The sequence below is a fragment of the Paracoccus chinensis genome (genome assembly GCF_900102885.1).
Taxonomy (GTDB): domain Bacteria; phylum Pseudomonadota; class Alphaproteobacteria; order Rhodobacterales; family Rhodobacteraceae; genus Paracoccus; species Paracoccus chinensis.
This window is the reverse complement of the sequence record NZ_FNGE01000005.1, coordinates 1-215,391: the sequence shown is the minus strand read 5'-3', so window position 1 is coordinate 215,391 and position 215,391 is coordinate 1. Positions and strand designations below refer to the sequence as shown.

Below are 215,391 nucleotides of genomic sequence, written 5' to 3'. Positions count from 1 at the left end.
CGGGTTTATGCGCGGTTGTAGCTCAGTTGGTTAGAGTACCGGCCTGTCACGCCGGGGGTCGCGGGTTCGAGCCCCGTCAACCGCGCCACTTTCCCTTTTCCTCGAAGACCTGCACAATGGGAAATGCGGCCTCATGCGGCCGCGCCTTGGTCTTTTCAATCCGCGTCACATCCCTATGCTTGGCATGGCCCTAGGCAGGAGACGACGATGGCACGCGAAATCGATTACGGCGGGATGATGCACCGCGCGATGCAGGGCCTGATCGCCGACGTCCTGCATGGCGTGGCCCAGGATGGCCTGCCCGGAGAGCATCATTTCTTCATCACCTTCGACACCCGCGACGAGGGTGTTGAGATGGCCGACTGGCTGCGCGAGCGTTACCCCGAGGAGATGACCATCGTCATCCAGCACTGGTTCGACAACCTGAAGGTCACGCACGAAGGCTTCTGGATCACGCTGAACTTCGGCAACTCGCCCGAGCCGCTGTATATCCCCTTCGATTCGGTCCGCACCTTCGTGGACCCATCGGTCGAGTTCGGCTTGCGCTTCGAGACGCAGGACAACGAGGACGAGACCGAGGAAACCGCCGAGCCCCCCGTCGCCATCGAGCAGGCGCCCCCGCCCGCCGGCGGCGCCGAGGTCGTCAGTCTGGACAAGTGGCGCAAATAGGCGGGCCTCAGCCCAGGGCGTCCTCCAGCCAGCGCTGCACCATGCGGTGCGCCCTGGCCGGTTCGGGCCCGCGCTGGTCCAGCACGGCGCGCAGGTAGACCCCGTCGATCAGCGCCCCCAGCGTTTCCGCCAGCCGCGGTGCCTGGTCGCCCGCGCGAGGGCGTAAGGCATGGACGAGGTTCGACCGCAGCCTGCGGTGATAGATGGACAGAAGCCGCCCCGCCTCGGGTTCCGTCAGCGCCAGGGCGTAGAAGTTCAGCCATGCGGCCACGGTGTCGCGGTCGAAATGCGTGCCGTCGAGACTGGCCGCGATGATCGCCTCGGCCCTCCGGCCCGGAGCCGCCTCGGCCAGCGCGGCCCGCACGCCCGCGCCATAGACGGCCAGGATGTGCCGCATGGCGGCCACCAGCATCTGCGACTTGGACCCGAAGTAATGATGCGCCAGGGCGGGCGACATTCCCGCCTCGCGCGCGATCCCGGCCACGGTGACATCCTGGGTGCCGGACCGCCCGACAACGGCAATGGCGGCATCGACCAGCGCAGCCTTTCGGCTGGCCTCGGCCCCTGTTTTGGGCATAACTGACCCCTCGGCAGAATCACCCAAGTAGCCGCACCAATAATGCCGGTTGATTGACTCGTCAATCAAGGAAAGCCGGCCCCAAAGCAAGGAGACGCCCATGACGATCCGCACGACGCTTCTGGTGGCGGTTGCCGCCGCGCTGCCCGCCCTCACCGCCGCGGCGGCTGAGCCGGACGGCTGTCGCACGGTGCGCTTTTCCGACGTGGGCTGGACCGACATCTCGGCGACGACCGGCCTTGCGACGACGGTCCTTGAAGCCTTGGGCTACGAGACCGAGGTCAAGGTTCTGTCGCTTCCCGTGACCTATTCGGCGCTGTCCACCGACGATGTGGACGTGTTTCTGGGCTACTGGCACCCGTCCATGGCCGCCGACCTGCGGCCCTATGCCGAGGCGGGGACCGTGGACACCGTCCGCACCAACCTGACGGGCGCGAAATACACGCTGGCCACCAACAAGGCGGGCGCCGAGGCGGGGATCACCGACTTCGCCTCGATCGCGACCCATCGCGACGCGCTGGACGGCAAGATCTATGGGATCGAGCCGGGGAACGACGGCAACCGCCTGCTGCTGGACATGGTGGCGCAGGACAAGTTCGGCCTCGGCACCTTCGAGGTCGTGGAATCGAGCGAGCAGGGGATGCTGGCGCAGGTCGCCCGCGCCGATGCCGAGGGAGAGCCCATCGTCTTCCTGGGCTGGGAGCCCCATCCCATGAACGCGCGCTTCCAGATGACCTACCTGCCGGGCGGCGACGATGTCTTCGGCCCCGACCTGGGCGGCGCCGAGGTGCGCACCAACACGCGCGCGGGCTATGTCGCCGAATGCCCGAACGTGGGGCGCTTCCTGCAGAACCTCGCCTTCACGCTGGACATGGAAAACCAGATCATGTCCGCCATCCTGGACGAGGGGAAGGAACCCGGCCCCGCCGCGAAGGATTGGCTGGTGGCGAACCTCGAGGCCGCGACCCCGTGGCTGGAAGGTGTCACCACCCTCGACGGCGGCGACGCGCAGGCGGCATTGAACGAGGCGCTGGACGACTGAAATGGACTGGCTGACCGACCTGCTGACCGACACCAAGCTGCCGGTCGGCCAGACTGCACGACGGGTCTTCGACTGGCTCAAGGTGAACGCGGCGCCGCTGTTCGACGCCGTGGCAGTGGTGCTCGACCGCCTGATCGCGGCGATCGAGACCGTGCTGGAACTGCCCCATCCCCTGGTCTTCACGGCGCTGGCCGTGGCGCTGGCCTGGGTCCTGCGGCGCAGCTGGCGAGTCTGCCTGTGGGTCGCGGTCGGCTTCCTGTTCATCCTGAACCAGGGCTACTGGGACGCCACCATGCAGTCGCTGACGCTGGTGCTGGCGGCGGGGGTCGTCTGCATGGTGCTGGGCGTGCCCATCGGCATCGCGCTGGCGCACCGGCCGCGGCTTTACCGCTATGTCCAGCCGCTGCTGGACCTGATGCAGACGCTGCCGACCTTCGTCTACCTGATTCCGGCCATCGTGTTCTTCGGCATCGGCACGGTCCCCGGCCTGATCGCCACGGTGATCTTCGTGCTGCCCGCGCCGATCCGGCTGACGCGGCTGGGGATCGCCTCGACCCCCAAGGCGCTGGTCGAGGCCGCCCGCGCCTTCGGCGCCACCCCGCGCCAGCTTCTGTGGAAGGTCGAACTGCCCAGCGCGCTGCCGCAGATCATGGCGGGGCTGAACCAGACGATCATGCTGTCGCTGTCGATGGTGGTGATCGCGGCCCTGGTCGGCGCAGCGGGCCTTGGCGTTCCGGTCGTGCGCGCATTGAACAGCGTGAACACGGCGCTGGGCTTCGAATCAGGCTTCGTGATCGTGGTCGTCGCCATCATCCTCGACCGGGTGCTCGCCGCTCCCCGGCGGGAGAAGGAGAAATGAGCCAGCCCCCCCGCATGGCGGTCGAGTTCGACCGCGTGTCCATCGTCTTCGGCGACAAGCCCGAACGTGCGCTGCCCCTGGCCGACGAGGGGCTGGACCGCGGCGCCATCCGCGAGGCCACGGGCCAGGTTCTGGGCGTCCACGACTGTTCGCTGAGCGTGGCCGAAGGCGAGATCCTGGTGCTGATGGGCCTGTCGGGATCGGGCAAGTCCACGCTGCTGCGGGCGGTGAACGGTCTTGCGCCTGTGGTGCGGGGCGATGTCCGCATCCGCATGGGGCAGGGCATGACCAGCGTCACGCGCGCCAGCAAGGACACCCTGCAGACGATCCGGCTGTGCCATGTCTCGATGGTGTTCCAGCAGTTCGGCCTGCTGCCCTGGCGCACCGTGCGCGAGAATGTGGGCCTTGGCCTCGAACTCGCCGGCCAGTCCCGCGCCCAGCGCCGCGCGCGGGTGGACGAGGAGCTGGAAACCGTGGGCCTGTCGGAATGGGCCGACCGCCGCGTGGGCGACCTGTCAGGGGGGATGCAGCAGCGCGTGGGCCTCGCCCGCGCCTTCGCGACCCATGCGCCGATCCTGCTCATGGACGAGCCCTTCTCGGCGCTCGACCCGCTGATCCGCACCCGGCTGCAGGACGACCTGCTGGACATGCAGGCCCGGACGCGCCGCACGATCATCTTCGTCAGCCACGACCTCGACGAAGCCTTCAAGCTGGGCAACCGCATCTCGCTGATGGAGGGCGGGCGCATCGTCCAGACCGGCACGGCGCGAGAGATCGTGCGCCACCCCGCCAGCCCCTATGTGGCCGAGTTCGTGGCCCACATGGACCCACTGGCGGTCCTGACCGCCGCCGACTTGTCGGAACTCGGCGAGGCGACAGGCGCGCCGCTGCCCCCCGACCTGTCGGCGCGCGAGGTGATGGCGGCGCTGGCAGGGGCCGAGGCGTTGCCGGTCATGGGCGGGGGCAGGGTGACACGCGCGGGCGTGCTGCACCGGCTGGCCAATCCGCGGAACGGCTCGGGCTGAGGGCCGCGCGGGAGCAGGCGCCTCTCAGCCCCCCACGATCAGCGTCGCCGCGATGGTCCACATGACCAGCGCCACGCCTGCATCCAGGATGCGCCAGGCGAGAGGGCGCACGAAGAGCGGCGCCAGCAGCCGCGCGCCATAGCCCAGCGAGAAGAAGAACAGGAAGGACCCCGACATCGCGCCAAGCGCGAAGGCCAGCCGGTCGGGTTGCAGGGCCGAAACCGAGCCGAGCAGCACGACCGTGTCCAGCCAGACATGCGGGTTCAGCCATGTCAGCGCCGCGATTGTGCCCAGAGTCGCCGCCAGAGTCGGCGCGACCGCGCCTTCCGCGCGCAGCGCCTCGCCCCCGCGCCAAGCGGCGCGGGCCGAGCGGAAGCCGTACCAGATCAGGAAGGCCGCGCCGCCCCAGCGCATCGCGGACAGAAACCAGGGCGCGTTGCGGGCGATGGCGCCCGCGCCGGCAACCCCTGCCGCGATCAGCGCGGCATCAGAGGCCGCGCAGAACAGGCAGACGGCAAAGACATGCTGCCGCAGCAGGCCCTGCTTCAGCACAAAGGCGTTCTGCGCACCGATGGCGACGATCAGCGACAGCCCGATCCCGAGGCCCGAAAGGAAGGATGCAGCTTCTGCGCCCTGAAACATCGCCGATTGCCTTCGCATGAAAAAGGCGGCGCACCCTGCGCCGCCCTTGGGGATTCCCGTGCCGAGGCTCAGCCGAGCTGCGCCGCGACCTCCTCGGTCAGGTCGAAGTTGGCCGTGACGTTCTGGACGTCGTCATCCTCTTCCAGCGTGTCGATCAGCTTCATCAGCTTCGTGGCGTGGTCGAGGTCGGTCACCTCGGTCGGCGCCTGCGGCTTCCAGATCAGCTTGGCGGATTCGGATTCGCCCAGCGTCGCTTCCAGCGCAGCCGAGACCTCGGCCAGGTCGGTGTCCGACGTGTAGATCCAATGGCCCTCGTCGTCGCTTTCGACGTCCGAGGCGCCCGCTTCCAGCGCCGCCATCATCACCGTGTCGGCGTCACCGGCGGAGGCGGGATACATGATCTCGCCCACCCGGTCGAACATGAAGCTGACCGAGCCGGTCTGGCCCAGGTCGCCGCCGTGCTTGGTGAAATAGGACCGCACGTTCGAGGCGGTGCGGTTGCGGTTGTCCGTCATCGCCTCGACGATGATGGCGATGCCGTTCGGGCCATAGCCCTCGTAGCGGATTTCCTCGTAGTTCTCGGCGTCGCCGCCCTGCGACTTCTTGATGGCGCGGTCGATCACGTCCTTGGGGACGGAACTCGACTTGGCTTCCTTCACGGCAAGCCGCAGGCGGGGGTTCTTGTCGGGGTCGGGGTCGCCCATCTTGGCGGCGACGGTGATTTCCTTGGCCAGCTTGCTGAACAGCTTGGACCGCAGCTTGTCCTGCTTGCCCTTGCGGTGCTGGATATTGGCCCATTTGGAATGGCCTGCCATGAGATCCTCTCATTTCGCTGTGGGCGGGTTCTAGTCAGCTTCCGCAGGCCGATCAAGGCGGGGCCGCTGCGCCTCGGCCAGCAGGAACAGGCGGATCGCGGTGGCAAGGCCCACCTCGGCGGGGCGGGCGTGGTCGATTGCGGCGATCAGCTGCGCCCGCGTCATCCCCCGCGCGGCGGCGGCCTCGGCGGCGGCGCGCCAGAAGGCGTCTTCCAGGCTGACGCTGGTCGCGTGCCCGTCGATGGAGAGCGACCTCTTGGCGGGCGCCGTCAGCGGCGGCAGGTCAATCGTCATCGCGGCGGTGCTGGTCCAGCGTCCGGGCGGCGCGCTCGGCATCGGCCTGCTCGGCGGCCTTTTGCGCCTTGGTCCGGCCGTGCCTGGCGGCGTTCTCGTCGCCCTGGCGGCGCTTTTCGGCGCGGGCCTTGTCCTTGCGATAGCGGGTAAGGTTGGTGATCTGCGCCATGGGCCCATCATAGCAGAGGGGCGGGGCGGAAAAAGGGGCGCGCCGTGGCACGCCCCTTTCGGTCGGTCTCAGTCCTCGGGACCGACCATCTGCTCGGGCCGCACGATGCGGTCGAACTCCTCGGCGGTGACATAGCCAAGGCCCACGGCTTCCTCGCGCAGGGTGGTGCCGTTCTTGTGGGCGGTCTTGGCGACCTTGGTGGCGTTGTCATAGCCGATGGTGGGCGCGAGCGCCGTCACCAGCATCAGCGATTCCTTCATCAGCTTCTCGATGCGCGGGATATTGGCCTGCGTGCCCACGACCATGTTGTCGGTGAAGCTGACCGCCGCATCGCCCAGAAGCTGCATCGACTGCAGCACGTTGTAGGACATCATCGGGTTGTAGACGTTCAGCTCGAAATGGCCCTGCGACCCGGCGAAGCCCACGGCGGCGTCGTTGCCCATGACATGGGCGCAGACCATGGTCAGCGCCTCGGCCTGGGTCGGGTTCACCTTGCCCGGCATGATGGACGACCCGGGCTCGTTTTCCGGCAGGATCAGCTCGCCCAGGCCCGAGCGGGGGCCCGAGCCCAGAAGCCGCAGGTCGTTGGCGATCTTGAACAGCGACCCGGCGATCGTCTTCAGCGCGCCGTGGAAGAAGACCATCGCGTCATGCGCGGCCAGCGCCTCGAACTTGTTGGGGGCGGTCACGAAGGGCAGGCCGGTGATCTTCGCGATCTCGGCGGCGATGGCCGTGTCCCAGCCCTTCTTGGTGTTCAGCCCGGTGCCGACCGCCGTGCCGCCCTGCGCGAGTTCGTAGATCTGCGGCAGCGCGAGCTTCACCCGCTCGATCCCCATGCGGACCTGGTGGGCATAGCCCGAGAACTCCTGCCCCAGGGTCAGGGGGGTGGCATCCTGCGTATGGGTGCGGCCGATCTTGATGATGTCCTTGAACTCGTCGCGCTTGGCTTCCAGCGCCTTGGCGAGGTGTTCCAGCCCCGGCAGCAGCACGTCGCGGGCGACCATACCGATGGCGACATGCATCGCGGTCGGGAAGGTGTCGTTCGACGACTGGCCCATGTTGACGTGGTCGTTCGGATGGACCGGCTTCTTCGAGCCCATCTCGCCGCCCAGGATCTCGATGGCGCGGTTCGAGATGACCTCGTTCGCGTTCATGTTCGACTGGGTGCCCGAGCCGGTCTGCCAGACCACCAGCGGGAAGTGGTCGTCCAGCTTGCCCTCGATCACCTCGCCGGCGGCCTGCACCATCGCCTCGCCGATCTTGGGATCAAGGTTGCCGGTGGCCATGTTCACTTGCGCGGCCGCCTGCTTGACCACGCCCAGCGCACGGACAATGGCGACAGGCTGCTTTTCCCAGCCGATCTTGAAGTTGCCGAGCGAGCGCTGCGTCTGCGCCCCCCAGTACTTGTCGGAGGGCACGTCCAGCGGGCCGAAGCTGTCGGTTTCGGTGCGGGTGTCGGTCATGGCAATCCTCTGCGACCTGGGCCAATGTTGGCGGCGTTCTAGGGCGATCCCCCCGGCTTCGCAATCGGTATGCCGTCGCATACCAGCCTATATCTGGACGCGGGCGTTCACGCTTCCCATCTGCAACCGGGCCGGTTTGCGCGGGCGCGCGGGGCGTGGCAGAACGGCACTCGCGGAAAAGGGGACAGCGATGAACGACGAAGGCTTCGGCAAGGGCAGCCACCTGCATCTGATCGACGGGTCGGCCTTCATCTTCCGCGCCTATCACGCGCTGCCGCCGCTGACGCGCAAGTCCGACGGGCTGCCGGTCGGCGCGGTCGCCGGCTTCTGCAACATGATCTGGAAATACATCAACGACGCGCGGGGGCCGGACGCGCCGACCCATGCGGCGGTGATCTTCGATCATTCCTCGAAAACCTTCCGCAACGAGATCTATGACAACTACAAGGCCAACCGCCCGCCGCCGCCCGAAGAGCTGAAGCCGCAGTTTCCGCTGACGCGCGAAGCGACCCGCGCCTTCAACCTCGCCTGTCTCGAGATCCGCGACTACGAGGCCGACGACATCATCGCCACGCTGGCCTGCCAGGCGCGCGAACTGGGCGGGACGGTCACGATCATCAGTTCCGACAAGGACCTGATGCAGCTTGTGGGCGACGGCGTGGACATGCTCGACCCGATCAAGGGCAAGTCCATCACGCGTGACGAGGTCTTCGAGAAGTTCGGCGTCTATCCCGAGCGCGTGGCCGATGTGCAGGCGCTGGCAGGCGATGCCGTGGACAACGTGCCGGGCGCGCCGGGCATCGGCATCAAGACCGCCGCGCAGCTGATCAACGAATACGGCGACCTCGAGTCGCTGCTGGACCGGGCCGAGGAAATCAAGCAGCCCAAGCGCCGCCAGACCCTGATCGACCACGCCGAGCAGATCCGCATTTCCAAGCGGCTGGTGCAGCTCGACTGCCAGACGCCCATCGACTTCGCGATGGCCACGCTGGAGGTGAAGGACCCCAATCCGGCCGTGCTGATGGACTTCCTGAACCAGATGGAGTTCCGCACGCTGACCAACCGCGTGGCCGAGCGCTTCAAGGCCGCCCCGCCCGAGCCCGTCGCGCCGCCGCCTGCCGAGACCTCCGCCCCCGCCGCGCCGCAGTTCCCGCCGCTCAACTGCGAGAACTACGTCACCATCCGCGACATGGACACGCTCCGCCAATGGCTCGACGCCATCGCGCAGAAGGGCATGGTCGCTGTGGACACGGAGACCACCAGCCTCGACGAGATGCAGGCCGAACTGGTCGGCGTCTCGCTCTGCCCCGAGGTGGGCATGGCCGCTTATATCCCGCTGGGCCATGTCGAGGGCACGGCGGACCTCTTCGGCGGCGGCGCCAGGTCCGAGGGCCAGATCCCGATGGAGGAGGCGCTGGCGGCGCTGAAGCCGGTGCTGGAGGACCCGGCGATCCTCAAGATCCTGCACAATGCCAAGTACGACTGGAAAATCCTCGCCCGTTACGGCATCCGGATGAGCCCGGTCGATGACACCATGCTGCTCAGCTACGCGCTGAACGCCGCGCTGCACAACCACGGCATGGACGAGTTGGCGCAGACCTACATCGGCCACCGCTGCCAGCCCATCAAGGAACTGATCGGGTCTGGCAAGAACCAGATCACCTTTGCCCAGGTGCCGATCGACAAGGCCACCCGCTATGCAGCCGAGGACGCCGAGGTCACCTGGCGCCTTTGGCAGCATTTCAAACCGCAGCTTCCCGCGGCCCAGGTCACGACCGTCTACGAGACGCTGGAGCGCCCGATGATCGAGGTGCTGGCGGGGATGGAGATGGCGGGCGTCCGGATCGACTCGGACCACCTGCGCGCCATGTCCGGCGCCTTCGCCCAGAAGATGGCGCAGCTCGAGGACGAGGCCCATACGCTTGCCGGGACCAAGTTCAACCTCGGCTCGACCAAGCAGCTTGGGGATATCCTGTTCAACCAGATGGGGCTGGCCGGGACCAAGGCGGGCAAGTCGGGGGCCCTGTCCACCAGTGCCGACGTGCTGGAGGATTTCGCGGCCGAGGGGCACGAACTGCCCGCCCGCATCCTCGACTGGCGCGGGATCTCCAAGCTGAAGTCGACCTATACCGACGCGCTGCCGACCTCCGTGAACCCGGAAACGGGTCGTGTCCACACCAGCTATTCCATCGCCGGGGCCGCGACGGGGCGGCTCGCGTCCACCGACCCGAACCTGCAGAACATCCCCGTGCGGACCGAGGAAGGCCGCCGCATCCGCGAGGCCTTCATCGCGCCGGAAGGGCGCAAGCTGGTCAGCCTCGACTACAGCCAGATCGAGTTGCGCATCCTCGCCCACATGGCCGACATCCCGGCGCTGAAGCAGGCCTTCTCGGAAGGCATCGACATCCACGCGATGACGGCCAGCCAGATGTTCGGCGTGCCGGTGGAAGGCATGGACCCGATGATCCGCCGCCGGGCCAAGGCCATCAACTTCGGCGTGATCTACGGCATCTCCTCCTTCGGCCTGTCGCGCAACCTGCGCATCCCGCGCGCCGAAGCGCAGGAATTCATCGACACCTACTTCAAGCGCTTCCCGGAAATCCGCGCCTACATGGACCGCACCACGCGCGAGGCGAAGACCCAGGGGTTCGTCCGCACCCTCTTCGGGCGGCGCATCCACACGCCGGGCATTTCCTCCTCCGGCCCTGCCGCCGGGGGCGCGCGGCGCGCGGCGATCAACGCGCCGATCCAGGGAACGGCCGCCGACATCATCCGCCGCGCCATGATCCGGATGCCCAAGGCCATCGAGGGCCTGCCCGCGAAGATGCTGCTGCAGGTCCACGACGAACTCGTCTTCGAAGCCGAGGACTCCGCCGTCGAGCCCCTGATCGCCATCGCCCGCGAGATCATGGAAAACGCCCACATCCCCGCCGTGCACCTGTCGGTGCCGCTGGTCGTGGATGCAGGCGCGGGCCGCAGCTGGGCCGAGGCGCATTGATGCAAGGGTGCTGTGCTCCCTTCTCGCATCTTCTGTCTGGAAATATCCCGGGCTTCCGAGCGCCCGGAAAACAGTCCGGTGGACTGTTTTCAGCGAGGAAGGCTACGAAGTAGCGAGCGGGGCAGCGCCCCGGTCCTGACCTCGAAGGTAAGCGCACATGCCGCATGATCATGGCCATGCCCACCACGCGGGCCACGCCCATTCGCACGGCGAGGGCCTGGGCGACCGCGCCCTGCTCTGGGCCGTCGTCATCAACCTCGGGCTGACGGCGGCGCAGGTCATCGGCGGGCTGGCGGCCGATTCCACGGCACTGGTGGCGGACGGGGTGCACAACCTCTCGGATGCGCTGGCGCTGGTGCTGGCCTTCGGCGCGAGAAAGCTCGCAGCGCGGGCGGCCAGCCCCGCGATGAGCTTCGGCTGGGGCCGGGCCGAGATCGTGGCGGCCTTTGTCAACTACCTCGCGCTGATCGCCGTGTCCCTCTGGCTGGTGGTCGAGGCGCTGGGCCGGCTGGCCGACCCGCCGCAGGTCGCCGGCGGTCTGGTGATGACGCTGGCGGGGCTGGCGCTGGTGATCGATCTCGGCACGGCCTGGCTGACGGCGCGGCTGGCCAAGGAAAGCGTCAACATCCGCGCGGCCTACCTGCACAACCTGGCCGATGCGGGAGTGTCGGTGGCGGTGCTCGCAGGGGGCGCGCTGATCCTCGCCTTCGGCTGGCGCATCGCGGACCCGATCCTGACGATCCTGATCTCGGCCGTGATCCTGTGGCACATCCGGGGCGACATCGGCCCGATCTTGCGGATGCTGATGCTGGGCGCACCCGCCCATGTGGACGACGCAGGGCTGCGCGACGCGATCAGGGCGGTGCCCGGCGTCGAGGGCCTGCACCACCTGCACCTGTGGCAGATCGACGAGCGGCGCCTGTCGGCCGAGATGCACCTTGTCGTGGCCGGCAGTGCCGATCCCCACGTCACCCGGTTGGCGGTCAAGTCCGTCCTGGGTGATTACGGGATCACCCATTCCACCATCGAGACGGAAAGCCCCTCATCCGGCTGCGCGGATGAAGTCGTGGCCCACAAGCACGGCCATCACTGAAGCGCCGCGCGCAGGGGGCCGCTGCAGGCGGGGCGCTGCCCCGCGTCTCGAGAATATCTTCACGAAGAAGATGAAGCGGGTGCTTCAGTGATCGCCGTGCGCGTGGTCGCGGTCGATGATGAAGCGCTTGTCGCAATAGCCGCATTCGACCCAGCCGGTGTCGGGCGAGATCGCCAGCCACACCCGGGGATGGCCGAAGCCCCGCGCCTCGTCGCCCGAGCAGGCGACCTTCCAGGTCGTCACCACAGCGGTTTCCGGGGCCGGCAGCACCTCGGCGGCCGGGTCCTGGTTGGTGGACAGGGGGGTCTCGGTCACGGGATGGCGCATCGGGGCTCTCTTGTGCTGGCCGGGGAAGGCCGGTTTAACAGGGGGCCATTCTAGCCAGCCACCCGCCCATCGCAAGCCGGGTGGCCCAAAGGTGCGCCATGTCCAGGTCCTTCACCCCGCCCGACGCCGCCATCCGACTGACCGGGTTGCGCAAGACCTATGCGGCCTCGGGCGAGGCGCCCGCCAAGGAGGCGCTGAAGGGCGTGGACCTAGTGGTGCCGCGAGGGTCGATCTTCGGCCTGCTGGGGCCGAACGGGGCCGGGAAATCGACGCTGATCAACATCCTCGCCGGGCTGGTCAACAAGACCGCCGGCCGGGTCGAGATCTGGGGATTTGACCAGGACGTGAACCCGCGCCAGTCGCGCGCCGCGATCGGCGTCATGCCGCAGGAACTGGTGATCGACCCCTTCCTGACCCCGCGCGCAAGCCTCGAGGTGCAGGCGGGGCTTTATGCCGTGCCCAAACACGACCGCTGGACGGACGAGATCCTGGAACTCGTGGGCCTGTCGGATCAGGCGAACAGCTATTCGCGCCACCTGTCGGGCGGCATGAAGCGGCGGCTGCTGCTGGCCAAGGCACTGGTCCACCGCCCGCGCATCCTTGTGCTGGACGAACCGACCGCGGGCGTGGACATCGCGCTGCGCGACATGCTGTGGACCAATGTCCGCAAGCTGAACGCGCAGGGCATGACGGTGATCCTGACCACCCATTACCTGCAGGAGGCCGAGGAGATGTGCGACGAGATCGCCATCATCAACCACGGCGCCAAGATCGTGCAGGAACCGACCGGACACCTGCTGGCGCGCGCAGGTTCCAAGACGCTGCTGATCGACCCCGGCCCCTGGACGGGCGCGCTGCCGCCCCTGCCGCCGGGGGTCGAGACGCAGCGGCGCGACGGCCGCATCGCCCTGACCTGGCCCATGGGCGGGATCGAGGCGCATCAGGTCATCGACGCGCTGCGGCAGGGGGGCGTGCCGATGATCGACGTGGCGACCGAGGAACCCGACCTCGAGGACGTGTTCCTGACGCTGACGCGGGCCTGACCCGCGGGCCCTCAGCCTGCCTGAAGCATCCGGCCCAGCGGTCGGCCGCCCAGCAGGTGCAGGTGGAAATGCGGCACCTCCTGCACGCCATGGGCGCCTGCGTTGGTGATGGCGCGGAAGCCTTGGCTGCCCTCGGCCAGCGACAGCCCCTCGGACTGCGCGACCTGCGCCACCAGCCGGTGGAAGCCCACGATCTCGGCGTCCGAGGCATTGGCCGCGAAGTCGTCGTAGCTGACATAGGCGCCTTTCGGGATCACCAGCACATGGACCGGCGCCTGCGGGCGGATGTCGCGGAAGGCCAGCGCGTGCTCGTTCTCGGCCACGGTGTCGTTGGGAATCTCGCCGCGCAGGATGCGGGCGAAGATGTTGCTGGTGTCATAGCTCATGAGCGGGCTCCTCAGTCGTCGAACAGATTCGGGGTGCGGGCCAGTTCTGCCGCAACTTCGGGGGTGACGCCCAGCAGCTGTTGCAGGGCGGCGGCATTCGCCTGCTCGCCCTTGTCCCGCGAGATCGTCTCGAACTCCTCGATCTCGAGGTCGCGGATGCGCTCGGCCTCGTGTTCAAGGTCGCTGCGCACGGCGGGGATCAGGCGGTTCAGGTGATCGGGCGCGCTGTGCCGGCCGGCGAGGCCCACGCGCTCGATATGGCCGCGCACATAGTCCTCGTCGAACTCCGAGTCGATCAGCAGGACGCGGGTGTCAGCCTTGTCTTCCAGGAAGTCCTGGATCAGCCCCAGGGCCGAGGTGTCGAGGCAGATGGCGATGCAGGGCTTGTCGAACAGCACGAACAGCATCTTGACCAGCGCGCGCCTGTGGCGTTCGCGCTTGGCCAGCGTCGTCTCGATCCCGCCCATGTCGGGCAGTTGGGCGTCGAGTTCGTTGAACAGGTAGTTCACCGCCGGGATGCCCGTGTGCCAGCGGATGGCGGCGGTCAGGCGCTTGGCCACGTGCCATTTCTTCGCGACGATCAGGATCAGCGTCCGGCCGCGCCCCAGCGAGCCCTCGGCCTCCCAGAAGCGCTGGCCGAAGCGGCGCCCGATGCGGCCCCGCTGGGTCAGGAAGCGGTAAAGCCCCGCCGCCTCGTTCGAGATGGCGAACCGCGTGTCGTCGGCCTTCCACAGGGCGCCCAGGCGCTCGCGCAGTTCGATCGCCTCGCCGCTGATCTTGCGGGCGAACAGATAGTCCTGGCCCCGCAGCAGGTCGTAATGGTCGTTGTAGAAGGTCACCGGCATCCCGTAGTCGGTGAACATCAGGAAGGTCAGGGTGCGCGGCCGGATCTCGCGCCGGGGCACGACATGGGGGACGATGGTCTGGAAGAAGGTCTCGTCCGGTATCCAGGTGGTCTGGAAGAAGCGCACCACGTCGGGCCGCTCGTCGCAGAAGGCCAGCACCTTCTCCATCGTCTGGCGGCGCAGGCACCACCATTGCGAGCCGATCATGACCTGGATGTCCGGGGGCACCTGCCGGACCAGGCCCAGCCGCTTCTGCAATTCGTAGCTGCCGTAGAACAGCTTCTTCTGGGTGCGCTCGTTGAACCAGTGGCGATAGATCAGCCGTTCTTCCTTGAAGCCGGTCTTGATCCAGTCGCTTTCGAAGAAGTCGAAGTTCTCGATGTAGTCGAGGTCGTGGGCGTCCAGGAACTCATGCGTATAGGCGGCCGACTTGATCGGCATGCAGTCGCCCGACAGCATGTAGAAATGCGTGGCCGAGGGAAACGCCCTGACCGCGGCGCGCACGGCTTCCAGCGTTGCGCCGACAAGCGACCATTCGCCCCAGCCGCATTTCAGGCGGCGGGCGGCGAAGGTCACCCCAGGGTTGTCGGCAAGTGCCTGGCGGACCATGTCGAAATCGGCCGGGTTCGCGCGCGCGTCGAAGTGGATCGAGACGAAGTCCCCCGATCCCGTCAGTCGCTGGGCCTGAGCGATGATCCCCTTGGGATCCTTGTGGCACAGCAGGATGAAGGCGATGCGGGCCATGTTCCGGGTCCACTTCGTCCAGGGCGAGCACCGGCGCAGCGCATGCCTGATCGTGACAATTCAACCGTAGCGAGTTGCCTTGGGTGCATAACGATTTTATGGGCAGGAACAAGTCACCGCACAACTCACAGAGGATGCCCGTCATGGCCTTTCCCGGCACCTGGATGACCGAAAGCGAAAGCATGGCCTACCGGGTGGTGCCGAAATGCGCCTGCTCGACCATCGGGCAGATCATGTTCTTTTCGGACCATGGGCGCTATTTCGACGGCGACATCCACGATTCGACCTCCGGCCTGCACAAGTGGAACCAGGAGGCGAGCCAAGGGGCAATCGAGGGGGCGGTAAAGGCGCGCAAGCCCGTGTCCTTCACCTGCGTGCGCAACCCTTACGCGCGCATCCTGTCGTCCTTCTTCGACAAGATCGCGGGCATCCAGCGCAACGGCAAGCGCTATCGCGGCAACCTCATCCCGCAGATCATGCAGCGCTACGGTGTCGAGGTGGGCAGCCCCGAGGACAACTTCGACTTCGACCAGGTGACCAGCTTCCGCCGGTTCCTGCTGTTCGCGCGCGACACCATCCGCTGGCGCCGCCCGATGGAGCCGGACATCCACTGGTCGGCCATGTCGGGTCATATCGCCACCTTCATCGTGAACGGCGGGCGCTACGACCAGATCTTCTTCACCGAAAAGTTCAACGAAGGAATGCAGAAGGTTCTGGACGCCGCCGAGACCCCGGTGAAGCTGGACGTGAACGAAGTGCCGCGCTTCAACGAATCCGAGGGCCACGGCCCCAAGCGCCTGCACAAGGTCAGCGACTATTTCGACGACCTGTCGCGGCACCTTGTCTGGGAAATCTACAAGAAGGATTTCCAGCTGTTCCGCTATGACTTCGACAACCCCGACAACAAGCTGCCGAAGAGTGAGGTCGATCTGGACGAGGTTCACGCGAAACTGGGGCGCTGATCCTTCGTCACCGGAGCAGGGGGCTGTCTGCTCCCGCCGCCTGACGGGGCCCTGGGGCCTCGCCCCTGTTTCTCTGAAGACGGTCCACTGGACCGTTTTCCGGGCGCTCAACAGCCCCGAGGATATTTGCGGACAGAAGATGCTCCCACGATAATGAGAGCAAATCTTCTGTCCCGGAATATCCCGGGGTCCGGGGCAGCGCCCCGGTCCGGCAGGTGTCAGATGGCCGGGCTGTGGCCCTTGGCCTCCATCTCGTAGCCGTCGAACATCCGCGCGATCATGCGCGTCAGCGGGCGTCCGCGCTCGGGGATGGAAAGACCCGTGTCATCCACCGCCACCATTTCGCCGAACTGGGCCTTAACCGGGGCAAACAGGTCCGCCAGCGCCGCGGGGGTGAAGCCGTGGTCACGGGTGAACTCGTCGGCCGAGATGCGGAAATCGCACATCAGCGCCTCGATCATGCGGGCCCGCCAGATGTCCTCGGGCGTGAAGACATGGCCCTTCGTGGTCGAGAAGCGGCCCTCGCGGATCGCCTTGACATGGGCGCCGGTAGCGGGGGCGTTCTGCGCATAGCCCTGCGGGAAGCGCGAGATGGACGAGGCGCCCATGCCGACCAGCACCTGCGCCTGATCGTCCGTGTAGCCCTGGAAGTTCCGGCGCAGCAGCCCGGCCTTCTGCGCCACCGCCAGCCCGTCGCCGGGGCGGGCGAAATGGTCGATGCCGATTTCGTCATAGCCGTCGGCCACCAGCAGGTCGCGGGCGACCTCGAAGAGCCGCAGCCGGGCCGGGGCGTCGGGCAGGGCCTCGTCGGGGATCATCACCTGCCGCTTGGCCATCCACGGCACATGGGCATAGCCGTAAAGCGCGATCCGGTCGGGCGACAGCGCCATCAGCTTCTGGATCGAATCCGAAATCCTGTGCGGCGTCTGGTGCGGCAGCCCGTAGAGGATGTCGGTGTTGAGGCTTCGGATGCCGCGGTCGCGGATCATGCGGACGGCCTCGGCCGTCACCTCGAAGCTCTGGTCGCGGCCGATGGTCTTCTGGATCTCGGGGTCGAAGTCCTGCACCCCGATCGAGGCGCGGGTCAGTCCCGCCTCGGCCAGCGCGTCCATGCGCGCCTCGTCGATCTCGTTGGGGTCGATCTCGACCGAGAACTCGGCCCCTTCCGCCAGCGGGAAGGCGTCGAAGACCGCGCCCGCCACGCGCCGCATCATGTCGGGTGGCATCAGCGTGGGCGTGCCGCCGCCCCAGTGCAGGCGCGACAGCTTGACGCCGGGGGCGAGGTTTGCCTTCAGCAGCTCCAGTTCCGCCAGCAGGATGTCGGCATAAGCGCGCACGGGGGCGTCGGACTGGGTGCCCTGCGTCCGGCAGGCGCAGAACCAGCAGAGCCTGCGGCAGAAGGGCACATGCATGTAAAGCGAGATCGACCCGCCCGCCGGGATCGCGTGGATCCAGCTGGTGAAATCGGCCGGTCCCACGGACGGCTTGAAGTGCGGGGCGGTGGGGTAGGACGTATAGCGCGGCACGCGCGCGTCAAACAGCCCCAGCCGGGTCAGTTGCGATTCCTGTTCCATGGGCCTAGGTATCTCACCCAAAGCGGGAAAGAACATTGACGCAGGTCAAACTGAAATCGCAGGATTCCTGCCAGGGCCTGCAGGTCCCGTGCGAGGACTGCCCCATCCGGTACCGGGCCGTCTGCGCCAGTTGCGAGGCGCCCGAGCTCGACCGGCTGGACACCACCAAGTACTATCGCCGCTACGAGGCCGGCCAGACCGTCGCCCTTGCAGGCGAACGGATGGAGTTCGTGGCCTCGGTCGTTGCAGGCGTCGCGGGCCTGTCCCAGACGATGGAGGACGGGCGCACCCAGATGGTCGGGCTGCTGCTGCCGTCGGACTTCCTGGGTCGGCCGGGACGCTCGGCCTCGGCCTACACGGTCACGGCGCTGTCGGACCTGACGCTCTGCTGCTTCCGCCGCAAGCCCTTCGAGGAGTTGCTGCGGTCCAGCCCCCGCATTGCCGCACGGCTGCTGGACATGACGCTGGACGATTTGGACGCGGCGCGGGAATGGCTGCTGCTTCTGGGCCGCAAGTCTGCGCGGGAAAAGATCGCCTCCTTTATCGCCTTCCTGGCGCGCCGCGAGGCGGGTCTGCACGAGACGCGCCCCCAGGGCCGTGTCCGCATCGACCTGCCGCTGACGCGCGAAACGATGGCCGACTACCTGGGCCTGACGCTGGAAACCGTCAGCCGCCAGATCTCGGCGCTGAAGCGTGACGGGGTGATTGCGCTGGAAGGCAACCGCCGCGTGATCGTGCCCGACTTCCACCGGCTGGTGCTGGAAAGCGGCGACGACTCGGACGGCGGGCTGCCCGCCTGACGCCGCGCCGGCGGGGGACGCCGGCGCGCGGGTCCGTGCTCAGCGGGCCATCAGGACGGGCAGGGTGGCGCGTTCCAGCATGTGGCGCGTGGCGCCGCCCATGATCGCCTCGCGCAGGCGCGACTTGCTGTAGGCGCCCATGACCAGCATGTCCGCCCCGCTTTCCGCTGCCCGGCGGTTCAGGACCTCGGTCACGGTGGGCAGGGTCTTGGCCAGCACCGCGATCTCGGCCTTGACGCCGTGGCGCGTCAGCATCTGGCAGAGCTTCCCGCCGGGGTCCGAGCCTTCGGGCGAATAGGGCGAGGGGTCCACGACCGCGATCTCGACCGCCTCGGCCGCCTTCAGGACGGGCAGGGCGCGGCGGATGGCGTGCAGCGCCTCGTCCGACTGGTTCCAGGCCACCAGGACGCGCTTGCCCAGGGTCTCGACCGCGACATTCTCGTGCGGAAGGACCAGCACCGGGGCGCCGCCTTCGAAGAGCGAGGCTTCCAGCACCGCCTCGGCATCGGGCGCGGCCTTCGGGCCATAGGGCTTTGCCAGCACGACCAGGTCGGCAAAGCGTGCCCGCATGGCGATCAGGGTCGAGACGCCGCCCATCTGGGCGACCGCGCTTTCGACCGACCAGCGGATGTCCTCGGGGGCGAGCTCGGCGCGGATCCCGGTTTCCAGCGCCTCGGCCGCGGCCATCGCGCGGTCGATCGCCTCCTGGAAGACATAGGCGGATGCGCCCGCGTAATAGTAGCCGGTCTGGGTGTGGTCCACGCCCACGGCGAAGACCTCGAGATGGGCGTCCTCGCGCCGCGCCAGCGCCACCGCCGCCTCAAGCTGCGCGGTCTGTCCGGCCTGGGTGATGACGGTAAGGATGGTCTTGTATCCCATTGGCTTGGCTCCTGCTGTGACGGCCCCTGCGGATCGCGGTGTGACAGTATGATGCAGGGGTGCCCCGTTTTGTTGACCCAGATCAAGGTTTGCACCACATTCCGCCCATAAAGGTCACGGCCAAGACGGCCCACCCGGATCGCCCCTCGGGCGATTCGGACCTGCGCTGTTTCCAGACAAAGGACACCGAACACGATGTGGGATAGCTTCAAGCTGATCGTGCTTGGCGTGATCGCGGTCTTTGCCGCGATCGCCGCCAACTATGCGCGCGATCTGGCATATCAGGTCAACGCCCTCACAGTGATGCTGGCCGCCGGGCTGGCGTTCCTGTGGGTGCTGCGGGCCATGGACAACCCGGACCGCAAGCTGGCGCTGGCCGGCGCGCCGTCCGAATACCTTGACGGCCCTGTCCGCGCCGGGGTGATCGCCACCGCCTTCTGGGGCGTGGTGGGCTTCCTCGTGGGCGTGGTGATCGCCGCCCAGCTCGCCTGGCCGTCGCTGAACTTCTCGGACGCGCTGGAGGGCTTTGCCAACTTCGGCAAGCTGCGCCCGCTGCACACCTCGGCCGTGATCTTCGCCTTCGGCGGCAACGCCCTGATCGCCACCTCGTTCTACGTGGTCCAGCGGTCCTGCGCGACGCGGCTGTGGGGCGGCAACGCCGGCTGGTTCGTCTTCTGGGGCTACAACCTGTTCATCGTCCTGGCGGCGACGGGCTATATCCTGGGCGCGACCCATTCCAAGGAATACGCCGAACCCGAGTGGTACGTGGACCTGTGGCTGACGATCGTCTGGGTCGTCTACCTGCTGATCTATCTCGGCACGATCATGAAGCGGCGCGAGCCGCACATCTACGTGGCCAACTGGTTCTACCTGGCCTTCATTGTGACCATCGCGATGCTGCACATCGTCAACAACCTGGCGATGCCGGTCAGCCTGTTCGGGTCCAAGTCGGTGCCGCTCTTCGCGGGCGTGCAGGACGCCATGACCCAGTGGTGGTACGGCCACAACGCGGTGGGCTTCTTCCTGACCGCCGGCTTCCTGGGCATGATGTACTACTTCATCCCCAAGCAGGCCGAGCGCCCGGTCTACAGCTACAAGCTGTCGATCATCCACTTCTGGGCCCTGATCTTCATGTACATCTGGGCGGGCCCCCACCACCTGCACTATACCGCGCTGCCCGAATGGGCCGCGACGCTGGGCATGGTCTTCTCGATCATGCTGTGGATGCCCTCGTGGGGCGGCATGATCAACGGCCTGATGACGCTGTCGGGCGCCTGGGACAAGCTGCGGACGGACCCGATCCTGCGGATGATGGTCGTGGCCGTCGGCTTCTACGGCATGGCCACCTTCGAAGGCCCGATGATGTCGATCAAGGCCGTCAACTCGCTGTCGCACTACACCGACTGGACTATTGGCCACGTCCATTCCGGCGCGCTGGGCTGGAACGGCATGATCACCTTCGGCGCGCTCTACTACCTGACGCCGCGCCTCTGGGGACGTGAGCGGCTGTATTCGACCGCCGCCGTCAGCTGGCACTTCTGGCTCGCGACCATCGGCCTCGTGCTCTACGCCTCGTCCATGTGGGTGTCGGGCATCATGGAAGGCCTGATGTGGCGCGAGGTCGACAGCCAGGGCTTCCTGGTCAACGCCTTCGCCGACACCGTCATCGCCAAGTATCCGATGCTGGTCGTCCGCACGCTGGGTGGCGTCTTCTACCTGGCCGGCGGGATCATCATGGCCTGGAACCTCTGGGCCACGGTCGCCAGGCAGCCGCGCATCGCGTCGAACCGCGTTGCCGTTCCGGCCGAATAAGGAAGGGGATCTTTCATGGCCATTCTCGACCACCACAAGATCCTCGAGAAGAACGCGACACTGCTTCTGGTGTTCTCGTTCCTCGTGGTGACCATCGGCGGCATCGTCCAGATCGCCCCCCTGTTCTACCTGGAAAACACCATCGAGAAGGTGGAGGGGATGCGCCCCTACACCCCGCTCGAGCTGACGGGCCGCGACATCTATGTCCGCGAGGGCTGCTATGTCTGCCACAGCCAGATGATCCGCCCCATGCGGGACGAGGTCGAGCGCTACGGCCATTACAGCTTGGCCGCGGAATCGATGTACGACCACCCCTTCCAGTGGGGGTCCAAGCGCACCGGGCCTGACCTGGCCCGTGTGGGCGGGCGCTATTCGGACGAATGGCACATCGACCACCTGAACGACCCGCGCTCGGTCGTGCCGGAATCGATCATGCCGGGCTATTCCTTCCTGCGTCACCGCCAGATCGACCCGGCCTATGTCGAGGACCGGCTGGTCGCCGACCGCCGCGTGGGCGTGCCCTACAGCGACGACATGGTGACCGAGGCCCGCGCCGACTTCCTGGCGCAGGCGGACCCCGACCTGGACGCCTCGGGGCTGCAGGAACGCTATCCCGGCGCGCAGGCGCGCAACTTCGACCGCCAGGCGGGCGTGACCGAGATGGACGCGCTGATCGCCTATCTGCAGGTCCTGGGGACGATGGTCGACTTCTCGACCTTCCAGCCGGACGAGCATCGCTGAGGGTGCCGGGGGAATGGACCGCTATTCCTTCCTGCGCCAGCTTGCCGACAGCTGGGTGCTGCTGGCGCTGACCCTGGTGTTCATTGGCGTGGTCCTGTTCGTGTGGCGGCCCGGCTCGCGCCGGCTGCACCGCGACGCCGCCGAGAGCATCTTCCGCAACGAGACAAGACCCGCCCCCGAGCCCACCGAGGCCGAGACCGGGGCGAACCGCAAGGAGGTCGAGTGATGGCCGATCCGAAAGACGAGAACCCGCCCCCGACCCCGCGCGAGCGTGAGGTTGCCGAGAACATCGGCGCCGACCTGAACGACCCGCACGAGTCCCCTGCCAACCCGGAAAACCGCATCTCGGTGGACCGGCGCAAGGCCGACCGAGAAAACGCCGAGCAGATCGTCGAGAACATGCCCGAGGTGCTGACGGGCGTGAAGCCGCGGGGCGAACGCGACGGGCGCCGCAAGGTCACCCGCCGCCCGGGCAGGAAGGCGGCCGAGGTCAAGTCCACCGGCCACAGCTGGGACGGGATCGAGGAATACGACAACCCGCTGCCGCGCTGGTGGCTGTGGACCTTCTACGCCACCATCGTATGGGCGCTGGGCTACGTGATCGCCTATCCGGCGATCCCGCTGATCCGCGACAACACCTCGGGCCTGCTGGGCACCACCCAGCGCGAGGTGGTCGCCCAGGAGATCCGGCAGTTCGACGAGACGAACGCCCCGATCGAGACGCAGCTGGTGGCCGCGAACCTTTCGGACATCCCGTCCAGTCCCGATCTGCTGAACTACGCCAACAACGCGGGCGCCTCGATCTTCCGCACCTATTGCGCGCAGTGCCACGGGGCGGGCGCGGCCGGGAACCCCGGCTATCCCAATCTGCTGGACAACGACTGGCTGTGGGGCGGCACGGTCGAGGACATCCACCTGACCCTGCTGCACGGCATCCGCAGCCCGGAAGACGCCGACACCCGCTATTCGGAGATGCCCAAGTTCGGCGTGGACGGCATCCTCGACGACGCGCAGATCCAGCAGGTCACCCAGCACGTTCTGGCGCTGGGGAACCTGCCCCATGACGAGGCGCAGGCCGCCGAGGGCGCGACGGTCTTCCAGGACAACTGCTCGGCCTGCCACATGGAGGACGGGACCGGCGACCGCAGCCAGGGCGCGCCGAACCTGACGGACGCCGTGTGGCTTTACAACAGGGACGGCCAGCCGGACGAGGCGACGATCCACAGGATCATCCATGACGGCCCCTTCGGCGTCATGCCCGCCTGGTCTGACCGCCTCAGCGAGGCCGAGATCCGCGCCGTGGCGACCTATGTCCACGGCCTGGGCGGCGGCGAGTAGCGCCTTCGTCCCACCGGACGCCCCTGCCGCAAGGCAGGGGCTGCCGGCCCCCCGATCCATTCGCGCGTTTCCGGGGGGCCGGTCCTGAACAGCAACAATCCCGGCGGCGACGCGGTTGCCGGCGGGGGGTGCGACAAACGGTCCCTGAAATCGGCCGGGTTCCCTCCTATATGACGGGCTCGCGGCGCGTTGCAGGTCAACCGCCGGTCCGGCAGGGCGGTGCGCCCGTTTCCTGCCCATCAGGAGTCGAGCATGTCCACGATCGAGCAGGAACCCCCCCGCCTTTATGCGGCGCGCGAGCCGATCTTCCCGCGCCGTGTCCGGGGCCAGTTCCGCAACCTCAAATGGGTGCTCATGGCGGTCACGCTGGGCATCTACTACATCACCCCCTGGATCCGCTGGGACCGGGGGCCGGGGATGCCCGACCAGGCCGTTCTGGTCGATCTGGCGAACCGCCGCTTCTTCTTCTTCTGGATCGAGATCTGGCCGCACGAGTTCTATTTCGTGGCGGGCCTTCTGATCATGGCGGGCCTTGGCCTGTTCCTGTTCACCTCGGTCTTGGGCCGGGTCTGGTGCGGCTATTTCTGCCCTCAGACTGTCTGGACAGACCTCTTCATGATGGTCGAGCGCCGGATCGAGGGCGACCGCAACGCCCGCATCCGCCTGTATGAGCAGGGCTGGGATGCCCGCAAGGTCCGCCTACGCGCGACCAAATGGGCGGCCTGGCTGCTGATCGGCTTGCTGACCGGCGGTGCCTGGGTCTTCTACTTCGCCGACGCGCCCACGCTTCTGCGCGACCTCGTCACGCTGAACGCCCATCCCGTCGCCTACACCACCATCGCCATCATGACCGCCACCACCTTCTTCTTCGGTGGCTTCGCGCGCGAGCAGATCTGCATCTACGCCTGCCCCTGGCCCCGCATCCAGGGCGCTATGATGGACGAGAACACCCTGACCGTCGCCTATCGCGAATGGCGGGGCGAGCCGCGCGGCAAGATCGCCAAGGGGCAACCCACCAAGTCCGACAGCCCGACCGCGCTCAAGGGCGACTGCATCGACTGCCTGGCCTGCGTGAACGTCTGCCCCATGGGCATCGACATCCGCGAGGGCCAGCAGCTGGAATGCATCACCTGCGCGCTGTGCATCGACGCCTGCGACGACGTGATGGCGAAGATCGGCAAGCCGCGCGGGCTGATCGACTACATGGCGCTCAAGGACGAAAGCGCCGAAAAGACGGGGCAGGAGGGCGAGTCGCTCTGGCGGCATGTCCTGCGCCCGCGGCCGCTGCTGTATTTCACCCTGTGGGGGGCGATCGGCGTGGGGCTGATCGTGGCGCTGTTCCTGCGCGCGCCCTACGACCTGAACGTCTCGCCGGTCAGGAACCCGCTGTACGTCACCATGGCCGACGGCTCGATCCGCAACACCTACGAGCTGCGGCTGCGCAACATGCAGGGCGAGGAAAAGGCCTTCGCCGTGGGCGCGGAGACCGCCGATGGCACGCCGCTGCCGGATGTCGTGGTCGCGCTGGAAGGCGACCGTGAGACAGTGACGGTGCCTGCGGACGAGACCTTCGCCCAGCGCGTCTACCTGACCGCCGAGCCGGGCTCGGCGCTTGCCTCGGGTGGCCAGACGCCGCTGACCATGTGGATCGAGGACCTGGATTCGGGCCGCCGGGCCGCGGTCGAGACGGTCTTCCAGGGAACGGAGCGCTGAGGATGGCGCGGGAACTGACCGGCCGGCATGTGCTGGCCATCACGCTGGCAGCCTTCGGCGTCATCATTGCCGTGAACATGGTGATGGCCTTCAAGGCCGTCAGCACCTTCCCGGGGCTCGAGACGCCGAACAGCTACGTGGCCTCGCAGCGCTTCGACCGCGAGCGGGCCGCGCAAGCGGCGCTCGGCTGGACCGTCACGCCCGAATACGACGGGCGCGAGCTGACGTTGGTGGTCCAGGACGCGCAGGGCAACCCCGCCCGCATCAGGTCGCTGTCGGCCACCGTCGGCCGCCCGACCCATGTGCGCGAGGACCAGACCCCGCGCTTCATCTACGAAAACGGCATCTTCCGGGCGCCGTTGACGCTGGCGCCCGGCATCTGGAACATCAACGTGACGGCCGAGGCTTGGGACGGGACGGTCTTCCGCCAGCGCATCGACCATTTCTCGGGCAGCCGGGTGAAGTGATGACGGACGTTTCCACCGACTTCGAAAGCCGCCTCAGCGCCTGTCCCGCCTGCGACGTGGCGCCCCTGGCGGGTCGGCTGGCGCGCACGGGGCCGGTGCGGGGCGACGTGATCCTGTCGCTGCCGACTGCCCATTGCGCGGCCTGCATCACCGACGTGGAACGGGCGCTGTCCGCCGTGCCGGGCGTGCGCGCCGCGCGGGTGAACCTGTCCCTGCGCCGCGTGGTCGTGGACGCCGAGGGGGTTACGGCCGACGACCTGATCCCGGCGCTGGACCGCATCGGCTACGAGGCGCATGAGCTTGACCCCGGAGCGCTGACCGCGACCGAGGCAGACCGGCGCGGACGCGACCTCCTGATGCGGATCGGGGTCGCGGGCTTTGCCTCCATGAACATCATGATCCTGTCGGTCGCGGTCTGGTCGGGGGCGGATGCCGCGACCCGCGACCTGTTCCACATGATCTCGGGCGCCATCGCCCTGCCGACCGTGGCTTTCTCGGGCCAACCCTTCTTCGCCAGCGCCTGGCGGGCGCTGCGCGCCGGGCGGCTCGGCATGGACGTGCCGATCTCTCTCGCGCTGATCCTCGCCAGCGCCATCTCGGTCTTCGAGACCTGGAACAGCGGCCCCCACGCCTATTTCGACGGCGTGGTGATGCTGTGCTTCTTCCTGCTGGTCGGCCGCTACCTCGACTATCGCACCCGCGCCGTGGCCCGCTCGGCCGCCGAGGAACTGACCGCGCTTGAGGTTCCCCGCGCCATCCTGCTGCGCGAAGGCGCCGAGGAAGCCGTGCCCGTGGCCGACCTGCGGCCGGGCGACCTGATCCTCGTGCGTCCCGGCGGCCGCGTCCCGGCGGACGGGGTGGTGACGGCGGGCGCGTCCGAGATCGACCGCTCGCTGCTGACCGGCGAGTCGGTGCCCATCGCCGCGCGTCCCGGCGACGCCCTGTCGTCGGGCGAGGTGAACCTGACCGGCCCCCTGACGCTGCAGGTGACGGCCGCCGGACGCGACAGCTCGCTGTCCCGCCTGACCGCTCTGGTCGCGGCGGCGGAATCGGCGCGCGGCCGATATACCTCGATCGCCGACCGGGCGAGCCGCAGCTATGCGCCCGCCGTCCACCTCCTGGCGCTGGCGAGCTTCATCGGCTGGTTCTGGATGACCCGCGACGTGCGCGTGGCCGTGAACGTGGCGGCGGCGGTGCTGATCATCACCTGCCCCTGCGCCCTCGGGCTGGCTGTCCCTGCAGTAATCACCGCCGCCTCGGGACGGCTGTTCCGCGAAGGGCTGCTGATCAAGGATGGCACCGCGCTGGAGCGTCTGGCCGAGGTCGATACCGTCGTCTTCGACAAGACCGGCACCCTCACGATGGGCACGCCGCAGGTGGCCGCGGCCGATCTCGATGCCGAAGGCCGCGCCGTGGCGCTGGCGCTTGCAGGTGGCTCGGCCCATCCCCTGTCCCGCGCCATCGTCGCCGGGATCGCGGGGCTGGCCGCCGAGGTCGAGGACCTGCGCGAGGTGCCCGGTTATGGCGTCGAGGCGCGCTGGCAGGGCCGCCCCGTGCGGCTTGGACGCGCCGACTGGGTGGGGGCCGATGACGAGGCGCCCGGCGCCGCGACCTGGCTGCGGATCGGCGCCCGGGTACACCGCATCGACTTCACCGACAGCCTGCGCCCGGGTGCGGACAAGGCGGTGGCCCGGCTGCGCCATGCCGGCCTGCGGGTGATGATCCTGTCGGGCGACGGCGCAGGCGCCGTGCGCGACATCGCCGCACGACTTGGCGTCGAGGAGTGGCGGGCCACCGTCACTCCGCAGGACAAGGCCGCGACCGTGGCCGAACTGTCCGCACAGGGCCGGCATGTCCTGATGGTGGGCGACGGTCTGAACGACACGGCGGCGCTGGCCTCGGCCCATGCGTCGATCTCGCCGGCGAGCGCGCTGGACGCGGCGCGCGTTGCATCGGACATGGTGCTGGTCGGCAAGGACCTCGGCCCTGTCGCGGATGCCGTGGGTGTGGCTCGCGCCTCGATCCGGCGGATCCGGGAGAACTTCGCGCTGTCGATCCTTTACAACGTGGTCGCCGTGCCCTTTGCACTTGCGGGGCTCGCCACGCCCCTGATCGCCGCGCTGGCCATGTCGCTGAGTTCGGTCAGCGTCACCCTGAACGCGCTGAGGCTGCGCTGATGGAGGTTCTGGTCTATCTGATCCCCGTCTCGCTGGGCCTGGGAGGCCTTGGCCTCGCGGCATTCGTCTGGGCGCTGCGCAACCGGCAGTACGAGGACCCCAAGGGTGACGCCCAGCGCATCCTCAGCGACGAATGGGATGACCACCCCAAGCCGTGAGGCCATCGGGTTGAGAGGCAGGGCGAGCCGGTCCCACATGGAAGTCCGCGCCTCGCACACGCAGCGTTTCAAGCCTTCCCTTGGCCGCCGTGCTAAGCTTCGAGGAGCGGTTCCCCTTTCAGACTTCCGGGGCAGTGAAGTGTGCTGGTGCGGACTCGCTCCGCTCAAGGCGGTAGCTGACCCCTTCCCTCGGGGCGACAACCTGCAAAGCTGTCAGCCTTCACCATGGGCAGAGGACAGGCACCTCCATGCCGGACTGGCGGTGATGCCGCGCCCTGTCCATAACAGGGCAGGCCCCTCCGTGCTCTGCCTTCCTTGCAGTCGATCAGCAAAGCTGCTGCCTTCGGCTGAGGCTGAGGCTGAGGCTGAGGCTGAGGCTGAGGCTGAGGCTGAGGCTGAGGCTGGCCCGCTATCCTGCACTCGTCGTCTGGCTTGGCCCGTCTTGTCCGTTCTGCTGGACCTTCACGCGCGTGCACTCCTGTTGCAGGGCTTTCCCTCCTGAAGGCAGCGCCTGACGGAACCCGGCCCCCAAGCAAGCGTCTCTTCATCGCCTCGGTGCTGAAACGGAAAAGCCCGGCCGAAGCCGGGCTTTCCTTGTCGCGGTCAGAGCCGTCTCAGTTCCCCAGCACCGTGCAGCGCTGCGAGCGGGCGGCGAGCTTGTCGCAGGCAAGCTGCGCCGCGTCGCGGGTCAGGCCCGAGAAGTTCGCCTCCCATCCCTTGGGGGTGTTGCCGACGCGGCGGGTGGCGTTGTTCAGAACGGCACTTTCCTGAAGGGCGATGCGCAGCAGAAGCTGCTCGGCCTCGGCCTTGGTCTTGAAGCGTCCCAGCGTGATGCCGTGGTTGCCGCGGCCCTTGGTCGAGGGGCGCGAAACGATCTGCACCGCCTCGGGCTCGGACCGGTCGCCTTCTTCCTCCATCGCGGCAAGGATCACCGCGTCGGACTTGCGCACGGGCTTTGAAGCCGCCAGCAGCTTGGTGCTGACGCGCGGGACCGCGATGCCAGCGGGCTCGGCCTCTTTCGGCTCGGCCGCCGCGAAGGTGGAACCCAGCGTGCGCGGCGCCTTGGCCTGCGCGGCGGGGCCCGGACGCGGGGCCGGGGGCGGAGCCGCGTCGGCGGTGGCGAGCTTGACCGCCGCCTCGATCGCGGCGGGCTCGGCCGAGGCCACCTTGACGGACGCCGGGGCGCCTGCGGGCTTGCGCGCGGGGCGGGCCGAGCCGACGCTGGCCTGCGCCAGGACAGGCGCTGCCGCGGGCTGCACGGGCGCCTCGGCCTGACGGCGGGCGGGCTCGACCGGGACGGTCGATCCCTTCACCGGCCGGGCCGCGGCCACCGGCGGGCGCGCCTGCGGCTCGGCGCGGGCCACCTGCACGCTGCGCTTGCGTTCCACGATATAGGCGGGCGCCTCGGGGCGGATCTCCTTCACGCGCGTCGGCGCCTTGCCGAAGCCGGTATCCAGAAGCTGCGCCATGACCGCGTTGCGCTGGGCCGTGGACTGACCGCCCAGCACCGTGGCGATGATCCGCTTGGAGCCGCGCTGGGCCGAGGCGGTCAGGTTGAAGCCCGCAGCCCGCGTGTAGCCCGTCTTGATCCCGTCCGCGCCCTGGTAGCTGTCCAGGAAACGCTTGTTGGTGCTGGACACGGTGGCGATGCCCGCGTCCGCCGAGCGGCGTGAGAAGATCGAGTAATACTGCGGGAAATCGTAGAACAACCGGCGCCCCAGAACCGACATGTCGCGGGCCGAGGAATAATGCCCTTCCTGCGTCAGTCCGTTGGCGTTGCGGAAGTTGCTGTTCTTCATGCCCAGCGCGCGGGCCATGGCGGTCATCTGCTGGCCGAACTTCGCCTCGGACCCCGCGAGCCCCTCGCCGATGGCGGTGGCCGCGTCGTTGGCGGATTTGACCGCAGCGGCGCGGATGAGATAGCGCAGCTCGATCTTCTGGCCCGCCCGCAGCCCGAGGCGCGAAGGCGGCTGGCCCGCCGCGTGGGGCGTCACCGTGAACCTGGAGTCCAGCCGGACCTGCCCCCGCTCGATGGCCGTGAAGGCCATGTAGAGCGTCATCATCTTTGTCAGGGACGCGGGATGCAGCCGGGCATCCGCATTCTGGGAATAGATCTCCTTGCCCGTGCGCCCGTCCATGACATGGGCGGCGAAGGGCGCGGCGGACGCGGTCAGCGGCACAAGGGCGCCAACCAGGGCAATCCACCCCGCGATCAGGGTTCGATGAAGAATTTGCACTGTCCCGGTCTCTCTGCCTGCGGGCGCGTTCTTGATTGCACGCCCTTCCTTAACAAGCCGAGAATAACACGCCACACGCGCTGCGGGAACCGCGTATTTGCCATGACGTCAGCGTTTCGGGTCCGCAGGGTTCGTCAGCCTTTCCCTTGCGCCGCGCCGGCCCTATATTCGCAGGCAACCCGCCCATTCAGGACTTGCCGCTCGTGACGCAGACGACCGATTCCCCGCGCATGATCGACCCTCCCTCGAAAGGCAGGGAAGACGTCGATCTCGCCACAAAGACCAAGCCCAAGACCCAGCGCCCGCCGCTTTACAAGGTGCTGTTGCTGAATGACGATTTCACGCCGATGGAGTTCGTGGTCCATATTCTCGAACGGCTGTTCGGCATGACCCATGCCCAGGCGATCGAGATCATGCTGACCGTCCATCGCAAGGGCGTGGCGGTTGTCGGCGTGTTTTCCCACGAGATCGCCGAAACCAAGGTCGCGCAGGTGATGGAGCTTGCGCGCCGCCAGCAGCATCCGCTGCAATGCACGATGGAAAAGGAATAAGTGGCGGGCTCTCGTCTTGAATTGATCGACCCGATCGAGGGTGCGGTGCTGCTCGTCGGGGCAGGGCCGGGGGACCTCGCGGAGTTCGACCCTGCTCGCACCACGGTTGTGCAGGGCTTTCGGCCCGCGCATGATTCGGCGCTTGCGCAGGGATTCCGCGTTCAGACTGCGGTGAACGGCCGGGCGGACGCCGCCGTGGTCTTCCTGCCCCGCGCGCGGGCCGAGGCGCGGGCGCGTGTCGCCGCCGCCGCAGGGGCGCTGGACGAGGGTGCGGCGCTGTGGATCGACGGTCAGAAGACAAACGGCGTCGATGCCATGCTGCGCGAATTGCGGGGGCTGGCCCCGGTCGATCAGGTGCAGTCCCGCGCGCATGGAAAGATCTTCCGCGTGACCGTGCCGGGCGGCGACTGGCTGCCCCCTGACTGGAAGGGTGCCGAGCGGACGGTGGACGGCGGCTTCGTCACCGCGCCGGGCGTGTTTTCGGCGGACGGGCCAGACCCGGCATCGGTCGCGCTGGCGGCTTGCCTGCCCGACCGGCTGCCCACGCGCATGGTCGATCTGGGCGCGGGCTGGGGCTGGCTTTCGGCGCAGGTTCTCAAGCACCCCGGCGTCGAGGTGCTGCACCTTGTCGAGGCCGACCATGCCGCGCTGGACTGCGCGAAGGCCAACGTGACCGACCCGCGCGCGCAGTTCCACTGGGCCGATGCCACCTCCTTCCGCCTGCCCGAGCCGGTGAACGGGGTCGTCATGAACCCGCCCTTCCACGAGGGTCGCAGCCCCGACCCGCATCTGGGCGCGCGCTTCATCCGCGCGGCGGCGGGGCTGCTGACAGGGGCCGGGCGGCTCTGGATGGTTGCGAACCGGCACCTGCCCTACGAGGCCGCGCTGTCCGAGCTGTTCGCGGACGTGCAGGAGATCGGCGGCGACAACCGCTTCAAGGTCATCACCGCGACCGGCGCGGGACGGCCGAAGCGGCGCTAGCCTTCCTCAGGATAGGCCGCGCGGCAGGCCTGGACGGCGCGTTCGGCGTTCGGGCGCAGCGCGGCCAGCCGGGCGCGCAGGTTCTCGGCCTTGCGCTGCTCGACCACCGGGTCGATCGGCACCCGGAAACGTTCCGTGTCCGCCACGTCGCGCCAGCAACTGCGCTGCACCAGCACGCGGTCGCCATCCTTGTTGCGCAGGATCGTGGGGCAGAAGTCGAGCTCGGTCCGCGTGACCACCCGCTCGTCCCAGGCATAGCCACGCGCGAGGTTCCCCTCGACCTGGGCCAGCAGGCGCGAGACGGTGCGGTATTCGTCGGTGTTCCGGCTGATGCATTGTTCCTGCGGCGTCCCGCAGGCCACAAGCGCCAGGCAGGCCAGCGCGGTCAGGGTCAGGTTGCGGCTCATCGGCGGCGCCTCTAATCAGGTTGGGGGAATGCTAGCGCGGCCCGCCCGGTGCCGCAATTCACGAAAGGGGCCGCTTCATGGACATGAGTGACGAGCGCCGCGCCGCGGCCGAATGGTTCCGGTCCTTGCGCGACACCATCGTGGCCGCCTTCGAGGGGCTGGAGGAGGAGGCGATTTCGGACGCGCCTGCTGGCCATTTCACCGTCACCCCGACCGAGCGGGCCGAGGACGGCGGCGGCGGGATCATGTCCGTCATGCGCGGGGGCCGCGTCTTCGAGAAGGTCGGCGTGAACTGGTCCGAGGTCCATGGGACGCTCGCCCCACGTGCGCAATCCGCCATGGCCGCGCGCGGCGTACCGGGGATCGCCGAGGATCCGCGCTTCTGGGCCAGCGGCATCAGCCTGGTCGCCCACATGCAGAACCCGCACGCGCCCGCCGTCCACATGAACACCCGCATGTTCTGGACGCCCTCGGCCTGGTGGTTCGGGGGCGGGGCGGACCTGAACCCCTGCCTCGAATATCCCGAGGACACGGCGCATTTCCACGAGACCCTGCGCGCGGCCTGCGCCCCCCACGGGGCGGATTACTACGACCGTTTCAAGGCCTGGGCGGACGAGTATTTCTTCATCCCCCATCGCGGGCGCGCCCGTGGCGTCGGCGGGATCTTCTACGACGACCTGAACACCGGCGACTGGCAGGCCGACTTCGCCTTTACCCGCGCGGTGGGCGAGGCCTTCCTGCCCGCCTTCGTCCCGCTGGTCCGCCGCCGCATGGTGCAGGAATGGGAGCCCGAGCACCGGGACGCCCAGCTGATCCACCGCGGGCTTTATGCCGAATACAACCTCGTCTACGACCGGGGCACCAAGTTCGGGCTGGAAACCGGCCACAACGCCGATGCCGTGCTCATGAGCCTGCCGCCGCTGGCGAAGTGGGTCTGAGCGCTCAGCGCGCCGCCCACAGAAGCCAGCCCACGCCCCCGACGATCAGTGCCATGCCGGCAAGCTGGCGCGGACCCATCGCCTCGCGGCGGTGACGCGAGATGGCGGCGGCGAAGACCACCTCGACCAGAGCCAGCGTCCGCACGTTGGCCGCGGGCGCAAGGGCGAAGGCCAGGAACCAGAACTGCGAGGCGAGCGCGCCAAGGAAGCCCGCGCCCAGCGACTCGCGCCACGCGCCCAGCATCCCGTGCATGGCAGGGCGGTCGCGCAGGGCGAGCCATGCGCCCACCAGCGCCGTCTGCAGCGTCAGAGACAGCACGAGGATCGTGGTCGCCCGGATCAGCTCGCCGCCATGGGGCAGCGACAGGATGCCACCGCGAAAGCCGATCGCCGACAGGCCGAACAGCCCGCCCGCCAGCACGGCTAGCGCGACCGGACCCGCGCCTGCCCGCCGCCAGCCCGCGCCCGACATCGCCAGTACCCCGGCGGTCGCCACGGCGATGGCGCCGAGGCGGGCCGGGCTCAGCGGCTCGGCCAGCAGGGCCGCGCCGAGGATGGCGAGCGTCACCGGCTCGGTCTTGATCAGCGCGGTCGCCACCGCGAAGCCCCGCCGCTGCATGGCCGTCAGCATCAGCGCCGTCGCCGCCACCTGCGACACGGCGCCCATTGCGGCATAGCCGAGGGCGGTCATGTTCGGCATGGGCACCGGTTCGACGAGCGCCACGAGGCCCAGGAACAGAATCGCGAAGGGCAGGCCGAAGAGGAACCGGACGCCTGTCGCGCCCATGGTCCCGATGCGCGCGGTCAGCCCCGCCTGCGCCGCGTTGCGTCCCGTCTGCGCCAGCGAGGCGATCAGGGTCGCGGCGACCCACATCGGCTCAGGCGCCCTCGCGCACCGTCTGGATCATCAGCGCCACGTTCTCGGGGTTTGCGTCCGGCGTGATCCCGTGGCCAAGGTTGAAGATATGCGGCCCGCCCGCAAAGGCCCGGACAATGGCTCGCGTGGCATCCACCAGCGCCGGCCCGCCCGTGACCATGTGCCCGGGCGCGAGATTTCCCTGCACGCAGCCATCGACCTGCACGTTCCGCGCCGCCCATTCGGCCGAGACCGAGTTGTCCAGCGCCACGCAATCGGCCCCCGTGGCCTTGGCGAAGCCGATGTAACGGTCGCCCGCCTCGCGGGGGAAGGCGATCACGGGGACATGCGGATGACGCTCTTTCAATGCGGCGATGATCCGGCGCGCGGGCGCGACCGCGAAATCGTCGAAGTCCTGCCCGTGCAGGCTGCCCGCCCAGCTGTCGAACAGCTTGACGACCTCGGCCCCCGCCTCGATCTGCGCGGACAGGTAAAGGATCGTGGCCTCGGTCACCCGGTCGATGATCCCCTGGAAGGTGGCGCGGTCGGCCTGCTTCAGCGCATGGGCCGGTCCCTGGTCGCGCGTGCCGCGCCCGGCGATCATGTAGGTCGCCACGGTCCAGGGCGCGCCCGCGAAGCCGATCAGGGTCGTCTCGCGCGGGAGTTCCCGCGACAGGATGCGGACGGTCTCATAGACGGGCGACAGCGTCTCGTGGATCGCCTCCGCCGGTTTCAGGGCGGCCAGTTCCTCGGGGGTGGTGATGGTGGACAGGCGCGGACCTTCGCCCGTCACGAACCACAGGTCCATCCCCAGCGCCTGCGGGATCAGCAGGATGTCCGCGAACAGGATCGCCGCGTCGAAGCCATAGCGGCGAATGGGCTGCAGCGTCACCTCGGCCGCGAGGTCCGGCGTGTAGCAGAGCGACAGGAAATCCCCCGCCTGCGCCCGGGTCGCGCGGTATTCGGGCAGGTAGCGCCCGGCCTGCCGCATCATCCAGATCGGCGGCACCGGCTGGCGCTCGCCGGCAAGGGCGCGCAGGATGGTCTTGGCGGGGCTTTTCTGCGGTTCGGGGCGAGGATCCTGTGTCATGCGGCCTTGTCGCAAGGCCGCGCCCGGCTTGCAAGCTTGGCAGGTCGCGGCCGCTGGCCTGCGCCCTTCCGCCGCAGCATGGTTGTCAAGCGGACGGGGCAGGGATAACCCATCGCGCATGGACGCTTTACCCACCCCCGACCGCCCGCTTCGGATCGGCACGCGCGGCTCGGCGCTCGCGCTCGCGCAGGCGCATGAGACGCGCGACCGGCTGGCCGCCGCGCATGACCTGCCCGCGGATGCCTTCGAGATCGTGGTCATCAAGACCACCGGCGACCGCGTGCTGGACCGCCCGCTGCGCGAGATCGGCGGCAAGGGCCTGTTCACCCGCGAGATCGAGGACGCGCTGCTCGACCAACGCATCGACATCGCCGTCCACTCGATGAAGGACATGCCGGTCCTGCAGCCCGAGGGGCTGATCATTGACTGCTACCTGCCGCGCGAGGACGTGCGCGACGCCTTCGTCAGCCGCCGCTGGGGTTCCATCGCCGAGCTTCCGGCGGGCACGCCCGTCGGCTCATCGAGTCTGCGGCGCCGGGCGCAGCTGATCCATTACCGCCCCGACCTGACGCTGGTCGAGTTCCGGGGCAACGTGCAGACGCGGATGCGCAAGCTCGATGAGGGCGTGGCCGAGGCGACCTTTCTCGCCATGGCGGGCCTGACGCGGCTGGGGATGCTGGACGTGGTCCGCAGCGCGATTACGCCCGAGGAGATGTTGCCCGCCGTGGCGCAAGGCGCCATCGGAGTGGAACGGCGCAAGGACGACGTGATCGCGGCGGCGATGCTGGCCGCCATCTCGGACCTGCCCACGACGCTGCGGGTGACGGCGGAACGCGCCTTCCTGCGCCGCCTCGACGGCTCCTGCGAGACGCCCTTGGCGGGCTTGGCCGAGCTTGACGGCGAGAACCTGTGGCTGCGGGGCGAGATCCTGCTGCCCGACGGCTCGCTGTCGGTCCGGGGCGAGCGGCGCGGGCTTGTCAGCGACGGCATCGAGATGGGCCGCGACTTGGCCGAGGAACTGCTGGGCCGCGCCCCGCCCGAGTTCCGCGAACTTGCGGGCATCAACCCCGAGCGGACCTCTCCGCCCGTCTAGGCGCCCGCGGCCTCGGCCGCGGCCTCCCAGGCCAGCAGGATCGAGGCGTGCCGGTTCGGGAAGTCCCGCGCCGGCGTCAGTGCCTCGGCCGCGGCGAAGGGTTCGTCCGGCGCAGGCGCGCCCTCGGTCAGCATGGCCCGCAGCGCATCGCGGCCCGCCGCAAGTTCCGCCGGAGTCCGCCCAAGGACCGCGCCGCCCAGCACGGCGGCCGAGGCCTGCCCCAGCGCGCAGGCCCGCACCTCCTGCGCAAAATCAGTCACAACGCCATCCGCGACGACCACATGCGCCGTCACCGTGGACCCGCATTGGGGCGAGCGGCGCGTGGCCGATCCGGTCGGCGCGGGCAGGCGGCCCAGGTGCGGGATATCCGCCGCCAGCGCCAGCAGCCTGCGCGAATACAGCGCCATCAGATCGTCGTCGGCCATCGCTTTTCCCCACACCGTCCGCCCGCTAGATAGGCATCCGAGCGTGAAAGGAAAACCGATGTTCGACCCCGCGACCCTGCGTTTCGACGCGAACGGCCTGATCCCGGCCATCGCGCAGGACCATGCCTCGGGCGAGGTGCTGATGCTGGCCTGGATGAACGCCGAGGCGGTGGCGCGCACGCTCGACACCGGCCGCGTCACCTACTGGTCGCGCTCGCGGGCGGCCTTCTGGGTGAAGGGCGAAAGCTCGGGCCATGTGCAGCGGCTGGTCGAGATGCGGCTGGATTGCGACCGCGACTGCCTGCTGGTGCTGGTGGACCAGACCGGCCCCGCCTGCCACACCAACCGCCGGACCTGCTTCTACACCGCCGTCCGCGCAGGCGCCGAGGTCGAGATCATGGCGCCGGAAGAAGGGGCGTTCACCTCGTCTTGAGACCCCGATGCTAGCTCCGTCCTGTCTGAACGGAGTTTTGGAATGCGGGATTTCTTCATCGACTGCGCCGAGCGGCTGCTCGTCTGGTTCACGGTGCTGGCGCTGCTGGCCGTGGCCGTCGCGGGGATCGGGGCGATGCTTCAGCCCTTCGGCTCTTTCTGGCAGGGACTGGCCATCCTGGTGGGCGGCGGACTTTACGTCGTCCTCATGGCCGGGCTGATGTTCGTGGCCTCCGGGATCTACCGCAACACGCAGGAAACCAACGACCTGCTGTCGCGCTATCCGGACCGGCGGATCTAGAGCCCGACCATCCGGCGGATGTCTGCGGGCGTCAGCCCCGCCTCGCGATAGCTGCGGATCGCGCGGGCGTCGTCGCGCTTGGCCAGCCGCTTGCCCGCATCGTCCCGGACCAAGCGGTGGTGATGGTAAAGCGGCTGCGGAAGCTCCAGCAGCGCCTGTAGAAGCGCGTGGATGTAGGTCGAGTCGAACAGGTCCTTGCCGCGCGTGACCAGCGTGATCCCCTGCGCGGCATCGTCCACGACGACCGACAGGTGATAGCTCGTCCCCATGCCGCGCCGGGCCAGAACCACGTCGCCCACCCCGGCGATGAAGTCCTCGGCCGTCAGTTCATGGCGCTGGCCGGGCAGCACCACCTCGTCCTGAAAGCCGATGCGATCGAGGCCCAGCCGCTCGAAGGCGCAGCGCACGTCCAGCCGGATCGCGTCCTCGTGGCCGGCGTCGCTCATCCTTCGCCCCCGGCAGGTGCCGGGATAGACCGGGCCATCGGGGCCGATCACGCCCTCCTGCGGGGCAGAGAGGGCCGCCGCGATGTCGGCCCGGCGGCAGCGGCAGGGGTAGAGCAGGCCCATCTCCGCCAGCCGGTCCAGCGCCGCGCGGTAGGAGGGCAGGCGGTCGGATTGGCGCATCACCGGCTGCGGCCAGGAAAGGTCGAGCCAGCGCAGGTCCTCGTGGATCGCCGCCTCCCATTCGGGGCGGCAGCGGGAACGGTCGATGTCCTCGATCCGCAGCAGGAACTCGCCGGGATCAGCCAGCCGCGCGGCAGTTAGCGCCGCGAAGGCGTGCCCGAGGTGCAGCGGCCCGGTGGGCGATGGCGCAAAGCGCGTTCGCCTTACTGCGCCGAGAGCCACACCTGGAAATCCTGCTTGGCGCGGTCGGTATAGGCCGGATAGCGGTCCTTGCGGCCGCGACGGCCCGACTTGGCCTCGACCGGGGGGAAGAGGCCGAAGTTCACGTTCATCGGCTGGAAGGTCTTGGCCTCGGCGCCGCCGGTGATGTGATGGACCAGCGCCCCCATCGCCGTCGTGCCGGGCGGAGGGAGAAGGTCGCGCCCCAGCGCCTGCGCGGCGGCCATGCGGCCCGCCAGCAGACCCATCGCGGCGCTTTCGACATAGCCTTCGACCCCCGTCACCTGCCCGGCGAAGCGGACCTGAGGGCGGGACCGCAACCGCATCCGGTCGTCCAGCAGCGTGGGCGAGTTCAGGAAGGTGTTGCGGTGGATGCCGCCCAACCGGGCAAAGCTCGCGTCCTGCAGACCGGGGATCATGCGGAAGACCTGCGTCTGCGCGCCGTATTTCATCTTCGTCTGGAAGCCGACGATATTATACAGTGTTCCCAGTGCGTTATCCCGCCGAAGCTGGACCACCGCGTAAGGTTTCTCCCCCGGCTTGTGGGCGTTCGTCAGCCCGACCGGCTTCATCGGCCCGTGGCGCAGGGTGTCGCGGCCGCGCTCGGCCATGACTTCGATGGGCAGGCAGCCGTCAAAGTAGCCGGCAGTTTCCCCTTCGTGGAACTCGGTCTTCTCGGCGGCCAGAAGGGCGTCGATGAAGGCGTCGTATTCCGCTCGCGTCATGGGGCAGTTGATGTAGGCGGTCCGCTCCTCCTCGGTCTCGCCCTTGTCATAGCGGGATTGCCGCCAGGCCACGCTCATGTCGATGGTGTCGGCATGGACGATGGGGGCGATGGCGTCGAAGAAGGCGAGCGCATCCGCCCCGGTTTCCGCCGCAATCGCCTGTCCCAGGGCAGCCGAGGTCAGCGGCCCCGTGGCGATGATCCAGTTGCCCTCGTCAGGCAGGGCGGTGATCTCGCCTGCCTCGATGGTGACCAGCGGATGGGCGCGCAGGGCGGCGGTCACGTCGGCCGAGAAGGCGTCGCGGTCCACGGCCAGGGCGCCGCCCGCGGGCAGCTTGTGGCGGTCGGCGGCGGTCATGATGAGGCCGCCTGCCGCGCGCATTTCCCAATGCAGCTGGCCCACGGCGTTGTTCACGTCGTCATCCGAGCGGAAGCTGTTGGAACAGACCATCTCGGCGCAGTCGCCCGTCCTGTGGGCGAAGGTGCCGACCTGGGGGCGCATCTCGTGCAGGATCACCGGGACTCCGGCCTGGGCGGCCTGCCACGCGGCTTCGGAGCCCGCCATGCCGGCGCCGACGATATGGATGGGGTGGGTCATGCGGGGGGATGTAGCAACGAAGGGGAGGGGGTGAAAGGTGGGTGCGCCGACCAGGGCTCTGCCCCGTCGTCGTATAGGACGATTCCGGGATGATTGCGGACAGAAGATCAGGAGGCCCGGAAACGCGAAAGGGCGGCGCCGTGGCACCGCCCTTCAGGGTCATTCGTCCGTGGCGATCAGGCCTCGGCGGGGGCTTCCTCGGCCTCGTCGTCGCTGGCGGCCAGGCCCGAGGGCGCGGTGATGTTGGCGATGACGAAGTTGCGGTCGATCGTGGGCTTCGCGCCGGCGGGCAGTTCCACGTCGTCGATGTGGATCACGTCGCCGATCTTGCGGCCCTTCAGGTCCACGACGATCTGCTCGGGGATGTCACCGGCGGTGACGACCAGTTCGACCTCGGGGCGAACCACGACCAGGGTGCCGCCGCGCTTGAGGCCGGGGCTGTCCTCGTGGTTGATGAACTCGACATGCACGAACAGGTTCACGCGCGAGTTGCGGTGCGTGCGCATGAAGTCGATGTGCGTCGGCAGGTCCTTGACCACGTCGCGCTGGACACCGCGGCAGATGACGCGGACGTCGTCCTGGCCCTCGACCTTCAGGTTCCACAGCGTGGACATGAAGCGGCCGGCGCGCAGCTTGGTCAGAAGGGGGTTGAAGTCCATCTGGATCGCCAGAGGCTCCTTGCCGTCACCGTAGACAATACCGGGCACCTTGCCGTTGCGGCGAGCTTGGCGGGCGGCCCCCTTGCCTGTCCCCGCGCGTGCCTCGGCCACCAGATCCTGGATCTCTTTGGCCATGTTCGTTCCTTTCAGGTTGCAGCCGGCCAGCCTCCAAGGGTGCCTGACCGGAAGCCGGCCCTATACACGGGTGCCGGAGGATTGGAAAGTGAGAAGATCGGCCGGCTGCGAGGGCCCGCGCGGGCGGCGGGTCAGGGCTTGAGGACGTGCCAGACCCCGCCCTTGCCGTCGCCCGTCACGTCACCGGGATTCTGGTCGCCGATGTAGTAATAGACGGGCTTGCCCTTGTAGGCCATCTGCATGGTGCCGTCGGTGCGCGGGACCAGCGTCCAGTTCGGCCCCATCTCGCTGCCCTCCTGTCCCAGGACGGGCGGCCAGTTGACGGCGCACTGGTCGTAGCAGGCCGAGGTCCCGCCGCTGTCCTGGTCGAAGGTGTAAAGCGTCCGGCCATTCGCGTCCGTGGCGACGGACTGCGCCTGCGCGGCGCCCAGGGTCAGCAGGACGATCCCCCCCGCCGCGAAGCCTGAACGAAGTCTCATGGTGGTCCCTCCCGGAGCATGATGCATCGGAGTCCTGCCGGCAGCCGCGACGACCCGCCTGCTCCCGCGCGGGGAAGAAAACTGCCGGATGCCATGAACATACGCCTTCCGGGACGCTGCGTCACATTCAATCTGCCAGCCCCGAGCGGGCTGCGGCTCAGACGTAGTCGCGGCTCCATTCCGCGGGGACGAGGGCGTTGTGGCGGCCGACGTTGCGGATGTCGCGCTCGCCGCACAGCGCCATGGTGATGTCCAGTTCCTTGCGGATCACCTCCAGCGCGGCGGTCACGCCCTCTTGCCCCAAGGCGCCGAGACCATGGACCCAGGCCCGCCCGATCCAGGTCGCATGCGCCCCCAGCGCCAGCGCCTTCAGCACGTCCTGGCCCGAGCGGATGCCGGAATCCATGTGGATCTCGACCCGGTCGCCCACGGCGGCCACGATCTCGGGCAGCATCCGGATGGAACTGAGCGCGCCGTCGAGCTGCCGCCCGCCGTGGTTCGAGACCACGATGGCGTCCGCGCCGAAGTCGGCGGCGATGCGGGCGTCCTCGGCATCCAGGATGCCTTTCAGGATCAGCTTGCCGCCCCACAGGTCGCGGATGCGCGCGATCTTGGTCCAGTCGAGCTGCGGGTCGAACTGCTCGGCCGTCCAGCTGGCGAGGTTGGCGGTGTCGGTCACGCCCTTGGCATGGCCCACGATGTTGCCGAAGAAACGGCGCTTCGTTTGCAGCATCTCGATCCCCCAGCGCCAGCGGGTCGCGAGGTCCGCGATGGAGGAAGGGGTCAGCTTCGGCGGCGCCGAAAGCCCGTTCTTGAGGTCCTTGTGCCGCTGCCCGAGGATCTGCAGGTCCAGCGTCAGCACGAGGGCCGAGCAGTTCGCGGCCTTGGCGCGGGCGATGATGTTCTCCAGGAACTCCTGGTCCTTCATCACGTAAAGCTGGAACATGAAGGGCCGGGTGGTGTGCAGCGCCACGTCCTCGATCGAGCAGATCGACATGGTGGACAGGCAGAAGGGCACGCCGAAGGCCTCGGCGGCGCGGGCCGCCTTGATCTCGCCATCCGCCCGCTGCATCCCCGTCATCCCCACGGGCGCAAGGCCCACCGGCATGGAGACCGGCAGCCCCACCATGTCCGAGGCGAGGCTGCGGCCCGTCATGTCCACGGCCACCTTCTGGCGCAGGCGGATCTTGGAAAAGTCGGTCGTGTTCTCGCGGAAGGTCTGTTCGGTGTAGCTGCCCGATTCCGCATAGTCGTAGAACATGCGCGGGGTGCGCGCCTTGTGCAGGCGCTTGAGGTCGTCGATGCAGGTGATGACGGGCATGGGTATCCTCTGGGGGTGAACGGCCGCTTCAGCGGGGCAGGCAGCCGGCGGCGGTGGGGTCGGCCGTGCCGGGGGGGCAGGGCGGAAGGTCGGCAGGAGCCGCATCGCCGTCCAGCATCCGGCGCGCGCGCTCGCGCAGGGCCCGCGCACGGGCGGCGGTTTCCGGGTCGGTGTCTGGGGCGGACTGTGAGGGCGCGGCGCTGACCGAGACGCCCGCCGCGCCCGGATCGCGGCGGGACAGTTCCTCGGCGCGATCCCGCAGCGCGGCGGCGCGGCGGGTCAGGGCGGCGGTATCCGCAGGGGTCCCCTGTGCGGCGGCAGCACGGGCGGCCGCCTCGGCGCGGCGGGCGCGCAGGGCTTCGCCCACGGCCTCGGGATCGGCGGCCGCCTCGGCGGCATGGGCGGGGATCGCGGGCGGGGCGTTCAGCTCGGACAGCGGCACAAGGCGGGGATAGGCATCGTCCGCGCCGCCGCAGGCCGCCGGCAGCACGGCAAGCGCGGCAAGGCGGCAGAAGCGGGAAAAGGTGGCGCGAACCGGCATCGGGCGCAGGATAGAAAGCCCGGAGGATGGCGGCAAGGCAGACCAGCGCGCGCTTGAGGCGCAGTAGGCCGGGAAGAATCCTTTGCCTTGTGCCCGCGCGCTCTGAACCGGGGCTTGTCAGAGAATATGCTTCGGGCCTTTTCCAGAGGGCAGCCGCGCCCTGTCCTACGCTTTTCGGACCCAGCGGTGGAGCACGTCGCCACCCAGTGCCCGGGTCTCGGCCAGCCGGAAGCGCGGCGCATCGGCCAGGGCAGCCAGTTCCATTGGCGCCACGGCCGCGCGCCCGTCGCCGCCCAGGACCACGCCGGCGGTATGGCCGACCAGTTCGTCCACCAGCCCCTCGGCCAGCAGCGCGGCGGCAAGCTGGCCGCCTCCTTCGCAGAAGACCCGCGTGATCCCGCGGCGGCCAAGCTCGGCCAAGGCCTCGGCAGGCGGGCCGGGCAGCACCCACAGGGGGCCGTGGTCGGCATCCTCGTGAGGCAGGGGCGGGATGGCGCCGTTCGCCAGCACCACCCTCACGGGCTGGCGGACGGGGCCGAAGCCGCGCACGTTCAGCGCCGGACGGTCCGCCCGCGCCGTGCCCGCGCCGACCATGACGGCGTCGTGCATCAGGCGCAGCAGGTGGACATGGCGGCGCGCGGCCTCGCCCGTGATCCAGCGGCTTTCGCCGGTAGCGGTGGCGATCCGCCCGTCAAAGCTGGTGGCGAGTTTCAGCGTCACCATCGGGCGGCCCCTGGTCACGCGGCTCAGGAAGCCGCCCTGCAGGGCGGCGGCTGCCTGGGCCCGCAGCCCCTCGGTGACCTCGATCCCGGCGGCGCGCAGCATGGCATGGCCGCGCCCGGCGACGCGCGGGTCGGGGTCGGTCAGGGCCGTGGCGACCCGCGCCACGCCCGCATGGATCAGTCCTTCGGCGCAGGGCGGGGTGCGGCCGTGGTGCGCGCAGGGTTCAAGGGTGACATAGGCTGTGGCGCCGCGCGCAGCCGGACCGGCCATGTCCAGGGCCATCCGCTCGGCATGGGGGCGTCCGCCGGGCTGGGTCCAGCCGCGACCCACGATCCGGTCCACGGCCACCAAGACGCAGCCCACGGCGGGGTTCGGCCAGACGTTGCCCAAGCCCCGCCGCGCCAACCGCAGCGCGTGGTCCATGTGGCGCAGGTCGGGGGTCACTCGGAGGCCGGACGGAGTTCCGACACAAAGCGGTCGAAGTCGTCCGCCGCTTGGAAATTCTTGTAGACGCTGGCAAAACGCACATAGGCGACCGTGTCGATCCGGGCCAGCGTGTCCATCACGATCTCGCCGATGACCTTGGACGGGATGTCCGTGTCGCCCATGCTTTCCAGCCGCCGCACGATGCCCGAGATCACCTGGTCGATGCGCTCGGACTCGATCGGGCGCTTCTGCATGGCGATGCGGATGGAGCGGGCCAGCTTGTCGCGGTCGAAATCCTCGCGCCTCCCATTGGATTTCAGCACGACCAGGTCGCGCAGCTGCACCCGTTCATAGGTCGTGAAGCGCCCCCCGCAGGAGGGGCAAAAGCGGCGGCGGCGGATGGCGACGTTATCCTCGGCCGGGCGCGAGTCCTTGACCTGGGTGTCGGCGTTTCCGCAGAAGGGGCAGCGCATCGGTTCGTCCCCATGCATCCATGACTGTCCTTTAGAATAGGGACTGTCGCAGGATTTGCATAGGGGATGCAGCGAATCACTACATCTGGACGGACCTACGACATAGGCGCAGTCTGCCCCTGTTCCCCCGCTTCCAGCAGCCGCAGGGGGGGCGAGGCTTCGGCATCGTGATCGACCGAGATGCGCTTCTGCGCCCGCGCACCCAGGGCGCGCAGCTTCTCGACCTGTCCGATCACGTTGCCCCCGCCGCGGGTCAGCCGGTCCATGGCCTGCCCATGCGCCCGCACCGCCCCGTCCAGAGACTTGCCCACGTCCTCCATCGCGTCCACGAACAGCGCGAGCTTGTCGTAAAGGTGGCCCGCGCGCTGGGCGATCTCCATCGCGTTGGTTTCGCGCCGCTCGACGGCCCAGATGTGATCGACGGTCCGCAGCATGGGCATCAGGGTCATGGGCGTCGCCAGCACGACCCGCTGGTTCAGGGCCGAAAGCCCGAGGTCGGGATCGACGCGCAGGGCTTCCGACAGGGCGCCCTCGATGGGGATGAACATCACGACGTAATCGACCGAGGCGTCGTCGATCCGCTGGTATCCCTTGTCCGACAGCGTCGCTACATGGGTGCGGATTGCCGTGACATGGCGCCTCAGCGCGGCGTTGCGGTCGCCCGGCACCTCGGCGTTGACGGCCGTCTCGTAGTCGTTCAGCGAGACCTTGCTGTCGATCACCAGCACCTTCCGGCGCGGCAGGTGCACGACCACGTCGGGGCGCCACAGCTTGCCGTCCTCGGCCCGCCAGCTTTCCTGCGTGACGTAATGCGTTCCCCGTTCTAGCCCCGAGCCTTCCAGCACCCGTTCCAGGATCATCTCGCCCCAGGCGCCCTGCCGCTGCTTCTCGCCCTTCAGCGCGCGGGTCAGCGCCACCGCGTCGCGGCCGATCTCCTCGGATCGCCGGTGCAGCCCCTCGATCTGTTCGCGCAGCATGGCGCGCTCCTCGTCGGCGGCCTTGTTGCGGGCCTGCAATTCTGTCTGGAAGCCCTGCACCTGCTCGCGGAAGGGGGTCAGCAGGGCAGCCAGACGTTCGCTGTGGGCCTTTTCCAGGTCGGCCCCCTGACGGCGCAGGGACTCATCCGCCATCAGGCGGAACTGGCCGCTCATCTCCTCGCGCAACTCGCGCAGCAGGGCCAGGTTCTGCTCGGCCGTCTCGCGGTCCTTGGCGGCGGCAAGGCGCACCTCGGCCAATTCCCGCCCCTGCCGGGCCAGTTGCGCCTGCGTCTCGTCCAGCGCGCGGCGCAACTGGGCGCGCTCGCCTTCCAGTTCGGCCGCGCGGGTGGATGCGGACTCAAGCCGGGTCGCGGCGCCCGCAAGCTCGCGCTCAAGCATGGCAAGGCGTTCGCGGCTGGCATGCAGGGCGTCGCGCAGCTCGTCCCGTTCGTCGCCCAAGTCCTCGAGCCGCTGGGTCAGCCCGTCCAGCCGGGCCGTGGCCTCGGCCGCGCGCAGGCCCGCCGCCTGCGTCTCGGCCTTTGCGTTCAACGTCGCCGCTTGGGCCGCCGCAAGAGCGCCGGCCTGCCGCCGCAGGATTACCAGCAGGATTGCCACCGCGACGGCCAGCGCCAGGGCCAGCACGCGCATCGCCTGAAGATCGCCCACCCACGCCATCGCCGGTCCCCCTGTCACGGACTCGTGGTGTTGCCAATCCGTTCGGGAACATCAACAAGCTTTCGCACTTGTCCCTAACAGATGCTGAAGATCAGGAGAGCTGCCATGTCCCGCACCGTTGCCGTCCTTGTCGGGTCGCTGCGTTCGCAGTCGATCAACCATACCGTTGCCAAGGCGCTGGCGAAGGTCGCAGAGGGCGGGCTGGCCTTCGACTTCGTCGAGATCGGCGACCTGCCGCTTTACAACGACGACCTGTGGCACGAAGGCCGCGGCCCCGAGGCGGTCGAGCGGATGCGCGCGCAGATCGCGGCGGCCGACGGCGTGCTGCTGGTGACGCCGGAATACAACCGCACGGTGCCCGGCGTTCTGGTCAACGCGCTGGACTGGGGCAGCCGTCCCTGGGGCCAGTCGGTGTGGGTGAACAAGCCCGCGGGCTGCTGCGGGGCGGCGACCGGCGCCATCGGCACGGCGGCGGCGCAACTGGCGCTGAAGGCGCAGATGGTCACGCTGGGCATGGTCGTGATGGGCCACCCCGAGTTCTACCTGAAGTTCGAGCCCGAGAAATTCGCCGAGGACGGCACCGTCACCGACGAAAGCCTGCGCGGCTTCCTGAAGACCTACACCGACGCCCTGGCCGCCCATATCGAGCGGCTCTGCTGAGGCTCAGTTCAGCAGGGACTCGCGTTCCCGCAGGAAGGCCAGCATCCCCGCCGCGTATTCCTTCCGTTCTCGGATCACGACGGGATGATCGGCCAGCCAGCGAAGGACCGAGGCCTCGCTGCGCGTGGAATAGCCCATCCGCCAACGGGAAAACTGTCGCTCGGCCTGCGTGCCGCGCGCCAGATAGGTCAGGTTCCGGTGCCGGGGGTCGCGCTCGATCCGCTCCATGATGGCGGCCAGGTTGTCGGGCTGGCCTTCGAGCCATTGGAAGAAGAAGCCGTCCTCGTGATGCAGGAAGCCGGTCAGGTCGAAGCGCTCGTTCCAGCGGCGCGCCTTGTCCATCAGCACCCGCGCCATCTCGCTGCCGGGACGGATGTCGGTCTCGCTGCGGTAGAGGATAAAGGAAATCGCAGCCATCATGCCCACCGGCGCCATGAACCAGATCAAGAGCTTGAGCTGGATCATGGGGTCGCCCGGAGGTTGACGATACTGCGAATGCGCCCGTTAATCTTTTATTAACCCGGGCGCCCCGCGTCACTGGTCGAGGAAGGACCGCAGCTTGCGCGAGCGCGAGGGATGCTTGAGCTTGCGCAGCGCCTTGGCCTCGATCTGGCGGATGCGTTCGCGGGTCACGCTGAACTGCTGGCCCACTTCCTCCAGCGTGTGGTCGGTGTTCATGCCGATGCCGAAGCGCATCCGCAGGACCCGCTCCTCGCGGGGCGTCAGCGAAGCCAGAACCCGCGTCGTCGTTTCCTTCAGGTTCTCCTGAATGGCCGAGTCGAGCGGCAGGACGGCGTTCTTGTCCTCGATGAAATCGCCAAGCTGGCTGTCCTCCTCGTCCCCGATGGGGGTTTCGAGCGAGATCGGCTCCTTGGCGATCTTCATCACCTTGCGGACCTTTTCCAGCGGCATCTGCAGCTTTTCGGCAAGTTCCTCGGGCGTCGGTTCCCGGCCGATCTCGTGCAGCATCTGCCGCCCCGTCCGGACCAGCTTGTTGATCGTCTCGATCATGTGGACCGGGATGCGGATGGTCCGCGCCTGGTCCGCGATGGACCGGGTGATCGCCTGACGGATCCACCAGGTCGCATAGGTCGAGAACTTGTACCCGCGCCGGTATTCGAACTTGTCCACCGCCTTCATCAGGCCGATGTTGCCTTCCTGGATGAGATCAAGGAACTGCAGCCCGCGGTTCGTGTATTTCTTGGCAATCGAGATCACGAGGCGCAGGTTCGCCTCGACCATCTCCTTCTTGGCCTGGCGGGCTTCCTTTTCGCCGCGCTGGACCTGGTTCACGATCCGGCGGAATTCTTCGATGTCTACGCCGACGTGCTGGCCGACCATGGCCATCTCGCCGCGCAGGTTTTCCACCTGCGCGCGCGAACGCTCGAACAGCGCCTGCCAGCCGCGGCCCTTGTTCTGGATCATGCGGTCGATCCAGGTCGGGTCGAGTTCCGAGCCGCGATACGCGTCGATGAACTCGCGGCGGTTGATGCGGGCGGCGTCGGCCAGCTTCACCATGCCCGAGTCGATGGTCACGATGCGCCGGTTGATGCCGTAGATCTGGTCAACCAGCGCCTCGATGCGGTTGTTGTGCAGGTGAAGCTCGTTCACCAGCCCGACGATGCGGGTGCGAAGCTGCTGATAGGCGGCCTCGTCGGCGGCGGAAAAGGTGCCGTCCTCGTTCAGCGTGGCCGACATCCGGTTGTCCTGCATATGCGCAAGATCTTCGTAGTCGTCGGCGATGGCTTCCAGCGTTTCCAGGACGCGCGGCTTGAGGCTGGCTTCCATCGCGGCCAGCGACAGGTTCTGGCCGTCGTCATCCTCGTCCTCGTCGGAATCGCGGCGCAGCGGGTTGCCGTCGGCGTCCAGTTCGTCGCCCCAGGACTTGGTGCGCTCGGCGGGCGCGGCCTCGGCCAGCGGCAGGTCCACCGGCAGATCGTCCTCGTCCTCGTCGGCCATGGACCGGCCGAAGGTCGTTTCCAGGTCAATGACGTCGCGCAGCAGGATCTCCTCGTTCAGAAGCTCCTGCCGCCACATGGTAATGGCCTTGAAGGTCAGCGGGCTTTCGCACAGCCCCGCGATCATGGTGTTGCGGCCGGCCTCGATCCGCTTGGCGATCGCGATCTCGCCCTCGCGCGACAGCAGCTCGACCGAGCCCATCTCGCGCAGGTACATCCGCACCGGGTCGTCCGTGCGGTCGAGCTTCTCGGTCTCGGGCGCGGCCACCGCGATCTCGCGGCTGGTCGAGGCGGGGACGACGGCGCCGCCGGTCTCGGCTTCCTCGGTCTCTTCGTCCTCGATGACGTTGATGCCCATCTCGGACAGCATCGACATGACATCCTCGATCTGTTCCGAGGACACCTGTTCCGGGGGCAGGACCGCGTTCAGCTGGTCATAGGTGATGTAGCCGCGTTCGCGCGCGTCGGCGATCATGCGCTTGACGGCCGCCTGGCTCATGTCCAGCGAATGATCGTCGTCCTTGGCTTCCGGCTTGTCGTCGTCGTCCTTGGCCATGGGGCGGTTCCTTTCAAGCTGATTCGCGAATCATGCGAATCGGATGCCGGGATTCCGGCGGTTCTAATCGAAAGACGCCGCCCGGCAAAGCGGACGACGCCTGATTCGGTTCCCTGATTCGCCGCAATCAGCGACGTTTTCGCCAGATTTCCTCGGTCAAGGCCCGGCGAAGCCGCGCCGCCAGTTCGTCGCGGTCCTCGCCAAGGTCGTCCCCGCCGCCCATCGACGGCTGGTCGGCCTGCAGCCGCGCCCGCGCCGATTGGGTGACGCGCCAGGTCAGGCCCTCGTCGGCCAGTCCCTGGATCTCGGCCTCGGCACGCGCGATTTCCTCGCGGGCGGCACGATGGGCCTCGATCCGGTCCAGCGCATTGAGAAGCAGCGGCTCTGCGGTTTCCGTGGCGCCCGCGGGATGGGAAATCGCCGGGGCGCAGCGGACATGGGGATCGGCCATGATGGCGTCAAGGGCGGCCCGCCCCGCGGCACTTGAGGACCCGGCCAGCAGGTCGTGGACCAGCGCGGCGCGGCCTAGGTCCGTTGGCTCCAGCCGCTCCAGCCGCGATTCGACCCGCGCGACCAGGTCCGGATGGGCGGCGCAGAGCGCAAGGATCATCGCCTCGATCAGCGCCTCGCCCGGGTCGGTCGCCACCAGCGCCGAGGCGCGGGTCTGCGGCACCGGCGGCTGGGGCGCGTCGCGGCGGGTTAACCGGCCCTTGGCGGCACGGGGCGGGGCGAACAGCGCCCAGCGCTTGCGCTTGAGTTCCTGGGCGTAATGTTCCCGCGTGGCCTGGTCGGGGATGCGCGCCACGGCGTCGTCCAGCGCCTTGTCCAACGCGGCGCGCCGTTCGGGGCTGTCGAAGACGCGCCCCTCGGTTTCCCGGCGCCAGAGCAGATCCACCAGCGGCTGCGCCCCCTCCAGCACGGCGCGGATCGCGCCCGGCCCGCCTGCGCGGATCAGGTCGTCCGGGTCCTGGCCCGAGGGCAGCAGGGCAAAGCGCAGCGCCTGTCCCGGACCGGCCAAGGGCAGCGCCATGTCGATCAGCCGCATGGCCGCGCGCAGGCCCGCGGCGTCGCCGTCCAGCGCGATCACGGGCTCGGGCGCCACGCGCCACATCAGGCGCAGCTGGTCTTCCGTGATGGCGGTGCCCAACGGGGCGACCGCGCCCTCGACGCCTGCGCGGACCAGCGCGATCACGTCCATGTAGCCCTCGGCCACCACCAGTGGCTGGCCCTTGGCGACCGCCGCGCGGGCAGGCCCGAAGTTGTAAAGGTTGCGCCCCTTGTCAAACAGCGCCGTTTCCGGGCCGTTGAGGTATTTGGCCCGCGCGTTCGGGTCCATCGCCCGGCCCCCGAACGAGATACAGCGTCCCCGTCCGTCGCGGATCGGAAAGATGATCCGCCCCCGGAAGCGGTCATAGGCCGCGCCGCCGTCCTCGGGCTTGGCCGCCAGCCCCGCCTCGATCACCAGCGCCTCGGGAACGCCCGCATCCGTCAGGTGCCGCAGAAGGGCCTGCCGCAGGTCGGGGGCGAAGCCGATCTCGAAGCGGTCCAGCGCCGCCGCGTCCAGCCCCCGGCGCGACAGGTAGTCGCGCGCGGCCCCGCCCGCCCCGCTTTGCAGTTGCAGGCGGAACCAGCGGACGGCGCGGTCCATCACCTCGACCAGTTGCGTGCGCCGGTCGGTCTGCGCACGTTCGCGCGGGCTGCGTTCCGGCATGGGCACCCCGGCCTCCGAGGCCATGACGGCGACGGCCTCCATGAAGCCCAAGCCCTCGGCCTCGCGCAGGAAGGCCAAGGCGTCGCCCTTGGCGTGGCAGCCGAAGCAGTAATAGAAGCCTTTCTGGTCATCGACGTGGAAGGACGCCGTCTTTTCGCCGTGGAAGGGGCAGGGCGCCCACCAGTCGCCCTTGGCCTGGTTGGACCGCCGCAGGTCCCACGTCACCTTCCGTCCCACGATCCGGCTGATCGGGACGCGGTTGCGCAGGTCGTCAAGGAATCCGGGCGGCAGACTCATGCCCCGATCATCCCGCGCCCACCGCCCCGCGGACAAGTCCCCAGTAGTGGTCGGCGACCGCACGGCGGTCCAGCCGCCCGCCCTCGCGATACCAGTTGGTCACGCCCGTCAGCATGGCGATCAGGGCCATGGTGGTCAGCCGGGGATCGGCAAGCCGCATTGCCCCGGCGTCGGCCCCCGCCCGCAGGATGGCGGTCAGAGACTCCTCGTAGCGACCGCGCAGGGTGGCGACGGCGGCGAAGTTGTCCGGCGAAAGGTTGCGCAGTTCCATGTAGCTGAGGAAGACCGCGTCGGTGTGGTCCAGCGAATAGGCGATGTGGAAGCGGACAAAGGCCTCCAGCCGTTGCAGCGGCGGCGCGGCGGGGCCGTCGTTCCAGGCGGACAGCAGGTTTTCCATGTGATCCGTCAGCAGGTTCGCCAGCAGCGCCTGCTTGTCGGGGGTATAGGCGTAAAGTGCGCCCGCCTGGACGCCCACCGCCGCCGCGATCTGGCGCATGGACACGGCCGCATAGCCGTGGCGCGCGAACAGCCGCAGGGCTGCGTCGCGGACAAGCGGGCCGGTGATCTCGGCGCGGGAACCTGTGGTGCGGGCCATGGCCGGGGGTGTAGGCCGAAGCGGTCTCGGGGGAAAGGCCGGCGAGTGCAGGGTCAGCGCCGCCAGATCCAGCTGTGCCCGGCCAGTGCGCCCTGCGCCTTGGCGAGCCAGCGCAGGCCGGGGCCACCCAGCTTCAGGCCGGGGTCCGACAGGCGATCCACCGCGACCTCGACCGGGCAGGGCAGGCCCGAGACCGGGTCGCGGTAGCGGGGATAGGCGACCAGCGCCGCATGGACCAGCGTTTCAAGGTCGATCCGCGCCTGCCTGCGCGGCGGAATGGGCCCCAGATCGCGCGTCAGCCCCCAGCCCGCGTAGAAGGGCGCGCCGAGCGTCGTGACGGGGCGGCCGCGAATCAGCGCCTCGAAGCCCAGCGTCGAGGTGATGGTCCAGACCTCGTCCGCCGCGTCGATCAGCGCGGCGGCGGGGGCCTTCCCGGCAGTCACGTCGGCAAGGCCCGACAGTTCCCCTTCGGGGATCGCGCCGGGGCGCAGGCCGGCTTCGACATCGGGATGGGGTTTCCAGACGATCAGCGCGCCGGGGTTCTCGGCCCGCACGCGCCGGAGCAGGGCGAGGTTCGTGCGTTCGGCCCCCGCGCCCAGGCGAATCGAGGCGTCGTCCTCGACCTGCCCCGGCACAAGGATCACGCGGCGGCCGTCGCGGGGGATCGGGGGCAGTTCGCCCGAAAGGTTGTATTTCGTCAGCGCGGCGTCCCGCAGCCTGGCGATCAAGTCCTGCGCGCGGGCGCGGCCTCCGGGCGGCAGGGGCGCGGCCATCAGTGCCTCGAGGTCGCTCTCGCGGGTCGGGTCGTAGTAGATGCCGCGCCCGTCTGCGACCAGCGACAGCGGCGGGACCAGTTCGGCCCCGAGGCCGCGCGAGCGCAGGAAGCCGTCCTCCACCCGCAGCGCCTGCGGCACCTCGGCGGCACGGTTCGCCCAGGCCAGCGTCACGGCGGGCGAGGGATGGCGCGTGAAGCGGACGCCGCGCCCGTTGCCGAAGAACTGTGCGATGGTGCGGCGCTTCCACAGGCGGATGCCATGGGCGAGATGCCCGTCGCGGTCCTGCCGGAAAGCCCGCGCCTCGGCCTCGATCTGGCGGATCGCCCCTTCCAGGTCGGTCAGCCGGTCCCGGCAGGGATCATACCAGACCGGTGCCATCAGGTGGGTCGCGGCGAACAGCGCGGGCAGGGTGGTCCGGCCCATGCGGCGCGGCACTGGCACCTCGTCGGCGCTGAGGCCCCAGCCCGCGTAGAAGGGCTGGCCGAACAGGCGTGGCCGGTGACCCGCCAGCATCGCCTCGTAGCCGAGTTGCGAACTGACCGCATAGACGGCGGCGGCATCCCCGACCAGCCGCCAGGGCGAGACAGGGGCGTCGCAGAGGATTTCTCCGCTCCGCAGGTCGGCAGGGCCGAGATGCCCCCGGCGCAGCCCGGCGGCGGTTTCGGGATGGGTCCGCAGGACGATGCGCGTCCCGGGGTTCTCGTCCCGGGCGGCATGAAGCATCTGCAGGAAGGTCTCGCGGCCCGCCCCCCGCAGCGAAGCGTCGCCGCGCGTCTGGTCGATCACCAGCACATAGCCGGGCTCGGCCGCGCGCAGGTCCGGCAGATGGGCGTTGTATTTGGACAGGTCCGCCGCGCGAAGCCGCGCGAGCGCCGCCATCGCCTCGTCCCCCCGCGCCGCGGCCTCGGGCGAGGCCGCCAGCGTCTCGATCAGCGAGGGGACAGAGGGATCGAAATGCAGCCCCAAGGGGTCGATCAGCAGGCCGACGGGTCCGCGCCGCCCGACGGGGCTGCGGTCGCGCCCCGGCAGGACGGACCGCAGGAAGGCATCCTCGACCGTGACCACCGCGGCGCCCGTGCGGGCGGCCAGCGCCCGCCCTCTCCAGGCGGTGGGGCTTGCACCCCAGATGCCCACGCAGTCGCCGGGGCCGGGCCGCCCCACGGCCAGCCGCCAGCCTGCGAGGTTCAGGATGCGCCGCAGGCGGGCCTTGGCGAAGAACCCGCCGTTCAGGACGAACAGCCGCCGCTGGCCCGTGGCGCCGGGCGGCTGTTCCGTCATCCTCAGTTGCCGAGGCTGCTCAGCGAGTTGGCGGTGCTGGCGCTGCCGGTGATGGCGCCCAGGGTCTTCTGCCACTGCACATAGGGCGCTTCGGTCACATAGACCGTGTCGCCGTCGCGGATCAGGAAGTCGCGCGCCAGGAACAGCCCGTTCGGCCGCGTCAGGTCCAGAACATAGGCCATGCGCTGGTCGCCGTAGACATCGCGGCCCAGCACGTTGCGGGCAACCGACTGCGGCTCGTTGCGCAGCACGAAGACCCCGGTCGGATCGGCGAGGTTCGAGCTGAGGCCGCCCACCATGGCGATGGCTTCGATGGCGTTGATCTCCTCGGACCCCAGCGGCACCTTGGTCTGGCCGCCCAGCGCGCCCAGCGCGGTGAAGCTGCGCTGGTCTTCCTCGACCAGGATCACGTCGCCGGGGCGCAGCGCCACGTCGTTGCGCGGGTTGGCGTAAAGGTCGCGCAGCCAGACGCGGCCGGTGTTATTGCCACGCTTGACGGTGACCACCGCGACCTCGGGGTCGATGGCGACGCCGCCGGCCTGCGCCAGCATCGCCGACAGGGTGCGCGTCGGCCGCTCGATCGGGTAGACGCCCTGGCCGCCGACCTTGCCCATGACGGACACGGTCGCGCCGTTGCCGGCCACGCGCGTCACCGTCACCTGCGGGTCGGGGGTCTGGGTTTCCAGCTGGCGCGTGATGATCTGGCGCAGCTCGTCGGGCGTGTTGCCCGCCGCGCGCACCCGGCCCGCGTAGGGCACGAAGATATAGCCTCCGCTGTCCACCTGCAGTTCCTGCAGCGGCGTGTTCGACTGGCCCATCGAGGCCAGAAGCCCGTCGTCCACGTTTTCCCAGATCGTCAGGCCCAGCACGTCGCCGGGCCGGATCTCGTCCGCGCCGACCGTGCCCGCGCTGAGGAAGTCCGACCCGAAGCCGTAGGAAGGCGTGTAGGAGGACGCCCGCGCCACATGGTCGTTGACGAACAGGACATGCGTGTTGCCGCCCCGGTCCACCGAGCCCTTGTAGATCTCGTTCTTGTTGGGGCCCGAGCGGGGCAGGGCGCAGGCAGCAAGAAGGGTCATCGAGGAAAGCGCCGCGATCCGAAGCGCGACCCGCATGGCGCCGCCCCGTGCGGCGGGGGTGAGGGGAAGGTCAGCCAAGTCCAGGTCTCCTGTCCACCGGGCGACTCTGCGTCGCGCCATCTTGTTCTCTTGTGAATGTCTTTACCCCCTGTGCCGGGGCACATCCAGAAAAAGCATGATTTACCGGTCGCGCGCGTCCATCTGTTGCCGGTAGCGCGCATCTCCGCATTCCAGCGCGGCATAGGGATCCTGCGGGTCCAGCATCATGTCCACGACCAGGCGCAGGGCATGGGCGCGCGACCGCGCCGCGTAGAATCCGCCCGGCACCTGGCAGGTATCCAGCAGGTAGTTGCGGTAATCGCGGTAGCGCGCCTGGTCGGGCGGCGCGGGGCGGCGCAGGAAATCCTCGAGGCTCTGGCCGGACACGAGGCCCGGCTTGGCATAGACCGACCGCCCCATCGCCTTGACCGGCAGCCCCCGCCACAGCGCCTGCTGCGCGGCCGTCGAGTTGATCGTCACCGCCGAGCGGGCCTGCGACAGAAGCCCCGCCAGCTTGCCGCCCTGCACCAGGTGCACCCGGTCCGCGATCCCCAGCGCCTGCGCCTGGGCGATGATGGCCGCCCGCAGCGCCGCGCGGTCGTCTTCCAGCGGATGGGCCTTGAAGACGATGTGATGGTGGCGCGGGGCCGCGCGGGCGAAGGCCTCCAGCACTTCGCCCGTGAACTCGGACATGGTGCGATAGGGCGAATGGGCCCGGAAGCTCGAATCATGTTCAAGCTGCATCAGCACCAGGACATAGGGAAAGCCCGCCCCCCGGATCGCGCGGGCCTGCCGCCAGCGGCGGACGGCATGGACCGGCGACAGCAGCAGGCGCGCAAGGTTCAGCCGGAATTCGCGCGCCAGGGTGATGTCACGGTGCGAGGTGAAGCCCGGATAGCGCCGGTTCGCCGTCAGCACGAGGAAGTGGTAGAGCGTCCCGTAGAACTTGTGCTGGCGCATGTCGCCCCAATGGGCGGGGGGGCGGTTCACCTCGGCCCCGTAGGCGCGCTGGACGGCGCGCATCCGGTCCAGGCTGATCTCCATCAGTGCCGAATAGCCGTTCGAGCCGCCGCGTTCGTAGGTGATCCAGTAGGGGCGCAGGTAGCCTTCCTCGAAGACGTGCAGGTTCAGGCCCTTGCGGGTGGCGGCCTCGCGCGCGGCGGCGTGGATCGGGCGGACGTCGCCGTAAAGAACGATGTCGGTGACGCCCTTTCCGGCGATCAGCCGGTCCAGGTGGGCGGGCCATGCGTCGGGGCCGCCGGTGTGGGGGACGAAGAAGGCGCGGTCGCGCCAGAAGAACTCGTCCCCCGCGTTGAAGCCGACGCGCCAGACCGTGGCGCCCGCCGCGCGCAGAAGCCGTCCCAGACGGTCGAAGAACGGCCCGTGCGGACCTTGCAGCAGCAGGAAGACCCGCCGCTCGGGAGGCAGGTCCGCGGACAGGGACAGGGGAGGGGGCAGGCCGGGCGCGGGCGCGTTCATGACAGGATCCAGCCCAGGCAAGGGAACGGCAGGTGAAGCAGGACGGGGGCGAATCTGCGGCAAGGTTAATAGACGGGACACAGGCCGGGTCAACCCTGGGGCGAGGCGGCTGCGGGCCAAGGCTTGCGCCCGCCGCGCGCGGGCGTCATCGTGACGGCTCCACAAGGATAGCAGGGGCGGCCCGAGATGTTCACCGGAATCATCACCGATATCGGCACGGTCGCCGCGGTCGAGATGCGCGGGGACATGCGCGCCCGCATCGCCTGCAACTACGACATGGCCGGCGTGGACATGGGCGCCTCGATCGCCTGCGACGGCATCTGCCTGACCGTGGTGGCCAAGGGCATGGACTGGTTCGAGGTCGATATCTCGGCCGAAACGCTGGCGCGCACCAACATCGGCGCCAATGGCTGGCGCTCGGGCCAGCGCATCAACCTGGAACGCGCCCTGCGCGTGGGCGACGAGCTGGGCGGCCATATCGTGTCGGGCCATGTCGATGGCATCGCCCGCGTCGTGGGCGCCCGGGACGAGGGCGACAGCCTGCGGCTGAGCTTCGAGGCGCCGCAAGGGCTTGCGCGCTTCATCGCGCCCAAGGGCTCGGTCGCGCTGAACGGCACCTCGCTGACCGTGAACGAGGTCGAGGGCAACCGCTTCGGCGTGAACCTGATCCCCCACACCCGCGAGGTCACGACCTGGGGCGATGTGGCCGAGGGCGACCTGGTGAACCTGGAAATCGACACGCTGGCCCGCTACGTCGCGCGGCTGGCCGAGGCGGGCTGAGGCGGCGCCGCCGGGACGTCGCGGACCGTGACATCTTCCGCCCGGGGGCCGCTTCGGTTAAGGCAACCCCAAATGTCTGCAGGATGCCACGATGGAATATGAACAGCCCGGACCGGTCGAGCGCGACTGGTCGGATGCCGTCTCCGCGATCGAGGAGATCATCGAGGACGCCCGCAACGGCCGCATGTTCATCCTGGTCGACCACGAGGACCGCGAGAACGAGGGCGACCTGGTCATCCCCGCGCAGATGGCGACGCCCGACGCGATCAACTTCATGGCGACCCACGGCCGCGGCCTGATCTGCCTGTCGCTGCCGGGCGAGCGGATCGACGCGCTGGGCCTGCCGCTGATGAGCCCCAAGAACTCGAGCCGGCACGAGACCGCCTTCACCCTGTCCATCGAGGCGCGCGAGGGCGTCACGACCGGCATCTCGGCCCACGACCGCGCACGCACCGTGTCGGTCGCCATCGACCCGACCAAGGGCGCGGGTGACATCGCCACGCCGGGCCACGTCTTCCCGCTGCGCGCCCGCACCGGGGGCGTCCTTGTCCGCGCGGGCCATACCGAGGCCGCCGTGGACATCGCGCGGCTGGCGGGGCTGAACCCCTCGGGCGTGATCTGCGAGATCATGAAGGACGACGGCTCGATGGCGCGGCTGCCGGATCTCGTGGCCTTTGCGCAGAAGCACGGGCTGAAGATCGGCACCATCAGCGACCTGATCGCCTATCGCCGCCGCCACGACAACCTGATCGCCGAACGCGATGCCCGCGCCGTGACCTCGGTCCATGGCGGCGAATGGATGATGCGCGTCTTCGCCGACGAGGCGCAGGGCGCCGAGCATATCGTGCTGAGCAAGGGCGACCTGACCACGTCCGAGCCGGTGCTGGTGCGGATGCATTCGCTGGACCCGCTGCACGACGTCCTCGGCATCGGCCGCGCCAGCGACCTGCCCGCCGCGATGCGGATGATCGCCGCCGAGGGCCGGGGCGTGGTCGTCCTGCTGCGCGACCTGTCGCCCACGCTGCCCAAGCCCGGCGAGACCGGATCGCACACCCTGCGCAACTATGGGCTGGGGGCGCAGATCCTCGCCACGCTGGGCATCCACGAGATGGTGCTGCTGACGAACTCGGCGCCGCTGAAGATAGTCGGGCTTGACGCCTACGGGCTTTCCATCCATTCCACCCGCCCGATTCCGCAGGACTGACCCGCCATGGCCGCGCTGACCGAACATTACACCCTGGCCCTTCCGGCCTTCGATGCGCCGGTGCGGCTGCTGATCGTGGTCGCGCCCTATTACCGGGCCATCGCCGACGACCTGATCGCCGGCGCAAGGGCCACGGCCGAGGAGGCAGGGGCCACGGTCGATCTGGTCGAGGTGCCGGGCGCGCTGGAAGTCCCGACCGCCATCGCCATGGCCGGGCGGCTGGCGCAATACGACGGTTACGTGGCGCTGGGCTGCGTGATCCGGGGCGAGACGACGCATTACGACACCGTCTGCAACGACAGCTCGCGCGGGCTGACGCTGCTGGGGCTGCAGGGGCTCTGCATCGGCAACGGCATCCTGACGGTCGAGAACATGGACCAGGCCGTGGTGCGCGCCGATCCGCAGGGCCAGAACAAGGGCGGCGGGGCCGCCGCCGCAACCCTGCACCTGATCGCGCTGCAGCGCCGCTGGGCCGGGGCGAAGCGCCCCGTGGGTTTCGGCCGCGACGAAGGCCCCCGCGACGTGATCCGCCTGGCGGGCGAACTCGACGGGTCGGCCCAGGGATGAGCGACCTGTCCCAGAACCCCCGCCCCAACCGCCGCGCGCTCAGCGCCGCTGCCCGCGTCTATGCCGTGCAGGCCCTGTTCCAGATGGAAGCCGCCGACCAGTCGGCCGACCGCGTGGTGCGCGAATTCGCCAACTGGCGCATCGGTGTCGATTATGACGAGGGCACCTCGCCCGAGGCCGACGAGGACCTGTTCGAGCGGATCGTGGACGGCGCCGTCAACTGGCAGGCGCGCATCGACCAGATGACCGACCGCGCGCTGGTCGCCAAGTGGCCGATCGACCGCATCGACCCGGTCCTGCGCGCGGTCTTCCGCGCCGCCGGGTCCGAACTGGTGGGAACGGACACGCCGCCCCGCGTGGTGATTTCCGAATATGTCGCCGTCGCCGACGCCTTCTTCCCCGAAGGAAAGGAAGCGCGCTTCGTCAACGCCGTGCTGGACCACATGGCCCGCGCCGCCCGCCCGGACGCGTTTTGAGCCCTTCCGGACGGTGACAGGCGAAGTGCGGATCCCTACATAACAGGGATCACGCATGGGAGGTCGCGCGATGCCCGAACTCATCCGCCTTTATATCCGCAACATCTTCTTCGGCTTCCTGCTGGCGCTGGCCTTCACCGCGGCGCTTGTCGGGCTGGACGTGGCGAACCTGCGCCACCTGACGCTGGAAACCACGGGCGGCTGGCTCGCGCTGGGGCTTCTGGTGATCTTCAACACCATCGTCTTTGCGGGCGTGCAGTTCGCCATCGCCATCATGCGCATGGCCGAGCCCGAGGACGACCCGCGGGGCGGCACGCGCGCCCCCGTTGTGACGCCCGAGCCGGTGCTGGCGCCTGCCCCGGCCGCGTCCCGCCGCCGCTGAGCGGGAGGGTTTCCGGGTCAGTTTGCCACGGGAATTGTGCGAGTTTTGCAACAGTCCGAACCGGCCCGGCTCTGCACTGCAGGGCCGGGCTTCTTTCAACGCGCAGCGCAGCCGGGCTGCAATCCGTCGCGCCTTGGTTGCGCAAACCCTTGTGCCAGCATTGTTCTTTTGCTTGGGGCCACCTTTCTTGGGTAGGCCGAAGGCTTTCTTGATGGGCTGTCAAGCGGTTCCATCACGTTCCCGTGAGCTTCGGGTCTTGTCCTCGGGTCTTAACGCTTGGGCACCTGATCCATAGATCCGCGTTGTATCATCGAGCGACCCATCTGAGTGGTCGCAGAAGGATCGAGAGGCTCAGAATGCAAAAGATTTCCCTGTTCGCTAGCGCGTCCGCCCTGGCCATTCTGCTTGGCGCCCCGGCGTTCGCACAGACTGAATTCGCCCCCGGCGCCAGCATCATCGGCGCGGGCAACATCAACGAGCAGATCACCGACGTCGAGGATGCGGTCGAGGACGATTTCGCCCGCTCCAGCGACCCGCGCCGCTTCGGTCGCCCCGACAGCGCCCGCGAAGGTCTGTTCGGCTCGATCGCGCTGTCCTACACCGGCCGCGACGGCAACGACGAGAACCAGGACTTCACTCTTGGTGGCCGCCTGTCGCACAACGCCGGCCCGTTCCAGCAGTCGGTCGGCATCTTCCTGGAATTTAGCGAGGATGACGACGGCGACAAGGAAACCGAGGACACCTCGGTCATCTATGACGGCAACTACTACTTCAACGACCAGCTCTACGCGTTCATCCTGGGCCGCGTGAGCACCGACGGTCTGGCCGAAGAGTGGGAAGACCTCGACCCCGTCCTCGACGCGGACGAGATCGCCGAATACGAAGGCCGCGCCAAGCGCGACGCGTTCATCGGCATCGGCCCGGGCTACCGGATCATCAACAACCAGCAGACCGCATGGCGCGTGCAGGCTGGTGTCGGTATCCGCTACACCCAGCTGGTGGACTTCACGGAAGATGACGGCCTCGCGTCGAACACCGACACCGGCTACATCGTGTCGTCGCGCTTCTACCACGCGTTCAACGACAACTTCTTCCTGACCAACGACACCGACTACCTGACGTCGGACGCCAACGACCTGGCGACCAACGAACTGGGCCTGAACTTCCGCATGTCGGACAACCTCGCGACCCGCGTGTCCTACAAGTCGGAATACAACTCGGAGCGGGAGATCCGCACCGACAACACGGTCGGCGTCTCGCTGGTCGTCGGGTTCTGATCTTCCCTCGATCGGAATCTCTCTCGGGAAGGGGCGGTCGCAAGGCCGCCCTTTCTTCTTGGCCGCACCTGTCATGACCCTTGCGCCAATGGAAAAGGCCGCCCCCGCGAAGGGGCGGCCTTTTGGATGTGGCGGGAACCGCAGCGACCGTGGCGGCGCAGGTTCCCCCGAAAGCCTGGATATCCAGGTGGGTGCCGGTTAACAGGACCAGGGCCCTGACAGAGCCAGCCCCCTCGGAGAAGTTATAGGCCAGTGGGAAAAATGGCCGATCACGAGAAGAGCAGAAACCCGCCTTCCTTCTAGGTAGGAAGGACGCGCGGGCTGCGCAAGAGTGTCCCGCACGGGCACGCGCGCTTGCGGGATGTTTCCGCTTCGTTCATGGTGGCGCGCATGAATGACGAGGTTTCTTCCCCCGCCGACCTGCTGCCCGCGCAGCCTGGCCACAGGCTGGCCCGGGGCGTCGCGCGGATGCTGCTGGGCATGGGCCATGCGCCGCTGCTTGAATTCGTGCCCGCGCCGGGGCTGCGGGTGGACGTGATCTCGGTCACGCCCTCGGGCGAGATCTGGATCGTCGAATGCAAGAGCTGCCGCGCGGATTTCACGGGCGACCGCAAGTGGCAGGGCTACCTCGAATGGTGCGACCGCTTCTTCTGGGCAACCGACTGCGATTTCCCGGTGGAGCTTCTGCCCGAAGACAACGGCCTGCTGGTCGCCGATCCCTATGGCGCGGAACTCGCGCAGATGGCGCCGGTGGCAAAGCTGGCCGCCGCGCGGCGGGCGCGGGTGCTGCGCGACATCGCGCGGGTCGCGGCCTGCCGGCTTGTGCGCGTGAATGACCCGGGGGCCTTCACGCAGGGATAGGGCAGGGGGCCGCTCTCTTCGACGGCTCCCTCAAGCTGTTCCACCAAGCGGGCAGGCTCAGCGCCGCGCGGGACCCTTGGGGCGGGGCTTGCCCTTGGGCTTGGCGCCGCCCTGGCCGATCTCGCGCGCGGCCTCGGCGGCGGCCAGAAGTTCCTCGGCGATCTCGGTGGCCTCTTCGGGGTCGAAGTCCAGCGGCAGGTCGATCCCCTCGCCCTCGACATAGATGCGGACCATCCCGAGGTCGGTCGGCCCGATCTGCAGGTTGGCGGCGACGTCGCTTTCCTTGTTGATGCCCATCGCGCGATCCCCTTGCATGGCTGTGACGCGGATCGGTCTAGCCGAGTGCGCCCGCAGACGGCAAGATGCGCTTGCATCGGGCGCCGCGACGATTTATCTGCTGCGCCTGTGCCGCCTTAGCTCAGTTGGTTAGAGCGCTGGATTGTGGATCCAGAGGTCCCCCGTTCAAGCCGGGGAGGCGGTACCATCTTCCAGCCTTTACGCTTTTGCCCGGGAACGCTAGCAGGCGGCGATCCCCCCAGCGCTGGAGCCTGCCGGATGCCCGACACCCCTGATTCGCCATCCGAACGCAAGCGCGGCTCGGGCGTGCGTCTGGTTTATGACGCGCTGCGCGACGAGATCCTGGAACTGGTCCTGCCCCCCGGCACCCCCATCGACGAGGTCGCGCTGGCGGAACGCTTCGGCATGTCGCGCACGCCCGTCCGCGAGGCCCTGCTGCGGCTGGCGGGCGAGGGGCTGGTCGAGACGCTGCCCAACCGCTCGGCCATCGTCGCCAACATCGACTTCCTGAACCTGCATCACTTCTTCGACGCGATGACGCTGATGTATCGCGTGACGACGCGGCTGGCCGCGCTGAACCGCAGCGATGCCGATCTGGCGACGATCCGGGCCTGCCAGGCGCAGTTCGCCGCCGCGGTCGAGGCACAGGATGCGCTGGCGATGATCGCCACCAACCGCGCCTTCCATGCCGCCATCGCGGATGCGGGCGGCAACCCTTACTACATCGCCTTCTTCCTGCGCGTGCTGGACGAGGGGAGGCGGCTTCTGCGGCTGTATTACCAGTCCTACAACGACCGCCTGCCGCAAAGCATCGTGGGCGAGCACGAGGACATCATCGCCGCGATCGAGGCGGGCGATGTCGAGTTGTGCGACCGGCTGGGCCGGGCCCATGCCGACCAGATCATCCGCCAGATCCAGTCCTTCTTCGCCCGCGACCGCCGCGAGGACGTGCCGCTCTGATCAAAATTTTTGTCGACAGGGAAAATACAATCCGGCAAGAATGCTCCTGACCACAGATTCGGGGCGCGCACTTTCCCTGCGCCGAAGGAGCCAGCATGAAGACCGACATTTTCACCGGCGTGATCCCCGCGCTGATGACGCCCTGCACCGCCGACCGTCAGCCCGACTTCGACGCGCTGGTCCGCAAGGCGCAGGAGCTGATCGCGGCCGGCATGTCGGCGGTCGTCTATTGCGGCTCGATGGGTGACTGGCCGCTGCTGACGGATGCGCAGCGCATGGAAGGCGTGGAACGGCTGGTGAAGGCCGGGGTGCCGGTGATCGTCGGAACGGGCGCGGTGAACTCGGCTTCCGCCGTGGCCCATGCGGCCCATGCCCAGAAGGTCGGCGCGGCGGGGCTGATGGTGATCCCGCGCGTGCTGTCGCGCGGCAGCTCGCCCATCGCGCAGAAGAACCATTTCAAGGCCATCCTGGCGGCCGCGCCCGACCTGCCGGCGGTGATCTACAACAGCCCGCATTACGGCTTCGAAACCAAGGCCGACCTGTTCTTCGCCCTGCGCGCCGAGCATCCGAACCTCGTCGGCTTCAAGGAATTCGGCGGCACCAGGGCCATGACCTACGCGGCCGAGCACATCACCAGCGCCGACCCGGACGTGATCCTGATGGCGGGCGTCGATACCGGCGTCTTCCATGGCTATGTCAAGGCGGGCGCGACCGGCACCATCACCGGCATCGGCAACGTGATCCCGAAGGAGATCCTGCATTTCGTGGCGCTGGCCAAGGCAGCCGCTGCGGGCGACGTGAGTGCCCGCCTGCGCGCGCGCGAGCTGGGCGAGGCGCTTGAGGTGCTGTCGTCCTGGGACGAGGGCACGGACCTCGTGCTCTATTACAAGCACATGATGGTCATGCAGGGCGACGCGGAATATGCGCTGCATTTCAACGAAACGGACGAGCTCAGCCCCAGCCAGCGCGCCTGGGCCGAGGCGCAGTTCAACCAGTTCCGCGCCTGGTACGCCGAATGGTGCAAGCTGCCCGGGGCCGCGCCCGATCAGCGGGCCTGATCAGCGCCGTCGATTTGCCGGGCCGATGTGGAATACTGTCGGAATTATCAGGTTGATCCGCTGCAAGTCGCGCGGGTAGCTGACGACGTCAGGACGAACGGCCAGAGAGCCAGACAGGGAGTGTGACAATGAAGACCTCGATCTTCGGTGCGGCGCTGGTCGCCGCCACCGCCATCGCCGGCGCGGCCCAGGCCGACAAGCTGGACGACATCATCGCCTCGGGCACGCTGCGTTGCGCGGTCGTGCTGGACTTCCCGCCCATGGGGATGCGCGATGACCAGAACAACCCGATCGGCTTCGACGTCGATTACTGCAACGACCTCGCTGCTGCGCTGGGCGTCACCGCCGAGATCGTGGAAACGCCCTTCCCCGAGCGCATCCCCGCGCTGATGGCGGGCCGGGTGGACGTGGGCGTGGCCTCGACCTCGGACACGCTGGAGCGCGCCAAGACCGTCGGCATGTCGGTTCCGTACTACGCCTTCGAGAACGCCGTCGTCGCCCGCGAAGGCGTCGAGATGACGAACTGGGAAGGCATGAAGGGCAAGACCGTCGGCGCCACCGCCGGCACCTACGAGGCGATCTGGCTGGAAGGCAAGGTCAAGGAGTGGGGCGAGGGCGAGTTCCGTCCCTACCAGACCCAGGCCGACGTCTTCCTGGCCCTCAGCCAGGGGCAGCTCGACGCCACCGTCTCGACGGTCGAGGTCGCCAACGCCAACGTCAAGTCGGGCAACTTCCCCGGCATCCGCGTCGTGGACAAGGCGCCGATGGTGCCGGACTATGTCGCGCTGTTCACGCTGCGCGAGGAATACGGCCTTATCAACTACCTGAACCTGTTCGTGAACCAGCAGGTCCGCACCGGCCGCTACGCCGAGCTTTACACGAAATGGGTGGGCGAGGGCGAGCCTGCCGACCTGACCGTGAACGGCGTCTACCGCTGATCCAAGGCGCGGCGCGGACAGGCCCGCGCCGCGTTCCCCGACACGGACAGGATCAGGCATGTTCGGTTACACATTCCAGTGGAAGCAGGCCCTCGCGCGCCTGCCGCAGATGCTGGACGGCGCCCTTGTCACCATGCAGATCGCCATCCTGTCGATGGTCATCGGCATCGTGCTGGCGGTCCTGCTGACGGTCTTCCGTCGGTCGGGCAGCCGCATCCTGGGCGCCATCGCCACAACCTGGGTCGAGGTCGCGCGCAACACGCCCGCGCTGTTCCAGATCTACATGGCCCATTTCGGGCTGGCCAGCTTCGGCATCCATCTCAGCCCCTATGTCTCGCTTCTGGTGGGCATCACCTTCAACAACGCAGGCTACCTGGCGGAAAACTTCCGCGGCGCGCTGAAGGCCATTCCGGAAACGCAGACCCGCGCCGGCCGCTCGCTGGGGATGAGCCCGCTGCAGGCCTTCCGCTACATCGTCATGCCGCAGATGCTGCGCATCGCCTTTCTGCCCATGACGAACCAGATGGTCTGGGCCGTGCTGATGACCTCGCTGGGCGTGACCGTGGGGATGAACACCGATCTCTTCGGCGTGACGCAGGCCCTGAACGCGCTGACCTTCCGCACCTTCGAGCTTTTCGCCATCGCGGCCGTCATCTTCTATCTGATCGTCAAGGTGATCCAGACGGCCGCGCGCCTGATCGCCTGGCGCCTGTTCCGGTACTGAGGGGGCCACGCGCATGTTCGACACGGCCCTGACAACCGCCGACCTCCTGTTCCTCGCCCGCGGCGCGGGCATCACCATCATCGTCACCCTGATCTCGGTGGCGCTGGGCACGGCTCTGGGGATCGCCTTCGGCGTCATCCGCTATCAGGTCGGCCCCTGGTGGGCCGCGCCGCTGACCTTCGTGCTGGACGTCTTCCGCTCCGTGCCCCTGCTGATCCAGCTGGTGCTGGCCAACGCCTTCATGGGCGTCGTGCTCAAGCTCAAGCTGTCGGGCTTCACCATCGCCTGCGGGGTGCTGACCATGTACACCGCCGCCTATTGCGCGGAAATCGTGCGCGGCGGGATCGAGGCCGTGCCGATGACCACCCGCCGCGCGGCGCGTTCGCTGGGGCTGACCTGGCGGCAGGACATGACCAACATCGTCATGCCGCTGGCCACGCGCGTTGCGCTGCCGTCCTGGATCGGCCTGGCGCTGGGCGTCATGAAGGACTCGGCGCTGGTTTACATCGTGCAGGTGACGGAACTGCTGAAATCCACGCAGATCCTGATCACCCGCCTGCAGGAGCCGCTGTTCCTTCTGATGATCTGCGGCGCCTTCTACTTCCTCATCAGCTTCCCGCTGGCGCGGCTTGGCGGTTACCTCGAAAGGCGCTGGTCCAATGATTGAGATCGAGAACGTCCACAAATCCTTCGGCTCGCTCGAGGTGCTGAAGGGCATCGACCTGACCGTGGACAAGGGCGAGGTGCTGACGGTGATCGGCGGCTCGGGGTCGGGCAAGTCCACGCTGCTGACCTGCATCAACGGGCTCGAACCCATCAACGGCGGCCGCATCGTCGTGGACGGGATCGAGGTCCACGCGAAATCCACCGACCTCAACAAGCTGCGCCAGAAGATCGGCATCGTCTTCCAGCAGTTCAACGCCTTCCCCCACCTGACGGTGCTGGAGAACGTGACGCTGGCCCCTCGCAAGGTGCTGGGCATGTCCAAGGCACAGGCCGAGGAGGTTGCGGTCAAGCAACTGACCCACGTGGGCCTTGGCGACAAGCTGGGCGTCTATCCGACGCGCATGTCGGGCGGCCAGCAGCAGCGCATGGCCATTGCCCGGGCGCTGGCGATGTCGCCCTCCTACATGCTGTTCGACGAGGTGACATCCGCCCTCGACCCCATGCTGGTGGGCGAGGTGCTGGACACGCTGCGGATGCTCGCCTCCGAGGGCATGACGATGATCTGCGTCACGCACGAGATGAAGTTCGCGCGCGAGGTCTCGGACCGCGTGGCCTTCTTCCACAAGGGCGTCATGGCCGAGATCGCGCCGCCCGCCGAGCTGTTCGGGGCGCCCAAGGACCCCGAGTTGCAGAAGTTCCTGGCCGCGACCCACTGACATGCCTGCAGAGCTGATCGTCATCGGGGCCGGCGTCGTCGGCCTGTCCATCGCTGCCGCCGCGCAGGATCGCGGGCTTTCCGTCACCGTGATCGACCGCGAGGGCCCCGCTGCCGGCGCCTCGGCGGGGAACGCGGGCGCCTTTGCCTTCACCGACATCCTGCCGCTGGCCTCGCCCGGGATCCTGAAAAAGGCGCCGCGCTGGCTGCTGGACCCGCTGGGGCCGCTGACCGTGCCGCCGCGCTATGCCCTGCGGATCGCGCCCTGGATGCTGCGCTTCGGCCGCGCCTGCGCGCCCGATCGCGTGGCGCAGTCCATCGTCGCCCAGACGGCGCTGATGGACCTGTCCAGGGCGGAACTCGACGGCTTCCTGGCCCTGACCGGCACCACGCCCATGCTGCGGCGCGAGGGCAACCTTCAGGTCTATGAATCGCAGGCCGAGCTGGACGCGAGCCTGCCCGGCTGGGACGCCCGCGCCCGCCACGGGATCGAGTTCCGCCACATGGACGCGGGCGAGATGGCGCAGGTCCAGCCCGGCCTGTCGCCCCGCTTCACCCACGGCACCTTCACGCCCGGCTGGTATTCCATCGCGGATCCCAAGCTTTACACGCTGGCGCTGGCCGATCATGTCCGCGCGCGCGGCGGCGCCATCGAGACCGCCGAGATCGCCGCCCTGCGCCCGACCGAGACGGGCGTGGAACTGCACGCCACCGACGGCCGCAGCTTCACGACCGCGCAGGTGGTCGTCGCGGCGGGCGCCTTCTCGCACCGCATCGCCCGCACCCTGGGCGAGCGCATCCCGTTGGAAACCGAACGAGGCTACAACACCACGCTGCCCGAGGGCGCCTTTGACCTGCGGACGCAGGTGACCTTCGGCGGCCACGGCTTCGTGGTCACGCGGCTGTCCACCGGCATCCGCGTCGGCGGCGCGGTGGAACTGGGCGGGCTCAAGCTGCCCCCGAACTTCCGCCGGTCCGAGGCGATGTTGAAGAAGGCCAAGGCCTTCCTGCCCGCGCTCAAGACCGAGAACGGCGTGCAGTGGATGGGCTTCCGCCCCTCGCTGCCCGACAGCCTGCCCGCCATCGGCCGTGCCCGGGCGACGCCGCGCGTGACCTATGCCTTTGGCCACGGCCACTTGGGCCTGACCCAATCCCCCGGCACCGCCCGGCTGGTCGCGGACCTGCTGACCGGCCGGACCCCTGCCATCGACATCGCGGCCTTCTCGCCGCAACGCTTCCGGAGCTTCGCATGACGACCCACACCTTCTCCTGCATCGACGGGCACACCTGCGGCAACCCGGTGCGGCTCGTCTCGGGCGGCGGCCCGCGGCTGGAGGGCGCGACGATGCTGGAACGCCGCGCCCATTTCCTGCGCGACTTCGACTGGATCCGCACCGGCCTGATGTTCGAGCCGCGCGGCCACGACATGATGTCGGGCTCGATCCTCTATCCGCCGACGCGTCCCGACTGCGACGTGGCGGTGCTGTTCATCGAGACCTCGGGCTGCCTGCCCATGTGCGGCCACGGGCTGATCGGCACGATCACCATGGGGATCGAGAACGGGCTGATCCAGCCGCGCGAGCCGGGCAAGCTGTCCATCGACGCCCCCGCCGGCCGCGTGGACGTGACCTACCGGCAGGAGGGCCGCTTCGTCGAGGAGGTGCGCCTGACCAACGTCCCCGGCTTCCTTTACGCCGAGGGCCTGACGGTCGAGGTCGAGGGCCTGGGCGAGATCGTCGTGGACGTGGCCTATGGCGGCAATTTCTACGCCATCGTCGAGCCGCAGAAGAACTTCCGCGACATGGCCGACCACACGGCGGGCGAGCTGATCGGCTGGTCGCCCAAGCTGCGCGCGGCGCTGAACGCGAAATACGAGTTCGTCCACCCCGAGCATCCCGCCATCAACGGGCTGTCGCATATCCTCTGGACCGGCCAGCCGACCGTTCAGGGGGCCCACGCCCGCAACGCCGTCTTCTACGGCGACAAGGCCATCGACCGCTCGCCCTGCGGCACCGGCACCTCGGCCCGCATGGCGCAACTGACCGCCAAGGGCCGGCTGAAGGTTGGCGACGAGTTCTGGCACGAATCCATCATCGGCTCGATCTTCAAGGGCCGGGTCGAGGCGGCGGCCCGCGTGGGCGACCGCGACGCGATCATCCCCTCGGTCGCGGGATGGGCGCGGATGACCGGCTACAACACCATCTTCATCGACGAGCGCGACCCCTTCGCCCACGGCTTCGTCGTGAAATGACCGCCCGGCGCATCCTGCCCGGGCTGGCGGAAGGGCCGGTGCTGGCGATGGCCGAGGGCCTCAGCTTCTGGGGCGGCGTCGACCCCGAGACGGCGCGGGTCATCGACACCCATCACCCGGCGCATGGCGCAGGGCTGGCGGGCGCGGTGGTGATGATGCCGACCAGCCGAGGATCGTGCTCCGGCTCGGGCGTGATGCTGGACCTGATGCTGAACGCCCGCGCCCCGGCGGCGCTGGTGTTTTCCGAAGCCGAGGACATCCTGACCTTGGGCGCCCTGATCGGGGCCGAGATGTTCGGCCGCACCGTCCCGGTGCTGCGCGTCAGCGCCGAGGACTTCGCCCGTCTGTCCGCCCAGCCGAGCCTGCGAATCGAGGCAGATGCGATTACCGGGGACGGCATCTTGGTTCCCATCGAGGACGCCCCCGATACCTCCCTGGCCCTGACACCCGAGGATCAGGCGATCCTCGAAGGTCGCGACGGCGCGGCGGCGGCGCTTGCGATGCGGACCGTCTGCGCCATGGCCCGCCAGCAGGGCGCGGCCAGCCTGACCGACATCACGCGCGGCCATATCGACGGCTGCATCCTCGCCCATCCCGCGAACCTGATCTTCGCCGAGCGGATGGCCGAACTCGGCGCCAAGGTGCGCGTTCCCACGACGATCAACGCCATCTCGGTGGACCGCGAGGGCTGGCCGGGGCAGGGGGTCGATCCCGATTTCGGCGCCCGCGCCTCGCGCCTGGCCGATGCCTATGTCCGCATGGGTTGCCGCCCCAGCTTCACCTGCGCGCCCTATCTGCTGACCGACCGTCCGGCGGCGGGAGAGGACATCGCCTGGGCCGAATCCAACGCCGTCGTCTTCGCCAACACCGTCCTTGGCGCGCGGACGCCGAAGCATCCGGATTACCTCGATCTCTGCATGGCCGTGACGGGGCGGGCGCCCTTAGCCGGCGTCTATCTGGACGAGGCCCGCCGCCCCGCGCTGGTGCTGGAGGTGGAGGCCCCCGAGGGCGCGGACGACTCCTTCTGGCCGCTGCTGGGCTATGTCGCGGGCCACATGGCGGGCGGCGCGATCCCGCTACTGCGCGGTCTTGCGGCGCTGAACCCCACCACCGACGACCTCAAGGCGATGTGCGCGGCCTTCGGCACTACCTCGGGCGCGCCCATGCTGCATGTCGAAGGCGTCACGCCCGAGGCGCATCTGCTGCCGCTGCCCCATGCCACCCGAGGCCGCGTCACCCGGGCCGACCTTTCACGCGCCTGGGCCGAACTGAACCAGGGCCCCGAGGCGGTGGACCTGGTCGCCGTCGGCAGCCCCCATGCCTCGGCCCCCGAGTGCCGCGCGCTTGCGGAACTGCTGGACGGTCTCGTCGCCATCCCCCTGATCGTCACCGCAGGACGCGCGATCATCGCCGACCTCGACCGCGACGGCACTCTCGCGCGGCTGAAAGCCAACGGCGTGCAGGTCATCCCCGACCTCTGCTGGTGTTCCATCACCGAGCCGGTGTTCCCGCCGCAGGCGCGGGCGGTCATGACGAGCTCGGGCAAGTATGCCCATTACGGCCCCGGCCTCTCCGGCCGCGCCCTGCGCTTCGGCAGCCTTGCCGACTGCGCCCGGGCCGCCCGGACCGGCCGCGCCGCCCCTATGCCCGACTGGCTGACCTGAGAGGCCCCGATGCGCAGCAGCAAGACCATCCACGTGATTTCCGCCCATGCCGAGGGCGAGGTCGGCGACGTCATCGTGGGCGGCGTCACGCCACCTCCGGGCGGGACACTGTGGGAGCAATCCCGCTGGATCGCGCGGGACAACACCCTTCGGAACTTCGTCCTGAACGAGCCACGCGGCGGCGTCTTCCGCCACGTGAACCTGCTGGTCCCGCCGAAGAACCCGGAGGCCGACGCGGCCTTCATCATCATGGAGCCCGAGGACACGCCGCCCATGTCCGGCTCGAACTCCATCTGCGTCTCGACCGTGCTGCTGGACGCGGGCATCCTGCCGATGACCGAGCCCGAGACGCGCATCACGCTTGAAGCCCCCGGCGGCCTTGTCCGCGTCCGCGCCGAGTGCAGGGACGGCAAGGCCGAGCGCATCTTCGTCGAGAACCTGCCCAGCTTCGCGGGCAAGCTGGATGCCGCGCTTGAGGTCGAGGGCATCGGCACCCTGACCGTGGATACCGCCTATGGCGGCGATAGCTTCGTCATCGTGGACGCCGCCGCGATGGGCTTCAGTCTCTCCCCTGACGAGGCGCATGACATCGCCCGCCTCGGCGTCCGCATCACCAAGGCCGCCGACGAACAGCTTGGCTTCCACCACCCTACCAACCCTGACTGGCGGCATTTCTCTTTCTGCCTGTTTGCCGGCCCCGTGAGCCGCGAGGACCACGAACTGCGTGCAGGCGCCGCCGTGGCGATCCGCCCCGGCAAGGTGGACCGCTCGCCCACTGGCACGGCGCTGTCGGCCCGCATGGCGGTGCTGCACGCGCGGGGGCAGATGGGGATGGACGACCGGCTGACCGCCGTCTCGCTAATCGGCTCGACCTTTTCGGGCCGCATCCTCGGCACCACCACCGTCGGCGACCTGCCCGCGATCCGCCCCGAGATCTCGGGGCGCGGCTGGATCACCGGCATCCACCAGCACATGCTTGACCCTTCGGACCCCTGGCCCGAGGGTTACAGGCTGACCGATACCTGGGGCGCCCGCTGAGGGCGCCTTTTCCGCAAGAAAAGGAGCGCATGATGGCCCAACCGATCACCCTCAGTCCCGAGGCCCTGGCCGAAAGGGTCACGCGCATCTTCCTTGCAGGCGGCCTGTCGCAGCTTCAGGCGGAAACGCTGGCCGCCACCATCGTCGCGGGCGAGCGTGACGCCTGCAAGTCGCACGGCATCTACCGGATCGAGGGCTGCCTGCGCACCGTCGCCGCCGGCAAGGTCCAGCCGCAAGCCGAGCCAGAACTGCAGGACGACGGCTCGCCCATCGTCCGCGTTGATGCGAAGGGCGCGTTTTCCACTGCCGCCTTCGCCATCGGCCTGCCGGTGCTGGTCGAACGGGCGCGGCAGCATGGGCTTGCGGCGATGGTCGTCAACTCCTGCACCCATATCTCGGCGCTCTGGCCCGAGATCGAGGCGATCACCGCCGAGGGCCTCGCCGCCATGGTCATGTGCCCCAGCTATTCGACCGTCGCGCCTGCCGGGGGCAGCGCGCCGCTCTTGGGCACCAACCCCTTCGCCTTCGGCTGGCCCCGCAAGGATGCCTCGCCCTACGTCTTCGACTTCGCCACCTCGGTCATGGCGCGGGGCGACGTGGAACTGCACCGGATCGAGGGCCGTCCCTTGCCCGAGGGCACGGCGGTGGACCGCGACGGGAACCCCACCATCGACCCGGCCGAGGCGCTGGCGGGCGCGATGCTGCCCTTCGGGGGCCACAAGGGCTCGGCCATCTCGACTATGATCGAGCTTTTGGCCGCCGCGATGATCGGTGACCTGAATAGCGCGGAATGCCTCGACTATCTCGGCACGACGACCCTCGGCCCGCACCACGGTGAACTGATCCTCGCCTTCTCGCCCGAGCGCTTCGCCGCGGGCCGCGCCGACCCCTTCGCCCGCGCCGAGACGCTGTTCGAGGCGATCTTGGGCCAGGGCGCCCGCCTTCCCTCGCAGCGCCGCTTCGAGGCGCGGAAACGCTCGGCCGCCGAGGGCATCGCGCTGACCGCCGAGGAAGTGGAGATGCTGGAGCGGCTGGAACGCGCACCCTTCGGGGCGCAAGCGTAACCTCCGACCAGTGCTGTCAAGTCGGGCAGGCGCTGCGACACCCTTCGCAGCGCCTCCACGCTGTAAGATCAGCCCGGATGGATTGCACGCTCAGGCCATCCGCTCAACTTGATGCGCTTTCTGGCGTGGAAACAGCGAAACCGCCCGAATGCACATTCGGGCGGTTTCAAATATCCTCGAGCTGGCGAACGCCGGGGAATGCTCCGGGGACCGTTTTTCAGCAAGACAGGGGCGAAGCCCGGACGGAGGCAGACAGCCCGGGCTAGGGGCCGCCCCGAAAAGGGGCGCCCGCTGCCCAAGCGCCGCCCTCACGTTCACCCCGCCAGCAGCGCGGCGTTGCCGCCCGCCGCCGTGGTGTCCACGCAGAGATGCCGCTCATGCGCGACATGGGCGCGGTCGGGCATCGCCGTGATCAGCGGCAGGATCGGACCCTTCCGGCCCGCCAGCGCCTGGGCATAGGCCTCGGCCATCTCGGCCTCGCCCCACCAGAGCGCGCCCGAGAAGCCCTCCAGATGCGCCAGCGCGGCGGGCTCGACCCGGCCCGTTGCCTCGACCGCCGAGCCGCCAAGGGCCTCGACCGCCGCGCGCTGGGCGCGGGCCGCACCCGGACCGGGGCCGAGGCACAGCAGCGGCGGGCGGGTGTAAAGGCTCAGGCGGTTCATCTCGCCCGTGGGGCCCGGCATCAGGCGCTCGTCAATGCGGCGCTCCTCGGTCTGTCGAAGTGCGCGTTCCAGCGCGGCCATGTCCTGCGCGCCCTCGAAGGCGCCCTCGGCCAGGTCCGCCCCCTCGGAGGCATAGAAGCGCGGCAGGTAGTTCGGGCCGCCCGCCTTGGGACCGGTGCCCGACAGGCCCTCGCCGCCGAAGGGCTGCGAGCCCACAACCGCGCCGATCTGGTTGCGGTTGACGTAGATGTTGCCGACGCGGACGGCCTCGCTGATCTCCTGCACGCGGCCATCGATGCGAGTGTGCAACCCGAAGGTCAGGCCGAAGCCGCGGGCGTTCACGTCGCGGACGACCTCGTCCAGCTTGTCGGACGGGAAGGTGGCGACATGCAGGACGGGGCCGAAGACCTCGCGTTCAAGGTCGCCGATGCCCCCCACGCGGATCAGCGTCGGCGCGATGAAGGTGCCGCCGTCCGGCTGCGCGCTGCGATGCAGGACCGCGTTGCCGTTGGCCTGGATGTAGCCCGCGATGTCTGCCTGCGCGTCGCGGTCGATCACCGGGCCCACGTCGGTCGAGACGTGCCAGGGATCGCCCACGGTCAACTGGTCCATTGCGCCCTTGATCATCTCGATCACATGGGGCGCGCTGTCCTCCTGCAAGTAAAGGCAGCGCAGGGCGGAACAGCGCTGGCCCGCCGACTGGAAGGCCGAGGCCACGATGTCGCGCACCGCCTGTTCCGGCAGGGCGGTCGAATCCGCGATCATGGCGTTCAGGCCCCCGGTTTCCGCGATCAGCGGCGTGCCGGGGTCAAGATGCTGCGCCATGGACCGCGCGATGACCTGCGCCGTGTGGGTCGAGCCGGTGAAGACCACGCCCTTGACGCGCGGGTCCGCCGTGATGGCCGCGCCCACGGTCGCCCCGTCGCCCGGCAGCAGTTGCAGCGCGCTGCGGGGCACGCCCGCCTGGTGCAGTAGCCGCACGGCCATGGCCGCGATCAGCGGCGCCTGCTCGGCGGGCTTCGCCAGCACGGCGTTCCCGGCCATCAGCGCGGCGGCAACCTGGCCGGTGAAGATCGCCAGCGGGAAGTTCCAGGGGCTGATCGCCGCGAAGATGCCCCGGGGGGATCGCGTGTCGCTTTCGCCCTCGGCCGCGTAATACAGCAGGAAGTCCACCGCCTCGCGCAGCTCGCCCACGGCGTCGGGCAGGGTCTTGCCCGCCTCGCGCGCCAGCGTGGCGAAGATGGGACCGAAGTTGCCTTCGTACAGGTCGGCGGCGCGGCGCAGGGTGGCGGCGCGTTCCGCCGCCGGGGCGTCCCAGACTCGGGCGTCATCCAGCGCGCGGGCGACGGTGGATTCGTCGGCCTCGGTCACCTCGCCGATGACCTCGCCGGTCGCGGGGTTCACCACGGGCCGGGTCGTCCCCGAAGGCTCGGCCACGGTCAGCGGTGCGGCGGGGGGTAGGGGGACGCGGCGGGCGACCTCGATCCGGTCCAGCACGCCCGTGTCCGACAGGTCGAAGCCGCGCGAGTTCCGGCGCTGCGGCGCGAACAGCGCCTCGGGCGCCTTCAGGCCCTTGGGCGCGCGCGCCTCGGCCAGCGCCTCGAAGGGGTCGCGGGCGATGGATTCGGGCGTCACGCCTTCATCCACGATCTGGTGGACGAAGGAGGAGTTCGCACCGTTCTCCAGCAGACGCCGGACGAGATAGGCCAGCAGGTCGCGATGCGCGCCGACCGGGGCATAGATGCGGCAGTGCCCCTTGGTTTCCAACAGCAGGATGTCGTGCAGCCGCTCGCCCATGCCGTGCAGGCGCTGGAACTCGTAGGGGCGGCCTTGGGCCAGTTCCAGCACGGCGGCGGCGGTATGGGCGTTGTGGGTGGCGAACTGCGGGAACAGCCGGTCGCCCAGGCCGAACAGCTTCTGCGCCAGACAGATATAGGCCACGTCGGTCGCGGTCTTGGTGGTGAACAGCGGGAAGCCCGGCATCCCGCCGACCTGCGCCAGCTTCATCTCGCTGTCCCAATAGGCACCCTTGACCAGCCGGATGTTCATGCGCCGGTCATAGCGCTGCGCCATGTCGTAAAGCGCGTCGATGGTGGCACCGGCGCGCTTGCCGTAAGTCTGCACGACCACGCCGAAGCCGTCCCAGCCGGCAAGCGCCGGGTCCGACAGCACCGCGTCGATCACCTGCAGCGACAGGACCAGCCGGTCCTGCTCCTCGGCGTCCACGTGCAGCGCGATCCCCGCCTCGCGCGCCTGCCGGGCGAGCCTGCTGACCACGGGAACCAGTTCCGCCATGACACGCCCGGTCTGGGCGACCTCATAGCGCGGATGCAGCGCCGACAGCTTGATCGAAATGCCGGGGTTCTTCACGATCGAATCCGCCGATGCCGCCCGGCCGATGGCGGCAATGGCATGTTCGTAGTCGCGGGCATAGCGGGCGGCGTCGGCTTCGGTCCGCGCCGCCTCGCCCAGCATGTCGAAGGAATAGGTGTAGCCCTGCGCCTCGCGCTTGGCGCCACGTGAAAGCGCGCCCTCGATGGTCTCGCCCAGCACGAACTGGCGGCCCATCTCCTTCATGGCCCGGCCGACGGCGGTGCGGATCACCGGCTCGCCGAGGCGCCGGATCGCGCCGCGCAGGGTGCCCGCGATGCCGGGACGCGGCTCGGTCAGGACCTTGCCCGTTAGCATCAAGGCCCAGGTCGAGGCGTTGACCAGCGACGAAGCTGCCGTCCCGAGGTGCCGGTTCCATTCCGAGGGCGCGATCTTGTCCTCGATCAGCGCGTCGATGGTGGGGGCGTCGGGGACGCGCAGCATGGCCTCGGCCAGGCACATCAGCGCCACGCCCTCGCGGGTGGACAGCCCGTATTCGGCCAGGAAATGCTCCATCAGCGTGGGCTTGGCCTCGCTGCGGATGCGGCGGACGAGGGCCGCGGCGCGATCGGTGATGCGCTGGCGGGTGTGTGCCGGAATGGCGGCCTCGGCGACCAGCCGCTCCAGCACGGCCGTTTCGTCGGCGAACTTGGCGTCGAGGCCGAGGGTGGGGAAAGCGGCAGGGGTCATGGCAGGCTCGCAGGGCTGAAGGATGGCACAGGATAGCCGCAACGCGCTGGACGAGGTGACCAAAGATGGGCAGAAGCGTAGCCCGAACGACTGTCAGAAGCGGTATTTTCAGGATGACCCAGCTTGATCCCATCGACCGGCGCATCCTGGAGATCCTCGTGGCCGACGCGCGTATCCCGCTGACGGAACTCGCCCGCGCGGTGGGCCTGTCCAAGACCCCCGTGGCGCAGCGGCTCAAGCGGCTGGAGGAGTCCGGCATCATCACCGGCTATCGCGCGATCCTGTCTCCACTGAAGCTGGGACTGACCCATGTCACCTATGTCGAGATCTCGATGTCCGATACCCGCCAGAAGGCGCTGGAGGAGTTCAACGCCGCCGTCCGCCTGATCCCCGAGGTCGAGGAATGCTACATGATCGCGGGCGGCTATGATTACCAGCTCAAGATCCGATCCCGCGACATGGCGCATTTCCGGCAGGTCATGGCCGAGCGGATTTCCACGCTGCCCTACATCACCTCGACATCCAGTTACGTGGCGATGGAGGCGGTGGTGGAACAGAACTGGACCGCGATCTGAGGCCGGAAACCCGTTGAAACGGGCGCGCGTTTTCCTAGATATGACAGGAACATCAAGGGAACTTCCGTGACGCCAGAACTGACCCGGAAGCTCGCGATCCTGTCGGACGCGGCCAAGTACGACGCCTCCTGCGCGTCCAGCGGAACGGAACGGCGCGATGCGCGCAAGGGGGGCTTGGGGTCCACTGAAGGCTCGGGCATCTGCCACGCCTATACGCCGGACGGGCGCTGCATCAGCCTGCTGAAGATCCTGATGACGAACTTCTGCATCTTCGACTGCGCCTATTGCGTGAACCGCGTCAGCAGCAACGTCGAGCGCGCCCGCTTCTCGGTCGAGGAGGTCGTGACGCTGACGCTGGAATTCTATCGCCGCAACTACATCGAGGGGCTGTTCCTGTCCTCGGGCATCATCCGAAGCCCCGACCAGACCATGGCCGACATGGTGCGGATCGCGAAGACGCTGCGGGAAGAGCATGGCTTCAAGGGCTACATCCACCTCAAGACCATTCCCGACGCCTCGCCCGAACTGATCGACGAGGCCGGGCTCTACGCCGACCGCCTGTCGATCAACATCGAACTGCCGCAGGACGACTCGATCCGAACCTTGGCTCCGGAAAAGCGCCCTGAGACGATCCGCACCGCCATGGCCCGCGTCCGCAGCACCCGAGAGGCGAGCCGCGACAAGACCCACACCGGCAAGCGCCCCGCCCGCTTTGCCCCGGCGGGGCAGTCCACGCAGATGATCGTGGGCGCGGACGGGGCCAATGACGCGACGATCCTGAACACCTCGTCCCGGCTTTACGCGGGCTATGGGCTGAAGCGCGTCTATTACTCGGCCTTTTCCCCCATCCCCGACTCCTCGGCCATGCTGCCGCTGGTGAAGCCGCCGCTGATTCGGGAACACCGGCTCTATCAGGCCGACTGGCTGATGCGCTTCTACGGCTTCGAGGCCGAGGAGATCGCCTCGGCCACCCCCGACGGGATGCTGGACCTTGGTGTCGATCCCAAGCTGGGCTGGGCGCTGGCGCATCGCGAGGACTTCCCCGTGGACGTGAACCGCGCGACCAAGGAGCAGCTTCTGCGCGTCCCCGGCTTCGGCACGAAGACCGTGGACCGCATCCTGTCCGCCCGCCGCCACCGGACGCTGCAATGGGACGACCTCGTCCGCATCGGCGCCTCGATGACCAAGGCCAAGCCCTTCGTCTCGTTACCGGGCTGGTCGCCCGGCGGCCTCATCGACAAGGACAACCTGCGCGCCCGCTTCGCGCCCCCGGCCCAGCAGCTGAGCCTGTTCTGATGCACCGGGTCGTCCTGCCCGAGACCGGGATGATGGACGCTTGGCGCGAGGTCGCCCGCCGGCTGGCCGCCCATGCCGTGCCGCCCGCGCAGGTGGAATGGGCCGTGGGCGAGGCCGAGCAAAGCCTGTTCGACGCCGAGCCCCTGCCGACCGGCGAGGGCCGGGCGCTCAAGGTGCCCCGCGCCTTCCTCGAGATCGCGGAAAAGGCCATCCTGCATCGTGACCCTGCCTCGCCTGACCTGCTGTATCAGGCGCTGATGCGCTTGCAGGACCAGCCGCAGCTTCTGTCGGACGCGGCCGACCCGCTGGTCCGCCGCCTCGGTGCGCTGCAGAAGGCCGTCTATCGCGACATCCACAAGATGCGCGCCTTTGTCCGCTTCCGCGAGATCCCCTCGGACAGGGACCGCCGCCGCTTCGCCGCCTGGTTCGAGCCCGAGCATCGCGTAGTCGAGGCCAACGCCGGCTTCTTCGCCCGCCGGTTTTCCGACATGGACTGGGCGATCCACACCCCCGACCTCAGCGTGATCCATGAGAACGGAGAGATCGGCTTCGCCCCCGGCGCACCCCGCCCGGACCTGCCGGATGACGCGGCGGAGTCGCTCTGGGCGACTTATTTCACCAACATCTTCAACCCGGCGCGGATCAAGCTGGGTTCCATGCGGCAGCACATGCCGCTGAAATACTGGAAGAACATGCCGGAAACGGCGCAGATCCCGGCCATGCTGGAAGGGGCCGAGGCCCGCGTCCGCGCCATGCAGGCGGCGGGCGCCACTCATGCCCCGGCCCGCGCCGCCACGATCACCGAACGCTACCGCGCCGCCATGCCCAAGGCGCCCGAGGTGATCGGGACGCTGGAGGACGCCCGCGCCGCCGTCCAGCATTGCACCCGCTGCGGCCTCTGCCGCCACGCGACGCAGGCGGTCTTTGGCGAAGGCCCTGCCGAGGCCCCCCTGATGGTCGTGGGCGAGCAGCCGGGCGATCAGGAGGACCTGCAGGGCCGCCCCTTCGTCGGCCCGGCGGGCAAGGTGCTGGACGAGGTGATGCAGCAATCCGGCCTCGACCGCGGCGCGGCCTGGATGACGAACGCGGTCAAGCACTTCAAGTTCACCCCGCGCGGCAAGCGCCGCATCCACCAGTCCCCCGACAAGGGCGAGGTCGCGGCCTGCAAGTGGTGGCTCGACCTCGAACGCGACTTCGTCAAGCCGCAACTGACCCTCGGCCTTGGCGCCACGGCCGCGCTGGCGCTGACGGGCAACGGCGGCGGGATCACGAAGCGGCGCGGCACCGTCGAGGAGACGGCCACCGGTCCCGTCCTGCTCAGCTGGCACCCCTCCTATATCCTGCGCATCCCCGACGCGGGCCGGGCTGCCGAGGCGCGGGCGGAACTGGCCGAGGACCTTTCACTCGCCCGCAGGCTGCTGGCCGGGGGCTGAAATCGCTGCCCGAGGGCGGCAGTTGCAAACCGGACCGGCGCGGGTGACGTTGGGCCACGGGGGCCGCGCGGCCACGGGTCGCCGCCCTCCGTCCGCAACAGGTGCCCCATGCCCCGAGCCCTTCCCGCCGCCGTCTTCGTCACCCTGCTGATCGGCCTGCTGGCGCTGGCGGCCTGGCAGCTGTCCTTCGTGCTGCTGCTGGCTTTCGCGGGCATCCTGCTGGCGGTGCTGCTGCGCCACCTCGCGCTGGTGCTGTCGCGGCATACGCCGATCTCGACCTCGGCCGGGGTGCTGGTCGTGGCGCTGGGCATCGCGGCGCTGCTGGTGCTGGGCATCGTCTTTCTGGGACCGCAGCTTTTCGGGCAGGTCGACCAGGTCATCCGCAGCCTGCCCGCCGCGCTGGACCAGGCGCAGGCGCTGCTGGAACGCTTTTCCTGGGGCCAGTTCCTGCTGGAGCGCGTGCCCTCGGTCGAGGAACGGCCAAGCTGGAACATCCTCGGCACGATCAGCGGCACCGTGTCCACGGTTGTGGGTGTGGTGGCCAACGTGGTCATCGTCATCACGGTGGGGATCTTCCTCGCCTCGGACCCGCAGCTTTACCGGCGGGGCGTGCTGCACCTGGTCCCCATCGACAAGCGCCGGCGCGCGGCCGAGATCATGGACGCGCTGGGCCGGGGGCTGTGGCGCTGGCTGATCGGGCAGGGGATGGCGATGGCGACGGTCGCCGTGCTGTCGGGCGTGGGGCTGTGGCTGATCGGGGTGCCGCTGGCGATGGCCCTGGGGCTGATCGCGGGGCTGCTGGATTTCATCCCCTATGTTGGCCCCTGGCTGGGCGCGGCGCCCGCGATCCTGCTGGCGCTGGCGCAGGGCCCGACCGAGGCCGTTCAGGCCGCGATCCTGTTTCTGGTGATCCAGCAGGTCGAGGGCAACGTGCTGATGCCGGTGATCCAGAGCAAGGCCAGTTCGCTGCCGCCGGTCCTGACCATCCTTGCGGTCGTGGCCTTCGGCGTGCTGTTCGGCTTCATGGGCGTGCTTCTGGCGACGCCGCTGCTGCTGGTGACGATCATCCTCGTGCGGATGATCTATGTCGAGGATGTGCTGGGCGACCGGTCCGCCGCCGGTCCCGAGGAACAGCCCGAAGGCAAGGCCGCCTGAGCCTGTCGGGGAACATTCCCCGCGCTTTCATGTTTCCCCTAATGGGGAGACGACGCCATGACCGACAGGCAATGGATATGGGCCGGGGCCATCCTCGGCTTCGCGCTGGGCGGGTTCTTCGACGGCATCCTGCTGCACCAGATCCTGCAATGGCATCACCTGCTGAGCCTCGTGCCCGGCATTGGCGACCTGCGTGCGCAGGTCATGTGGGACGGCGTCTTCCACGCGCTGATGTATGTGATCGCCGCCTGGGGCCTGATCGCCCTGTGGCGCGCGCATCGGCGCGACCCCTCGGTCGCACGTGGGGTGGTCACGGGCGCGATCCTGATCGGCTTCGGCACCTGGCACATCGTGGACACGCTGCTGTCGCACTGGTTCCTTGGCATCCACCGCATCAAGATCGACAGTCCCAACCCGCTGGCCTGGGACCTGCTGTGGCTGGTCGTTTTCGGGATCGTCCCCCTGCTTCTGGGTCTTCGGATGCGGCGCGGGGGCGGAGGAGCCGCGCCCTCCGGCGCCTTCGTGGCGGGGGTGGCGCTGGTCACGCTGGGCGCGGGGGCCTGGGCGCAGCGCACGCCCGCCGACATGCCGCTGACCGCGATCGTCTTCCGCCCTTCGGTCGATGCCGCGCAGGCCGAAAGGGTTCTGGCCGAGGCCGACGCCCGGATCGTCTGGGCCGACCCGAGGATGGCCGTGGTGCTGGTCGATGTCGCGCCCGAAAAGCGCTGGGGCTTCTACGCCCGGGGCGCGATTATGGTCAGCGGCTCGGGCGTGCCTGCGGGATGCTTCGACTTCAGCCGGGCGTGAGATCGGCCCGGCGCTTGACGAAGCGCACCTGCCCGTCGTCCAGCACCCCCGCCGGAACCCAGCCGAGGTGGCGATAGAAGCCCCAGGCGCGCAGGCTTTCGTCGCTGCCGGTGGCAAGCCAGATCTGGTCCCAGCCCTGGGCGAACAGCCAGGCCTCGGCCTCGTCCATCAGGCGGCGGCCGACGCCGCGCCCCTCGAACTCGGGGCGCACGAACAGGGCAAAGACCGTCGCCCGCGCGGCGTCCGCCATGGCGAAGCCCGCGGCGCTGTCTTCCGCATGGCACAGCCAGGCGCGGCTGCGGGTGCGCAGCATCTCGGCCAGCCGGACAGGCGTCACGCCGAGGTGGCTCAGTTCCTCGCGTGACTGATGGTTCTGCGCGACGCCCGTGCGGATGTCGAACAGCGTCTCGATGTCGTCGGGCGTGGCAAGAGTGATCTGCATGGTTGTCGTCCTTGCCGCAGCTTACCCGATCTTCGCGGCAGCGTGGTATTTTTCCTCGACCAGTTCCGACCGCAACAGGGCGTTCACCTGCCGCTTCAGCGCCGACCGTTCGTCATTCGTCAGATAGACCGAGCGCGCGAGTTCCACGAACCGGGGGCCGAAATCGCCCGCGGCTTCCCGGGCGCGGATGTCGTCCTCGATGTCCCACAACGCGGCGTTCACGCGGCGCAGGCCGTCCAGCAGGGGCGCAAGGCCCGGCTGGTCCAGGATGGGGGCAGCGATCCCGCGCAGCAGCGACAACTCGCGGCCCACGTTGGCCTGCGCGGCAGGGGCGGCGATGCGCGCGGCCTTGATCTCGAGGATGGTGATCTTGTCCAGAAGCTCGCCCCAAGAGACGGGGGCCAGGGGAGCGGGGCGGATTTCCGTCATGTCATCGTCCTTCGTTCTTCGGTCCCCTTCAGCGCATGCGCCACTTCGGCGATCACACTGGTCCAGTCGCCGGGGGCGGGCTGGCGGAAGACGCGCATCGAGGGATACCAGGGCGTGCGCGTCCCCGGAACGGGCCAGCGCCAGTCGGGGTCGTGCTTGAGCATCAGCCAGACGGGGCGCCCCAGCACCCCCGCCAGATGCGCGATCATCGTGTCCACGGTCAGGACCAGCGCCGAGCCCGCGACCAGCCGCGCCGTCAGCATGATGTCCAGGGGGCAGCCCTGCGGGTTCAGAACCGGCAGCGCCGTCGGTCCCGGCATCAGCGACAGCGCCGGACCGGTGCAGAGGGGGGCGAGCATCCCTTCCGGCACCTCGCGGCCGGGGTCCCAGTCCCCCGCGCCCCAGCAGAGCGCCATCGTCCCGGTGGGCAGCGCCGCGCGGGTGACGTCCAGCTTCGGGATCGGCGCGTCCGAGGGGGCGGCGCGCAGGGCCAGCGGCAACTCCATGATCTCGAGGTCGCAGTCATGTGGCGGCAGGGGGCGGGCCACGTCGAAGGGCACCAGCCGGTCGATGCCGGGAAAGCCCCGGAACAGCGGGACCAAATGGGGCTGCATCTCGACCGTGACCCGCGCCGCCCGGGCGGCCAGCAGGGGCAGAAAGCGCGAGAACATCAGCGTGTCCCCGAGCCCGTGATAGCAGCGGACCAGCACGTTCTGCCCGTCGAAGGCCCGCCCGTCCCAGACCCAGCGCAGGTGATAGGGCAGCGAGGGATCGTCGCGCGTGGCGGGGTCGCGCGCCGCCAGCGCCTTTTCCGCGATGGACCATGCGGCGGAAAAGTCGCCGCGCCGCATGGCCTGCGTCCAGGGATCGGCCATCGTGCTTCAGCCGGCGACCCCGGCCGCGGGCTCGGCCACCAGCTCCTCGGTGAACCAGGCGCAGGTGGCGTCCAGCCCCTCGGCCAGCGGCACGCGCGGCGCCCAGCCCAGCAGCGCGCCCGCGCGGGCGATGTCGGGGCGGCGGCGGCGCGGGTCGTCCTCGGGTAGCGGATGATGCACCACACGGGCGCGGGTGCCGGTCAGGGCCACGACATGGCCCAGCAACTCGTTCACCGTCATCTCGTGGGGATTGCCGAGGTTCACCGGCTCCATCCCGTCGAACTCGGCGTCCATCAGCGCGATCAGCCCCGCAACCATGTCCGAGACATAGCAGAAGCTGCGGGTCTGGCTGCCGTCGCCATAGACCGTCATCTCGTCCCCGCGCAGCGCCTGGCAGATCAGGTTCGACACCACGCGCCCGTCGTCCGGGTCCATGTTCGGCCCGTAGGTGTTGAAGATGCGCGCCACGCGCACCTGCGCCCGGCCCGCGCGGCCGTAATCGAAGGTCAGCGCCTCGGCCGCGCGCTTGCCCTCGTCGTAGCAGGCGCGGGGGCCGGTGCAGCTGACGTTGCCGCGGTAATCCTCGGCCTGAGGATGGATCTCGGGGTCGCCGTAAACCTCACTGGTCGAGGTCAGCAGGAAGCGCGCCTTTGCCGCCTCGGCCAGATGCAGCAGGTTGTTGGTGCCGACCACGTTGGTCAGCATCGTGTGTTCCGGGTCGCGCTGATACAGTGGCGGAGAGGCCGCGCAGGCGAGGTTCCAGACGCGGGTGATGCGCGGCGCCATCCGCAGCACCTCGGCAGGCATGGGCTGGCTGATGTCGTGCCGGAGGAAGCGGAAGCGGGGATGCCCTTCCAGCGCCCGCAGGTTCGAGGGCCGCGAGGTCTGCAGGTTGTCGAGGCAGAGGACCGATTCCCCCCGGTCCAGCAGTGCCCGGCAGAGATGCGAGCCGATGAAGCCCGCGCCCCCCGCCACGACGTTCAGCGCCAGGGGTTGCACGGTCGCGCCAGAGCCGTTGGGGTTGGTCTTCTTCATGCTCATCCCTCCGCTGTCTCGACTGGTCGGGTGCCAGCCTTGTGATGTGCCGCCTCGGCCAGATGCGCTTCCAGTTCGGCCGCCCGGTGGTCGGACGAATGCGCGTCCTCGATCCGCGCCCGCGCCGCCCGGCCCATGGCCCCGGCGTCGCCGTCCAGCGCCGCCAGCACGCATGCGGCGCCATCCGCCAGCACGATCTCGGACCCCGGACGGAACAGCGTCTCGATCCCGTCCCACTTGTCCGAGATGATGGGCGTGGCGCAGGCCCCGGCCTCGAACAGCCGGACCGAGGGCGACCAGCCCGCGCGGATCATGTCGGCCCGCGTCACGTTCAGGGTGAAGCGGCTGGCCGAATAGAAATCCGCGTGGTCGGCGGGCGGGCAGTGCTCGATCCGCTCGACGTTCGCGGGCCAGTCGATGCTGGACGGATACTGCGGCCCCGCCACCACAAACGCCAAGTCAGGACGGCGGCGGGCGGGTTCCAGCAGCAGCCGTTCCAGCGTCGGCTGGCGGTCGTCGCTGTAGGTGCCCAAGTAGGACAGGTCCCAGCGCTTCGGCACCTCGCGCGGCCCGTAGAGGTCGAGGTCCACCGAGCAGTAGAGTGCCCGCGCCATGGGCGAGCGGTAATGCCGCTCGATATGCCGCAGCGTCGGGCCGCCGGTGAAGGACAGGTAGACATCGAAGCCGGGGATGACCTCGGGCGAGAGATACTCGTAGTCGCCCCGTTCCAGCTTGGCGAGCGTGACCGGCGTGTCGATGTCGTAGAAAGCGGTCGTGCCGCGCGCCCGTTTCTGGACGCGGCGGGACACCTCAACCCCCTCGGGGACGTAGGAGCCGACGATGACGGCGTCGGCCGCCGCGATCTGGTCCTTCCAGCGGTCGAGGCCGGGAAGGTCCGCGTAGAACTCCAGCCGGCACCACTCGGGGTCGAGAAGGTCGCGCTGGCTGGCATACCAGGGCACGTCGCGTTCGAGGAACAGGATCTCATGCCCGCGCCGGGCGAAGGATTTTAGCAGCGCGCGGAAGGTGGTCGCATGGCCGTTCCCCCAGGAGGACGACAGCGACAGGCCGAGGACGACCAGCTTCATGCCCGGACCTCCTCGGGCTGCCGCGCATGGGCCTTGAACAGCGCGTCCACCTGCGCGCCGCGCAGGGCATAGGTGTGCTCGGCCTTGATGCGGGCCAGCGCGGCCTGCCCGATGTCCTTCGCGCGTTCCGGCGTCAGCGCCGCCAAGTGGTCCGCCACGTCCTGCCCGTCGCGGGCGACCAGCACCTCGGTGTCGGGCGTCAGGAACAGCTCGATCCCTTCCCAGGCGTCGGTGATGAGGCAGGCCGCCGCGCCCGCCGCCTCGAAGACGCGGGTCGCGGGCGAGAAGCCCACGTTCGCCATGCTGTCGCGGGCGACATTGAGGACGGCCAGCGGCGTGCAGTTGAAGGCGTTGTGTTCATGCGTGTAGACGTGGCCCAGATGACGGACGTTCCCCGGCATCTGCTTGGTTTCCCAGCCGTTCCCGCCGATCAGGAAGCTGCGGTCGGCCAGCATCGCGGCGGGCTTGAGGAAGAACTCCTCCACCCGCGCCTCGCGGTCGGGCAGGCGGTTGCCGAGGAAGGCGAGGTCCGAGGCGAACTTCGGATCGGCCGGCGCGGGGTGGTGTGTCGCGGGGTCGAGCGCGTTGTAGACCGGCTCGCACAGCTTCGCGCCGAAGCCGCGATACGCGTCCACCACCGGGGGGCCGCCGCCATAGGTCAGCACCATGTCGAGATGGGGCAGCGCCCGCCGCACGGGATGGCTGTCGTCGGCGCGCATCTCGTCCAGGGTGGCAGCGGCATCCACGTCCCAGAAGATCCTCAGGGCACCGGGCCTAGCCTGCGCGACCACGCCCTCCAGCAGCTCGCGGTCGAAGACGCCGACGCCGTTGGCCTTGACCACGATGTCCGCATCTGCTGCCTCGGCCAGGACGCCGCGCATGGCGTCCTCGGTCGCGGGATAAACGACCGAGCGGCACCAGTCCGGCGGGTCAATGTCGCGGTGCTTCTGCCGGTCGAAGGCGTCGGGCTCGTAGAAGGTGATCTGATAGCCGCGCTTGGCGAGTTCGCCCAGGATGCCGCGGTAATATGTGGCGGCGCCGTTCCAGTAGGACGACAGCAGGCTCGATCCGTAGAATGCGATCTTCATGCCGCAGAGGCTCCTTGTTTGAGGCCGAGCGTCGCGGCGATGGAGAGGAGTTCCTGCGCGCGATGGGCGCAGGTGTGGCGGGCGAGGATGGTTTCCAGCCCATGCGCCACGAGCGAGGCGCGCAGGGCCGAGTCATGCGTTAGGTCGCGCAGATGGGCGGTCATTTCCGCACCGTCCTGCGCGAAGAGGAAGTCCTGCCCGGGGCGGAACAGGTTTTCGCTGTCCTGCCACGGGGCAGAAACAAGCGGTATGCCACAGGCCAGCGCCTCGAAGACGCGGATAGTGGGGATGCCGGGCAGCATCGTTGTGTAGAAGCGGCGGGGGACGTGGACCGTCGCCATGTGCCGCGCGAAGATCTCCGGCGCGGCCGCATTGGGCGCCCAGCCGTGGTAGCGCACGCCGTAGCGGTCCAAGGTTGCCAGCGCCTCGGCCGGATAGCGCACGCCGTAGATATCCAGAGGCAGTCCCGCGTCCCGCGCCGGGCGGAAGAGGAAGCTTTCCAGTTCCTCGGTCCGCTCGCCGTCGCCCCAGTTGCCGATCCAGACGAGGCCCTCGCGCGGGCCTTCCTGCACGGGCGGATGGAACAGGCGGGTGTCGGCGGCCTCGTGCCAGGTCCAGACGCGGTCGCCCCAGCCCCAGCGGCGATAGACGTCCGAGAGAGTCTCGCCGAAGGCCAGCACGCCATCGAAGCCCGACAGGTCGAAGGCGCGGATCGCATCCGGCTCGCTGACCGCGCGGTGGTGGGTGTCGTGGAACAAAAGCCTGAAGCGGGAGCCTGCCTTGCGGGCCTTGCCGAGCGTGGCCGCCAGCGAAGGGTCGTTCCATTCATGGACGATCACCAGATCGGCGTTGCCTGCCAGTTCCACCGGGTCGGCGGTGGGGTCGTAGGTTTCCACCGTCAGCTCGGGGTAGTTCTGACGGAATGGCTCCAGCCCCGCCTCGCCGTGGTCGCGCAGCAGGTTGTCGAGGCTCCAGGCGCCTTGCGGTTCCAGCGCGCGGACGTGGTGGCCGAGCGCCACCAGTTCCCGCAGCACGCCGCGCAGGAAATGGGCGTTGCCGTGGTTCCAGCAGCTTTGCAGCGAATGGGTGAAGTAGACGATCTTCATGCGGCTTTGTCCTTGGCCGAAAGGAGGTCGCGGTAGATGCCGGACATCTGGGCGGCCATCGCGGCGGGGGTATAACGGGCGGCGCGCCGCCGGGCGGCTTCCCCTTGCGCCACGTGGTGGGCGGGGTCGGCCAGCAGGGCGCGGATGGCTTGAGCAAAGCCTCCGGCGTTGCCGGGGGTGACGAAGATGGCGGCGCCGTCCCAGAGTTCGCGGAACGTGGGAATATCCGACAGCACCAGCGGGCATCCGGCCTGCGCGGCCTCCAGCACGGCAAGGCCGAAGGGCTCGAACCGTGCGGCGCTGACGAAGACCGGGCGGCGGGAAAGCCAGCGAGCGATCTCGTCGGCGGGCAGCGGGCCGGTGGCCGGCAGATGCGCGGGCGTCACCGTCGCGCCATGCGGCGCGCGGGTGGCGCCGATGGCGATGACGGGGGCGTCCAGCAGCGCCGCCGCCGCGTCCAGCGTGGCCGTGTCCTTCACCTCGTCCCACAAGCGCCCGACCGTCAGCGCGCCACGGAAAGGCTGCGCCTCGGGCAGAGGCAGGGCCGTACGGCCGTTGTGGACCGCCACCGGCGTGACTGGCAGGGCATAGCGCCGCGCGGTCGCCTCGGCATAGGCGCAGGTCGGGGCAACCGCGCGATCCGCCGCGCGGAGGCCCCGGCCCACCAGATCCGGCAGCCAGGCGAGGCTTGGGTCCACCGGCCCGCCGCGCGCCGCGTCCCACCACGTGCCGAGGCAGCCGTGGTTCACCGCAACGACCGGCCGGTCGAAGCGGGCGGCCGCAAGGGCGGGGGCGTTCAGGTGCACGACCTCGGCCCCAACCTCGCGCGCTAGCCGCGCCACGGCCTCGCCCGCCGCCAGCACCGGCGCCGGGCCGTCGCTCAGCCAGTCGAGCGGCAGGCCGGTCTCCACCAGCCGCACCCCCACCGCCTCCGCCGCCGCGCGCTGGCCGGCGTCGGGCGCGGGACCGAGGACGGCCAGCGTGACCTCAGCCTCCAGCGCCCCGGCGAGTTCCAGCGAATACTGCCAGACCCCGCCGACCACGTCGGTGGTCATTAGAAGCCGCATCATGCGGACTGCTTCAGGGGCGGCTGCCCCACGGGCAGGTTCACGCCGTTTTCCGCAGCCAGCCACTGGGCCAGCCGCGTCACGCCCTCCTGCCAGTCCACCTTCGGGGACAAGCCCAGCGCTTTCTCCGCCGCCCGCGTGTCAGCCACGAAATAACGCTGGTCGCCCGCGCGCCAGTCCGAGAACTGGATGTCCACGGGCCGGTCGATGATCCGGCCCACGAAGTCCAGCAACTGCCGCAGGCTGACCGCGTTCTGCGGGCCGCCGCCGAGGTTGAAGACGCGGCCCTGCACCTCCTCGATCCGCTGCCACGCGGCCAGATAGGCCTCGACCGCGTTGGACACGTCGAGGATGTCGCGGACCTGGCAGCCGTCCCCGAAGAGCGTGATCTGCTGGCCCTTGAGCGCGCGGATCAGGAAATGGGCGACCCAGCCCTGGTCCTCGGTCCCCATCTGGCGCTGGCCGTAGATGCAGGACATCCGCAGCACGCAGGTGGGCACCCCGTAGCTGCGGGCATAGTCCAATACATACTGGTCCGCCGCGCCCTTGGAACAGCCATAGGGCGTGTGGAAGTCGAGCGGGCGCGCCTCACCGATGCCGTGGTCGCGCACCTCGGCGTCGGTGGGCTTGTAGGCCTCGCCCTCCAGCGCGAAGTCGAGGTCGGCGAGGTCGCCGTAAACCTTGTTGGTCGAGGCGAAGATCAGCGGTGTGCCATCGCCCTTGGCGCGCAGGGCTTCCAGCAGGTTGACCGTGCCGACGAGGTTGATCGTCATGTCATCGACGGGTTCCACCATGCTGGTGGTCACGGCGACCTGGGCGGCGAGGTGGAAGACCACCTTCGCCTCGCGCGCCGCCGCCGCCATGCGGGCGCCGTCGCGGATGTCGGCGGGGATGTGCTCGATCCGGTCGCCGTGGCGGGATTGCAGCCAGGCAAGGTTCCGCTCGACCCCGGGGCGGCTCATCGCGTCATAGACGATGACCCGGTGGCCGTCGGCCGCCAGCCGGTCGGCGAGGTTCGAGCCGATGAAGCCCGCGCCCCCAGTGACCAGCACCGGGCGGGGATCGGCGGATGCGTCGGTCCGCGTCATGCCACCAGTCCGCGCTTGTCGAGCTCGGCCCGCATCTTTTCCACGTTGTCCACAGCGGTCTGGCTGGCGACCCATTCGGCCAGTTCCGCCAGCCCCTCGCGAAAGTCGGTGTCGGCGCGGAAGCCCAGCTTCTCGGCCGCCAGCGTGGTGTCGCAGAAGCAGTGGCGGATGTCGCCGATGCGGGCCTTGCCGACGATCAGGGGTTCAAGGTCGTTGCGGCCCATGGCGCGGCCCAGTTCCTGCGCGACCTCGGTCACTGAACGGTCGTTGCCGGACCCGATGTTGAAGGTGCCGCCCGCCGCCTGCGGCAGGGACAGCGCCTCGGCGAAGGCGCGGGCCACGTCCGAGACGTGGACGAAGTCGCGGCGCTGCTCGCCATCCTCGAAGATCATCGGCGCCTGGCCGTTCAGGTAGCGCGAGGCGAAGATCGCCAGCACCCCGGTATAGGGGTTCGACAGCGCCTGGCCGGGACCAAAGACATTGAACAGCCGCAGGCACACGCCCTCGATCCCGTAGGGGGCGGCCATGATGTGAGTGGTGCGTTCCTGCACGAACTTGTTCAGCGCATAGATGGACGCGAGGTTCGGGCGCTTCCATTCGGGCGTGGCGACCGGCACGAGGGGGCGGCCCTGCGCGTCGGTGGGGTCCCACTGCTTCAGCCCGTCGCGGATGCCCACGCGCTCGGCGTTCTCGACCATCTGGCCGTCGGCGTCGCGGTAAAGCCCCTCGCCATAGATCGACATGGAGGAGGCGGTGACGACGCGGCGCACGGGGTTGTCGATCAGCTTCTCGAACAGGACGGCGGTGCCCACGTCGTTTGTCGAGGTGTAGCGCTCGACCTCGTACATGGACTGCCCCACGCCGACCTCGGCCGCGAGGTGGATGACGCTGTCCACGCCCTTGAGCGCGCGGGTGACCGCGTCCCCGTCGCGCACGTCGCCTTGGATGAACTCGGCCTCGCTGTTCAGCGCCTCGGGGCGGCCCGCGCCCTCGCCGTGAACCTGCGGGATCAGCGCATCCAGCACGCGGACCTGGTGGCCGCGCCGCAGTAGCTCGTCCGCGACGAAGCGGCCGATGAACCCTGCACCCCCGGTGATCAGAACCTTTTCCAACTTGTCCCTCGTCGTCCGTTTCTTGGAAATTGAAGCAGTCTCAATGTCGTGATGTAAAAGCCTTCATGCGACAACGGTTCCATCTTCTTCTTCATCTTTGTTGCTTGACATGGTTTTTACGGCACAGCGGGGGCTTGGCATGGGCGTTCTGATCGGGCTGGTCCGCCACGGATCGCATGACGACCTGGGCACATGGCTGAGCGGGCGGACCCGCGACGTGGCGCTGAACGCGGCGGGGCGGGACGAAACGGCGACCCTTGCGCGGCGGCTTGCGGGGCGGGGCGTGACGGCCATCACCACCAGCCCGCGGCGGCGGACGGTGGAAACGGCGGACATCTTGGGCGCGGGGCTGAACCTGACGCCGGTCCTTGCGCCGGATCTCGACGAGATCGACTTCGGCGGCTGGTCGGGGCAGCGCTTCGCCGACCTCGACGGCGAGCCGGACTGGGACCGCTGGAACGCCGCCCGTGCAACGGCGCCGACGCCGGGGGGCGAGACAATGGCTGCGGCGGTCGCCCGCGCCATGCACCACATCGACCATCTGGCGGGGCAGGGCGGCGGGCCGGTCCTCTGCGTCAGCCATTGCGACGTGATCCGGGGGGTGGTCGCGCAGGTGCTGGGGCTGCCGCTCGACAACCTGCTGCGGTTCGAGATCGCGCCCGCCTCGGTCAGCTGGCTGATGGCGCATGGACAAGGCGCGGGGCATGTCCTAACCCTCAACGGCACTGCCTGACGGAACGGATAATGAACGCAACGCAGATCGCGCAACGGGTCGAGGGGCTTGGGCCGTGGTTCCACAACCTGGACCTGAACGGCATCCGCACCGCCCCCGGCCATTTCCTGGGGGATTACCCCGCCGACAAGTTCGCCCGCTTCGCCCATCTGCTGCCCGGGGACCTGACCGGGAAAACCGTGCTCGACATCGGCTGCAACGCCGGCTTCTACAGCTTCGAGATGCGCCGCCGGGGCGCCGCCCGCGTGCTGGGCATCGACATGGACGCCCGCTACCTGGCGCAGGCCCGCTTTGCCGCCGAGGTGCTGGGCGAGAAGGACGTCGAGTTCCGCCAGTTGGGCGTCTATGACGTGGGGCGCCTGGGGGAACGCTTCGACCTCGTGATCTTCATGGGGGTGCTGTATCACCTGCGCCACCCCCTGCTGGCGCTGGACCTGATCCGCGAACATGTCGCGGGCGACCTGATGCTGTTCCAGACCCTGACGCGCGGTCCCGACACGGTGGCCGCGCCTGCCGAGGACTACGACTTCTCGGAAGACGCCCATTTCCAGCAGCCCGACTGGCCCCGCATGGCCTTCATCGAGCGCAAGTGGGCCCATGACTGGACCAACTGGTGGGTCCCGAACCGCGCGGGCGTCGAGGCGATGCTGCGCGCCTCGGGCTTTGCCGTGGAAACCGGCCCCGCCGACGAGGTCTACCTGTGCCGCACCGCCGAGGTGCCCTTCGCCAATTACGGACCCCACGTGGTCTATCCCGCCCGACCCGAGGAGCCTGCCCGATGATCGAAGCCGCGATGATCTGGAACGAGCCGAACAACAAGTCCCACTGGGACCCTGAACTCGACCCGGACTGGTCGCGCTTCGGCCGGTGCGTGACGCTGGCGGGGCAGGCCATCAAGGCGGCCAACCCCGCCATCACCCGCGTCCTCGGCGGCATGTCCCCGATCGACCCGCTGTGGGTGCAGCGGATGGAAGGCCACGGGGCGCTGGACCACGTGGACGTGGTCGCGGTCCACGGCTTCCCGCTGGACTGGAACCTGTGGCAGATCCAGGAATGGCCCGCCAAGGTGGCCGAGATCGAGGCCGTCACGGACAAGCCCGTCTGGGTGACCGAGGTCGGCGTCGGATCGTTCGGTGCGGAAGAGGTGCAGGTCTTCGGCGTGCAAAAGACGGCCGAGCTGCTGGTCGGCCGCGTGCCGCGCATCTTCTGGTATTCGCTGTTCGACCTGCCGCAGGAATGGGGCGCGACGACCCGCCACCGCGAGGCGGAAGGGTCCTCCTACTACCGCCATTTCTACATGGGCCTGATCCGCGCGGACGGCACCCCCAAGCCGGGGCTGGACGCCTATGCGCCCCACGCCGCCGACATGGGACTGATGCAGTGGTTCCACTACCAGGACCCGCGGCTGGACGATGCGGTTGCCTGGATGAAGCGGCTGGGTGTGAAGCACCTGCGCACGGGCCTCAGCTGGGCCGACAGCTTCCGCCCCGACGCGCTGGGCTGGTTCGACCGGCAGATGGAGGCGCTGGCCGATTTCGACACCACCGTGACCTTCTGCTTCACGCCGGAACATCTCGGCCCCGGCGCGCATCACACCAGCCCGCCGCATGATCCGCAGCAGTTCGCCGATTTCTGCGCCGCGATGATCGAACGATATGCGCCCGCGCGGGTTGAGGCGGCGCCGGCCGCGCTTCAGCCGGCCCTGACCTGAAGGCCCCCTGCATGAAAGACGCCCACATGCCGATCAACATCGCCATTGTCGGGGTCGGCAACTGCGCCAGTTCGCTGGTGCAGGGCCTGACCCACTATGCCGGGCGCAACGACGCCATCGGGCTGATGCACCACAATCTCGGCGGCTATCGCCCCGACGACATCCGCGTGGTCGCGGCCTGGGACATCGACGAACGCAAGGTCGGCCGCGACGTGGCGCAGGCGATCTTCGCCGCGCCCAACTGCACCGCCGTCTTCGCCCCCGAGGTGCCCGATACCGGCGCAGTCGTACGGATGGGAAGACTGCTGGACGGCGTGGCCGAACACATGGCCGACCACCCGGCCGAGCGGAGCTTCCTGCCCGCCGACGTCCCCGAGCCCTCGCGCGACGACGTGGTGGCGGCCCTGCGCGATGCTGGCGTGGACGTGCTGATGAACTACCTGCCCGTCGGCAGCCAGAAGGCGACCGAGTTCTACGCCGAATGCGCGCTGGAAGCGGGCGTGGCCTTCGTCAACAACATCCCCGTCTTCATCGCCTCGGACCCGGCCTGGGCCGAGCGCTTCCGGAAGGCGGGCGTTCCGATCATCGGGGACGACATCAAGGCGCAGCTTGGCGCGACCATCGTCCACCGGGTGCTGACGGACCTTTTTGCCAAGCGCGGGGTCAAGCTCTGCCGGACCTACCAGCTGAACACGGGCGGCAACACCGACTTCCTGAACATGGCCAATCGCAAGCGGCTGGAAAGCAAGAAGATCTCGAAGACCGAGGCCGTCCAGTCCGTCGCCGCCGAGCGCATGGCCGACGAGAACATCCACGTCGGCCCTTCGGACTACGTCGCCTGGCAGAAGGACAACAAGGTCTGCTTCCTGCGGATGGAGGGCGAACTGTTCGGCGGCGTCCCCATGAACCTGGAACTGCGCCTGTCGGTCGAGGACAGCCCGAACTCGGCCGGGGTCGCCATCGACATGATCCGCTGCGCCGCCATTGCCCGCGACCGTGGCCTTTCCGGGCCGGTGCTGGCGCCCGCGGCCTGGTTCTGCAAGCACCCGCCGCGCCAGATGACCGACGACGAGGCCTATGAGGCGGTCGAGGCCTTCATCGCGGAGCCGCCCCTGGCCGCGCCCGCATCGTGAGTGCGGGGATGGCCGGGGGCGCCGGCGTCCTTCCCGTCGATCTCCTCCAGCGCGTCAAGGACCTGCTCGGGATCGACGTTCTTCTCGACCTCCTCGGCGGCCCTCTCGTCGATCGGCACCTCCAGCTTTTCCGCCATCCGGTGGATGACGGTGGCGAGCTTGGTCAGTTCGTCCTCGGTCAGCAGGCTGACATGCAGGGTGAAATCGGCGCGGGCGTCGGCGCGCTGTTCTTCCCGCCGCTGGTTCATCAGGACGAAGAGCGACAGGAAGATCGCCTCGGCCGACGCGACCGAGCCGATCATCCCCAGCCCCTCGCCGAAGGGTACGGGGATCGGGATCAGGTCGGTCAGCACCAGCAGAAGCCCGCCGTAGAAGACGACATGCAGGACGATGAAGGTCATCGAGCCCGCGACGCGGGTGATGGTTTCCGCGACGCGGTCGCTCAGCGAGGCGCGGGCGTCCTCCTCGCGCCGCCGCTTGACCAGCCGCATGATGTTGCTGGTCAGTTGCTCCTTCATGCCTTCACCGGACGGGACGGGATCTTCGCGGTCCATGACAGCCTTTCCACCTTTGCCATCCACAAGGGGAGGCGCCGCGATCCGGTTCCGGTCCCTGACATTGTTACGGACGATTGACGATGACCCAGACCATGCGTGCGGCGGTTCTTGAAGGACCGCAGCGGTTTTCCGTGGCCGAGGTGCCCGTGCCCACCCCCGGCCCCGGCGAGGTGCTGATCCGGCTGGAAGGCTGCGGCGTCTGCGCATCGAACGTGGAACCATGGGAGGGCCAGCCGTGGTCCACCTGGCCCGGCGCGCCGGGCGGCATGGGCCACGAGGGCTGGGGCCGGATCGTGGCCCTGGGCGAGGGGGTCGAGGGCCTGTCGGTCGGCAACCGTGTGACGGCGCTGACGGAACGGTCCTATGCGGAATACGACGTGGCGGGCGCCGACATGGTGGTGCCGCTGCCCGCCTCGCTGGACGGGATGCCGGTTCCGGGCGAGCCCGTGGCCTGTGCCATGAACATCTTTGCGCGGTCCGACGTGCGCCCCGGCCAGACGGTGGTGATTGTCGGGATCGGCTTTCTGGGCGCGATCCTGACGCGGCTGGCGACGGATGCGGGCGCAAGGGTGATCGCGGTGTCGCGCCGGGCCGAGACGCTGGAACTGGCGCGGCAGATGGGTGCGGCCGAGACCATCACGATGGACGACCATTGGCGCATCATCGAGGACGTGAAGCGCCTGACCGATGGCCGCATGGCCGAGCGGGTGATCGAATGCGTGGGCAAGCAGTGGCCGCTGGACCTCGCCGGGGAACTCGTGGCCGAGGGCGGGCGTCTGGTGATCGCAGGCTATCACCAGGACGGACCCCGGCAAGTGAACATGCAGATGTGGAACTGGAAGGGCATCGACATCGCCAGCGCCCATGAGCGTGACGCGGCCGTCCGCGTGGCGGGCCTGCGGGCCGCGGTGGATGCGCTGGCCTCGGGCAAGCTGGACCTGTCGCCGCTGCTGACCGGGACCTATGCGCTGGATACCCTGGGCGAGGCGCTGGCCGCGACCCGCGACAAGCCGGGCGCCTTCGTCAAGGCCTGGGTGGCGCTGTGAGCCGCCCGAGGCTTGGTTTCCTCGGCACCGGCTGGATCGGGCGGCACCGGATGGCGGCGCTGGCCGCGACCGGGCTGGCCGAGATCGTGGCCGTGGCCGAGCCCGACGACAACGGCGCCGCCGAAGCGCTGGCGCTCGCCCCCGGCGCGAAGCGGGTGGACGGGCTGGACGCCCTGCTGCGCGAGGACATCGACGCGGTGGTGATCGCCACCCCCAGCGCCGCCCATGCCGAGCAGTCCATCGCCGCGCTGGACGCAGGCAAGGCCGTCTTCTGCCAGAAGCCCCTGGGCCGCACGGAACCGGAAGTCGCCGAGGTGGTCGAGGCCGCCCGCCGCGCCGACCGGCTGCTGGGCGTGGACCTGTCCTATCGCCAGACCGCCGCCATGGGCGTGATCCGTCCGCTGCTGGACGCGGGCGACCTAGGGCATGTCTTCGGCGTGGACGTGACCTTCCACAACGCCTGGGGCCCGGACAAGCCGTGGTTCTATGACCCGAAGCTCTCGGGCGGCGGCTGCGTCGTTGACTTGGGCGTCCATCTGATCGACCTCGCCTTGTGGTCCTTGGGCTGGCCCGAGGTCCATGGCGTCGAAAGCCGCCTTTACGCCAAGGGCGCGCCGCTGGCCGACCCTTCGGCGCAGGTTGAGGACTATGCCGTCGCCACTCTCGACCTCGCCGGCGGGACCGTCGTGCGGCTCGCCTGTTCCTGGGGGTTGCAGGCGGGACGCGAGGCGGTGATCGCGGCTGAGTTCTTCGGGACGGAAGGCGGGGCGAGCCTGCGGAACGTCAACGGCTCCTTCTACGATCTGCGGGCCGAGCGGCATCACCACATCCGCGCCGAAAGCCTCGCCGAACCGCCCGACGAATGGGGCGGGCGCGCGGCAGTGGACTGGCTGACGCGGCTTTCCCAAGGGGCGCGCTTCGACGACGAGGCGCGGCACCTGGTGACGGTCGCGCGGGTGATCGACCGGATCTACGGGCGATAGATGCGGGTCGGTGTCCTGACCTTCCACCGCTGCATCAACTACGGCAGCTACTGGCAGGCCCGCTGCCTGGTCGAGGCCATCGCCGCGCGGGGCCATGACGCCGTGCTGCTGGACCACCATTCCTGCGAGGTGACCTCGCGCGAGTGGCGCTATGCCTTCCAGCCGCTGACGCCGCAGCGGTCCTCCCGCGCGGATGTGGCGCAGTATGGGCGCAAGCTGCGCAAGTTCCTGGACGCCTTCCGCGCGCTGCCGCTGTCGGCGCCCTTCGACCTGGACGCCCCCGAGGCGATGCCCCCGGTGGACCTCGCGGTGATCGGCAGCGACGAGGTGCTGAACCTTTCGCACCCTTGGTACGGTGGCAAGCCGGTCTTCTGGGGCGAGGGGATCGCGGCCCCCCGCGTCGTGACCTATGCCGCGAGCTTCGGGAATTACGCCGCCGACTTCGTCGAGCCGCAATGGGCGGAACGCCTGCGTGATCTGGACGCGATCTCGGTCCGCGATGACAACAGCTTCGGGCTGGTGGAAGGGGCCACCGGCAGCGAGCCCGCGATGGTGCTGGACCCGGTGCTGCTGAACCCCCCTAAGGTTGAGGCGGCAAAGGAGGCGCCGTATCTGCTGGTCTATGGCCACCACATCCCCGATTGGTTCGCCACTCGCGTAACCGAGGCTGCCCGCGCAAGGGGCCTGCGGACGATCAGCGTCGGCTACCGCAATGACTGGGCCGACGAGCAGCGGCTCGACGCGGGGCCACAGGAGTTCGCGGCGCTGGTCGCGGGGTCCGAGGCGGTGGCCACGACCTATTTCCACGGCTGCTGCTTTGCGCTGGTGAACGGCAAGCCGCTGGTCTGCGCCCCTTCGGATTACCGCTGGACCAAGGTTCGCGACCTGACCGCGCTGCTGGGGGCCGAGCGCCACCTGACCTTCGAGGACCGCGACCCCGCCGATGTCGCAACGTTGCTGGCCGAGCCGGTTTCACAGGCCGTTCAGGCGCGGATCGCCGACCTTCGGGCGCAGTCCTCGGCCTGGCTGGACGCCGCGCTGGCGGGGCGGGCATGACGCAGGCGCTCAGCCCCGCGCAGATCGTCCGCTCGGGCCTGTGCATCGGCTGCGGGGCCTGCGTGTCCGGGACCGACGCGGCAATGGAGTGGGACGACTACAGCCAGTTGAAGCCCACCGGTCCGGGTACCCATCAATGCAGCAAGGACTTCGCCCGGCTCTGCCCCTTCTCGCCCGAGGCGACGAACGAGGATCAGATCGCCGCCGCCCGCTTCCCCGAGGCGCCGCACCATGACGCCCGCCTCGGCCGATACACCTCCTGCCACGTCGGCGCGGTGGCGGAAGCGCCCTTCCGCGAACGCGGCAGCTCCGGCGGCATGGTCAGCTGGGTCGCGGCCGAGCTGATGCGGCGGGGCGAGATCGACGGCGTCCTGCACGTCCATCCCGGCAAGCCCGGCGAGCCCTTCTTCGGCTACCGCATCAGCCGCAACGAAGACGAACTGCTCGCCGGCGCCCGATCCCGCTATCACCCGATCCACCTGGCCGAGGTGCTGGATCAGGTCCGCGCCACGCCGGGCCGTTACGCCGTGGTGGGCATCCCCTGCTTCATCAAGGCGGTGCATCTGGCCCGCGCGCAGGATGCCGTCCTGGCCGAGCGGATCACGCACATGCTGGGCCTCTTCTGCGGTCACATGAAAAGCGCGCGCTTCGTGCAAAGCTTCGCCTGGCAGTTGGGCGCGGACCATGACCGGGTGCGGGCGGTCGAGTACCGGCTGAAGGACGCGAACCGGCCCGCGAACTGGTACACGGCGCATCTGACGCTGGATGATGGCTCGACGGTGCAGAACGAGTGGTTCCATCTCGCCGACGGCGACTGGGGCGCGGGGTATTTCCAGAACTCGGCCTGCAACTTCTGCGACGACGTGGTGGCCGAGACGGCGGATGTCAGTTTCGGGGATGCCTGGGTCGAGCCCTATTCCTCGGACGGACGCGGCACGAACGTGGTCGTGGTCCGCGCGCCCCTGATCCAGCAGATCATTGACGAGGGCCGGGCCGAGGGGCGGCTGGACCTGCAACAGGTCGATGCCGATTTCGTCGCGGACACGCAGGCGGCGGGTTTCCGGCAGCGGCGCGAAGGGTTGGCCTATCGCCTGACATGGGCCAAGCGCGGCATCCGCCCCGTCAAGCGGGTCGCGCCGCAGGCAAAGGGGATCGGCTGGCGCAGGAAGCTCGTCTATCGCACCCGCGCGGCGATCAGCCGGGGCTCGCACCGGATGGCCTGGCTTGCGGTCCGGACGGCGCGGCCGCAGCTTTACCTCGGCTGGGCACGGCGGGCCTATGCGGTCTACGAGGGGCTGACCTATGATCGCGGCCGTTTTGCGCCGCTGTTTTCCCGCATCGAGCGCGCGGCCGGGCGGCGGCCGCAAGGCAAGGGTTCCTGAGCCAGCCTTCCGACGCAGGCAGCGGGCGCGGGCCTGCGCGGTTTTTGTGGACAAGAGAGGCAACGCGCGGTCCAAACTGGGCGCATCCGTGATCCGCTTGCGAGGCCGCGATGCAGGACTTCGACCACGCCGGCTTCCTGAAGTCCTGGTTCCCCTCGATCGCGGCAACCAACCACCCGGCGCGGTTCTTCTGGGCCCATAACGAGTTCCTCTGCACCACCCCGGCCGCCAAGCGCGCGGTGCTGGACGACAAGCTGCTGTTTTCCGGGCTGTTGGCGGTCAGCGGCCTGCCCGCGCCCCGGACGCTGCTGGCGATCCTGGGGGGGCGGTTCGTCTCGGGCTCGGGCGAGGAACTGGACGAGGCCGAAGCGGTGCGCCGCCTTCAGGGCCGGGGGGCCTTTGCCAAGACACGGACCGGCTGGGGCGGCGAGGGCTCGTTCCGCATCGGCGCGGACGGGACGATCCACGGCACGGACGGGACAAGGGTGGCAAAGAGCCTGGGCGGGTGGCTGAGGCGGATCAGGAAGTCCGACTACCTGGTGCAGGAGCTGGTGCAACAGGACGAGCGCTGCGCGCAGGCCGCGCCCGCCTCGGTCAACACCGTGCGCTGCATCACCTTTCCCGGCAGCGGCGATGACGGCCCCCGCGTGGCGCTGGCCTTCTGGCGCATCGGGAACGGCCGAACCGTCGTGGACAACATCTCGAGCGGAGGGATGATCTGCGCGGTGGACCCGTCAAGCGGGCGCGTCACCAGCGCGGCAGCCGACAAGACGCGGACGACCTACGAGGCGCATCCGGTCACCGGCTTCCGCTTCCGGGGGGCCGAGCTGCCGGGCTTCGACGCGATCCTGCGCACGGTCAGGGCCGGGCACCGGGCGCTGGACACGGCGATGTCCATCGCGTGGGACGTGGCGGTCACGCCCGAGGGACCCGTGATCCTGGAGGGCAACGGCCATTGGGGGATCAGCCTCGAGGACCTGATCCAGCCCGGCTACGAGCAGGTGCTGTGGGACGCCTTCATGGCGGGCCGCAGGGTCGAAGGCCGCGGCTTCCCGGCCGAGGCGGGGCCCGTTGCCGAGACGGACATGGTCCGCGCCTCCCTGACGATTCGCGGCAAGGTGCAGGGCGTGGGCTATCGCCGCTGGGTGACGCGCCATGCCGCCGACCGCGGCGTTCAGGCCGAGGCAAGGAACCTGAGCGACGGCACCGTGCGCTGCCGCCTGTGGGGGCAGCGCTGGCGGGTCGAGTTCGTGACGCTCGCCTGCCATCGCGGCCCCCCGGCGGCCGGGGTCGAAGGGATCGACGTCCGGGACGTGCGGCGGCTGCGCTGAGGGGAGAGGGATGGTGGACAGCCGGACCATGTTCGACCGGGCGCATGTCAGGCTGCCGCGCCGCTTCTCGAGCCGCAAGAGCGCCGAGCTGATCGCGCGTGCCGCGCTGGACAAGGGCCTGAAGGTCCGGAAGATCTCGGGGGACATCTTTCTCGTCGAGGGGCGCGGCCGGCGCGAGTTCTTCGACGCGACCATGGCGGGCTCGATCAGCCACCTGGCGCGGACGATCGTCACCAGCAAGGATCTGGCCAAGCTGTTCCTGTCGCGCAACGGCATTCCCGTGCCCGAGGGTCTGGCCTTCCCGCGCCGGGCGGTCGGCAAGGCGGTGGACTTCATGGCGCGCTCACCGGGTTCGCAGTTCGTGCTGAAACCCACGAATGGCGGGCTTGGCGCCAATGTCTTCATGGGCATCGACGGCGAGCGGAAGCTGCGCGAGAAGATCGCCGCGACCCCGCGCGAGTTCCGCAGGCTGCTGCTGGAGGAGCAGGTCGAGGGTCCCGAATGCCGCTACTTCGCGCTGGGCGACGAGGTGATCGCGGTGGCCGAGCGCCGTCCGGCCAGCATTGTGGGCGACGGACTTCTGTCGGTCGAGGACCTGGTCGCGGCCAAGAACGAGGCCCGCAAGGGTCACTTGGCGCTGTCCGGCATCGCGCTGGATGGCGAAACGCTGGAACTGCTGGCCGAGCAGGGCCTTGCGCCCGGAGACGTGCCCGCGCCGGGTCGGGTGGTGCGGCTGAAGCGGGTGTCCAACATCTCGCAGGGCGGGGACAGCGTGGACCGGACGGACGAGGTCCATCCCGAGCTGAAGGCGCTGGTGGTTGCGGCGCTGAAATCCATCCCCACGCTGCTTTACGCGGGCGTGGACGTGATCGCCGAGGACCACTCGGCGCCCGTCGCGGGGCAGCGGGTTGCGGTGCTGGAACTGAACTGGTTTCCGATGCTGCGCATCCACCACGCCCCGGCCGAGGGCCAGCCGCGCGACGTGGCGGGCGCGATCATCGACCACCTGTTCTTCCGGTGAGATCCGCCGCAACGGGAATCAATCGGCGCCATTCCTGCGGTGGATCGAGGCGGGTTGTCTGGGGAAAGATCGGAAAAACCCCCGCCGCCGCCCGGTGTTGCGTCCCGCGCGGTTGGGTGTTGCGGCTTTTATTTCTTTGAATATAAATGATTAAACGGGATTTCTGAAGGTCCTGCCTGCCCGGGCGGATTGACTTTGCGAACGGTCCGGGATACACATTCGACATGCTGGGAGAAGTGGGCAAGCGGCCGGGTCGGTGACCTCGGGCCGCTTTTTCGTTTCTTGCTCGTGCGGACAGGCACAGGGGCGGGGCATCACACAACATGGACATGAGCTTCGAGCCGGGGGGCGCACCCCTGGAGGGACCTTTCGTTGCCGGGGGGAACGAGGGGGCGCTTGGCGCGGGCGAGGCGATCGACGTCGCGGGGGAAATGTTCCGCGAGGTCGCCGAGGAGCTGCACAGGCTGAGGATCGGGCTGCGGGGCGGCAGCACCGACGACGTCAAGGACACCGCGAGGCTGGTGCGCGACCTCAGGGCCGCGACCCAGCTGGTGCTGGAGGAAAGGAACCGAGTTGACAAGCTTCGCAAGGAAGTCGCCGGAGATGTCGGGGCCGGCCGCCTCGACCTTGCCGCCGCACGAGACGAGATCGGGCGCCGCCTGGCTTGCCTCCGCCGGGCCGGAGGAGGTTGACGCCTTCATCTCGGGGCTGTCGGACAATGCGCTGGCCTCGCTGCCCTGGCTCTTCGAGTTCTGGGCCCTGCCGCACCAGTTGCCCCCCGCGGGCGACTGGAAGTCCTGGGTGATCATGGGCGGGCGCGGCGCGGGCAAGACCCGCGCCGGGTCCGAATGGGTGCGCGCGCAGGTCGAAGGCGCGACTCCGGATGCGTCGGGGCGGGCGAAGCGCGTGGCGCTGGTGGCCGAGACCTTCGATCAGGGGCGGGATGTCATGGTGATGGGGGACAGCGGGATTCTGGCCTGCTGTCCGCCGGACCGGCGGCCCGTCTGGGAAGCAGGGCGGCGGCGGCTCGTCTGGCCGAACGGGGCGACGGCCACGGTCTACTCGGCGCATGAGCCGGAGGCGCTGCGAGGCCCCCAATTCGACGCGGCATGGGTCGATGAGCTGGCCAAGTGGAAGAAGGCCGAGGAGACCTGGGACATGCTGCAGTTCGCGCTGCGGCTGGGGGAGAACCCGCAGCAGGTGGTCACGACGACTCCGCGCAACGTGGGGGTGTTGAAGGCGATCCTGCGGAATGCCTCGACGGTGGTGACGCATGCGCCGACGGATGCGAACCGGGCCTATCTGGCGGAGAGTTTCCTGGCCGAGGTTCAGGCCCGCTATGCCGGGACCCGGCTGGGGCGGCAGGAGCTGGAGGGCGTGCTGCTGGACGACGTGGAAGGCGCGCTGTGGACCACGGCGATGCTGGAAGGCTGCCGGGTGGACGCGGCGCCCGCGCTGGACCGGGTAGTGGTGGCAGTGGACCCGGCGGTGACGTCCGGGGCCGCGAGCGATGAATGCGGGATCGTGGTCGCGGGGGTTGTCTGCGAAGGGCCGCCGCAGGAGTGGCGGGCGGTCGTGCTGGAGGATGCCTCGGTGCGGGGCGGGGCGACGGAGTGGGCGCGGGCGGCAATTGCGGCCGTTGAGCGGCACGGGGCCGAGCGGCTGGTGGCCGAGGTCAACCAGGGCGGCGATCTGGTCGAAAGTGTGATCCGGCAGGTGGACCCCTTGGTGCCGTTCCGGGCCCTGCGGGCCGGGCGCGGCAAGGGGCTGCGGGCCGAGCCGGTCGCAGCGCTGTACGAGCAGGGGCGGGTAAAGCACCTGCGGAGCGGCAGGCTGGGAGCGCTGGAGGACCAGATGTGCCGGATGACGGTGCGGGGCTATGAGGGGCGGGGAAGCCCCGACCGGCTGGATGCACTGGTCTGGGCAGTCCACGAGCTGATGATCGAGCCGGCGGCGAGCTATCGGCGGCCGCAGGTGCGGGGGCTGTAGCGGGGCGCCGGGTTGCGCCGTTTGAGTCAGGAAGAAGCCGGCTTGGGCTTCGGACAGGATCGAAGGGGTCGTCCTTGGGGGCGGCCCTTTTTCTTTGGGTCAGGAGGCACGCATGGCGATGCGGTGGTTCGGGCGGCGCGGGCCGCAGGAAGGCATGGGCGCCCCTGAAGGGGCCGCCGAGGTGAAGGTTGCGCCGGTTGCGGCCCTGGTCGAGGCCAAGGCGAGCGCGGCCGGGAAGGTGATGGCGGCGCAAGGCGTAGGGCGGGCGCTGTGGGGCGCGCGTGACACGGGCGCGCTGACGCGCGGCGGCTTTGTCGGCAACCCGGTGGGCTTCCGGGCGTTGAAGCTGGTGGCCGAGGCGGCGGCGGCGGTGCCGCTGGTCTGCCAGGACGCGGAACGGCGCTATGACACCCATCCGGTGCTGGACCTGATGCGGCGGCCCAATCCGGGGCAGGGCCGGGCCGAGCTGTTCGAGGCGCTGTTCGGGCAGATCCTGCTCTCGGGAAACGGGTTCCTGGAGGCGGTGGACGTGGGGGCTTCCGGCCTGCCGGGCGAGTTGCACGTGCTGCGGTCCGACCGGATGAGCGTGGTGCCGGGAGCGGATGGCTGGCCCGTCGCCTATGAATATGCGGTGGGCGGGCGGAAGCACCGCTTTGACATGACCGGCTCGCCCGATCCGATCTGCCACATCCGCAGCTTCCATCCGACGGATGACCACTACGGGCTGTCGCCCATGCAGGCGGCGGCGGTGGCGGTGGACGTCCACAACTCGGCCAGCGCCTGGTCGCGGGCGCTGCTGGACAATGCGGCGCGGCCCTCGGGCGCGATCATCTACAAGGGCGCGGACGGGCAGGGGGTGCTGAGCCCCGACCAGTATGACCGCCTCGTGACCGAGATGGAGCAGCATCATCAGGGCGCGCGCAATGCCGGGCGGCCGATGCTGCTGGAAGGCGGGCTCGACTGGAAGCCGATGGGGTTCTCGCCCTCGGACATGGAGTTCCACGAGACGAAGCTGGCGGCGGCACGGGAAATTGCCATGGCCTTCGGGGTGCCGCCGATGCTGATCGGCATTCCGGGGGACGCGACCTATGCCAATTACGCCGAGGCGCACCGGGCCTTTTACCGGCTGACGGTGCTGCCGCTGGCGACGCGCGTCGCGGCGGGGGTGGCCTGGTGGTTGTCCGAGCATCTGGGGGCCGAGATCGACCTGAAGCCGGACCTCGATCAGATCCCGGCGCTGGCCGAGGAGCGGGACCAGCACTGGGCCCGGGTCGGGGCGGCAAGCTTCCTGACGGAGGCCGAGAAGCGGGCGGCGCTGGGGCTGCCTCCGGTCGCGGGGGGCTGAGATGGAAGGGTCGAAGTTCATTGACCGCCCCTCGGTCTGGCACGAGCAGAAGCTGGAGGCGCAGGAGCGCATCATGGCGCTGCAATTCGGGCAGGTGGACAAGCGGCTCGAACGCATCGAGGCGCTGATCGAGGGGCTGGAGGGGCGGCTGTGGATGACGGTCTACGGCGTCATCGCCGTGATCCTGACGCAGGCGGTCCAGTCGATCCTGCAATTCGCGGAAAAAGGGGCATGACGGATGCGGATGGACGATCTGGGGCTTGAGCTGAAGTTCGCGGGCGGTGCGCCCATGCTGACGGAAGGCCATGTCATCGAGGGCTATGCGAGCCTGTTCGGTCTGACCGACCAGGGCGGGGACATCGTGGCGCCGGGCGCTTACGCGGCAAGCCTGTCGCGGTTGGCGGTGCGCGGGGACAAGGTGCGGATGCTGTGGCAGCACGACCCCGCCCAGCCCATCGGAATCTGGGAGGAGATCCGCGAGGATGGCCGGGGCCTGTGGGTCCGGGGGCGCCTGCTGCCCGAGGTGGCGCAGGCGCGCGAGGCGGCGGCGCTGATCGCGGCAGGGGCCATCGACGGGCTGTCGATCGGCTATCGCACCGTGCGGGCCGAGCGGGACCGCGAGGGCCGCCGGATGCTGACCGAGGTCGAGCTGTGGGAGGTCTCGCTCGTGACTTTCCCCATGCTGCGCGAGGCCAAGGTCGGGCGGAAGTCCGAGGAACTCGGGGCCGGCGAGGAACTGGCCGAGGCGCTGCGGGCGGCCTCGGCCGTGCTGCGGGGCTGACAAAGGATCGCGGCCGGGCGGCGGGAGGGCGGGGCAGGTGAGGCGCCCCGGACCCGCTGCCCCAGGGCTGCTGAGGGGACCGGCCGGGCCATGCGCACGCGCCGACGGCAGGTGGTCGGGGCGCGGAGGCGCTGCGGCCGCCTTTTCTGACGAGGAGAAACGGCAATGACCGAGGCAAGGACCGGCTTTGGGGAGGCCTGCGGCAGCGGGACGCCTGCCGGGCTGAAGGGCGCGATGGCCGAGTTCGTAAGCGAGCTCAAGGCCTTCCGCGAGAACGTCGAAGAGAAACTGCAAGCACAGGACAAACGCATGACCATGCTGGACCGCAAGACCGCCTTCCGGGGCCGTTCGCCCCTGTCGCAGGCCGCCGACACCGAGGCGCCGCATCAGAAGGCCTTCGCGGCCTACCTGCGCCGTGGCGACGACACGGCCCTGCGCAGCCTGGCGCTGGAGGAGAAGGCGATGGCCTCGGGCACCGACGGGGGCTATCTCGCCGCGCCCACGATCTCGGAAACCGTGCAGGCGGTGCTGCGCGTGACGGGCTCGATCCGCTCGCTGGCGACGGTCGTGCAGGTCGAGTCCTCGTCCTACGAAGTCCTGATGGACAAGTCGGATATCGGCGCGGGCTGGGCCTCCGAGGTCGCTTCGACCGCCGAGACGGACACGCCGCAGGTCGAGAAGATCTCGGTCGCGCTGCATGAGCTGGCGGCGATGCCCAAGGCCACCCAGCGCCTGCTGGATGACGCCTCGTTCGACCTGGAAAGCTGGCTGGCCGAGCGCATCGCCGAGAAGTTCGCCCGCGCCGAAGCCGCCGCCTTCATCAACGGCAGCGGCCTGGACAAGCCGCGCGGCATCCTGAACGTCCCCATGGCCCCGAACGCAACCGCGACCGAGGCGCAGGTGGGCTTCGTCCCGACGGGCGTGGCGGGCGACTTTGCGGCCTCGGCTCCGGCCAATGCACTGATCGACATGGTCTATGCGCTGGGCGCGGGTTATCGCGCCAACGCCACCTGGATCATGAACAGCCGCCTGGCCGGGATGGTGCGCCGCATGCGCGACGGCGACGGTCGCTACCTGTGGTCGGACGGGCTGGCCGCCGGCGAGCCCGCGCGCCTGCTGGGCTATCCGGTGCTGATCAGCGAGGACATGCCGAACCCGGCGGCGGGGGCCAAGACCATCGCCTTCGGTGATTTCCGCCAGGCTTACAACATCGCCGAGCGGCCCGACCTGCGCATCCTGCGCGACCCCTACTCGGCCAAGCCGCACGTGCTGTTCTACGCGACCAAGCGCGTGGGCGGCATGGTGGTCGATCCCCGCGCCTTCAAGCTGCTGCACATGGGCACCTGAGGACGTCGGGGCGGGGCCGCGCAGGGCTGCCGGCCAGACCGGCAAAGCCACTGTCCGCGCGCGCTGTGGCCTGTGGCCGTGCCGCGGCCCCGATCTTCACCAGCGGCTGCTAGAGAAACGGGAGGTTTCAGGAATGTTGCTCGTCGAGGAAACCGCACCGGCACAGGCGTCGCTGCCCGTCGCCGCGCTGCGGGGCCACCTGCGGATGGGGTCGGGATTCGAACTGGTCGAGGATGCGACCGAGGATGCGGCGCTGGCAGGGTTCCTGCGCGCCGCCATCGCCACGGTCGAGGCGCGCACCGGCAAGGTGCTGCTGACGCGGGTGTTCCGCATGAGGCTGGAGGACTGGCGCGACCCGGCAGGCCAGCCTTTGCCGCTGGCCCCCGCGCTGTCGGTCGAGACGGTCGAGATGACGGACCGCGAGGGTCGGGTGAGCGAGGTGCCGCCCGCCCTGTGGCGGCTGGTGCCCGACAACCAGCGTCCGATCCTGGCGCCCACGGGGTCGAGCCTGCCGACGGTGCCCTTGGGAGGCTTCGTCACGGTGCGCTTTGCGGCGGGCTTCGGGACAAGCTGGGACCGGGTGCCCGGCGATCTGGCGCAGGCGGTGATGATGCTGGCTGCGCGCTATTACGAGGACCGGGGCTTCGACGGCAGCCAGCTTGCCCTGCCGCACGGGGTCAGCGCGCTGATCGAGCGGTGGCGGGCGGTCAGGACGCTCGCAGGACGCGGGGGGCGGGCATGAGCGCGCCCAGGGCGACGGTTCCGCTGGTGCTGGAACGCCCCGAGCGGGTGGCGGACGGCATGGGTGGCTACCGCATGGAATGGCGCCCGCTGGGCATCCTTTACGCGCAGATGCGCGCGGGCTCGGGCGCCGAGCGGCAGGGCGAGGTCGGCGCGGAAAGCGTCGTGCCCTGGCGGATCACGGTGCGGGCGGCGCGGGCCGGCGATCCGCGGCGACCCTCGGCGGGGCAGCGGTTCCGCATGGGCGGGCGGGTCTTCCGCATCGAGGCGGTGGCCGAGGCGGATGGGGCCGGGCTGTGGCTGGACTGTCGGGCAAGGGAAGAGGGGCTGACATGAGTTTCCAAGCATCCGCGGCCCTGCAGGCTGCGATCTACCAGGCGTTGCGGGCCGATCCCGCGCTGGGTGTTCTGGTGGGGGACGCGATCTTCGACGCGATGCCCGCGACGCCTCCGGCCGGCACCCATGTGGCGCTGGGCCCCGAGGATGTGACCGAGGCGGGCGACATGACGGGGGGCGGGGCGCGGCACGACTTCATCGTGTCGGTGCTGTCGGGGACCGAGGACACGGGCGGCTTCGCTCCGGTCAAGGCCGCCGCCGCGGCGGTGGTCGAGGCGCTGGAGGACGGCGGGCTTTCGCTTTCGACCGGCCATCTGGCCGGATTGTGGTTCGTCAGCGCGCGGGCGCGGCGGGCCGATGGTGGTGCGGGTCGGCGCGTGGACATGACGTTCCGCGCGCGCATCGACCTGGGCCTGAAGGTGGCATGAGGAGGACGGACATGGCGGTGCAGAACGGGCGCGACCTGCTGATCAAGATGGACATGACCGGCGACGGCAGCTTTGCCACGGTCGCCGGGCTGCGGGCGACGCGGCTCGCCTTCAACGCAGATACCGTCGACGTGACCTCGGTCGCCAGCGAGGGCGGCTGGCGCGAACTGCTGGGCGGGGCGGGGGTGCGGTCGGCCTCGATCTCGGGGTCGGGAGTGTTCCGCGACGAGGCGACGGATGCGCGGGCGCGGCAGGCCTTCTTCGACGGCGAGGTGCCGCGCTTCCAGGTGGTGATCCCCGGCTTCGGCACGGTCGAGGGGCCGTTCCAGATCACGGGCCTCGAATATGCGGGCAGCTACAACGGCGAGGCGACCTATGAACTGTCGCTGGCATCTGCCGGGGCGCTGAGCTTCCTGGCCGTGGCGGTGGTCGAGCCGTGAGCGTGAACCCGCACCGGGGCGAGGTGGCGGTGGTGCTGGACGGCCGCCGCCACGTTGCCCGGCTGACGCTGGGGGCGCTGGCGGCGCTGGAGGCCGAGCTGGGCTGCGACAGCCTGCTGGGCGTGATCGAGCGCTTCGAGAGCGGGCGGTTTTCCAGCCGCGACGTGATCGCGGTGCTGGTCGCGGGCCTGCGCGGCGGCGGCTGGCAAGGCGAGGCGCCGGACCTGATGGTGGTGGAGGTGGAAGGCGGGCCGGTCGGGGCGGCGCGGGTCGCGGCCGAGCTGATCGCGCGCGCCTTTCACGGGGCTGCATGAGCGGCGCGGGCGGCGGGGAGGCTGCCCGCGCGCGGGAGGGGGAGCGGGGGCTCGACTGGCCGGGGCTGATGCGCGCGGGGATGCGCGGGCTTGGCCTGAAACCGCGCGAGTTCTGGGACCTGACGCCGGCGGAACTGGCGCTGATGCTGGGGATCGAGTTCGGCGCAGGCGCAATGACGCGCGGGCGGCTGGACGCGCTGATGGCCGAGTTCCCCGACAGGTGAGCAATGGAGAAAGCGGATGGCGGACAGGGACGGCTTCGGCCGTGACGGGCTTGATCGTCTGGGCGAGCGCCTGGACCAGTCGGGCCGGATGACGGCGGCCTTCGAGGCGGAGCTTTCGCGCCTAGGCCAGGCCATGGGGCAGACGGGGCGCGAAGTGTCCTCACTGACCTCGGGCTTCGGCGGGGGCTTGCGCCGCGCGTTCGAGGGCGTGGTGTTCGACGGGGTCAAGCTGTCGGACGCGCTGAAGGGCGTGGCGCGGAACATGGCGGACACGGTCTTCGCCGTGGCGATGCGGCCCGTGCAGCAGGCCTTTGCGGGCGCGCTGGCGCAGGGCGTCGGCGGAATGCTGGGCGGCGCGCTGCCCTTTGCCGATGGCGGGGCCTTCTCGCAGGGGCGGGTCATGCCCTTCGCCAAGGGGGGCGTCGTCAGCCAGCCAACCTTCTTTCCAATGCGCGGGGCAACCGGGCTGATGGGCGAAGCAGGGCCCGAGGCGATCATGCCGCTGCGGCGCGGAACCGACGGGCGGCTGGGGGTGGCCGCGGCGGGTGGGAGTCGGCCGGTGAACGTCACCTTCAACGTGACGACGCCGGACGTGGCCGGCTTCCAGCGCAGCCAGAGCCAGATCGCGGCGCGGCTGGGACGGGTGATCGCCCGGGGCGAGCGAAACGGGTGAATGGGGGCTACGCCCCCGCCGTCTGCGACGGCTCCCCCAAAGTATTTGGGTCAGGAACACGCACGGGTCGTGCAGGAAGGTGGCAAGATGGCATTTCATGAGGTGCGGTTTCCGGCCGATCTGTCCTTCGGCTCGATGGGCGGGCCCGAGCGGCGGACCGAGATCGTGACGCTGACCAACGGCTTCGAGGAGCGCAACAGCCCCTGGGCGCATTCGCGCAGGCGGTATGACGCGGGGGTTGGGCTTCGGAGCCTCGATGACATGGCGGCGCTGATCGCCTTCTTCGAGGCGCGGGGCGGGCAGTTGCACGGGTTCCGCTGGAAGGACTGGACGGACTGGAAGTCCTGCCTGCCGAGCCGCGCGGTCGCCTTTGACGATCAGGTGATCGGGCAGGGGGACGGGCGGACGGTCGAGTTCCGGTTGAGCAAGCTTTATCGCTCGGGCGCGGCGGAGTATCGGCGGCCGGTCGCGAAGCCGGTCGAGGGGACCGTGCGGGTGGGCATCGGCGGGGTCGAGAAGTTTGAGACGATCGACTTCACCTGCGATCACGAAACGGGCGTGATCCGGCTCAAGGATGCGCCGATGCGGGATGCTCCGGTCACGGCGGGGTTCGAGTTCGACGTGCCGGTGCGCTTTGACACCGACCGGATCGCGGTGTCGGTGGCGACCTTCCAAGCGGGCGACGTGCCGCAGATCCCGGTGGTCGAGGTGCGGACATGACGGCGACCACCATGGCGCGGGCTTGGGCGGTCCGGCGCGCGGATGAACTGACCTTGGGGTTCACGGACCATGACGGCATGCTGTCCTTCGACGGGATCGAGTTCCGGCCCGAGGCGGGGCTGACGGCGCAGGCTCTGGTACAGGGGCTCGGGCTGGCGGTGGACAACACCGAGGCGCAGGGCGTGCTGTCGGACGACGCCATCACATCTGAGGACCTGGCGGCGGGACGCTGGGACGGGGCCGAGGTGCGGTTGTGGGAGGTGGACTGGACCGACGTGGCCGCGCGCCGGTTGGTGTTTCGCGGCTTGCTAGGCGAGGTCACCTTTGCGGCGGGCGCCTTCCGGGCCGAGCTGCGGGGTCTGGCCGAGGCGCTGAACCGGGCGCAGGGTCGGGTCTATCACCCGCGCTGCTCGGCGCTGCTGGGGGACGGGCAGTGCCGGTTCGACCTGAACGGCGAGGGGTTCTGGGCCGAGGGCGTCATCGCCTCGCTGGACGAGGGCGGCGCGCGGCTGGAGCTGGACGGGGTGCCGGTGCATCGGGCCGGGTGGTTCGAGCACGGGCGCATCCTGTTGCTGGACGGACCCGCGAAGGGGCTGGCAGGCGCGGTCAAGATCGACGCTGTGCCGGTGGCCGGGTTCAGGGCGGTCGAGTTGTGGGCGGCTCCCGGTGCGGCTCCGGCTGTGGGGGATCGGGTGCGGCTGACGGCGGGATGCGACAAGCGGGCCGAGACCTGCCGGGGGAAGTTCCTTAACTTTCCCAACTTCCGCGGCTTTCCGCATCTACCGCCCGAGGATTGGCTGATCTCGCCCCAGGCGAACGGGGGGCGGCGATGAACGAGCGGGCGGTCGAACTTGCGCGGGGCTGGATCGGGACGCCTTATGTGCACCAGGGCTCGGCGCGGGGCGCGGGGGCGGATTGCCTCGGCTTGGTCCGGGGCGTCTGGCGCGGGCTTTACGGGACCGAGCCCGAGGCCGCGCCGGCCTATACCGCCGACTGGGGCGAAACGGGCGGCGGCGAGCCCTTGCTGGCCGCCGCGTTGCGGAACCTGGTGGCGGTGGCACCGGATGCGCACGAGGGGCCGGGCGAGGTGCTGCTGTTCCGCATGAGGGACGGGGCGGTCGCCAAGCACCTGGGCATTCGCGCGGGGCTGGGCGAGGCGGCGAGCTTCGTCCATGCCTATGACCGGCACGGGGTCGTCGAAAGCCCGCTCTCCGCCCCTTGGCGGGCGCGGATCGCGGCGCGGTTCCGCTGGCCCGAGCCGTGAGGCGGGCCTGAGGGCCGCCATTTCAAGAGACATGGGAGAAGGCGATGGCGACCATCCTTTTGGCGGCGGCCGGATCAGCCGTGGGCGCAGGCTTCGGCGGCACCATGCTGGGTCTGACCGGGGCCGTCATCGGCCGCGCGGTGGGCGCCACGGTCGGCCGCGTGATCTACCAGCGGCTGCTGGGCGGCGGGGCTCGGTCCGTGGAAACCGGGCGCATCGACCGGCTTCGGCTGCAGACGGCGGGCGAGGGAACGGCGATCCCGCGCCTCTGGGGGCAGATGCGGGTGCCGGGGCATGTCATCTGGGCCTCGCCCGTGACCGAGATCAGCCGGACGCAGGATGCAGGCGGCAAGGGTTCGGGCCCGCGCGTGACCGAGATCAGCTATCGGCTAAGCCTGGCCATCGCGCTCTGCGAGGGGCCGATCCTGTCGGTGGGCCGCGTCTGGGCCGATGGCGAGGAGGTCGCGGCGGCCGACCTGAACCTGCGCGTCTATCGCGGGGATGAGGCGCAGCTGCCCGATCCGGTGATCGCCGCGCATGAGGGCGAGGCCGCGCCGGCCTATCGCGGCATTGCCTATGTGGTGCTGGAGAATCTGGCGCTGGAACGCTGGGGCAACCGGGTGCCGCAGCTGAGCTTTGAGGTGACGCGGGGCGTGGCGGGGGCTGCCTCGCTGGCCGAGAACGTGCAGGCGGTCGCGCTGATCCCAGGGACGGGGGAATATGCGCTGGCGACGCGGCAGGTTTCCATCGACCTCGGGCTGGGCGAGACGCGGATTCTCAACCGCAACACGCCGATGGGCGGGACGGACTTCCAGGTCTCGCTGGCGACCTTGGGGCGCGAGTTGCCGAAGGTGGAGTCTGTGTCGCTGGTCGTGTCCTGGTTCGGGGACGTCCTGCGCGCGGGGAACTGCACCGTGCGGCCCAAGGTCGAGCAGACCGAGATCGACGCCGAGGAAATGCCGTGGCGCGCGGGCGGGATCGGACGCCGAGAGGCCGCGACCATCGCGCGGAAGGAGGGGCGCTCGATCTACGGGGGAACTCCGTCCGATGGGTCGGTGGTCGAGGCGATCCGGGCGATCCGCGCCTCGGGGAAGGCGGCGGTGTTCTATCCCTTTATCCTGATGGAGCAGATGGCCGGGAACGGTCGGCCCGATCCGTGGACGGGAGAGAAGGACCAGCCGGTGATGCCTTGGCGCGGGCGGATCACGAGTTCGGTGGCAGCGGGTCGCAAGGGCTCGCCGCAGGGGACCGCAGCGGCGGATGCCGAGGTTGCGGCGTTCTTCGGGACGGCCTCGGTTGCGGATTTCGCCGAAAGGGACGGGAGGGTCGTCTACTCGGGGCCGCAGGAGTGGGGCTATCGCCGCTTCATCCTGCATTACGCGCATCTGTGCCGGATGGCGGGCGGGATCGACGCCTTCCTGATCGGGTCCGAGATGATCGGGTTGACGCAGATCCGGGGGGCGCAGGGCTATCCGGCGGTCGCGGCCTTGCGGCGGCTGGCGGCGGAGGTGCGTTCGATCTTGGGACCCGGCGTGAAGCTGGGCTATGCGGCGGACTGGTCCGAGTATTTCGGGCATCATCCGGGCGGGGGCGAGGCGGTGTTCCACCTCGACCCGCTGTGGGGCGACGAGAACATCGATTTCGTCGGCATCGACAACTACATGCCGTTGTCGGACTGGCGCGAGGGCGAGGGGCACCTCGACGCGCATTGGGGCGACATCCGCAATGTCGATTACCTGCGTGCCAATGTCTGCGGCGGCGAGGGCTACGACTGGTATTACGCCAGCGACGAGGATCGGCTGGCGCAGGTCCGCACGCCCATCACGGACGGGCAGGGCGAGCCGTGGATCTGGCGCTACAAGGACCTGAGGGGCTGGTGGTCGAACTGGCATTACGACCGGGGACCGGACGGCGCGCGCGGGGCGGAGCCCACGGCCTGGGTGCCGGGGTCGAAGCCGATCTGGTTCACGGAATACGGCTGCGCGGCCTTGGACAAGGGCACCAACCAGCCGAACAAGTTCCTGGACGCGATGAGCAGCGAGTCGATGCTGCCCTGGTTTTCGGACGGGCGGCGGGACGACGCGATCCAGGCGGCCTATGTCGAGGCGGTGACCTCGTACTGGGCCGATCCGGCGAACAACCCTGTCCTGAAGGGCGGGGGCCGGATGGTCGAACTGTCGCGTGCCCATGTCTGGGCCTGGGACGCCCGGTCCTATCCGGCCTTCCCGGCGCGGGGCGACCTGTGGTCGGACGGGCCTGCCTGGGAGCGGGGACACTGGCTGAACGGCCGGGTGGGCGCGGTGCCGCTGGCGGATGTGGTGCGCGACATCTGTGAAGGAGCAGGCGTCGCGGCCTTCGACGTGAGCGGGCTGCATGGGGTCGTGCGCGGCTATGCCGTCAGCGGGGCCGAGAGTGGGCGGGCGGCGTTGCAGCCCTTGATGCTCGCGCATGGCTTCGATGCGGTTGAACGCGACGGCGTGCTGCGCTTCGTCATGCGCGACGGGCGGGTGGACGCGGTGCTGGCCGAGGGCGAGCTTGCGGTCGCCGAGGAGGTCGGCGGCTTCGAGATCACCCGCGCGCCCTTGGCCGAGACGGTGGGCCGGGTGCGGCTGAGCCATGTCGTGGCGGGCGCCGCCTATGGCGCGCGGACGGCCTAGGCGGCTCTGCCGGATGTGCAGGTTCTGACGGTGTCCGACAGCGATCTGCCGATGGTGCTGACGCTGGGCGAGGGGCACGCGGTCGCCGCGCGTTGGCTGGTCGAGGCGAAGGTGGCGCAGGATGCGGCGCGGTTTGCGCTGCCGCCCTCGCGCGCCGGTCTGGGGCCGGGCGATGTCGTGCGGCTGGCGGATGGCAGGGGCGCGGGCGACCGCTGGCGCATCGACCGGGTCGAGCGGGCGGGTGCGACTCTGGTCGAGGCCGTGCGGGTCGAGCCGGGAGTCTATCGGCCCGCGCCTTACGTCACGGGCGAGTTGCGCGGGAAGCCCCATGTTCCGGCAGGGCCGGTCTGGCCGGTCTTCTTGGACCTGCCGTTGATGCGGGGGAACGAGGCGCCTCATGCGCCGTGGCTCGCCGCCACGGGGACGCCCTGGCCGGGGGCGGTGCGGGCTTGGGTCTCGCTGGAGGAGGACGGGGGCTGGCAGCCGAACGTGATCCTGCCCTCGCGTGCAGTCATGGGGGTGACGCTGAGTCCGCTGGCTGCAGCGAGGCCGGGGGTGCTGGACCGGGGGCCTGCGCTGCGGCTGCGGGTGAAGGGGGGCAACCTGCGGTCGATCAGCCGGGCGGGGCTGCTGGCGGGCGGCAACGTACTTGCGGTCGGGGACGGCTCGCCGGGGAACTGGGAGTTGATGCAGTTCTCCGAGGCGAAACTGGTCGCGCCGGGCGAGTGGGAGATCTCGGGCCGGCTGCGCGGGCAGGCGGGGACGGATGCGCTGATGCCGGCGGAATGGCCGGCGGGCAGCGTGGTCGTGCTGATGGACGGGGCGCCGAAGCAGGTTGATCTCGACCCGGATGCGCGCGGGCAGCTGCGCCACTGGCGCATCGGGCCGTCGAGCCAGCCGCCGGATGACGAGAGCTATCGTGCGCGGTCTCTTGCCGCAGTTGGCGCGGGGCTGCGGCCGTTGTCGCCCTGTCACTTGGCGGTCAGCGGCCGCGAGGTGACCTGGGTCCGGCGCACCCGGACCGGCGGCGACAACTGGGACGCGCCCGAAGTGCCGCTGGGCGAGGCCTATGAGCGCTATGGCGTCCGACTCGTGCGCGGCACGGCCGAGTTGCACCGCGAGGAGGTCTCGCGGCCCGCCTGGACAATTCCCGAAAGCGTCTGGACGCGTGCCGCGCAGGGAGGCGGCTTCGCCATCGAGGTGGCGCAGCTATCCGAAATCTACGGGCCGGGCCCGTCTGTCAGGAGGAACATCCATGTCTGAACAGGCAACGCTGCGCTGCGGGCTGCCCCTGCTGCAGCCCGCTCAGGCGCAGAAGCACGTGACGGTGAATGACGGCCTCATGCGGCTGGACGGGCTGGTGAACTTGGTGCTGCAGAGCGTAGCGACCGCCAGCCCTCCGGCGGCAGTGACGGATGGGCAGTGCTGGGCCGTACCCTTCGGCGCGGGCGGCGCATGGGCCGGGCAGGCGGGACGCATTGCCATAGGCGCGAATGGTGGCTGGGTCTTTGCCGAGCCGCAGCGCGGGCAGCGCGCCTTTGTCGTGGATCAGGGGCTCAGCGCCTTGTGGGATGGCGCGGCATGGCTGCCGGGCGCATTGACCTTGGGGACCATGGGCGGCGGTTTCAGCGCCGGGATCACCACGGGCGAGGTCGAGATCACGGCCGGGGCGGGGATGGGTACAGGCGTGTTCATCCCGGACAACGTGCTGGTCCTGGGCATCACGGCGCGTGTCATCAAGCCCGTGACCGGCACCCTGACCAGCTGGATGATCGGCGTGACCGGGGCCACGAACCGCTATGGCTCGGGCTTGGGCTTGCCGTTGAATTCTTGGTCGCATGGGCTGCTGTCGGCGCCCTCGGCCGTCTATGCCGCGCAGGAGTTGCGGCTGACCGCCACGGGGGGGAACTTCGCCGGGGGTCGGGTGCGGCTGGCGGTCCATTGGCTTGCCTTGCGCATTCCCGACCCGGTCTGAGTCTTTTCGTTGCCCCCAACCTGCCCTAGATGGGTAAGGGCGACGAAAGGAACCGTGACATGGACGGACAGCCCTATGCCGATGGACCCGAGGTGACCCACGCCTCGGTCTGGCACCAGATCCAGCGCGAGGCCGCTGAAGCCGCCGCGGCCGAGCCTTTGCTGGGCGCGCTGATCCACGCGGGGCTGCTGCACCACCGGACCTTCCCGGCGGCGCTGGGCTACCGCTTTTCGCTGAAGCTCGCCTCGGGCGAGATGAGCGAGCAGATCCTGCGCGAGATCGCCGACGATGCGCACCGGCGAGAGCCGGCGCTGGCCATGGCCGCCGAGGCCGACCTGCGCGCGGTCTACGAACGCGACCCGGCCTGCCACCGGCTGATGCAGCCGATGCTGTGCTTCAAGGGCTTCCAGGCACTGCAGGCCTATCGCATCGGGCACTGGCTATGGGACCACGGCCGCCGCGACATGGCCTATTTCGTGCAGATGCGCTGCTCTGAGGTCTTCGGCGTGGATATCCACCCCGCCGCCCGGATCGGGACGGGGGTGATGATCGACCATGCCCATTCCATCGTGATCGGCGAGACAGCGGTGGTCGGCAACGACGTGTCCATGCTGCATTCGGTGACGCTGGGTGGCACGGGGAAAGAGGACGGCGACCGCCATCCCAAGATCGGGGATGGCGTGCTGATCGGCGCGGGGGCGAAGGTGCTGGGCAACATCAGCGTGGGCCGCTGCAGCCGCATTGCGGCAGGCTCGGTCGTGCTGACGGACGTGCCGCCCTGCAAGACTGTTGCCGGGGTTCCCGCCCGGATCGTGGGCGACGCGGGCTGCAGCGCGCCTTCGGACATGATGAACCAGATCCTGGGACTGGAAGGAATCGTCTAGGCCGCCCAGCGGTCGGCTGCGCTGCCGGTGAGGTCGGCCAGCGTTGTATTCTCGGCCGCGAGCCGAGCGTCGATGCCGCGCGCGATGCGCTCAGCGAGCGAGAAGCCCTGGTAGATGAGGGCGCTGTAGATCTGGACGGCAGAGGCGCCCGCCTCGATCTTGGCCCAGGCCTGCTCCACCGAGGAGATGCCGCCGACGCCGATGATCGGCACGCTGCCGCCGAGACGGCGGTAGAGACGCGCGAGCATCTTGGTGGACAACTCGAACAGGGGGGCGCCGGAAAGGCCGCCGGTTTCGCCCGCGTAGGGCGAGGCGAGACCGTCGCGGGTCAGCGTGGTATTGGTGGCGATGGCGCTGTCGATGCCGCTGTCGCGGAGGACAGCGGCGAGTTCGGCCAGCGCCCGCTCGTCGAGATCGGGGGCGATCTTGACGAAAACCGGTGGGCGCGATTCGGAGGCGTTGCGCGCATCGAGCACGCCCTGGATCAGCGCCGACAGGGCACGGGCGCCCTGCAGATCGCGCAGCTTTTCGGTATTGGGGGAACTGACGTTGATCGTCAGGAAGTCGGCCACGGGTGCGGCGAGGCTCGCCACGTGGGCGAAGTCGGCAGCACGGTCGGCGCTGTCCTTGTTGGCGCCGATGTTGAGGCCAACGGGAACGCCGTTGCGCGGTCGTGCGGCGAGGCGGGCGCAGATGGCCTCAGCGCCTTCGTTGTTGAAGCCGAATCGGTTGATGATTGCTCGGTCTTCGGTCAGGCGAAACAGCCTCGGTTTCGCGTTGCCAGGCTGGGGCCGGGGCGTGGCGGCTCCGACCTCGACGAAGCCGAAGCCTGCGCGGGTCAGAGGTCCGATCACGCGGGCGTTCTTGTCGTAGCCTGCGGCGAGCCCGACCGGGTTCGGCAGATCCAGCCCGGCCAGACGCCTGGCAAGCCGCGGCGAGGTAAAGGGCTTGCCCGGCAACGGCACGAGGCCGGTGGAGAGCGCCTTGAGCGACAGGTCATGCGCGCGTTCCGGGTCGAGCCGGTGAAGGGCGGCAAGGCCTGCACGTTCGATCAGGCTCATGCGAGTTCCCCCGGTTCGTGGCCCTGGCGACCGAGGGGAATGGGACGATGCCACAGGACATCGGAGAGCCTCAGGTCCCGGTAGAGATGCGGGAAGAGGGCGCCGCCGCGCGAGGGCTCCCACCGCAGGTCGGGGGCGAGGGCCTCGGCCTCACAGGCGAGGAGGGTGAGGCTGTCCTGGCCTGCGAAATGCCTGGCGAGGGTGGTGGCGAGCTGCTCGGCGGTGGAGAAATGGACGTAGCCGTCCGCCACGTCCACCGGCGCGCCATCGGTGCGACCGGCGGCTTGCAGGGCCGCCCATTCCTCGGCGCGCAGCACCTTGTAGATCAGCATGTTTCCTCTTGCGGCAGGGCCGCCAGCACGCCTGCGGCGATGCGGCGGTCGTCGTCATTCTCGGGGCCGTCGTTCCACGGGCAGAAGCGCAGGCGGAAGGCGGACAGCCGGGTATCGGCAGCGGCCGGCGGATAACCGATGCGGTCGAGCATGGCGGCGAGCGGTGCCTCTGGCATACTGGTGCCGGGGCTCAGCGCAAGGCCCTGGCGGGCAAGGCGCCCCCAGTCGAAGCGGGGGCCGGGATCGGTCTTGCGGCCCGGTGCCATGTCGGAATGGGCGATCACGCGATGGGGCGGGATGGACCAGCGGATCATGATCCTGGCCAGCAGGATTTCCAGCGCGCTCATCTGCGGATGCGGAAAGGGGCGGTCGCCCGGATTGGCAAGCTCGATGCCGATGGAGTGGGAGTTCACGTCCTCGCGGCCCTGCCAGCTGCCGGCGCCGGCGTGCCAGGCGCGGCGACCCTCGGGAACCAGCGCCTCGGTCGTGCCGTCCGCGTCGATGATCCAGTGGGCCGAGACCTCGGCGGCGGGATCGCACAGCCGCGCGCGGGCCGAGGCATGGTCGGCCATCCCGGTGTAGTGGATCACGATCAGGTCGGGCGCCTGCGTGCCGCGCCGCTCGCCGTGGTTCGGGGACGGAAAGCTCATGCTTGGCCGGTCCCGTCAGGGGCGGCGCAGGCGCAGGGGATCATCGGACGGGCGAGGCAGCCGCAGGGCGGAAACTGCAGGCGTAACCGTCGCCGTCGGGGTCGAGGCCCAGCCGGTCGCGCTCGGGCCCGCCTTCGGCGATGAAGGCACGCTGGGCCGCGATGGCCGTCCGATAGGCGGCGCAGTTGCCTGTGGAGCCAACAGCACGCGGATAGATCGGCGCGACGTTCCCTTCGAGCCGGCGCGACGTGACAGGGGCCGGAACGGTGACGCGCGCAGCGGGCACAACCGTGCGCTGGCGCACCACGGGCGCGACCGGCACCGGCAGCACGGTCCGCTCGCTGGGCAGCACGGAGCGCGTGCTGGGAAGCGTGGGCGGGCGCGGATCGACGGCAGGTGCGCCGCGGAACGGCACTTGGCGCGGAGGCGGGCCGTTCGGCGTCACCGCCTGCTCCAGGATCTGGACCGGCGAGGGACCTGCGATCTGGGCCGGGGTGGGCGCACGGACGGGCAGGGCGACCGGGATCACCCGCGGCGGCTCGGCCCGCTGGCCGGTCAGGGCAAGCTCGCGCCCCCGCAGGTAGTCGCCGTAAGGCGTCGCGTTCGCCCGATAGTTCGGGTTCCAGCCCTGATTCTCGCCTGAACAGGCGGCAAGCACGAGGAGCGGGATCAGGGTCAGGGCACGCATCTCATTCTCCTCGGAGGGTGGCTGTCAGCCTACCACTTACCACCAGCGTTCGGGCTTGGCGACAAATCCTGCAGCCTGTTCCAGAACGGCGCCATGGTTCAGAAGGTTGCCTTCGTCCCACGGCCGGCCGATCAGCTGCAGCCCCAGCGGCAAGCCCTGCGCGTCAAGCCCGACCGGCACCGCAAGGCCTGGCAGCCCGGCGAGGTTCACCGTCACGGTGAAGACGTCGTTGAGATACATCTGCACCGGGTCCGCGTCGGTCATCGCGCCCAGCGGGAAGGCGGCCGAGGGCGTCGCGGGTGTCAGGATCGTGTCGATGCCCTGCGCGAAGACCTGGTCGAAGTCGCGCTTGATCAGCGCGCGGACCTTGCGGGCGCGGTTGTAATAGGCGTCGTAGAAGCCCGCCGACAGCACATAGGTGCCGATCATCACGCGGCGCTGGACCTCGTGCCCGAAACCCTCGGCGCGGGTCTTTTCATACATCTCGGTGATGCCGTCGCCTTGGCTCAGCCTTGCGCGGCGGCCATAGCGGACGCCGTCATAGCGGGCGAGGTTGGACGACGCCTCGGCTGGGGCGATGACGTAATAGGCCGGCAGGGCGTATTTCGTGTGGGGCAGCGAGATGTCCACGATCTCGGCCCCCGCATCGCGCAGCATCTCGGCGCCCTGCTTCCACAGCGCGTCGATCTCGGCCGGCATCCCGTCCATGCGGTATTCGCGCGGGATGCCGATGCGCTTGCCCCGGATGTCGCCGGTCAGCGCGGCCTCATAGTCCTCGACCGGGCGGTCGGCGGAGGTGGAGTCCTTCGGATCGACCGAAGCCATCGCGCCCAGCATGATCGCGGCGTCGCGCACCGTCTTGGTCATCGGGCCGGCCTGGTCCAGCGACGAGGCGAAGGCGATGGTGCCCCAGCGGCTGACGCGGCCATAGGTCGGCTTGAGGCCCACGGTTCCGGTAAACGCGGCAGGCTGGCGGATCGAGCCGCCGGTATCGGTGCCGGTCGCGGCAAGGCACAGGTCCGCAGCCACGGCCGCCGCCGAGCCGCCCGAGGAGCCGCCCGGCGTCAGTTGCCGGTCGTCCAGCTTCCACGGGTTCACAGCATTGCCATAGACGCTCGTCTCGTTCGACGAGCCCATGGCGAATTCGTCCATGTTCAGCTTGCCGAGCATCACCGCTCCGGCATCGAACAGGTTCTGCGTGACGGTCGATTCGTATTCCGGGCGGAAGCCTTCAAGGATGCGGGACGCCGCCTGCGAGGGCACGCCCTTCGTGCAGAACAGGTCCTTCACCCCCACCGGAATCCCGCACATCGCCGGCGCGTCGCCCGAGGCGAGCCGCTGATCCGCCGCCGCAGCCTGTTCGCGCGCGATCTCGGGCGTGTGGTGGACAAAGGCGTTCAGTGCGCCCGCGCCTTCGGCCGCCGAAAGGCAGGCGTCGGTCAGCTCGGTCGCCGTGATCTCGCGCGCGCGCAGGCGGTCGCGGGCTTCCGCGATGGTCAGTCGGTTCAGGCTCATTCCACCACCTTCGGCACGGCAAAGAACCCCTCGCGGGCGTCGGGGGCATTGCGCAGGATCGCCTCCTGCCGGTCGCCGTCGGTCACCACGTCCTCGCGGCGCTTGAGGCGCATCTTCTCGACCCCAGTCATCGGCTCGACGCCCTCGACATCGACCTCGTTCAGCTGCTCCATGAACTGCAGGATGCCGTTCAGTTCGGCGGCGAGCGCGGGCAGCGCCTCGTCCGCGACCGCGATCCGCGCCAGATGCGCGACCTTCCGGGCCTCGGCTTCGGTGATGGACATGGGGGTTCCTTTCGCTTGCGCGCGGGTTTACCGCCGGTGGACCGGCCCTGCAAGCCGCGCTAGCCTGCGGCCCGAAACGCAGGAGGTATGGGATGAAACTGACCTGGCTGGGCCACGCGAGCTTCCGTCTGGAAATCGACGGTGCCGTGATCCTGATCGACCCGTGGCTGAGCGGGAACCCGGTCTTCCCGGCCGACCGGCGCGACGAGGCGGTGCGCGGCGCGACCCACATCCTGCTGACCCACGGTCATGGGGACCACACCGGCGACGCTGTGGCGCTGGCGAAGGAACTTGGGGCCACGGTGGTGGGCATCGCCGACCTGATCGGCTACTGGGGTGAGGCCGAGGGGCTGGACGGCATCGGCTTCAACAAGGGCGGCACGGTGGACCTGAACGGGGCCAAGGTCACGATGGTCAACGCCAGCCATTCCTCCTCGCTGATGGTGGACGGAAAGCCCGTCTATGCGGGGCATGAGTCGGGCTACATGATCCAGGGCGAGGGGCGGACGATCTATGTGTCCGGCGACACCGACATCATGGCCGACATGGAGTGGATGGCCGAGTTGCACCGTCCCGAGATCGGCATCCTCTGCGCAGGCGGCCACTACACCATGGACATGGAACGCGCGGCCTGGGCAGCGAAGCGGTACTTCGACTTCCAGACCGTCATCCCCTGCCATTACGACACCTTCCCCGCGCTGAAGCAGAACCCCGAGGTGATGCGCCGCGCCCTGCCGGGGGTCGAGGTGCTGACCCCGAAGGTGATGGAGACGGTGGAGCTGTAGTCTCCGACTCTTCTTCCTGATGGAGATGCCCGTGAGAGGCAGGACGTGGGGAAGTGCCCCTTCTTTCAGCCTTTCGCCGGACGGATCGTGTCGCCGGGCAGGAAGGTCGGGGACAGCGCCACGATCCCGCCCTCGGGGCGCGGGTCCTTGCCCGACACGATCCGCGCCGCGCGCCGCCCGATGTCCAGCCGGCGCGCGTCTGTCGTGGCCAGCCGCATCGGCAGCCCGTCCAGCAGGTCCACCCCGTTGAAACCCGCAAGCCCCAGGCGCCCGGGGATGTCAATCCCCCGCTCGCGCGCCCAGATCAGCCCGCCCGCCCCGATCAGGTCGTTCGAGTAATAAAGGAAGTCCAGTTCCGGCTCGCGTGCGAGGATGCGTTCGGTCAGTTCGCGCCCCTTCGCCAGCGACGAGCCGCCCTGATAATATTCCCGCGCGACCAGCGGCACCCCCGCGGCCTCCAGCGTGCGCTCGAAGCCCGCGAGGCGCTTTCGGGCGCGGTGGTCCTCGGGCATATGAGTGCCGATGAAGCCGATACGGCGATAGCCCGCCGCCAGGATCTGGCCCGCCATCTCGGCCCCCGCGCGGTCGTGGCTGATGCCCACCGCCGTGTCGATGGGGGTGCCGTCCACGTCCATGATCTCGACCACCGGGACGCCCGCGCCTTCCAGCATCGCGCGGGACGCCCTGGAATGTTCCAGCCCGGCCAGGATCACGCCGGTCGGCCGCCAGCTCAGCATGTCATACAGCACCGCCTCTTCCCGCGCGGGGCCGTAGTTCGTGACGCCGATCACCGGCTGCAGCCCGGTGTCGTCCAACTCCGCCGAGATCCCCCCCAGCACATCCGGAAAGACCAGGTTCGACAGCGACGGGATCACGACGGCCACCAGGTTCACGCGCTGGCTGGCCAGCCCGCCAGCGATCTTGTTCGGCACGTATCCCAGTGCGCGGGCGGCGTTCAGCACCTTTTCCCGCGTTGCCGCCGAGACGTCACCCCGGTTGCGCAGCACCCGGCTGACCGTCATCTCGCTGACCCCCGAGGCCAGCGACACGTCGCGGAGCGTCAGCGGGCGGCGGCGGGGACGGGACAATGTCATGGGCAAATCACCTGGAGGAACGTGCCACTGTTAGCGCATGACAGCCCTCATCCGCAACCTTGCCATCGGGCGCCCGCCCATGCGAGAACGGCGCCGACGACCCCGTGGCTCAACTGGATAGAGCAGCCCCCTCCTAAGGGGCAGGTTGGAGGTTCGAATCCTCTCGGGGTCGCCATTCGGGCCGGCGCTCGGCCAGAATGGCCTGCGTTCCGGCGCTTTCCCGCACCACAGTCATAAGGTTCGCCGTTTCTCTGCCGGGCTGGCCAAGTCGCTGCGCATGCAACGGCGACTCGGGGAGGCTTGGCCACATGGCAATCCCCATGGAGGAGCGTTGCACCCAAAGGGGGCAGACGGTCAGTCCGCCGCCCCCCTTGGGCAATGTCAGGTCGCCGAGGGAAGCCCGTCGCCGCGCATCCCGGCAAGGTACTGCCGCAGGATCACGGCCCCGAGGATCGCGGCGCCGATCACGGTCGAGACGATTTCGGGCGCGATCAGCAGCAGGGCGGCAATGGGCAGCAGCACGCGCTCGATCAGCAGCAGCGGGCCCAGCAGCCAGTTCGTGATCGCCGCCGACAGGGCGACGATGCCCAGGACCGCGCCGGTGAAGGCCAGCAGGAAGTCGGGCAGGGTGAAGCCCTGCGTCACGATCAGCAGCGAGGGCGAGAAGACGAAGACAAAGGGCACCAGCGCCTTGCCCATCGACAGCCGGAAGGCCGTGTTTCCCGCCTTGAAACCGTTCGCCCCCGCGATCCCCGCCCCGGCATAGGCGGCCAGCGCGACGGGGGGCGTCACGTCGGCCAGCACGCCGAAGTAGAAGACGAAGAAATGCGCCACCAGCGGCTCGACGTTCATCATGCCCAGCACGGGTGCCGCGACCGCGACCATGATGATGTAGTTCGCCGTCGTCGGCACCCCGCAGCCCATCAGCACGCAGACCACCGCCGTCATGATCAGCGTGAACAGCAGCGTCAGCGTCTCGATGCTGAGCAGCTCGAAGGGGAGGACGCCCAGCATGCCGTGGAACGAGGTCGCCCATTGCTGCGCGAGGCTGGTGACCATGAAGGCGATCTTGAAGCCGACGCCCGTCAGGGTGACGATGCCGATCACCACGCCGACCAGCGCGGCGGCGGCAGTCACCGCCAGCGACTGCCGCGCGCCCGCGACGAAGCCGTCGTAGATCCCGGCGGCGGCTTCCTTGATGCCCCCGGCGGCGCCCGCCGCCATGATCCGCTGGATCAGGTAGACCACGATGCAGGCGACGATGGCCGAGAAGGCAGACAGGAAGGGCGTGCGCCCCGACATCAGCATCCAGACCAGCAGGATCAGGGGCAGGACGGACAGCCAGCCCTCGCGCAGGACCTTGCCGGCCTTGGGCAGTTCCTCGGCGCGCAGGCCGCGGATGCCCAGGCGTTTGGCCTCCAGGTGGACCTGCACCAGCACGCCGAAGAAATGCATGAAGGCGGGGACGACGGCCGCGATCAGGATCGTGCGCAGCGGAATCCCGAGGTATTCCACCATCAGGAAGGCCACGGCCCCCATGACGGGCGGCGTGATCTGGCCACCGGTGGACGAGGCGGCCTCGACCGCCGCGGCGAAATGGCGCTTGAAGCCGATCTTGATCATCGCCGGGATGGTCAGCGCGCCGGTCGTCACCGTGTTGGCGATGGACGAGCCCGAGATCGTCCCCAGCATGGCCGAGGACACGACCGAGACCTTGGCCGGCCCGCCCGCGAAGCGCCCCGTCAGCGCGGTCGCAAGATCGATGAACAGCTGCCCCAGCCCGATCTTCTGCGCCATCACCCCGAACAGGACGAAGTGGAACACATAGGTCGCGATCACGCCCAGCGCGGTGCCGTAGATGCCCTGCGAGGTCAGATACAGGTGGTTGACGATGTTGGCCCAGTCGGCGCCGGGATGGACGAGGATCCCCGGCATCGACTGGCCGAAATAGGCATAGGCGATGAAGGCCAGCGCGATCACCGGCAGCGGCCAGCCCATGGACCGGCGCACGGCCTCCAGCAGGGTGACCAGCAGGATCGTGCCCATGGCGATGTCGATGGGCAGGGGATTGCCCACGCGGAACGCGAGCTGGTCATAGATCCATGGCACGTAGAAGGCGCTGACGGCCCCCGCGATGGCCAGCACCCAGTCCACCACCGGGACGCCCAGGATGGCGAAGCCGCCGGTCTTGTGCCGGTTCCGCGCCAGCGACGAGAAGGTCAGGAAGATCACGAACAGCGACACGCCCATGTGCAGCCCGCGATGGGTCGTGGCGCGCGGGATGCCGAAGCCCGCCGTGTAGAAGTGATACACCGACAGCAGGAACAGCACCGCTCCTGCCAGGATGGCGACGGGGCGGGTGACCGTGCGGAAGCGGGCCTCGGGATCGTATTCTTCTTCCAGCGCGCGCAGTTCGGCTTCGGAAAGCTGGCGGGGGGCGTCGGTCATTCTGGTGTCCTGCGATGCGGATCAGCGGCAAAGGACGCGGACCGAGGACCGGCCGCGTCCTTCCGTGGGTCGGGGCAAGCTTACTGAAGCTTGCCGGCCTCCTTGTAGAAACGCTCGGCGCCCGGGTGGAACGGGATGCCCGCGCCCTGCGTCGCGCTGTCCAGCGTGATCAGCTTGCCCTTGGCATGGCCCGCCGCGAAGAGCTTCTGCGTGTTCTCGTTGTAAAGCGCCTTGGCGATTCCATAAACCAGTTCTTCCGGCTGATCGGCGCTGGTGACAAGCTGCGCGCCGACCGACAGCGTGGCGACATCCGCGTCCTGCCCGTCATAGGTGCCTGCCGGAACCGTGTCGGTGGCGAAGAAGGTGTAGGTTTCGCGCAGCTTGTCGGCCTCGGGGCCGGCGATCGGCACCAGCGTCACGTCATGCTGGCTGGCCAGTTCCGCGATGGCGCCGGCCGGGAAGCCGCCGACGAAGAAGAAGGCGTCCATCGCGCCGTCGCGCATCCGGTCGGCCGCCTGGTCGGGCTTGAGGTATTCCGCCGTCACGTCCGCTTCCGACAGGCCGAAGGCTTCCAGGATGATCTTGGCATCGACCAGCGTGCCCGATCCCGGCTCGTCCAGCGAGACGCGCTTGCCCTTGAGGTCCGCGACCGAGGCGATGCCCGCGTCGGCCCGGGCGACCAGGTGGATGCTTTCGGGATAAAGGTTGGCGATCAGCCGCAGCTTCTCGACCGCGGGCTGGCCTTCCCACAGGCCGGTGCCGGTCTGCGCCCAATAGGCCACGTCGGACTGGGTGAACCCGGCCTCCATTGCGCCGCCGTTGATGCCGTTGACGTTGCCGACCGACCCGTTCGAGGCCACCGCCGTCGCGACCAGCCCCGGCACGCCGCAGGAGCCGCCGTCCTCGCAGGGACGCGAACCGGGCGGGTTCGAGATCGCGTTCGCGATCAGGCCGCCGATCGGGTAATAGGTGCCCGCCGTGCCGCCGGTGCCGATGCGGAAGAACGACATCTCCTGCGCGGCCGAGACCTGCGCGAAGGACGCGGCCAGTGCGAATGCCGCCACCAATCCCTTGATATTCATGAAACGCCCCTGTTTGTGAACTGTTGTGAGGTTAGCCCGAGCCTTGCGGGAACGACAACCGGCCAAACGCACCCCGTCCCGTGCCCCGGCGGACTCAGGTCGTCACCCGAACCAGCACCACCGCCAGCGCCGAGATCCCCAGCACGCAGGCGGTTGCGATGGTGATGCTGGTGCCCGCCGTTTCGCCCGCAAGCCCGATCATCCCCCAGATGACCGCCAGCGAGAAGCTGGGAAATCGGTCGATCCTGAGCTGGATCCAGACCGAGGCCAGCGCGGCGGCCAGTAGCCCCAGCAGGATCGCCCGTTCCAGCCCGAGGCCCATGTAATACGCCAGCAGGCTCAGCGAGGCGCAGGTGGCCATGACGAACCAGCCGCAGAGAAAGGCGATGGGAAAGCAGCCCAGGCCCCGTTCGGGCGCGGGATGGGTCTTTATGCCATAGACCAGCAGGCCGCAGGCCAGCCCTCCCAGCGCCAGTCCCGCGATCGGGACGCTGTTGATCACCCAGGGGGCCGCGGTGGCGGCCAGCAGGCCCAGGTTCATCGCCCTCGGCAGCGGCGGGCCGAAGCGTTCCTGCAACCGCCCCACGACATGCAGGATGGCCGCCGTCACCGCCGCGGCCAGCAGCCCCCACAGGATCACGTTGGTGGGCTGCGCGAAGACGCCCAGCAGGTTGACCTCGGTGCCGCCGCCCTGCAGTGCCATCCGTCCCATGATGGGGCGGTCGAAGGTCAAAGGGTCGGTGTAAAGGTCATCCCAGGCGGTGACGGTCCGCAATGCGGTCAGGCCCGCCGAGATCGCAAACAATCCCGCGGTGAACGCTTCGATCACGGCCTGAAGGTTTCGACTCATGCCGGGGGAACGCCGCAGGATTTGCGCAGGGTCCATCGCCCGGCGAGCTTTTTCGCCGGTCCCTTGGCCGCGCCGCCCGGGCGGCGGATCAGGCCAGCGTTCCCTGCGCCGTCAGCCGCGTGGCGCCGCCCAGATAGGGATGCAGCGCCTCGGGCAGCACGACCGAGCCGTCCGCCTGCTGACCGTTTTCCAGCACCGCGATCAGCGTGCGGCCCACCGCCAGCCCGGAACCGTTCAGCGTATGCACGAACTCGGGCCTGCCGCCGCCCGCCGGGCGATAGCGCGCGTTCATGCGCCGCGCCTGGAAGTCGCCGCAATAGCTGACCGAGGAAATCTCGCGGTAGCGGTCCTGGCCGGGCAGCCAGACCTCGATGTCATGGGTGATGCGCGCGCCGAAGCCCATGTCGCCGGTGCACAGGACGATGGTGCGATAGGGCAGGCCCAGCGCCTCCAGCACGGCCTCGGCGCATCTGGTCATGCGGTCGTGCTCGGGCAGGCCCGCCTCGGCGTCGGTGATCGACACCATCTCGACCTTCTCGAACTGGTGCTGGCGCAGCATCCCCGTGGTGTCGCGGCCCGCGCTGCCCGCTTCCGAGCGGAAGCACTGCGAATGCGCGACCAGCCGGCGGGGCAGGGTGGCGTGGTCCACCAGGTCGCCATGGACGGTGTTGGTCAGCGTGACCTCGGCCGTGGGGATCAGCCACCAGCCCTCGCGAGTCTGATAGGAGTCCTCGCCGAACTTGGGCAGCTGGCCGGTGCCCTCCATCATCTCGGACAGGACCAGCACGGGCGTCCAGGTCTCCTGCAAACCGTGGCGGTCGACATGCAGGTCCAGCATGAACTGCGCCAGCGCCCGGTGGATGCGGGCCACCGCGCCGGTCAACAGGACGAAGCGCGCGCCCGACAGCTTGGCGGCAGTGGCGAAGTCCATGCCGCCCTTTGCACCCGCGATCTCGAAGTGCTCGGCCGGGGTGAAGTCCAATGTGCGCGGCTCGCCCCAGCGGCGAATCTCGACGTTGTCGTTCTCGTCCTTCCCCTCGGGCACGCTGTCCAGCGGCAGGTTCGGGATGGTCAGCAGCAACTCGCGCAGCTTCGCGTCCAGCGCCGAGGCCTCGGCCTGCATGGCCGCGACCTCGTCCTTCTTGGTGCCGACAAGGGCGCGCAGGCGCTGGAATTCCTCGTCATCGCCGCGGGCCTTGGCGGCGCCGACGTCCTTGCTGGCGCGGTTCTGCTCGGCCTGTGCGGTTTCGGCCGCGGCGATGCGGGCGCGGCGCTCGGCATCCAGCGCCAGGATCTCGGGCGACATCGACGCAAGACCCCGGCGGGCCAGGGCGGCGTCGAACGCCGCCGGGTCGTCGCGGATCACGCGGATGTCGTGCATGGCCTGTCCCTTTCGCTGCCGGTCCGGGTTGGAGGAAATCCAACCGTGCGGGTTTGCCTTAGCGCAGGGCCGCGCGCGGCAAAAGGGGCGGGCTCACGCCAGCAGGTCGCCTAGGGTGCGCCAGAAGGTTTCGGGATCGTCATAGCCCTCGAACCGCCCGATCTCCATGCGGTTTTCCAGCAGGATGAAGGTCGGCGAGGCCTGAGGCGCGCGGGCCAGTGCCAGTCCGTCCGGCCAGGGTCCGTCGATCGGCACGGCCGTCAGCGGCGCGGCGCGGCCCAGGGGGTGCGAGGCATAGCCGGGCAGCACCTCGCGCCGGAAGGCCGCGCAGAAGGGGCAGCGCGGCGCCTCGACCATCAGCAGCGCGCGGCCCTTCGGCGCAGGCTCGGCCAAGGCAGGAAAGGCGGCGGCCAGGGCAAGGGTGGTCAGAACGGCACGGCGGTGCATGGGACAGCTTTTCGGCAAGAAATTCCTTCAAGTCTCGCCCGCTCGACAACCAGTCGCAAGCAGGTCACTGCTCTGACCCCGGCCTCCGGGTTTCTTCTTTGCCCAAATATCCTCCGGGGGTCCGGGGGTGGAAAACCCCCGGTGCGGCGCCTCAACCGGCGCTGTCGTGTCCAGCCTGAGCCAGCTTCCGTTCGATCCCGATCAGCGCCTGCTTGCGCCACAGCCCGCCCGCGTAACCCGTGAGGCTGCCGTCCGCGCCGATGACGCGGTGGCAGGGGATCACGATGGCGATCTGGTTCGTGCCCACCGCGCGGGCCACGGCGCGGGCTGCTGATGGGCGGCCCAGCCGCGCGGCAAGCTGGCCATAGCTGACGGTCGCGCCCGGTGGAATGGCGCGCAGCTCGGTCCAGACCTCGCGCAGGAAGGGCGTGCCATGCAGTGTCAGCGGCAGGTCGAAGTCGCCGCTTTCCCCTGCGAAGTAGCGCTCCAGCTGCGCCTCGGCCGCATCGGTGACGGCGCTGCGCCCCAGCCCGATCCGGCCCTGCGCCGCAGCCGACAGCCGCCGCAGTTCCGTTGCCAGTTCCCGCCGGTCCGTGAACTCCAGCAGGTGCAGGCTGCGGTCGTCCGCAACCGCGATCATCCCCCCCAAGGGGGTGTCGAGCCAGTCGGCCACCAGCCCCAGCCCGCCCCGCGCCATCGCCGCCGGAGGATGGCCGAACAGCCGCGCGAAAGCCTCGCGGAAGCCGCTGGCGCTGTCGAAGCCCGCGTCAAGCTGCGCCGCGATCACCGGCGCGCCCTCTGCCAAGCCGCGCAGGCCCGCGCGCAGGCGGGACTGGCGGGCGTAATCGAGAAAGCTCATGCCGAAATGCCTCCTGAAGGCGCGCCGCACGGTTGAGGGGTCCAGCCCCAGCTCCGCCACCCCGGCCTCGGTCCAGCGGCGCGCGGGATCGGCCCCCAGCGCGGCGAGCATCTGCCGGACCACGGGATCGCCGTCTGCCTCGGGTGCGACGGGATGGCAGCGCAGGCAGGGGCGGAAGCCCGCGCCCAGGGCCGCAGCCGGGCTGTCGAACCACTGGCAGTTCTCGGGCCGGGGCTTCCGCGCAGGGCAGGTCAGGCGGCAGAAGATGCCGGTCGTCCTGACACCCACCCAGGCCCGGCCCTCGTAGGTGGGGTCGCGGTCCGTCAGGGCGCGGTAGAGCGTGGCATCGTCGGGAAGGGAGAAGAGCGTGTCCATGCGCCGACCTTAGCCGATTCGCGCGACCGTGCAGCCGAAGATCGGGCGCGGCATTCGGTCGGCTGTCCTTGCCATACCGTCCTGACCACGACGACAACTCTAGCAGAATGGCCAAGTTGAAAATTCTTTAGCCATTCATCTGGCCGCAGCGAAACAGATTGGTTAAGGGGAACTGCAGATAATTCCGTCATGAGTCTGTTACAATATCAAAGGGTATGATGTCTGTTTATTCTGCGAGTGACATGGCCGGTTTCCTGAGCGGGCCTTTCGGACTGGGGGTCGTTTGCGCAGCATGGGCCGTTCTTCTGAGCAGCAGTATCTTTCAGGACGCGATCGGGCTGGATGCAGAGGCACGGGTCTGGTTGCTCGACGTCGATATGGAGCGCAGCTTTTACACTTGGTTCTCGCAAACGATTCTGGCTCTGACGGGATTGCTGCTAGCTGACACCGGCATCAAGTCGCTTTCGAAGAGTCGGGGCGCTGCCCTTTCGTTTCTCGTGCTGGGCGCGGTTTTCTTCCTGCTGTCCGCCGATGAGGGCCTGAGCTTCCACGAGGTCCTGTCCGCCCGGATGGGGGACGTGGGCGGGCTGCAGTTTGCCTGGGTTATTCCGGCAGCCATCTTCTGCATGGCGGGACTTGCCGTTCTTATGCCCTTTCTGCGCTCGCTCGGGCCAAGGGTGATGGGAATGATGCTGGCCGCGGCCGGGGTCTTCATGTCAGGCGCGCTGGGCATGGAGGCAATCGGGGGCGAGGTCCTGTTCGCTAATAACGGTGAGATTTTTGCGCGGCCCTATCGCCTGCTCGTCAACATTGAGGAAGGGGCCGAAGGGCTGGGCGTGATCCTGTTCCTGTTCGCCCTTGTCCGGCACCGGGAGGAAGCTGGTCTGGCGCCCGGCATCTCCCTGTTCCGCTGAACCGTGTTCAGGCGACGGGTGACGCGGGGAGAAGATACGGTTTACCCTGTTCTCCGGCACCACCGGAGCAATCCAAAAGGCTGACGTCTGGGGCTGAGACCTGTTTCACCCGTGCCATCCAAGGGCGGCAGTTACGGTGGGATTTCCAGTTGTGGGTCTTATTCCAGTCCCGCCAGCATCTCGGCCGCTGCGGCGACCGGGTCGGCCCTGCCCGCGGCGACCTCGGCGCCTAGGGTGGCAAGGCGGGTCGCCGCCGGCTCGCGCCTCAGCCGGGCCAGCAGGCCGGCCCGGACTTCCGACAGGAACCAGCTTTCAGCCTGTTCGGCGCGGTGACGGGCGAAGTGGCTCGTACGGCGGCGCCAGTCGGCGAGGGCCTGCATCTCCTCCCAGGCGCGGGAAAGACCGTCGCCTTCCAAGGCCGAGACGGGTAGGGCCTTGGGGAACCCCTCGGGGTCCTGCGGGCGCTTGCGCAGAAGCCGCAGGGCGCCGGCGTAGTCGGCCACGGTGCGGTTGGCAGTGGCCTTCAGCTCTCCGTCCGCCTTGTTGACCAGGATCAGGTCGGCGATCTCCATGATGCCGCGTTTGACGCCCTGCAGCTCATCTCCGCCCGCGGGGGCCAGCAGCAGGACGAAGAGGTCGCTCATCTCGGCCACCAGCGTTTCGGACTGGCCGACGCCGACCGTCTCGATCAGCACCACGTCGAAGCCCGCGGCCTCGGCCAGGCGCACCACCTCTCGTGTGCGGCGGCCGACGCCGCCCAGTTCCGCCTGGCTGGGCGAGGGGCGGATGAAGGCATTCGGATCGCGCGACAGCCGTTCCATCCGCGTCTTGTCACCCAGGATCGAGCCGCCCGAGCGCGCCGAGGACGGGTCCACCGCCAGCACCGCCACCCGCAGCCCCTGTCCCGTCAGCATCAGCCCGAAGGCCTCGATGAACGAGGACTTGCCGACGCCCGGCGTGCCCGAAAGCCCGATCCGCAGCGCCTGGCGCGGAGGCAGGGCCGCCAGCAGCGCGATGGCCTGTGCCCGATGGTCGGGGCGGGCGCTTTCGACTAGGGTGATCGCCCGGGCCAGCGCCCGGCGTCCGCCCGCCACCAGGCGCGCGGCAAGGTCGCTGATGTCGGGCGCGGTCGGGTCGGGCATGGGCGTTCCCCCTGATGGGCCTTGGGATCGCCCTGTGGTATTGGGGCGATGCCGGCTTGCCAAGACGGGGCTGCACGTGATTCGGGCTTGACGCGGACCGCTTCAGCCCCTATCCACGCGCAACGGATTTCCGGGCGCTGCCAGTCGGCGCCCTTTCAATTTCCGGCGCCCGAGCAGCGGGGCCGGACGCTGCAACGAAGGATCAACATCATGTCGCGCGTCTGCGAACTGACCGGCAAGGGGCCGATGACCGGCAACAACGTCAGCCACGCCAACAACAAGACCCGTCGCCGGTTCCTCCCGAACCTGAACGACGTCACGCTGATCTCGGACAAGCTGGGCCAGTCCTATTCGCTGCGCATCTCGGCCGCGGCGCTGCGCTCGGTCGACCACCGCGGCGGCCTGGACGCCTTCCTGGCGAAGGCCAAGGACGACGAGCTGTCGCCCCGCGCCCTGAAGATCAAGCGCGAGCTGGCTAAGGCCTGAGCCTTTCACCGCCGCGATTTCGTCAAGGCCTCGCCGGCAGCGGCGGGGCCTTTGCCGTTGGCGGGTGACGCGCGCTCTTGGCGGGCGCGAGCTTCGGCCCTAAAGCTGCGCCATGGTGATCCGCCTTGCCCTGATCGCGCTTGTCCTGCTGACCAGCCTGTCGCTGGGCATGGCGCGCGGGCAGCTGCGCACGGGGACCGAGCTTGTCCTCTGCGGCGGCATGGCCGTCATCACCGATCCCGATGATCCGGGGCAGGCGAGCTTCTGCCCCGACATGGCGCTGGGCCTGCTGGCGGCGCTGGATGCGCCGCCGCTGACGGTCGCGCCCGGTGCAGGACCAGTGCGCCGCGCGGATCCGCCCAGGGCCGTTCGCTTCTCGCCCTTGTCGCAACCGGTGCCGCAGGCGCGCGGTCCCCCCGCGCCCCGCGCCGCCTGACCGAACCCTTTGCGACATCTCCAAGCGAGTTTGACCTGACATGAACCGGACCCTGATCCTTGCCGCCGCGATGGCGGCCCTTCCCCTTGCCGTTTCCGCCCATGAGGGTCACGACCACGGCACCACCGTGGGCGACCTGACCGTGACCGGCGCCTATGCGCGGTCCACCAACCCGAAGGCGGGCGCGGCCTTTATGACCATCGAGAACAAGGGCGCCGCCGACTGCGTCCTGACGGCAGTCAGCGCCCCCGAGGTGACCGACCGGGCCGAGCTGCACACCCACCGCGAGGAAAACGGCGTCATGTCGATGGTGCCGATCGAGTCCGTCACCGTTCCCGCGGGCGGAACCCACGCGCTGGAACGCGGCGGCGACCACGTCATGCTGATGGATACGAAGACCCCGCTGGCCGAGGGCGACGAACTCGCCCTGACGCTGGACTTCGGCGCCTGCGGGCAGGTGCCGCTGACGGTGAAGGTGGACAACAAGGCCGGGATGCCGGCCGCCCACGCGCATGGTGCGGGCCACGGGGCCGCGGCAAACTGAGGCTCAGGGCTGCGGGTCGGTCTGGCCCGCAGCCGTTTCCCCCACCAGGGCTAGCCGGCCCACCGCGGCTTCCACGGCGGCGGCGGCGGCCTCCAGCCCGTCCCCGGTCAGGCGGGCTACGGGGATCGTCTCGCGCTCGTTTTCACCATGCCGGGCGCGGTGCTTCTCATAGCGGGGGTCGTAATGCTCGCGCATCAGTTCCTCGGCAAGCGAAACCCAGTCGGCGCGCTGGGCCATGCCGCGCCAGGCCGCGATCCGCTCGGCCGGGTGCTGGGGGGCAAGCCGGGCGACGGAGGCCTCGACCCGGCCCGGTTCGGCCACCGCATCGGCATAGGCCTGCGCGGTATAGATCGCACGCGCCGCAAGGGGCACCTCGAGCCGCAGCCGCGGCGCGGCGCAGAGCGCCTGCCACATGGCCCGCGGCACCGCGAGATCGCCAATGCGCGAGCTTTCCGCCTCGACCACGGCGGGACGCGACGGGTCCAGCGCGGCCAGCGCCATCGCAAGGCGGCTTTCGAACAGCTTCTGCGCGGGCTGCCCGCCGGGCATCCCGCCGAACAGGCTGCCCCGGTGGTTCGCCAGCCCTTCGAGGTCGATCACCTGCACCCCGCGCTGTGCGAGCCGCGCCAGGATCTCGGTCTTGGCCGAGCCGGTGTTGCCGTCCAGCACGACCAGAGGCGAGGGCGGGCCGAGGTCCTGCACCTGCCGCAGGACCAGCGCGCGCCAGGATTTCCAGCCGCCCTCGAGCCGAGATGTCCGCCAGCCGATCTGCGCAAGGATCGTCGAGAAGGCGCCCGAGCGCTGTCCGCCGCGCCAGCAATAGACCAGGGGCCTCCAGCCCCCGTCCCGGTCCGCCAGCGGCCCCGCCACGTGACGCGCGACGTTTGCCGCCGCGATGGCGCCGCCGATCTTGCGGGCCTGGAAGGGCGAGACCTGCTTGTAGATCGTGCCGACCTCGGCGCGCTGGGCGTCGTCAAGGACGGGCAGGTTGATCGCGCCGGGCAGGTGGTCCTCGGCGTATTCGGACGGGGATCGCGCGTCGATGATCGTGTCGAACCCGGCTTTCGCCAGGTCCGACAGGCTGGTCACGCGGAACTCGGCCGGCTGCAAGCTCAGTAGACGTAGACGGGGGCGCCGATCGGCACCTTGTCATACAGGTCCATCACCGCCTCGTTGCGCATGCGGATGCAGCCGTTGGACACGGCCCGCCCGATCGAGCCGGGATCGGTCGTGCCGTGAATGCGGATGGCGGTGTCGTTGCCGTTCACGGTGTGCAGGTACAGCGCCCGCGCGCCCAGCGGGTTCTCGGGACCGCCGGGCATGCCGTTCTCGTATTTCTTGTACTGCTCGGGCTTGCGCTCGATCATCGACTTGGTGGGCGTCCAGCTGGGCCATTCGACCTTGCGGCCGACCAGCGCGCGGCCCTTCCAGACCAGCTCGTCCGTTCCCACGGCCACGCCGTAGCGGATGGCGCGGCCCGGCGCGATCACGTGATACAGGTAGTAGTCGCCCGAAACGACTACGATCGAGCCCACCTCGAACCCTTCGCGGATCGGCACCTCGGTGGGCGCCGGGTCATAGGCGGCCTTGGTCCTTGCCGGGGCCGCGGGAGCCTTCGGCGGGGCCGCGGGGGCGGTCGCCTGCGCCATCAGCGCAGCCGGAGCGGCGATCAGCGGCAGGGTCAGCAACATCATCTGGCGGCGGTTCATCGACACTCGGTCCCTCGTGGTTCGTGCCTTTTGGCTTTTGCGCTAACGTTTATGGGGCGGCATTTCAACTCAAAGCGGCGTCAACGGGCGGCGTTGCGCTCTGACAGGCAAGGCCCCATATCGAGTCCCGCAAGGAGAACGCCCATGTGCTGCCGTTCCGCCACCCCCCGGCCCGCGAGGCCCCCGCGCCGCGCGCCCGTGCGTCCGGCGCATCTGTGCCGGGGACGGGGCGGGCGCGGCTGCCGCTGCCACCAGCGGGACCGCGGGCTTGCGGCGCGTGCGCCCCTGGCCCTGCGTGCAAGGGACGCCGACCTGCTGCCGGTGCTGTCCCCCGCCGAGGCTGCCGCCGATCCGCCGGGACGTCCGCAAGCCCCGCCCTTCGCCCTTTCGACTCCGATGAAACATGGAATCGAAAAGGCTTTGTCATGGCACAAACACAACAGATCGAATTCGAGCTTGAGGGCCTGAGCTGCGCCTCTTGCGTGGGCCGGGCCGAGCGCGCGCTTGCCGCCGTCCCCGGCGTCGCCCGCGCCAGCGTCAACCTTGCCACCCGCCGCGCGCGCCTGGATCTCGATGACCCCGCCGCCGCAGGCCCCGCCATCGAGGCGGTGGGCCGCGCGGGCTACCCGGCTGCGCTGGAGACCACGCGGCTGGCGGTCGAGGGGATGACCTGCGCCAGCTGCACCGGCCGGGTCGAGCGCGCGCTGACCGCACTGCCCGGCGTGACGGCGGCGGTGGCGAACCTTGCCACGCGGTCGGTCACGGTGACGCATGGACCTTCGGTCACGCCCGCTGCGCTGGCCGGGGCGGTGACGCGCGCGGGCTACAAGGCGGCGGCTCCTGATGCGGCGGCCGAACCTGCCCGCGATGCACAGCGCGACGAGGCCGCGGGGCTGCGCGGGCGCTTCATCCTTGCCGCCGTCCTGACGCTGCCGCTGTTCGTCCTTGAGATGGGTGCGCACCTGTTCCCGCCCTTCCACCACTGGCTGATGTCGGTGGCGGACACGCGGGCGCTCTGGGTGCTGCAGTTCGTCCTGACCCTGGCGGTTCTGGCGGGGCCGGGGCGGATCTTCTTCGCCCATGGCATCCCGGCACTCCTGCGGGGCGCGCCCGAGATGAACAGCCTTGTCGCGCTGGGGGCGGGGGCGGCGTTCCTGTATTCCACCGTGGCCACCTTCGCGCCGGGGCTGCTGCCCGCCGACGCGCTGCATGTCTATTACGAGGCCGCTGCGGTCATCGTGACGCTGATCCTGCTGGGCCGCTGGCTGGAAGCGCGCGCGCGCGGACAGGCGGGGCAGGCGATCCGGCGTCTGGTCGAACTCGCCCCCTCGACTGCCCGCGTGCGGCGCGGCGGCGCAGTGGCCGAGGTGCCGGTGGCGGAACTGATCCCCGGCGACCTGGTCGATTTGCTGCCGGGCGAGCGCGTGGCGGTGGACGGCGAGATCACCGAAGGCCAGGGCGCGATCGACGAATCCATGCTGACGGGCGAGCCGCTGCCGGTGGCCAAGGCCCCCGGCGACCGGGTGACGGGTGGCACGGTGAACGGCGCCTCGGCCCTGACCTATCGCGTGACTGCCGTTGGCGCCGACACGGCGCTGGCGCGGATCGTGCGGATGGTCGAGGACGCGCAGGCGGCCAAGCTGCCCGTGCAGGGGATGGTGGACCGCGTCACGCGGGTCTTCGTGCCCGTGGTGATCGCGCTGGCCGTCCTGACCTTCGCCGTCTGGATGCTGGCGGGGGCGGGGCTGACGGGCGCGCTGGTGTCCGCCATCTCGGTCCTGATCATCGCCTGCCCCTGCGCGATGGGGCTGGCGGTGCCGGTGTCGATCATGGTGGGCACGGGACGCGGCGCGGAACTCGGCATCCTGTTCCGGCGCGGCGACGCGCTGCAGCGACTGGCCGACGCGCGGGTCGTGGGCTTCGACAAGACCGGCACGCTGACGCTTGGCCGCCCGGCGCTGGTCGCGCTTGAGGCGCGCGGCATGGAGGAGACCGAGACCCTGCGGCTGGCTGCGGCCGCCGAGGCGCGGTCCGAACATCCGCTGGCCGCCGCCGTTCTGGCCGCCGCGCGCGAGCGGGGGATCGAGGTGCCCGTCGCCTCGGCCGTGTCCGCCAGCGCGGGCCGGGGGCTGCGGGCCACGGTCGAGGGCCGCGCGGTGCTGATCGGCAACGCGCGCGCTTTGGAGGAGGCGGGCATTGCCTCCGACGCGGGGCTGCTCGCGCAAGCCGAGGCGCTGTCGGCCGAGGCCGCGACTCCGGTGCACCTGGCGGTGGACGGAGTCCATGTCGCCGTCATGGGCATGGCCGATCCGCTGCGCGAGAGTTCGGCGCAGGCGGTCGGGGCGCTGCACGGACTGGGGATCGAGACGCGCATGATCTCGGGCGATGTTCCCGCCGCCGCCAAGGCCGTGGGCCGGCGCCTCGGAATCGACCACGTGACCGGGGGCGTGCTGCCCGAAGGCAAGCTGGAGGCGATCCGGGGAATGGGCGAGGGCAGCGTCTTCGTGGGTGACGGCATCAACGACGCACCCGCGCTGGCGGCAGCCGAGACCGGCATCGCCATCGGCTCGGGCACCGATGTCGCCATCGAAGCGGCCGAGGTCGTGCTGGCCTCGGGCGACCCGTCTGCCGTGGCGAAGGCGATCCGGCTCAGCCGCGCGGTCATGCGCAATATCCGACAGAACCTGTTCTGGGCCTTCGCCTATAACGTCGCGCTGATCCCGGTGGCGATGGGCGTGCTGGTGCCCCTGGGCGGGCCGCGCCTGTCGCCCATGCTGGGGGCCGGGGCCATGGCGCTGTCCTCGGTCTTCGTGGTGACGAATGCGCTGAGACTGCGGCGGTTTCGCTGAGAGCACTGCCGGACCGGGGGCTTCGCGCCCCCGGAGCCCCCGCGGGATATTTTCACGAAGAAGAATGCGCGAGGGAGTTCAATCGATCAGCGAGGCGACCCATTCGGGGACGGTGCGGCTGGCCGGACCCTCGATCACCCGGTCGAAGCGGCCGGGGGCGGTGGGAGCGAGGTTGAGTTCCACCGTCTCGGCGCCGTTCATCGCGGCAATGTCCACGAAGCCCGCGGCCGGGTAGACGTTCCCCGAGGTGCCGATGGCCGCGAAAAGGTCGGCGCGGTCCAGCGCGGCCTCGATCCGGTCCATGTGATAGGGCATCTCGCCGAACCACACGATGTCGGGGCGCGCCTCGGGGCTGCTGCAGGACGGGCAGGCCATGCCCACGGGCATCCTGTCGGGCGCGGGCCAGCGGTGACCGCAGGCGCCGCACAGGGCCGAGTCGAGGCGGCCATGCATGTGGATCACTTCCTGCGCGCCCGCGCGGTCCAGCAGCGCGTCCACGTTCTGGGTGATCAGCGTCACGCCGGGCTGACGGCTGAGCCGCGCCAGCGCCTGATGCGCGGGGTTGGGTTGGGCCGCGGCGGCCCCCGCCCGGCGCGCGTCGTAGAAGCGCATGACCAGCGCGGGGTCGCGGCGGAAGGCCTGCGGGGTCGCCACGTCCTCGACCCGGTGCTGTTCCCAAAGCCCGTCCGAGGCGCGGAAGGTCGCAAGCCCGCTTTCCGCCGACAGTCCCGCGCCGGTCAGGACGACGATCCTCACCGCGCGCAGTAGCGTTCGGCGGTCGCGGCAAAGAGCTTGTAGCGGTCCCAGAACTGGTTGTCGGCGGCACGCTTGGACATGCGCACGTCCTGCGCCTGCTGGGCGTTGCGGAAGAAGCCCGCGGCGCGGCGCTGGTCGGCGCGCGACAGGGTCTGGTCCGCGACCTGCTGGATGCAGCCGCAGAGCCCCGGACTGCGGGCGCCCCGGTCGGACCGGATGCAGGCGTTGTCGATTGGGCCGGCCTCGGCGAAGGGGGTGGTCAGAAGGATGGCGGCGATGGCCACGACGGGCTTCATCATCTGGTGTCTCCTCGTCCTGAATGCTGCCTTTGCGGCAGTCGTGCCTTGGTTCCGCCGGTGGTTGCGGACAGCTTCAGGAATACCATCGCCGAGGCAATGCGGCAACGAAACAGAATGCCGCAAATCCATGCGCGAAGGGACGCGGGACCGACACCGGGGCAGGGGCCGGACGCGCTGATTCGGCGCCCCTTATTCGACCGGGACGGCGGTGTAGCCCGCTTCCTTGATGACCTCGGCCGCCCGCGCGCTGCCCATGCCCTCGACCGTGACCGTCTTGCTGTCCAGGTCGGTGCGGGCCTGCCCCCCGGCTTGGGCGATGGCGGCCTCGATGGTGGCGGTGCAATGGCCGCAGCTCATGTCTTCGACGTGGAACTTCATGGCGAAAGCCTTTCGTGCTTGACGCGAGAAGGCCAGTCTAGCATCGCCGGGGACATGACCGCCACCAGTCCCCTGAACACGTCGGAGGCCACGGCCAACCTGCGCGCGGCGCTGCTGATGGTCGGCGCCATGGCGACATTCGCGGTCGAGGATGCCGCGATCAAGGCCCTGACCATGAGGCTGCCGGTGGGGCAGGTGCTGGTCACGCTGGGCCTGCTGGGAATGGCGGTCTTCTGGGTCCTGCTCAGGCGGGCGGGGGGACGGCTTTTCACCCGCGCGCTGCTGATCCCGGCGGTCCTGCTGCGCAACGGGGGCGAGGCGGTCGGCGCCGTGGGCCTCACGCTCGCACTGGCGCTGACGGATCTGGCCTCGGCTTCGGCCATCCTGCAGGCGCTGCCGCTGGCGCTGGTCATGGGAAGCGCATTGTTTCTGAAGGAAAAGGTCGGCTGGCGGCGCTGGGCGGCGATCCTCGTGGGCTTTGCGGGCGTGCTGCTGATCATCCGCCCCGGCGCGGCGGGGTTCCAGCCGCAGTCGGCCCTGACGCTGGTGGGCGTCGTGGGGCTGGCCGCCCGCGATCTCGCCACGCGGCGGATGCCGGCGCGGGTGCCCTCGCACCAGCTGTCGGCCTCGGCCTTCGCGGCGCTGGTGCCGGCGGGGCTGGCGCTGGCCTGGGTGCAGGGCACGCCGATGCTGGCGCCCACGCGGCCCGAGGCGCTGGGCTTCCTGGGCTGCATGGCCTTCAGCGTCCTGGGCTACGCCATGATGGTCGGCGCCACCCGCGCCGGAGAGGCCTCGCTGATCGCGCCCCTGCGCTATGTCCGCCTGATCTTCGCCCTGCTGATCGCCGTCGCCGTCTTCGGCGAGCGGCCCGACGCGGCGACCCTTGCGGGGGCCGCGCTGATCGTCGGATCGGGCGGTTTCGCCATGTGGCGCGAGCTTGTGCGCAACCGCCCTCGCTGACCCCTTCCCGCAAGCGCGGCGCCCTTGTATTAGCCGCGCATGACCCAGCTTGACCTCATCCGCAACTTCTCGATCGTGGCCCATATCGACCACGGCAAATCCACGCTCGCCGACCGGCTGATCCAGTCGACCGGCACTGTCGCCGATCGCGACATGAAGGAGCAACTGCTCGACAGCATGGATATCGAGCGCGAACGCGGCATCACCATCAAGGCCAACACCGTCCGCATCACCTACAAGGCGCAGGACGGGCAGACCTACACGCTGAACCTGATCGACACCCCCGGCCACGTCGACTTCGCCTATGAGGTCAGCCGGTCGATGCGCGCGGTCGAGGGGTCGCTGCTGGTGGTCGACGCGACGCAGGGGGTCGAGGCGCAGACGCTGGCCAACGTCTATCAGGCGATCGACGCGGGGCACGAGATCGTGCCGGTGCTGAACAAGATCGACCTGCCGGCGGCGGAACCCGAGCGGGTCAAGGAACAGATCGAGGACGTGATCGGCATTGATGCGTCCGACGCGGTGCCGATCTCGGCCAAGACGGGCCTGGGCATTCCCGATGTGCTGGAGGCCATCGTCCAGCGCCTGCCCGCGCCCAAGGGCACGCGCGAGGCGCCGCTGAAGGCGATGCTGGTGGATTCGTGGTACGACGCCTATCTCGGCGTCGTCGTGATGATCCGCGTCATGGACGGGGTGATCCGCAAGGGCGACCGCGTCCGCATGATGCAGACCGGCGCCGTCTACGGCATCGACAAGCTGGCCGTCCTGACCCCGCGCATGGTGGACATTCCCGAACTGGGCCCGGGCGAGATCGGCGTCTTCACGGCGTCCATCAAGCAGGTCCGCGACACCCGCGTCGGCGACACCATCACGCATGAGCGCAAGGGGACCGAGGAGCCGCTGCACGGCTTCAAGCCCGCGCAACCGGTGGTCTTCTGCGGCCTCTTCCCGGTGGACGCAAACGATTTCGACGCCCTGCGCGACGCCATCGAGAAGCTTGCGCTGAACGACGCCTCCTTCTCCTACGAGATGGAGACCTCGGCCGCGCTCGGCTTCGGCTTCCGCTGCGGCTTCTTGGGGCTGCTGCACCTTGAGGTGATCCGTGACCGCTTGGAACGCGAATACGACCTTGACCTGATCACCACGGCGCCGAGTGTGGTCTTCCGCCTGCACATGAAGGACGGAGAGGTGCGCGAGCTGCACAACCCCGCCGACATGCCCGACCCGATGCAGATCGACCATATCGAGGAGCCGCGGATCAAGGCCACCATCATGGTGCCTGACGACTACCTGGGCGACGTGCTCAAGCTCTGCCAGGACCGCCGCGGCATCCAGCTGGACCTGACCTACGCCGGCTCGCGCGCGATGGTCGTCTATGACCTGCCGCTGGCCGAGGTCGTCTTCGACTTCTACGACCGGTTGAAGTCGGTGACCAAGGGCTATGCCTCGTTCGACTACCAGATCTCGGAATACCGCGAGGATTACCTGGTCAAGATGTCGATTCTGGTGAACGACGAGCCGGTGGACGCGCTCTCGATCATGGTCCACCGCGACCGCGCCGAGTCCCGCGGCCGCGCGATGGTGGAAAAGCTGAAGGAGCTGATCCCCCGCCACATGTTCAAGATCCCGATCCAGGCGGCTATCGGCGGCCGCGTGATCGCGCGGGAAACGCTGGCGGCGCTGCGGAAGGACGTGACCGCCAAGTGCTACGGCGGCGACGCCACGCGGAAGAAGAAGCTACTGGAGAAGCAGAAGGCCGGCAAGAAGAAGATGCGCCAGTTCGGGAAGGTGGAGATCCCGCAGTCGGCGTTTATTTCGGCGTTGAAGATGGATGGGTGAGAGGTGGATTGAAGTCGTGGCGGCCGAAGCTTACTCCGACGCCGCCGATGCCGCTTGCTGCGTATCGCAGGACACCAGCACCCTTAGGTTCGCTGAGTATTGCTGACCGGTTATGACAAATCCACAAGGCTCGTCTTCGGTCAGCCACCGCTGCAAAGCGGACATCCGATCATGCGGCAGCATGTTGACCGGGGACTCTTTCCGGTCTGCTGCAATCCCGTCTTCAACGGCGACTACGACAAGGCACTTGTCAGCCCTGCACTCGGTTCGCTGCAGAGCGAAGCCGACGAGATTTCGAGCCTTGAACGAAGCTGTAAGCTGCGCCGACTTCTCCGCAGTCCACGGAGTATCCCCTGCACCCGCCTCAAACGCTTTCGACCATTCGTCAGCGTAGCTCGGCCAGGCGGCCGCCGCCTCGGCTCTGAGCGCACGCTCCCGCGCCAAAGCCGCCTCCACGGTTGGTGGTTCTAACGGCTCCGCCGGTCCCGCCTCCTGGGCCACAGCCAGCGAACAGACCGTAAGGCTCATGGAGAACGCGATGAAAACGGGGCAAGCATTGGACATGGCGTGTCTCATTTCCACCAGAAGGCTTCGACATATTCCAGCGTCATGAAGCCCGGTCCAACCAGGTGCAACTCCAGCCAGGCGATCGCACCAATCGGTATGGGGGGGAGGGCGGGATACGCTGGCGAGCCAGGACCGCCGTTTACCGTAAGGGAAGCAGAGGGACCGCAGCTATAGTGATAGCCGGGTGTGTAGACGCCCCAGGAACAGATTCTTGCCGTTGCAGTTCCCGGCCTCGCCAAAGAGGTGCTATGCCGCAGCGATAACCACTTCAGTTCAGAGTCTCTGTATCCGGTCGGGGGTTCCAACTGACAAAGTAAACGGATGCGAGGCATGGGATCAGGGGAGGTCGGGTGGAAAATCGGGTCCGACGGATCTGCGCCATAGCCGCCAAAGATGAAATAGTGGAACTTATCAACGCCGCCGGTAAGGACCTCGCCGCGGGGGCCAAAGGCGCGATGTGGCGATCCGTCACAGGAACCGCCATGAATGCTCCTATAACCAAACTGCGCTCGGGCCGCACTGCTGGTGACGGCGAGCGCGCAAATGACCGCGACGAGATTGATCAAACCTCGCATGACAATCATCCTTTGACTCCTGATCGATAGTACGAAATTTCTTCGTTCTTGTCGATTCCAATCCCTACCCATGATGCGGGTGGAGATGCACGGCATAGCAAGCGTAGGGTGCGTGGTGCCCATTTCCATAGTGGCCCGCCGATCTCGCGGTGGACCGAGGAGAATGCCCATCCCGGGGCCGCGCAACCAGCCCGTGCTTCACCGGATTGAACCGGCAATAGCGCAGATGCGCCACGAAATCGGCCTCGTCGCGGATGTGATGCTCCCAGAAGCGCCGCTGCCACACGGCGCGCTCGCCTCGCACCACATGGCTCGCGCGCCGCGGACCCGGCTCCACCCCGCGTGAGAACCGCGCCTTGATGAGCCGCCAGCGCGTCGCATAATCCGCATTCCCCTCCGGCATCCGCCAGATGCAGTGCAGATGGTCCGGCAGCACCACCCAAGCCTCTATCCCGAACGGCCGTTCGGCGCGGGTGTCGTGGACGGCCTGCCGCAGTTGCTCCACCTCGGCGACCAGCAGGTGCGAATCCCGCTGCGCGAGCGCGATCGTGAAGAAGATCATGGCGCCGCTGCGGCGCGGGCGGAGGTAGCGCGGCATTCCCTCAACCTGCACCGCGAGCGGTTAACAAGGCCTCACCGCATTGACCCGCACGAGGGTCGCGGCCCATCATCCTGCTGGTTGACCAGCCGGAGAACCCCATGACCCCCACCGACGCCGACCTCCACCACCTCCGCCGCTGCATCGAGCTTGCGGCCGAGGCGCTTGCGGCGGGGGACCAGCCCTTCGGCTCGGTCCTAGTAGCGGTGGACGGAACGGTGCTCGCCGAGGATCGGAACCGGACCGGCAGCGGCGACGCGACCCTGCATCCCGAACTCGCGCTGGCGCAATGGGCCGCTCGTCACATGACCCCGGAGGAGCGGAAGACGGCCACCGTCTTCACCTCGGGCGAGCATTGCCCGATGTGCGCCGCCGCGCATGGCTGGGTCGGGCTGGGGCGGATCGTCTATGTCCACTCGGCGCAGCAGTACGCCGACTGGATGGCCGAACTTGGCCGCGGTCCGCTCCCCGTCCGCCCCCTGCCCATCCAGGAGGTGGTGCCGGGCCTGCCGGTCGAGGGACCCGTGCCCGAACTGGCAGAGGAAATGCGCGACCTCCACCGCCGCCATGCCCGGCAGCAGTCATAGGCAGATCTTCTCGCATCCTGCACCCTGCGGTGGCATCTTCGCATGATGTCCCGCGGCGCCAGCCGCTGCGGCGGAAGCCCGCAGCCCGAACCCTCGGGCTTGACGAAAGGACGGGCCCCCGCTGATCTGGACTCCACCACAGCCAGCAAGGGAAGGGCACGCCATGACCCCCGAAGCCGCCAGGGAAATCCTTCTTGCCCGCCGGGCCGAGCTGCTCGGCAACATCGCCCGCATCGAGGACCAGCTGGACGATCCCGTGCCCAAGGACTGGGAGGACGCGGCCTCGGAACGGCAGGGGGACGAGGTGCTGACCGCGCTCGGCCAGTCAGACCAGGCCGAGATCCGGCGCATCGACGCGGCCCTCGCGCGGATCGCGGCGGGGGAATACGGCGACTGCGTGCAATGCGGCAATCCCATCGCCGAACGGCGGCTGCAGCTTCTGCCGGACACGCCCTTCTGCGCCAACTGCTCGCCCTGAGGCAGCCGCGGAACATTCAGGCCGCTGGCGCATTTCCAGCCTGAGAGCCCCCTTTGCGAAGGCAACGCCATGCGTCACCCCGCCCGCTATTCCGCTATCCAGATCGCGCTTCACTGGGCGGTCTTCGCCCTGGTCCTTGTCCAGCTTCTCACCGGAGACTGGATGGCCGAGTATTTCCGCGCCCTGATGCGGGCCGAGGAGGGGCGGCCGATCATGGGCAACGCCGTCTGGCACATGGTGTCGGGCATTGCGATCCTGATCTTCATGCTGACGCGGCTGGCGCTGCGCTTCACCCATGGCGCCCCGCCCTCCAAGGCGGATTCGCCCGGCTGGGACAAGGTCCTGTCCAAGCTGAACCACTGGCTGTTCTATGTCGTGCTGATCGCCATGCCGCTGGTCGGGATGGCCGCCTATCTGATCCCCAGCAGGGCGATGGGAGAACTGCACGAGAACACCGTGCCGGTCCTGTTGGCGCTGGTGGCGCTGCACTTGGCGGGGGTCGTTTATCACCAGTTCATCCGGAAGGACGGGCTGATCCGGCGCATGACGCGCCCCGAGCAGGGGGTGGAACGCGTGCCTCCCGTAGATCCGCGCCGCCGGGGCTGATCTGGATCAAGGCATGGCCCGCCGCCCTGGCTTAGGCGGGCCGAAACGAGACAAAGAGGTTGGGCGATGTCGCGGCTGTTCCTGTTTCTTGCGATGATGTCGGTGCCGACGCTGGCGGGCATCGGCGTCATCATCATGCTGACATTGGGCTATTACGACTGGCGCGCGATGCTGTCGGCCGCCGCCATCGGCGCGGTGGGCGGGTTCCCAGTCGCCTGGCTGGTCGCCAAGCGCATCCAGGCGACGGACCCCAAGGACAGCCTCTGACGCTCAGCCGTTCAGGAAGTCCACGATCCGGGGCGCGACCTGGCCCGGCTTTTCGGCGTGCAGCCAATGGCCGGTGCCGGGGATCGCCTCGATGACCGCCTGCGGAAAGAACTCGCGGATCGCAGCCTCGCCTTGGGCGGTGACGTAGTCGCTGTCGCCGCCGCGCAGGAACAGGGCAGGGCCGCCGAAGGGCGTGCCGCTCTCGGGCCAGCCGGTCAGGTTGTCCATGTTGGCGCGCAGGGCCGCAAGGTTCATCTTCCAGCGCGGCGGGCTGGCCTTGAGGTCCAGCGATTGCAGCAGGAAGGCGCGGACGCTGTGGTCGTCCAGCTGCTCGGCCAGCAGCGTGTCGGCGCCGCTGCGGCTGGTGGCGCTGGCAACGTCGGTGGCCTCCAGCGCCTCGATGATGCCGTCCTGAGTGTGGTCATAGGCGACGGGCGCGATATCCAGCACCGCCAGCCGCCGGACCATGTCGCCCCGCGTCAGCGCCAGCCGCATCGCGGCCTTGCCACCCATGGAATGACCCACGACATCCGCCCGGCCGCCATGCGCCGCGACCACTTCGGCCAGGTCCTCTGCCAGGGCATCATAGTCGTGCCGGTCGTCCCAGGGCGACTCGCCATGGTTGCGCATGTCCACGGCCAGCACCTGCCGCGTCTCGGACAGGGCGCGCGAGATCACGCCGAGGTTCCGCGCCTGCCCGAACAGGCCATGCGCGACAAGGACGGGGGGCTGGGGGCCGGGCTGGCCCGAGACGGTGAGCGACAGTTTCATGCGGGCGATGCTAGCCCGTCTGGCGAAGCGCCCGCAAGCGACCTATCCTTTCGCGCGAGACGGACGGCAGGGGACAGGGGAATGGCGCAGGACGACGTGCGGGCGATGGCCGACGAGGTGGCGGCGCTGATGGCGCAGCGCCTGGGCGGCGCGCGGCGAGGCACGCAGCCCGACCTTGCCACCATGCTGCGCCGCAGGGGCAGAGCGCTGCCGCGCCGCCAGCGCCGGGCGGCCGAGGTGCTGGCCCGCGCGCAGAAGGCGGCCGCGACGCCGAAGCTGTCGCGGCAGATGGACAGCACCGCCGCCGCCCGGGCCCATGCCGAACTGATCCGCTATCTTCGCCCTTTGGGGTCCTCGGCCCGCTGGCAGGAAGGCGCCCTGAACGTGGCGGCTGCGGTGATGCTGGGGCTGCTGCTGGTCGGCGCCATCGCCGTCTGGATCATGGTCCGGCGCGGGCTGGTGTGACCCGATGACGGTGCGTGCGAAGCACGCACCCTGTGGCCCGCTCAGGCATTTGGCGCGCCGGATAGGCCGGCGTGCCTGCGTTCCTTACAGCCCGTCGTAAAGCGGGAAGCGGGCGCAGAGCGCCTTGACCTCACCCGCGACGCGGGCCTCGACCTCGGCATTGCCCTCGGGGCCGTTGGCGGCCAGGCCGTCCACCACCTCGACGATCCAGCGGCCGATCTGGCGGAACTCTTCCTCACCGAAGCCGCGGGTGGTGCCCGCGGGCGAGCCCAGGCGGACGCCCGAGGTTACGGTCGGCTTTTCGGGGTCGAAGGGGATGCCGTTCTTGTTGCAGGTGATGTGGGCGCGGCCCAGCGCGTCCTCGGTCTGGTTGCCCTTCACGCCCTTGGGCCGCAGGTCCACCAGCATCAGGTGGGTGTCGGTGCCGCCGGTGACGATGTCCAGCCCGCCCTTCATCAGCTCGTCCGCCAGCGCCTGCGCGTTCAGGACGACCTGCTTGGCATAGTCCTTGAAGTCCGGCCGCAGCGCCTCGCCGAAGGCCACGGCCTTGCCGGCGATCACATGCATCAGCGGCCCGCCCTGGATGCCGGGGAAGATGGCCGAGTTCACCTTTTTCGCGATATCCGCGTCGTTGGTCAGGATCATGCCCCCGCGCGGGCCGCGCAGCGTCTTGTGCGTGGTTGTCGTCGCCACATGAGCATGCGGGAAGGGCGAGGGGTAAAGGCCCGCCGCCACCAGCCCGGCGAAATGGGCCATGTCGACGATCAGGTAGGCCCCGACCTGGTCCGCGATCTGCCGCAGCCGGGCGAAATCGATGATGCGCGGGATGGCCGAGCCGCCCGCGATGATTGCCTTGGGCTTGTGTTCGTTGGCCAGCGCCTCGACTTGGTCATAGTCGAGCAGGCTGTCCTGCTTGCGCACGCCGTATTGCACCGCGTTGAACCACTTGCCCGACTGGTTGGGGCGCGCACCGTGGGTCAGGTGGCCGCCCGCGTCGAGGCTCATCCCCAAGATGGTGTCGCCGGGGGTCAGCAGCGCCTGGAAGACGCCCTGGTTCGCCTGGCTGCCCGAGTTCGGCTGGACGTTCACGAAGTCGCAGCCGAACAGCTGCTTGGCGCGGTCGATCGCGAGGTTCTCGGCGACGTCCACGAACTCGCAGCCGCCGTAGTAGCGCTTGCCCGGATAGCCTTCGGCATATTTGTTCGTCAGGACCGAGCCCTGCGCTTCCAGCACCGCGCGGCTGACGATGTTTTCCGAGGCGATCAGTTCGATCTCGTCGCGCTGGCGGCCGAGTTCGCGGTGGACCGCGTCGAAGATCTCGGGGTCGCGGGTGGAAAGGGCTTCGGTGAAGAATGCGCTGTCGGTCATCGGGGTCCTCCGGGCCAGGGTCAGCGTCCTGTTAGCCATTTTGCGCCGGTCCTTCCAGCGCCTCGGCGCCGCCGAGGCTTGCCAAGGGCCGGGCAGGGTGCATGGATGCCACCCATGACCGCGTTCCATTTCACCGCAAACGACACCGATGTCGCCCAGAATGCCCTTGGCCGGCTGATGGAGCGTTACGGCCAGACCCCCGCGACCCGCGCCGACGTGGTGGTGGCGCTGGGGGGCGACGGCTTTCTTCTGTCCACGCTGCGCCAGAACCTCGGGCGGCCGGTCTACGGGATGAACCGGGGCACTGTCGGCTTCCTGATGAACGGCTATGACGAGGACGGCCTGCCCGAGCGCATCGCCCATGCCGAGGAAACGGTCATCAACCCGCTGTCGATGGTGGCAGGGGCGATCGACGGGGACGAATACCGGGCGCTGGCGATCAACGAGGTCTCGATGCTGCGCGCCGGTCCCCAGGCCGCGCGCATCCGCATCAGCGTGGACGGCCGCGTGCGGATGGAGGAACTGGTCTGCGACGGGCTGATGGTGGCAACGCCTGCGGGATCGACCGCCTACAACTATTCCGCGGGCGGGCCGATCCTGCCGATGGGCTCGGACGTGCTTGCGCTGACCGCCATCGCGCCCTTCCGCCCGCGCCGCTGGCGGGGGGCGATCCTGCGCCACGATTCGGTGATCCGCATGGACGTGCTGGACCCGCGCAAGCGCCCCGTCATGGCGGATGCCGACGCCAAGCAGGTGGACCGCGTGCTGTGGGTCGAGATCCGCACCGAGCCCGGCATCGCCCACCGCCTGCTGTTCGATCCCGGCCACGGGATGGAGGAGCGGATGCTGCGCGAGCAGTTCACGTAAGCCATGGGTGGCGCCAGCCGCCCTGCCTTTCGGGGCCGGGCGGTGGGTGCCGAGCACGCACCCTACGCGTCCGGGTCTTGGCGGCTGCCGCCCAGTCCCATGCCCATCCCCATGCCACCGCCTCCGCCACCCATGCCGCCCCCGCCGCCTCGCCCGCCGCCACCTTCGCCGCGGCCCCGACCGCCCGCGCCGCTGCCTGACGGGCGCGTCGGTCCTTGTGGCGGAATAGCAAGGCCCGCAGGCACGGGATCAAGGTCCAGCGCTTCGCGGATGAAATTGCGCAGGGAAACCACGAGTTCCTGCGTATGGACCCTGCGGCCCTCGACAAGCTCGCGCGCGGCGCTTTCGGCCAAGCGTACCTGCTCCTCGGTCCCCAGCAGCAGGATGTCTGACAGGGCAGCCTCGACCGCGTCGCGGATGCGGCGGCGGCGGTCGGCGCCGGGGTTGTCGGTACCAGGGCTGTCGGCGGCGCCGTCTTCCTCGGCCATGCGCTGACGCAGGTCGCGCAGGTGGGTGGGGTCCACCGACAACTCGCCGGTGAAGGAACCGCCGAGCGTCTTGTAGGCGGCGATCAGCAGCTTCAGCCGCTCGTTGATCTGCCGGTTCATCCGCTCGCGCCGCGCCTGGATGGTGAACATCAGAAGCAGGCGGATGCCGATCCCGATCAGCGCGAACAGCGCGATGCCGATCAGCGCCGAAAGAAAGTCATTCCACGAAGTGATGCTGATGCCGCGCATGTCGTCCCGGGGTTGCTACGCCCCCGAACGCGCGGCCCCATTGCGCGTTCCGCCTTTCAGCGCAGGCCCGTTTCCTCAAGCAGGCCCTTGCGCTTGGCCTCGTGATAGTAGCCGCGCGAATACCATTTGACGGCGGCATCGTGGTTGCCGCCCGCGACCAGGTAGGCGCCGCGCAGGTATTTCACGCCGTATTTGAGGTTCGTCTCGGCATCCAGCAACCCCTGGGGCGAGCCGCGGTAGCCCATGCCGCGCGCGGTGGCGGGGGCCATCTGCATCAGCCCGTAGTATTTCCCGTTCCGGGCCGCAGGACGATGGCGGCTTTCGCGGATGACGACGCGGTGGACCAGTTCCTCGGGGACGCCATACATGGCCGAATACTTGCTGATCAGAGCGCGCAGTTCGGGCGTCTCGTTGGGGTGCAGCTCGGCTTGGCTGATGCGGGGCTGGGCCAGGTACATCCGGTCCGACTTTTCTGCGCCGCCGCCGCAGGCCGCAAGAACGGTCAACAGCGCAAGCGCACTGAGGCGGGTCATGGTTGGGGTCATCACTGTCCTGCCGGAGTCTGTTTATGGTTGGCAGGACGATAGCCACGGGCCGTCCCCGCGCCAGACGCAAAGCGAAACCCCGCTGCCGCAGACCGCCTGATCGGCAAGAAAACGCCGAAGGGTTGTGGAACCCCTCGGCGTCCTTCTGGCCGGATGGCCTGATCGGAAGTCGGGCCGGGCACCCGGCCCGGCCTTTCCCGTCAGACGTGGATCGCGCCGTCGCCGCATGCAAGCGCTGCCTCGCGCACCGCCTCGCTGACGGTGGGGTGGGCGTGGCAGGTGAGCGCCAGGTCCTGCGCGGCCGCGCCGAACTCCATCGCCACGCAGACCTCGTGGATCATCTCGCCCGCGCCGGGGCCGATGATGTGGCAGCCGAGGATGCGGTCGGTGTCGGCATCCGCGATCAGCTTCACGAAGCCTTCCGCCTGCAGCATCGCCTTGGCTCGCGCGTTGCCCATCAGGGGGAACTTGCCGATCTTGACCTTGCGGCCGGTGGCCTTGGCGCCTTCCTCGGTCAGGCCGACGGCCGCGACCTCGGGCGTGGTGTAGATGACGCCGGGGATGGCGTCGTAGTTCACGTGGCCATGCTTGCCGGCCAGGATCTCGGCCACGGCCATGCCCTCGTCCTCGGCCTTGTGAGCCAGCATCGGGCCCGGCACCGCATCGCCGATGGCATAAACGCCGGGGACGCTGGTGGCGAAGTGGTTGTCGATGGCGATCTGGCCGCGGTCCGTCAGCTTGACCCCCAGCGCATCAAGGCCGAGGCCGTCGTGATAGGGACGGCGGCCCGTGGCGACCAGCACCACCTCGGCATCAAGCGTCTGCGCGTCGCCGCCCTTCTTGGGCGTGTAGGTGACGGTCGCGCCGTTTTCGGCGCTCTCGACACCCGAGACGGCGGCGCCGAGGATGAACTTGAGACCCTGCTTGGACAGGATGCGCTGGAACTGCTTCTGCACCTCGCCGTCCATGCCAGGGGTGATGGCGTCGAGATATTCGACCACCGTGACCTTGGTGCCGAGGCGGCTGTAGACGGACCCGAGCTCCAGCCCGATCACGCCCGCGCCGATGACGACCATGGTCTGCGGGATCTTCTTCAGCGCCAGGACGCCGGTGGAATCGACGACGATGCCGGCGTCGTTGTCCACCTCGACGCCCTTCAGCGAGGTCGCGGCCGAGCCCGAGGCAATGACGATGTTCTTTGTCTCATGCACTTGGTCGCCGACCTGCACCTTGCCGGCCGCCGGGATCGAGGCCCAGCCCTTGAGCCAGTCGATCTTGTTCTTCTTGAACAGGAACTCGATGCCCTTGGTGTTGGTGCCGACGGTTTCGGCCTTGTAGGCCTGCATCCGGTCCCAGTCGATGTCGGCATGGGCGTTCATCAGGCCCATCTTGGCGAAGTTCTCGTGCATCTCGTGGGCCATGTGGCTGGCGTGCAGCAGCGCCTTGGACGGGATGCAGCCGACGTTCAGGCAGGTGCCGCCCAGCGTCTCGCGCCCCTCGACGCAGGCGACCTTGAGGCCCAGCTGCGCGGCGCGGATGGCGCAGACATAGCCCCCGGGGCCGGCGCCGATCACGATCAGATCATACATGACATCGTCCTTTGTTCTTGGCCGCCGGACCGGGGACTTCGCGCCCCCATCGTCGTAGACGACGATCCCGCGGGATATTTGAGACCGCCCGAACTCAGAACAGCGCGGTCAGGATCATCAGCATCGTGGCGAGAAACCCCACCCCGAAGATCAGCGAGCGCCAGGGCGACCAGCCGAGCGCATAGGCCGGGACATAAAGGGCGCGGGCGATCAGGTAGACCCAGGCGCAGGCGGCAGTCAGGCCGCCGTTCGACTGCGTGAACTGGACCAGGACGACGGCGATGGTGAAGAAGGCCAGCGCCTCGAAATGGTTGTTCACCGCACGGCGCAGGCGGCCCGTCCGGGCCGAGAACTGCGGCTCGCCGTCACGAGGGCCGACATTCCACTGCTGCAGTCCGTCCTGACCCATCGACCATCCGGCAAGGGCGATCTGGATCGCCTGCAGGATGGCCGAAAGGCCGAGGACAACCAGTTCGGGCGAGGGTGGGATCATGCCGTCTGCACCGCGTGATATTCGGCGTTCTGCACGCCCGCACGCCCGTTGAAGACCTGCGCCGCACCCTGAAGATAGTCGAGTGCGCGCTTGCCGTCCGCGACCTGATACAGCACCCAGGCCCGTCCCGTCCCCTCGCGCCAGATCTGCAGCACCGACAGCGAGGCATTGCCGCGGTCCTCGGCATCCGCGTCGAACTCGGCCCGGAACTGGGCGTAATCGGCGATGTCGTAGCGGGCGATGATCTGGTTGGTCATGGGGTGGTCCTTTCTTCGGAACGGGGCGTTCAGCGGTCCGAACGCCCCGGACCGGATCAGAGGTCCATCAGCAGGCGGCGCGGATCCTCCAGCGCTTCCTTGACGCGCACGAGGAAGGTCACCGCGCCCTTGCCGTCCACGATGCGGTGGTCGTAGCTGAGCGCCAGGTACATCATCGGGCGGATCACGATCTGACCGCCGACCACGACCGGGCGGTCCTGGATCTTGTGCATCCCCAGGATGCCCGACTGCGGCGGGTTCAGGATCGGCGAGGACATCAGCGAGCCGTAGACGCCGCCGTTCGAGATGGTGAAGGTGCCGCCCTGCATGTCCTGCATGGTCAGCTTGCCGTCACGGGCGCGGACGCCCAGTTCGGCGATTTCCTTCTCGATACCGGCAAAGGACTTCTGGTCGGCGTCGCGCACGACCGGGACAACCAGGCCGTTCGGCGTGCCGACCGCGACGCCCATGTGGACGAAGTTCTTGTAGACGATGTCGCCGCCGTCGATCTCGGCATTGACCTCGGGCACTTCCTTCAGCGCGTGGCAGCAGGCCTTCACGAAGAAGGACATGAAGCCGAGCTTCACCTTGTGCTTCTTCTCGAACTGGTCCTTGTAGGCGTTCCGCAGGTCCATCACGCCCGACATGTCCACCTCGTTGTAGGTGGTCAGGATCGCGGCGGTGTTCTGGGCGTCCTTCAGGCGCCGGGCGATGGTCGCGCGCAGGCGGGTCATCTTCACCCGTTCCTCGCGGCGCATGTCCTCGGCCGAGGAAGGGGCGCGGGGCGCAGGCGCGGGCTGGGGCGCCTCGGTCCGCTGCGGCGCATGCACGGGGGCCTGGGCGGCGCGGGCCACGTCTTCCTTCATCACGCGGCCGTCGCGGCCCGAGCCCTGGACCTGGTCGCGGCTGACGCCGGCCTCGGCCATGGCCTTGCGGGCCGAGGGCGCGTCCTCGATGTCGGTGCGGCCCGCATCTTCGCGCGGAATGACCTGCTCGGGGCCGTCACCGGGCGAGCCGACCTCGTCGGCCTTCTGGATGCGCTTGTCGGGATCGACCACGGGCGCGTCGCCGGGACCGCCGATGCCGACGGCGCCGCCCGCGGCTCCGTTCTCGGTGATCAGCGCAAGGCGGGCCTTGGCGTCGATGGTGGCGCCTTCCTCGGCCAGAATCTCGGTCAGAACGCCCGAGGCGGGGCTGGGCACCTCGACCGACACCTTGTCGGTTTCCAGTTCGCACAGCATCTCGTCCTGACGGACGGTGTCGCCGACCTTCTTGAACCAGGTGGCGACCGTCGCCTCTGTCACGCTCTCGCCGAGCGTCGGCACCATCACGTCAACCTTGTTTCCCGCCATCTTCGGCTTTCCCCCGTCTGCGGTCTTGTCCTGGGCGGGCTGGGCCGCCGCCGTTGCATTGTCGCGCGGGGCGGCTGCCGCCCCGCCTTCGGTGATCTGCGCCAGAAGCGCGTTGGGCCCCACGGTCTCGCCCTCGGGCGCGACGATCTCGGCCAGGATGCCGGCGGCGGGCGAGGGAACCTCGACCGTCACCTTGTCGGTTTCCAGCTCGCACAGCATCTCGTCCACCGCCACGGCATCGCCGGGCTTCTTGAACCAGGTGGCGATCGTGGCCTCGCTGACGCTTTCGCCCAGCGCGGGCACTCGGACTTCGGTCGTCATCTCAGGCTCCGATCGTGATGGCGTCGTGCACCAGCGCGTCCTGTTCCGCCTTGTGGCGGCTGGCCAGGCCCGTGGCGACCGAGGCCTGGGCCACGCGGCCGACATAGCGGGCGCGCGGGTGGGTGGCGCCGACGCGGTGCAGCACCCATTCGATGTTCGGCTCGACGAAGCTCCAGGCACCCTGGTTCTTGGGCTCTTCCTGGCACCAGACGATCTCGGCCCCCTTGAAGCGTTCCAGCTCCTTGGACATCGACTGCGCGGGGAAGGGATAGAACTGTTCCAGCCGCAGCAGATAGACGTCCTTGGCCCCGGCCTCGTTCCGGGCCGCCAGCAGGTCGTAATAGACCTTGCCCGAGCAGATCACGACGCGGCGGATCTGGTCGTCGGGCGCCAGCTGGAACTCCACCTTCCCGCGTTCGGCGTCGTCATGCAGCACGCGGTGGAAGGTCGAGCCCGTCTGGAACTCGTCCGCCGTCGAGACAGCCTGCGGATGGCGCAGCAGCGACTTGGGCGTCATCAGGATCAGCGGCTTGCGGAAGCCCCGGTGCAACTGGCGGCGCAGGATGTGGAAGTAGTTGGCCGGGGTCGTCAGGTTGGCGACGATCCAGTTGTCCTCGGCCGACATCTGCAGCCAGCGCTCCAGCCGGGCGGAGGAATGTTCCGGTCCCTGGCCCTCGAAGCCGTGGGGCATCAGGACGACCAGGCCCGACATCCGCAGCCATTTCTTCTCGCCCGACGAGATGAACTGGTCGAACATGATCTGCGCGCCGTTGGCGAAGTCGCCGAACTGGGCTTCCCACAGCGTCAGCGCGTTCGGCTCGGCCATCGAATAGCCGTATTCGAAGCCCAGCACCGCATATTCCGACAGCATCGAATCGATGACCTCATACCGCGCCTGTCCGTTGCGGATGTGGTTCAGCGGGTAATGCCGGTCCTCGGTGGTCTGGTCCACGAAGGCCGAATGACGCTGGCTGAAGGTGCCGCGCGTCGAGTCCTGGCCCGCCAGACGGACCGGATGCCCTTCGGCCAGCAGCGAGCCGAAGGCCAGCGCCTCGCCCGTGGCCCAGTCGAAGCCGCGCCCGGTCTCGAACATGGCGCGCTTGCTGTCCAGAAGGCGGCCCACTGTCCTGTGCAGGTCGAAGCCGTCCGGCACGCCCGTCAGCGCCGCGCCGACCTGGGCCATCGTCTCGGGCGAGATGCCGGTCTCGCCGGGGTGATACTCGGACCCCTCGGGCTTCAGCCCCGACCACTTGCCGTCCAGCCAGTCGGCCTTGTTCGGCTTGAAGGTCTTGCCCAGCTCGAACTCCTCGTTGAGCGTCGCCTGGAAGGCGGCCTTCATGTCCTCGATCTCGCCCTCGGGGATCAGGCCGTCCTTGACCAGCCGCTCGGTGTAGAGCTGCAGCGTCGTCTTGTGGCCCTTGATGTGCTTGTACATCGTCGGGTTAGTGAACATCGGCTCGTCGCCTTCGTTGTGACCGAAGCGGCGATAGCAGAAGATGTCGATGACCACGTCCTTGTGGAACTGCTGGCGGAACTCGGTCGCGACCTTGGCGGCATGGACCACGGCCTCGGGGTCGTCGCCGTTCACGTGGAAGATCGGCGCCTCGACCATCAGCGCGATGTCGGTCGGATAGGGCGACGTCCGGCTGAAATGCGGGGCCGTGGTGAAGCCGATCTGGTTGTTGACGATGATGTGGATCGTGCCGCCCGTGCGGTGGCCGCGGATGCCCGACAGCTGCAGGCATTCCGCCACCACGCCCTGGCCCGCGAAGGCCGCATCGCCGTGCAGCAGCACGGGGATCACGCTCGTGCGGTCGTGGTGGTCGTTGTACTGGTCCTGCTTGGCGCGGACCTTGCCCAGCACCACCGGGTTCACGGCTTCCAGGTGCGAGGGGTTGGCCGTAAGCGACAGGTGCACGGTGTTGCCGTCGAACTCGCGGTCCGACGAGGCGCCGAGGTGGTATTTCACGTCACCCGAGCCGTCCACGTCCTCGGGCTTGTAGCTGCCGCCCTGGAATTCGTGGAATATCGCGCGGAAGGGCTTGCCCATCACGTTGGCCAGCACCGACAGGCGGCCCCGGTGGGGCATGCCGATGACGACCTCTTTCGCGCCCAGCGCGCCGCCGCGCTTGATGATCTGCTCCATCGCGGGGATCAGCGCCTCGCCGCCGTCAAGGCCGAAGCGCTTGGTCCCCATGTATTTGACATGGAGGAACTTCTCGAAGCCCTCGGCCTCGACCAGCTTGTTCAGGATCGCCTTGCGGCCTTCCTGGGTGAAGGCGATCTCCTTGCCGTAGCCCTCGATCCGTTCCTTCAGCCAGGCGGCCTGCTCAGGGTCCGAGATATGCATGAACTGCAGCGCGAAGGTGCCGCAGTAGGTGCGCTTCATCAGCTCGGTGATCTGGCGGATCGAGGCGACCTGCAGGCCTAGCACGTTGTCGATGAAGATCGGCCGGTCCATGTCGGAGGCGGTGAAGCCGTAGGTCGCCGGGTCAAGCTCGCCCAGGGGCGGCATCTCGCGCATCCCCAGCGGGTCGAGGTCGGCGTGCAGGTGGCCCCGGATGCGATAGGCGCGGATCAGCATGATCGCGCGGACGCTGTCCAGCACGGCGCGCTGAAGCTGCTCGTCCGACAGCGACACGCCCTTTTCGTCGGCCTTGGCGGTGATCTTCTTGATCGCGGCCTTCGCCTCGGCCTGCGAGGCCATCGGCCATTCGCCCGTCAGCGCGGCGGTGTTTTCGTCCGCGGGCATCGGCGGCCAGTCGGGGCGCGCCCAGCTTGCGCCCTGGGCACCGCGCGCGGCGGTCGCCTGCGCCTCGCCCAGGCTGCGGAAGTATTCGTTCCAGGCCTGGTCGACGGCGGCCGGATCCTTCGCCCACTGGCCGTAGAGCTGTTCCACATAGGCCGCGTTCGCCCCCTGCAGGAAGGAGGAGTCGCGGAAGGCGGAGTTCGGGGATTGATCGTTCATGACGGACACCTGACCATATGGCCTTGTGAAAAGGGCAGGGGCCTTGCGCCGCCCCCGGGAAAGTCTTGCCGCCCCAACCTATGCAGGGGCGGCCCGTTATCAACAGCCTTAGCGGCCCATGGCCTTCAGCACGGCCTCGCCCAGGCCCGCGGGGCTGTCGGCGACGATGATGCCGGCGGCCTTCATCGCGGCGATCTTGGATTCCGCGTCGCCCTTGCCGCCCGAGACGATGGCGCCGGCATGGCCCATGCGACGGCCGGGAGGCGCGGTGCGGCCCGCGATGAAGCCCGCGATCGGCTTCCAGCGGCCGCGCTTCTTCTCGTCGGCCAGGAACTGCGCCGCGTCTTCCTCGGCGGAACCCCCGATCTCGCCGATCATGATGATGGCGTCGGTCTCGTCGTCGGCCAGGAACATTTCCAGCACGTCGATATGCTCCATCCCCTTGATCGGGTCGCCGCCGATGCCGACGGCCGAGGACTGGCCGAGGCCCACGTCCGAGGTCTGCTTGACCGCCTCATAGGTCAGCGTGCCGGACCGCGAGACGACGCCCACGCGGCCGCGCTTGAAGATGGAACCCGGCATGATGCCGATCTTGCATTCGTCGGGCGTCATGATGCCGGGGCAGTTCGGCCCGATCAGGCGCGAGGACGAGCCTTCCAGCGCGCGCTTCACCTTCATCATGTCCAGCACCGGGATGCCTTCCGTGATGCAGACGATCAGCGGCACCTGCGCGTCGATCGCTTCCAGGATCGAGTCCGCCGCGAAGGGCGGGGGGACATAGATGACCGAGGCGTTGGCGCCGGTCTTCTCCACGGCCTCGTGGACCGAGTTGAAGACGGGCAGGTCGAGATGGGTGGTGCCGCCCTTTCCAGGGGTCACGCCGCCGACCATCTGCGTGCCATAGGCAATCGCCTGCTCGGTGTGGAACGTCCCCTGGCTGCCGGTGATGCCTTGGGTGATGACCTTGGTGTTCTTGTCGACGAGAATGGCCATGTGTGGCTTTCCTTGAAACTCTGGGAAGGTGAAGCGCGGCGGTGCCGCGCCGTCACGATCAGCCCTTGACCGCTTTCACGATCTTCTCGGCCGCGTCCGACAGGTCGTCCGCCGGGATCACGTTCAGCCCGCTCTCGCGGATGATCTGCTTGCCAAGGTCCACGTTGGTGCCCTCAAGCCGCACGACCAGCGGGACCTGCAGGCCGACTTCCTTCACCGCGGCGATGATGCCCTCGGCGATGATGTCGCAGCGCATGATGCCGCCGAAGATGTTGACGAGGATCCCTTTGACGTTCGGGTCCGAGGTGATGATCTTGAAGGCCTCGGTGACCTTCTCCTTGGAGGCGCCGCCGCCGACGTCCAGGAAGTTCGCCGGTTCCGCACCGTAAAGCTTGATGATGTCCATCGTCGCCATCGCAAGCCCGGCGCCGTTCACCATGCAGCCGATCTCGCCGTCCAGCGCGATGTAGTTCAGGTCGTATTTCGAGGCTTCGAGTTCCTTGGAGTCTTCCTCGGTCTCGTCGCGCAAGCCCATCACCTCTTTCTGGCGATAGAGCGCGTTGTTGTCGAAGCTGACCTTGGCGTCGAGGACCTTGATCTGGCCCTGCTCGGTCACGATCAGGGGGTTGATCTCGAGCATCTCCATGTCGCGCTCGACAAAGGCCTTGTACAGCAGCTTCACCAGCGCCACGCACTGCTTGACCTGGTCGCCGGTCAGGCCCAGCGCGAAGGCCACGCGGCGGCCGTGGAAGTCCGACAGGCCCGAGGCGGGATCAACCGAGAAGGACACGATCTTCTCGGGGGTCGAGGCCGCGACTTCCTCGATGTCCATGCCGCCCTCGGTCGAGGCGACGAAGCTGATGCGCGAGGAGGAGCGGTCAACCAGCAGCGCCAGATACAACTCGCGCGCGATGTCCGAGCCGTCTTCCAGGTAGATGCGGTTCACCTGCTTGCCGGCCGGGCCGGTCTGGTGCGTGACCAGCGTCGAGCCGAGCATCTGCCGGACGTTCTCGACCACTTCCTCGACCGACTTGGCCAGGCGGACGCCGCCCTTCTCGCCCGCCTCGGCTTCCTTGAACCGGCCCTTGCCGCGGCCGCCCGCGTGGATCTGCGACTTGACGACCCAGAGCGGGCCGGGCAGTTCGCGGGCCTTCGCCTCGGCTTCGTCGGCGCTGAGGACCGCGCGGCCCTCGGACACCGGGGCGCCGTATTGCTTGAGCAGTGCCTTGGCCTGGTATTCGTGGATGTTCATGGGAACCTCGCAAGGAAACTTGCGGTTCATGTGCCAGAACGCGCGTGCAAAGCAAAGCCGCGCGTTCTGCTTTTGATGCGGGGCAGCACTTTTTGCGAGTTCCGTGATCACACGCCCTCGGCATGTGATCACAGTGTTCATGTACCTTTGTATGCCGCCCTCGGGTCCAGCCCTCCCGGACCCTTCCGCACAAGTGAAAGGGCCGCCCAGCCGGGCGGCCCTGATCATGTGACGGAAGGCAGGGTCGCTTACGCCAGCGAGTTGTCTATGCCCTTGCAGGCTTCCACGAGGCCCTTCACCGCGTCGATCGACTTGTGCATCATCGCCTGCTCTTCGGCGTTCATGTCGATCTCGATGACCTTCTCGATGCCGTTCGCGCCGATCACGGTCGGGACGCCGACATACATGCCGTCAAGGCCATAGGCGTTCTGGACATAGGCCGCGCAGGGCAGGACGCGCTTCTGGTCCTTGAGGTAGGATTCCGCCATCTCGATGGCCGAGGTCGCGGGGGCGTAGAAGGCCGAGCCGGTCTTGAGCAGGCCGACGATCTCGGCGCCGCCGTCGCGGGTGCGCTGGACGATGGAATCCAGCTTCTCCTGCGTGGTCCAGCCCATCTTGACCAGGTCGGGCAGCGGGATGCCGCCGACCGTCGAATAGCGGACCAGCGGGACCATGGTGTCGCCGTGGCCGCCCAGCACGAAGGCCGTCACGTCGCGCATCGAGACGCCGAATTCGAGGCTCAGGAAGTGGCGGAAACGGGCCGAGTCCAGCACGCCCGCCATGCCCACGACCTTCTCGTGCGGCAGGCCGGAGAACTCGCGCAGCGCCCAGACCATCGCGTCCAGCGGGTTGGTGATGCAGATGACAAAGGCGTTCGGCGCGTGCGCCTTGATGCCCTCGCCCACGGACTTCATGACCTTGAGGTTGATCCCCAGCAGGTCGTCGCGGCTCATGCCCGGCTTGCGCGGAACGCCCGCGGTCACGATGCAGACATCGGCGCCCGCGATGTCGGCGTAATCGCTGGTGCCCTTGAATGCGCCGTCGAAGCCTTCGGAGGGGCCGGACTGCGCGATGTCCAGCGCCTTGCCCTGGGGCGTGCCTTCGGCGATGTCGAACAGCACGACGTCGCCGAGTTCCTTGATGGCGGCGAGATGCGCCAGCGTGCCGCCGATCTGTCCGGCGCCGATGAGGGCGATCTTGGGACGGGCCATGGAGTCCTCCGTTTGGCTGATGATCGGCGTCGCGATAGACCCTTTGCCCCCCACCGCGCAAGGCGTAGACCGGGCGCGCGCGGCGGTGTTTGCGCTAAAAAGGCAAGGCAATCGGGGGCGGGACGGGTGGAACTGACAACAGCGGGCTGGCTGCTGCTGGCGCTGGCCTCGGCGCTGGTGGGGCTGGCCAAGGGCGGGCTGGCGATGGTGGGGATGCTGTCGGTGCCGATCCTGTCGCTGGCCATGTCGCCGGTGCAGGCCGCGGGCGTGCTGCTGCCGGTCTATGTGGTCTCGGACATCTTCGGGCTGATCGCCTATCGCCGCCACTGGGACCGGCGCGTGCTGGCGCGGCTGCTGCCGGGGTCGGTCGCCGGGATCGCGCTGGGCTGGGCCACGGCGAGCCTGGTGAACGACGCGGCGGTGGGCGGAATTGTGGGCGTCATCGGGGCGAGCTTCGCCGTCATGACGCTGTTGCGCCCCCCGGCCCCGGACGCGGCCCCGCGCCAGGCCGACTGGACGCGCGGCACCGGCTGGGGGCTGATCACGGGCTATACCAGCTTCGTCAGCCACTCGGGCGCGCCGCCCTACCAGATCTATGTCCAGCCGCTGCGGCTGGGCAAGGAAACCTATGCGGGAACCGTCACCGTCTATTTCGCGGTCGTGAACGCGGTGAAGCTGATCCCCTATGCGGCGCTGGGCCAGCTTGGCGCGGACAACCTCGGCAAGGCCGCAGCCATGATCCCGGTCGCGGCGCTCAGCGTGGGGGCGGGGGTGTGGCTGGTGCGCCGCATCCCGCAGCGCGCCTTCTACCTGTTCATCACCTGGGCGCTGCTGGCGGTGTCGCTGAAGCTGATCGCCGATGCGGTGATGTGACGCCGGGCCCGCATGGCAGGCCCGGCGGAACGGATCATTCCTGTTCTTCGTCCGTGTCGTCCAGGCTGTCGGGCGACTCGCCTGCGGCCATTGGGTTGGCGCGGTCCTCGGCGATCTCGGACAGAAGCTCGTCGGCGGCCTCTTCCTGTTCCAGGATGTCGTTCATCAGATCGGCCACCTGGTCGAGGCCCAGCAGTTCCGCATAGGCGCGCAGGCTGCCGTAGCGGGCGATCTCGTAATGCTCGACCGCCTGGCAGGAGAAGATGATCGCCGCGTCCCCGGCTGCCGTGCCGCCGAAGTCCTGCAGAAGCGAATCGCCTTCCTTCAGGATGCCGTCCATCGCGTCGCATTTCTCGGACCGGGGCTTTTCGCCCATCGCCTCGAAGGCCTCCTCGAGCATGGTGATCTGCTCGGCGGTTTCCTCGAGGTGGCGTTCCAGGCCGCGCTTGAGTTCCGCGTCCTGGGCGGCCGCGATCATCTTGGGCAGCGCCTTCTGGATGCGCGCCTCGGCGTAATACATGTCCTCGAGCCCGTGCTTGAGCAGGTCGGTCAGGCCCATCTCTTCGCTTGCCATGTGCTGTCCTTTCGGGGTTGGGCAGAGCAGGTCGTCGGACGTGGAAAGTCCGAGGGGGGCGCTCGGGTTCCACTAACAAACTCTAAGGACGCGCGCCGAACGCCCTTGCCGAGGGCAGGTCGAGCGGGCACTCATCTGCGGGACCTTTTTCAAGCAGGAGAGTTTGCCGCCATGTCGCGCCCCTACCGCTCGGTCCTCTACATTCCCGCGGCCAACCAGCGCGCGATGGAAAAGGCGCGGACGCTTGCCGCCGACGCGATCATCTTCGACCTCGAGGACGCGGTGGCCCCGGCCGAAAAGCCCGGCGCGCGGGACCTGCTGAAGGCGGCGCTGGCGCAGGATTACGGCGGGCGGGCACGGATCGTACGGATCAACGGCTTCGACACCGAATGGGGACGGGACGACGCTGCGGCCTTCGCCACGGGCGCGGACGCGGTGCTGGTCCCCAAGGTCAGCCGCCCCGAGGACCTGGATGCGGTCACGGCCATCGTCCCCGACACGCCCTTGTGGGCGATGATGGAAACGGCGCTGGGGATGCTGAACGCCGCCGCCATCGCCGCCCATCCCCGTCTGCAGGGCATGGTGATGGGCACCAACGACCTTGCCAAGGAACTGGGCAGCCGCAACCGGCCCGACCGGCTGGCGATGCAGGCGGGCCTGGGGCTCTGCCTGCTGGCGGCCCGCGCCCATGGCCGGGTGATCGTGGACGGCGTCTTCAACGCCTTCAAGGACGCCGAAGGCCTGCGCGCCGAATGCGAGCAGGGCCGCGACATGGGCTTCGACGGCAAGACCCTGATCCACCCCGCGCAGCTCGACATCGCCAATGCCGCCTTTGCGCCGTCCGAGGCCGAGGTGGACCTGTCCCGCCGCCAGATCGAGGCCTACGAGGCCGCCATTGCGGAAGGCAAGGCCGTGGCGGTCGTCGATGGCCGCATCGTCGAGAACCTGCATGTCGAGACAGCACGCCGCACCCTGGCCAAGGCCCAGGCGATTGCCGCGCTGGCGGGCTGATGGCAGGGTGGCGCCAAACCGGATGAAGGACGCCCTCGCATGATCCTGCTGATCCTCGGCCTCGCGCTCTGGTGGGGCGCCCATCTTTACAAGCGCATGGCGCCGCATCCCGGCCCGGACAACCGGCGCAAGGGCATCGTCGCGCTGGCGCTGGTCGCGTCGGTGATCCTGATGACCATCGGCTACCAGCGGGCCGACATCGTGATGTGGTGGGCGGCAGGCCCGGCGCTGAAGGGGATCAACAACCTGCTGGTGCTGGTGGCCTTCTTCCTGTTCGCCTCGGCCGGGATCAGAAACCGCATCGGCACCCAGATGCGCCACCCGCAGCTGACGGGCTTTTCGCTCTGGGCCGGCGCGCATCTGCTGACGAACGGTGACCTGCCGTCCTTCGTCCTGTTCGGCGGGCTGCTGCTCTGGGCGCTGGTCGAGATGGCCGTCATCAACCGGGCCGAGCCGAACTGGGTGCGCCCTCCGCACCAGACGGTGATCCGGAAAGAGGTCATGGCCGCCGTCGGCGCCGTGGTCGTCTATCTGGTCGTCGGCCTGATCCACGGGTGGGTCGGCCCCAACCCCTTCGGAGCCTGAGGATGCCCCTGATCTACCGCCTGCTGACCGAAGACGACACCTCGGCCTTCTGCCACAAGGTCAGCCTCGCGCTGTCGAAGGGCTGGGTGCTGCACGGCGCGCCCTCGATCGCCTTCGACCCGACCCGCGGCATCATGCGCTGCGCGCAAGCGGTCACCAAGGAGATCGAGGCCGACTATCATCCCGACATGAAGCTGGGCGAGCAATGACCAAGACCAACGCAGGCCGCTTCTTTGAGGATTACCGGGTCGGAGACGTGATCCGCCACGCCGTTCCCCGCACCGTCTCGGGCGGCGAGCGGGCGCTGTACCATGCGCTTTACCCGGCGCGCCACGCGCTGCATTCCTCGGACGACTTCGCGCGGGCCTGCGGGCTGGCGGCCTCGCCGCTGGACGACCTGATCGCCTTCCACACGGTCTTCGGCAAGACGGTGCCGGACGTGTCGCTGAACGCAGTGGCGAACCTGGGCTATGCCGAGGGGCGCTGGCTGGAACCCGTCTGGCCCGGCGACACCCTGCGCGCGGAATCCGAGGTGATCGGGATCAAGCAGAACTCGAATGGGACCTCGGGGAACGTCTATGTCCGCACGCGCGGCCTGAACCAGCGCGACGTGCCGGTGCTGGAATATGTCCGCTGGGTCATGGTGCGGAAGCGCGACGCCGCCAGTCCCGCGCCCGACGAGGTCGTGCCGCGCCTCGACCGCGTGGTGCTTCCCGACGCGCTGGTGATCCCCGACGGGCTCGACTTCAGCGACTACGACTTCACCCTGGCCGGAGAGCCGCACCGCTGGGGCGACTACCAGGTGGGCGAGGTCATCGATCACGTGGACGCCGTGACGGTGGAGGAGGCCGAGCACATGCTCGCCACCCGGCTGTGGCAGAACACCGCCAAGGTCCATTTCGACGCCACCTTCCGCGAGGACGGCAAGCGCCTGATCTATGGCGGCCATGTCATCAGCCTGGCGCGCGCGCTGTCCTTCAACGGGCTGGCGAACGCGCAACTGATCGTGGCGCTGAACGCAGGCGCCCACGCCAACCCCTGCTTTGCAGGCGACACCGTGCGCGCCTGGTCCGAGGTGCTGGACCGCGCGCCGACCAATGCCCCTGGCGTGGGCGCCGTCCGGCTGCGGCTGGTCGCCCACAAGGGTCCGCCCGGTGACCTGACGCTGAAGCGCGAGGACGGCCGCTACGCGCCGCACGTCCTGCTCGACCTCGACTACTGGGCGCTGATGCCGCTGTGAGGCGCGGGCTTGCAACTGCGGCCCTTGCTGCGGGGCTCGTGGTGCTGGGTGCGACCTTTGCAGGCCCGCTTCATCCGGCGGGCGACTCGCTGGCCGTGGGGCGGCCCTTTCTCGCGGCGCTGCTGGTGATTGCCGGGCTGCTTCTTCGGGGAAGGATGGGCTGGGCGGCCGTGGCCGGCGGGGTGCTGGCGCTGGCGCCGATCCTCTGGGCCATGCGGCCGATCGAGGGGCCCGAGCCGGGGCAGGGGATCGTCGTCTACCAGAAGAACCTGCTCTATTCCGTTGACGATCCGGCGCAGATTGCCGCCGACATCCGGGACAGCGGCGCGGACGTGGCGCTGCTGCAGGAACTCAGCGCGCAGAATGGCGAACTGACCGGAATGCTGGCCGATGTGCTGCCGCATCAGGCGGTCTGCCCCTCGAACACGCCCGGCACGGTGTCGATACTGTCGCGCTGGCCCTTTCAGGGAGAGCCTTACTGCGCCACGGGCGTCGGCCTTGCCTGGGTGCGGGTGGCGCTGCCGCAGGGAGAGGCGGCGGTGGCCTCGCTGCACCTTGACTGGCCGTGGCCCCAGAGCCAGCCGGAGCAGGTCGCGCACCTGCTGCCCAGGCTGCGCGACCTGCCGCGTCCGGTGATCCTCGCGGGCGACTTCAATGCCGTGCCCTGGTCGCAGACGGTCGCCAGCATCGCCGAGGCCACCGGGACCGACCGCGCGGGTCCCCTGCGGCCCAGCTTCTCGCTTGGCGGCCTGCCGATCACCCTCGACCACCTGCTTGCCCCGGAAGGCTGGAGCGCCGCCACCCAGATGCGGCCGGGCCTTGGCTCGGACCATCGAGGACAGAGAACGACCTTGACGCCCTGAGTTTGTGATCACTGTTTCGCAGCTTGTGATCACGATTTGCGCTAACAGCGCGAAAGCCTGTCGGGGACTTGAACAAACTCGTGACAGCGACGAAAGGATGACTAGAGAGACTCCGATTTCAAGCCAGCCCGCGCGCCAGCTTGGCCCGCGCTTTTCGGACAGGAGCGCCCATGGCAGACATCCCCCGCGGCAACCGCCCGCTTTCGCCCCATCTGACCGTCTATCGCCTGCCGATGGCGGCGATCACCTCGATCATGACCCGCATCACCGGGCAGGCCATGCTGGCCGGGCTTCTGCTGATCGTCTGGTGGCTGGTGGCCGCGGCGACCGGGCCCCGCGCCTTTGCCACCGCCGACTGGGTGGTGCGCAGCTGGATCGGCTACCTGGTCCTGTTCGGCTCGGCCTGGGCGCTGTGGTTCCACTTCCTGTCCGGCATCCGGCACCTGTGCTATGACGCGGGCCTGCTGCTGACCCGCGACGACGCGCAGCGCGCAAGCTGGGTGCTGATCATCGGCTCGGTGGTGCTGACGCTCATCACCGCCATCCTGTTCGTGTTCTGAGGGGACGTTCCATGCGCTACATCACTCCCCGCAAGGCCGCCCGCGGCCTCGGCGCCGCCGGTCCCAGCACCGGCACCGCGCAGCACTGGTCGATGACCGTCAGCTCGGTCGCGCTGCTGATCCTGACGCCCGCCTTCATCTTCGTCGTCGCTTCGGCGCTGGGCCTGCCGCACCATGCGGTCTTCGCCTATTTCAGCCGTCCCTATCCGGCGATCGTCACCGCGCTGTTCCTGATCGTGGGCATGCTCCACTACATCAACGGCACCCGCATCATGATCGACGACTATGCCGATCACACCGAGCGCCGCGTCGCCATCCTTGCCTCGCAACTGTTCGGCTGGGCGGTGATCGCCGTGGTCGTCTATGCGCTGGCGCGCATGGCGCTGTCCCCCGTGGTCGCGCCCGTGGCCGCCGTCGTCGTCAACTGAGGTTTCCATGTCCGCTTACGAATATCAGACGCACGACTATGACGTGGTGGTGGTGGGGGCCGGCGGCGCGGGCCTGCGCGCGACCCTCGGCATGGCCGAGCAGGGCTTCCGCACCGCTTGCGTGACCAAGGTCTTCCCGACCCGCAGCCACACCGTCGCGGCCCAGGGCGGCATCGCCGCCTCGCTGTCGAACATGGGACCGGACAGCTGGCAGTGGCACCTTTACGACACCGTGAAGGGCTCGGACTGGCTGGGCGACACGGACGCCATGGAATACCTCGCGCGGTCCGCGCCCGCCGCGGTCTATGAGCTGGAACACTACGGCGTGCCCTTCTCGCGCACCGAGGAAGGCAAGATCTACCAGCGCCCCTTCGGCGGCCACACGACCGAGTTCGGCGAGGGCCCGCCCGTCCAGCGCACCTGCGCCGCCGCCGACCGGACCGGCCACGCGATCCTGCACACGCTGTATGGCCAAAGCCTCAAGGAAAAGGCCGAGTTCTTCATCGAGTATTTCGCGCTCGACCTCATCATCACGGACGGGGCCTGCACCGGCGTGGTCTGCTGGAAGCTGGACGACGGCACGATCCACGTCTTCAACGCCAAGATGGTGGTGCTGGCGACCGGCGGCTATGGCCGCGCCTATTTCAGCGCGACCTCGGCCCACAGCTGCACCGGCGACGGCGGCGGCATGGTGGCCCGTGCAGGCCTGCCGCTGCAGGACATGGAGTTCGTGCAGTTCCACCCGACCGGCATCTACGGCTCGGGCTGCCTCATCACCGAAGGGGCGCGGGGCGAGGGCGGCTACCTGACGAACTCGGAAGGCGAGCGGTTCATGGAACGCTACGCCCCGACCTACAAGGACCTTGCCTCGCGCGACGTGGTCAGCCGCTGCATGACGCTTGAGATCCGCGAGGGCCGCGGCGTGGGCGAGCACAAGGACCACATCTTCCTGCACCTGTCGCACCTGCCGCCCGAGACGCTGCACGAGCGCCTGCCGGGCATCAGCGAATCCGCCAAGATCTTCGCCGGCGTCGATGTCACGCGCGAGCCGATCCCGGTGCTGCCGACCGTGCATTACAACATGGGCGGCATCCCGACGAACTACTGGGGCGAGGTCCTCGCCCCCGAGCAGGGCAACCCCGACCGCATCTTCCCCGGCCTGATGGCGGTGGGCGAGGCGGGCTGCGCCTCAGTCCACGGCGCGAACCGCTTGGGTTCCAACAGCCTCATCGACCTTGTGGTCTTCGGCCGCGCCGCCGCGATCCGGGCGGGCGAGGTGGTGGACCGCGCGGGCGCCATTCCCTCGACCAACAGGGCCGAGGTGGAACGCGCGCTCGACCGCTTCGACTCGCTGCGCCACGCCCAGGGCGGCACGCCCACGGCGGTCCTGCGCGACCGGATGCAGCGCACGATGCAGTCGGACGCGGCGGTGTTCCGCACCGACAAGACGCTGGCCGAGGGCGTGGACAAGATGCGTGAGATCGCGCTGGGGCTGGACGACCTGCGCGTGACCGACCGCAGCCTGATCTGGAACAGCGACCTGATGGAAACGCTGGAACTGACCAACCTGATGCCGAACGCGCTGGCGACCATCGTCGCCGCCGAGGCGCGCAAGGAATCGCGCGGCGCCCACGCGCACGAGGACTATCCCGAGCGGGATGACGCCAACTGGCGCAAGCATTCGCTTGCGTGGGTCGATGGAAATGACGTCAAACTCGCTTATCGGCCCGTCCATCTCGAGCCTCTGACGAAGCACGAGGACGGCGGGATCGATCCAAAGAAGATCGCACCGAAAGCGAGGGTCTACTGATGCGTCTTTCCGTTCTTCCCGTCCTGGCCGCGGCTGCCGCGCTGGCGGGCTGCGTGGCCGTTCCGCCACCCACCGTCGCCCCCGGGCCCGTCGTCGTGGCGCCGCCCGCAGGCGCCGTCGTGGTGACGCCGCCCGCGGCCACGCCGAACAATGCGGCCGCCCGCCAGGTCATCAACGCCGAGATGGCGCGGCGCCTGCCGGGCCGCAACGTGGGGCCGCTGACCGACTGCGTCGTGTCCAACGCGACCATGGCGGAACTGGCTGATATCGCCGCCCAGCAGGGCCAGCCCGGCGCCGCAGGCGCGGTGGCCTCGGTCGTGTCGCGTCCCGCGACCTCGCAGTGCATCGCCCGCGCGGCGACCGCCTGATGACGGTGCGCGCGCATCCCGCCCTCGCGGCGCTGCTCTTGATGGCCACGGGCCTTGCGGCCTGCGGGCCGGTTCCCGTGGACCAAGCCGAGCGCAGTTGTCTCAGGGATGCGCGCGAAGCCACCGCCCCGCGCAGCCAGGCCGTGCTGGGCGTGGGCACCGACGGGGATGACGTGGGGGTCCTGGCGGGCTTCAGCGTCTCGGTCTCGTCGGACTACATCACGGGGCGCGACCCGGCCGTGGTGTTCCACGACTGCGTCGTAAGGCGCTCGGGCCAGGTGCCGACCCGCCCGCTGCACCAGCAGCCGGGCTACAGGAGCTGAACATGCCCGACAGCCGCATCGCCCGTCCCGACGGCGCCCCCAGGGGCCTGGTGCGCGCCCATCTGGCGACCTTTCCGGCCCGCGCGGGCATCTTCCGCCGGGTGGTGGACGCCATCCTGCCGCAGGTGGACCGGCTGGTCATCGTCTTCAACGAGATGGACGAGGCGCCCGCTGACCTCGAGGCCGATCCCCGCATCGAGGCGATCACCACCGACCGCGATACCAAGGACCTCGGTCGCTTCTTCACCCGGCCCCGGCCCGACGACATCGTGTTCCTGATCGACGACGACATCGCCTATCCGGCCGACTATGTGGCCCGCTCGATCGAGCGCGCCGATGCGATCGGCTGGGACGGCAACGTCTTCGGCTACGCCGCCTCGGACTTCCGCCACGGCGCGGAAGGCGAGCGCGGCTGGCGCCGCATCCGCCCCGACGCCGCCCTGCCGCAGCCCCTGGGCGTGCGGATGCTGGGCACCGGCACGGCACTTGCACGCGGCGACGCGATCCCCACGATCAGCGAAATGGCGCCCTACCTCGGCCACGCCGACGTGGGCTTCGCCCTGCTGAACCACCGCGCCGGCCGCCGCGCCTGGTCGCTGCCGCGCAAGGGCAAGTGGCTGGCGGATGCCTTGCCCGAGGATCTGGCGTCCTCGCGCCTGTCCCGGACCTTCCGCGCTCAACCCTCCTTGCCGGTGGTTGCCGCTATCAGCGAGATCATGGAGGCGGACCCCGATCATCCTGGCCAGGCCGCTGGTGCGGCCGAGGATGTGGCCTGAGGCAATGCTGCAGGGCACCGATCATCGGGCAGGTGAAAAAGGGCAGGCGGCCGAGCCACGGCCTGCAGCTTCCTTTGCCCTGACGCTTCCGCCCGAAGAGGCGGAGGTTGTGGCGACCACCTACGCCTCCGCCTGGGTGATCCTGGAATACGGCAGCGGCGGCTCGACCTTTCTGGCGCTGCGCTCGGGCGCCGGGTTCGTGATGTCGGTCGAAAGCGACAAGGCCTGGTCCGAGCGGATCGCCGTGGCCATGGGTGCCGAGTTCCCTGACGACCGCTTCCTTGTCCACCATGCCGACATTGGTCCGACCGGCCCTTGGGGACGGCCCGAGGGCAGCGGCGCCTATCGCCGGTTCCACCTTTACGCCACGGGCATCTGGGACCATCCCGGCTTCCGCCATCCCGATGTCGTGCTGATCGACGGGCGCTTCCGCGTGGCCTGCTTCCTGGCCACGATGATCCGCTGCACGCGGCCTGTCACCGTCCTCTTCGATGACTATATCGACCGCAAGTATTACCACTGGATCGAGGAGCTGATCCCCCGCGACGAGATGATCGGGCGGATGGCGCGCTTCACGGTCCGCCCGCAATCCCTGCCGCCCGAACAGCTGACACGCGTCGCGGGCGCCTTCACCGACCCGCGCTGAGCCAGCGAGAACATGGGCGGCACGCCCTGAAAGGATAGCCAGATGGTCCAGTTGAACCTTCCCAAGAACAGCCGCATCCGGGTCGGAAAGACCTGGCCCCGGCCCGAGGGCGCGACGAACCTGCGCCGCTTCAACATCTATCGCTGGGACCCGGATACCGGCGAGAACCCGCGGCTCGACACCTACTGGATCGACCTCGACAAGTGCGGTCCGATGGTCCTGGACGCGCTGATCAAGATCAAGAACGAGATCGACCCGACGCTGACCTTCCGCCGGTCCTGCCGCGAGGGGATCTGCGGGTCCTGCGCGATGAACATCGACGGCGGCAACCACCTCGCCTGCATCTACGGCATGGACGAGATCAAGGGCGACGTGAACATCTATCCGCTGCCGCACATGCCGGTGGTCAAGGACCTGATCCCCGACCTGACCCATTTCTACGCCCAGCACGCGGCGGTGCATCCCTACCTGATCACCGAGACGCCCGCCCCCGGCAAGGAATGGCGCCAGTCGATCGAGGACCGCAAGAAGCTCGACGGCCTTTATGAATGCATCCTCTGCGCCTCCTGCTCGACGGCCTGCCCGAGCTACTGGTGGAACCAGGACCGCTTCATGGGTCCGGCCGCGCTGCTGACCGCCTATCGCTGGATCATCGATTCCCGCGACGAGGCCACGGGCGAGCGGCTGGACGAGCTGGAAGACCCCTTCAAGGTCTATCGCTGCCACACGATCATGAACTGCACCAACACCTGCCCCAAGGGGCTGAACCCGGCGAAGGCCATCGCCGAGATCAAGCACATGATGGTCGAGCGCGCGATCTGATCGCGGCGCGATTGTCTGAAAGGCCGCCCCTTCGGGCGGCCTTTTGCATTGCGGCTATGCGCGGGATCGGATGTGACCGAGCGTCACGCGCATGGCCTGTGCTGCGTTGCAGCACTATATCCAAGCCCGAGGGAGGACCGTCCTCTAGCCAAGGTAAGACACTGACATGAACCGCACCGACCACGCCGACCGTCCGCAGGGCCTGATGGCCGATCTCGACAACCGCGCCCGCTCTGTCCGCCGCCTGCCCAACACGCGCGCGCTGGACGTCCTGACCCAGATGTACGCCTATCACGACATCCAGGCGCCCGCGGGCCAGATGGAGTCGGCCTACGACCACGCGGCCTGAGCCGCGACCGTCGAACCTGAAACGGGGCCGGACAACCGGCCCTTTTTTCATGCCTGATCGTCGGGCGGCATCTGAAGCTCGACGGCGAGGAAGCGCTCGAAGTCGTCGAGGTCCAGCGGATCGACCAGCCCGAAGGCGCGCATCCAGACGGCCGCCGGGCGCATCCCCTCGGGGTCGAGCTTGCACCAGGTGATCCGCCCCCGCCGCTCCTGCTGGATCAGCCCGGCGCTTGCCAGCGTTGCCAAGTGCTTCGAGATCGCGGCGAGGCTGATCCCGAAGGGTGCGGCCACGTCCGTCACCGCCATGTCGTCTTCCAGCAGCATCGACAGGATCGCCCGCCGCGTCGGGTCGGCAAGCGCGGCGAAGATGGCGTCGAGATCGGGTTCCGGGGGCATGGCTCATGCTTAACTGCAGGGTTGAATGATGAACTGCGGCCCCGTGCGCCGCAAGCCGACAGCGCTGATTCAGCTAAGTCATTGAACTTGAAAGGGACGAAACAGGCGGCGCACTGGTTGACTCGGGGCGGGGGACTGCCTATCAGCACCGCAACTCGAAGGGGGCAGGCGTGTCTGACGACGGCGACGACGGCGTCCAGCAGGCGCGAGACGCCGAACGGCTGAAGGCGCTGGAAGAGCGGCTGGCGCAGGCCCGCCGCGACGACCGGCTGACGCCCCCGGGGATGGACAAGTTCGCCCATGCCAACCAGGCGTGGCGGATGGTCATCGAGCTTGTGGCCGGCCTCGCGGTGGGGTTCGGCGTGGGTTTCGGGCTTGACCGGCTGCTCGGCACGACGCCGATCCTGCTGGTGATCTTCATCTTCCTCGGCTTCGCGGCCGGCGTGAAGACAATGCTGCGGACCGCCGCCGAGATGAGCGGGGACGCACCGGGAACAGGGCCGGCCAAGCCGGTGGACGACAGGCCGGCGGGTGATCCGGCGAAGGACGAAAGGGACTGAGCGTGGCGACTGAAGAAAGCACGGGCCTGGTGTTCCATCCGATGGACCAGTTCATCGTCCGTCCGCTGTTCGGCGACGGCCCGATCCACTGGTACACGCCCACCAACGTGACGCTGTGGCTCATGCTGGCGGTGCTGGTGGTGTGGCTGCTGTTCGTCGCGGGCACCTCGGGCCGGTCGCTGATCCCGTCGCGCGTGCAGTCGATGGCCGAGCTGACCTACGGCATGGTCCACAAGATGATCGAGGAAGTGTCGGGCAAGGAAGGCCTGCGCTACTTCCCCTACATCTTCACCCTGTTCTGCTTCATCCTCTTCTCGAACCTGCTGGGCCTGGTGCCCAAGTCCTTCACCACGACCTCGCACATCGCCGTCACCGGCGTGCTGGCGCTCATGGTGTTCCTGGGCGTCACCATCCTGGGCTTCGTGCTGAACGGCACCCATTTCCTCGGCCTCTTCTGGGTCAAGTCGGCGCCGCTGGCGCTGCGCCCGGTGCTGGCCGTGATCGAGCTGATCTCGTACTTCGTGCGTCCCGTCAGCCATTCGATCCGACTTGCGGGCAACCTGCTGGCCGGCCACGCCGTGATCAAGGTCTTCGCCGCCTTCGCCGCCATCGCGGTCGTGGCGCCCGTCTCGATCCTCGCCATCGTCGGCATGTATGCCTTCGAGGTCATGGTCTCGGTCATCCAGGCCTATGTCTTCACCATCCTGACCTGCGTGTACCTCAAGGACGCGCTGCACCCGGGCCACTGACGCCCGAGCGGGATTTCACTTTCCAAACCGTTTCCAAGCCTCAAGGAGCATATCATGGAAAACGTCGCGACCTACGCCGAGCTGGGCAAATACCTGGGTGCTGGCCTGGCCTGCATCGGCATGGCGGGCGCCGCCATGGGCGTGGGCAACGTCGCCGGCAACTACCTGGCGGGCGCCCTGCGCAACCCCTCGGCTGCCGCGTCGCAGACCGCCACGCTGTTCATCGGCATGGCCTTCGCCGAAGCCCTGGGCATCTTCTCGTTCCTGGTCGCCCTGCTGCTGCTGTTCGCAGCCTGATCCCGGCGCCACTCCTTGCTTTTGGGCGGGTGCCTGACGCGCCCGCCCGATTGCCAACCGCAGGCCAGGGATAGGATATGTTCAGCCTTTTGCAGCAGACCGCCCCGACCGCGGTCGAAACGACCACCACCACGGCTCCCGCCGATCAGGGGTCCACGGCGACGACGATCACCGTGCCGCTGAACGGCGAGGCCGCGAGCACCGGTGCGGTCCCCGTCGCGCCCGTCGGGCAGGGTGCGCCGGCCGCCGCGGAATCGACCGCGGCCCAGACACACGCGACCGACTCGATCATCGTGCCGAATGCCAGCGGGGCCGAAGACGCACCCGCCGTGGCGCAGGACGGTGAAGGCCACCTGCCGACCTCGGCCATCATCGAGCACGCCGACGGCACCTCCGAAGCCGTGGGCGCCGCCGTTCCCGGCACCGACGAGACGCACGCCGTGGTCGAGGATCACGCCGCTGCCGAATCCGCCGGGATGCCGCAGCTCGACTTCGCCACCTTCGGCAACCAGATCTTCTGGCTGCTGGTCGCGCTGGCGCTGATCTACTTCATCCTGTCGCGCGTGGCGCTGCCGCGCATCGGCCGCATCCTGGGCGACCGGCAGGGGCTGATGACCGCGGATCTGGCGGCGGCCGAGGACTTCAAGCGCAAGGCGCGCGAGGCCGAGGCGGCTTACGAAAAGGCGCTGGCCGATGCCCGCGCCGAGGCCAACAAGATCGTCGCCGCCAACAAGGCCGAGATCGACGCCGAGCTGAAGACCGCCATCGCCCGTGCGGATGCCGAGATCGCGGCCCGGACGCAGGAATCCGAACGCCGCATCGCCGAGATCCGGCAGTCGGCCGCCTCGGACGCCCGCACCGTCGCCCGCGATGTCGCGGCCGAGCTGGTTCGCGCCTTCGGCGGCAATGCCGACGGCGCGATCGACCAGGCCGTCGACGCCCGCATCAAGGGAGCCGTGCTATGATCGCCCGTCTGACCGCCCTGGGCGCCGCCCTGGCCGCAAGCCCCGCGCTGGCTGCGACCGGGCCCTTCTTCTCGCTGCGCAACACGGACTTCATCGTCCTGCTGGCGTTCCTGGCCTTCATCGGCATCCTGATGTACTACCGGGTGCCGTCGGCGATCGCGCGTCTGCTGGACAAGCGCGCCGAAGGCATCAAGGGGGATATCGCCGAGGCCCGCCGCCTGCGCGACGAGGCGCAGGAGATCTACGCCAACTACGAACGCCGCCAGCGCGAGGTTCAGGGTCAGGCCGATGCCATCGTGGCGAACGCCCGCCGCGAGGCGCTGGCCCAGGCCGACAAGGCCAAGGTGGACCTGCAGACCTCCATCGATCGTCGCCTGCAGACCGCGCAGGACCAGATCTCGGCTGCCGAGACCGAGGCCGTGCGCGCCGTCCGCAACCAGGCCGTTCAGGTCGCCATGGCCGCCGCAACCGAGGTGCTGGGCCGCCAGATGGGCCCCCAGGACCGCAGCGCCGGCATCGACCGCGCCATCGACGACGTGGCGCATCACCTGAACTGACCGCTGCCTGCCAGGCGGAATGAAAGAACCCCCGGTGTCGCCACCGGGGGTTTTCGCTTGTGCCGACCGGCTCAGCGCGTCGGGCGGATGATGATCTCGACCCGGCGGTTCTGCGCGCGGCCTGCTTCGGTGGCGTTCGAGGCGACCGGCTGGCTCGACCCCATGCCGCTGGTGGCGATGCGGTTCGGCGACACGCCGCCCGAGGTGAGGATGGCCGCGACCGAGCGCGCCCGGCGCTGCGACAGGTCCATGTTGTAGGACGCCGCACCCGTCGAGTCGGTGTGGCCGATCACCTGCACCGTCGAGTTCGGATACTGCTGCAGGTTCCGCGCCAGTGCATAAAGGTCGTTCTGGGCCGGACCCGAAACGGCGGCGCTGTCAAAGGCGAACAGCACGCCTTCGGGCAGGGTGACGTTCAGCGACTGCCCGGTGTTGACGACCTGCACGCCGGGCGTGGTCATTTGTTGCTGCAGCGCCCGCGCCTGGGCGTCGAGGACCGAGCCGGCCAGCCCGCCGGCCGCGCCGCCGAGGATCGCCCCGCGCGCGATGTCGCGGCCGCGGTTGTTGCTGTCGTCATCGCGGATCGCGCCGAAGATCGCGCCGGTCGCGGCACCGGCGATCACGCCCTGCTGCGTGCGGCTCATGTTGGTGGGCTGGCCGTAGGGATCGGTCGCGCAGGCGCTCAGCACCATGGCGCCGGATACGGCGAGGATCAGGGGAACGCGACGGGTCATCATACTGTCCTTTCGTAGGCATGGGCCGGGCCGGGAGGTTCTTGCGGCCACCCTTCAACCCGTGGAACGGCAACAGGCTTGCAGAAGTTCCGTTCCTCGGCCAGCAGAAGCCGCTGAACAGGCGTCACTTTCTCTCGACCGGCCGAGAGGCTTGCGTGGCGAAGCAAGGCCGGGCATCACCCTGTGCATGGCCCAGGGTCCGACGTCCCTCCCTCCGACACCCCGCACCCGGCGTGCGGCACCCACGCGGGTCGCGGCGGGGCGCCTGCCGCCGCCCTTGCCCTATGCCGAGCAGGTGGCGATCTTTTCCATCCTGCAGGCGGGCAACCCCAGGCCCGTGACCGAGCTGCAATACCGCGACGCCTTCACGCTGCTGGTGGCGGTGGCCTTGTCGGCGCAGGCGACCGACGTGGGCGTGAACAAGGCGACGCCCGCCCTGTTCGATGCCGCGCCCACGCCGCAGGCCATGGTCGCGCTGGGGGTCGAGGGCGTGACCGAGCACATCAAGACCATCGGCCTGTTCCGGCAGAAGGCGAAGAATGTGGTCGCCCTGTCGCAGCGGCTGGTGGAGGAGTTCGGCGGCGAGGTCCCGACCTCGCGCGCCGCGCTGATGAGCCTGCCGGGCGTGGGGCGCAAGACGGCGAACGTGGTGCTGAACTCGTTCTTCGGCATCCCCGCGCAGGCGGTGGACACCCATATCTTCCGCGTCGGCAACCGCACCCGCATTGCGCCCGGCCGCGATGAATCCGAGGTCGAGCGCGCCATCGAGGACAATGTCCCCGCCGAGTTCCAACAGGACGCCCATCACTGGCTGATCCTCCATGGCCGCTATGTCTGCCAGGCCCGCCGTCCACGCTGCACGATCTGCCCGATCCGCGCCCATTGCCCTTATGAGCCGAAGACGACTGATCCCGTCTGAGGCGACCCCTTGTCCCGGCCGTCCGTCGCCGGTTTAAGCGCAGGAACAGCCAGGGGGAACAGCGCATGGCATATCAGGTGATCGGCATCGGCAACGCTGTCATGGACGTGATCTCGACCGCGGGGGACGCGCAGCTGAACCGGCTGGGGGTGCAGAAGGGCATCATGCAGCTGATCGAGCGCGACCGCGCCGAAGTTCTGACCCACGCCAGCAACGGCGCGCGGCTGATCCCTGGCGGCTCGGTCGCCAACACGCTGGCGGGGCTGGGACGGCTGGGGCTTTCCACTGCCTTCATCGGCCGCGTTGCGGGGGACGACCTCGGCCTTGCCTATGCACGCGACATGGGGACGGACGGCACGGATTTCGTGAACGCGCCGCTGGACGGGGCGGAGCTGCCGACCTCGCGGTCGATCATCTTCGTGACGCCGGACGGCGAGCGGTCGATGAACACCTATCTGGGCATCTCGGCCGAACTGGACGAGGGCGACGTGGACGCGGGTCTGTTTTCCGATGGAAGCTGGCTGTTCCTGGAAGGCTACCTGTTCGACAAGGACAAGGGGAAGGCCGCCTTCCTCAAGGCCGCCGAAGCCTGCCATGCCGCGGGCGGGCAGGCGGGCATCGCGCTCAGCGATCCCTTCTGCGTGGACCGCCACCGCGAGGATTTCCGCCGCCTTGTCGCGGGCCCGATGGACTATGTCATCGGCAACATCCACGAATGGCAGGCGCTTTATCAGGTTGAGGATCTCGAGGAGGCGCTGCGGCTTGCATCTGCCGACTGCGGGACGGTGATCTGCACCCGCTCGGGCGAGGACGCGATCCTGATCCGGGGCGGAGAGCGGGTGACTGCACCGGTCCATCGCGTGACGCCCGTGGACGCAACCGGGGCAGGGGACCAGTTCGCGGCGGGGCTGATCTACGGGCTGGCAACGGGAAAGCCGCTGGCCGTCGCGGGCCGCATGGGCTGCATCGCCGCCGCCGAGGTGATCGGCCATGTGGGCGCCCGCCCCGAGGCGGACGTCATGGCGCTGTTCCGGGCCGAAGGGCTGGCCTGAGCCTTACTGACCGGCCGCCGGTTCTGCGGCCGATCCAGGCGCAGCAGGCGCAGAGGCATCCGGGGTGGCAGGCTCGCCCGCTGTCGGCCCCACAGGCTCATCAGCAGCAGGCGCCAAGGGCTCAGGTGCAGCAGCGCTCGTCCCGGGCTCGGCTGTGGCGGGAGTCACCGGCTCTGGTGTCGCAGGCTCCGCCGCGGCGGGTGTGACCGGCTCGGGGGCAGTCGTGGCGGCGACAGGCTCGTCCGGCGTGATCCGCCAGATCGTGTTGGACAGGTCGTCGGCCACGATCACCGCGCCGCGCGGGTCGACTGTCACACCGACGGGGCGGCCGCGCGTGTTGTCCGCGTCCTGAAGGAAGCCCGTGACGAAGTCGACCGGCTCTCCGGCGGGCCGTCCGTCCTGGAAGGGGATGAAGATCACCTTGTAGCCCGAGGGCGGGTTGCGGTTCCAGCTGCCATGCTCGCCCACGAAGACGCCGTCCGCGAACTGCTCGCCCATCGCGGGAACCGAGAAATCCACCCCCAGTGCCGCGACGTGAGAGCCCAGCGCATAGTCGGGCGCGATGGCCGCCGCGACCTTTTCGGGGTCCTGCGGCTGGACGCGGACATCGACGTTCTGGCCCCAGTAACTGTAGGGCCAGCCGTAGAAGCCGCCCTCCTGCACCGAGGTCAGGTAGTCGGGCACGAGGTTGTCGCCGATCTCGTCGCGCTCGTTCACCACGGCCCAGAGCTGGCCGGTGTCGGGCTGGATCGTCAGCGCCGTGGGGTTGCGCAGGCCGGTCGCATATTGCCGGTGCATCCCCGTTTCCACGTCGATCTGCCAGATCATCGCGCGGTCTTCCTCGGCCTCCATCCCGCGCTCGGTGATGTTGCTGTTGGACCCGATGCCCACATACAGGAAGCGGCCGTCCTCGCTGGCCGTCATGGCCTTGGTCCAGTGGTGGTTGATGACCGAGGGCAGCTGCGCCAGCACTTCGGGGGGGCCACTCGCCTGCGACTGGCCTTCGGTATAGTCGAAGCGTACCACGGTGTCCTGATTGGCGACGTAGATCGCGCCGTTCACGAAGGCGAGCCCGTAGGGAGAGTTCAGGTTCTCGGCAAAGATTTCCTTTGTTTCATAGGTGCCGTCGCCATCGGCATCGCGCAGCAGCGTCAGGCGGTTGCCGCCGGAAACCGAGCTTTTCCCCCAGGCCTTGATGATCCCGGCGATCAGGTCCTTGGGCCGCAGCGCCGGGGCGCCCTGTCCCTTGCCCTCGGCCACGAGGATGTCGCCGTTGGGCAGGATCAGCGTCTGGCGCGGGATCATCAGGTCGGTGGCGATGGGCTGGATCGTGAAGCCCTCGGGCACCACGGGGCGGTCGTCCCCCCACAGGGCGGGGCGGGGGATCTTCATGGTGGGCAGCAGGCCCCGCTGTGGTTCCCCCAGGGTCGGGTTGGGACCGTATTCGGGGGGCGGGGTCTGGTCCTGCGCGGATGCGCCGGTTGCCAGGGCGCCGATCGCGGCGGCGGTGCCAAGCAGATGAAGCAGGCGCATCATGTCACCTTTCAGTCTGGATGCCGGAAAAGCCGATCCATGCCGCGACAAAGGCCAGCAGCGCCGAGATCGACGACAGCCAGATGGCCTCGGGCATGATGGCCCAGGCATCCTTGGCATGGATGAAGGCGTTCAGCAGCCCGAGCACCCACATGGCCAACAGGGCCACGAAATAGAGGATCGTACGCCGCTGCCCCCGCGTTTCACGGCGGAACAGGTTGATCAGCGCCCAGAGCCCGGCGAAGGCGCCCACGAGCAGGCCCCCGGCGTTCAGCCATTGCGCAAAGTTGTGCCACTGGATCTGGAAGGTGGCGTGATAGGCAAGATCGCTGGCCAAGGTTCCAAGGAACAGGGGGAAGGGAAAGGACAGGAGGATCGCGTGCAGCGGGTGGATCGGCCTCGGGTCGGCCCGACCGTAGATTGCAACCATGACTGCGTCCTCGCCGTTTCCCTTGGGTTGCGAACGCAGGCCTTCACGGGGGGTTCCCCCGAGGGTTGCAAAAGACGACGGGCGCCGGAGTTTCCTCCAGCGCCCGCCCTTGGTCCTGTCGCCTCGGGATTGCCTTACGCGGCCTGCTTCTGCCCGCCGAAGCGGCCGTAGAAGCTTTCGCCCCTGGCGGCCATGTCGCGCAGCAGCTTCGGCGGGGCGAAGCGGTCGCCATGTTCGGCGGCGAGCTTGTCCGCCAGTTCCACCGCGCGCTCCGCCCCCAGCATGTCCAGCCAGCCGAAGGGTCCGCCGGTCCAGGGTGCGAAGCCCCAGCCGAGGATCGCGCCCACGTCGCCCTCGCGGATGTCGGTCAGGACGCCCTGTTCCAGCGCCCGCACGGCCTCGAGCGCCTGGACGAACATCAGGCGGTGCTGGACCTCGGTGAGTTCGGGCTGGTCCTCGGCCCGCGCCCAGTTCTCGCCGATACCGGACCAGAGGCCTTGGCGCTTGCCCGCATCGTCATAGTCGTAGAAGCCCGCCTTGGCCTTGCGCCCCATCCGGCCTTCGTCGGCCAGCCTGAAGATGACGGTGTCCACGTCCTCATCGGAATAGGCGTCGCCCATCGCGGCCTTGGTCGCCTTGGCGATCTTCACGCCCAGATCGATTGAGGTCTCGTCCACCAGCTGCAGCGGCCCCAGCGGCATCCCCATCAGCTTGGCCGCATTCTCGACCAGCGTGGGGTTCACCCCTTCACCGACCATGCGGATACCCTCGTTGATATAGGGGATGATGCAGCGGTTGGCGTAGAAGAAGCGGGCGTCGTTGACGACGATCGGCGTCTTGCGGATCTGCCGCACGAAGTCGAGCGCCTTGGCCACCGCGCGATCGCCCGTCTGCTCGCCCCGGATGATCTCGACCAGCGCCATCTTGTCCACGGGGCTGAAGAAGTGGATGCCGATGAACTGATCGGGCCGCTTGCTGGCCTTTGCCAGTTCGCCGATGGGCAGGGTCGAGGTGTTGGTGGCGAAGATCGCATCCTTGGGGATCACCGCCTCGGCCTTCGCGGTCACGTCGGCCTTGACCGAGGGGTCCTCGAACACCGCCTCGACGATCAAATCGCAGCCTTCCAGCGCGGCATAGTCGGTGGTTGCGGTGATGCGGCCCAGGACCTCGGCCTTCTTCTCCTCGGTCACCTTCCGGCGGCTGATGCCCTTGTCCAGAATGCCGGTCGAGTAGGACTTGCCCCGGTCGGCCGCTTCCTGCGTCGAGTCGATCAGCACGACCTCGATGCCCGCGTTGGCCGAGACATAGGCGATGCCAGCGCCCATCATGCCTGCACCCAGGACGCCGACCTTGCGGACCTTCTGGTCGGGAGCCTCGGGGCGGTTCGCGCCCTTTTCCAGCGCCTCCTTGTTGATGAAGAGGCTGCGGATCATGTTGCCGGACGAGGGGTTCATCAGGACATGGGTGAACCAGCGTGCCTCGATCCGCAGCGCGGTGTCGAAGTCGACCAGAGCGCCTTCATAGACCGCCGACAGCAGCGCCTTGGCCGCCGGATAGACGCCCATGGTCTTGCCATGGACCATCGCGGCGGCGCCGAGGAAAGTCATGAAGCCGCCCGGGGTATAGGGCGAGCCGCCGGGCATCTTGTAGCTCTTCTGCTCCCACGGCTTGACCAGGTCGGCGTCGGTGGCCTGCAGGACCCAAGCCTTGGCAGCGGCGACGGGATCCTCCACCACCTCGTCGATGACGCCCGCGCCCTTGGCCTTTGCCGGGTCGTTCATCTTGCCTTCCAGCAGCAGCGGGGCCGCGGCCATCGCGCCCAGCTTGCGGATCAGCCGCGTGGTGCCGCCCGCGCCGGGGAAGATGCCGACCATGATCTCGGGCAGGCCGATCTTGGCCTTGGGGTTGTTCGCGGCGAAGATGCGGTGAGTCGCCAGCGGCAGTTCCAGCCCGATCCCCAGCGCGGTGCCGGGCAGGGCGGCGGCGATGGGCTTGCCGCCCTTCTGCGTCTTGCGGTCCATGCCGGCGAGCTCGATCTTGCGCAGCAGGTGGTGCAGGCTCATCACCCCGTCGAAGACCGCCTGCGGGCCGCCTTCCTTCATCTGCGCGAGTACGTTCAGGTCCATGCCGGCGGCAAAGTCCGCCTTGCCGCTGGTGATGACGATGCCCTTCACGGCCTCATCCGCCAGCGCGTCGTCGATCAGGCTGTTTAACTCGCCCGCACCGTCCATCGACAGCACGTTCATCGACTTGCCGGGCACGTCCCAGGTGATGACGGCGACGCCATCGTCGCCCTTCTGCATCGTGAAATCGGTCATGGCTGCCTCACACCCGCTCGATGATCGTTGCCGCGCCCATGCCGGACGCCACGCAGAGGGTCGCGAGACCCGTTTCCTTGTCCTGCCGCTCCAACTCGTCCAGCAGCGTGCCGATGATGATGGCGCCGGTCGCGCCCAGCGGATGGCCCATCGCGATAGCGCCGCCGTTCACGTTGACCCGCGCGGGATCGACCTGGAAGGCCTGCATGAAGCGCAGCACGACCGACGAGAAGGCCTCGTTCACCTCGAAGAGGTCGATGTCCGAGATGCTCATGCCCGCCTGCTGCAGCACACGTTCCGTCACCGGAACCGGGCCGGTCAGCATGATCGTCGGGTCGGTGCCGATCTTCGCCGTGGCGCGGATGCGCGCGCGGGGCTTCAGGCCGCGGGCCTCGCCCCATTCGCGGCTGCCGATCAGGACCGCGCCGGCCCCGTCCACGATGCCCGAGGAGTTTCCGGCATGGTGGATATGCTCGATCCGGTCGAGATGGGGATATTTCAGCAGCGCGACCTTGTCGAAGCCGGGCATCACCTCGCCCATGTCCTTGAACGCGGGCTTCAGCTTGGCCAGGTCCTCCATCGTCGTGCCGGGGCGCATGTATTCGTCGCGGTCGAGGATCACGATGCCGTTCTGGTCGCGCACCGGGACGATGGATTTTGCGAAACGCCCTTCCTCCCACGCCTGCGCGGCGCGGCGCTGGGACTCGACGCCGAAGGCGTCTGCCTCCTCGCGGGTGAAGCCGTATTCGGTAGCGATGATGTCGGCGGAAATGCCCTGCGGGACAAAATAGGTCTTCATCGCGAGGCTCGGGTCCACGGCGATGGCCGCACCGTCCGAGCCCATGGCCACGCGGCCCATCATCTCGACCCCGCCGGCGATATAGGCGTCGCCCGCGCCAGCCTTGACCTGGTTGGCGGCAAGGTTCACCGCTTCCATGCCGCTCGCGCAGAAGCGGTTGATCGACAGGCCCGGCACCCGCTCGTCGAGTTCCGACAGCAGCACGGCGGATCGCGCAAGGCATCCGCCCTGTTCGCCGACCTGGGTGACGTTGCCCCAGATCACGTCCTCGACGGCATGATCGCTCAGGCCGTTGCGTTCCTTGATCGCGTTCAGCAGGCGTGCGGAAAGCGCGACCGAGGTGACCTCGTGCAGGCTGCCGTCCTTGCGGCCCTTGCCACGCGGCGTGCGGGCGGCGTCATAGATATAGGCGTCGGTCATGCGTCCTCCTTCAGGCCCGGTCGGCAGGGCTGCCGGGCATCAGATCATAGGGGTGCTTCCAGCCGGGCAGACCCGCGATGCGGTTCAGCCAGGCGTTGATATGCGGCCAGTCGGCGCGGTCGAAGCCGAAGGGCTCGGGGTAATACAGGTATCCGCAGCAGGCGAAGTCGGCGATGGTGGGGGCGGTATCGGCCACCCAGTCGCGCGCGGACAGGTGGTCGTTCAGCACCTGGTAGGCGGCCTTCAGGCGGCCCTGCTGGAAGGCGATCACCTCGGCCAGGCGCTTCTCGGGGGGGAGGAAGTTCGAGAGGAAGCGGGTCGAGCCGGCCACGCCCGACAGCTTGTGGTTGTCCCAGAAGAGCCAGCGCAGGACCTCGCTGCGGTCGGTGCCGCCGAAGCGACCGGTGCGCTCTGCCACGTGCAGCTGGATCACGGCGGACTGGGTCAGCGTCAGCCCGCCGTCGCGCAGGACCGGAACCTCGCCCATCGGATTGATGGCACGGAAGGCGGGGCTGCGCGCCTCGCCGTTGAAGAAATCGACCTTGACGGGCTCCCATGCGTAGCCCGCGAGTTCCATCGTCAGCGCGGCCTTGTAGGCGTTGCCCGATTCACCAAAGCACCAGAGTTGCGCCGTCATGCCTGCCCCCGCCGTTGCAACCGGGGGCTTCGCGCCCCCATCGTCATCTATGACGATCCCCCGCGGGATATTTCCGCGAAGAAGAATGAAGAAGAATCTTGTGAAAGATTAACCGTTCCTCAAGGTTTCACCCTCAGCATTGTTCCCACGGTACAGGCTGGGAAGCCGATGACCGTCGAAGGAGAAGACAGCCCCGGTCCGCCAGAGATGCCTACGGGCCGCGCGGACCGGGGCCGCATCCGGCCTGCGTTCTTCTTCGTCCAAATATCCCCGCCGGAGGCTCCGGCCGTGCCGAAGGCGGGGAGGGTGGTCATCTCAGAACTGCTCGGCCGCCAGCGCCATCACCGTGTCCGAGCCTGACTGGATGCGAGCCAGGTGCGTCGCCGTCATCGGCAGCTGCCGCTTCATGTAGTAGCGGCCTGTCGCCAGCTTGGTCCGGTAGAACTCGGCGTCGCCACGGCCCTCGTCCAGCGCATTCTGCGCGGCAACGGCCATCCGGCCCCACATCAGGCCCAGAACCGTATGCCCGAAGAGGTGCATGAAGTCATAAGAGCCCGCTAGGGCGTCGTTCGGGTTCTTCATGCCGCGTTCCATGAAGAACATGGCGGCCGCCTGCAGGTCCTTGGACGCGGCCTTCAGGGGCTCGAGGAAGTCGGCCTTCAGCGCCGCGTTGCCCTCGTTCTCGCGGATGAAGCCCTTGACCATCTCGAAGAAGCCCATGACGTGCTTGCCGCCGTCCAGCGCCAGCTTGCGGCCGACGAGATCCAGCGCCTGGATGCCGTTCGCGCCCTCGTAGATCATGGCGATGCGGGCGTCGCGGACGAACTGCGACATGCCCCATTCCTCGATATAGCCGTGGCCGCCATAGACCTGCTGGGCCTGGACCGTGCCCTCGAAGCCCTTGTCGGTCAGGAAGCCCTTGATGACCGGCGTCAGCAGCGAGACCAGCCCCTCGGCCTGGGCGTCGCCGGCATGGCCGCGGTCGATCAGGTCGGCGCCCCAGAAGGTCAGCGCGCGGGCGCCTTCCAGAAAGGACTTCTGGTCCATCAGCGCGCGGCGGATGTCGGGATGGACGATGATCGGATCGGCAGGGCCTTGGGGATTCTGCACCCCGGTCACCGCGCGGCCCTGCAGCCGGTCGCGGGCGTAGATCACGGCGTTCTGATAGGCGGCCTCGGCCACCGCATAGCCCTGCAGGCCCACGCCCAGCCGCGCCTCGTTCATCATGGTGAACATGGCGCGCATGCCCTTGTGCAACTCGCCCAGAAGCCAACCCTTCGCCCCGTCATAGTTCATGACGCAGGTCGAGTTGCCGTGGATGCCCATCTTCTCCTCGATCTTGCCGACCGAGACAGGCTGGCGCTCGCCCAGAGAACCGTCCTCGTTCACCAGGAACTTCGGCACGATGAAGAGGCTGATGCCCTTGGTGCCCTCGCCGCCGCCGGGCGCCTTGGCCAGCACCAGGTGGATCACGTTCTCGGACAGGTCGTGGTCGCCCGCCGAGATGAAGATTTTCTGGCCGGTGATCAGGTAGCTGCCATCCTCCTGCGGCTCGGCGCGGGTGCGCAGCATGCCGAGGTCCGTGCCGCAATGAGGCTCGGTCAGGTTCATGGTGCCGGTCCAGTCGCAGGACACCATCTTCGGCAGGTAGGTCTGCTTCTGCTCGTCCGTGCCATGGGCGTGGATGGCGGAATAGGCGCCGTGGGTCAGGCCCTGGTACATGTTGAAGGCCATGTTGGCCGCCACGAAGATCTCGCCCGTGGCCACGCCCATCACATAGGGCATCCCCTGGCCGCCGTATTCGGGATCGCAGTCGAGGCCGGTCCAGCCGCCCTCCTTGACCGCCTCGAAGGCGGCCTTGAAGCCCTCGGGCGTGCGGACCACGCCGTTTTCCAGTACGCAGCCCTGGCTGTCGCCGACCGCGTTCAGGGGCGCCAGAACCTCGCTGGCCAGCTGGCCCGCGGCTTCCAGGATCGCCTCGGTGAACGAGGGTTCCAGGTCCGAGCGTCCGGGCAGGTCCGAGGCGGACACGTCGAGGACATCGTGCAGCAGGAACTGCATGTCGCGGATCGGGGCGTTGTAGGCGGTCATGGGGCCTCCACGGCAGCTGTCGCGGATGAGGGCGACGCGCGCCCCGGCCTTGCGGCGGGCGCGCCAAGGCTGCGCTGCATCCACGGGATCACGTCGGATGGCTGCCGTGGCGGACGGGCGGACAGCAGAACGTCGGACATCGCTGAACCCCTCCCCTCGTCAGCCTTGCACGACAAGAGTTACAGCGCGCCCGCCGCTTCGCCAGCGGGGACGCTGCGTCATGGGCCCGGCTGCCGGGACGTCAGTTGGCGGCGGCCTCGTCCTCGGGGGGCATCCTGCCCAGCAGCTCGACCGTGTCGTCGCGCAGCTTCCGCAGGTCGGTGATGGAGGCCTCGATCTCGTCGCGCTGGGCGGCCAGCACGTCGAGCTGGCGGGTGGCGAGGTCCACCCAGACCTCGTATTGCGCGCGGGTGCCCTGCTGCTGGTAGATCAGCAGCCACTGGCGGATATCCTCCAGGCTGAAGCCGAAGCGGCGGCCGCGCATGATCAGCTTCATGCGGGCGATCTCGCGCGGGCCATACCAGCGGGCGCGGCCTTCGCGGCGGGGGCTGAGAAGCTCGATATACTCGTAATAACGCAGCGTGCGTGGAGTCACGTCGAACCGGGCGCACATTTCCTTGAAACTGATCCAGCTTTCGTCCGGCATTCCCTGCGTCCCCGTGCGTTGTGCCGCAACGTAACGCAGCCCGCCGCCGACCTCAACCGCAACGGGTGTCGCACGGGCGGTCTTGCGGGGCGGCTGCGGGCAGGGCAGTCAATCAGGGACCACATGGCGAGGACAAGGATGGAACTGCTGCCCGGTGCCCGGACCGAGGACGCGGCCGAGATGGCCCGGATCTTCATGACCGTCATCCCCCATGCGCGCGCCATGGGAATGGAACTGGTCGAGGCGACCCCCGGCGTGGTCGAGATCGCCATGCCCTGGAGCCCGGAATTCGTGGGCGACCCGCGCACGGGCGTGCTGCATGGCGGCGTGATCTCGGCGCTGATGGACACCTGCTGCGGGGCGGCGGTGATGACCCATCCGGCGCGGCCCGCGACCACCGCCACGATCGACCTGAGGATCGACTATCTGCGCTCGGCCACGCCGGGACAGCGCGTGCGGACGCGGGCCGAGTGCTTTCACATGACGCGCTCGGTCGCCTTCGTGCGGGCCGTGGCGCGGGACGAGGGCGACACGCCCGTGGCGACGGCCACCGGCAGCTTCACCGTGGGGGGCTGAGATGGACGGCATGGCGATGACGCGCGAATCGGTGATCGACCAGTTGCTGGCGCAGGTGCCCTATGTCCGTTGGCTGGGCGTCACGGTGGACCGGCACGGGGACGAGCTGACCGCCGTGCTGCCCTTTTCCGACAAGCTGATCGGCAACCCGGTCCTGCCCGCGCTGCATGGCGGCGTCACGGCAGCCTTTCTTGAAACAACCGCCGTGCTGGGCCTGCTGTGGGCAACGCTGGACGGAAGCCGCAGCCTGCCCGGGGGGGAAGAGGGGCTGCCCCGGCTGCCCAAGACCATCGACTTCACGGTGGACTACCTGCGGTCGGGCGCGGCGCGGGACGCCTATGCGCGGGCCCGCGTGGTTCGGCTGGGCCGGCGCTATGCCAGCGTGCAGGTCGAGGCCTGGCAGGACCGCCGCGACCGCCCCTTCGCCCAGGCGAACGGGCATTTCCTGATGCCGCAGGGATAAGGCCCCGAGCCCATGAAAAAAGGCCCCCGAGGGGGCCTTTTGCGCCGGGGCAGGGCCGGTCAGGCCTCCGAGGCGATCTGGCGGCGCGCTTCTTCGCGCAGCTCGACCATCTTGGCGCGGATCGTCGCTTCGTCGGCGCGCCCGGCCAGGTCCTCGGACAGCTTGCGGAACACGTCGTCCTCGCCCGGCTCCTCGAAGTCCGAGGTCACGACGGTCAGCGCATAGGTGCGCGCCTCGTCGCCGGTCTTGCCCAGCAGGCCGGCCGCCCATTCGCCCAGAAGGCGGTTGCGGCGCGCCTCGGCCTTGAAGCGCAGTTCGGCGTCATGGGCGAACTTGGTTTCAAAGGACCGTTCGCGGTCGTCGAAGGTGGTCATCGCGGCCTCCGTTGCAAGATTGCGCCTGATATGCCTGCACGGCATGGCTCTCGCAAGCTCGTATTGCCCCCGCGGGCCGAACGGCGTTATGGGTGCGGCAAAGTTTGCAGTTTCCCGGACGAAAGGCGCGATCATGGCCCCCAGGCGCAAGAAGATCTATGAGGGCAAGGCCAAGATCCTTTACGAAGGCACAGAGCCCGGCACCCTGATCCAGTATTTCAAGGACGACGCCACCGCCTTCAACGCCCAGAAGAAGGCGGTGATCGAGGGCAAGGGCGTGCTGAACAACCGCCTGTCCGAGTTCTTCATGCAGGGCTTGGGCAACATCGGCGTGCCGACCCATTTCATCCGCCGCATCAACATGCGCGAGCAGCTGATCCGCCAGGTCGAGATCATCCCGCTGGAAGTGATCGTGCGGAACTTCGCCGCAGGCTCCATCGCCAAGCGGCTGGGGATGGAGGAGGGGACCCAGCTGCCCCGTCCCATCGTCGAATACAGCTACAAGAACGACGAGCTCGGCGACCCGATGGTGTCCGAGGAATACGTGATCGCCTTCGGCTGGGCGACCCAGCAGGACCTGGACGACATCGTTTCGCTGGCGCTGCGGGTCAACGACTTCCTGTCGGGCGTCTTCTACGGCGTCGGCATCAAGCTGGTCGATTTCAAGATCGAGATCGGGCGCATCTGGGACGGCGACTTCATGCGGCTGGTCGTGGCCGACGAGATCAGCCCCGACAGCTGCCGCCTGTGGGACGTCAAGACCGGGCAGAAGCTGGACAAGGACGTCTTCCGCCGCGACCTGGGCAACCTGACCGACGCCTATACCGAGGTCGCCCGGCGCCTGGGCGTCATGCCGGCCGCAGCCCCCGTCAAGCCCACGCTGATCAACTGAAGGAACGCCGCGCATGAAAGCGAAAGTCACGATCATGCTGAAGAACGGCGTCCTTGATCCCCAGGGCGAGGCGATCCGCCACGCGCTGGGCACGCTGGGCTTTTCGGGCGTGAACGGCGTCCGGCAGGGCAAGGTGATCGAGCTGGACCTGGCCGCGACCGACCGCGCCGCCGCCGAGGCCGAGGTCGGCCAGATGTGCGAGAAGCTGCTGGCGAATACCGTCATCGAAAGCTGGCGGGTCGAGATCCTGTGAGCGCCTGCCGGCGCGAGCCGGGGCTCTGCCCCGGACCCTGGGATATTTGGTCGAAGAAGAATGAGTTGAGGCCGCGTTCATGATCGACCGGCTTCACGCCTTCATGGTGCTGGCGCGCGAACAGCATTTCGGCCGCGCCGCCGAGGCGCTGGGGATCACCCAGCCCTCGTTGTCCTCGGCGCTGAAGTCGCTGGAGGATCAGCTGGGCGTGCAGCTTGTCCGGCGCGGATCGCGCTTCCACGGGCTGACGCCGGAAGGCGAGCGTGTGCTGGACTGGGCGCGGCGCATCGTGGGCGACGTGCGGACCATGCAGGCCGAGTTGCGGGCCACGCGCAGCGGCGTGTCTGGGCGGCTGCGGCTGGGAGTGATCCCGACGGCCATGCCGCGCATCGCGGAGCTGACCGCGCCCTTCCTTGCGCGCCATCCGGCGGCCGAGGTCACGATCCTGTCGCGGTCCTCGGACGAGATTCGCGACCAGATCGCCGCGCTGGAACTGGATGCGGGCGTGACCTACCTGGACGGCGAGCACCTGGGGCGCTTGCGAACGGTTCCGCTGTTCATGGAAACGCTCTGCCTCGTGGACCGGACCGAGGCGGGCGGGCCGGTCTCTTGGTCCGAGGCGGCGACGCGTCCGCTTTGCCTGCTGACCCCTGACATGCAGAACCGCCGGATCGTGTCCGCGCGGCTGGCCGAGGCCGAAGCGTCGGCAGTGCCGCGGGTCGAATCGAACTCGATGCTGGCGATCCTGTCCCATGTGGCAAGCGGCGACTGGGCTGCGATCCTGCCGCAGGCGCTGGCCGAGGGGCTGTCCTTGCCCGTGGGCGTCAGGGCGCGGCCGCTGTCGGGCGGACCGGGCAACATGGTCGGGCTGGTTCTGGCCGCGCGCGAGCCCCTGCCGCCGCTGGTCGAGGCGCTGATGCAGGTGGCGGAACAGTTCTCTGATAGATAGCGCCTATCAAGGAACGGCACTTCAGGATTGATCCACCTATCGTGCAGGCCTAATCCTGTGGCGCCAGCGGCCATTCCGGAGCAAGCCCATGCAGTCACCCGCCAACGCGCCCCATCCTCCGAACACGCCTAAGGTCGCGGCACTGGATGGCGAGGGCCTCGAGCGGTTGCAGGCGATCATCGCGCGGCATGCGGGGACCGAGGGTCCCTTGCTGCCGATCCTGCATGACGTGCAGGCGGAATGGGGCATGATCCCCGAGGCCGCCCAGCCGATCATCGGCAATGCCTTGGGGATGACGCGGGCCGAGGTCTACGGCGTCGTCAGCTTCTACCACGATTTCCGCGAAGTGCCCGCGGGCCGCCACGTCCTGCGCCTGTGCCGGGCCGAGGCCTGCCAGTCGATGGGTGCGGATGTCCTGGCCGATCAGGTGCGGGTGGCGCTGGGGCTCGACTGGCACGAGACAACGGCGGACGGGCGGCTGACGCTGGAGCCGGTGTTCTGCCTCGGGCTCTGCGCCTGCGGGCCCGCCGCGCAGATGGACGACCGGCTGGTCGGGCGGGCGACCGCGCAGCGGGTCGTTGCGCTGGCAGAGGAGGCACGGTGATGCGGATCTGGGTTCCGATTGATGCCGCCGCCCGCGCGCTGGGCGCCGACGAGGTGGCCGAGGCCGTCCAGCGCGAGATGGGCGTCGCGCCGACGCGCAACGGCTCTCGCGGGATGATCTGGCTCGAGCCGCTGATGGAGCTTGAGATCGAGGGCGTACGGCATGGCTTCGGGCCGGTGGCGGCCGTGGACGTGACTGCGATCCTCGCAGACCCCAGGGGACATCCGCTGGCGCTTGGGCCGGTCGAGGACCTGCCCTGGATGAAGCGGCAGACGCGGCTGACCTTTGCCCGCGTGGGCGTGATCGATCCCCTGTCGCTGGAGGACTACAAGGCCCATGGTGGGCTTGAGGGGCTGAAGACTGCGCTGGCCGCGCCCGAGAAGATCGTCTCCGAGGTCACGGAGTCCGGGCTGCGCGGACGTGGCGGCGCAGGCTTCCCGACGGGCATCAAGTGGGCGACCGTCGCCAGGGCCGCCGCCGACCGCAAGTATATCGTCTGCAACGCCGACGAGGGCGACAGCGGCACCTTTGCCGACCGGATGGTGATGGAGGGCGACCCCTTCACCCTGATCGAGGGCATGGCCATCGCGGGCATCGCCGTGGGGGCTGTGCAGGGTTACGTCTATATCCGCAGCGAATACCCCGACGCGATCCGTGCCATGCGCGCGGCCATCGACATCGCGCGCGCAGCGGGTGTGCTCGGGCCGTCGATCCTGGGTTCGGCCCATGCCTTCGACATGGAGGTGCGGGTCGGCGCCGGCGCCTATGTCTGCGGCGAGGAAACCAGCCTGCTGAACAGCCTGGAAGGCAAGCGCGGCATCGTGCGGGCCAAGCCCCCGATCCCGGCGCTGGAGGGCTTCCTGGGCAGGCCCACGGTCGTCAACAACGTCTTGTCGCTGGCCACCGTCCCGTGGATCATGGCGAATGGCGCGGCGGCTTACGCGGCGCATGGCATCGGCCGGTCGCGCGGGACGATGCCCCTGCAGATCGCGGGCAATGTGAAACACGGCGGGCTGTTCGAGGTCGCCTTTGGTCTTTCCTTGGGCGAGATCGTGGACGAGATCGGCGGCGGCACCGCCTCGGGCCGACCCGTCAAGGCGGTGCAGGTTGGCGGCCCTCTGGGCGCGTATTTCCCGCGCGCGCTGTTCGACACCCCCTTCGGCTACGAGGAGTTCGCGGGCAAGGAAGGGCTTGTCGGCCACGCCGGCATCGTCATCTTCGACGACACCGCCGACATGCTGTCGCTCGCCCGCTTCGCGATGGAGTTCTGCGCCATCGAGTCCTGCGGCAAGTGCACGCCCTGCCGCATCGGCTCGACGCGCGGGGTGGAAACAATCGACCGGATCGCGGGCGGGGATCTTGAAGCGATCCCGATCCTTTCCGATCTTTGCAACACGATGAAATGGGGAAGCCTCTGCGCATTGGGGGGCTTTGCGCCCTATCCGGTCATGTCCGCGCTGACGCATTTCCCCGATGATTTCACCGGACGGGGCGTCCGGGTGGAGGCTGCCGAATGAAGGACTTCATCATCCCCGATGACCGCGACCTCGGCACGCCCGCGTCGCACTCGGACATCACTGTCACACTGACGGTGGACGGTATCCCTGTCTCGGTCCCTGCGGGGACCTCCGTCATGCGCGCCGCCGCCATCGCCGGGATCACGGTGCCGAAGCTCTGTGCCACCGATCACCTGACGGCCTTCGGGTCCTGCCGGCTGTGCGTCGTCCAGATCGACGGGATGCGCGGCACGCCTGCCTCCTGCACCACGCCCGTGGCCGAGGGCATGGTCGTCCACACCCAGACCGACGAGGTCGCGCAGATCCGGCGCGGGGTGATGGAGCTTTACATCTCGGACCATCCGCTCGACTGCCTGACCTGTGCGGCGAATGGCGACTGCGAGTTGCAGGACATGGCCGGGGCCGTGGGCCTGCGCGAGGTCCGCTATGAGCCCGGCAAGAACCACTTCCAGCGCCGCGAAAATGGCGAACTCAACCCGGAATGGCGGGCCAAGGACCATTCCAACCCCTATTTCACCTTCGACCCGGCGAAATGCATCGTCTGCTCGCGCTGCGTGCGGGCCTGCGAGGAGGTCCAGGGGACCTTCGCCCTGACCATCGACGGGCGCGGCTTCGACAGCCGCGTGTCGGCAGGCCTGGCCTCCGACAGCTTCCTGTCCTCGGACTGCGTCAGCTGCGGCGCCTGCGTGCAGGTCTGCCCGACCGCCACGCTGATCGAGAACACGGTGATCGAGATCGGCACCCCCGAGCGCATCGTGAAGACCACCTGCGCCTATTGCGGCGTGGGCTGTTCGTTCGACGCGCATATGCGCGGCGAGACGGTCGTGAAGATGGTGCCCTCGAAGGACGGCAAGGCCAACCGCGGCCATAGCTGCGTCAAGGGCCGCTTCGCCTGGGGCTATGCGACCCACGCCGAACGCATCCTGAACCCGATGATCCGCGAGGATTACCGCGATCCCTGGCGGGTTGTGTCCTGGGAAGAGGCGATCCGCTTCGCCGCCGACCGCCTGCGCGCGACGCAGGAAAAACACGGCCGCGACTCCGTCGGCGTCATCACCTCGTCGCGCTGTACGAACGAGGAAACCTATCTGGTGCAGAAGCTCGCCCGCGCGGTCTTCGGCAACAACAACACCGACACCTGCGCCCGCGTCTGCCATTCGCCCACGGGCTATGGCCTCAAGACCGCCTTCGGCACCTCGGCGGGGACGCATGACTTCGACTCGGTGGAGGAAACCGACCTCGCGCTGGTGATCGGGGCGAACCCGACCGAAGGGCATCCGGTCTTCGGTTCGCGCCTGCGACGGCGGCTGCGGGAAGGGGCGGGTCTGATCGTGATCGATCCGCGCCACATCGACCTGCTGGATACGGCGCACCGGAACGACGCGATCCACCTGCCGCTGCTGCCCGGCACCAACGTCGCCGTCCTGACCGCGATGGCCCATGTGATCGCGGCCGAGGGCCTTTTCGACGAGGCCTTCATCCGCGAGCGCTGCGACTGGGACGAGTTCCTGGAATACCGCGACTTCCTGCTGGACCCGCGCCATTCGCCCGAGGAGGTCGAGCGGCAAAGCAACGTCCCCGCCGACCTGATCCGGCAGGCGGCCCGCGCCTATGCGGCGGCGCCGCGCGCCTCGATCTACTACGGGCTGGGCGTGACCGAGCATTCGCAGGGCTCGACCACCGTCATGGCGATCGCGAACCTTGCGATGATGACGGGCAACATCGGCAAGCCCGGCACCGGCGTGAACCCGCTGCGCGGCCAGAACAACGTGCAGGGCTCCTGCGACATGGGGTCCTTCCCGCACGAGTTCCCCGGCTATCGCCACGTCACCGACATCGAGACGCGCAAGCTCTACGAGCAGGTCTGGGGCGTGCCGCTGTCGGACGAGCCGGGGCTTCGCATCCCCAACATGTTCGACGCGGCGACGCAGGGGCGCTTCAAGGGCCTGTATTGTCAGGGCGAGGACGTGCTGCAGTCCGACCCCGATACCAGCCACGTCCAGTCGGCCTTAGCGAGCCTCGACATCCTGATCGTCCACGACCTGTTCCTGAACGAGACCTCGAACTACGCCCATGTCTTCCTGCCGGGGTCGAGCTTCCTGGAAAAGGACGGCACCTTCACCAACGCCGAGCGGCGGATCAACATGGTCCGCAAGGCGATGTCCCCCAAGAACGGCCATGCCGACTGGGAGATCACGGTGATGCTGGCCAATGCGCTGGACGCGGGCTGGGACTACAGCCACCCGTCCGAGATCATGGACGAGATTGCCCTGACCACGCCCAGCTTCGCGGGCGTCAGCTACGACCTGCTGGACCGCGAGCAGTCGGTGCAGTGGCCGTGTAACGCGAAGGCCCCGCTGGGGACGCCCGTCATGCACATCGAGGGCTTCGTGCGCGGCAAGGGCAAGTTCATCAACACCGAATACGTACCCTCCGAGGAACGCACCGGCGGCCGCTTCCCGCTGCTGCTGACCACGGGGCGGACGCTGACGCAGTACAACGTCGGCGCCCAGACCCGGCGGACCGACAACACCGTCTGGCACCCCGAGGACGTGCTGGAGATCCACCCCCATGACGCCGAGCAGCGCGGCATCCGCGAGGGCGATTATGTGCGCGTGGCAAGCCGCGCGGGCGACACGACGATCCGGGCGAAGATCACGGAACGGGTCGCGCCCGGCGTGGTCTACACGACCTTCCACCACCCGACGACGCAGGCCAACGTGGTGACGACCGACAACTCGGACTGGGCGACCAACTGCCCCGAGTTCAAGGTGACGGCGGTGCAGGTCAGCCCCTCGAACGGGCCGTCCGAGTGGCAGGAGCAGTATCGCAGCCATTCCGAGCTGTCCCGTCGCATCCTGCCGGCTGCGGAATGAGCGAGCGTGCTTTGGCCGCGGGGCACTCGCCCCTTCGGCACAAGGATTCGGATGCAATGCCGCCGGGTGAGGCATCGCCGTCCCAGGACGGCACGGCGGCTGCATCCGAGGACGCGGGGCCGCGCGGGGGAATCCCTCGCGCGGCCGACCCCGTCACCATGCCTTGGCGCTGGTCGGGCAGCGGATGGGTTCAGGCGGAGGCACCTGCCGCCCCCGAGGAAGCCGCCGTTGCCATCGTTATCGACGGCACCAGCCAGGCGGTCCTGATGGCGACCCCGCACGACTTGGCCGATTTGGCGCTGGGCTTCGCCCTGACCGAGGGGCTGATCGCCTCGCCCGCCGATGTGACCGACCGCGAGATCGCGCAGGTCCGGCCGCCCGCGCAACTGCCGGGCGTCCCCGCCTATGAGGCGCGGCTGTGGTTGCGGCCGGGCCTCGCCTCGGGGCTGGCCGAGCGGCGGCGCAGCATGGTCGGCCCGGTGGGCTGCGGCCTCTGCGGCGTGGACAGCATCGCGGCGGCCCTGCCGCAGGTGGTGCGGGTGGCCGAGGGTGCGCGCTTGTCGCCGCAGGATGTCGGCCGGGCGATGAAGGCGCTTTCGGAAGGACAGCGCCGCTGGCGCGAGACTCCCGCGATCCACGCGGCAGGCTTCTGGTCGCCCGCGCAGGCCGTGGTGCGAGAGGACGTGGGCCGCCACAACGCGCTCGACAAGCTCGCCGGGGCGCTGGCGAACCAAGCGACAGATGCAAGGGCGGGGGCCATCGTCATGTCCTCGCGCCTGTCGGTCGATCTGGTGCAGAAGACCGCGCGCATCGGCGCCTCGGTGCTGATCGGCGCCAGCACGCCGACGCGGCTGGCCATCGCCTGGGCCGAGGCGGCGGGGATCACCCTGATCGGCCGTGCCCGAGGCGAGACCTTCGACCTTTACACCCATCCCCAGCGCATCGAGGGCTGACGCCTTGTCCGAAATTTCCGAACACTCGCCGCATGACAAGCTGATCCGCATGGCGAACCAGATCGCCGCCTTCTTCCGCAGCCAGCCCGGCCAGCCCGAGATCGCCGTGGCGGGTCACATCAACGACTTCTGGACCTACCGGATGCGCATGGACCTGCTGGCCGCGCTGCGCGCGGGCGAGCCCGTGGACCCCATCGTCCAGGCCACCGCCCCCCACATCCGCCTGCCGCATGAAACAACCGAGGGCGTGAAGCCGGTCGATCCCCTCTCGCACCAGGAGTAGGTGCGGGCAGTCGCAGAGAGATAAGCCCGCCCCTCAAGCGCTTTCTTCTTCGCCCAAGTATCCTCGGGGATCGTCGTACACGACGATGGGAGGTGGAAAACCCCCGCTCCAACGGCGACGCAGGCGCTGCCTCAGCCGCAGCGTGAGTGGCCGCAGCTGGGGCAGGTCATGCAGCCCTCGATCATCCGCATCCCCGGCGTGCCGCAGGCAGGGCAGGAGGGGCCTGCCGGAACGCGTGCGCCCGTGGCTTGCGGGTCGGCCTTCAGGCCTGCGCCTTCGCCGGACAGGAAGCCGATCGCGATCATGTGGCGCTCGATTACGCCGCCGATCGCGGCCAGGATCGAGGGGACGTAGCGGCCCTCCATCCAGGCGCCGCCACGGGGGTCGAAGACGGCCTTCAGCTCCTCGACCACGAAGCTCACGTCCCCGCCGCGGCGGAAGACGGCCGAGATCATCCGCGTCAGCGCGACGGTCCAGGCGTAATGCTCCATGTTCTTCGAGTTGATGAAGACCTCGAAGGGCCGCCGCCTGCCGCCCTCCTCGATGTCGTTCACCGTGATGTAGATCGCGTGCTCGCTGCCGGGGAACTTGAGCTTGTAGGTCGCGCCCACCAGCGACACCGGGCGGTCCATCGGCTTGTCGAGCAGCGCGGGGGCGGGCGCCTCGGCAGGTTTGTCCACCGACAGCACGGACCCCGTGACTTCGTTCGGACGATAGGTGGTGCAGCCCTTGCAGCCCTGGTCCCAAGCGGCGACATAAACGTCCTTGAAGGCCTCGAAGGAAATGTCCTCGGGGCAGTTGATGGTCTTGGAAATCGAGCTGTCCACCCAGTCCTGCGCCGCCGCCTGCATGGCGACGTGGTCCAGCGGCGACAGCGTCTGGGCGTCCACGAACCAGTCGGGGAAAGGCGCGTCGCCCATGCGGTCTCGCCACAGCCGGGCGGCGTAGTCGACGACCTCCTCCTCGGTGCGGGTGCCGTCCTTCTGCAGGACCTTGCGGGTGTAGCTGTGGGCGAAGACCGGCTCGATGCCGGAACTCACGTTGCCGGCGTAAAGGCTGATCGTGCCGGTCGGCGCCACGCTGGTCAGCAGGGCGTTGCGGATGCCATGCGCGCGGACGGCCTCGCGCACGTCGGGGTCCATCTTCTGCATGAAGCCGGAGGACAGGTAGGCCTCGGCGTCGAACAGCGGAAAGGCGCCCTTCTCCTTCGCCAGACCCACGCTCGCCAGATAGGCCGCGCGCGCGATACGGTGCATCCACTGGCGGGTGGCCTCGGCCGCCTCGGGCGCACCATAGCGCAGGCCGACCATCATCAGCGCGTCGGCAAGACCCGTTACGCCCAGACCGATGCGGCGCTTGGCCTGCGCCTCGGCGGCCTGCTGCGGCAGCGGAAAGCGCGAGGCGTCCACGACATTGTCCATCATCCGCACGGCAGTCGTGACCAGTTCCTCGAGCGCGTCGAGGTCCAGCGCGGCCTCGGGGCCGAAGGGATCCTGCACCAGCCGTGCGAGGTTGATCGACCCCAGCAGGCAGGCGCCATAGGGCGGCAAGGGCTGTTCGCCGCAGGGGTTCGTGGCCGAGATTTCCTCGACATAGCCGAGGTTGTTCATCCGGTTTATGCGGTCGATGAAGATCACGCCCGGCTCGGCATAGTCATAGGTCGCCCGCATGATCCGATCCCATAGGTCCCGCGCGCGGATGGTGCGATAGACCTTGCCGCCGAAGACCAGCGGCCAGTCGGCGTCGGCCTTAAGCGCCTCCATGAAGGCGTCGGTCACCAGCACCGACAGGTTGAACATCCGCAGCCGGGCCGAATCCCGCTTGGCGGCAATGAAATCCTCGATGTCGGGGTGGTCGCAGCGCATCGTGGCCATCATGGCGCCCCGGCGCGAGCCCGCCGACATGATCGTGCGGCACATCGCGTCCCAGACATCCATGAAGGACAGCGGCCCCGAGGCATCGGCGGCCACGCCCTTCACCTCGGCCCCCTTGGGGCGGATGGTCGAGAAGTCGTAGCCGATGCCGCCGCCCTGCTGCATGGTCAGCGCGGCTTCCTTGAGCGCGTCGAAGATGCCCCCCATGCTGTCGGGGATCGTGCCCATGACGAAGCAATTGAACAGCGTGACCGAGCGCCCCGTGCCCGCGCCCGCCATGATCCGGCCCGCGGGCAGGAAGCGGAAATCTTCCAGCGCGGCGTGGAAGCGGCCCTCCCAGGCGGCAGGGTCGGCCTCGACCGAGGCGAGGTCGCGGGCCACGCGGCGCCAGGTATCCTCGACGGTGGCGTCCAGGGGCGTGCCGTCGGCCGCGCGCAGCCGGTATTTCATGTCCCAGATCTGTTCGGCGATGGAGGCGGAGAAGCGGTTCATCCGGGCGACCTGTCTGGCTTGGGGCATGGGTGGTTTCTCATGCACCCCGCACGACACGCGGGCAAGCACCGGCTGCGGCGAAGGGGCGCGGATCAACTCTCTTGCAAGTAGGCGATCATTTCTGTCAGCTTCATCTTGCCTGATCTGCATGGAGCCTTCAGATGCCCCGCACCCTTCTTGCCGCCGCGCTTGCCCTTGTGGCCGGCGGCGCGGCACTCGCCTCGGTCCCCGGCGAATACGATACCGGTCCCGAAACCGCCGGTGTCGCCGCCCCGATCAACCTTGCCCAGCCGCGTGAGACGCCCGCGGGGGCGATGACCTACGAGATCTTCGAGGCCACTGTCGAACACGGCGACATGCCGGAATGTCCCAAGGCGCTGGCCGCCGAGGGACGGTTCTGCCGCGTCGTGCTGCAGAACGACATGCTGCATGTCTTCGCCTTCGCCGAGGACGGCGACCAGCCGATGCTGGCGGTGATGGAATATCCGCTGGACGCCGTCACCTTCCCGCAGTGAGGGTCAGGCGTCCTTCCTGTGCGCCTCGCGCAGGGCCCGCCGGTTGATCTTGCCGGTGGGCGTGCGGGGCAGGGCCTCGATAGGGATGAACTCGCGCGGCTGCTTGTAGCGGGCAAGGCCCGCTTCCGCCGCCGCGCGCATCGCCTCGGGCGTGGCCGGGCCGGTCCAGAAAGCGGCGATGATCGAGGCACCCGGAACCGGCAGTTCCGTCACGGCCACGTCGCCCGCGCCGGGGACGGGAACCAGCACGTCCTCGACCTCGGCAGGCGCCACGCGGAAGCCGCCTGCGTTCATCATGTCGTCGGCGCGGCCCAGGGTCGAGATCGCGCCGTCCACGGCCTGCACCGCCAGGTCGCCCGTCAGGAACCATTCGCCCTGGAACTTCGCCGCGGTTTCCTCGGGCTGGCCGAGATAGCCCAGGAACAGGCCCGGATCGCTGCGGTGAACGGCCAGCACACCGGGCTGACCGGGGGGCAGGGGCTCGCCCTCGTCCGACAGGATCGCCACGCGGCGGCCCGGCTGGGGATAGCCCGCCGAGCCTTCGGGCGCGGGACGGGCAGGAGAGCCCGACAGGAAGGTCGAGCATTCCGACATCCCCATCGCCTCGTGCAGTTCGGTCCCAGTGCGGTCCTTCCATGCCCGGCGCAACTCGGGATCGAGCCTTTCGCCCGCCGTCAGCCCGTGGCGCAGGTCCGGCAGCGGCGCCCAGTCGGCGCGCAGCATCCGGCGGAAGACGCCCGGCGCCCCGGCGATGATCGTGGCGCCGTTGCGGCGGGCCAGCAGGGGAATCTGCTCGATCGCCGTGCCGTCGGCCGGGATCAGCGCGGTGGCGCCTGCGGTCCAGGGGTCCATCAGCCCCGTGCCCAGCGTGAAGGTCCAGTTGAAGGCGCCCGCGTGCAGCAGCCGGTCGCTGGGCTTCAACCCGTACCAGCCGTCGAACATCATCTGCCGGGCGAGAATCGCCCGATGCGCGTGCATGACCGCGCGCGGGCGCCCCGAGGTGCCCGAGGTATAGACGATATAAGCCAGCCGGTCGGCACTCCCGCGGTCGAACTCGGCCGGCGGCAGGGAAGCCATTTCCGCCAGCTCGGCCACGGGCATGACCGGCGCCGGGTCGCCTTCGGGCAGGTCGATGCCCTCGCCCGCGATGGTCAGGGCATGGGTGATCTCGCCCGCGATCTTGGTGACCTCGCGCGCCGTCAGCATGGCCGAGGTCGGCACGGGGATCAGCCCGGCCGCGATGCAGGCAAGATAGGCGACGGGGAAGGCGGGCTCGTTCCCGATCCGCAGCAGCACACGGTCGCCGGGCGTCAGGCCGCGTTCCCGCAGCCCCGTGGCCGTGCCCAGGACGGCGGCGCGCAGCCGCGCATGGGACCAGCGGTCGGCGCCGGTGGGCGAGACCACCGCGAGCGCCAGCTTGTCAGGCGAGGCCAGCCCCGCCGCGAGCACATGTTCGGCCAGATTGAAGTCCTGCATGGCGCCCTGAGTGCCGCCTGATGCGCGCCGCTGCAAGCCACTTGTGCGCATGATCCGCCGCCTGTGTCCCCGGCGCACAGCCGGGCTGCGCGCATGAAAAAACGGCCTGCGTTTCCGCAGGCCGCCAAGTGGCGCATCCGGACGGAGCGCGATGCGCCTATGAGATCAGAGCAGCTTGAGATCCGAAGCCGAGGCGCGGCCGTCACGGCCCGACTGCAGCTCGTACTGGATCTTCTGGTTGTCGTTCAGGCCGGTCAGGCCCGCACGCTCAACCGCGGAAATATGGACGAACACGTCCTTGCCGCCATCGTCGGGCGCGATGAAGCCGTAACCCTTGGTGGCATTGAACCATTTAACCGTGCCGGTCGCCATGACCTTCTCTCCTTCAGTATCCCGGTGGCGTCATTGCCGTTCCGGGCCGTGCAGCCCTTTCGCAGTCCGGCTGCCCCGTGAAGGGACGCGGTAGAAAGTCATGCTCACGCGACGTCAGGATGCCCGAATCGCCCGTAAACGCAAGCGGAGAATCGCGGCAAGCTCACGCGTGCGTGACGTTCCGGCAATTCGGCGCCGGTCGCGCAGGTCAGCCCCGCAGGTCCGGGGGCGTACCCTCGGCCATCAGGCTTTCCAGCGCCGCGTCCAGCGTCACCGATTCCGACCCCTGCCGGTCCAGGCGGCGGATCGAGACGGTGCGCTCGGCCACCTCCTTCATGCCCACGGCCATGATGACGGGCACCTTCTGCAGGGAATGCTCGCGGACCTTGTAGTTGATCTTCTCGTTGCGGATGTCCGCCTCGGCCCGGATGCCGGCGGCGGTCAGCGCGGCCACGACCTCGCGCACATAGTCGTCAGCATCCGAGACGATCGAGGCCACGACAACCTGCCGGGGGGCGAGCCACAGCGGCAGCTTGCCCGCGTAGTTCTCGATCAGCATGCCGATGAAGCGCTCGAAGCTGCCCAGGACCGCGCGGTGCAGCATCACGGGGCGGTGTTTCTGGCCGTCCTCGCCCACGTATTCGGCGTCCAGCCGCTCGGGCAGGTTCGGGTCCACCTGCAGCGTGCCGCATTGCCACTGGCGGCCGATGGCGTCGGTCAGGGTGAATTCCAGCTTGGGGCCGTAGAAGGCGCCTTCGCCCTCCTGCACCTCGAAGTCGTAGCCCGCCGCGCGGCAGGCGTTGCCCAGCGCGGCCTCGACCCGGTCCCAGCTTTCGTCCGAGCCGATGCGCTTTTCAGGGCGCGTCGAGAGCTTGACCGTCCAGTTGTCGAAGCCGAGGTCGGCGTAGATGCGGGCCAGGAACTCGATGAACTTCTTCGTTTCCGGCTCGATCTGGGCCTCGGTGCAGAAGATATGCGCGTCGTCCTGGGTGAAGCCGCGCACGCGCATGATGCCGTGCAGCGCGCCCGAGGGTTCATAGCGGTTGCAGGACCCGAACTCGGCCATTCGCAGCGGCAGGTCACGATAGGACTTCAGGCCCACGTTGAAGATCTGCACATGGCAGGGGCAGTTCATGGGCTTGAGCGCGTTGACCGTCTTCTCGCGCGCATGTTCCTCGTCCACTTCGACGATGAACATGTTTTCCTGGTAGTTTTGCCAGTGGCCCGAGGCCTCCCACAGCTTGCGGTTCACGACCTGGGGCGTGTTCACCTCGACATAGCCGCCGCGCTTCTGCTGGCGGCGCATATAGTCCTGAAGCGTCGTGTAGATGTTCCAGCCGTTCGGGTGCCAGAAGACCTGGCCCGGCGCTTCCTCCTGCATGTGGAACAGGTCCATCTCGCGGCCCAGCTTGCGGTGGTCGCGCTTCGCGGCCTCCTCGAGCATGGTCATGTGGGCCTTGAGCTCGTCGCGGTTGCGGAAGGCCACGCCGTAGATGCGCTGCAGCATGGGCCGCGTGTTGTCGCCCAGCCAGTAGGCGCCTGCGACATGGGTCAGCTTGAAGGCGTCGGCGGGAAGCTGACCCGTGTGCTGCAGGTGCGGACCGCGGCAGAGGTCCTGCCAGTCGCCGTGCCAGTACATCCGCAGGTCCTCGCCCTCAGGGATGCGGTCGATCAGTTCGACTTTAAACGGCTCGCCCCGGTCCTTGTAATAGGCGATGGCGCGGGCGCGGTCCCAGACCTCGGTGCGGACGGGCTCGCGGGCCGCGATGATCTGCTTCATCTTCGCCTCGATGGCGCCGAGGTCGTCGGGCGTGAAGGGCTCGGCGCGGTCGAAGTCGTAGAACCAGCCGTAGTCGCGGACCGGGCCGATGGTGACCTTCACGTCGGGCCAGAGCTCCTGCACCGCGCGCGCCATGACATGGGCGAGGTCGTGGCGGATCAGCTCCAGCGCCGGGGCCTGATCCTTCATCGTGTTGATGGCGATGCTGCCGTTCCCGGTCAGGGGCCAGGCGAGATCGACATGGCGGCCGTCGAAGCTGGCGCTGATGGCGTTCTTCGCAAGGCTGGGCGCGATGGAGGCAGCAACCTCGGCCGCGGTGGTCCCAGCGGGATAGTCGCGGATGCTGCCATCGGGGAAAGTCAGGGAAATCTGGGACATCGCGTCCTCCCAATCGGTTTGGCGCCCACGGAACGCCCGGTTGCGGGTTATGTGCGGGCCCGTGTGGCGTGGCAGGGCGGGAGTGTCAATGCGGCGCTTGGTGGCGCGGTCGGACTGGGGCTTCACGCCCCCGTCGTCGTATAGGACGATCCCGTGGCATATGTGGGCAAAGAAGAAGAAGGAGCGAGGGCGATGTTTCACCGGACCGCATCGGGGCGACAACTGGCGTATGAGCGGCTGGAAGGGCAGGGGCCTGGCGTGGTGTTCCTGCACGGGTTCAAGTCGGACATGGGGGGAACCAAGGTCATCGACCTGGAAGCCTGGTGCCGCGATCAGGGCCGCGCCATGCTGCGCTTCGACCTGTCGGGACATGGTGCCAGCGAGGGGCGGCTGGAGGAGTTCGGCCCGGCCGACTGGCTGGAGGACGCGCGTGACGTGATCGACGCGCTGGCGCCGGGGCCGCAGGTGCTGGTGGGATCCTCGCTGGGCGGGTGGCTGGCGCTGCTGCTGGCACGCGCACAGCCGGAACGCTGGGCGGGGCTGGTGACGATCGCCGCCGCGCCGGATTTCACCGCGCGGATGCAGGCGGGCTTCACCGATCAGGACCGGGCGGCGCTGGTGTCGGAGGGCCGGATCGCGCGGCCAAGCGAATACGGCGAGGATTACGTCTTTTCGCGCCGACTGTTCGAGCAGGGAGCGGAGAGCAGCATCTTCGAGCGACCGCTCAGGTTGCCGATGCCCGTGCGGTTCCTGCAGGGAACGGCGGATGCGGATGTGCCGATGGAGGATGCGCTGCGGCTGCTGTCCCATGCCGAGGGTCCGGACATCCGGCTGGCGCTGGTCAAGGACGCCGACCATCGCTTCAGCGGGCCTCGCGAGTTGCGGATGATCCGCGAGGCGGTGGAGGAACTGGCGGGCTGAACGACGACGCCCGGCCTTCACGGCCGGGCGTTGCGGGTGTCAGAAGCTGACGGTGAAATGGTCGCCGGTGTCGGGCTTGGCGCCGGTGATCTTCGACTTCGCGATCTCGTAGAAGAAGCCGATGCGTCCGGCGGTGGTCCAGACCTCGGCCTCGGACATGGTGAACTTGAGCAGGCGGACGTCCGGGTCGCGTTCGTCGTTGCCGAACCAGCTGGAGGCCACGGCGTTCCAGACCTCGTCCAGCTTGGCCTTGTCGTTCGACAGCTCCAGCCTGCCCTCGATCCGGGCGTAAAGCTGGCCGTCACCGTCGCCCACCGCATGCACGGCCTTCTTCGCGCCGCCTTCCACAGCTTCGACCAGGTCGGTGCCGGCGGCGGTGATGAACCACAGCGTGGCGGTTTCCGGCTCGGCGTAATGCGACATGGGCACCAGCCGCCAGTCGGGCTCGGCGCCCAGCATCCCGGCGTTGATGCCTTCGAGGCGTTTCCAGAAGGTGTCGCGGTTGTCGGTCATGGGTCCTCCTATGCGCCCTCGTGGCGCGGACAGTCGCAAGTGCAACCCCGCTGCGCTGCAGCGGTTCCGCGCAAGCAAAAGGCCCCGGCGGGAAGCCGGGGCCTTTGAAAGGGGCAGAAAGATCAGACCGCGATCTTGCTGTCTTCTTCCGCCGGATCGCGGCGGGTGTCGCCGGGCCCGGTCATGCCGCGCAGGCGCTTGGGCCGGCTGGTCTGCTCGGGGTGCTGCGAATGCTCGTCCATGAAGTCCAGCACCATCGGGCGGATGTTGATGCGCCAGCTCTTGCCGGCAAAGATGCCGTAATGCCCCGCGCCGGGTTCAAGGTGCTGGGCCTTCTTCTTGTCGGGAACGCCGCTGCACAGCTTCAGTGCCGCCACGCACTGGCCGGGCGCCGAGATGTCGTCGTTGGCGCCCTCGACGGTCATGACCGCGACGTCCCTGATCTTGCCGATGTCGACCGCGCGGCCTTCCACCGTGAAGCGGTTGCCCGCGATCTCGCATTTCTTGAAGACGCGCTCGACGGTGGACAGGTAGAACTCGGCCGTCATGTCCATCACGGCGAGGTATTCGTCGTAGAACTTGTTGTGCTTGTCGCCCTCGGAGCCTTCTCCTTTGGCTTCGGCGACGATCTTGTCGCGGAAGGCACGGGCATGGGTTTCGGCGTTCATGGCGATGAACGAGGTCAGCTGCGCCAGCCCCGGATAGACCATCCGGCCCACGCCCCGGTATTTGAAGCCGACCTGCTGGATGAACAGGTGCTCGAGCTCGCCCATCGTCATGCGGTTGCCGAAATCGGTGACCTCGGTCGCCGCCGCATCCGGGTCGATGGGTCCGCCGATCAGCGTCAGGGTGCGGGGCTGGGCGGCGGGCTCATCCTCGGCCAGCAAGGCGGTGGCGACAAGCGCCAGCGGCGCGGGCTGACAGACCGCGACCACATGCAGGTCGGGTCCCAGGTGCTTCATGAAGTCGACGAGATAGCGGGTGTAATCCTCGACGTCGAACTTGCCCTCGCTGACCGGAATGTCGCGGGCATTGTGCCAATCCGTCACCCACACGTCGCAATCGGGCAACAGGGATGTCACGGTAGAGCGCAGAAGGGTGGCGTAATGGCCGGACATGGGCGCGACCAGCAGGACGCGGCGGGCCATCGGCTCGCGCCGGGCGACGCGGAAATGGACCAGGCTGCCAAAGGGACGGCGGATCACCGGCTCGACATAGACCAGGTGGTCTTGGCCGTCGGCGCTGGGGATCGGCGGGATTTCCCAGTCGGGCTTGATGACCATGCGGGCGAAGCTGCGTTCCGTGACGCGGCCCCAGGCGCTCATGACCTTGAAGAAGGGCGAGGGGATCATGGCGAACAGCGGATAGGAGGCCATGGCCCGGGCCGAGGCGCCCATCCACTCGTTCGTGTTACGCAGCGTTTCCATCGCGTCATAGGACAGCATGCCCCGTGCGCCTTTGTAGACCATCGCCACGAACTCCCTGGAATATTCCCTGTGCGTAAAGGCGGGTTTGCGATCAGCGTCAACCTGGTCTTTAATGCAAATAGGGGTAGCGAGGATCCAATGTCATGGCCAAGAAACGTCAGAATGACGTGACGGAAAAAGCGCGGCGAACGGCAGCTTCGAACGTTGTCCAGCCGGAACAGCAGCTTGATGCTGCAATCGCAGAAACTTTGGGCGCGACCGTGATGGCTGCGGGGCACGAGGACGCCATCCTGGCCGACGAGATCACGAGCCTGGAATCGGATGTCCCTGTCTCCGTGACCGAGTCGATTCTGGCCGAAGCGGCGGTCTCCGCCCCCTCCGGGACGCAGGAGGAGGACGGGCAAGCGGCCGTTTCGGAGGCGGAAGAGGCTCGCGGCGAATCGCCGCCCCCGCAGGAGCCGGCCCCCGCCGGAGAGGCGCAGCCTGCCGCCGCGGCCGGGAATCAGGACGAGGATGCATCCGCAGCAAAGCCGTCCGACGAGATCCCCGAGGAGGAGGTGAATCCCCTCGAAAGTCTGGGCGTGATTTCGGCCGAGGAGCTGGCCGACGCGGTGGCCGAGGCCGAGGCGGAAGCCGCCGCCGAGCCGGTCACCGTGACCGACGAAGGGATTGCCGCAGCGCCCGCACCTGCGCCCGTTGCGGAGGGGCAGGGGACCGCGCCCGCGGGGCATGAGAACCCGCTGACCGCGCCCGGCCTGACCGAGAAGCTGGCCGAGAACATCGCCCGGATCGAAAGCCTCAGCCAGCGCCTGCTGCGCGCGGTTGCCAGCAAGCCGATGCGCGCCGCCTCGATCGAAGGGCCGGGCCCCGAGCTTTACGGCTCGGTCGCGCAGGCCTGGGTGAAGCTGGCGACCGAACAGCCCGCGCGCCTGATCGAGCAGCAGGTCCGTTACTGGGGCGACACGCTGCGCCACGTGGCCGAAGCCCAGGGCGCGTTCCTGCACGGCTTCCAGGCGCCCGCCGGAAGCGACACGTCCGACCGCCGCTTCAAGAACCCGCTGTGGCACACGAACCCCTTCTACAGCTTCGTGATGCGGCAGTACCAGATCAACGCCGAGGCGATCCGCAAGGCCACCGCCGACCTGCAGATCGACAACGAGGTCGAGCGCCGTCGCGTGGACTGGTTCACCCGCCAGATGATCGACATGCTGGCGCCCACCAACTTCCTGGCAACGAACCCCGACGCGCTGGTCAAGGCGCTGGAAACCGAGGGCGACAGCCTCGTGCGGGGGCTCGAGAACCTGGTCCGGGACATCGAGGAAAGCGGCGGCGAGATGATCGTCTCGCTGGCCGACCGCAGCGCCTTCCGCGTGGGCGAGAACATCGGCACCACGCCGGGCGAGGTTGTCCACCGCACCCGGATGTTCGAGCTGATCCAGTACCGGCCTCTGACGGACCAGGTGCACAAGGCGCCGCTGATCGTCTTTCCGCCGTGGATCAACAAGTACTACATCATGGACCTCAAGCCGCAGAACAGCCTGCTGCGGTGGCTCGTGGAACAGGGCCACACGCTGTTCGTGGTATCGTGGAAGAACCCCGACGAAAGCTTCGCCGATGTGGCCATGGATGACTATGTGGCGGCCTATCTCGAGGCGATGGACAAGACGCTGGAACTGACGGGCGAGCGGCAGCTGAACGCCCTCGGCTACTGCATCGGCGGCACCACGCTGACGGCGACGCTGGGCGTGCTGAAGCAGCGCGGCGACGACCGGGTGAAGTCCGCGACCTTCCTGACCACGCTGACCGACTTCTCGGACCAGGGAGAGTTCACGACCTTCCTGCAGGACGACTTCGTCGGCGGGATCGAGGACGAGGTCCGGCGCACCGGCTACCTGTCGGCCAAGCTGATGCAGCGGACCTTCAGCTTCCTGCGGGCCAATGACCTGATCTGGGGGCCTGCGATCCGCAGCTACATGCTGGGCGAGACGCCGCCCGCCTTCGACCTGCTGTTCTGGAACGGCGACGGCACCAACCTGCCGGGGCGGATGGTCACGCAATACCTGCGCAAGCTGTGCCAGGCGAATGCGCTGGCGCGCGAGGGCTTCGAGATCCTCGGCCATCGCGTCCATCTGTCCGACGTCACCGTGCCGGTCTGCGCCATTGCCTGCGAAAGCGACCACATCGCGCCCTGGCATCACAGCTGGAAGGGGATCGCGCAGATGACCTCGGCCGACCGCACCTTCATCCTGTCGGAATCGGGCCATATCGCCGGGATCATCAACCCGCCGGGCAAGGTGAAATACGGGCACTACGTCTCGCAGGCCGATTTCAGCGGCACGCCCGAGGACTGGCGGGGCCACGCCCGGCACAACGAGGGCAGCTGGTGGCCGCGCTGGGCCGAGTGGCTGGCGCAGCATTCGGGACCGATGGTCCCGGCGCGCGAGCCCCAGGTCTCGCTGGCTCCGGCCCCCGGCATCTATGTCCACGAGGCGGCATGATCTTCGCGGCGCGACCTTCGGGTCGCGCCGCTTTTCATTCTGCCTGCCGGCATCATCCTGGTCCGGTTGGCAGAAGGCGCAAAAAATTGCGCAATCTTGCTGCAGTGCAGCATGACCCACTTGAAATGCTGCACTGCAGCATCTACTCTAGTGGCACTTCCACCACCTACTGACTGCCTTTAGGAGAGTTCCGATGGCCAAGACCCCCGACTTCACCAAGCCGTTCCAGGACATGATGGCGAACCTTCCCGTCGACACCTCGTCGATGACGGAAGCCTTCAAGTCCCAGGCGCAACTGAGCGAGCGCATGACCCGCGTGGCCCTGCAGGCCGCCGAGCGTTCGACCGAGATCTCGGCCGCCTGGGCCAAGGACACGCTGGCCCGCATGGGCGAGCTGACCACCTCGAAGGACCAGCCCGCCGACTACGCCAAGGCCATGTCGGACTTCGCCTCGGCCGCTGCCGAACTGGCCGCCGAGCACATGGCCGCCTATGCCGAGGTTGCCAAGAAGGTCCAGATGGACACCGTCGACCTGCTGCTGAACGCCGGCAAGGAAGCCCAGGCCGATGCCCAGCGCATGGCCCAGACCGCGACCACCAACATCCAGAACGTCGCCCGCCAGGCGCAGGATGCGGTCACGAACCCGGGCAACAAGGACAAGGCCTGATCTTGGCCACGGGGCCGGTCGCGGCCTCTCGTTCCTGACCCATGACGCAGCGCGCGCCCGCGACGGGCGCGCGTTTTTGCTTTGCAATCGCGGCGCCCCCATCCCATCATTGCTGCAGATGCATCAAAGCGAAGCCGCCATGCCCGCCGAAGCCGCCAAGTCGAAGCCCGAGCCGCTGCTGATCAAGCGCTATGCCAGCCGGCGGCTCTACAATACCGAGACCAGCGACTACATCACGCTTGACGAGATCGCCAAGGTGGTCCGCGAGGGACGTGAGGTGCGGATCGTGGACCTGCGGTCCGGCGACGACCTGACGCGCCAGTATCTTCTGCAGATCATCGCCGAGCACGAAAGCCGGGGCGAGAATGTTCTGCCCGTGGACCTTCTGACCGACCTCGTGCGCAGCTATACCGCGCAGGCGCAGTCGGTCGTGCCGCAGTTCCTTGCCGCCAGCTTCGAGATGCTGCGCCACGGTCAGTCCAAGATGATGGAACAGCTGACCGCCCTGCAGCACCCCATGGCCTCGATGCCCGGCTTTTCGGAAATGCAGCGCCAGCAGCAGCTGTTCCTGAAGGCGATGATGGGCGGCTGGGCCGGCAGCAGCAGCCCCGCCCGCGACGAGGACGAGGACACCCATCCTCCCGAGCCCACGCCGTTGCACGGCAAGTCCCGTTCCGCGCGGCCCGCATCCGAAGAAGCGGAGGATATCCGCCGCCAGCTGGCCGAATTGCAGGCGCGCATCTCCAAGCTCTGACTTGCAGGGCGCGCCGTGGCGGGCTAAACCCCCGCCACGGACGGTTGGCCGAGTGGTCGAAGGCGCACGCCTGGAAAGTGTGTAGGCGGGGAACCGTCTCGAGGGTTCGAATCCCTCACCGTCCGCCAAATCATCTGAGTTTCTTATTTGAAATCAAATGGTTAAGCGATCTCTGAGCTTCCACAAGGTGACACAAGAGGTGACACACTGTGGTCTTGCTGTTCGACTCAGGGGCCTTTCGCTTGTCCGCTAAGTACATTCAAAAGAGAGGAAATGTCTGGTACTTCCGCCGCCGCGTGAAGGCTGGATGCGAAGGCTTGCACCGAGACGCTTCGGGAAAGCCTCAGTCGGTTCTGTTTTTCTCCTTGCAGACCGTTGACCAGAGAGAGGCCGCCAAGAGGGCAGATGAACACGCCCGCAGGCAGGATGCTCTTTGGGCCAATCACCTGAGAGGCACTGATGAAGCTGTCAGCCCCAAGGCGGCGCTGGCACGTCTAGAGGCCGCCGGAGTGAAGCCCGGAGACGGGGTGCGGTATCGGGACACTCTCACCATTGATCGGCTGATAGATGAACTGACGGGCGGTCCCTACGAGCCCTTTGAGCATCATCCGGAGCCCAGCGCCCAAAACCGGCTTACCCTTGACCTGCTGATGGGGAAGCAAGTCCCTCGCACTCTCAGCGATGCCAAGGACAAGCACATCGAGCTAGGAAAGGGGCCAAGGAATAAGATCGGTCAGCAGCAGTTTGACCGCGCTTGGGACCTGCTCATGGGCATCACCGGAGATGCAATCATCATTGATGTTCGACGAGGCCACGCCAACGAGTTTGTTGCCAAGCTGCGGTCTAGGAGTGTCTCTGCCGAAACAATCCGAAAGTATGTCTATCAGATAAAGCCCGTTCTCGACACAGCTATTAGGGAGTTTGAGCTAAAGCTGGAAAGGGGAAACCCGTTCGAGGGACTTACTATCTCGGAAGCCGAGACTTCGCCGCCAAATGAGCGGCTACCGTATAGTGCTGAGGAGCTACGGGCTATTCAGAAGAAATGCCGGGAGACCGATGATCAGAGGCGCTGGGCTATCTCGCTGCTATCAGACACCGGGGCACGACAGGCAGAAATTGTGGGGCTACGGAAGGATGAGGTCTTCTTATCCGACGATGTTCCGCACGTCTTGATTCGCCCCAACCAGAATAGAAGACTCAAGAACAAGCAGTCGGAGCGACGGGTTCCCTTGGTTGGGGAGGCTTTGTGGGCGGCGCAGAGAGCCATGACCACAGAGGGCGACAATTTGTTCCCTATCTTTCAGCCGAAAGCCTCAGGCAAGGAGTTTAATGCCAATACTGCATCCGCTGCTCTTAACAAGTGGATGAAGGACAACGGGCTGGCGAAGAAAGGTCAAGGGCTCCATAGCTTCCGCCACACCTTTGTGGATCGCCTCAGAGACGCCGGGGTGCCTAAAGATATTCGTGAGCAAATTGGAGGGTGGAAGCCTCAGGGCGTAAGCGAGGGTTACGGTAAGGGTTTCAGTCTTGCCAAGCTGAAAGACGCGATGCTTAAGATTGTTATTTAAAGCATGGGAGTGACATAAATGCTCAGAAGTTTAAGTTTGTTAGCAGCCGTGTACTGTGGTGCAGCGCAAGCCGATCCGCTCAACCTTTACTGTCGTGGGTTCTATGTCGGCGATGGTAGCGGGATTGCCTTTCACATAACACTTGATCGCCGTTCGGGCGCTGCCAGCTATGCATGGGGCAAGGAGTACTTCACGGGATGCGATGATATAACCTGTCTGCTCAATCATCCAAGGGAAACCCCTCACAACCCGACTGAACAGATTTCAATCGACAGACTAACGGGGGCCTACCGCCACAGCACCGTGGGGCCGTTCCGCGTAATTAGTATGTCAGAGGAGGGAGGGTGTGTTGTGGTGGATCGAAAGTTTTAAGTTGTCGAGATTGTAAGGAAGGATTTTCGCAATTCTGCTGGGCTAATTTTAGTTCTCTGCAATTTCTGTTCCCTATTCCAGAGAGAGTCACTGGTGAGGTCGCTCTAGCTTTCTGGCACCGACCTGCCGGGAATAACTACTCGACCTTTGGGGTGCCTTTAGGGTCAGGACTCGTTAAGTTTCATAGCCAGAAGATGATGGTTGCGGCGAGTGCGATAGCGGACAGGAACACCTTCGGGCATCTGTCGTAACGCGTGGCGATGCGCCGCCAGTCTTTCAGGCGGCCAAACATGATCTCGATCCTGTTGCGGCGTTTGTAGCGGCGCTTGTCATATTTTACGGACCGTCCACGGGACTTTCGCCCCGGAATGCAGGGAGTGATCCCTTTGTCTTTCAGGGCATTTCTGAACCAGTTGGCATCGTAGCCCCGGTCTGCCAGCAACCAT

Annotated in this window: 224 protein-coding genes, 4 tRNA genes, 1 other RNA gene and 1 pseudogene; 132 read left to right on the top strand and 98 right to left on the bottom strand. The window is 68.7% G+C overall.

Features of this window, described 5'->3' with window-relative positions:
• Positions 1-11 precede the first annotated feature (11 nt).
• Both BLQ03_RS07570 and BLQ03_RS07565 read left to right on the top strand, forming a co-directional pair.
• Positions 12-88, top strand: a tRNA-Asp gene (locus BLQ03_RS07570).
• 119 nt (positions 89-207) lie between these two features.
• A complete protein-coding gene (locus BLQ03_RS07565; protein ID WP_090754437.1) occupies positions 208-669 on the top strand; it encodes an SspB family protein in 462 nt (153 codons plus the stop codon).
• A gap of 7 nt (positions 670-676) precedes the next feature.
• Here BLQ03_RS07565 and betI read toward each other — a convergent pair whose 3' ends face one another.
• Positions 677-1,246, bottom strand: a complete 570-nt coding sequence (betI, locus tag BLQ03_RS07560; RefSeq protein ID WP_090754435.1) for a transcriptional regulator BetI — start codon at positions 1,244-1,246, stop codon at positions 677-679.
• 100 nt (positions 1,247-1,346) lie between these two features.
• Here betI and choX point away from each other — a divergent pair, with 100 nt between their 5' ends.
• From choX to choV, 3 genes are read left to right on the top strand one after another with little or no spacing between them, the layout of a single operon-like run.
• On the top strand, positions 1,347-2,288 hold the full coding sequence (gene choX, locus BLQ03_RS07555) for a choline ABC transporter substrate-binding protein (protein ID WP_090754433.1): 942 nt from the start codon (positions 1,347-1,349) through the stop codon (positions 2,286-2,288).
• A gap of 1 nt (position 2,289) precedes the next feature.
• Positions 2,290-3,147 carry a choline ABC transporter permease subunit gene (gene choW, locus BLQ03_RS07550; RefSeq protein WP_090754431.1) on the top strand — a complete coding sequence of 286 codons (858 nt, stop codon included), beginning with the start codon at positions 2,290-2,292 and terminating at the stop codon, positions 3,145-3,147.
• Entirely contained in the window at positions 3,144-4,172 is a 1,029-nt protein-coding gene (gene choV, locus BLQ03_RS07545) for a choline ABC transporter ATP-binding protein (protein WP_090754429.1), read from the top strand. Before choW ends, choV begins: the two co-directional genes overlap by 4 nt.
• Before the next feature lie 24 nt (positions 4,173-4,196).
• Here choV and BLQ03_RS07540 read toward each other — a convergent pair whose 3' ends face one another.
• The 5 genes from BLQ03_RS07540 to fumC all read right to left on the bottom strand — a co-directional run bounded on the left by BLQ03_RS07540 (position 4,197) and on the right by fumC (position 7,555).
• On the bottom strand, positions 4,197-4,814 hold the full coding sequence (locus BLQ03_RS07540) for a LysE/ArgO family amino acid transporter (RefSeq protein WP_090754427.1): 618 nt from the start codon (positions 4,812-4,814) through the stop codon (positions 4,197-4,199).
• A 68-nt stretch (positions 4,815-4,882) separates the two neighbouring features.
• Positions 4,883-5,629 carry a YebC/PmpR family DNA-binding transcriptional regulator gene (locus BLQ03_RS07535; protein WP_090754425.1) on the bottom strand — a complete coding sequence of 249 codons (747 nt, stop codon included), beginning with the start codon at positions 5,627-5,629 and terminating at the stop codon, positions 4,883-4,885.
• Positions 5,630-5,659: 30 nt separating this feature from the next.
• Positions 5,660-5,923 carry a ribbon-helix-helix domain-containing protein gene (locus tag BLQ03_RS07530; RefSeq protein WP_090754423.1) on the bottom strand — a complete coding sequence of 88 codons (264 nt, stop codon included), beginning with the start codon at positions 5,921-5,923 and terminating at the stop codon, positions 5,660-5,662.
• On the bottom strand, positions 5,913-6,092 hold the full coding sequence (locus BLQ03_RS07525; protein WP_090754421.1) for a DUF4169 family protein: 180 nt from the start codon (positions 6,090-6,092) through the stop codon (positions 5,913-5,915). Before BLQ03_RS07525 ends, BLQ03_RS07530 begins: the two co-directional genes overlap by 11 nt.
• Positions 6,093-6,160: 68 nt before the next feature.
• Positions 6,161-7,555: a class II fumarate hydratase gene (gene fumC / locus BLQ03_RS07520; protein WP_090754419.1), complete on the bottom strand. Its 1,395-nt coding sequence runs from the start codon at positions 7,553-7,555 to the stop codon at positions 6,161-6,163.
• Between the two features lie 190 nt (positions 7,556-7,745).
• On the opposite strand from fumC, the gene polA reads away from it, so the two are divergent.
• Positions 7,746-10,553: a DNA polymerase I gene (gene polA, locus BLQ03_RS07515; protein WP_090754417.1), complete on the top strand. Its 2,808-nt coding sequence runs from the start codon at positions 7,746-7,748 to the stop codon at positions 10,551-10,553.
• A gap of 157 nt (positions 10,554-10,710) precedes the next feature.
• Positions 10,711-11,646 carry a cation diffusion facilitator family transporter gene (locus tag BLQ03_RS07510; protein WP_090754414.1) on the top strand — a complete coding sequence of 312 codons (936 nt, stop codon included), beginning with the start codon at positions 10,711-10,713 and terminating at the stop codon, positions 11,644-11,646.
• Positions 11,647-11,730: 84 nt separating this feature from the next.
• On the opposite strand, the gene BLQ03_RS07505 is transcribed toward BLQ03_RS07510, so the two are convergent.
• Positions 11,731-11,973 carry a zinc-finger domain-containing protein gene (locus tag BLQ03_RS07505; RefSeq protein ID WP_090754412.1) on the bottom strand — a complete coding sequence of 81 codons (243 nt, stop codon included), beginning with the start codon at positions 11,971-11,973 and terminating at the stop codon, positions 11,731-11,733.
• A gap of 98 nt (positions 11,974-12,071) precedes the next feature.
• On the opposite strand from BLQ03_RS07505, the gene BLQ03_RS07500 reads away from it, so the two are divergent.
• Positions 12,072-13,016 carry an ABC transporter ATP-binding protein gene (locus BLQ03_RS07500; protein WP_090754410.1) on the top strand — a complete coding sequence of 315 codons (945 nt, stop codon included), beginning with the start codon at positions 12,072-12,074 and terminating at the stop codon, positions 13,014-13,016.
• Positions 13,017-13,027: 11 nt separating this feature from the next.
• On the opposite strand, the gene BLQ03_RS07495 is transcribed toward BLQ03_RS07500, so the two are convergent.
• Both BLQ03_RS07495 and BLQ03_RS07490 read right to left on the bottom strand, forming a co-directional pair.
• A complete protein-coding gene (locus tag BLQ03_RS07495; protein ID WP_090754408.1) occupies positions 13,028-13,402 on the bottom strand; it encodes an HIT domain-containing protein in 375 nt (124 codons plus the stop codon).
• 11 nt (positions 13,403-13,413) lie between these two features.
• Positions 13,414-14,991: a DUF5928 domain-containing protein gene (locus BLQ03_RS07490; RefSeq protein ID WP_090754406.1), complete on the bottom strand. Its 1,578-nt coding sequence runs from the start codon at positions 14,989-14,991 to the stop codon at positions 13,414-13,416.
• Between the two features lie 143 nt (positions 14,992-15,134).
• On the opposite strand from BLQ03_RS07490, the gene BLQ03_RS07485 reads away from it, so the two are divergent.
• Positions 15,135-15,953, top strand: coding sequence for a sulfotransferase family protein (locus BLQ03_RS07485; RefSeq protein ID WP_090754495.1), 819 nt, complete (start codon positions 15,135-15,137; stop codon positions 15,951-15,953).
• 218 nt (positions 15,954-16,171) lie between these two features.
• Here BLQ03_RS07485 and hemN read toward each other — a convergent pair whose 3' ends face one another.
• Positions 16,172-17,527 (bottom strand): oxygen-independent coproporphyrinogen III oxidase, encoded by a 1,356-nt coding sequence (gene hemN / locus BLQ03_RS07480; RefSeq protein WP_090754405.1) that lies wholly within the window; start codon positions 17,525-17,527, stop codon positions 16,172-16,174.
• 35 nt (positions 17,528-17,562) lie between these two features.
• Here hemN and fnrL point away from each other — a divergent pair, with 35 nt between their 5' ends.
• Positions 17,563-18,327, top strand: coding sequence for a transcriptional regulator FnrL (gene fnrL / locus BLQ03_RS07475; RefSeq protein ID WP_281200995.1), 765 nt, complete (start codon positions 17,563-17,565; stop codon positions 18,325-18,327).
• Positions 18,328-18,366: 39 nt separating this feature from the next.
• Here the strand turns inward: fnrL and BLQ03_RS07470 are convergent, their stop codons facing one another.
• Positions 18,367-19,206, bottom strand: a complete 840-nt coding sequence (locus BLQ03_RS07470) for a universal stress protein (protein WP_090754403.1) — start codon at positions 19,204-19,206, stop codon at positions 18,367-18,369.
• Positions 19,207-19,401: 195 nt separating this feature from the next.
• Between BLQ03_RS07470 and ccoN the strand changes: the two genes are divergently transcribed.
• From ccoN to ccoS, 8 genes are all read left to right on the top strand, one after another.
• The gene (gene ccoN / locus BLQ03_RS07465) at positions 19,402-21,018 is read left to right on the top strand and encodes a cytochrome-c oxidase, cbb3-type subunit I (RefSeq protein ID WP_090754400.1); all 1,617 of its coding nucleotides are present in this window, start codon (positions 19,402-19,404) and stop codon (positions 21,016-21,018) included.
• Between the two features lie 15 nt (positions 21,019-21,033).
• Positions 21,034-21,759, top strand: a complete 726-nt coding sequence (ccoO, locus tag BLQ03_RS07460) for a cytochrome-c oxidase, cbb3-type subunit II (protein WP_090754398.1) — start codon at positions 21,034-21,036, stop codon at positions 21,757-21,759.
• 13 nt (positions 21,760-21,772) lie between these two features.
• Positions 21,773-21,985, top strand: coding sequence for a cbb3-type cytochrome c oxidase subunit 3 (locus tag BLQ03_RS07455; RefSeq protein WP_090754396.1), 213 nt, complete (start codon positions 21,773-21,775; stop codon positions 21,983-21,985).
• Positions 21,986-22,158: 173 nt separating this feature from the next.
• Entirely contained in the window at positions 22,159-23,097 is a 939-nt protein-coding gene (gene ccoP, locus BLQ03_RS07450) for a cytochrome-c oxidase, cbb3-type subunit III (RefSeq protein ID WP_245688719.1), read from the top strand.
• Between the two features lie 252 nt (positions 23,098-23,349).
• Entirely contained in the window at positions 23,350-24,810 is a 1,461-nt protein-coding gene (gene ccoG / locus BLQ03_RS07445; protein ID WP_090754393.1) for a cytochrome c oxidase accessory protein CcoG, read from the top strand.
• Positions 24,811-24,812: 2 nt separating this feature from the next.
• A complete protein-coding gene (locus tag BLQ03_RS07440) occupies positions 24,813-25,277 on the top strand; it encodes a FixH family protein (RefSeq protein WP_090754391.1) in 465 nt (154 codons plus the stop codon).
• A complete protein-coding gene (locus BLQ03_RS07435; RefSeq protein WP_090754389.1) occupies positions 25,277-27,454 on the top strand; it encodes a heavy metal translocating P-type ATPase in 2,178 nt (725 codons plus the stop codon). Before BLQ03_RS07440 ends, BLQ03_RS07435 begins: the two co-directional genes overlap by 1 nt.
• Positions 27,454-27,612 carry a cbb3-type cytochrome oxidase assembly protein CcoS gene (ccoS, locus tag BLQ03_RS07430; RefSeq protein WP_090754388.1) on the top strand — a complete coding sequence of 53 codons (159 nt, stop codon included), beginning with the start codon at positions 27,454-27,456 and terminating at the stop codon, positions 27,610-27,612. The genes BLQ03_RS07435 and ccoS overlap by 1 nt, the downstream gene beginning before the upstream one ends.
• A 614-nt stretch (positions 27,613-28,226) precedes the next feature.
• Here ccoS and BLQ03_RS07425 read toward each other — a convergent pair.
• On the bottom strand, positions 28,227-29,849 hold the full coding sequence (locus BLQ03_RS07425; protein WP_342672012.1) for a serine hydrolase: 1,623 nt from the start codon (positions 29,847-29,849) through the stop codon (positions 28,227-28,229).
• A gap of 230 nt (positions 29,850-30,079) precedes the next feature.
• Between BLQ03_RS07425 and clpS the strand changes: the two genes are divergently transcribed.
• Both clpS and BLQ03_RS07415 read left to right on the top strand, forming a co-directional pair.
• Complete coding sequence (clpS, locus tag BLQ03_RS07420) at positions 30,080-30,400, top strand: ATP-dependent Clp protease adapter ClpS (RefSeq protein ID WP_090754489.1); 321 nt, start codon at positions 30,080-30,082, stop codon at positions 30,398-30,400.
• A complete protein-coding gene (locus BLQ03_RS07415; RefSeq protein WP_090754386.1) occupies positions 30,401-31,381 on the top strand; it encodes a class I SAM-dependent methyltransferase in 981 nt (326 codons plus the stop codon).
• Here BLQ03_RS07415 and BLQ03_RS07410 read toward each other — a convergent pair.
• The gene (locus tag BLQ03_RS07410) at positions 31,378-31,788 is read right to left on the bottom strand and encodes a hypothetical protein (RefSeq protein WP_090754384.1); all 411 of its coding nucleotides are present in this window, start codon (positions 31,786-31,788) and stop codon (positions 31,378-31,380) included. The genes BLQ03_RS07415 and BLQ03_RS07410 overlap by 4 nt on opposite strands.
• Positions 31,789-31,865: 77 nt before the next feature.
• Between BLQ03_RS07410 and hemF the strand changes: the two genes are divergently transcribed.
• Positions 31,866-32,726, top strand: a complete 861-nt coding sequence (gene hemF, locus BLQ03_RS07405; RefSeq protein ID WP_090754382.1) for an oxygen-dependent coproporphyrinogen oxidase — start codon at positions 31,866-31,868, stop codon at positions 32,724-32,726.
• A 4-nt stretch (positions 32,727-32,730) separates the two neighbouring features.
• Here hemF and BLQ03_RS07400 read toward each other — a convergent pair whose 3' ends face one another.
• Positions 32,731-33,600, bottom strand: a complete 870-nt coding sequence (locus BLQ03_RS07400; RefSeq protein ID WP_090754381.1) for a DMT family transporter — start codon at positions 33,598-33,600, stop codon at positions 32,731-32,733.
• A gap of 4 nt (positions 33,601-33,604) precedes the next feature.
• Positions 33,605-34,672: a uroporphyrinogen decarboxylase gene (gene hemE / locus BLQ03_RS07395; protein WP_090754379.1), complete on the bottom strand. Its 1,068-nt coding sequence runs from the start codon at positions 34,670-34,672 to the stop codon at positions 33,605-33,607.
• Positions 34,673-34,790: 118 nt separating this feature from the next.
• Between hemE and hemC the strand changes: the two genes are divergently transcribed.
• Positions 34,791-35,765 (top strand): hydroxymethylbilane synthase, encoded by a 975-nt coding sequence (gene hemC, locus BLQ03_RS07390; RefSeq protein WP_090754377.1) that lies wholly within the window; start codon positions 34,791-34,793, stop codon positions 35,763-35,765.
• Here the strand turns inward: hemC and BLQ03_RS07385 are convergent.
• Positions 35,762-36,190 carry an iron-sulfur cluster assembly scaffold protein gene (locus BLQ03_RS07385; RefSeq protein ID WP_090754375.1) on the bottom strand — a complete coding sequence of 143 codons (429 nt, stop codon included), beginning with the start codon at positions 36,188-36,190 and terminating at the stop codon, positions 35,762-35,764. The two genes, hemC and BLQ03_RS07385, sit on opposite strands and share 4 nt — an antisense overlap.
• 58 nt (positions 36,191-36,248) lie before the next feature.
• Between BLQ03_RS07385 and hisI the strand changes: the two genes are divergently transcribed.
• Both hisI and BLQ03_RS07375 read left to right on the top strand, forming a co-directional pair.
• A complete protein-coding gene (hisI, locus tag BLQ03_RS07380) occupies positions 36,249-36,623 on the top strand; it encodes a phosphoribosyl-AMP cyclohydrolase (protein ID WP_090754373.1) in 375 nt (124 codons plus the stop codon).
• Positions 36,624-36,665: 42 nt separating this feature from the next.
• A complete protein-coding gene (locus BLQ03_RS07375) occupies positions 36,666-36,923 on the top strand; it encodes a hypothetical protein (RefSeq protein ID WP_090754372.1) in 258 nt (85 codons plus the stop codon).
• Here BLQ03_RS07375 and gluQRS read toward each other — a convergent pair.
• From gluQRS to BLQ03_RS07330, 9 genes are all read right to left on the bottom strand, one after another.
• Positions 36,920-37,771 (bottom strand): tRNA glutamyl-Q(34) synthetase GluQRS, encoded by an 852-nt coding sequence (gluQRS, locus tag BLQ03_RS07370; protein ID WP_090754370.1) that lies wholly within the window; start codon positions 37,769-37,771, stop codon positions 36,920-36,922. The genes BLQ03_RS07375 and gluQRS overlap by 4 nt on opposite strands.
• On the bottom strand, positions 37,753-39,090 hold the full coding sequence (gene trmFO / locus BLQ03_RS07365) for a methylenetetrahydrofolate--tRNA-(uracil(54)-C(5))-methyltransferase (FADH(2)-oxidizing) TrmFO (RefSeq protein ID WP_090754368.1): 1,338 nt from the start codon (positions 39,088-39,090) through the stop codon (positions 37,753-37,755). Before trmFO ends, gluQRS begins: the two co-directional genes overlap by 19 nt.
• 176 nt (positions 39,091-39,266) lie before the next feature.
• A complete protein-coding gene (locus BLQ03_RS07360) occupies positions 39,267-39,884 on the bottom strand; it encodes a 50S ribosomal protein L25/general stress protein Ctc (RefSeq protein WP_090754367.1) in 618 nt (205 codons plus the stop codon).
• A 131-nt stretch (positions 39,885-40,015) separates the two neighbouring features.
• Positions 40,016-40,363 carry a COG4315 family predicted lipoprotein gene (locus BLQ03_RS07355; RefSeq protein WP_090754365.1) on the bottom strand — a complete coding sequence of 116 codons (348 nt, stop codon included), beginning with the start codon at positions 40,361-40,363 and terminating at the stop codon, positions 40,016-40,018.
• A gap of 157 nt (positions 40,364-40,520) precedes the next feature.
• A complete protein-coding gene (locus tag BLQ03_RS07350; RefSeq protein WP_090754363.1) occupies positions 40,521-41,684 on the bottom strand; it encodes an alpha-hydroxy acid oxidase in 1,164 nt (387 codons plus the stop codon).
• Between the two features lie 28 nt (positions 41,685-41,712).
• A complete protein-coding gene (locus tag BLQ03_RS18245; RefSeq protein ID WP_175558786.1) occupies positions 41,713-42,225 on the bottom strand; it encodes a hypothetical protein in 513 nt (170 codons plus the stop codon).
• Between the two features lie 165 nt (positions 42,226-42,390).
• Positions 42,391-43,371 carry a bifunctional diaminohydroxyphosphoribosylaminopyrimidine deaminase/5-amino-6-(5-phosphoribosylamino)uracil reductase RibD gene (ribD, locus tag BLQ03_RS07340; protein ID WP_090754487.1) on the bottom strand — a complete coding sequence of 327 codons (981 nt, stop codon included), beginning with the start codon at positions 43,369-43,371 and terminating at the stop codon, positions 42,391-42,393.
• 17 nt (positions 43,372-43,388) lie between these two features.
• A complete protein-coding gene (gene nrdR / locus BLQ03_RS07335) occupies positions 43,389-43,847 on the bottom strand; it encodes a transcriptional regulator NrdR (protein ID WP_090754485.1) in 459 nt (152 codons plus the stop codon).
• Between the two features lie 95 nt (positions 43,848-43,942).
• Complete coding sequence (locus BLQ03_RS07330) at positions 43,943-45,499, bottom strand: DNA recombination protein RmuC (RefSeq protein WP_090754362.1); 1,557 nt, start codon at positions 45,497-45,499, stop codon at positions 43,943-43,945.
• A gap of 105 nt (positions 45,500-45,604) precedes the next feature.
• On the opposite strand from BLQ03_RS07330, the gene BLQ03_RS07325 reads away from it, so the two are divergent.
• Positions 45,605-46,159: an NADPH-dependent FMN reductase gene (locus tag BLQ03_RS07325; protein WP_090754360.1), complete on the top strand. Its 555-nt coding sequence runs from the start codon at positions 45,605-45,607 to the stop codon at positions 46,157-46,159.
• A gap of 3 nt (positions 46,160-46,162) precedes the next feature.
• Here BLQ03_RS07325 and BLQ03_RS07320 read toward each other — a convergent pair whose 3' ends face one another.
• From BLQ03_RS07320 to BLQ03_RS07290, 7 genes are all read right to left on the bottom strand, one after another.
• The gene (locus BLQ03_RS07320) at positions 46,163-46,624 is read right to left on the bottom strand and encodes a BLUF domain-containing protein (RefSeq protein WP_090754359.1); all 462 of its coding nucleotides are present in this window, start codon (positions 46,622-46,624) and stop codon (positions 46,163-46,165) included.
• Between the two features lie 69 nt (positions 46,625-46,693).
• Entirely contained in the window at positions 46,694-48,673 is a 1,980-nt protein-coding gene (gene rpoD, locus BLQ03_RS07315; protein WP_090754357.1) for an RNA polymerase sigma factor RpoD, read from the bottom strand.
• Positions 48,674-48,800: 127 nt separating this feature from the next.
• Complete coding sequence (dnaG, locus tag BLQ03_RS07310; RefSeq protein WP_090754356.1) at positions 48,801-50,681, bottom strand: DNA primase; 1,881 nt, start codon at positions 50,679-50,681, stop codon at positions 48,801-48,803.
• 7 nt (positions 50,682-50,688) lie between these two features.
• Positions 50,689-51,276, bottom strand: a complete 588-nt coding sequence (locus tag BLQ03_RS07305) for a TetR/AcrR family transcriptional regulator (protein ID WP_090754354.1) — start codon at positions 51,274-51,276, stop codon at positions 50,689-50,691.
• Positions 51,277-51,329: 53 nt separating this feature from the next.
• Positions 51,330-53,330: a capsular polysaccharide biosynthesis protein gene (locus BLQ03_RS07300; RefSeq protein ID WP_090754352.1), complete on the bottom strand. Its 2,001-nt coding sequence runs from the start codon at positions 53,328-53,330 to the stop codon at positions 51,330-51,332.
• 2 nt (positions 53,331-53,332) lie between these two features.
• On the bottom strand, positions 53,333-54,445 hold the full coding sequence (locus tag BLQ03_RS07295; protein ID WP_090754483.1) for a polysaccharide biosynthesis/export family protein: 1,113 nt from the start codon (positions 54,443-54,445) through the stop codon (positions 53,333-53,335).
• Between the two features lie 144 nt (positions 54,446-54,589).
• Positions 54,590-55,927: a capsule biosynthesis protein gene (locus BLQ03_RS07290; RefSeq protein ID WP_090754350.1), complete on the bottom strand. Its 1,338-nt coding sequence runs from the start codon at positions 55,925-55,927 to the stop codon at positions 54,590-54,592.
• Positions 55,928-56,113: 186 nt separating this feature from the next.
• On the opposite strand from BLQ03_RS07290, the gene BLQ03_RS07285 reads away from it, so the two are divergent.
• From BLQ03_RS07285 to BLQ03_RS07260, 6 genes are all read left to right on the top strand, one after another.
• A complete protein-coding gene (locus BLQ03_RS07285; protein ID WP_090754349.1) occupies positions 56,114-56,707 on the top strand; it encodes a riboflavin synthase in 594 nt (197 codons plus the stop codon).
• Between the two features lie 91 nt (positions 56,708-56,798).
• Entirely contained in the window at positions 56,799-57,911 is a 1,113-nt protein-coding gene (ribB, locus tag BLQ03_RS07280) for a 3,4-dihydroxy-2-butanone-4-phosphate synthase (RefSeq protein ID WP_090754347.1), read from the top strand.
• Between the two features lie 6 nt (positions 57,912-57,917).
• Positions 57,918-58,478, top strand: coding sequence for a 6,7-dimethyl-8-ribityllumazine synthase (locus BLQ03_RS07275; RefSeq protein ID WP_090754345.1), 561 nt, complete (start codon positions 57,918-57,920; stop codon positions 58,476-58,478).
• Positions 58,475-58,954, top strand: coding sequence for a transcription antitermination factor NusB (gene nusB, locus BLQ03_RS07270; protein WP_090754343.1), 480 nt, complete (start codon positions 58,475-58,477; stop codon positions 58,952-58,954). Before BLQ03_RS07275 ends, nusB begins: the two co-directional genes overlap by 4 nt.
• A 70-nt stretch (positions 58,955-59,024) precedes the next feature.
• Positions 59,025-59,336, top strand: coding sequence for a hypothetical protein (locus BLQ03_RS07265; RefSeq protein WP_090754481.1), 312 nt, complete (start codon positions 59,025-59,027; stop codon positions 59,334-59,336).
• Between the two features lie 356 nt (positions 59,337-59,692).
• Complete coding sequence (locus tag BLQ03_RS07260; RefSeq protein ID WP_090754341.1) at positions 59,693-60,613, top strand: DUF481 domain-containing protein; 921 nt, start codon at positions 59,693-59,695, stop codon at positions 60,611-60,613.
• A 131-nt stretch (positions 60,614-60,744) separates the two neighbouring features.
• On the opposite strand, the gene ssrS is transcribed toward BLQ03_RS07260, so the two are convergent.
• Positions 60,745-60,903: non-coding RNA, 6S RNA (gene ssrS / locus BLQ03_RS19170), on the bottom strand.
• 100 nt (positions 60,904-61,003) lie between these two features.
• On the opposite strand from ssrS, the gene BLQ03_RS07255 reads away from it, so the two are divergent.
• Positions 61,004-61,474 carry an MmcB family DNA repair protein gene (locus tag BLQ03_RS07255; protein WP_090754478.1) on the top strand — a complete coding sequence of 157 codons (471 nt, stop codon included), beginning with the start codon at positions 61,004-61,006 and terminating at the stop codon, positions 61,472-61,474.
• A gap of 57 nt (positions 61,475-61,531) precedes the next feature.
• Here the strand turns inward: BLQ03_RS07255 and BLQ03_RS07250 are convergent, their stop codons facing one another.
• Positions 61,532-61,771, bottom strand: coding sequence for a DUF6324 family protein (locus BLQ03_RS07250; RefSeq protein WP_090754338.1), 240 nt, complete (start codon positions 61,769-61,771; stop codon positions 61,532-61,534).
• 110 nt (positions 61,772-61,881) lie between these two features.
• Between BLQ03_RS07250 and BLQ03_RS07245 the strand changes: the two genes are divergently transcribed.
• From BLQ03_RS07245 to BLQ03_RS07190, 12 genes are all read left to right on the top strand, one after another.
• Positions 61,882-61,958 (top strand) — tRNA-His (locus tag BLQ03_RS07245).
• Positions 61,959-62,029: 71 nt separating this feature from the next.
• Positions 62,030-62,731 carry a GntR family transcriptional regulator gene (locus tag BLQ03_RS07240; RefSeq protein ID WP_090754336.1) on the top strand — a complete coding sequence of 234 codons (702 nt, stop codon included), beginning with the start codon at positions 62,030-62,032 and terminating at the stop codon, positions 62,729-62,731.
• 95 nt (positions 62,732-62,826) lie between these two features.
• On the top strand, positions 62,827-63,789 hold the full coding sequence (locus BLQ03_RS07235; RefSeq protein ID WP_090754334.1) for a dihydrodipicolinate synthase family protein: 963 nt from the start codon (positions 62,827-62,829) through the stop codon (positions 63,787-63,789).
• Between the two features lie 128 nt (positions 63,790-63,917).
• A complete protein-coding gene (locus BLQ03_RS07230) occupies positions 63,918-64,727 on the top strand; it encodes an ABC transporter substrate-binding protein (RefSeq protein WP_090754332.1) in 810 nt (269 codons plus the stop codon).
• A 58-nt stretch (positions 64,728-64,785) separates the two neighbouring features.
• Positions 64,786-65,451 (top strand): amino acid ABC transporter permease, encoded by a 666-nt coding sequence (locus tag BLQ03_RS07225; protein WP_090754330.1) that lies wholly within the window; start codon positions 64,786-64,788, stop codon positions 65,449-65,451.
• Between the two features lie 13 nt (positions 65,452-65,464).
• Positions 65,465-66,118 (top strand): amino acid ABC transporter permease, encoded by a 654-nt coding sequence (locus BLQ03_RS07220; protein ID WP_090754328.1) that lies wholly within the window; start codon positions 65,465-65,467, stop codon positions 66,116-66,118.
• Positions 66,111-66,833, top strand: coding sequence for an amino acid ABC transporter ATP-binding protein (locus tag BLQ03_RS07215; RefSeq protein WP_090754326.1), 723 nt, complete (start codon positions 66,111-66,113; stop codon positions 66,831-66,833). The genes BLQ03_RS07220 and BLQ03_RS07215 overlap by 8 nt, the downstream gene beginning before the upstream one ends.
• Position 66,834: 1 nt before the next feature.
• Positions 66,835-68,085, top strand: coding sequence for an NAD(P)/FAD-dependent oxidoreductase (locus BLQ03_RS07210; RefSeq protein WP_090754324.1), 1,251 nt, complete (start codon positions 66,835-66,837; stop codon positions 68,083-68,085).
• The gene (locus BLQ03_RS07205) at positions 68,082-69,083 is read left to right on the top strand and encodes a 4-hydroxyproline epimerase (RefSeq protein ID WP_090754322.1); all 1,002 of its coding nucleotides are present in this window, start codon (positions 68,082-68,084) and stop codon (positions 69,081-69,083) included. The genes BLQ03_RS07210 and BLQ03_RS07205 overlap by 4 nt, the downstream gene beginning before the upstream one ends.
• Positions 69,080-70,747 (top strand): cis-3-hydroxy-L-proline dehydratase, encoded by a 1,668-nt coding sequence (lhpI, locus tag BLQ03_RS07200; RefSeq protein ID WP_090754320.1) that lies wholly within the window; start codon positions 69,080-69,082, stop codon positions 70,745-70,747. Before BLQ03_RS07205 ends, lhpI begins: the two co-directional genes overlap by 4 nt.
• Positions 70,748-70,756: 9 nt before the next feature.
• Positions 70,757-71,785 carry a trans-3-hydroxy-L-proline dehydratase gene (locus tag BLQ03_RS07195; protein WP_090754318.1) on the top strand — a complete coding sequence of 343 codons (1,029 nt, stop codon included), beginning with the start codon at positions 70,757-70,759 and terminating at the stop codon, positions 71,783-71,785.
• 29 nt (positions 71,786-71,814) lie between these two features.
• A complete protein-coding gene (locus BLQ03_RS07190; protein WP_342672011.1) occupies positions 71,815-72,849 on the top strand; it encodes an Ldh family oxidoreductase in 1,035 nt (344 codons plus the stop codon).
• Positions 72,850-73,163: 314 nt separating this feature from the next.
• Here the strand turns inward: BLQ03_RS07190 and putA are convergent, their stop codons facing one another.
• Positions 73,164-76,571, bottom strand: coding sequence for a bifunctional proline dehydrogenase/L-glutamate gamma-semialdehyde dehydrogenase PutA (putA, locus tag BLQ03_RS07185; protein ID WP_090754314.1), 3,408 nt, complete (start codon positions 76,569-76,571; stop codon positions 73,164-73,166).
• Between the two features lie 113 nt (positions 76,572-76,684).
• On the opposite strand from putA, the gene BLQ03_RS07180 reads away from it, so the two are divergent.
• The 5 genes from BLQ03_RS07180 (at position 76,685) to BLQ03_RS07160 (ending at position 81,837) form a co-directional block, all read left to right on the top strand.
• Positions 76,685-77,146, top strand: coding sequence for an Lrp/AsnC family transcriptional regulator (locus BLQ03_RS07180; protein WP_090754313.1), 462 nt, complete (start codon positions 76,685-76,687; stop codon positions 77,144-77,146).
• A 66-nt stretch (positions 77,147-77,212) separates the two neighbouring features.
• Positions 77,213-78,442 carry a putative DNA modification/repair radical SAM protein gene (locus BLQ03_RS07175; RefSeq protein WP_090754311.1) on the top strand — a complete coding sequence of 410 codons (1,230 nt, stop codon included), beginning with the start codon at positions 77,213-77,215 and terminating at the stop codon, positions 78,440-78,442.
• Positions 78,442-79,875, top strand: coding sequence for a UdgX family uracil-DNA binding protein (locus tag BLQ03_RS07170; RefSeq protein WP_090754309.1), 1,434 nt, complete (start codon positions 78,442-78,444; stop codon positions 79,873-79,875). The genes BLQ03_RS07175 and BLQ03_RS07170 overlap by 1 nt, the downstream gene beginning before the upstream one ends.
• A 108-nt stretch (positions 79,876-79,983) precedes the next feature.
• Entirely contained in the window at positions 79,984-81,030 is a 1,047-nt protein-coding gene (locus tag BLQ03_RS07165; protein ID WP_090754307.1) for an AI-2E family transporter, read from the top strand.
• Positions 81,031-81,087: 57 nt separating this feature from the next.
• The gene (locus BLQ03_RS07160) at positions 81,088-81,837 is read left to right on the top strand and encodes a DUF2243 domain-containing protein (RefSeq protein ID WP_090754305.1); all 750 of its coding nucleotides are present in this window, start codon (positions 81,088-81,090) and stop codon (positions 81,835-81,837) included.
• Here BLQ03_RS07160 and BLQ03_RS07155 read toward each other — a convergent pair.
• Genes BLQ03_RS07155 through BLQ03_RS07110 form a run of 10 tightly spaced genes read right to left on the bottom strand, consistent with a single transcriptional unit; the run spans position 81,824 to position 91,167 of the window.
• Positions 81,824-82,279 (bottom strand): GNAT family N-acetyltransferase, encoded by a 456-nt coding sequence (locus BLQ03_RS07155; RefSeq protein WP_090754303.1) that lies wholly within the window; start codon positions 82,277-82,279, stop codon positions 81,824-81,826. The two genes, BLQ03_RS07160 and BLQ03_RS07155, sit on opposite strands and share 14 nt — an antisense overlap.
• Positions 82,280-82,300: 21 nt before the next feature.
• A complete protein-coding gene (locus BLQ03_RS07150) occupies positions 82,301-82,708 on the bottom strand; it encodes a hypothetical protein (protein WP_090754301.1) in 408 nt (135 codons plus the stop codon).
• Positions 82,705-83,583 (bottom strand): glycosyltransferase family protein, encoded by an 879-nt coding sequence (locus BLQ03_RS07145; protein ID WP_217629679.1) that lies wholly within the window; start codon positions 83,581-83,583, stop codon positions 82,705-82,707. The genes BLQ03_RS07150 and BLQ03_RS07145 overlap by 4 nt, the downstream gene beginning before the upstream one ends.
• A 6-nt stretch (positions 83,584-83,589) precedes the next feature.
• Positions 83,590-84,618 carry a UDP-glucuronic acid decarboxylase family protein gene (locus BLQ03_RS07140; protein ID WP_217629678.1) on the bottom strand — a complete coding sequence of 343 codons (1,029 nt, stop codon included), beginning with the start codon at positions 84,616-84,618 and terminating at the stop codon, positions 83,590-83,592.
• A gap of 2 nt (positions 84,619-84,620) precedes the next feature.
• Entirely contained in the window at positions 84,621-85,706 is a 1,086-nt protein-coding gene (locus tag BLQ03_RS07135) for a CgeB family protein (RefSeq protein WP_090754296.1), read from the bottom strand.
• Positions 85,703-86,794 (bottom strand): CgeB family protein, encoded by a 1,092-nt coding sequence (locus tag BLQ03_RS07130; RefSeq protein WP_090754294.1) that lies wholly within the window; start codon positions 86,792-86,794, stop codon positions 85,703-85,705. The genes BLQ03_RS07135 and BLQ03_RS07130 overlap by 4 nt, the downstream gene beginning before the upstream one ends.
• Positions 86,791-87,900, bottom strand: coding sequence for a CgeB family protein (locus tag BLQ03_RS07125; RefSeq protein WP_090754292.1), 1,110 nt, complete (start codon positions 87,898-87,900; stop codon positions 86,791-86,793). The genes BLQ03_RS07130 and BLQ03_RS07125 overlap by 4 nt, the downstream gene beginning before the upstream one ends.
• Positions 87,897-88,970 carry a glycosyltransferase family 4 protein gene (locus tag BLQ03_RS07120; RefSeq protein WP_217629677.1) on the bottom strand — a complete coding sequence of 358 codons (1,074 nt, stop codon included), beginning with the start codon at positions 88,968-88,970 and terminating at the stop codon, positions 87,897-87,899. Before BLQ03_RS07120 ends, BLQ03_RS07125 begins: the two co-directional genes overlap by 4 nt.
• Positions 88,967-90,055, bottom strand: a complete 1,089-nt coding sequence (locus BLQ03_RS07115; RefSeq protein WP_245688714.1) for an SDR family NAD(P)-dependent oxidoreductase — start codon at positions 90,053-90,055, stop codon at positions 88,967-88,969. Before BLQ03_RS07115 ends, BLQ03_RS07120 begins: the two co-directional genes overlap by 4 nt.
• Positions 90,052-91,167 (bottom strand): NAD-dependent epimerase/dehydratase family protein, encoded by a 1,116-nt coding sequence (locus BLQ03_RS07110; protein ID WP_090754288.1) that lies wholly within the window; start codon positions 91,165-91,167, stop codon positions 90,052-90,054. Before BLQ03_RS07110 ends, BLQ03_RS07115 begins: the two co-directional genes overlap by 4 nt.
• A 139-nt stretch (positions 91,168-91,306) precedes the next feature.
• Between BLQ03_RS07110 and BLQ03_RS07105 the strand changes: the two genes are divergently transcribed.
• From BLQ03_RS07105 to BLQ03_RS07090, 4 genes are read left to right on the top strand one after another with little or no spacing between them, the layout of a single operon-like run.
• The gene (locus BLQ03_RS07105) at positions 91,307-91,900 is read left to right on the top strand and encodes a histidine phosphatase family protein (RefSeq protein WP_217629676.1); all 594 of its coding nucleotides are present in this window, start codon (positions 91,307-91,309) and stop codon (positions 91,898-91,900) included.
• Between the two features lie 11 nt (positions 91,901-91,911).
• A complete protein-coding gene (locus tag BLQ03_RS07100; RefSeq protein ID WP_090754284.1) occupies positions 91,912-92,682 on the top strand; it encodes a TIGR04290 family methyltransferase in 771 nt (256 codons plus the stop codon).
• On the top strand, positions 92,679-93,611 hold the full coding sequence (locus BLQ03_RS07095) for a glycosyl hydrolase (protein WP_090754282.1): 933 nt from the start codon (positions 92,679-92,681) through the stop codon (positions 93,609-93,611). The genes BLQ03_RS07100 and BLQ03_RS07095 overlap by 4 nt, the downstream gene beginning before the upstream one ends.
• An 11-nt stretch (positions 93,612-93,622) precedes the next feature.
• A complete protein-coding gene (locus tag BLQ03_RS07090) occupies positions 93,623-94,744 on the top strand; it encodes an inositol-3-phosphate synthase (RefSeq protein ID WP_245688713.1) in 1,122 nt (373 codons plus the stop codon).
• Here BLQ03_RS07090 and BLQ03_RS07085 read toward each other — a convergent pair.
• Positions 94,687-95,298, bottom strand: coding sequence for a DUF1003 domain-containing protein (locus BLQ03_RS07085; RefSeq protein ID WP_090754277.1), 612 nt, complete (start codon positions 95,296-95,298; stop codon positions 94,687-94,689). The genes BLQ03_RS07090 and BLQ03_RS07085 overlap by 58 nt on opposite strands.
• A gap of 83 nt (positions 95,299-95,381) precedes the next feature.
• Here BLQ03_RS07085 and BLQ03_RS07080 point away from each other — a divergent pair, with 83 nt between their 5' ends.
• The 25 genes and pseudogenes from BLQ03_RS07080 (at position 95,382) to cysE (ending at position 118,238) form a co-directional block, all read left to right on the top strand.
• Positions 95,382-96,347, top strand: a complete 966-nt coding sequence (locus BLQ03_RS07080; protein ID WP_245688712.1) for an MDR/zinc-dependent alcohol dehydrogenase-like family protein — start codon at positions 95,382-95,384, stop codon at positions 96,345-96,347.
• Entirely contained in the window at positions 96,344-97,330 is a 987-nt protein-coding gene (locus tag BLQ03_RS07075; protein WP_090754275.1) for a Gfo/Idh/MocA family protein, read from the top strand. Before BLQ03_RS07080 ends, BLQ03_RS07075 begins: the two co-directional genes overlap by 4 nt.
• Entirely contained in the window at positions 97,331-98,386 is a 1,056-nt protein-coding gene (locus BLQ03_RS07070) for a polysaccharide pyruvyl transferase family protein (RefSeq protein ID WP_090754273.1), read from the top strand.
• The gene (locus tag BLQ03_RS07065) at positions 98,383-99,768 is read left to right on the top strand and encodes a Coenzyme F420 hydrogenase/dehydrogenase, beta subunit C-terminal domain (RefSeq protein ID WP_217629675.1); all 1,386 of its coding nucleotides are present in this window, start codon (positions 98,383-98,385) and stop codon (positions 99,766-99,768) included. The genes BLQ03_RS07070 and BLQ03_RS07065 overlap by 4 nt, the downstream gene beginning before the upstream one ends.
• 110 nt (positions 99,769-99,878) lie before the next feature.
• A complete protein-coding gene (locus BLQ03_RS07060) occupies positions 99,879-101,099 on the top strand; it encodes a sugar-transfer associated ATP-grasp domain-containing protein (RefSeq protein ID WP_090754270.1) in 1,221 nt (406 codons plus the stop codon).
• Positions 101,100-101,109: 10 nt separating this feature from the next.
• Positions 101,110-102,120, top strand: a complete 1,011-nt coding sequence (locus BLQ03_RS07055) for a hypothetical protein (RefSeq protein WP_090754267.1) — start codon at positions 101,110-101,112, stop codon at positions 102,118-102,120.
• A 323-nt stretch (positions 102,121-102,443) separates the two neighbouring features.
• Positions 102,444-102,812 (top strand): permease, encoded by a 369-nt coding sequence (locus tag BLQ03_RS07050; protein ID WP_175558785.1) that lies wholly within the window; start codon positions 102,444-102,446, stop codon positions 102,810-102,812.
• Complete coding sequence (locus BLQ03_RS07045) at positions 102,724-104,109, top strand: DNA-packaging protein (RefSeq protein WP_090754264.1); 1,386 nt, start codon at positions 102,724-102,726, stop codon at positions 104,107-104,109. The genes BLQ03_RS07050 and BLQ03_RS07045 overlap by 89 nt, the downstream gene beginning before the upstream one ends.
• A 154-nt stretch (positions 104,110-104,263) precedes the next feature.
• On the top strand, positions 104,264-105,454 hold the full coding sequence (locus tag BLQ03_RS07040) for a phage portal protein (protein WP_090754464.1): 1,191 nt from the start codon (positions 104,264-104,266) through the stop codon (positions 105,452-105,454).
• Between the two features lies 1 nt (position 105,455).
• Entirely contained in the window at positions 105,456-105,689 is a 234-nt protein-coding gene (locus tag BLQ03_RS07035) for a GTA head formation protein, RCAP_rcc01685 family (RefSeq protein ID WP_090754262.1), read from the top strand.
• Positions 105,690-105,692: 3 nt separating this feature from the next.
• Complete coding sequence (locus BLQ03_RS07030; protein ID WP_425415722.1) at positions 105,693-106,235, top strand: HK97 family phage prohead protease; 543 nt, start codon at positions 105,693-105,695, stop codon at positions 106,233-106,235.
• A 165-nt stretch (positions 106,236-106,400) separates the two neighbouring features.
• Positions 106,401-107,582 carry a phage major capsid protein gene (locus BLQ03_RS07025; protein WP_090754260.1) on the top strand — a complete coding sequence of 394 codons (1,182 nt, stop codon included), beginning with the start codon at positions 106,401-106,403 and terminating at the stop codon, positions 107,580-107,582.
• Between the two features lie 133 nt (positions 107,583-107,715).
• Complete coding sequence (locus BLQ03_RS07020; RefSeq protein WP_090754257.1) at positions 107,716-108,324, top strand: head-tail connector protein; 609 nt, start codon at positions 107,716-107,718, stop codon at positions 108,322-108,324.
• The gene (locus BLQ03_RS07015) at positions 108,321-108,659 is read left to right on the top strand and encodes a head-tail adaptor protein (protein WP_090754255.1); all 339 of its coding nucleotides are present in this window, start codon (positions 108,321-108,323) and stop codon (positions 108,657-108,659) included. Before BLQ03_RS07020 ends, BLQ03_RS07015 begins: the two co-directional genes overlap by 4 nt.
• Positions 108,656-109,087: a DUF3168 domain-containing protein gene (locus BLQ03_RS07010; protein WP_090754253.1), complete on the top strand. Its 432-nt coding sequence runs from the start codon at positions 108,656-108,658 to the stop codon at positions 109,085-109,087. The genes BLQ03_RS07015 and BLQ03_RS07010 overlap by 4 nt, the downstream gene beginning before the upstream one ends.
• A gap of 11 nt (positions 109,088-109,098) precedes the next feature.
• The gene (locus tag BLQ03_RS07005; RefSeq protein WP_090754251.1) at positions 109,099-109,527 is read left to right on the top strand and encodes a phage major tail protein, TP901-1 family; all 429 of its coding nucleotides are present in this window, start codon (positions 109,099-109,101) and stop codon (positions 109,525-109,527) included.
• Positions 109,524-109,841, top strand: a complete 318-nt coding sequence (locus BLQ03_RS07000) for a gene transfer agent family protein (RefSeq protein ID WP_245688711.1) — start codon at positions 109,524-109,526, stop codon at positions 109,839-109,841. Before BLQ03_RS07005 ends, BLQ03_RS07000 begins: the two co-directional genes overlap by 4 nt.
• Positions 109,838-110,065, top strand: coding sequence for a rcc01693 family protein (locus BLQ03_RS06995; RefSeq protein ID WP_090754249.1), 228 nt, complete (start codon positions 109,838-109,840; stop codon positions 110,063-110,065). The genes BLQ03_RS07000 and BLQ03_RS06995 overlap by 4 nt, the downstream gene beginning before the upstream one ends.
• Before the next feature lie 16 nt (positions 110,066-110,081).
• Complete coding sequence (locus tag BLQ03_RS06990; protein ID WP_090754247.1) at positions 110,082-110,738, top strand: phage tail tape measure protein; 657 nt, start codon at positions 110,082-110,084, stop codon at positions 110,736-110,738.
• A gap of 87 nt (positions 110,739-110,825) precedes the next feature.
• Positions 110,826-111,458 (top strand): DUF2460 domain-containing protein, encoded by a 633-nt coding sequence (locus BLQ03_RS06985; protein ID WP_090754245.1) that lies wholly within the window; start codon positions 110,826-110,828, stop codon positions 111,456-111,458.
• On the top strand, positions 111,455-112,291 hold the full coding sequence (locus BLQ03_RS06980) for a DUF2163 domain-containing protein (RefSeq protein ID WP_090754243.1): 837 nt from the start codon (positions 111,455-111,457) through the stop codon (positions 112,289-112,291). Before BLQ03_RS06985 ends, BLQ03_RS06980 begins: the two co-directional genes overlap by 4 nt.
• The gene (locus BLQ03_RS06975; RefSeq protein WP_090754240.1) at positions 112,288-112,722 is read left to right on the top strand and encodes an NlpC/P60 family protein; all 435 of its coding nucleotides are present in this window, start codon (positions 112,288-112,290) and stop codon (positions 112,720-112,722) included. Before BLQ03_RS06980 ends, BLQ03_RS06975 begins: the two co-directional genes overlap by 4 nt.
• Positions 112,723-112,766: 44 nt before the next feature.
• Positions 112,767-116,642 (top strand): annotated as a pseudogene (locus BLQ03_RS06970) (baseplate multidomain protein megatron).
• Positions 116,635-117,354: a DUF2793 domain-containing protein gene (locus BLQ03_RS06965; RefSeq protein ID WP_090754238.1), complete on the top strand. Its 720-nt coding sequence runs from the start codon at positions 116,635-116,637 to the stop codon at positions 117,352-117,354. The pseudogene BLQ03_RS06970 and the gene BLQ03_RS06965 overlap by 8 nt, the downstream one beginning before the upstream one ends.
• A gap of 59 nt (positions 117,355-117,413) precedes the next feature.
• Entirely contained in the window at positions 117,414-118,238 is an 825-nt protein-coding gene (cysE, locus tag BLQ03_RS06960) for a serine O-acetyltransferase (protein WP_090754237.1), read from the top strand.
• On the opposite strand, the gene BLQ03_RS06955 is transcribed toward cysE, so the two are convergent.
• The 6 genes from BLQ03_RS06955 to gatC are packed head-to-tail and all read right to left on the bottom strand — an operon-like array spanning position 118,235 to position 122,768.
• Positions 118,235-119,299 (bottom strand): quinone-dependent dihydroorotate dehydrogenase, encoded by a 1,065-nt coding sequence (locus tag BLQ03_RS06955; protein ID WP_090754235.1) that lies wholly within the window; start codon positions 119,297-119,299, stop codon positions 118,235-118,237. The genes cysE and BLQ03_RS06955 overlap by 4 nt on opposite strands.
• On the bottom strand, positions 119,296-119,631 hold the full coding sequence (locus BLQ03_RS06950) for a DUF952 domain-containing protein (RefSeq protein ID WP_090754233.1): 336 nt from the start codon (positions 119,629-119,631) through the stop codon (positions 119,296-119,298). The genes BLQ03_RS06955 and BLQ03_RS06950 overlap by 4 nt, the downstream gene beginning before the upstream one ends.
• Complete coding sequence (locus BLQ03_RS06945) at positions 119,625-120,281, bottom strand: N-acetylmuramoyl-L-alanine amidase (RefSeq protein ID WP_090754230.1); 657 nt, start codon at positions 120,279-120,281, stop codon at positions 119,625-119,627. The genes BLQ03_RS06950 and BLQ03_RS06945 overlap by 7 nt, the downstream gene beginning before the upstream one ends.
• 40 nt (positions 120,282-120,321) lie before the next feature.
• Positions 120,322-120,969: an excalibur calcium-binding domain-containing protein gene (locus tag BLQ03_RS06940; protein ID WP_090754229.1), complete on the bottom strand. Its 648-nt coding sequence runs from the start codon at positions 120,967-120,969 to the stop codon at positions 120,322-120,324.
• 36 nt (positions 120,970-121,005) lie between these two features.
• On the bottom strand, positions 121,006-122,484 hold the full coding sequence (gene gatA, locus BLQ03_RS06935) for an Asp-tRNA(Asn)/Glu-tRNA(Gln) amidotransferase subunit GatA (RefSeq protein WP_090754227.1): 1,479 nt from the start codon (positions 122,482-122,484) through the stop codon (positions 121,006-121,008).
• The gene (gene gatC, locus BLQ03_RS06930) at positions 122,481-122,768 is read right to left on the bottom strand and encodes an Asp-tRNA(Asn)/Glu-tRNA(Gln) amidotransferase subunit GatC (protein WP_090754225.1); all 288 of its coding nucleotides are present in this window, start codon (positions 122,766-122,768) and stop codon (positions 122,481-122,483) included. The genes gatA and gatC overlap by 4 nt, the downstream gene beginning before the upstream one ends.
• Before the next feature lie 92 nt (positions 122,769-122,860).
• On the opposite strand from gatC, the gene BLQ03_RS06925 reads away from it, so the two are divergent.
• Positions 122,861-123,553: a metal-dependent hydrolase gene (locus tag BLQ03_RS06925; RefSeq protein WP_090754223.1), complete on the top strand. Its 693-nt coding sequence runs from the start codon at positions 122,861-122,863 to the stop codon at positions 123,551-123,553.
• Between the two features lie 65 nt (positions 123,554-123,618).
• On the opposite strand, the gene BLQ03_RS06920 is transcribed toward BLQ03_RS06925, so the two are convergent.
• On the bottom strand, positions 123,619-124,647 hold the full coding sequence (locus tag BLQ03_RS06920) for a LacI family DNA-binding transcriptional regulator (RefSeq protein WP_090754221.1): 1,029 nt from the start codon (positions 124,645-124,647) through the stop codon (positions 123,619-123,621).
• A 98-nt stretch (positions 124,648-124,745) separates the two neighbouring features.
• On the opposite strand from BLQ03_RS06920, the gene BLQ03_RS06915 reads away from it, so the two are divergent.
• A tRNA-Arg gene (locus BLQ03_RS06915) sits at positions 124,746-124,822 on the top strand.
• Positions 124,823-125,028: 206 nt separating this feature from the next.
• On the opposite strand, the gene BLQ03_RS06910 is transcribed toward BLQ03_RS06915, so the two are convergent.
• The 6 genes from BLQ03_RS06910 to BLQ03_RS06885 form a co-directional block, all read right to left on the bottom strand.
• Complete coding sequence (locus BLQ03_RS06910) at positions 125,029-127,095, bottom strand: TRAP transporter permease (protein ID WP_090754219.1); 2,067 nt, start codon at positions 127,093-127,095, stop codon at positions 125,029-125,031.
• A gap of 80 nt (positions 127,096-127,175) precedes the next feature.
• Complete coding sequence (locus tag BLQ03_RS06905; protein ID WP_090754217.1) at positions 127,176-128,177, bottom strand: TAXI family TRAP transporter solute-binding subunit; 1,002 nt, start codon at positions 128,175-128,177, stop codon at positions 127,176-127,178.
• 94 nt (positions 128,178-128,271) lie between these two features.
• Positions 128,272-129,006, bottom strand: a complete 735-nt coding sequence (locus BLQ03_RS06900) for a hypothetical protein (protein ID WP_217629673.1) — start codon at positions 129,004-129,006, stop codon at positions 128,272-128,274.
• Positions 129,007-129,115: 109 nt separating this feature from the next.
• Positions 129,116-130,408, bottom strand: a complete 1,293-nt coding sequence (serS, locus tag BLQ03_RS06895; RefSeq protein WP_090754213.1) for a serine--tRNA ligase — start codon at positions 130,406-130,408, stop codon at positions 129,116-129,118.
• A gap of 93 nt (positions 130,409-130,501) precedes the next feature.
• Positions 130,502-130,855, bottom strand: a complete 354-nt coding sequence (locus BLQ03_RS06890; protein WP_090754211.1) for a thioredoxin family protein — start codon at positions 130,853-130,855, stop codon at positions 130,502-130,504.
• 151 nt (positions 130,856-131,006) lie between these two features.
• The gene (locus BLQ03_RS06885) at positions 131,007-132,089 is read right to left on the bottom strand and encodes a bifunctional transcriptional activator/DNA repair enzyme AdaA (RefSeq protein WP_090754208.1); all 1,083 of its coding nucleotides are present in this window, start codon (positions 132,087-132,089) and stop codon (positions 131,007-131,009) included.
• A gap of 242 nt (positions 132,090-132,331) precedes the next feature.
• On the opposite strand from BLQ03_RS06885, the gene BLQ03_RS06880 reads away from it, so the two are divergent.
• Positions 132,332-133,003 (top strand): hypothetical protein, encoded by a 672-nt coding sequence (locus BLQ03_RS06880; protein ID WP_139166655.1) that lies wholly within the window; start codon positions 132,332-132,334, stop codon positions 133,001-133,003.
• Positions 133,004-133,161: 158 nt separating this feature from the next.
• Here the strand turns inward: BLQ03_RS06880 and meaB are convergent, their stop codons facing one another.
• Positions 133,162-134,145: a methylmalonyl Co-A mutase-associated GTPase MeaB gene (meaB, locus tag BLQ03_RS06875; RefSeq protein ID WP_090754205.1), complete on the bottom strand. Its 984-nt coding sequence runs from the start codon at positions 134,143-134,145 to the stop codon at positions 133,162-133,164.
• A 210-nt stretch (positions 134,146-134,355) separates the two neighbouring features.
• Between meaB and rpmB the strand changes: the two genes are divergently transcribed.
• The 3 genes from rpmB to BLQ03_RS06860 all read left to right on the top strand — a co-directional run bounded on the left by rpmB (position 134,356) and on the right by BLQ03_RS06860 (position 135,611).
• Positions 134,356-134,631, top strand: a complete 276-nt coding sequence (rpmB, locus tag BLQ03_RS06870; RefSeq protein WP_090754202.1) for a 50S ribosomal protein L28 — start codon at positions 134,356-134,358, stop codon at positions 134,629-134,631.
• Positions 134,632-134,743: 112 nt separating this feature from the next.
• On the top strand, positions 134,744-135,067 hold the full coding sequence (locus BLQ03_RS06865) for a hypothetical protein (RefSeq protein ID WP_090754201.1): 324 nt from the start codon (positions 134,744-134,746) through the stop codon (positions 135,065-135,067).
• 40 nt (positions 135,068-135,107) lie between these two features.
• A complete protein-coding gene (locus BLQ03_RS06860) occupies positions 135,108-135,611 on the top strand; it encodes a copper chaperone PCu(A)C (RefSeq protein WP_090754199.1) in 504 nt (167 codons plus the stop codon).
• A 3-nt stretch (positions 135,612-135,614) separates the two neighbouring features.
• Here the strand turns inward: BLQ03_RS06860 and mnmH are convergent, their stop codons facing one another.
• Together mnmH and BLQ03_RS06850 are read right to left on the bottom strand one after the other, a co-directional pair.
• Complete coding sequence (gene mnmH / locus BLQ03_RS06855) at positions 135,615-136,700, bottom strand: tRNA 2-selenouridine(34) synthase MnmH (RefSeq protein ID WP_245688710.1); 1,086 nt, start codon at positions 136,698-136,700, stop codon at positions 135,615-135,617.
• Between the two features lie 23 nt (positions 136,701-136,723).
• A complete protein-coding gene (locus BLQ03_RS06850; RefSeq protein ID WP_090754196.1) occupies positions 136,724-137,320 on the bottom strand; it encodes a L,D-transpeptidase in 597 nt (198 codons plus the stop codon).
• 425 nt (positions 137,321-137,745) lie between these two features.
• Here BLQ03_RS06850 and BLQ03_RS06845 point away from each other — a divergent pair, with 425 nt between their 5' ends.
• Complete coding sequence (locus BLQ03_RS06845; protein ID WP_090754194.1) at positions 137,746-140,169, top strand: heavy metal translocating P-type ATPase; 2,424 nt, start codon at positions 137,746-137,748, stop codon at positions 140,167-140,169.
• Positions 140,170-140,247: 78 nt separating this feature from the next.
• Here the strand turns inward: BLQ03_RS06845 and BLQ03_RS06840 are convergent, their stop codons facing one another.
• The 3 genes from BLQ03_RS06840 to BLQ03_RS06830 all read right to left on the bottom strand — a co-directional run bounded on the left by BLQ03_RS06840 (position 140,248) and on the right by BLQ03_RS06830 (position 141,602).
• A complete protein-coding gene (locus BLQ03_RS06840) occupies positions 140,248-140,925 on the bottom strand; it encodes an NAD-dependent deacylase (RefSeq protein WP_090754191.1) in 678 nt (225 codons plus the stop codon).
• Positions 140,922-141,224, bottom strand: a complete 303-nt coding sequence (locus BLQ03_RS06835) for a hypothetical protein (protein WP_090754189.1) — start codon at positions 141,222-141,224, stop codon at positions 140,922-140,924. Before BLQ03_RS06835 ends, BLQ03_RS06840 begins: the two co-directional genes overlap by 4 nt.
• Positions 141,225-141,413: 189 nt before the next feature.
• Positions 141,414-141,602: a heavy-metal-associated domain-containing protein gene (locus BLQ03_RS06830; RefSeq protein ID WP_090754188.1), complete on the bottom strand. Its 189-nt coding sequence runs from the start codon at positions 141,600-141,602 to the stop codon at positions 141,414-141,416.
• A 54-nt stretch (positions 141,603-141,656) separates the two neighbouring features.
• On the opposite strand from BLQ03_RS06830, the gene BLQ03_RS06825 reads away from it, so the two are divergent.
• Both BLQ03_RS06825 and lepA read left to right on the top strand, forming a co-directional pair.
• Positions 141,657-142,562: a DMT family transporter gene (locus BLQ03_RS06825; RefSeq protein ID WP_090754186.1), complete on the top strand. Its 906-nt coding sequence runs from the start codon at positions 141,657-141,659 to the stop codon at positions 142,560-142,562.
• Positions 142,563-142,601: 39 nt separating this feature from the next.
• Positions 142,602-144,401 carry a translation elongation factor 4 gene (gene lepA, locus BLQ03_RS06820; protein WP_090754183.1) on the top strand — a complete coding sequence of 600 codons (1,800 nt, stop codon included), beginning with the start codon at positions 142,602-142,604 and terminating at the stop codon, positions 144,399-144,401.
• A 30-nt stretch (positions 144,402-144,431) separates the two neighbouring features.
• On the opposite strand, the gene BLQ03_RS06815 is transcribed toward lepA, so the two are convergent.
• The 3 genes from BLQ03_RS06815 to BLQ03_RS06810 form a co-directional block, all read right to left on the bottom strand.
• Positions 144,432-144,965, bottom strand: a complete 534-nt coding sequence (locus BLQ03_RS06815) for a hypothetical protein (RefSeq protein WP_090754181.1) — start codon at positions 144,963-144,965, stop codon at positions 144,432-144,434.
• 8 nt (positions 144,966-144,973) lie between these two features.
• A complete protein-coding gene (locus BLQ03_RS17890; protein WP_139166652.1) occupies positions 144,974-145,543 on the bottom strand; it encodes a hypothetical protein in 570 nt (189 codons plus the stop codon).
• 64 nt (positions 145,544-145,607) lie between these two features.
• Positions 145,608-146,141, bottom strand: a complete 534-nt coding sequence (locus tag BLQ03_RS06810) for an REP-associated tyrosine transposase (RefSeq protein WP_217629672.1) — start codon at positions 146,139-146,141, stop codon at positions 145,608-145,610.
• 101 nt (positions 146,142-146,242) lie between these two features.
• Between BLQ03_RS06810 and BLQ03_RS06805 the strand changes: the two genes are divergently transcribed.
• The 4 genes from BLQ03_RS06805 (at position 146,243) to BLQ03_RS06790 (ending at position 148,079) form a co-directional block, all read left to right on the top strand.
• Positions 146,243-146,728, top strand: coding sequence for a nucleoside deaminase (locus tag BLQ03_RS06805; RefSeq protein WP_090754179.1), 486 nt, complete (start codon positions 146,243-146,245; stop codon positions 146,726-146,728).
• A 163-nt stretch (positions 146,729-146,891) separates the two neighbouring features.
• Positions 146,892-147,206, top strand: a complete 315-nt coding sequence (locus tag BLQ03_RS06800; RefSeq protein ID WP_090754177.1) for a TraR/DksA family transcriptional regulator — start codon at positions 146,892-146,894, stop codon at positions 147,204-147,206.
• 69 nt (positions 147,207-147,275) lie between these two features.
• A complete protein-coding gene (locus tag BLQ03_RS06795) occupies positions 147,276-147,812 on the top strand; it encodes a cytochrome b (RefSeq protein ID WP_090754175.1) in 537 nt (178 codons plus the stop codon).
• 66 nt (positions 147,813-147,878) lie between these two features.
• Complete coding sequence (locus BLQ03_RS06790; RefSeq protein ID WP_090754173.1) at positions 147,879-148,079, top strand: hypothetical protein; 201 nt, start codon at positions 147,879-147,881, stop codon at positions 148,077-148,079.
• Positions 148,080-148,082: 3 nt separating this feature from the next.
• Here BLQ03_RS06790 and BLQ03_RS06785 read toward each other — a convergent pair whose 3' ends face one another.
• Positions 148,083-148,850, bottom strand: coding sequence for an alpha/beta fold hydrolase (locus BLQ03_RS06785; RefSeq protein ID WP_090754170.1), 768 nt, complete (start codon positions 148,848-148,850; stop codon positions 148,083-148,085).
• An 81-nt stretch (positions 148,851-148,931) separates the two neighbouring features.
• Here BLQ03_RS06785 and BLQ03_RS06780 point away from each other — a divergent pair, with 81 nt between their 5' ends.
• Positions 148,932-149,315 carry a hypothetical protein gene (locus BLQ03_RS06780; RefSeq protein WP_090754168.1) on the top strand — a complete coding sequence of 128 codons (384 nt, stop codon included), beginning with the start codon at positions 148,932-148,934 and terminating at the stop codon, positions 149,313-149,315.
• 84 nt (positions 149,316-149,399) lie between these two features.
• Here BLQ03_RS06780 and glyA read toward each other — a convergent pair whose 3' ends face one another.
• On the bottom strand, positions 149,400-150,683 hold the full coding sequence (glyA, locus tag BLQ03_RS06775; protein ID WP_090754166.1) for a serine hydroxymethyltransferase: 1,284 nt from the start codon (positions 150,681-150,683) through the stop codon (positions 149,400-149,402).
• 114 nt (positions 150,684-150,797) lie between these two features.
• On the opposite strand from glyA, the gene BLQ03_RS06770 reads away from it, so the two are divergent.
• A complete protein-coding gene (locus BLQ03_RS06770) occupies positions 150,798-151,550 on the top strand; it encodes an NAD kinase (RefSeq protein WP_245688709.1) in 753 nt (250 codons plus the stop codon).
• Positions 151,551-151,612: 62 nt separating this feature from the next.
• Here BLQ03_RS06770 and BLQ03_RS06765 read toward each other — a convergent pair whose 3' ends face one another.
• From BLQ03_RS06765 to mdh, 10 genes are all read right to left on the bottom strand, one after another.
• The gene (locus tag BLQ03_RS06765; RefSeq protein WP_090754162.1) at positions 151,613-152,287 is read right to left on the bottom strand and encodes a hypothetical protein; all 675 of its coding nucleotides are present in this window, start codon (positions 152,285-152,287) and stop codon (positions 151,613-151,615) included.
• Positions 152,288-152,343: 56 nt separating this feature from the next.
• A complete protein-coding gene (locus BLQ03_RS06760; protein WP_175558780.1) occupies positions 152,344-152,820 on the bottom strand; it encodes a transglycosylase SLT domain-containing protein in 477 nt (158 codons plus the stop codon).
• 212 nt (positions 152,821-153,032) lie between these two features.
• Positions 153,033-154,421: a dihydrolipoyl dehydrogenase gene (lpdA, locus tag BLQ03_RS06755; protein WP_090754158.1), complete on the bottom strand. Its 1,389-nt coding sequence runs from the start codon at positions 154,419-154,421 to the stop codon at positions 153,033-153,035.
• 94 nt (positions 154,422-154,515) lie between these two features.
• Positions 154,516-154,914, bottom strand: coding sequence for an MAPEG family protein (locus tag BLQ03_RS06750; protein WP_090754156.1), 399 nt, complete (start codon positions 154,912-154,914; stop codon positions 154,516-154,518).
• On the bottom strand, positions 154,911-155,171 hold the full coding sequence (locus tag BLQ03_RS06745) for a hypothetical protein (RefSeq protein ID WP_090754154.1): 261 nt from the start codon (positions 155,169-155,171) through the stop codon (positions 154,911-154,913). Before BLQ03_RS06745 ends, BLQ03_RS06750 begins: the two co-directional genes overlap by 4 nt.
• A gap of 56 nt (positions 155,172-155,227) precedes the next feature.
• Positions 155,228-156,844: a 2-oxoglutarate dehydrogenase complex dihydrolipoyllysine-residue succinyltransferase gene (odhB, locus tag BLQ03_RS06740; protein ID WP_090754152.1), complete on the bottom strand. Its 1,617-nt coding sequence runs from the start codon at positions 156,842-156,844 to the stop codon at positions 155,228-155,230.
• 1 nt (position 156,845) lies between these two features.
• The gene (locus tag BLQ03_RS06735; RefSeq protein ID WP_090754150.1) at positions 156,846-159,812 is read right to left on the bottom strand and encodes a 2-oxoglutarate dehydrogenase E1 component; all 2,967 of its coding nucleotides are present in this window, start codon (positions 159,810-159,812) and stop codon (positions 156,846-156,848) included.
• A gap of 108 nt (positions 159,813-159,920) precedes the next feature.
• Entirely contained in the window at positions 159,921-160,805 is an 885-nt protein-coding gene (gene sucD, locus BLQ03_RS06730; RefSeq protein ID WP_090754147.1) for a succinate--CoA ligase subunit alpha, read from the bottom strand.
• A 58-nt stretch (positions 160,806-160,863) separates the two neighbouring features.
• The gene (sucC, locus tag BLQ03_RS06725; protein WP_090754145.1) at positions 160,864-162,057 is read right to left on the bottom strand and encodes an ADP-forming succinate--CoA ligase subunit beta; all 1,194 of its coding nucleotides are present in this window, start codon (positions 162,055-162,057) and stop codon (positions 160,864-160,866) included.
• Between the two features lie 248 nt (positions 162,058-162,305).
• The gene (gene mdh, locus BLQ03_RS06720) at positions 162,306-163,268 is read right to left on the bottom strand and encodes a malate dehydrogenase (RefSeq protein WP_090754143.1); all 963 of its coding nucleotides are present in this window, start codon (positions 163,266-163,268) and stop codon (positions 162,306-162,308) included.
• 132 nt (positions 163,269-163,400) lie between these two features.
• Here mdh and BLQ03_RS06715 point away from each other — a divergent pair, with 132 nt between their 5' ends.
• On the top strand, positions 163,401-164,141 hold the full coding sequence (locus BLQ03_RS06715; RefSeq protein ID WP_245688717.1) for a sulfite exporter TauE/SafE family protein: 741 nt from the start codon (positions 163,401-163,403) through the stop codon (positions 164,139-164,141).
• Between the two features lie 34 nt (positions 164,142-164,175).
• On the opposite strand, the gene BLQ03_RS06710 is transcribed toward BLQ03_RS06715, so the two are convergent.
• Entirely contained in the window at positions 164,176-164,715 is a 540-nt protein-coding gene (locus BLQ03_RS06710; RefSeq protein WP_217629670.1) for a YciE/YciF ferroxidase family protein, read from the bottom strand.
• Positions 164,716-164,886: 171 nt separating this feature from the next.
• Here BLQ03_RS06710 and BLQ03_RS06705 point away from each other — a divergent pair, with 171 nt between their 5' ends.
• From BLQ03_RS06705 to BLQ03_RS06640, 14 genes are all read left to right on the top strand, one after another.
• Positions 164,887-165,726: an HpcH/HpaI aldolase/citrate lyase family protein gene (locus tag BLQ03_RS06705; RefSeq protein WP_090754141.1), complete on the top strand. Its 840-nt coding sequence runs from the start codon at positions 164,887-164,889 to the stop codon at positions 165,724-165,726.
• 39 nt (positions 165,727-165,765) lie between these two features.
• The gene (locus tag BLQ03_RS06700) at positions 165,766-166,311 is read left to right on the top strand and encodes an NnrU family protein (RefSeq protein WP_090754140.1); all 546 of its coding nucleotides are present in this window, start codon (positions 165,766-165,768) and stop codon (positions 166,309-166,311) included.
• Between the two features lie 2 nt (positions 166,312-166,313).
• Positions 166,314-166,520: a DUF1737 domain-containing protein gene (locus BLQ03_RS06695; RefSeq protein WP_090754138.1), complete on the top strand. Its 207-nt coding sequence runs from the start codon at positions 166,314-166,316 to the stop codon at positions 166,518-166,520.
• Positions 166,517-167,551 (top strand): MaoC family dehydratase, encoded by a 1,035-nt coding sequence (locus BLQ03_RS06690; protein ID WP_090754135.1) that lies wholly within the window; start codon positions 166,517-166,519, stop codon positions 167,549-167,551. Before BLQ03_RS06695 ends, BLQ03_RS06690 begins: the two co-directional genes overlap by 4 nt.
• Entirely contained in the window at positions 167,548-168,414 is an 867-nt protein-coding gene (locus BLQ03_RS06685; RefSeq protein ID WP_139166650.1) for an endonuclease/exonuclease/phosphatase family protein, read from the top strand. Before BLQ03_RS06690 ends, BLQ03_RS06685 begins: the two co-directional genes overlap by 4 nt.
• Before the next feature lie 170 nt (positions 168,415-168,584).
• The gene (gene sdhC, locus BLQ03_RS06680) at positions 168,585-168,974 is read left to right on the top strand and encodes a succinate dehydrogenase, cytochrome b556 subunit (RefSeq protein WP_090754132.1); all 390 of its coding nucleotides are present in this window, start codon (positions 168,585-168,587) and stop codon (positions 168,972-168,974) included.
• A gap of 11 nt (positions 168,975-168,985) precedes the next feature.
• Complete coding sequence (locus BLQ03_RS06675) at positions 168,986-169,402, top strand: succinate dehydrogenase, hydrophobic membrane anchor protein (protein WP_090754130.1); 417 nt, start codon at positions 168,986-168,988, stop codon at positions 169,400-169,402.
• Between the two features lie 7 nt (positions 169,403-169,409).
• A complete protein-coding gene (gene sdhA, locus BLQ03_RS06670) occupies positions 169,410-171,212 on the top strand; it encodes a succinate dehydrogenase flavoprotein subunit (RefSeq protein WP_090754128.1) in 1,803 nt (600 codons plus the stop codon).
• Positions 171,212-171,580: a hypothetical protein gene (locus BLQ03_RS06665; RefSeq protein WP_090754126.1), complete on the top strand. Its 369-nt coding sequence runs from the start codon at positions 171,212-171,214 to the stop codon at positions 171,578-171,580. The genes sdhA and BLQ03_RS06665 overlap by 1 nt, the downstream gene beginning before the upstream one ends.
• Complete coding sequence (locus BLQ03_RS06660) at positions 171,580-171,903, top strand: hypothetical protein (RefSeq protein WP_090754124.1); 324 nt, start codon at positions 171,580-171,582, stop codon at positions 171,901-171,903. Before BLQ03_RS06665 ends, BLQ03_RS06660 begins: the two co-directional genes overlap by 1 nt.
• A gap of 2 nt (positions 171,904-171,905) precedes the next feature.
• Positions 171,906-172,679 carry a hypothetical protein gene (locus BLQ03_RS06655; protein WP_090754122.1) on the top strand — a complete coding sequence of 258 codons (774 nt, stop codon included), beginning with the start codon at positions 171,906-171,908 and terminating at the stop codon, positions 172,677-172,679.
• Between the two features lie 109 nt (positions 172,680-172,788).
• Entirely contained in the window at positions 172,789-173,325 is a 537-nt protein-coding gene (locus BLQ03_RS06650) for a hypothetical protein (RefSeq protein ID WP_245688708.1), read from the top strand.
• 42 nt (positions 173,326-173,367) lie between these two features.
• Entirely contained in the window at positions 173,368-174,147 is a 780-nt protein-coding gene (locus BLQ03_RS06645) for a succinate dehydrogenase iron-sulfur subunit (protein ID WP_090754120.1), read from the top strand.
• A 166-nt stretch (positions 174,148-174,313) separates the two neighbouring features.
• The gene (locus BLQ03_RS06640; RefSeq protein WP_090754118.1) at positions 174,314-174,496 is read left to right on the top strand and encodes a hypothetical protein; all 183 of its coding nucleotides are present in this window, start codon (positions 174,314-174,316) and stop codon (positions 174,494-174,496) included.
• A 47-nt stretch (positions 174,497-174,543) separates the two neighbouring features.
• On the opposite strand, the gene BLQ03_RS06635 is transcribed toward BLQ03_RS06640, so the two are convergent.
• Positions 174,544-174,891, bottom strand: coding sequence for an ArsR/SmtB family transcription factor (locus BLQ03_RS06635; RefSeq protein WP_090754116.1), 348 nt, complete (start codon positions 174,889-174,891; stop codon positions 174,544-174,546).
• A 170-nt stretch (positions 174,892-175,061) separates the two neighbouring features.
• On the opposite strand from BLQ03_RS06635, the gene BLQ03_RS06630 reads away from it, so the two are divergent.
• The 5 genes from BLQ03_RS06630 to BLQ03_RS06610 all read left to right on the top strand — a co-directional run bounded on the left by BLQ03_RS06630 (position 175,062) and on the right by BLQ03_RS06610 (position 178,019).
• Positions 175,062-175,451, top strand: a complete 390-nt coding sequence (locus BLQ03_RS06630; RefSeq protein ID WP_245688707.1) for an AtpZ/AtpI family protein — start codon at positions 175,062-175,064, stop codon at positions 175,449-175,451.
• A 2-nt stretch (positions 175,452-175,453) separates the two neighbouring features.
• Complete coding sequence (locus BLQ03_RS06625) at positions 175,454-176,200, top strand: F0F1 ATP synthase subunit A (RefSeq protein ID WP_245688706.1); 747 nt, start codon at positions 175,454-175,456, stop codon at positions 176,198-176,200.
• Between the two features lie 54 nt (positions 176,201-176,254).
• Complete coding sequence (locus tag BLQ03_RS06620; RefSeq protein WP_090754114.1) at positions 176,255-176,497, top strand: F0F1 ATP synthase subunit C; 243 nt, start codon at positions 176,255-176,257, stop codon at positions 176,495-176,497.
• A 476-nt stretch (positions 176,498-176,973) separates the two neighbouring features.
• Complete coding sequence (locus BLQ03_RS18820; protein WP_245688716.1) at positions 176,974-177,462, top strand: F0F1 ATP synthase subunit B'; 489 nt, start codon at positions 176,974-176,976, stop codon at positions 177,460-177,462.
• The gene (locus tag BLQ03_RS06610; RefSeq protein ID WP_090754448.1) at positions 177,462-178,019 is read left to right on the top strand and encodes a F0F1 ATP synthase subunit B; all 558 of its coding nucleotides are present in this window, start codon (positions 177,462-177,464) and stop codon (positions 178,017-178,019) included. Before BLQ03_RS18820 ends, BLQ03_RS06610 begins: the two co-directional genes overlap by 1 nt.
• A gap of 71 nt (positions 178,020-178,090) precedes the next feature.
• Here BLQ03_RS06610 and BLQ03_RS06605 read toward each other — a convergent pair whose 3' ends face one another.
• Positions 178,091-178,753, bottom strand: a complete 663-nt coding sequence (locus tag BLQ03_RS06605; RefSeq protein ID WP_090754446.1) for a YiaD family glycine zipper/OmpA-like lipoprotein — start codon at positions 178,751-178,753, stop codon at positions 178,091-178,093.
• A gap of 265 nt (positions 178,754-179,018) precedes the next feature.
• Between BLQ03_RS06605 and nth the strand changes: the two genes are divergently transcribed.
• Both nth and BLQ03_RS06595 read left to right on the top strand, forming a co-directional pair.
• Positions 179,019-179,672, top strand: coding sequence for an endonuclease III (gene nth, locus BLQ03_RS06600; protein WP_425415723.1), 654 nt, complete (start codon positions 179,019-179,021; stop codon positions 179,670-179,672).
• Between the two features lie 65 nt (positions 179,673-179,737).
• Positions 179,738-180,724: an adenosine kinase gene (locus tag BLQ03_RS06595; RefSeq protein ID WP_090754109.1), complete on the top strand. Its 987-nt coding sequence runs from the start codon at positions 179,738-179,740 to the stop codon at positions 180,722-180,724.
• Between the two features lie 3 nt (positions 180,725-180,727).
• Here BLQ03_RS06595 and BLQ03_RS06590 read toward each other — a convergent pair whose 3' ends face one another.
• The 7 genes from BLQ03_RS06590 to BLQ03_RS06560 all read right to left on the bottom strand — a co-directional run bounded on the left by BLQ03_RS06590 (position 180,728) and on the right by BLQ03_RS06560 (position 189,598).
• Positions 180,728-182,260, bottom strand: a complete 1,533-nt coding sequence (locus tag BLQ03_RS06590; protein ID WP_217629669.1) for a PQQ-dependent sugar dehydrogenase — start codon at positions 182,258-182,260, stop codon at positions 180,728-180,730.
• Between the two features lies 1 nt (position 182,261).
• Positions 182,262-182,687, bottom strand: coding sequence for a DUF2231 domain-containing protein (locus tag BLQ03_RS06585; RefSeq protein ID WP_090754108.1), 426 nt, complete (start codon positions 182,685-182,687; stop codon positions 182,262-182,264).
• A 134-nt stretch (positions 182,688-182,821) separates the two neighbouring features.
• Positions 182,822-185,005, bottom strand: a complete 2,184-nt coding sequence (locus tag BLQ03_RS06580) for a 3-hydroxyacyl-CoA dehydrogenase NAD-binding domain-containing protein (RefSeq protein WP_090754106.1) — start codon at positions 185,003-185,005, stop codon at positions 182,822-182,824.
• Between the two features lie 7 nt (positions 185,006-185,012).
• Entirely contained in the window at positions 185,013-186,224 is a 1,212-nt protein-coding gene (locus BLQ03_RS06575; RefSeq protein ID WP_090754104.1) for an acetyl-CoA C-acetyltransferase, read from the bottom strand.
• Positions 186,225-186,234: 10 nt separating this feature from the next.
• A complete protein-coding gene (locus BLQ03_RS06570) occupies positions 186,235-186,861 on the bottom strand; it encodes a glutathione S-transferase family protein (protein ID WP_090754102.1) in 627 nt (208 codons plus the stop codon).
• Between the two features lie 315 nt (positions 186,862-187,176).
• On the bottom strand, positions 187,177-188,952 hold the full coding sequence (locus BLQ03_RS06565; RefSeq protein ID WP_090754099.1) for an acyl-CoA dehydrogenase C-terminal domain-containing protein: 1,776 nt from the start codon (positions 188,950-188,952) through the stop codon (positions 187,177-187,179).
• Between the two features lie 241 nt (positions 188,953-189,193).
• Positions 189,194-189,598: a MerR family transcriptional regulator gene (locus tag BLQ03_RS06560; protein WP_090754097.1), complete on the bottom strand. Its 405-nt coding sequence runs from the start codon at positions 189,596-189,598 to the stop codon at positions 189,194-189,196.
• A 138-nt stretch (positions 189,599-189,736) separates the two neighbouring features.
• On the opposite strand from BLQ03_RS06560, the gene BLQ03_RS06555 reads away from it, so the two are divergent.
• Positions 189,737-190,174, top strand: a complete 438-nt coding sequence (locus BLQ03_RS06555) for a PaaI family thioesterase (protein WP_090754095.1) — start codon at positions 189,737-189,739, stop codon at positions 190,172-190,174.
• Between the two features lie 10 nt (positions 190,175-190,184).
• Complete coding sequence (locus BLQ03_RS06550; RefSeq protein WP_245688705.1) at positions 190,185-190,637, top strand: PaaI family thioesterase; 453 nt, start codon at positions 190,185-190,187, stop codon at positions 190,635-190,637.
• A gap of 59 nt (positions 190,638-190,696) precedes the next feature.
• On the opposite strand, the gene BLQ03_RS06545 is transcribed toward BLQ03_RS06550, so the two are convergent.
• A complete protein-coding gene (locus BLQ03_RS06545; protein ID WP_090754090.1) occupies positions 190,697-191,011 on the bottom strand; it encodes a DUF1476 domain-containing protein in 315 nt (104 codons plus the stop codon).
• A 133-nt stretch (positions 191,012-191,144) separates the two neighbouring features.
• Between BLQ03_RS06545 and purC the strand changes: the two genes are divergently transcribed.
• The 8 genes from purC (at position 191,145) to BLQ03_RS06505 (ending at position 199,338) form a co-directional block, all read left to right on the top strand.
• Positions 191,145-191,903 (top strand): phosphoribosylaminoimidazolesuccinocarboxamide synthase, encoded by a 759-nt coding sequence (gene purC / locus BLQ03_RS06540; protein WP_090754088.1) that lies wholly within the window; start codon positions 191,145-191,147, stop codon positions 191,901-191,903.
• Positions 191,904-191,916: 13 nt separating this feature from the next.
• Positions 191,917-192,156 (top strand): phosphoribosylformylglycinamidine synthase subunit PurS, encoded by a 240-nt coding sequence (gene purS / locus BLQ03_RS06535; RefSeq protein WP_090754086.1) that lies wholly within the window; start codon positions 191,917-191,919, stop codon positions 192,154-192,156.
• A gap of 79 nt (positions 192,157-192,235) precedes the next feature.
• Entirely contained in the window at positions 192,236-193,105 is an 870-nt protein-coding gene (locus BLQ03_RS06530; RefSeq protein WP_090754084.1) for a LysR family transcriptional regulator, read from the top strand.
• 88 nt (positions 193,106-193,193) lie between these two features.
• The gene (locus BLQ03_RS06525) at positions 193,194-193,709 is read left to right on the top strand and encodes a formate dehydrogenase subunit gamma (protein WP_090754082.1); all 516 of its coding nucleotides are present in this window, start codon (positions 193,194-193,196) and stop codon (positions 193,707-193,709) included.
• Positions 193,709-195,226: a formate dehydrogenase beta subunit gene (locus BLQ03_RS06520; RefSeq protein ID WP_090754080.1), complete on the top strand. Its 1,518-nt coding sequence runs from the start codon at positions 193,709-193,711 to the stop codon at positions 195,224-195,226. Before BLQ03_RS06525 ends, BLQ03_RS06520 begins: the two co-directional genes overlap by 1 nt.
• A complete protein-coding gene (gene fdhF / locus BLQ03_RS06515; protein ID WP_090754078.1) occupies positions 195,223-198,102 on the top strand; it encodes a formate dehydrogenase subunit alpha in 2,880 nt (959 codons plus the stop codon). Before BLQ03_RS06520 ends, fdhF begins: the two co-directional genes overlap by 4 nt.
• Before the next feature lie 158 nt (positions 198,103-198,260).
• On the top strand, positions 198,261-199,055 hold the full coding sequence (fdhD, locus tag BLQ03_RS06510) for a formate dehydrogenase accessory sulfurtransferase FdhD (protein WP_090754442.1): 795 nt from the start codon (positions 198,261-198,263) through the stop codon (positions 199,053-199,055).
• 4 nt (positions 199,056-199,059) lie between these two features.
• Positions 199,060-199,338 carry a formate dehydrogenase subunit delta gene (locus BLQ03_RS06505; RefSeq protein WP_342672009.1) on the top strand — a complete coding sequence of 93 codons (279 nt, stop codon included), beginning with the start codon at positions 199,060-199,062 and terminating at the stop codon, positions 199,336-199,338.
• A gap of 131 nt (positions 199,339-199,469) precedes the next feature.
• Here BLQ03_RS06505 and BLQ03_RS06500 read toward each other — a convergent pair whose 3' ends face one another.
• Positions 199,470-201,704 carry an adenosylcobalamin-dependent ribonucleoside-diphosphate reductase gene (locus BLQ03_RS06500; protein ID WP_090754076.1) on the bottom strand — a complete coding sequence of 745 codons (2,235 nt, stop codon included), beginning with the start codon at positions 201,702-201,704 and terminating at the stop codon, positions 199,470-199,472.
• Positions 201,705-201,865: 161 nt separating this feature from the next.
• Between BLQ03_RS06500 and BLQ03_RS06495 the strand changes: the two genes are divergently transcribed.
• Positions 201,866-202,219 carry a hypothetical protein gene (locus BLQ03_RS06495; protein WP_090754074.1) on the top strand — a complete coding sequence of 118 codons (354 nt, stop codon included), beginning with the start codon at positions 201,866-201,868 and terminating at the stop codon, positions 202,217-202,219.
• A gap of 3 nt (positions 202,220-202,222) precedes the next feature.
• On the opposite strand, the gene BLQ03_RS06490 is transcribed toward BLQ03_RS06495, so the two are convergent.
• From BLQ03_RS06490 to thrS, 3 genes are all read right to left on the bottom strand, one after another.
• Positions 202,223-203,695, bottom strand: a complete 1,473-nt coding sequence (locus tag BLQ03_RS06490) for a class I adenylate-forming enzyme family protein (protein WP_090754072.1) — start codon at positions 203,693-203,695, stop codon at positions 202,223-202,225.
• Between the two features lie 165 nt (positions 203,696-203,860).
• Positions 203,861-204,067 (bottom strand): cold-shock protein, encoded by a 207-nt coding sequence (locus BLQ03_RS06485; protein WP_090754070.1) that lies wholly within the window; start codon positions 204,065-204,067, stop codon positions 203,861-203,863.
• A gap of 208 nt (positions 204,068-204,275) precedes the next feature.
• Positions 204,276-206,225, bottom strand: a complete 1,950-nt coding sequence (gene thrS / locus BLQ03_RS06480) for a threonine--tRNA ligase (RefSeq protein ID WP_090754067.1) — start codon at positions 206,223-206,225, stop codon at positions 204,276-204,278.
• Positions 206,226-206,417: 192 nt separating this feature from the next.
• On the opposite strand from thrS, the gene BLQ03_RS06475 reads away from it, so the two are divergent.
• Positions 206,418-207,146, top strand: a complete 729-nt coding sequence (locus BLQ03_RS06475; protein ID WP_090754065.1) for an alpha/beta fold hydrolase — start codon at positions 206,418-206,420, stop codon at positions 207,144-207,146.
• Positions 207,147-207,185: 39 nt separating this feature from the next.
• On the opposite strand, the gene BLQ03_RS06470 is transcribed toward BLQ03_RS06475, so the two are convergent.
• Positions 207,186-207,659, bottom strand: a complete 474-nt coding sequence (locus tag BLQ03_RS06470; protein WP_090754063.1) for a pyridoxamine 5'-phosphate oxidase family protein — start codon at positions 207,657-207,659, stop codon at positions 207,186-207,188.
• Between the two features lie 122 nt (positions 207,660-207,781).
• Entirely contained in the window at positions 207,782-209,128 is a 1,347-nt protein-coding gene (gene phaZ, locus BLQ03_RS06465) for a polyhydroxyalkanoate depolymerase (RefSeq protein ID WP_090754061.1), read from the bottom strand.
• Between the two features lie 101 nt (positions 209,129-209,229).
• Between phaZ and BLQ03_RS06460 the strand changes: the two genes are divergently transcribed.
• From BLQ03_RS06460 to BLQ03_RS06440, 5 genes are all read left to right on the top strand, one after another.
• Positions 209,230-211,584, top strand: coding sequence for a PHA/PHB synthase family protein (locus BLQ03_RS06460; protein WP_342672008.1), 2,355 nt, complete (start codon positions 209,230-209,232; stop codon positions 211,582-211,584).
• A gap of 193 nt (positions 211,585-211,777) precedes the next feature.
• Positions 211,778-212,251, top strand: coding sequence for a Phasin (locus BLQ03_RS06455; RefSeq protein ID WP_090754060.1), 474 nt, complete (start codon positions 211,778-211,780; stop codon positions 212,249-212,251).
• Between the two features lie 139 nt (positions 212,252-212,390).
• Positions 212,391-213,005, top strand: a complete 615-nt coding sequence (gene phaR, locus BLQ03_RS06450) for a polyhydroxyalkanoate synthesis repressor PhaR (RefSeq protein ID WP_090754058.1) — start codon at positions 212,391-212,393, stop codon at positions 213,003-213,005.
• Positions 213,006-213,043: 38 nt separating this feature from the next.
• Positions 213,044-213,133 (top strand) — tRNA-Ser (locus BLQ03_RS06445).
• Positions 213,134-213,247: 114 nt separating this feature from the next.
• The gene (locus BLQ03_RS06440) at positions 213,248-214,573 is read left to right on the top strand and encodes a tyrosine-type recombinase/integrase (RefSeq protein WP_139166648.1); all 1,326 of its coding nucleotides are present in this window, start codon (positions 213,248-213,250) and stop codon (positions 214,571-214,573) included.
• 553 nt (positions 214,574-215,126) lie between these two features.
• Here the strand turns inward: BLQ03_RS06440 and BLQ03_RS06435 are convergent.
• The coding region (locus BLQ03_RS06435; RefSeq protein ID WP_139166646.1) for a transposase at positions 215,127-215,391 on the bottom strand (265 nt) is incomplete at its 5' end.

Bases quoted from the DNA above. Each gene is read 5' to 3' on its own strand.
- BLQ03_RS07565 (WP_090754437.1), top strand. From the start codon at position 208: ATGGCACGCGAAATCGATTACGGCGGGATGATGCACCGCGCGATGCAG.
- betI (WP_090754435.1), bottom strand. From the start codon at position 1,246: ATGCCCAAAACAGGGGCCGAGGCCAGCCGAAAGGCTGCGCTGGTCGAT.
- choX (WP_090754433.1), top strand. From the start codon at position 1,347: ATGACGATCCGCACGACGCTTCTGGTGGCGGTTGCCGCCGCGCTGCCC.
- choW (WP_090754431.1), top strand. From the start codon at position 2,290: ATGGACTGGCTGACCGACCTGCTGACCGACACCAAGCTGCCGGTCGGC.
- choV (WP_090754429.1), top strand. From the start codon at position 3,144: ATGAGCCAGCCCCCCCGCATGGCGGTCGAGTTCGACCGCGTGTCCATC.
- BLQ03_RS07540 (WP_090754427.1), bottom strand. From the start codon at position 4,814: ATGTTTCAGGGCGCAGAAGCTGCATCCTTCCTTTCGGGCCTCGGGATC.
- BLQ03_RS07535 (WP_090754425.1), bottom strand. From the start codon at position 5,629: ATGGCAGGCCATTCCAAATGGGCCAATATCCAGCACCGCAAGGGCAAG.
- BLQ03_RS07530 (WP_090754423.1), bottom strand. From the start codon at position 5,923: ATGACGATTGACCTGCCGCCGCTGACGGCGCCCGCCAAGAGGTCGCTC.
- BLQ03_RS07525 (WP_090754421.1), bottom strand. From the start codon at position 6,092: ATGGCGCAGATCACCAACCTTACCCGCTATCGCAAGGACAAGGCCCGC.
- fumC (WP_090754419.1), bottom strand. From the start codon at position 7,555: ATGACCGACACCCGCACCGAAACCGACAGCTTCGGCCCGCTGGACGTG.
- polA (WP_090754417.1), top strand. From the start codon at position 7,746: ATGAACGACGAAGGCTTCGGCAAGGGCAGCCACCTGCATCTGATCGAC.
- BLQ03_RS07510 (WP_090754414.1), top strand. From the start codon at position 10,711: ATGCCGCATGATCATGGCCATGCCCACCACGCGGGCCACGCCCATTCG.
- BLQ03_RS07505 (WP_090754412.1), bottom strand. From the start codon at position 11,973: ATGCGCCATCCCGTGACCGAGACCCCCCTGTCCACCAACCAGGACCCG.
- BLQ03_RS07500 (WP_090754410.1), top strand. From the start codon at position 12,072: ATGTCCAGGTCCTTCACCCCGCCCGACGCCGCCATCCGACTGACCGGG.
- BLQ03_RS07495 (WP_090754408.1), bottom strand. From the start codon at position 13,402: ATGAGCTATGACACCAGCAACATCTTCGCCCGCATCCTGCGCGGCGAG.
- BLQ03_RS07490 (WP_090754406.1), bottom strand. From the start codon at position 14,991: ATGGCCCGCATCGCCTTCATCCTGCTGTGCCACAAGGATCCCAAGGGG.
- BLQ03_RS07485 (WP_090754495.1), top strand. From the start codon at position 15,135: ATGGCCTTTCCCGGCACCTGGATGACCGAAAGCGAAAGCATGGCCTAC.
- hemN (WP_090754405.1), bottom strand. From the start codon at position 17,527: ATGGAACAGGAATCGCAACTGACCCGGCTGGGGCTGTTTGACGCGCGC.
- BLQ03_RS07470 (WP_090754403.1), bottom strand. From the start codon at position 19,206: ATGGGATACAAGACCATCCTTACCGTCATCACCCAGGCCGGACAGACC.
- ccoN (WP_090754400.1), top strand. From the start codon at position 19,402: ATGTGGGATAGCTTCAAGCTGATCGTGCTTGGCGTGATCGCGGTCTTT.
- ccoO (WP_090754398.1), top strand. From the start codon at position 21,034: ATGGCCATTCTCGACCACCACAAGATCCTCGAGAAGAACGCGACACTG.
- BLQ03_RS07455 (WP_090754396.1), top strand. From the start codon at position 21,773: ATGGACCGCTATTCCTTCCTGCGCCAGCTTGCCGACAGCTGGGTGCTG.
- ccoP (WP_245688719.1), top strand. From the start codon at position 22,159: ATGCCCGAGGTGCTGACGGGCGTGAAGCCGCGGGGCGAACGCGACGGG.
- ccoG (WP_090754393.1), top strand. From the start codon at position 23,350: ATGTCCACGATCGAGCAGGAACCCCCCCGCCTTTATGCGGCGCGCGAG.
- BLQ03_RS07440 (WP_090754391.1), top strand. From the start codon at position 24,813: ATGGCGCGGGAACTGACCGGCCGGCATGTGCTGGCCATCACGCTGGCA.
- BLQ03_RS07435 (WP_090754389.1), top strand. From the start codon at position 25,277: ATGACGGACGTTTCCACCGACTTCGAAAGCCGCCTCAGCGCCTGTCCC.
- ccoS (WP_090754388.1), top strand. From the start codon at position 27,454: ATGGAGGTTCTGGTCTATCTGATCCCCGTCTCGCTGGGCCTGGGAGGC.
- clpS (WP_090754489.1), top strand. From the start codon at position 30,080: ATGATCGACCCTCCCTCGAAAGGCAGGGAAGACGTCGATCTCGCCACA.
- BLQ03_RS07410 (WP_090754384.1), bottom strand. From the start codon at position 31,788: ATGAGCCGCAACCTGACCCTGACCGCGCTGGCCTGCCTGGCGCTTGTG.
- hemF (WP_090754382.1), top strand. From the start codon at position 31,866: ATGGACATGAGTGACGAGCGCCGCGCCGCGGCCGAATGGTTCCGGTCC.
- BLQ03_RS07400 (WP_090754381.1), bottom strand. From the start codon at position 33,600: ATGTGGGTCGCCGCGACCCTGATCGCCTCGCTGGCGCAGACGGGACGC.
- hemE (WP_090754379.1), bottom strand. From the start codon at position 34,672: ATGACACAGGATCCTCGCCCCGAACCGCAGAAAAGCCCCGCCAAGACC.
- hemC (WP_090754377.1), top strand. From the start codon at position 34,791: ATGGACGCTTTACCCACCCCCGACCGCCCGCTTCGGATCGGCACGCGC.
- BLQ03_RS07385 (WP_090754375.1), bottom strand. From the start codon at position 36,190: ATGGCCGACGACGATCTGATGGCGCTGTATTCGCGCAGGCTGCTGGCG.
- hisI (WP_090754373.1), top strand. From the start codon at position 36,249: ATGTTCGACCCCGCGACCCTGCGTTTCGACGCGAACGGCCTGATCCCG.
- BLQ03_RS07375 (WP_090754372.1), top strand. From the start codon at position 36,666: ATGCGGGATTTCTTCATCGACTGCGCCGAGCGGCTGCTCGTCTGGTTC.
- trmFO (WP_090754368.1), bottom strand. From the start codon at position 39,090: ATGACCCACCCCATCCATATCGTCGGCGCCGGCATGGCGGGCTCCGAA.
- BLQ03_RS07360 (WP_090754367.1), bottom strand. From the start codon at position 39,884: ATGGCCAAAGAGATCCAGGATCTGGTGGCCGAGGCACGCGCGGGGACA.
- BLQ03_RS07355 (WP_090754365.1), bottom strand. From the start codon at position 40,363: ATGAGACTTCGTTCAGGCTTCGCGGCGGGGGGGATCGTCCTGCTGACC.
- BLQ03_RS07350 (WP_090754363.1), bottom strand. From the start codon at position 41,684: ATGCCCGTCATCACCTGCATCGACGACCTCAAGCGCCTGCACAAGGCG.
- BLQ03_RS18245 (WP_175558786.1), bottom strand. From the start codon at position 42,225: ATGCCGGTTCGCGCCACCTTTTCCCGCTTCTGCCGCCTTGCCGCGCTT.
- ribD (WP_090754487.1), bottom strand. From the start codon at position 43,371: ATGGACCACGCGCTGCGGTTGGCGCGGCGGGGCTTGGGCAACGTCTGG.
- nrdR (WP_090754485.1), bottom strand. From the start codon at position 43,847: ATGCGCTGCCCCTTCTGCGGAAACGCCGACACCCAGGTCAAGGACTCG.
- BLQ03_RS07330 (WP_090754362.1), bottom strand. From the start codon at position 45,499: ATGGCGTGGGTGGGCGATCTTCAGGCGATGCGCGTGCTGGCCCTGGCG.
- BLQ03_RS07325 (WP_090754360.1), top strand. From the start codon at position 45,605: ATGTCCCGCACCGTTGCCGTCCTTGTCGGGTCGCTGCGTTCGCAGTCG.
- BLQ03_RS07320 (WP_090754359.1), bottom strand. From the start codon at position 46,624: ATGATCCAGCTCAAGCTCTTGATCTGGTTCATGGCGCCGGTGGGCATG.
- rpoD (WP_090754357.1), bottom strand. From the start codon at position 48,673: ATGGCCAAGGACGACGACGACAAGCCGGAAGCCAAGGACGACGATCAT.
- dnaG (WP_090754356.1), bottom strand. From the start codon at position 50,681: ATGAGTCTGCCGCCCGGATTCCTTGACGACCTGCGCAACCGCGTCCCG.
- BLQ03_RS07305 (WP_090754354.1), bottom strand. From the start codon at position 51,276: ATGGCCCGCACCACAGGTTCCCGCGCCGAGATCACCGGCCCGCTTGTC.
- BLQ03_RS07300 (WP_090754352.1), bottom strand. From the start codon at position 53,330: ATGACGGAACAGCCGCCCGGCGCCACGGGCCAGCGGCGGCTGTTCGTC.
- BLQ03_RS07295 (WP_090754483.1), bottom strand. From the start codon at position 54,445: ATGCGGGTCGCGCTTCGGATCGCGGCGCTTTCCTCGATGACCCTTCTT.
- BLQ03_RS07290 (WP_090754350.1), bottom strand. From the start codon at position 55,927: ATGAACGCGCCCGCGCCCGGCCTGCCCCCTCCCCTGTCCCTGTCCGCG.
- BLQ03_RS07285 (WP_090754349.1), top strand. From the start codon at position 56,114: ATGTTCACCGGAATCATCACCGATATCGGCACGGTCGCCGCGGTCGAG.
- ribB (WP_090754347.1), top strand. From the start codon at position 56,799: ATGGAATATGAACAGCCCGGACCGGTCGAGCGCGACTGGTCGGATGCC.
- BLQ03_RS07275 (WP_090754345.1), top strand. From the start codon at position 57,918: ATGGCCGCGCTGACCGAACATTACACCCTGGCCCTTCCGGCCTTCGAT.
- nusB (WP_090754343.1), top strand. From the start codon at position 58,475: ATGAGCGACCTGTCCCAGAACCCCCGCCCCAACCGCCGCGCGCTCAGC.
- BLQ03_RS07265 (WP_090754481.1), top strand. From the start codon at position 59,025: ATGCCCGAACTCATCCGCCTTTATATCCGCAACATCTTCTTCGGCTTC.
- BLQ03_RS07260 (WP_090754341.1), top strand. From the start codon at position 59,693: ATGCAAAAGATTTCCCTGTTCGCTAGCGCGTCCGCCCTGGCCATTCTG.
- BLQ03_RS07255 (WP_090754478.1), top strand. From the start codon at position 61,004: ATGAATGACGAGGTTTCTTCCCCCGCCGACCTGCTGCCCGCGCAGCCT.
- BLQ03_RS07250 (WP_090754338.1), bottom strand. From the start codon at position 61,771: ATGGGCATCAACAAGGAAAGCGACGTCGCCGCCAACCTGCAGATCGGG.
- BLQ03_RS07240 (WP_090754336.1), top strand. From the start codon at position 62,030: ATGCCCGACACCCCTGATTCGCCATCCGAACGCAAGCGCGGCTCGGGC.
- BLQ03_RS07235 (WP_090754334.1), top strand. From the start codon at position 62,827: ATGAAGACCGACATTTTCACCGGCGTGATCCCCGCGCTGATGACGCCC.
- BLQ03_RS07230 (WP_090754332.1), top strand. From the start codon at position 63,918: ATGAAGACCTCGATCTTCGGTGCGGCGCTGGTCGCCGCCACCGCCATC.
- BLQ03_RS07225 (WP_090754330.1), top strand. From the start codon at position 64,786: ATGTTCGGTTACACATTCCAGTGGAAGCAGGCCCTCGCGCGCCTGCCG.
- BLQ03_RS07220 (WP_090754328.1), top strand. From the start codon at position 65,465: ATGTTCGACACGGCCCTGACAACCGCCGACCTCCTGTTCCTCGCCCGC.
- BLQ03_RS07215 (WP_090754326.1), top strand. From the start codon at position 66,111: ATGATTGAGATCGAGAACGTCCACAAATCCTTCGGCTCGCTCGAGGTG.
- BLQ03_RS07210 (WP_090754324.1), top strand. From the start codon at position 66,835: ATGCCTGCAGAGCTGATCGTCATCGGGGCCGGCGTCGTCGGCCTGTCC.
- BLQ03_RS07205 (WP_090754322.1), top strand. From the start codon at position 68,082: ATGACGACCCACACCTTCTCCTGCATCGACGGGCACACCTGCGGCAAC.
- lhpI (WP_090754320.1), top strand. From the start codon at position 69,080: ATGACCGCCCGGCGCATCCTGCCCGGGCTGGCGGAAGGGCCGGTGCTG.
- BLQ03_RS07195 (WP_090754318.1), top strand. From the start codon at position 70,757: ATGCGCAGCAGCAAGACCATCCACGTGATTTCCGCCCATGCCGAGGGC.
- BLQ03_RS07190 (WP_342672011.1), top strand. From the start codon at position 71,815: ATGATGGCCCAACCGATCACCCTCAGTCCCGAGGCCCTGGCCGAAAGG.
- putA (WP_090754314.1), bottom strand. From the start codon at position 76,571: ATGACCCCTGCCGCTTTCCCCACCCTCGGCCTCGACGCCAAGTTCGCC.
- BLQ03_RS07180 (WP_090754313.1), top strand. From the start codon at position 76,685: ATGACCCAGCTTGATCCCATCGACCGGCGCATCCTGGAGATCCTCGTG.
- BLQ03_RS07170 (WP_090754309.1), top strand. From the start codon at position 78,442: ATGCACCGGGTCGTCCTGCCCGAGACCGGGATGATGGACGCTTGGCGC.
- BLQ03_RS07165 (WP_090754307.1), top strand. From the start codon at position 79,984: ATGCCCCGAGCCCTTCCCGCCGCCGTCTTCGTCACCCTGCTGATCGGC.
- BLQ03_RS07160 (WP_090754305.1), top strand. From the start codon at position 81,088: ATGACCGACAGGCAATGGATATGGGCCGGGGCCATCCTCGGCTTCGCG.
- BLQ03_RS07155 (WP_090754303.1), bottom strand. From the start codon at position 82,279: ATGCAGATCACTCTTGCCACGCCCGACGACATCGAGACGCTGTTCGAC.
- BLQ03_RS07150 (WP_090754301.1), bottom strand. From the start codon at position 82,708: ATGACGGAAATCCGCCCCGCTCCCCTGGCCCCCGTCTCTTGGGGCGAG.
- BLQ03_RS07145 (WP_217629679.1), bottom strand. From the start codon at position 83,583: ATGGCCGATCCCTGGACGCAGGCCATGCGGCGCGGCGACTTTTCCGCC.
- BLQ03_RS07140 (WP_217629678.1), bottom strand. From the start codon at position 84,618: ATGAAGAAGACCAACCCCAACGGCTCTGGCGCGACCGTGCAACCCCTG.
- BLQ03_RS07135 (WP_090754296.1), bottom strand. From the start codon at position 85,706: ATGAAGCTGGTCGTCCTCGGCCTGTCGCTGTCGTCCTCCTGGGGGAAC.
- BLQ03_RS07130 (WP_090754294.1), bottom strand. From the start codon at position 86,794: ATGAAGATCGCATTCTACGGATCGAGCCTGCTGTCGTCCTACTGGAAC.
- BLQ03_RS07125 (WP_090754292.1), bottom strand. From the start codon at position 87,900: ATGAAGATCGTCTACTTCACCCATTCGCTGCAAAGCTGCTGGAACCAC.
- BLQ03_RS07120 (WP_217629677.1), bottom strand. From the start codon at position 88,970: ATGATGCGGCTTCTAATGACCACCGACGTGGTCGGCGGGGTCTGGCAG.
- BLQ03_RS07115 (WP_245688714.1), bottom strand. From the start codon at position 90,055: ATGACGCGGACCGACGCATCCGCCGATCCCCGCCCGGTGCTGGTCACT.
- BLQ03_RS07105 (WP_217629676.1), top strand. From the start codon at position 91,307: ATGGGCGTTCTGATCGGGCTGGTCCGCCACGGATCGCATGACGACCTG.
- BLQ03_RS07100 (WP_090754284.1), top strand. From the start codon at position 91,912: ATGAACGCAACGCAGATCGCGCAACGGGTCGAGGGGCTTGGGCCGTGG.
- BLQ03_RS07095 (WP_090754282.1), top strand. From the start codon at position 92,679: ATGATCGAAGCCGCGATGATCTGGAACGAGCCGAACAACAAGTCCCAC.
- BLQ03_RS07090 (WP_245688713.1), top strand. From the start codon at position 93,623: ATGAAAGACGCCCACATGCCGATCAACATCGCCATTGTCGGGGTCGGC.
- BLQ03_RS07085 (WP_090754277.1), bottom strand. From the start codon at position 95,298: ATGGACCGCGAAGATCCCGTCCCGTCCGGTGAAGGCATGAAGGAGCAA.
- BLQ03_RS07080 (WP_245688712.1), top strand. From the start codon at position 95,382: ATGACCCAGACCATGCGTGCGGCGGTTCTTGAAGGACCGCAGCGGTTT.
- BLQ03_RS07070 (WP_090754273.1), top strand. From the start codon at position 97,331: ATGCGGGTCGGTGTCCTGACCTTCCACCGCTGCATCAACTACGGCAGC.
- BLQ03_RS07065 (WP_217629675.1), top strand. From the start codon at position 98,383: ATGACGCAGGCGCTCAGCCCCGCGCAGATCGTCCGCTCGGGCCTGTGC.
- BLQ03_RS07060 (WP_090754270.1), top strand. From the start codon at position 99,879: ATGCAGGACTTCGACCACGCCGGCTTCCTGAAGTCCTGGTTCCCCTCG.
- BLQ03_RS07055 (WP_090754267.1), top strand. From the start codon at position 101,110: ATGGTGGACAGCCGGACCATGTTCGACCGGGCGCATGTCAGGCTGCCG.
- BLQ03_RS07050 (WP_175558785.1), top strand. From the start codon at position 102,444: ATGGACATGAGCTTCGAGCCGGGGGGCGCACCCCTGGAGGGACCTTTC.
- BLQ03_RS07045 (WP_090754264.1), top strand. From the start codon at position 102,724: ATGTCGGGGCCGGCCGCCTCGACCTTGCCGCCGCACGAGACGAGATCG.
- BLQ03_RS07040 (WP_090754464.1), top strand. From the start codon at position 104,264: ATGGGCGCCCCTGAAGGGGCCGCCGAGGTGAAGGTTGCGCCGGTTGCG.
- BLQ03_RS07035 (WP_090754262.1), top strand. From the start codon at position 105,456: ATGGAAGGGTCGAAGTTCATTGACCGCCCCTCGGTCTGGCACGAGCAG.
- BLQ03_RS07030 (WP_425415722.1), top strand. From the start codon at position 105,693: ATGCGGATGGACGATCTGGGGCTTGAGCTGAAGTTCGCGGGCGGTGCG.
- BLQ03_RS07025 (WP_090754260.1), top strand. From the start codon at position 106,401: ATGACCGAGGCAAGGACCGGCTTTGGGGAGGCCTGCGGCAGCGGGACG.
- BLQ03_RS07020 (WP_090754257.1), top strand. From the start codon at position 107,716: ATGTTGCTCGTCGAGGAAACCGCACCGGCACAGGCGTCGCTGCCCGTC.
- BLQ03_RS07015 (WP_090754255.1), top strand. From the start codon at position 108,321: ATGAGCGCGCCCAGGGCGACGGTTCCGCTGGTGCTGGAACGCCCCGAG.
- BLQ03_RS07010 (WP_090754253.1), top strand. From the start codon at position 108,656: ATGAGTTTCCAAGCATCCGCGGCCCTGCAGGCTGCGATCTACCAGGCG.
- BLQ03_RS07005 (WP_090754251.1), top strand. From the start codon at position 109,099: ATGGCGGTGCAGAACGGGCGCGACCTGCTGATCAAGATGGACATGACC.
- BLQ03_RS06995 (WP_090754249.1), top strand. From the start codon at position 109,838: ATGAGCGGCGCGGGCGGCGGGGAGGCTGCCCGCGCGCGGGAGGGGGAG.
- BLQ03_RS06990 (WP_090754247.1), top strand. From the start codon at position 110,082: ATGGCGGACAGGGACGGCTTCGGCCGTGACGGGCTTGATCGTCTGGGC.
- BLQ03_RS06985 (WP_090754245.1), top strand. From the start codon at position 110,826: ATGGCATTTCATGAGGTGCGGTTTCCGGCCGATCTGTCCTTCGGCTCG.
- BLQ03_RS06980 (WP_090754243.1), top strand. From the start codon at position 111,455: ATGACGGCGACCACCATGGCGCGGGCTTGGGCGGTCCGGCGCGCGGAT.
- BLQ03_RS06975 (WP_090754240.1), top strand. From the start codon at position 112,288: ATGAACGAGCGGGCGGTCGAACTTGCGCGGGGCTGGATCGGGACGCCT.
- BLQ03_RS06965 (WP_090754238.1), top strand. From the start codon at position 116,635: ATGTCTGAACAGGCAACGCTGCGCTGCGGGCTGCCCCTGCTGCAGCCC.
- cysE (WP_090754237.1), top strand. From the start codon at position 117,414: ATGGACGGACAGCCCTATGCCGATGGACCCGAGGTGACCCACGCCTCG.
- BLQ03_RS06955 (WP_090754235.1), bottom strand. From the start codon at position 119,299: ATGAGCCTGATCGAACGTGCAGGCCTTGCCGCCCTTCACCGGCTCGAC.
- BLQ03_RS06950 (WP_090754233.1), bottom strand. From the start codon at position 119,631: ATGCTGATCTACAAGGTGCTGCGCGCCGAGGAATGGGCGGCCCTGCAA.
- BLQ03_RS06945 (WP_090754230.1), bottom strand. From the start codon at position 120,281: ATGAGCTTTCCGTCCCCGAACCACGGCGAGCGGCGCGGCACGCAGGCG.
- BLQ03_RS06940 (WP_090754229.1), bottom strand. From the start codon at position 120,969: ATGCGTGCCCTGACCCTGATCCCGCTCCTCGTGCTTGCCGCCTGTTCA.
- gatA (WP_090754227.1), bottom strand. From the start codon at position 122,484: ATGAGCCTGAACCGACTGACCATCGCGGAAGCCCGCGACCGCCTGCGC.
- gatC (WP_090754225.1), bottom strand. From the start codon at position 122,768: ATGTCCATCACCGAAGCCGAGGCCCGGAAGGTCGCGCATCTGGCGCGG.
- BLQ03_RS06925 (WP_090754223.1), top strand. From the start codon at position 122,861: ATGAAACTGACCTGGCTGGGCCACGCGAGCTTCCGTCTGGAAATCGAC.
- BLQ03_RS06920 (WP_090754221.1), bottom strand. From the start codon at position 124,647: ATGACATTGTCCCGTCCCCGCCGCCGCCCGCTGACGCTCCGCGACGTG.
- BLQ03_RS06910 (WP_090754219.1), bottom strand. From the start codon at position 127,095: ATGACCGACGCCCCCCGCCAGCTTTCCGAAGCCGAACTGCGCGCGCTG.
- BLQ03_RS06905 (WP_090754217.1), bottom strand. From the start codon at position 128,177: ATGAATATCAAGGGATTGGTGGCGGCATTCGCACTGGCCGCGTCCTTC.
- serS (WP_090754213.1), bottom strand. From the start codon at position 130,408: ATGCACGACATCCGCGTGATCCGCGACGACCCGGCGGCGTTCGACGCC.
- BLQ03_RS06890 (WP_090754211.1), bottom strand. From the start codon at position 130,855: ATGCACCGCCGTGCCGTTCTGACCACCCTTGCCCTGGCCGCCGCCTTT.
- BLQ03_RS06885 (WP_090754208.1), bottom strand. From the start codon at position 132,089: ATGGACACGCTCTTCTCCCTTCCCGACGATGCCACGCTCTACCGCGCC.
- BLQ03_RS06880 (WP_139166655.1), top strand. From the start codon at position 132,332: ATGGCCGGTTTCCTGAGCGGGCCTTTCGGACTGGGGGTCGTTTGCGCA.
- meaB (WP_090754205.1), bottom strand. From the start codon at position 134,145: ATGCCCGACCCGACCGCGCCCGACATCAGCGACCTTGCCGCGCGCCTG.
- rpmB (WP_090754202.1), top strand. From the start codon at position 134,356: ATGTCGCGCGTCTGCGAACTGACCGGCAAGGGGCCGATGACCGGCAAC.
- BLQ03_RS06865 (WP_090754201.1), top strand. From the start codon at position 134,744: ATGGTGATCCGCCTTGCCCTGATCGCGCTTGTCCTGCTGACCAGCCTG.
- BLQ03_RS06860 (WP_090754199.1), top strand. From the start codon at position 135,108: ATGAACCGGACCCTGATCCTTGCCGCCGCGATGGCGGCCCTTCCCCTT.
- BLQ03_RS06850 (WP_090754196.1), bottom strand. From the start codon at position 137,320: ATGAACCGCCGCCAGATGATGTTGCTGACCCTGCCGCTGATCGCCGCT.
- BLQ03_RS06845 (WP_090754194.1), top strand. From the start codon at position 137,746: ATGGCACAAACACAACAGATCGAATTCGAGCTTGAGGGCCTGAGCTGC.
- BLQ03_RS06835 (WP_090754189.1), bottom strand. From the start codon at position 141,224: ATGATGAAGCCCGTCGTGGCCATCGCCGCCATCCTTCTGACCACCCCC.
- BLQ03_RS06830 (WP_090754188.1), bottom strand. From the start codon at position 141,602: ATGAAGTTCCACGTCGAAGACATGAGCTGCGGCCATTGCACCGCCACC.
- BLQ03_RS06825 (WP_090754186.1), top strand. From the start codon at position 141,657: ATGACCGCCACCAGTCCCCTGAACACGTCGGAGGCCACGGCCAACCTG.
- lepA (WP_090754183.1), top strand. From the start codon at position 142,602: ATGACCCAGCTTGACCTCATCCGCAACTTCTCGATCGTGGCCCATATC.
- BLQ03_RS06815 (WP_090754181.1), bottom strand. From the start codon at position 144,965: ATGTCCAATGCTTGCCCCGTTTTCATCGCGTTCTCCATGAGCCTTACG.
- BLQ03_RS17890 (WP_139166652.1), bottom strand. From the start codon at position 145,543: ATGCGAGGTTTGATCAATCTCGTCGCGGTCATTTGCGCGCTCGCCGTC.
- BLQ03_RS06810 (WP_217629672.1), bottom strand. From the start codon at position 146,141: ATGCCGCGCTACCTCCGCCCGCGCCGCAGCGGCGCCATGATCTTCTTC.
- BLQ03_RS06805 (WP_090754179.1), top strand. From the start codon at position 146,243: ATGACCCCCACCGACGCCGACCTCCACCACCTCCGCCGCTGCATCGAG.
- BLQ03_RS06800 (WP_090754177.1), top strand. From the start codon at position 146,892: ATGACCCCCGAAGCCGCCAGGGAAATCCTTCTTGCCCGCCGGGCCGAG.
- BLQ03_RS06795 (WP_090754175.1), top strand. From the start codon at position 147,276: ATGCGTCACCCCGCCCGCTATTCCGCTATCCAGATCGCGCTTCACTGG.
- BLQ03_RS06790 (WP_090754173.1), top strand. From the start codon at position 147,879: ATGTCGCGGCTGTTCCTGTTTCTTGCGATGATGTCGGTGCCGACGCTG.
- BLQ03_RS06785 (WP_090754170.1), bottom strand. From the start codon at position 148,850: ATGAAACTGTCGCTCACCGTCTCGGGCCAGCCCGGCCCCCAGCCCCCC.
- BLQ03_RS06780 (WP_090754168.1), top strand. From the start codon at position 148,932: ATGGCGCAGGACGACGTGCGGGCGATGGCCGACGAGGTGGCGGCGCTG.
- glyA (WP_090754166.1), bottom strand. From the start codon at position 150,683: ATGACCGACAGCGCATTCTTCACCGAAGCCCTTTCCACCCGCGACCCC.
- BLQ03_RS06770 (WP_245688709.1), top strand. From the start codon at position 150,798: ATGACCGCGTTCCATTTCACCGCAAACGACACCGATGTCGCCCAGAAT.
- BLQ03_RS06765 (WP_090754162.1), bottom strand. From the start codon at position 152,287: ATGCGCGGCATCAGCATCACTTCGTGGAATGACTTTCTTTCGGCGCTG.
- BLQ03_RS06760 (WP_175558780.1), bottom strand. From the start codon at position 152,820: ATGACCCGCCTCAGTGCGCTTGCGCTGTTGACCGTTCTTGCGGCCTGC.
- lpdA (WP_090754158.1), bottom strand. From the start codon at position 154,421: ATGTATGATCTGATCGTGATCGGCGCCGGCCCCGGGGGCTATGTCTGC.
- BLQ03_RS06750 (WP_090754156.1), bottom strand. From the start codon at position 154,914: ATGATCCCACCCTCGCCCGAACTGGTTGTCCTCGGCCTTTCGGCCATC.
- BLQ03_RS06745 (WP_090754154.1), bottom strand. From the start codon at position 155,171: ATGACCAACCAGATCATCGCCCGCTACGACATCGCCGATTACGCCCAG.
- odhB (WP_090754152.1), bottom strand. From the start codon at position 156,844: ATGACGACCGAAGTCCGAGTGCCCGCGCTGGGCGAAAGCGTCAGCGAG.
- BLQ03_RS06735 (WP_090754150.1), bottom strand. From the start codon at position 159,812: ATGAACGATCAATCCCCGAACTCCGCCTTCCGCGACTCCTCCTTCCTG.
- sucD (WP_090754147.1), bottom strand. From the start codon at position 160,805: ATGGCCATTCTCGTCGACAAGAACACCAAGGTCATCACCCAAGGCATC.
- sucC (WP_090754145.1), bottom strand. From the start codon at position 162,057: ATGAACATCCACGAATACCAGGCCAAGGCACTGCTCAAGCAATACGGC.
- mdh (WP_090754143.1), bottom strand. From the start codon at position 163,268: ATGGCCCGTCCCAAGATCGCCCTCATCGGCGCCGGACAGATCGGCGGC.
- BLQ03_RS06710 (WP_217629670.1), bottom strand. From the start codon at position 164,715: ATGGCAAGCGAAGAGATGGGCCTGACCGACCTGCTCAAGCACGGGCTC.
- BLQ03_RS06705 (WP_090754141.1), top strand. From the start codon at position 164,887: ATGTCGCGCCCCTACCGCTCGGTCCTCTACATTCCCGCGGCCAACCAG.
- BLQ03_RS06700 (WP_090754140.1), top strand. From the start codon at position 165,766: ATGATCCTGCTGATCCTCGGCCTCGCGCTCTGGTGGGGCGCCCATCTT.
- BLQ03_RS06695 (WP_090754138.1), top strand. From the start codon at position 166,314: ATGCCCCTGATCTACCGCCTGCTGACCGAAGACGACACCTCGGCCTTC.
- BLQ03_RS06690 (WP_090754135.1), top strand. From the start codon at position 166,517: ATGACCAAGACCAACGCAGGCCGCTTCTTTGAGGATTACCGGGTCGGA.
- sdhC (WP_090754132.1), top strand. From the start codon at position 168,585: ATGGCAGACATCCCCCGCGGCAACCGCCCGCTTTCGCCCCATCTGACC.
- BLQ03_RS06675 (WP_090754130.1), top strand. From the start codon at position 168,986: ATGCGCTACATCACTCCCCGCAAGGCCGCCCGCGGCCTCGGCGCCGCC.
- sdhA (WP_090754128.1), top strand. From the start codon at position 169,410: ATGTCCGCTTACGAATATCAGACGCACGACTATGACGTGGTGGTGGTG.
- BLQ03_RS06665 (WP_090754126.1), top strand. From the start codon at position 171,212: ATGCGTCTTTCCGTTCTTCCCGTCCTGGCCGCGGCTGCCGCGCTGGCG.
- BLQ03_RS06660 (WP_090754124.1), top strand. From the start codon at position 171,580: ATGACGGTGCGCGCGCATCCCGCCCTCGCGGCGCTGCTCTTGATGGCC.
- BLQ03_RS06655 (WP_090754122.1), top strand. From the start codon at position 171,906: ATGCCCGACAGCCGCATCGCCCGTCCCGACGGCGCCCCCAGGGGCCTG.
- BLQ03_RS06645 (WP_090754120.1), top strand. From the start codon at position 173,368: ATGGTCCAGTTGAACCTTCCCAAGAACAGCCGCATCCGGGTCGGAAAG.
- BLQ03_RS06640 (WP_090754118.1), top strand. From the start codon at position 174,314: ATGAACCGCACCGACCACGCCGACCGTCCGCAGGGCCTGATGGCCGAT.
- BLQ03_RS06635 (WP_090754116.1), bottom strand. From the start codon at position 174,891: ATGCCCCCGGAACCCGATCTCGACGCCATCTTCGCCGCGCTTGCCGAC.
- BLQ03_RS06620 (WP_090754114.1), top strand. From the start codon at position 176,255: ATGGAAAACGTCGCGACCTACGCCGAGCTGGGCAAATACCTGGGTGCT.
- BLQ03_RS18820 (WP_245688716.1), top strand. From the start codon at position 176,974: ATGCCGCAGCTCGACTTCGCCACCTTCGGCAACCAGATCTTCTGGCTG.
- BLQ03_RS06605 (WP_090754446.1), bottom strand. From the start codon at position 178,753: ATGACCCGTCGCGTTCCCCTGATCCTCGCCGTATCCGGCGCCATGGTG.
- BLQ03_RS06595 (WP_090754109.1), top strand. From the start codon at position 179,738: ATGGCATATCAGGTGATCGGCATCGGCAACGCTGTCATGGACGTGATC.
- BLQ03_RS06590 (WP_217629669.1), bottom strand. From the start codon at position 182,260: ATGATGCGCCTGCTTCATCTGCTTGGCACCGCCGCCGCGATCGGCGCC.
- BLQ03_RS06585 (WP_090754108.1), bottom strand. From the start codon at position 182,687: ATGGTTGCAATCTACGGTCGGGCCGACCCGAGGCCGATCCACCCGCTG.
- BLQ03_RS06580 (WP_090754106.1), bottom strand. From the start codon at position 185,005: ATGACCGATTTCACGATGCAGAAGGGCGACGATGGCGTCGCCGTCATC.
- BLQ03_RS06575 (WP_090754104.1), bottom strand. From the start codon at position 186,224: ATGACCGACGCCTATATCTATGACGCCGCCCGCACGCCGCGTGGCAAG.
- BLQ03_RS06570 (WP_090754102.1), bottom strand. From the start codon at position 186,861: ATGACGGCGCAACTCTGGTGCTTTGGTGAATCGGGCAACGCCTACAAG.
- BLQ03_RS06565 (WP_090754099.1), bottom strand. From the start codon at position 188,952: ATGACCGCCTACAACGCCCCGATCCGCGACATGCAGTTCCTGCTGCAC.
- BLQ03_RS06560 (WP_090754097.1), bottom strand. From the start codon at position 189,598: ATGCCGGACGAAAGCTGGATCAGTTTCAAGGAAATGTGCGCCCGGTTC.
- BLQ03_RS06555 (WP_090754095.1), top strand. From the start codon at position 189,737: ATGGAACTGCTGCCCGGTGCCCGGACCGAGGACGCGGCCGAGATGGCC.
- BLQ03_RS06550 (WP_245688705.1), top strand. From the start codon at position 190,185: ATGGCGATGACGCGCGAATCGGTGATCGACCAGTTGCTGGCGCAGGTG.
- BLQ03_RS06545 (WP_090754090.1), bottom strand. From the start codon at position 191,011: ATGACCACCTTCGACGACCGCGAACGGTCCTTTGAAACCAAGTTCGCC.
- purC (WP_090754088.1), top strand. From the start codon at position 191,145: ATGGCCCCCAGGCGCAAGAAGATCTATGAGGGCAAGGCCAAGATCCTT.
- purS (WP_090754086.1), top strand. From the start codon at position 191,917: ATGAAAGCGAAAGTCACGATCATGCTGAAGAACGGCGTCCTTGATCCC.
- BLQ03_RS06530 (WP_090754084.1), top strand. From the start codon at position 192,236: ATGATCGACCGGCTTCACGCCTTCATGGTGCTGGCGCGCGAACAGCAT.
- BLQ03_RS06525 (WP_090754082.1), top strand. From the start codon at position 193,194: ATGCAGTCACCCGCCAACGCGCCCCATCCTCCGAACACGCCTAAGGTC.
- BLQ03_RS06520 (WP_090754080.1), top strand. From the start codon at position 193,709: ATGCGGATCTGGGTTCCGATTGATGCCGCCGCCCGCGCGCTGGGCGCC.
- fdhF (WP_090754078.1), top strand. From the start codon at position 195,223: ATGAAGGACTTCATCATCCCCGATGACCGCGACCTCGGCACGCCCGCG.
- fdhD (WP_090754442.1), top strand. From the start codon at position 198,261: ATGCCTTGGCGCTGGTCGGGCAGCGGATGGGTTCAGGCGGAGGCACCT.
- BLQ03_RS06500 (WP_090754076.1), bottom strand. From the start codon at position 201,704: ATGAACCGCTTCTCCGCCTCCATCGCCGAACAGATCTGGGACATGAAA.
- BLQ03_RS06495 (WP_090754074.1), top strand. From the start codon at position 201,866: ATGCCCCGCACCCTTCTTGCCGCCGCGCTTGCCCTTGTGGCCGGCGGC.
- BLQ03_RS06490 (WP_090754072.1), bottom strand. From the start codon at position 203,695: ATGCAGGACTTCAATCTGGCCGAACATGTGCTCGCGGCGGGGCTGGCC.
- BLQ03_RS06485 (WP_090754070.1), bottom strand. From the start codon at position 204,067: ATGGCGACCGGCACGGTTAAATGGTTCAATGCCACCAAGGGTTACGGC.
- thrS (WP_090754067.1), bottom strand. From the start codon at position 206,225: ATGTCCCAGATTTCCCTGACTTTCCCCGATGGCAGCATCCGCGACTAT.
- BLQ03_RS06475 (WP_090754065.1), top strand. From the start codon at position 206,418: ATGTTTCACCGGACCGCATCGGGGCGACAACTGGCGTATGAGCGGCTG.
- BLQ03_RS06470 (WP_090754063.1), bottom strand. From the start codon at position 207,659: ATGACCGACAACCGCGACACCTTCTGGAAACGCCTCGAAGGCATCAAC.
- phaZ (WP_090754061.1), bottom strand. From the start codon at position 209,128: ATGGTCTACAAAGGCGCACGGGGCATGCTGTCCTATGACGCGATGGAA.
- BLQ03_RS06460 (WP_342672008.1), top strand. From the start codon at position 209,230: ATGGCCAAGAAACGTCAGAATGACGTGACGGAAAAAGCGCGGCGAACG.
- BLQ03_RS06455 (WP_090754060.1), top strand. From the start codon at position 211,778: ATGGCCAAGACCCCCGACTTCACCAAGCCGTTCCAGGACATGATGGCG.
- phaR (WP_090754058.1), top strand. From the start codon at position 212,391: ATGCCCGCCGAAGCCGCCAAGTCGAAGCCCGAGCCGCTGCTGATCAAG.